186 protein-coding genes, 3 tRNA genes and 1 pseudogene (2 of these 190 cut by a window edge) are annotated in these 230,686 nt (G+C 74.4%); 126 read left to right on the plus strand and 64 right to left on the minus strand.

The window, feature by feature from the left end:
* Positions 1-257: the final stretch of a GntR family transcriptional regulator gene (locus KPL59_RS05905; protein ID WP_226360183.1), read on the plus strand. Its footprint begins 412 nt before the window's first position; 257 of the gene's 669 nt are visible here — the last part of the coding sequence; its start codon lies beyond the left edge, outside the window; its stop codon occupies positions 255-257.
* Between the two features lie 42 nt (positions 258-299).
* Here KPL59_RS05905 and eccCa read toward each other — a convergent pair whose 3' ends face one another.
* The gene (gene eccCa / locus KPL59_RS05910; RefSeq protein ID WP_226360184.1) at positions 300-4,274 is read right to left on the minus strand and encodes a type VII secretion protein EccCa; all 3,975 of its coding nucleotides are present in this window, start codon (positions 4,272-4,274) and stop codon (positions 300-302) included.
* Between the two features lie 137 nt (positions 4,275-4,411).
* Between eccCa and eccD the strand changes: the two genes are divergently transcribed.
* The 13 genes from eccD (at position 4,412) to KPL59_RS05980 (ending at position 47,607) form a co-directional block, all read left to right on the plus strand.
* Positions 4,412-5,812, plus strand: a complete 1,401-nt coding sequence (gene eccD / locus KPL59_RS05915; RefSeq protein WP_226360185.1) for a type VII secretion integral membrane protein EccD — start codon at positions 4,412-4,414, stop codon at positions 5,810-5,812.
* A gap of 4 nt (positions 5,813-5,816) precedes the next feature.
* Positions 5,817-7,205 (plus strand): type VII secretion protein EccB, encoded by a 1,389-nt coding sequence (gene eccB, locus KPL59_RS05920; protein ID WP_226360186.1) that lies wholly within the window; start codon positions 5,817-5,819, stop codon positions 7,203-7,205.
* 171 nt (positions 7,206-7,376) lie between these two features.
* Positions 7,377-7,673: a type VII secretion target gene (locus KPL59_RS05925; RefSeq protein WP_226360187.1), complete on the plus strand. Its 297-nt coding sequence runs from the start codon at positions 7,377-7,379 to the stop codon at positions 7,671-7,673.
* A gap of 34 nt (positions 7,674-7,707) precedes the next feature.
* Positions 7,708-7,995, plus strand: coding sequence for a WXG100 family type VII secretion target (locus KPL59_RS05930; protein ID WP_149663379.1), 288 nt, complete (start codon positions 7,708-7,710; stop codon positions 7,993-7,995).
* A 67-nt stretch (positions 7,996-8,062) separates the two neighbouring features.
* Positions 8,063-8,656, plus strand: coding sequence for a hypothetical protein (locus tag KPL59_RS05935; RefSeq protein WP_226360188.1), 594 nt, complete (start codon positions 8,063-8,065; stop codon positions 8,654-8,656).
* A 51-nt stretch (positions 8,657-8,707) separates the two neighbouring features.
* Positions 8,708-9,031: a hypothetical protein gene (locus tag KPL59_RS05940; protein ID WP_226360189.1), complete on the plus strand. Its 324-nt coding sequence runs from the start codon at positions 8,708-8,710 to the stop codon at positions 9,029-9,031.
* On the plus strand, positions 9,024-11,870 hold the full coding sequence (locus tag KPL59_RS36505) for a hypothetical protein (RefSeq protein WP_305080526.1): 2,847 nt from the start codon (positions 9,024-9,026) through the stop codon (positions 11,868-11,870). The genes KPL59_RS05940 and KPL59_RS36505 overlap by 8 nt, the downstream gene beginning before the upstream one ends.
* Positions 11,871-11,872: 2 nt before the next feature.
* Positions 11,873-13,483, plus strand: coding sequence for a hypothetical protein (locus KPL59_RS05955; RefSeq protein ID WP_226360190.1), 1,611 nt, complete (start codon positions 11,873-11,875; stop codon positions 13,481-13,483).
* A 38-nt stretch (positions 13,484-13,521) separates the two neighbouring features.
* On the plus strand, positions 13,522-13,974 hold the full coding sequence (locus KPL59_RS05960; protein ID WP_226360191.1) for a YbaB/EbfC family DNA-binding protein: 453 nt from the start codon (positions 13,522-13,524) through the stop codon (positions 13,972-13,974).
* Positions 13,964-14,287: a hypothetical protein gene (locus KPL59_RS05965; RefSeq protein WP_226360192.1), complete on the plus strand. Its 324-nt coding sequence runs from the start codon at positions 13,964-13,966 to the stop codon at positions 14,285-14,287. The genes KPL59_RS05960 and KPL59_RS05965 overlap by 11 nt, the downstream gene beginning before the upstream one ends.
* Before the next feature lie 186 nt (positions 14,288-14,473).
* Positions 14,474-41,875 (plus strand): toxin glutamine deamidase domain-containing protein, encoded by a 27,402-nt coding sequence (locus KPL59_RS05970; protein ID WP_226360193.1) that lies wholly within the window; start codon positions 14,474-14,476, stop codon positions 41,873-41,875.
* 2,536 nt (positions 41,876-44,411) lie between these two features.
* Positions 44,412-45,020 carry a type VII secretion system-associated protein gene (locus KPL59_RS05975; RefSeq protein WP_226360194.1) on the plus strand — a complete coding sequence of 203 codons (609 nt, stop codon included), beginning with the start codon at positions 44,412-44,414 and terminating at the stop codon, positions 45,018-45,020.
* A gap of 154 nt (positions 45,021-45,174) precedes the next feature.
* Positions 45,175-47,607, plus strand: coding sequence for a right-handed parallel beta-helix repeat-containing protein (locus KPL59_RS05980; protein WP_226360195.1), 2,433 nt, complete (start codon positions 45,175-45,177; stop codon positions 47,605-47,607).
* Positions 47,608-47,635: 28 nt separating this feature from the next.
* Here KPL59_RS05980 and KPL59_RS05985 read toward each other — a convergent pair whose 3' ends face one another.
* A complete protein-coding gene (locus tag KPL59_RS05985) occupies positions 47,636-50,296 on the minus strand; it encodes a hypothetical protein (RefSeq protein WP_226360196.1) in 2,661 nt (886 codons plus the stop codon).
* Between the two features lie 223 nt (positions 50,297-50,519).
* On the opposite strand from KPL59_RS05985, the gene KPL59_RS36745 reads away from it, so the two are divergent.
* The 8 genes from KPL59_RS36745 to KPL59_RS06025 all read left to right on the plus strand — a co-directional run bounded on the left by KPL59_RS36745 (position 50,520) and on the right by KPL59_RS06025 (position 58,922).
* Complete coding sequence (locus KPL59_RS36745; protein ID WP_226360197.1) at positions 50,520-53,237, plus strand: helix-turn-helix transcriptional regulator; 2,718 nt, start codon at positions 50,520-50,522, stop codon at positions 53,235-53,237.
* 10 nt (positions 53,238-53,247) lie between these two features.
* On the plus strand, positions 53,248-54,027 hold the full coding sequence (locus tag KPL59_RS05995) for an enoyl-CoA hydratase/isomerase family protein (protein WP_226352612.1): 780 nt from the start codon (positions 53,248-53,250) through the stop codon (positions 54,025-54,027).
* Positions 54,028-54,106: 79 nt separating this feature from the next.
* The gene (locus tag KPL59_RS06000) at positions 54,107-55,063 is read left to right on the plus strand and encodes a class I SAM-dependent methyltransferase (protein ID WP_226360198.1); all 957 of its coding nucleotides are present in this window, start codon (positions 54,107-54,109) and stop codon (positions 55,061-55,063) included.
* Positions 55,060-56,235, plus strand: a complete 1,176-nt coding sequence (gene macS, locus KPL59_RS06005) for a MacS family sensor histidine kinase (protein ID WP_226360199.1) — start codon at positions 55,060-55,062, stop codon at positions 56,233-56,235. The genes KPL59_RS06000 and macS overlap by 4 nt, the downstream gene beginning before the upstream one ends.
* Entirely contained in the window at positions 56,232-56,885 is a 654-nt protein-coding gene (locus tag KPL59_RS06010) for a response regulator transcription factor (RefSeq protein ID WP_226360200.1), read from the plus strand. Before macS ends, KPL59_RS06010 begins: the two co-directional genes overlap by 4 nt.
* 137 nt (positions 56,886-57,022) lie before the next feature.
* Positions 57,023-57,628, plus strand: a complete 606-nt coding sequence (locus KPL59_RS06015) for a DedA family protein (RefSeq protein WP_020624503.1) — start codon at positions 57,023-57,025, stop codon at positions 57,626-57,628.
* Between the two features lie 135 nt (positions 57,629-57,763).
* A complete protein-coding gene (locus tag KPL59_RS36750; RefSeq protein ID WP_226360201.1) occupies positions 57,764-58,378 on the plus strand; it encodes a response regulator transcription factor in 615 nt (204 codons plus the stop codon).
* Between the two features lie 43 nt (positions 58,379-58,421).
* A complete protein-coding gene (locus KPL59_RS06025; RefSeq protein ID WP_020624505.1) occupies positions 58,422-58,922 on the plus strand; it encodes a helix-turn-helix transcriptional regulator in 501 nt (166 codons plus the stop codon).
* Here KPL59_RS06025 and KPL59_RS36755 read toward each other — a convergent pair.
* On the minus strand, positions 58,859-59,257 hold the full coding sequence (locus KPL59_RS36755) for a hypothetical protein (protein ID WP_226360558.1): 399 nt from the start codon (positions 59,255-59,257) through the stop codon (positions 58,859-58,861). The genes KPL59_RS06025 and KPL59_RS36755 overlap by 64 nt on opposite strands.
* Between KPL59_RS36755 and KPL59_RS06035 the strand changes: the two genes are divergently transcribed.
* Positions 59,244-60,431, plus strand: coding sequence for a serine hydrolase (locus KPL59_RS06035; RefSeq protein ID WP_226360538.1), 1,188 nt, complete (start codon positions 59,244-59,246; stop codon positions 60,429-60,431). The two genes, KPL59_RS36755 and KPL59_RS06035, sit on opposite strands and share 14 nt — an antisense overlap.
* A 37-nt stretch (positions 60,432-60,468) precedes the next feature.
* Here the strand turns inward: KPL59_RS06035 and KPL59_RS06040 are convergent, their stop codons facing one another.
* Positions 60,469-61,407, minus strand: coding sequence for a nucleoside hydrolase (locus KPL59_RS06040; RefSeq protein WP_226360202.1), 939 nt, complete (start codon positions 61,405-61,407; stop codon positions 60,469-60,471).
* Between the two features lie 33 nt (positions 61,408-61,440).
* Positions 61,441-61,644 (minus strand): hypothetical protein, encoded by a 204-nt coding sequence (locus KPL59_RS06045; protein WP_226352607.1) that lies wholly within the window; start codon positions 61,642-61,644, stop codon positions 61,441-61,443.
* A gap of 80 nt (positions 61,645-61,724) precedes the next feature.
* On the opposite strand from KPL59_RS06045, the gene KPL59_RS06050 reads away from it, so the two are divergent.
* Positions 61,725-62,444: an acyltransferase gene (locus KPL59_RS06050; RefSeq protein ID WP_020624509.1), complete on the plus strand. Its 720-nt coding sequence runs from the start codon at positions 61,725-61,727 to the stop codon at positions 62,442-62,444.
* A 13-nt stretch (positions 62,445-62,457) separates the two neighbouring features.
* Here the strand turns inward: KPL59_RS06050 and KPL59_RS06055 are convergent, their stop codons facing one another.
* From KPL59_RS06055 to KPL59_RS06065, 3 genes are all read right to left on the minus strand, one after another.
* Entirely contained in the window at positions 62,458-63,693 is a 1,236-nt protein-coding gene (locus tag KPL59_RS06055; RefSeq protein WP_226352606.1) for a glycosyltransferase family 4 protein, read from the minus strand.
* A gap of 180 nt (positions 63,694-63,873) precedes the next feature.
* On the minus strand, positions 63,874-65,448 hold the full coding sequence (locus tag KPL59_RS06060; protein ID WP_226352605.1) for a 1,4-alpha-glucan branching protein domain-containing protein: 1,575 nt from the start codon (positions 65,446-65,448) through the stop codon (positions 63,874-63,876).
* Positions 65,445-66,194 carry a bifunctional 2-polyprenyl-6-hydroxyphenol methylase/3-demethylubiquinol 3-O-methyltransferase UbiG gene (locus tag KPL59_RS06065; protein ID WP_226360203.1) on the minus strand — a complete coding sequence of 250 codons (750 nt, stop codon included), beginning with the start codon at positions 66,192-66,194 and terminating at the stop codon, positions 65,445-65,447. Before KPL59_RS06065 ends, KPL59_RS06060 begins: the two co-directional genes overlap by 4 nt.
* 152 nt (positions 66,195-66,346) lie before the next feature.
* Here KPL59_RS06065 and KPL59_RS06070 point away from each other — a divergent pair, with 152 nt between their 5' ends.
* Complete coding sequence (locus KPL59_RS06070) at positions 66,347-66,571, plus strand: hypothetical protein (RefSeq protein WP_020625244.1); 225 nt, start codon at positions 66,347-66,349, stop codon at positions 66,569-66,571.
* 179 nt (positions 66,572-66,750) lie between these two features.
* Entirely contained in the window at positions 66,751-66,957 is a 207-nt protein-coding gene (locus tag KPL59_RS06075) for a hypothetical protein (RefSeq protein WP_020625245.1), read from the plus strand.
* A 27-nt stretch (positions 66,958-66,984) separates the two neighbouring features.
* On the opposite strand, the gene KPL59_RS06080 is transcribed toward KPL59_RS06075, so the two are convergent.
* A complete protein-coding gene (locus KPL59_RS06080) occupies positions 66,985-68,205 on the minus strand; it encodes a helix-turn-helix domain-containing protein (RefSeq protein ID WP_226360204.1) in 1,221 nt (406 codons plus the stop codon).
* A gap of 10 nt (positions 68,206-68,215) precedes the next feature.
* The gene (locus KPL59_RS06085) at positions 68,216-70,003 is read right to left on the minus strand and encodes an acyl-CoA dehydrogenase (RefSeq protein ID WP_226352602.1); all 1,788 of its coding nucleotides are present in this window, start codon (positions 70,001-70,003) and stop codon (positions 68,216-68,218) included.
* A 341-nt stretch (positions 70,004-70,344) separates the two neighbouring features.
* On the opposite strand from KPL59_RS06085, the gene KPL59_RS06090 reads away from it, so the two are divergent.
* The 5 genes from KPL59_RS06090 (at position 70,345) to KPL59_RS06110 (ending at position 77,115) form a co-directional block, all read left to right on the plus strand.
* On the plus strand, positions 70,345-71,790 hold the full coding sequence (locus KPL59_RS06090; protein WP_226360205.1) for a class I adenylate-forming enzyme family protein: 1,446 nt from the start codon (positions 70,345-70,347) through the stop codon (positions 71,788-71,790).
* A 133-nt stretch (positions 71,791-71,923) separates the two neighbouring features.
* Positions 71,924-73,726 carry a DUF3556 domain-containing protein gene (locus KPL59_RS06095; protein WP_226360206.1) on the plus strand — a complete coding sequence of 601 codons (1,803 nt, stop codon included), beginning with the start codon at positions 71,924-71,926 and terminating at the stop codon, positions 73,724-73,726.
* A 200-nt stretch (positions 73,727-73,926) separates the two neighbouring features.
* Complete coding sequence (locus tag KPL59_RS06100) at positions 73,927-74,691, plus strand: transposase (RefSeq protein WP_226359656.1); 765 nt, start codon at positions 73,927-73,929, stop codon at positions 74,689-74,691.
* 19 nt (positions 74,692-74,710) lie between these two features.
* The gene (locus KPL59_RS06105) at positions 74,711-75,481 is read left to right on the plus strand and encodes an SDR family NAD(P)-dependent oxidoreductase (RefSeq protein WP_226360207.1); all 771 of its coding nucleotides are present in this window, start codon (positions 74,711-74,713) and stop codon (positions 75,479-75,481) included.
* Positions 75,482-75,702: 221 nt separating this feature from the next.
* The gene (locus KPL59_RS06110) at positions 75,703-77,115 is read left to right on the plus strand and encodes an NAD(P)/FAD-dependent oxidoreductase (protein ID WP_226360208.1); all 1,413 of its coding nucleotides are present in this window, start codon (positions 75,703-75,705) and stop codon (positions 77,113-77,115) included.
* Positions 77,116-77,122: 7 nt separating this feature from the next.
* Here KPL59_RS06110 and KPL59_RS06115 read toward each other — a convergent pair whose 3' ends face one another.
* Positions 77,123-77,419 (minus strand): hypothetical protein, encoded by a 297-nt coding sequence (locus tag KPL59_RS06115; RefSeq protein WP_226360209.1) that lies wholly within the window; start codon positions 77,417-77,419, stop codon positions 77,123-77,125.
* A 391-nt stretch (positions 77,420-77,810) separates the two neighbouring features.
* Here KPL59_RS06115 and KPL59_RS06120 point away from each other — a divergent pair, with 391 nt between their 5' ends.
* The 8 genes from KPL59_RS06120 to KPL59_RS06155 all read left to right on the plus strand — a co-directional run bounded on the left by KPL59_RS06120 (position 77,811) and on the right by KPL59_RS06155 (position 86,442).
* Positions 77,811-78,596, plus strand: coding sequence for an electron transfer flavoprotein subunit beta/FixA family protein (locus tag KPL59_RS06120; RefSeq protein ID WP_020626655.1), 786 nt, complete (start codon positions 77,811-77,813; stop codon positions 78,594-78,596).
* A 42-nt stretch (positions 78,597-78,638) separates the two neighbouring features.
* Complete coding sequence (locus tag KPL59_RS06125) at positions 78,639-79,586, plus strand: electron transfer flavoprotein subunit alpha/FixB family protein (protein ID WP_226352597.1); 948 nt, start codon at positions 78,639-78,641, stop codon at positions 79,584-79,586.
* A 183-nt stretch (positions 79,587-79,769) separates the two neighbouring features.
* Positions 79,770-80,546 (plus strand): GNAT family N-acyltransferase, encoded by a 777-nt coding sequence (locus KPL59_RS06130; protein ID WP_226352596.1) that lies wholly within the window; start codon positions 79,770-79,772, stop codon positions 80,544-80,546.
* Entirely contained in the window at positions 80,543-81,652 is a 1,110-nt protein-coding gene (locus tag KPL59_RS06135) for a 1-acyl-sn-glycerol-3-phosphate acyltransferase (RefSeq protein ID WP_226360210.1), read from the plus strand. Before KPL59_RS06130 ends, KPL59_RS06135 begins: the two co-directional genes overlap by 4 nt.
* 67 nt (positions 81,653-81,719) lie before the next feature.
* Positions 81,720-82,928, plus strand: coding sequence for a cysteine desulfurase family protein (locus tag KPL59_RS06140; protein ID WP_226352594.1), 1,209 nt, complete (start codon positions 81,720-81,722; stop codon positions 82,926-82,928).
* A 3-nt stretch (positions 82,929-82,931) separates the two neighbouring features.
* Positions 82,932-84,014, plus strand: a complete 1,083-nt coding sequence (gene mnmA / locus KPL59_RS06145; protein ID WP_226352593.1) for a tRNA 2-thiouridine(34) synthase MnmA — start codon at positions 82,932-82,934, stop codon at positions 84,012-84,014.
* Positions 84,015-84,510: 496 nt separating this feature from the next.
* Positions 84,511-84,969, plus strand: coding sequence for a nitroreductase family deazaflavin-dependent oxidoreductase (locus tag KPL59_RS06150; protein WP_226352592.1), 459 nt, complete (start codon positions 84,511-84,513; stop codon positions 84,967-84,969).
* A gap of 438 nt (positions 84,970-85,407) precedes the next feature.
* Entirely contained in the window at positions 85,408-86,442 is a 1,035-nt protein-coding gene (locus KPL59_RS06155; RefSeq protein WP_226360539.1) for a methionine synthase, read from the plus strand.
* A 169-nt stretch (positions 86,443-86,611) separates the two neighbouring features.
* Here KPL59_RS06155 and KPL59_RS06160 read toward each other — a convergent pair whose 3' ends face one another.
* Positions 86,612-87,391, minus strand: a complete 780-nt coding sequence (locus KPL59_RS06160) for an isocitrate lyase/phosphoenolpyruvate mutase family protein (RefSeq protein ID WP_020622510.1) — start codon at positions 87,389-87,391, stop codon at positions 86,612-86,614.
* A 105-nt stretch (positions 87,392-87,496) separates the two neighbouring features.
* On the opposite strand from KPL59_RS06160, the gene KPL59_RS06165 reads away from it, so the two are divergent.
* Entirely contained in the window at positions 87,497-87,898 is a 402-nt protein-coding gene (locus KPL59_RS06165; RefSeq protein ID WP_226352591.1) for a hypothetical protein, read from the plus strand.
* A 75-nt stretch (positions 87,899-87,973) separates the two neighbouring features.
* Here the strand turns inward: KPL59_RS06165 and KPL59_RS06170 are convergent, their stop codons facing one another.
* Genes KPL59_RS06170 through KPL59_RS06185 form a run of 4 tightly spaced genes read right to left on the minus strand, consistent with a single transcriptional unit; the run spans position 87,974 to position 91,277 of the window.
* A complete protein-coding gene (locus KPL59_RS06170; protein WP_226360540.1) occupies positions 87,974-88,846 on the minus strand; it encodes a DMT family transporter in 873 nt (290 codons plus the stop codon).
* Positions 88,847-88,850: 4 nt separating this feature from the next.
* A complete protein-coding gene (locus KPL59_RS06175; protein ID WP_374111599.1) occupies positions 88,851-90,482 on the minus strand; it encodes a peptide chain release factor 3 in 1,632 nt (543 codons plus the stop codon).
* A gap of 9 nt (positions 90,483-90,491) precedes the next feature.
* Positions 90,492-90,890 carry a VOC family protein gene (locus KPL59_RS06180; RefSeq protein ID WP_226352590.1) on the minus strand — a complete coding sequence of 133 codons (399 nt, stop codon included), beginning with the start codon at positions 90,888-90,890 and terminating at the stop codon, positions 90,492-90,494.
* A 3-nt stretch (positions 90,891-90,893) separates the two neighbouring features.
* Complete coding sequence (locus KPL59_RS06185) at positions 90,894-91,277, minus strand: ankyrin repeat domain-containing protein (RefSeq protein ID WP_226352589.1); 384 nt, start codon at positions 91,275-91,277, stop codon at positions 90,894-90,896.
* Between the two features lie 58 nt (positions 91,278-91,335).
* Here KPL59_RS06185 and ligA point away from each other — a divergent pair, with 58 nt between their 5' ends.
* Both ligA and KPL59_RS06195 read left to right on the plus strand, forming a co-directional pair.
* Positions 91,336-93,795: an NAD-dependent DNA ligase LigA gene (gene ligA / locus KPL59_RS06190; RefSeq protein WP_255676610.1), complete on the plus strand. Its 2,460-nt coding sequence runs from the start codon at positions 91,336-91,338 to the stop codon at positions 93,793-93,795.
* A gap of 245 nt (positions 93,796-94,040) precedes the next feature.
* The gene (locus KPL59_RS06195) at positions 94,041-94,760 is read left to right on the plus strand and encodes a 3-keto-5-aminohexanoate cleavage protein (RefSeq protein ID WP_060713011.1); all 720 of its coding nucleotides are present in this window, start codon (positions 94,041-94,043) and stop codon (positions 94,758-94,760) included.
* Between the two features lie 59 nt (positions 94,761-94,819).
* Here the strand turns inward: KPL59_RS06195 and KPL59_RS06200 are convergent, their stop codons facing one another.
* The gene (locus KPL59_RS06200) at positions 94,820-95,476 is read right to left on the minus strand and encodes an amino acid-binding protein (protein ID WP_075310640.1); all 657 of its coding nucleotides are present in this window, start codon (positions 95,474-95,476) and stop codon (positions 94,820-94,822) included.
* A gap of 333 nt (positions 95,477-95,809) precedes the next feature.
* Between KPL59_RS06200 and gatC the strand changes: the two genes are divergently transcribed.
* The 4 genes from gatC (at position 95,810) to KPL59_RS35475 (ending at position 100,234) form a co-directional block, all read left to right on the plus strand.
* Positions 95,810-96,136 (plus strand): Asp-tRNA(Asn)/Glu-tRNA(Gln) amidotransferase subunit GatC, encoded by a 327-nt coding sequence (gatC, locus tag KPL59_RS06205; RefSeq protein WP_020622204.1) that lies wholly within the window; start codon positions 95,810-95,812, stop codon positions 96,134-96,136.
* Complete coding sequence (gene gatA, locus KPL59_RS06210) at positions 96,133-97,641, plus strand: Asp-tRNA(Asn)/Glu-tRNA(Gln) amidotransferase subunit GatA (protein WP_226352586.1); 1,509 nt, start codon at positions 96,133-96,135, stop codon at positions 97,639-97,641. Before gatC ends, gatA begins: the two co-directional genes overlap by 4 nt.
* Positions 97,638-99,140 (plus strand): Asp-tRNA(Asn)/Glu-tRNA(Gln) amidotransferase subunit GatB, encoded by a 1,503-nt coding sequence (gene gatB, locus KPL59_RS06215; RefSeq protein WP_226352585.1) that lies wholly within the window; start codon positions 97,638-97,640, stop codon positions 99,138-99,140. The genes gatA and gatB overlap by 4 nt, the downstream gene beginning before the upstream one ends.
* Before the next feature lie 137 nt (positions 99,141-99,277).
* Positions 99,278-100,234, plus strand: a complete 957-nt coding sequence (locus KPL59_RS35475; protein WP_226352584.1) for an ABC transporter substrate-binding protein — start codon at positions 99,278-99,280, stop codon at positions 100,232-100,234.
* 13 nt (positions 100,235-100,247) lie between these two features.
* Here KPL59_RS35475 and KPL59_RS06225 read toward each other — a convergent pair whose 3' ends face one another.
* Complete coding sequence (locus KPL59_RS06225) at positions 100,248-101,705, minus strand: MFS transporter (RefSeq protein WP_226352583.1); 1,458 nt, start codon at positions 101,703-101,705, stop codon at positions 100,248-100,250.
* Positions 101,706-101,826: 121 nt separating this feature from the next.
* On the minus strand, positions 101,827-102,924 hold the full coding sequence (locus KPL59_RS06230; RefSeq protein WP_226352582.1) for a sorbosone dehydrogenase family protein: 1,098 nt from the start codon (positions 102,922-102,924) through the stop codon (positions 101,827-101,829).
* Positions 102,925-102,979: 55 nt separating this feature from the next.
* On the opposite strand from KPL59_RS06230, the gene KPL59_RS06235 reads away from it, so the two are divergent.
* From KPL59_RS06235 to KPL59_RS06255, 5 genes are all read left to right on the plus strand, one after another.
* Positions 102,980-103,900 carry a 2-hydroxyacid dehydrogenase gene (locus KPL59_RS06235; RefSeq protein ID WP_226352581.1) on the plus strand — a complete coding sequence of 307 codons (921 nt, stop codon included), beginning with the start codon at positions 102,980-102,982 and terminating at the stop codon, positions 103,898-103,900.
* Between the two features lie 269 nt (positions 103,901-104,169).
* On the plus strand, positions 104,170-105,201 hold the full coding sequence (locus KPL59_RS06240; protein ID WP_226360212.1) for a polyprenyl synthetase family protein: 1,032 nt from the start codon (positions 104,170-104,172) through the stop codon (positions 105,199-105,201).
* Positions 105,191-106,207 carry a UbiA family prenyltransferase gene (locus KPL59_RS06245; protein ID WP_226360213.1) on the plus strand — a complete coding sequence of 339 codons (1,017 nt, stop codon included), beginning with the start codon at positions 105,191-105,193 and terminating at the stop codon, positions 106,205-106,207. The genes KPL59_RS06240 and KPL59_RS06245 overlap by 11 nt, the downstream gene beginning before the upstream one ends.
* Entirely contained in the window at positions 106,204-107,880 is a 1,677-nt protein-coding gene (locus KPL59_RS06250; protein ID WP_226360214.1) for a prenyltransferase/squalene oxidase repeat-containing protein, read from the plus strand. The genes KPL59_RS06245 and KPL59_RS06250 overlap by 4 nt, the downstream gene beginning before the upstream one ends.
* Positions 107,877-109,181: an NAD(P)/FAD-dependent oxidoreductase gene (locus KPL59_RS06255; RefSeq protein ID WP_226360215.1), complete on the plus strand. Its 1,305-nt coding sequence runs from the start codon at positions 107,877-107,879 to the stop codon at positions 109,179-109,181. The genes KPL59_RS06250 and KPL59_RS06255 overlap by 4 nt, the downstream gene beginning before the upstream one ends.
* An 11-nt stretch (positions 109,182-109,192) precedes the next feature.
* On the opposite strand, the gene KPL59_RS06260 is transcribed toward KPL59_RS06255, so the two are convergent.
* A complete protein-coding gene (locus KPL59_RS06260) occupies positions 109,193-110,137 on the minus strand; it encodes an acetylserotonin O-methyltransferase (protein WP_226360216.1) in 945 nt (314 codons plus the stop codon).
* Positions 110,138-110,274: 137 nt separating this feature from the next.
* Here KPL59_RS06260 and KPL59_RS06265 point away from each other — a divergent pair, with 137 nt between their 5' ends.
* The 10 genes from KPL59_RS06265 (at position 110,275) to KPL59_RS06310 (ending at position 120,480) form a co-directional block, all read left to right on the plus strand.
* Positions 110,275-111,039 carry a transposase gene (locus tag KPL59_RS06265; RefSeq protein WP_226359656.1) on the plus strand — a complete coding sequence of 255 codons (765 nt, stop codon included), beginning with the start codon at positions 110,275-110,277 and terminating at the stop codon, positions 111,037-111,039.
* Between the two features lie 332 nt (positions 111,040-111,371).
* The gene (locus tag KPL59_RS06270; RefSeq protein WP_226360217.1) at positions 111,372-112,208 is read left to right on the plus strand and encodes a TauD/TfdA family dioxygenase; all 837 of its coding nucleotides are present in this window, start codon (positions 111,372-111,374) and stop codon (positions 112,206-112,208) included.
* Positions 112,209-112,257: 49 nt separating this feature from the next.
* Positions 112,258-113,496 (plus strand): cytochrome P450, encoded by a 1,239-nt coding sequence (locus KPL59_RS06275; protein WP_226360218.1) that lies wholly within the window; start codon positions 112,258-112,260, stop codon positions 113,494-113,496.
* Positions 113,493-114,506: a histidinol-phosphate transaminase gene (locus KPL59_RS06280; RefSeq protein ID WP_149665807.1), complete on the plus strand. Its 1,014-nt coding sequence runs from the start codon at positions 113,493-113,495 to the stop codon at positions 114,504-114,506. The genes KPL59_RS06275 and KPL59_RS06280 overlap by 4 nt, the downstream gene beginning before the upstream one ends.
* A complete protein-coding gene (locus KPL59_RS06285) occupies positions 114,503-115,762 on the plus strand; it encodes an MFS transporter (protein ID WP_226359448.1) in 1,260 nt (419 codons plus the stop codon). The genes KPL59_RS06280 and KPL59_RS06285 overlap by 4 nt, the downstream gene beginning before the upstream one ends.
* A 72-nt stretch (positions 115,763-115,834) precedes the next feature.
* Positions 115,835-116,437: a DoxX family protein gene (locus KPL59_RS06290; protein WP_226359449.1), complete on the plus strand. Its 603-nt coding sequence runs from the start codon at positions 115,835-115,837 to the stop codon at positions 116,435-116,437.
* Positions 116,434-117,321, plus strand: coding sequence for an aminoglycoside phosphotransferase family protein (locus KPL59_RS06295; protein ID WP_226360219.1), 888 nt, complete (start codon positions 116,434-116,436; stop codon positions 117,319-117,321). The genes KPL59_RS06290 and KPL59_RS06295 overlap by 4 nt, the downstream gene beginning before the upstream one ends.
* Positions 117,314-118,504, plus strand: a complete 1,191-nt coding sequence (locus KPL59_RS36760; RefSeq protein ID WP_226360220.1) for a histidine kinase — start codon at positions 117,314-117,316, stop codon at positions 118,502-118,504. Before KPL59_RS06295 ends, KPL59_RS36760 begins: the two co-directional genes overlap by 8 nt.
* A 5-nt stretch (positions 118,505-118,509) precedes the next feature.
* Positions 118,510-119,172: a response regulator transcription factor gene (locus KPL59_RS06305; protein WP_226360221.1), complete on the plus strand. Its 663-nt coding sequence runs from the start codon at positions 118,510-118,512 to the stop codon at positions 119,170-119,172.
* 75 nt (positions 119,173-119,247) lie between these two features.
* Positions 119,248-120,480: a glycosyltransferase 87 family protein gene (locus KPL59_RS06310; protein WP_226359453.1), complete on the plus strand. Its 1,233-nt coding sequence runs from the start codon at positions 119,248-119,250 to the stop codon at positions 120,478-120,480.
* 19 nt (positions 120,481-120,499) lie between these two features.
* Here KPL59_RS06310 and KPL59_RS06315 read toward each other — a convergent pair whose 3' ends face one another.
* From KPL59_RS06315 to KPL59_RS36765, 4 genes are all read right to left on the minus strand, one after another.
* The gene (locus tag KPL59_RS06315; protein WP_226360222.1) at positions 120,500-121,882 is read right to left on the minus strand and encodes an NAD-dependent succinate-semialdehyde dehydrogenase; all 1,383 of its coding nucleotides are present in this window, start codon (positions 121,880-121,882) and stop codon (positions 120,500-120,502) included.
* A gap of 55 nt (positions 121,883-121,937) precedes the next feature.
* Positions 121,938-122,936: an aldo/keto reductase gene (locus KPL59_RS06320; RefSeq protein WP_226359455.1), complete on the minus strand. Its 999-nt coding sequence runs from the start codon at positions 122,934-122,936 to the stop codon at positions 121,938-121,940.
* A 68-nt stretch (positions 122,937-123,004) separates the two neighbouring features.
* A complete protein-coding gene (gene ilvD, locus KPL59_RS06325; protein ID WP_020627342.1) occupies positions 123,005-124,846 on the minus strand; it encodes a dihydroxy-acid dehydratase in 1,842 nt (613 codons plus the stop codon).
* Between the two features lie 178 nt (positions 124,847-125,024).
* The gene (locus KPL59_RS36765; RefSeq protein WP_020627341.1) at positions 125,025-125,573 is read right to left on the minus strand and encodes a PH domain-containing protein; all 549 of its coding nucleotides are present in this window, start codon (positions 125,571-125,573) and stop codon (positions 125,025-125,027) included.
* Between the two features lie 446 nt (positions 125,574-126,019).
* On the opposite strand from KPL59_RS36765, the gene KPL59_RS06335 reads away from it, so the two are divergent.
* The 5 genes from KPL59_RS06335 (at position 126,020) to KPL59_RS06355 (ending at position 131,597) form a co-directional block, all read left to right on the plus strand.
* The gene (locus tag KPL59_RS06335; protein ID WP_374111605.1) at positions 126,020-127,816 is read left to right on the plus strand and encodes an acetolactate synthase large subunit; all 1,797 of its coding nucleotides are present in this window, start codon (positions 126,020-126,022) and stop codon (positions 127,814-127,816) included.
* A complete protein-coding gene (gene ilvN, locus KPL59_RS06340) occupies positions 127,813-128,322 on the plus strand; it encodes an acetolactate synthase small subunit (protein ID WP_060712994.1) in 510 nt (169 codons plus the stop codon). The genes KPL59_RS06335 and ilvN overlap by 4 nt, the downstream gene beginning before the upstream one ends.
* A 54-nt stretch (positions 128,323-128,376) precedes the next feature.
* A complete protein-coding gene (gene ilvC / locus KPL59_RS06345; protein ID WP_020627338.1) occupies positions 128,377-129,381 on the plus strand; it encodes a ketol-acid reductoisomerase in 1,005 nt (334 codons plus the stop codon).
* 259 nt (positions 129,382-129,640) lie between these two features.
* Entirely contained in the window at positions 129,641-131,251 is a 1,611-nt protein-coding gene (gene serA / locus KPL59_RS06350; RefSeq protein ID WP_226360223.1) for a phosphoglycerate dehydrogenase, read from the plus strand.
* 85 nt (positions 131,252-131,336) lie between these two features.
* Positions 131,337-131,597, plus strand: coding sequence for a hypothetical protein (locus tag KPL59_RS06355; RefSeq protein ID WP_020627336.1), 261 nt, complete (start codon positions 131,337-131,339; stop codon positions 131,595-131,597).
* Positions 131,598-131,625: 28 nt separating this feature from the next.
* Here the strand turns inward: KPL59_RS06355 and KPL59_RS06360 are convergent, their stop codons facing one another.
* Positions 131,626-132,675 (minus strand): LLM class flavin-dependent oxidoreductase, encoded by a 1,050-nt coding sequence (locus KPL59_RS06360; protein WP_226359458.1) that lies wholly within the window; start codon positions 132,673-132,675, stop codon positions 131,626-131,628.
* 203 nt (positions 132,676-132,878) lie between these two features.
* On the opposite strand from KPL59_RS06360, the gene KPL59_RS06365 reads away from it, so the two are divergent.
* Positions 132,879-133,919, plus strand: coding sequence for a 3-isopropylmalate dehydrogenase (locus KPL59_RS06365; RefSeq protein WP_020625276.1), 1,041 nt, complete (start codon positions 132,879-132,881; stop codon positions 133,917-133,919).
* 43 nt (positions 133,920-133,962) lie between these two features.
* On the opposite strand, the gene KPL59_RS06370 is transcribed toward KPL59_RS06365, so the two are convergent.
* Entirely contained in the window at positions 133,963-134,271 is a 309-nt protein-coding gene (locus tag KPL59_RS06370) for an EthD family reductase (RefSeq protein ID WP_226360224.1), read from the minus strand.
* Positions 134,272-134,383: 112 nt separating this feature from the next.
* On the opposite strand from KPL59_RS06370, the gene gltX reads away from it, so the two are divergent.
* The 4 genes from gltX (at position 134,384) to KPL59_RS06390 (ending at position 136,244) form a co-directional block, all read left to right on the plus strand.
* A complete protein-coding gene (gene gltX / locus KPL59_RS06375) occupies positions 134,384-135,862 on the plus strand; it encodes a glutamate--tRNA ligase (protein ID WP_226360225.1) in 1,479 nt (492 codons plus the stop codon).
* A gap of 55 nt (positions 135,863-135,917) precedes the next feature.
* Positions 135,918-135,989 (plus strand) — tRNA-Gln (locus KPL59_RS06380).
* A gap of 58 nt (positions 135,990-136,047) precedes the next feature.
* Positions 136,048-136,123: transfer RNA gene (locus tag KPL59_RS06385), tRNA-Glu, on the plus strand.
* Positions 136,124-136,171: 48 nt separating this feature from the next.
* Positions 136,172-136,244: transfer RNA gene (locus KPL59_RS06390), tRNA-Glu, on the plus strand.
* Positions 136,245-136,331: 87 nt separating this feature from the next.
* Here the strand turns inward: KPL59_RS06390 and KPL59_RS06395 are convergent.
* From KPL59_RS06395 to KPL59_RS06410, 4 genes are all read right to left on the minus strand, one after another.
* A complete protein-coding gene (locus KPL59_RS06395) occupies positions 136,332-137,732 on the minus strand; it encodes an MFS transporter (protein ID WP_226360226.1) in 1,401 nt (466 codons plus the stop codon).
* Positions 137,729-138,169, minus strand: coding sequence for a MarR family winged helix-turn-helix transcriptional regulator (locus tag KPL59_RS06400; RefSeq protein ID WP_043279813.1), 441 nt, complete (start codon positions 138,167-138,169; stop codon positions 137,729-137,731). The genes KPL59_RS06395 and KPL59_RS06400 overlap by 4 nt, the downstream gene beginning before the upstream one ends.
* 62 nt (positions 138,170-138,231) lie before the next feature.
* Positions 138,232-140,028, minus strand: a complete 1,797-nt coding sequence (locus tag KPL59_RS06405) for an Hsp70 family protein (RefSeq protein WP_226360227.1) — start codon at positions 140,026-140,028, stop codon at positions 138,232-138,234.
* Between the two features lie 134 nt (positions 140,029-140,162).
* Positions 140,163-140,867: an IclR family transcriptional regulator gene (locus KPL59_RS06410; RefSeq protein WP_226360228.1), complete on the minus strand. Its 705-nt coding sequence runs from the start codon at positions 140,865-140,867 to the stop codon at positions 140,163-140,165.
* Positions 140,868-140,932: 65 nt separating this feature from the next.
* On the opposite strand from KPL59_RS06410, the gene leuC reads away from it, so the two are divergent.
* The 3 genes from leuC (at position 140,933) to KPL59_RS06425 (ending at position 143,628) form a co-directional block, all read left to right on the plus strand.
* A complete protein-coding gene (gene leuC / locus KPL59_RS06415) occupies positions 140,933-142,360 on the plus strand; it encodes a 3-isopropylmalate dehydratase large subunit (protein ID WP_226360229.1) in 1,428 nt (475 codons plus the stop codon).
* Entirely contained in the window at positions 142,360-142,950 is a 591-nt protein-coding gene (gene leuD, locus KPL59_RS06420; RefSeq protein WP_020625107.1) for a 3-isopropylmalate dehydratase small subunit, read from the plus strand. The genes leuC and leuD overlap by 1 nt, the downstream gene beginning before the upstream one ends.
* A 138-nt stretch (positions 142,951-143,088) precedes the next feature.
* Positions 143,089-143,628 carry an HU family DNA-binding protein gene (locus KPL59_RS06425; protein WP_226360230.1) on the plus strand — a complete coding sequence of 180 codons (540 nt, stop codon included), beginning with the start codon at positions 143,089-143,091 and terminating at the stop codon, positions 143,626-143,628.
* Between the two features lie 287 nt (positions 143,629-143,915).
* Here the strand turns inward: KPL59_RS06425 and KPL59_RS06430 are convergent, their stop codons facing one another.
* The 4 genes from KPL59_RS06430 to cofC all read right to left on the minus strand — a co-directional run bounded on the left by KPL59_RS06430 (position 143,916) and on the right by cofC (position 149,192).
* Complete coding sequence (locus KPL59_RS06430; RefSeq protein ID WP_226360231.1) at positions 143,916-144,848, minus strand: endonuclease domain-containing protein; 933 nt, start codon at positions 144,846-144,848, stop codon at positions 143,916-143,918.
* Positions 144,849-145,064: 216 nt separating this feature from the next.
* Positions 145,065-146,012 carry an NUDIX hydrolase gene (locus KPL59_RS06435; protein WP_226360232.1) on the minus strand — a complete coding sequence of 316 codons (948 nt, stop codon included), beginning with the start codon at positions 146,010-146,012 and terminating at the stop codon, positions 145,065-145,067.
* Positions 146,012-148,393, minus strand: a complete 2,382-nt coding sequence (locus tag KPL59_RS06440; protein ID WP_226360233.1) for an RNA degradosome polyphosphate kinase — start codon at positions 148,391-148,393, stop codon at positions 146,012-146,014. The genes KPL59_RS06435 and KPL59_RS06440 overlap by 1 nt, the downstream gene beginning before the upstream one ends.
* A gap of 61 nt (positions 148,394-148,454) precedes the next feature.
* Positions 148,455-149,192, minus strand: a complete 738-nt coding sequence (gene cofC / locus KPL59_RS06445) for a 2-phospho-L-lactate guanylyltransferase (RefSeq protein ID WP_308187835.1) — start codon at positions 149,190-149,192, stop codon at positions 148,455-148,457.
* Positions 149,193-149,321: 129 nt separating this feature from the next.
* Between cofC and KPL59_RS06450 the strand changes: the two genes are divergently transcribed.
* The 4 genes from KPL59_RS06450 (at position 149,322) to KPL59_RS06465 (ending at position 153,230) form a co-directional block, all read left to right on the plus strand.
* Positions 149,322-150,041, plus strand: coding sequence for a 1-acyl-sn-glycerol-3-phosphate acyltransferase (locus KPL59_RS06450; protein WP_075310690.1), 720 nt, complete (start codon positions 149,322-149,324; stop codon positions 150,039-150,041).
* Positions 150,038-151,096: an NAD(P)H-dependent glycerol-3-phosphate dehydrogenase gene (locus KPL59_RS06455; RefSeq protein WP_060712981.1), complete on the plus strand. Its 1,059-nt coding sequence runs from the start codon at positions 150,038-150,040 to the stop codon at positions 151,094-151,096. The genes KPL59_RS06450 and KPL59_RS06455 overlap by 4 nt, the downstream gene beginning before the upstream one ends.
* 5 nt (positions 151,097-151,101) lie before the next feature.
* A complete protein-coding gene (locus KPL59_RS06460) occupies positions 151,102-152,214 on the plus strand; it encodes a cystathionine gamma-lyase (RefSeq protein ID WP_226359467.1) in 1,113 nt (370 codons plus the stop codon).
* A gap of 62 nt (positions 152,215-152,276) precedes the next feature.
* Entirely contained in the window at positions 152,277-153,230 is a 954-nt protein-coding gene (locus tag KPL59_RS06465) for a class I SAM-dependent methyltransferase (protein WP_226360234.1), read from the plus strand.
* Between the two features lie 6 nt (positions 153,231-153,236).
* Here KPL59_RS06465 and KPL59_RS06470 read toward each other — a convergent pair whose 3' ends face one another.
* Positions 153,237-154,265, minus strand: a complete 1,029-nt coding sequence (locus KPL59_RS06470) for a glycosyltransferase family A protein (RefSeq protein WP_226359469.1) — start codon at positions 154,263-154,265, stop codon at positions 153,237-153,239.
* Between the two features lie 161 nt (positions 154,266-154,426).
* On the opposite strand from KPL59_RS06470, the gene KPL59_RS06475 reads away from it, so the two are divergent.
* The 10 genes from KPL59_RS06475 to KPL59_RS36770 all read left to right on the plus strand — a co-directional run bounded on the left by KPL59_RS06475 (position 154,427) and on the right by KPL59_RS36770 (position 166,295).
* Positions 154,427-155,719: an O-antigen ligase gene (locus KPL59_RS06475; RefSeq protein WP_226360235.1), complete on the plus strand. Its 1,293-nt coding sequence runs from the start codon at positions 154,427-154,429 to the stop codon at positions 155,717-155,719.
* Positions 155,716-157,716 (plus strand): glycosyltransferase, encoded by a 2,001-nt coding sequence (locus tag KPL59_RS06480; RefSeq protein WP_226359471.1) that lies wholly within the window; start codon positions 155,716-155,718, stop codon positions 157,714-157,716. Before KPL59_RS06475 ends, KPL59_RS06480 begins: the two co-directional genes overlap by 4 nt.
* A gap of 209 nt (positions 157,717-157,925) precedes the next feature.
* Positions 157,926-158,567: an HNH endonuclease gene (locus KPL59_RS06485; protein WP_369804849.1), complete on the plus strand. Its 642-nt coding sequence runs from the start codon at positions 157,926-157,928 to the stop codon at positions 158,565-158,567.
* 144 nt (positions 158,568-158,711) lie between these two features.
* Positions 158,712-159,611 (plus strand): DUF4397 domain-containing protein, encoded by a 900-nt coding sequence (locus KPL59_RS06490; RefSeq protein WP_226359473.1) that lies wholly within the window; start codon positions 158,712-158,714, stop codon positions 159,609-159,611.
* Positions 159,612-159,614: 3 nt separating this feature from the next.
* On the plus strand, positions 159,615-160,499 hold the full coding sequence (locus KPL59_RS06495; RefSeq protein ID WP_226360236.1) for a class F sortase: 885 nt from the start codon (positions 159,615-159,617) through the stop codon (positions 160,497-160,499).
* A 47-nt stretch (positions 160,500-160,546) separates the two neighbouring features.
* A complete protein-coding gene (locus KPL59_RS06500) occupies positions 160,547-161,734 on the plus strand; it encodes a glycosyltransferase (RefSeq protein WP_226359475.1) in 1,188 nt (395 codons plus the stop codon).
* Positions 161,735-161,766: 32 nt separating this feature from the next.
* Positions 161,767-162,792, plus strand: coding sequence for a hypothetical protein (locus KPL59_RS06505; protein WP_226360237.1), 1,026 nt, complete (start codon positions 161,767-161,769; stop codon positions 162,790-162,792).
* A gap of 7 nt (positions 162,793-162,799) precedes the next feature.
* Positions 162,800-164,326 carry an oligosaccharide flippase family protein gene (locus KPL59_RS06510; protein ID WP_226360238.1) on the plus strand — a complete coding sequence of 509 codons (1,527 nt, stop codon included), beginning with the start codon at positions 162,800-162,802 and terminating at the stop codon, positions 164,324-164,326.
* Positions 164,302-165,183: a methyltransferase domain-containing protein gene (locus KPL59_RS06515; protein WP_226359478.1), complete on the plus strand. Its 882-nt coding sequence runs from the start codon at positions 164,302-164,304 to the stop codon at positions 165,181-165,183. Before KPL59_RS06510 ends, KPL59_RS06515 begins: the two co-directional genes overlap by 25 nt.
* Positions 165,180-166,295: a glycosyltransferase family 4 protein gene (locus KPL59_RS36770; RefSeq protein ID WP_226359479.1), complete on the plus strand. Its 1,116-nt coding sequence runs from the start codon at positions 165,180-165,182 to the stop codon at positions 166,293-166,295. The genes KPL59_RS06515 and KPL59_RS36770 overlap by 4 nt, the downstream gene beginning before the upstream one ends.
* A gap of 14 nt (positions 166,296-166,309) precedes the next feature.
* On the opposite strand, the gene KPL59_RS06525 is transcribed toward KPL59_RS36770, so the two are convergent.
* Positions 166,310-167,536 carry a putative glycoside hydrolase gene (locus KPL59_RS06525; RefSeq protein ID WP_226360239.1) on the minus strand — a complete coding sequence of 409 codons (1,227 nt, stop codon included), beginning with the start codon at positions 167,534-167,536 and terminating at the stop codon, positions 166,310-166,312.
* Positions 167,537-167,580: 44 nt separating this feature from the next.
* On the opposite strand from KPL59_RS06525, the gene KPL59_RS06530 reads away from it, so the two are divergent.
* The 3 genes from KPL59_RS06530 (at position 167,581) to KPL59_RS06540 (ending at position 170,163) form a co-directional block, all read left to right on the plus strand.
* Positions 167,581-168,324 (plus strand): SDR family oxidoreductase, encoded by a 744-nt coding sequence (locus tag KPL59_RS06530; protein WP_226360543.1) that lies wholly within the window; start codon positions 167,581-167,583, stop codon positions 168,322-168,324.
* Between the two features lie 151 nt (positions 168,325-168,475).
* A complete protein-coding gene (locus tag KPL59_RS06535) occupies positions 168,476-169,066 on the plus strand; it encodes a dTDP-4-dehydrorhamnose 3,5-epimerase family protein (protein WP_226359482.1) in 591 nt (196 codons plus the stop codon).
* Complete coding sequence (locus KPL59_RS06540) at positions 169,063-170,163, plus strand: methyltransferase domain-containing protein (RefSeq protein ID WP_226359483.1); 1,101 nt, start codon at positions 169,063-169,065, stop codon at positions 170,161-170,163. The genes KPL59_RS06535 and KPL59_RS06540 overlap by 4 nt, the downstream gene beginning before the upstream one ends.
* A 70-nt stretch (positions 170,164-170,233) precedes the next feature.
* Here the strand turns inward: KPL59_RS06540 and KPL59_RS06545 are convergent, their stop codons facing one another.
* Entirely contained in the window at positions 170,234-170,539 is a 306-nt protein-coding gene (locus tag KPL59_RS06545; protein ID WP_226359484.1) for a hypothetical protein, read from the minus strand.
* A gap of 269 nt (positions 170,540-170,808) precedes the next feature.
* Between KPL59_RS06545 and KPL59_RS06550 the strand changes: the two genes are divergently transcribed.
* From KPL59_RS06550 to KPL59_RS06560, 3 genes are all read left to right on the plus strand, one after another.
* Complete coding sequence (locus KPL59_RS06550; protein WP_226359485.1) at positions 170,809-171,876, plus strand: LCP family protein; 1,068 nt, start codon at positions 170,809-170,811, stop codon at positions 171,874-171,876.
* A 65-nt stretch (positions 171,877-171,941) separates the two neighbouring features.
* Entirely contained in the window at positions 171,942-172,550 is a 609-nt protein-coding gene (locus tag KPL59_RS06555) for a hypothetical protein (RefSeq protein WP_226360240.1), read from the plus strand.
* Between the two features lie 2 nt (positions 172,551-172,552).
* Positions 172,553-172,801, plus strand: coding sequence for a helix-turn-helix transcriptional regulator (locus KPL59_RS06560; protein ID WP_075310724.1), 249 nt, complete (start codon positions 172,553-172,555; stop codon positions 172,799-172,801).
* A gap of 7 nt (positions 172,802-172,808) precedes the next feature.
* On the opposite strand, the gene KPL59_RS06565 is transcribed toward KPL59_RS06560, so the two are convergent.
* The 4 genes from KPL59_RS06565 to KPL59_RS06580 form a co-directional block, all read right to left on the minus strand.
* Positions 172,809-173,606 (minus strand): glucose-1-phosphate cytidylyltransferase, encoded by a 798-nt coding sequence (locus KPL59_RS06565; RefSeq protein WP_226359488.1) that lies wholly within the window; start codon positions 173,604-173,606, stop codon positions 172,809-172,811.
* Positions 173,607-173,939: 333 nt separating this feature from the next.
* The gene (locus tag KPL59_RS36775; protein WP_308187836.1) at positions 173,940-174,158 is read right to left on the minus strand and encodes a sugar transferase; all 219 of its coding nucleotides are present in this window, start codon (positions 174,156-174,158) and stop codon (positions 173,940-173,942) included.
* Positions 174,159-174,207: 49 nt separating this feature from the next.
* Positions 174,208-174,387 carry a hypothetical protein gene (locus KPL59_RS06575; protein WP_226359489.1) on the minus strand — a complete coding sequence of 60 codons (180 nt, stop codon included), beginning with the start codon at positions 174,385-174,387 and terminating at the stop codon, positions 174,208-174,210.
* Positions 174,388-175,044: 657 nt separating this feature from the next.
* Complete coding sequence (locus KPL59_RS06580; protein ID WP_226351754.1) at positions 175,045-176,268, minus strand: ISAs1 family transposase; 1,224 nt, start codon at positions 176,266-176,268, stop codon at positions 175,045-175,047.
* 208 nt (positions 176,269-176,476) lie between these two features.
* On the opposite strand from KPL59_RS06580, the gene KPL59_RS06585 reads away from it, so the two are divergent.
* Positions 176,477-176,890, plus strand: a complete 414-nt coding sequence (locus KPL59_RS06585; protein ID WP_226360241.1) for a hypothetical protein — start codon at positions 176,477-176,479, stop codon at positions 176,888-176,890.
* On the opposite strand, the gene KPL59_RS06590 is transcribed toward KPL59_RS06585, so the two are convergent.
* Entirely contained in the window at positions 176,883-177,647 is a 765-nt protein-coding gene (locus KPL59_RS06590) for a transposase (RefSeq protein ID WP_226359944.1), read from the minus strand. The two genes, KPL59_RS06585 and KPL59_RS06590, sit on opposite strands and share 8 nt — an antisense overlap.
* A 140-nt stretch (positions 177,648-177,787) precedes the next feature.
* Between KPL59_RS06590 and KPL59_RS06595 the strand changes: the two genes are divergently transcribed.
* A complete protein-coding gene (locus KPL59_RS06595) occupies positions 177,788-178,219 on the plus strand; it encodes a glycosyltransferase (protein WP_255676640.1) in 432 nt (143 codons plus the stop codon).
* Positions 178,220-178,483: 264 nt separating this feature from the next.
* Positions 178,484-179,809, plus strand: a complete 1,326-nt coding sequence (locus KPL59_RS06600; RefSeq protein ID WP_226360243.1) for an HNH endonuclease signature motif containing protein — start codon at positions 178,484-178,486, stop codon at positions 179,807-179,809.
* Between the two features lie 22 nt (positions 179,810-179,831).
* Here KPL59_RS06600 and KPL59_RS06605 read toward each other — a convergent pair whose 3' ends face one another.
* Positions 179,832-180,170 carry an acyltransferase family protein gene (locus tag KPL59_RS06605; RefSeq protein WP_226360244.1) on the minus strand — a complete coding sequence of 113 codons (339 nt, stop codon included), beginning with the start codon at positions 180,168-180,170 and terminating at the stop codon, positions 179,832-179,834.
* 139 nt (positions 180,171-180,309) lie between these two features.
* Positions 180,310-180,756 (minus strand): acyltransferase family protein, encoded by a 447-nt coding sequence (locus KPL59_RS06610; RefSeq protein WP_226360245.1) that lies wholly within the window; start codon positions 180,754-180,756, stop codon positions 180,310-180,312.
* Positions 180,757-180,881: 125 nt separating this feature from the next.
* Here KPL59_RS06610 and KPL59_RS06615 point away from each other — a divergent pair, with 125 nt between their 5' ends.
* The 5 genes from KPL59_RS06615 to KPL59_RS06635 all read left to right on the plus strand — a co-directional run bounded on the left by KPL59_RS06615 (position 180,882) and on the right by KPL59_RS06635 (position 184,287).
* The gene (locus KPL59_RS06615; protein WP_226351985.1) at positions 180,882-181,451 is read left to right on the plus strand and encodes a DUF4232 domain-containing protein; all 570 of its coding nucleotides are present in this window, start codon (positions 180,882-180,884) and stop codon (positions 181,449-181,451) included.
* 165 nt (positions 181,452-181,616) lie between these two features.
* Positions 181,617-181,814, plus strand: coding sequence for a hypothetical protein (locus KPL59_RS06620; protein ID WP_226360246.1), 198 nt, complete (start codon positions 181,617-181,619; stop codon positions 181,812-181,814).
* 58 nt (positions 181,815-181,872) lie between these two features.
* The gene (gene rfbC / locus KPL59_RS06625) at positions 181,873-182,445 is read left to right on the plus strand and encodes a dTDP-4-dehydrorhamnose 3,5-epimerase (RefSeq protein WP_020628444.1); all 573 of its coding nucleotides are present in this window, start codon (positions 181,873-181,875) and stop codon (positions 182,443-182,445) included.
* Positions 182,445-183,728, plus strand: a complete 1,284-nt coding sequence (locus KPL59_RS06630; RefSeq protein WP_226351986.1) for an NAD(P)H-dependent oxidoreductase — start codon at positions 182,445-182,447, stop codon at positions 183,726-183,728. Before rfbC ends, KPL59_RS06630 begins: the two co-directional genes overlap by 1 nt.
* Positions 183,729-183,810: 82 nt before the next feature.
* The gene (locus KPL59_RS06635; protein WP_226360247.1) at positions 183,811-184,287 is read left to right on the plus strand and encodes a hypothetical protein; all 477 of its coding nucleotides are present in this window, start codon (positions 183,811-183,813) and stop codon (positions 184,285-184,287) included.
* 22 nt (positions 184,288-184,309) lie between these two features.
* Here KPL59_RS06635 and KPL59_RS06640 read toward each other — a convergent pair whose 3' ends face one another.
* The 3 genes from KPL59_RS06640 to rfbD all read right to left on the minus strand — a co-directional run bounded on the left by KPL59_RS06640 (position 184,310) and on the right by rfbD (position 187,901).
* On the minus strand, positions 184,310-185,800 hold the full coding sequence (locus tag KPL59_RS06640) for a sugar transferase (RefSeq protein WP_226360248.1): 1,491 nt from the start codon (positions 185,798-185,800) through the stop codon (positions 184,310-184,312).
* Positions 185,801-186,171: 371 nt separating this feature from the next.
* Positions 186,172-187,059 carry a glucose-1-phosphate thymidylyltransferase RfbA gene (gene rfbA, locus KPL59_RS06645; protein ID WP_226351989.1) on the minus strand — a complete coding sequence of 296 codons (888 nt, stop codon included), beginning with the start codon at positions 187,057-187,059 and terminating at the stop codon, positions 186,172-186,174.
* A complete protein-coding gene (gene rfbD, locus KPL59_RS06650; RefSeq protein WP_226360249.1) occupies positions 187,056-187,901 on the minus strand; it encodes a dTDP-4-dehydrorhamnose reductase in 846 nt (281 codons plus the stop codon). Before rfbD ends, rfbA begins: the two co-directional genes overlap by 4 nt.
* Before the next feature lie 73 nt (positions 187,902-187,974).
* Here rfbD and rfbB point away from each other — a divergent pair, with 73 nt between their 5' ends.
* Both rfbB and KPL59_RS06660 read left to right on the plus strand, forming a co-directional pair.
* The gene (gene rfbB / locus KPL59_RS06655; protein WP_075310749.1) at positions 187,975-188,937 is read left to right on the plus strand and encodes a dTDP-glucose 4,6-dehydratase; all 963 of its coding nucleotides are present in this window, start codon (positions 187,975-187,977) and stop codon (positions 188,935-188,937) included.
* Positions 188,934-189,533, plus strand: a complete 600-nt coding sequence (locus tag KPL59_RS06660; protein WP_226351991.1) for a dTDP-4-dehydrorhamnose 3,5-epimerase family protein — start codon at positions 188,934-188,936, stop codon at positions 189,531-189,533. The genes rfbB and KPL59_RS06660 overlap by 4 nt, the downstream gene beginning before the upstream one ends.
* A gap of 4 nt (positions 189,534-189,537) precedes the next feature.
* Here the strand turns inward: KPL59_RS06660 and KPL59_RS06665 are convergent, their stop codons facing one another.
* Complete coding sequence (locus KPL59_RS06665) at positions 189,538-190,212, minus strand: GPP34 family phosphoprotein (protein WP_226360250.1); 675 nt, start codon at positions 190,210-190,212, stop codon at positions 189,538-189,540.
* Between the two features lie 115 nt (positions 190,213-190,327).
* Here KPL59_RS06665 and KPL59_RS06670 point away from each other — a divergent pair, with 115 nt between their 5' ends.
* Entirely contained in the window at positions 190,328-191,677 is a 1,350-nt protein-coding gene (locus KPL59_RS06670; RefSeq protein WP_020626923.1) for a UDP-glucose/GDP-mannose dehydrogenase family protein, read from the plus strand.
* Here the strand turns inward: KPL59_RS06670 and KPL59_RS06675 are convergent.
* A complete protein-coding gene (locus tag KPL59_RS06675) occupies positions 191,647-192,576 on the minus strand; it encodes an NmrA family NAD(P)-binding protein (protein ID WP_226360251.1) in 930 nt (309 codons plus the stop codon). The genes KPL59_RS06670 and KPL59_RS06675 overlap by 31 nt on opposite strands.
* 96 nt (positions 192,577-192,672) lie before the next feature.
* Between KPL59_RS06675 and KPL59_RS06680 the strand changes: the two genes are divergently transcribed.
* The 7 genes from KPL59_RS06680 to KPL59_RS06710 all read left to right on the plus strand — a co-directional run bounded on the left by KPL59_RS06680 (position 192,673) and on the right by KPL59_RS06710 (position 198,315).
* A complete protein-coding gene (locus tag KPL59_RS06680; RefSeq protein ID WP_226351995.1) occupies positions 192,673-193,248 on the plus strand; it encodes a TetR/AcrR family transcriptional regulator in 576 nt (191 codons plus the stop codon).
* Entirely contained in the window at positions 193,245-194,675 is a 1,431-nt protein-coding gene (locus tag KPL59_RS06685; RefSeq protein ID WP_020626926.1) for a DUF2252 domain-containing protein, read from the plus strand. Before KPL59_RS06680 ends, KPL59_RS06685 begins: the two co-directional genes overlap by 4 nt.
* 11 nt (positions 194,676-194,686) lie before the next feature.
* The gene (locus KPL59_RS06690) at positions 194,687-194,941 is read left to right on the plus strand and encodes a hypothetical protein (protein WP_226360252.1); all 255 of its coding nucleotides are present in this window, start codon (positions 194,687-194,689) and stop codon (positions 194,939-194,941) included.
* Positions 194,928-195,407, plus strand: a complete 480-nt coding sequence (locus KPL59_RS06695) for a DUF5130 family protein (protein WP_226360253.1) — start codon at positions 194,928-194,930, stop codon at positions 195,405-195,407. The genes KPL59_RS06690 and KPL59_RS06695 overlap by 14 nt, the downstream gene beginning before the upstream one ends.
* Before the next feature lie 81 nt (positions 195,408-195,488).
* Positions 195,489-196,160, plus strand: a complete 672-nt coding sequence (locus KPL59_RS06700; protein WP_020626929.1) for a response regulator transcription factor — start codon at positions 195,489-195,491, stop codon at positions 196,158-196,160.
* Positions 196,161-196,261: 101 nt separating this feature from the next.
* Positions 196,262-197,824 (plus strand): sensor histidine kinase KdpD, encoded by a 1,563-nt coding sequence (locus tag KPL59_RS36780; RefSeq protein ID WP_226360254.1) that lies wholly within the window; start codon positions 196,262-196,264, stop codon positions 197,822-197,824.
* A gap of 167 nt (positions 197,825-197,991) precedes the next feature.
* Entirely contained in the window at positions 197,992-198,315 is a 324-nt protein-coding gene (locus tag KPL59_RS06710) for a hypothetical protein (RefSeq protein WP_226360255.1), read from the plus strand.
* Positions 198,316-198,381: 66 nt separating this feature from the next.
* Here the strand turns inward: KPL59_RS06710 and pepN are convergent, their stop codons facing one another.
* Positions 198,382-200,988, minus strand: coding sequence for an aminopeptidase N (gene pepN / locus KPL59_RS06715; protein ID WP_226360256.1), 2,607 nt, complete (start codon positions 200,986-200,988; stop codon positions 198,382-198,384).
* A gap of 99 nt (positions 200,989-201,087) precedes the next feature.
* On the opposite strand from pepN, the gene KPL59_RS06720 reads away from it, so the two are divergent.
* The 3 genes from KPL59_RS06720 to KPL59_RS06730 all read left to right on the plus strand — a co-directional run bounded on the left by KPL59_RS06720 (position 201,088) and on the right by KPL59_RS06730 (position 205,015).
* The gene (locus tag KPL59_RS06720; RefSeq protein WP_226360257.1) at positions 201,088-201,714 is read left to right on the plus strand and encodes a DsbA family protein; all 627 of its coding nucleotides are present in this window, start codon (positions 201,088-201,090) and stop codon (positions 201,712-201,714) included.
* 159 nt (positions 201,715-201,873) lie between these two features.
* Complete coding sequence (locus KPL59_RS06725) at positions 201,874-203,313, plus strand: transglycosylase family protein (RefSeq protein ID WP_226360258.1); 1,440 nt, start codon at positions 201,874-201,876, stop codon at positions 203,311-203,313.
* A gap of 139 nt (positions 203,314-203,452) precedes the next feature.
* Complete coding sequence (locus KPL59_RS06730) at positions 203,453-205,015, plus strand: serine/threonine-protein kinase (RefSeq protein ID WP_226360259.1); 1,563 nt, start codon at positions 203,453-203,455, stop codon at positions 205,013-205,015.
* 27 nt (positions 205,016-205,042) lie between these two features.
* Here KPL59_RS06730 and KPL59_RS06735 read toward each other — a convergent pair whose 3' ends face one another.
* Positions 205,043-206,902 (minus strand): prolyl oligopeptidase family serine peptidase, encoded by a 1,860-nt coding sequence (locus KPL59_RS06735; protein ID WP_226360260.1) that lies wholly within the window; start codon positions 206,900-206,902, stop codon positions 205,043-205,045.
* A gap of 249 nt (positions 206,903-207,151) precedes the next feature.
* On the opposite strand from KPL59_RS06735, the gene xylA reads away from it, so the two are divergent.
* Both xylA and KPL59_RS06745 read left to right on the plus strand, forming a co-directional pair.
* On the plus strand, positions 207,152-208,321 hold the full coding sequence (gene xylA, locus KPL59_RS06740; protein ID WP_075310770.1) for a xylose isomerase: 1,170 nt from the start codon (positions 207,152-207,154) through the stop codon (positions 208,319-208,321).
* Positions 208,322-208,326: 5 nt separating this feature from the next.
* Positions 208,327-209,499 carry an ROK family protein gene (locus KPL59_RS06745; RefSeq protein WP_226360261.1) on the plus strand — a complete coding sequence of 391 codons (1,173 nt, stop codon included), beginning with the start codon at positions 208,327-208,329 and terminating at the stop codon, positions 209,497-209,499.
* Positions 209,500-209,506: 7 nt separating this feature from the next.
* Here KPL59_RS06745 and KPL59_RS06750 read toward each other — a convergent pair whose 3' ends face one another.
* Positions 209,507-212,092, minus strand: coding sequence for a carboxylate--amine ligase/circularly permuted type 2 ATP-grasp protein (locus tag KPL59_RS06750; protein WP_226360262.1), 2,586 nt, complete (start codon positions 212,090-212,092; stop codon positions 209,507-209,509).
* Positions 212,093-212,261: 169 nt separating this feature from the next.
* Between KPL59_RS06750 and KPL59_RS06755 the strand changes: the two genes are divergently transcribed.
* A complete protein-coding gene (locus tag KPL59_RS06755; protein WP_226360263.1) occupies positions 212,262-213,833 on the plus strand; it encodes an MFS transporter in 1,572 nt (523 codons plus the stop codon).
* Positions 213,834-214,113: 280 nt separating this feature from the next.
* Here the strand turns inward: KPL59_RS06755 and KPL59_RS06760 are convergent, their stop codons facing one another.
* The 3 genes and pseudogenes from KPL59_RS06760 to KPL59_RS06765 all read right to left on the minus strand — a co-directional run bounded on the left by KPL59_RS06760 (position 214,114) and on the right by KPL59_RS06765 (position 215,684).
* Positions 214,114-214,530, minus strand: coding sequence for an MBL fold metallo-hydrolase (locus KPL59_RS06760; protein ID WP_226360264.1), 417 nt, complete (start codon positions 214,528-214,530; stop codon positions 214,114-214,116).
* A 157-nt stretch (positions 214,531-214,687) separates the two neighbouring features.
* Positions 214,688-214,993, minus strand: a pseudogene (locus tag KPL59_RS37430) (MBL fold metallo-hydrolase); the annotation flags it as partial.
* Between the two features lie 16 nt (positions 214,994-215,009).
* Positions 215,010-215,684, minus strand: coding sequence for a DUF429 domain-containing protein (locus KPL59_RS06765; RefSeq protein WP_226360265.1), 675 nt, complete (start codon positions 215,682-215,684; stop codon positions 215,010-215,012).
* Positions 215,685-215,702: 18 nt separating this feature from the next.
* Between KPL59_RS06765 and KPL59_RS06770 the strand changes: the two genes are divergently transcribed.
* From KPL59_RS06770 to KPL59_RS06785, 4 genes are all read left to right on the plus strand, one after another.
* On the plus strand, positions 215,703-216,173 hold the full coding sequence (locus tag KPL59_RS06770; protein WP_226360266.1) for a ribose-5-phosphate isomerase: 471 nt from the start codon (positions 215,703-215,705) through the stop codon (positions 216,171-216,173).
* A gap of 26 nt (positions 216,174-216,199) precedes the next feature.
* Complete coding sequence (locus KPL59_RS06775) at positions 216,200-217,015, plus strand: Fpg/Nei family DNA glycosylase (protein WP_226360267.1); 816 nt, start codon at positions 216,200-216,202, stop codon at positions 217,013-217,015.
* A gap of 62 nt (positions 217,016-217,077) precedes the next feature.
* Complete coding sequence (locus KPL59_RS06780; RefSeq protein ID WP_198932332.1) at positions 217,078-217,818, plus strand: HAD-IIA family hydrolase; 741 nt, start codon at positions 217,078-217,080, stop codon at positions 217,816-217,818.
* A 45-nt stretch (positions 217,819-217,863) separates the two neighbouring features.
* On the plus strand, positions 217,864-218,016 hold the full coding sequence (locus tag KPL59_RS06785) for a hypothetical protein (protein WP_158071523.1): 153 nt from the start codon (positions 217,864-217,866) through the stop codon (positions 218,014-218,016).
* Between the two features lie 9 nt (positions 218,017-218,025).
* Here the strand turns inward: KPL59_RS06785 and KPL59_RS06790 are convergent, their stop codons facing one another.
* The 3 genes from KPL59_RS06790 to KPL59_RS06800 are packed head-to-tail and all read right to left on the minus strand — an operon-like array spanning position 218,026 to position 221,512.
* Positions 218,026-218,679 carry an RraA family protein gene (locus KPL59_RS06790; RefSeq protein WP_020626095.1) on the minus strand — a complete coding sequence of 218 codons (654 nt, stop codon included), beginning with the start codon at positions 218,677-218,679 and terminating at the stop codon, positions 218,026-218,028.
* Between the two features lie 5 nt (positions 218,680-218,684).
* The gene (locus KPL59_RS06795) at positions 218,685-220,193 is read right to left on the minus strand and encodes an AMP-binding protein (protein ID WP_226353212.1); all 1,509 of its coding nucleotides are present in this window, start codon (positions 220,191-220,193) and stop codon (positions 218,685-218,687) included.
* Positions 220,190-221,512, minus strand: a complete 1,323-nt coding sequence (locus KPL59_RS06800) for an MFS transporter (protein ID WP_226353213.1) — start codon at positions 221,510-221,512, stop codon at positions 220,190-220,192. Before KPL59_RS06800 ends, KPL59_RS06795 begins: the two co-directional genes overlap by 4 nt.
* A gap of 131 nt (positions 221,513-221,643) precedes the next feature.
* Here KPL59_RS06800 and KPL59_RS06805 point away from each other — a divergent pair, with 131 nt between their 5' ends.
* The gene (locus tag KPL59_RS06805) at positions 221,644-222,549 is read left to right on the plus strand and encodes a LysR family transcriptional regulator (protein ID WP_226360268.1); all 906 of its coding nucleotides are present in this window, start codon (positions 221,644-221,646) and stop codon (positions 222,547-222,549) included.
* Positions 222,550-222,574: 25 nt separating this feature from the next.
* On the opposite strand, the gene KPL59_RS06810 is transcribed toward KPL59_RS06805, so the two are convergent.
* The gene (locus KPL59_RS06810) at positions 222,575-223,279 is read right to left on the minus strand and encodes a MerR family transcriptional regulator (RefSeq protein ID WP_226360269.1); all 705 of its coding nucleotides are present in this window, start codon (positions 223,277-223,279) and stop codon (positions 222,575-222,577) included.
* A 434-nt stretch (positions 223,280-223,713) separates the two neighbouring features.
* Between KPL59_RS06810 and KPL59_RS06815 the strand changes: the two genes are divergently transcribed.
* The gene (locus tag KPL59_RS06815) at positions 223,714-224,001 is read left to right on the plus strand and encodes a hypothetical protein (protein ID WP_020627158.1); all 288 of its coding nucleotides are present in this window, start codon (positions 223,714-223,716) and stop codon (positions 223,999-224,001) included.
* A 71-nt stretch (positions 224,002-224,072) separates the two neighbouring features.
* Here the strand turns inward: KPL59_RS06815 and KPL59_RS06820 are convergent, their stop codons facing one another.
* Positions 224,073-225,521, minus strand: a complete 1,449-nt coding sequence (locus KPL59_RS06820) for an NAD(P)/FAD-dependent oxidoreductase (protein ID WP_226353216.1) — start codon at positions 225,519-225,521, stop codon at positions 224,073-224,075.
* 178 nt (positions 225,522-225,699) lie between these two features.
* Between KPL59_RS06820 and KPL59_RS06825 the strand changes: the two genes are divergently transcribed.
* Positions 225,700-226,557 carry a universal stress protein gene (locus KPL59_RS06825; RefSeq protein ID WP_020627160.1) on the plus strand — a complete coding sequence of 286 codons (858 nt, stop codon included), beginning with the start codon at positions 225,700-225,702 and terminating at the stop codon, positions 226,555-226,557.
* A 28-nt stretch (positions 226,558-226,585) separates the two neighbouring features.
* Here the strand turns inward: KPL59_RS06825 and KPL59_RS06830 are convergent, their stop codons facing one another.
* On the minus strand, positions 226,586-227,431 hold the full coding sequence (locus tag KPL59_RS06830) for an acetylxylan esterase (protein WP_226353217.1): 846 nt from the start codon (positions 227,429-227,431) through the stop codon (positions 226,586-226,588).
* 141 nt (positions 227,432-227,572) lie between these two features.
* Between KPL59_RS06830 and KPL59_RS06835 the strand changes: the two genes are divergently transcribed.
* Positions 227,573-228,268: a TetR/AcrR family transcriptional regulator gene (locus tag KPL59_RS06835; RefSeq protein ID WP_158071522.1), complete on the plus strand. Its 696-nt coding sequence runs from the start codon at positions 227,573-227,575 to the stop codon at positions 228,266-228,268.
* 25 nt (positions 228,269-228,293) lie between these two features.
* Here KPL59_RS06835 and KPL59_RS06840 read toward each other — a convergent pair whose 3' ends face one another.
* The 3 genes in view from KPL59_RS06840 to KPL59_RS06850 are tightly spaced (at most 17 nt apart) and all read right to left on the minus strand, a layout consistent with a single transcriptional unit that may run on beyond the window.
* On the minus strand, positions 228,294-229,226 hold the full coding sequence (locus tag KPL59_RS06840) for a GDP-L-fucose synthase (RefSeq protein WP_226353218.1): 933 nt from the start codon (positions 229,224-229,226) through the stop codon (positions 228,294-228,296).
* On the minus strand, positions 229,213-230,238 hold the full coding sequence (gene gmd, locus KPL59_RS06845) for a GDP-mannose 4,6-dehydratase (RefSeq protein ID WP_075310796.1): 1,026 nt from the start codon (positions 230,236-230,238) through the stop codon (positions 229,213-229,215). The genes KPL59_RS06840 and gmd overlap by 14 nt, the downstream gene beginning before the upstream one ends.
* A 17-nt stretch (positions 230,239-230,255) precedes the next feature.
* On the minus strand, positions 230,256-230,686 hold the 3' portion of the coding sequence (locus KPL59_RS06850) for a class I SAM-dependent methyltransferase (protein WP_226360270.1). The gene runs 337 nt beyond the window's last position; 431 of the gene's 768 nt are visible here — the last part of the coding sequence; its start codon lies off the right edge, out of view — the gene reads right to left on this strand; its stop codon occupies positions 230,256-230,258.

Genomic DNA, 230,686 nt, shown 5'->3' on the forward strand with positions numbered 1-230,686 from the left:
ACGGCGTGCCGCTGCGCGGCGCGGACAACCCGACGCTGACCCGGATCGTCGAGCAGCTGCACCCGCAGATCCACCGGATCCTCTACCGCAAGTTCTCCACGCTGCTGGGCGGTCGCAACACGATCGAGCACCACGACGCGTTCGTGGACCTGTGCGCCTCCGGCGACGGCGCGGCCGCCGCGGCCTCGTCGGGGCAGCACTGGGAGCGGCTCGGTGGGCACATCACGGAGCTGTTCGCGACCAACCAGCTCGGCTGATCCGGTGCCGGCGCGGTACCCGCCGCGCCGACACCGCGCCGGTCACCCGACGTCGTCGGTGCGGGGTGTCTGCACCAGGCGCACCGACCGCCTGCGGTCGACGAACTGGCCTCGCCCTGGCGGCAGCGTGCGCGGCCGCACCGTCCCGAGGAAGCGACCCTCCTCGCGCGGGCAGGACAGCAGCAGCGCGGGGGTGCCGAGCTCCCACATCCGCCGGATCCCGGCGTTCATCATCGACCGCGAGGCGCCACCGGTGCTGCGGGCGATCACCAGGTGCAGGCCGATGTCGGCGCCCTGGGCGAGCAGCGGCACCAGCGGTTCGAGCGCGCCGGCGCCCATCCCGCCCTCCATCAGCTCGAAGTCGTCGACGAGCACGTAGTAGCGCGGGCCGGTCCACCAGTCCCGGCGCGGCAGCCGGTCCGGGGTGATGTCCGGTCCGGGAACCCGGGCGCGCAGCGTCTCCCCGACCGTCCGCAGTGCCGTCGTCAGTGCGTCGACGCCGACGGAGTAGTCCTGCTGGTACTCCTGGCCGACCGCGTCGTAGAGCTCGCGGCGCACGTCGCCGAACACGATCCGGACCTCGTCGGGGGTGTGGTGGGCGGCGACGCTGCGCGCGACGTGGCGCAGCAGCCCCGTCTTGCCGGTCTCGGTGTCGCCGTACACCAGCAGGTGCGGGCTGGCGTCGAGATCCCACCACTGCACACCGAGCCGGGTCTCCTCGACACCCAGCGCCATCCGCATCTCCGCGGTCGCGCTCGCCGCCGTCGGCGCGGGGAGGTCCGCGGGCGAGAGCCGCCCGGGCAGCAGCCGTACCGGAGGGGCGACCGGTGCCCGGGGCGTGGTCAGGGCCTCGGTGAGCTCGACGGTCGCCTCGGACAGGTCGTCGGTGGCGCCGGAACCGTCGATGCGCGGCAGCGCGGCCAGGAAGTGCAGCTTGTCCCGGGTGAGTCCGCGGCCGGGGCGCCCCTCCGGCACGGTCGCCGCCACCCGGCTCCCCACCTCCGAGTCCACCGGGTCACCGAGCCGCAGTTCGAAGCGGGTGCCGAGGACGTCGCGCAGCCAGGGGCGCATCTCCGCCCAGCGGTTGGAGGCGATGATCAGGTGGATGCCGAAGCCGAGTCCGCGCGCGGCCAGCTCCTGGAACCGTTCCTCCAGCTCCTCGTAGTCCTGCCGGACCGTGTACCAGCCGTCGACGACGAGCATCACGTCGCCGTAGGGGTCGACGTCGAGGAAGCGGCCGTCGCGGCGGGCCCGCCGGTAGGTCGCCATGGAGTCGATGTTGTGCTCGGCGAACAGGGCCTCCCGCCTCGCCAGCAGGTTGGTCACCTCCAGCACCGTGCGGGTGACCCGGTCCCGGTCGAGCCGGTTCGCCACCGAGCCCACGTGCGGCAGCCCGGACAGCGACGACAGCGTGCCGCCGAAGTCGAGGCAGTAGAACTGCACCTGTGCGGCGGAGTGGGTCAGCGCCAGCGACGCGATGACCGTGCGCAGCAGGGTGGACTTGCCGGTCTGCGGCCCGCCGACGACGCCGACGTTGCCGCCGGCCCCGGACAGGTCGGCGGTCAGCAGCTCGCGTCGCTGCTGGGCCGGCAGGTCGATCAGCCCGACCGGGGCGCGCAGGGTGCCCGAGTCCAGGGCGCCGACGGCGCGCAGCCCCAGCTCCGGGTCGTCGACCAACGGGGGGAGCAGCTGGTCCAGCGCGGCCGGGACGACGAGCGGCGGCAGCCACACCTGGTGGGCCCGCGGCCCGATCCCGGTCAGCCGCCCCAGCAGCACGTCGATCATCGTGCGGGTCTCGGTCGGCTCCTCGGGCTCCGGCTCCTCGGCCTCCGGGAGGACGGGTGGCGGGAGGTACTCGGTCCCGAACGCCACCACCTGCTGCTCGACGTCGTCGCGGCGCCGGCGCCGCCGGGCCGGGCGGTAGGTGGCCGAGGAGTAGGCGCCCTTGAACCGCAGCAGGGTCTGGGTGTCCGGACGGAGGTAGCCGTTGCCCGGGGCGGAGGGCAGCTCGTAGGCGTCCGGGACGCCGATGATGCTGCGGCTGTCCCCGGCGGAGAAGGTGCGCAGCCCGATCCGGTAGGACAGGTGGGTCTCGACCTTGGAGATCCTGCCCTCGTCGAGGCGCTGGCTGGCGAGCAGCAGGTGCACCCCGAGGCTGCGGCCCAATCGGCCGATCATGGCGAACACGTCGACGAACTCCGGCTTGGAGGCCAGCATCTCGCTGAACTCGTCGACGACGACGAGCAGGGCGGGCATCGGTTCCAGCGGCGCCCCGGCGGCGCGGGCGGCCTCGTAGTCCCGACGCGAGGCGTGCTCGAACCGGCGCAGGTGCTCCTGGCGTCGGTTCAGCTCACCGGTCAGCGCGTCCTGCATCCGGTCGACGAGCTCCAGCTCGTCCTCCAGGTTCGTGATGACCGCGGAGGTGTGGGGCAGCGAGTCGAACCCGAGGAACGCGGCACCACCCTTGAAGTCGACGAGCACGAAGTTGAGGTCCTCGGAGGTGTGCGTCGTCGCCAGGGCGAGCACCAGCGTCCGCAGCAGCTCGGACTTGCCCGACCCGGTCGCGCCGATGCACATGCCGTGCGGCCCCATGCCGTCCTCGGCGGACTCCTTGTGGTCCAGCTCGAGCGGTGCGCCGGCGGCGGAGATGCCGATCGGCACCCGCAGCCGTCGCTGGGCGCCGGCCCGGCCGCTGCGGTAGCGGACCGGGTCGAAGGTCCGTACGTCGCCGAGCCCGAGCAGCGCGGCGAGGTCGTAGTCCGAGGCCAGCGGCTCCTCGGCCGTCCCGGTCGCGGTCCCGATCCGGAATCGGGCCACGGTGCGTGCCAGCGCCGCGGCCGCGGCCGGCCCCAGCCTGTCCGGGCGGCAGAGCGGTCTCGGTCGCGGGCGGCCCAGCCGGTCGAAGACCACGGTGCGGACCTCGTCCGGGTCGACCTCCAGGAACAGCGCGTCGGCCCGCTGTGTCCACGGCAGCGAACCGCCGACGTCCAGGAGCACCGTGTTGCGGTAGCCCTCCAGTACACAGCGGTGCTCCGGGTGCACGCCGACCCCGTCGAGGACCAGCACGACCAGCGGCTCGGTCGCGGTGACCGGGGAGCCCGCCTCGAACCGCGGGCGTCCGGCGAACGCCGGGCCACCGAGCAGGTCCTCCGCCTCGGCCAGGCTGTCGGTCACGATCCGCCGCGCGCCTGCGGCGTCGGGGGAGTCGGGGTCCTGGCCGTGCGGCAGCCACTTGCACCAGTCCCAGCGGTGCCGGTTCTCGTCGCTGCAGGCCACCGCGACCCGCAGGTCGGCGGGGCCGTGCGCGGTGACCAGCTGGGCCAGCATGGCGCGGGCCAGCCCGAGGACGGCCTCGTCGTCGCCGGTCATCTGGATCTGGGCGAACCCGCGGACGTAGACCGCGATCGGGGCGTTGGGGACGGTCGAGTAGGCGCGCAGGAAGCGGCGGAGCGCATGTGCCGACAGCGGTTCCAGGTCCTCCACAGGCTTGGTCTCCGGCGGCGTGAGCGCCAGCGACGACCGCCGGGTCCCCAGCCCGATCCGGATCTCGCCGAAGTCGTCGTGCGAGGGACGGCGCTCCCACAACCGGTAGCCCAGGGCGATCGACCAGAGCGAGCGCGGATCCGGGTGCAGCCACTTCGCCGCCGTCTGCTGGGCGGCCAGCGAGCGGCGGACGCGACCGCGCAGCTGGGTGAGGTAGCGGACGTAGTCGCGCCGCAGCCCGTGCAGCTTCTGCTTGTGGTTGACGGAGTTGCGCAGCAGCCCGACCAGCATCATGCCCATGGCGGACAGCACCATCAGGCCGCCGCCGACGTAGATCAGCGGTCCGCCGCCGGGCCGGACGAACATCATGACCATGGCCAGCGAGCCGAGGCCCATCGGCGCGTACATGAGCGCCGAGCTCATGCCGCCGCCCGTCTCCTCGGGGACCGCGGGCGGCTCCTGGATCTCGACGGTCTCGTCGGGCACCGGGGGCTTCTGACGGCGCGCCCGGCGGGCGAACAGTTCGGTGCTCACGCGCTTCCCCTTCGTGGGTGATCTCCCCTGGAAAGCCCGGGCGGGGCCGCGGCGCCGCGTGCGTACGCGGGGGCGGACCTAGCGTTCCGGGCGGTTCGCGGTGGTCGACACCCTGGCAGGAGAGGACCCGAGGAACCGTGACGCAAGAGCAGATCCAGCATCGCACACGCAGCTCGGCCCGGCTACGTTTCGTCCTCGGTGAGAAGTCCGCGGACATCACCGTGCCGGCCGAGGTGCCGCTCGCCGACCTGCTGCCGGCGGTGCTGCCGCACTTCGGTGGCGACGTGATCGAGCAGGGTGCCGAGCACGAGGGCTGGGTGCTGCAACGGCTGGGCGACCCGCCGTTCGACGAGGAACGCACGACCGGCGAGCTGGGCCTGCGCGACGGCGAGGTGGTGCACGTCCGGCCACGGGCCGACGGGCTGGCCCCGATCGACTACGACGACGTCGTGGACGGTGTGGGGGAGCAGGTCCGCAACCATCCCTGGTCGTGGACCGACGGCCGGACCCGGGCCATGCTGCGACTCCTGGCGGCGCTCGCGCTGCTGACGGGTGTCCCGCTGGTCCTCCAGGTCACCGTGCCGGCGCTGGCGCTCGGGCTGGCCGGGGCCACGGCGGTGGTCCTGTTGGGAGCGGCGGGGCTGGTCGCGCGCAGCGGCGCCGGGACGGTGCCCGCGGCCGGGCTGGCCGGTGTCGCCGTCTGTTACGCCACCACCGGTGGTGCGCTGCTGATCCGTCTCATCGAGCCGGCCGCTCCTGTGATGACGGTGGTCGCCTGCGCCGCGGCGCTGGGCCTGATGGCACTCGCCGTCGGGACCGCGCTGGTCGCCGACGGCGCGCTGCTGTTCGTCGGGGCCGCGACGGCGGGCCTGGTCACGGCCGCCGCCGGCCTGGCCGGAGCGCTGGGCGGGGTGTCGGCGCCGAGGGCCGCGGCGATCGCGGTGGTGCTGTCGCTGGTGGCCGGGGTCTTCGTCCCGTCCATGGCCTTCCGGCTGTCCGGCCTGCAGCTCCCGCTGCTGCCGGGGGAGCCCGAGCAGCTCTCCGACGACGTCGAGCCGGTGCCCTACGCGCTCGTCGTGGAGCGGGGGACGGCGACGGTCGGGTACACCGCGGCCCTGCACGTCGGGCTCGGGGCGGCACAGCTCGTGCTGCTGCCCGTGGTGCTCGTCGAGGGCACCGTCTGGGCGGTGGTGTTCGTGCTCGTCGTGGCGGCGCTGATGGCGCTGCGTGCCCGGCACCTGGACTCCGTGGTGGCCCGGTGGGCGGCGCTCGCGCCGGTGCTCACCGCGCTCGTGGCGTGCGCGGTCGGGGTCGCCCCGGTGCTGTCGCCGACCGCCCGGGTGCTGGGGCTGTGGCTGCCGGTGCTCGCGGCGGGCGCGATGCTCGCCGTGGCGGCCGAGCGGCTGCCCGGCCACCGGCTGCGGCCGTACTGGGGCCGGGCCGTCGAGATCGTCGAGTCGCTCACGGCGGTCGCGGTGCTGCCGCTGCTGTTGCAGGTGCTGGGCGTGTTCGCCTGGATGCGCGGACTGGCGGGCTGAGCAGGTGCAGTCGCGTCGGGACCAGGTCCAGGCCTACTTCTACGTCGTCGGGCGGATGACTTCCGCGGTCACCCACGGCCGGCCGGACGTCATCCGTCCGCCGGGGCGCCGGCTGAGCACCGGGCTCGCCATCGGCGTGCTGATCGCGGCGGTCCTCTGCGCGGGGTTCGGCGTGTACGGGCTGTTCCAGCCGGGTGGGAACACCTCGTGGCGCACGGCGGGCGCGCTCGTCACCGAGAAGACCTCCGGGGCCCGGTTCGTGTACCTGAACGGGACGCTGCACCCGGTGCTCAACCTGGCCTCGGCCCGGCTGGCGAGCGGCTCGGCCGCGGCGCCGACGTCGGTGTCGGCCGCGTCGCTGGCCGGCACCCCGGTGGGGGCACCGATCGGCATCCCGGACGCGCCGGACTCCCTCCCCAGCGCCACCTCGCTGAACCGGGCCCCCTGGACGGTGTGTGCGAGCCCGCCCACCGCGGGCAGCGTCGGGCCGCCCACCCTGTCGCTGCTGCTCGGCGCCCCCGCCGGTCCCGAGCCGGCGGACGACGAGGGACTGCTCGTCGCCACCCCCGACGGCCAGGAGAGCCTGGTCTGGCAGGGCCGTCGGCACCGGATCGGTGGACCCCGTGTGGCCGCCGCGCTGGGCTACGACGACGTCGCCCCGGCACCGGTGCAACCCGGCTGGCTGTCGGCGGTGCCGGCCGGTCCGGACCTCGTCGCGCCGGCGGTGAGCTCCGCCGGCGCCCCGGGGCCCACCATCGCCGGGCGGCCCAGCCGGGTCGGGCAGGTGTACCAGGTCAGCAACCCCGCGCTCGCCTCGGACGACCTCTACCTGGTGCGCGCCGACGGTGTCGTCCCGCTCACCCGGACGATGGCCGCCCTGGCGATGTCGAGCGGCGGGAGCACGGTCCGGGTGGGGCCCGCGGACATCGCGACGGTGCCACGGGCGGCCGGTGTGGAGCTCGGTCATGACCTGCCCCCGGTGCCGCCCCGGTTGGTGGTGACCCACCAGGAGGACGTCCCCTGTGTCCGGGTCGACGTCGCCGACGCCGACGCCCCGGTGCGGATCGGGACCCTGCCGGCCACCGCGGTCGCGGCGGCCACCGTCCCGGCCGGGACGCACACGCCGGGGGTGCAGGCCGACCGGATCGGGATCCCCGCCGCGTCCGGAGTGCTCGCGCGGGTGGCGTCCGCGCCCGGGGCCGCGCCCGGAGCGGCGTTCCTCGTCACCGACATCGGGGTGCGGTTCCCGGTCGCCGACGACGACGCCCTGTCCGCGCTGGGCATGCAGGGCGGCAGCGCGGTCGCGGTGCCCGAGCAGCTGCTGGAGCTGCTCCCCACCGGTCCGGTGCTCGACCGGGAACCGGCACTGCAGACCAGGTCACCGCAGCAGTGACCGCCCGTGCGCGACTTGGCGGGGGAAATCCCCACCGATCGTGCGAACGGACGTAAGCCGTTACGTCGGCGACGACCAGGACCGATTCACTGCAGGCGTCGGGAACCCGATCGACGGAACGCACCAGGAGGCTCGGCCGGACTGGGCCGGGCCCCGACCCGGAGGACCAACATGGCGCTGACCAAGGCGGACATGCCGCGGATCGAATCGACCGCGACGCAGCACGACGAGACCGGCAACGGTGTACATCAGCTCATCCGCACCGCCGCGTCCGAGGTGGAGGGTCAGTTCGACCCGACGTCGAGCGAGCTGGCGAAGGCGACCCACGCGGCCTGGCTCGACCTCCAGGAGTTCGGCAAGAAGGCACAGGCGGACCTGCAGCACATGGGTGAGGCGATGCGCCGGGCTGCGACCGAGAACATGCAGACCGACGTCGAGAGCGCCGGCTCCGTCCCGCAGTCCAACTGATCCCGATCCCCTGAACAGGTAAGGAGTCCCGCAGATGGACACCATGTTCTACCAGTACGAGCAGATCGAGGAAGCCCTCGCGGCGATGAAGCGGTCGGCGCAGGCGCTGCAGGACGAGACCTCGCAGCTGCGCAGCGCGGTGCAGCAGCTGTTCGGTGCGGACTTCGTCGGAGCCTCGGCGGAGCAGTACAACACCACCGCCAACGAGCTCCAGCAGCAGCTGCAGGCGAAGAACCAGTACATCGACGACCTGCACCGCCAGGTCATGGACTCGATGCAGCGCATGCAGGCGTCCGACCGCGCGGGCGTCAACGCGTTCTGATGTCCCGGCCGGTGTCACCCCGGTGGGGTGACACCGGCCTTCGGTCGTTGCGGAGGACGGAGCTGGGATGGGCAAGGACACCAAGGTCGACCGGGCCGCCATCGACGAGGCGGCCGGCAAGCTCGGGAAGCTGATGGACGACATGAAGGCGTTCACCGATCTCGCCCCGCACTGGCCGGACGCGGGCTATTTCTCCGTGGCCCAGTACGTCGAGCGGCGGGTCGACGACCGGCGCAACGCCGTCATCGACCATGCGAAGCGGATGAAGACGATCCTCGAGGCGATGGAGCCCTCGCTCAAGGACGTGTCGAAGATGCTGGTCGACGTCGACTCCGACAGTGCCGCCGCCGTCGGCAAGCGTATCGACGAGATGCGCGCCGACGCCGACGCCGAGATCGTCAAGCAGGCCAACGAGATCGAGCACGAGCAGCACAACTTCACCCCCGGCGACGAGTCGGAGGAGAGCAACACCTCCGACGGCGACGGCTACGACGACACCCAGGGCCAGATCATCACCAACGGGCCCAAGGGTGAGGAGGGCGTGGGCAGCGTCCCGAAGGACGAGGTGCTCAAGGCCCCCAGCGAGACCGAGGACACCGACCAGGACACCACTCGCGACGAGTTCCTGGACGAGTACAAGAAGGACAAACCCGGCTCCTGATCTCGGTCGCCGCCGCGCTGTCACCGCATTCCCGAGAGGACACCCAGGACCATGGTCGATCAGACACGCGTCGACGTCGGCGCCGTCACCGCATCCGCCGACGCGGTCGGTGCCCTGTTGCCCCCGAGCTCAGCCCCCCGGGACCGGCTCGGCGCGGACTGGTCGCCCTCGGGATCGTTCGCGGCGGCGCAGCAGCTCGACGCGGTGACCGATGCGCGCACCCGGGAGCTGCTCGACCACGTCGCCGCTCTCCGCACCGAGCTCGGGGAGTTCGGCGGCGCCCTCGCCGACACCGCCCGCAACCTGGTCGAGACCGACGTCGTCTCCGGTTCGCGGGTGACCGACCTGCCCGGTGACGAGGTCGTCGATGCCTGACGCCGACGACTCGGACGCGTTCGGCCTCGCCGGGCAGGACACCGCGCCGCCTCCGGCGTTCGACGCCGCGGACTTCAAGACCTGGACGACGCTGCAGGCCCGGGTCGCGGGCATCGCGCCCCAGGAGGGCCAGTCGGCCGCACCGGCGGCGTGGAAGGAGTTCGGCGACCAGTTCCAGACCGCCACCGAGCGTCTCCAGTCGATCAACGACGACGTCGCGAAGCTGGTCAAGCAGGTCGACGAGGCGCTGGAGGGGCAGGCCGGATCGGCCTTCCAGGACTACGCGAACGGCGTGCTGAAGGAGAGCAAGGCCTTCGCCGCGGTCCTGGCGGACGAGAAGTACGCCGACACCGTCCGCGGCATCGGCACCGACATCGCCGCGTTCCGCGACAAGTGGTGGGAGACGGTCCAGCAGAGTTGGAAGGACCGTCGCGCGGCCCAGGACAAGGTGCGGGCGAAGGCCATCTCGGCCGTGACGCTCGTGGCGGCGTATCCGGCCCTCGTCGACGACGTCGTGCAGACGTACAAGAACGTGGTCCGCCGGATCGAGAACGAGTACGAGGACAAGCTCGTCAAGGAGCTCCAGAAGCAGCTGGGCGGGCTCGCGGACGACTACTCGACGGCGGCCAAGGACATGGCTGCGCTGGAGCTTGTGCGCGGCGAGAAGGCACGGGGGTCGAAGGAGGCCGTCGCCAAGCTCGACAAGGACGACGACAAGAAGGACGACGACAAGGACAAGGACGACAAGGACGGCGACAAGGACGAGGACGAGGGCAAGGACGGCGAGACGGACGAGGAGAAGACCCCGGCCGTCGAGGAGCTGGAGGAGCGGGTCGACGAGCTGGAGGAGCGGGTCGAGGAGCTGGAATCCGGCGGCGAGGGCACCGGCGGATCCGGCGGCCTGGGAGACGGCCTCGGCGAAGGCTCTGGCTCTGGCTCGGGTGAGGGTTCTGGTGAAGGCTCGGGTGCCGGCGGGGGCACGGGCGGTGGCACGGGCTCCGGCGGTGGGAGCGGAGGCGGCGACTCCGCCCGCGACAAGGCCCTGAACGACGCCAAGAACGCGGCCGGCAAGGCGATCGACGACCTGGCCGGTGGTGGCGCCACCGGCGGGGGACCGGGCAGCGGTACCGGTGGGGACCCCGGTTCCGGCTCCGGGGAGAAGGGCGGCTCCGGCGGAGGCGTCCCGGCCCCCGAGATCCCGGATCTGTCCACCGAGTCGCCGGGCGGCGGCGCCGCGGACGGCACCGGGGGCGGGACCGGCGGCGGGACCGGCGGCGGTGGCACGGACCCGCAGCGTCAGGCCGCGCTCGACCAGGCGAAGAAGGCAGCCGGAGAGGCGATCGACGACCTCCGCGGCGGGGGCTCCGACCCGACCCGGGACTCGGCTCTCGAGGACGCGAAGAACGCCGCGAACCGTGCGATCGACGACCTGGCGGGCGGCGTCGGTGGCCCCGGCGACGGTTCGTCCGGCGGTGGCGTGCCCGGCGCGGGCGGTGGCCTGCCGGGCTCGGGCGGCGGCACACCCGGGTCGGGGACGAGCGGCGGGGCGAAGTCACCGTCGTCGGGCGGCGGCAGCGGGACCGGGGCGGAGGCAGCCAAGCGCGACCAGGCCCTGGAGGACGCGAAGAAGGCCGCGAACCAGGCCATCGACGATCTGCAGAAACCGGTGTCCGAGGGCGGCTCCGGCGACGGGAGCGGCTCGGACACGGGGAGCGGTTCCGACAAGGGGAGCGGCTCCGGCGGGGCGAGCAGCGATCCCACGCGCGACCAGGCGATGGAGGACGCGAAGTCGGCCGCCCAGAAGGCGATCGACGAGCTGCGTACCGACGACCCGGCCCGCAACGAGGCACTCGACCAGGCCAAGGAGGCCGCGAACAAGGCCATCGACGACATGGGCCGCGAGGGCGACACGGCGCTGAACCCCGGCGACCGCGGCCTGCTCGACCAGGCACACGGGGCGGCCAACAAGGCACTCGCCGAGCTGGGAGCGGACGCCACGCCGGAGGAGCGGCGGGCGGCCGTCGAGAAGGCGATCGACGACCTGGGCAACCCCACCGGCGACCCGCACCGCCAGGCCGTCCTGGACGAGCTGAAGGACACGGCGACCGACGCCCTGGGCGACGATCCGCACGGCCGGACCTCGGACGCGATGGACAAGGCGTTCGAGGCACTCGGTCAGGACGCGGCCGACAAGACCGGCCTCGGCGGCGACGCCGGGGGCCGCACGGCGAGCGAGGGCGGCGGCTCCGGCGGCGGCAGCTCGGTGACGCCGCCGGATCTGCCGTCGGCGTCGGAGCTGATGGGCGAGGACGGCAGCGGCGGTGGTGCGGGCGGCGGCTCCGGCGACGGTGCCGGGGGCGGCCCGGGAGACGGCTCGGAAGGCGGCTCGGCCGAGAAGGCCTCGGTGACGCCGCCGGATCTGCCGTCGGCGTCGGAGCTGATGGGCGAGGACGGTACCGGCGGTGGTGCGGGCGGCGGCTCGGGCGACGGCGCCGGTGGCGCCGGGGGTGGCCTCGGCGGTGGTGCAGGTGGCGGCCCGGGTTCCCTCGACCCGAGCCACGCACAGTTCGACACCGACGTCGCGTCCGAACGCGGCTTCAGCACCCCACCCGGTGGGGTCCCGAACGGGCAGGTGCTGCCCGCCGCCAACGGCGGTGCCGCCGGTCCGATGGGTGGTGGCATGCCGATGGGTGGCATGCCCATGGGTGGCGCCGGGATGTCGCCGCAGGGCATGGGGCAGGAGCGCGAGCGCGAGCCGCACACCTGGCTGCAGGCCGAGGGCGGGATCTGGGACGAGGACACCGACCACCTCGCGCCCGGTGTGATCGGACGGACCTGACCGTGACCGCCCCCGTCCCACCGGCGGACGCCGGTTTCGACGCGGTCGTCGCCCAGCTGCTCGCGGCCGACCCGGACGTGCTGTACCGGCGGGCGGCCGCGATCGACGCGGTCGTCGCCGAGCTGGAGACGGCCCGCGACGGCCTGCGTCGCGAGACCCACCGCGTCCAGGAGGTGATGCTCGGCGCGACCGCCGACGGGTTCGTCGCCGAGTCCGCGGCGAAAGCGGCCGCGATGGAACGGTCACTGGACGCCGTCCGGAGCTGGTCGCCCGCGCTGCGCCGCGCGGCCGACGAGCTCGCCCGTGCCCGCAGCGCGGCGCAGTCGTTGCGTGAACAGCGCGCCGCCTGGGCCGGGCACCCGCAGGCAGCCGAGGTCGAGGAGACCTTCGCCGCGGCGGCCCGGGCCGAGCTGGCCCGCGTGGAGACCGTGCTCGGCGCCGTCGGCGGCGCACAGCAGCCGATCGCGGCGGTGCCGGGATCGGTGCCCGCCGGCGGCACCACGGCGACGCCGACGTCGGCCACCGCACCGCCCCAGCCGACGGTGGTCACCGCGATGCAGCAGACCTCGCCGGCCCCCACGGCCGGTATCCCGGGGCTGACCGCACCCGGCCCGGAGGCGGCCGGCGTCCGTGCGGCCTCGGTTCAGGCGACCCCGGCCCCGGCGACCGTCGGCGCGGTACCGGAGGGCACTCCCGCGGCGCCGGGCGAGGTGGCGTTCGCTCCGGCGGCGTTCGCGCTCGGTGGTCAGGCGCTCGGTGCCCCGGCCGCCGCTCCGGCCGCGGCGGTTCCCAGCGGCACGCTGCAGTCCGCTCCGGTGCTCGCCGCGCGGGCCCCGGCCGTGGCCCCGTCGGGGGTGCTGGGACGCCCGACCGAGACCGGCCGGGCGGTCACGCCGGCGACGGTCACCGTTCCGGACGGCACCCGGACGGCTCCGGCCACGCAGGAGCCCGTCGCGCCCGTGCGGTCGCTCGGGGCCGTCGTCCCGGGCTCGTCCGCCCAGAGCGACGCCGCGATGCCGGGCGGCGTCGTCGGGATGGCCACCGGCGGGGTGCTCGGACGCGGCGGGACCGAAGGCCGGACCCCGGCCGGGACGGCTCCGTCCCCGGCCGGGGAGCGGACCGACGCGACCCGTCGCGGGTCGGAGCGCGCGACCGGCGCGGAGACGGTCGATGCGGTGGCGGTGCCGCAGCTCGAGGCACCGCGGACCGCGGGGGTGTCCGTCCCCTCCACGACCCCGGAGCGGGTCCGTCCGGACCTCGGCCCGGTGCCGTCGGCGCCGGCTCCGTCGTCCTCGCTTCCCGCGTCGTCCGGGGGAGCGGCGACCCGGATGTCGACCCTTCCGGTCACCGGCGACACGGCGGCCATCGCGACGCTGCCGGTCACCACCCCCACCCCGGACCCCCGCGTCGGCGGTCGCCTCCCCCTCGGCCCGGCCGGCGCCGACGTGGGAACGCCCGGTGCCGGGCCGACGGGGGCCCCGTTCATGCCGATGGGTGCCGGGATGGCCGGCGGGATGAACCAGAACGACGACCGCACCCGCGAGACCTCGCTGACCGCTGATCCCAGCAACTGGCGCGACGACGGCGTACCGGGCGTGCTGGGCCGAACGTGAGTCCCGCACCCGCCCGACCACACGAGGAGGAGACACCCATGAGCGACGCCACCGACCACGAGGCCTACTACGCCAGGCGGCTCGACGAAGCCTTCGACCAGCTCGAGCAGGAACGTGCCCGGGTCGGCGAGGTCAGCCGGGTGTGGAAGGAGGAGCAGACGACGGTCGTCGCCAAGGACCGGTCGTTCACCATGACCTTCGACGGCCGTGGCGACCTCACCGACCTCAGTTTCCACGGCACCCGGTACCGCTCGCTGGCGCCCACCGAGCTCGCGCACCTGATCGTCGCGACGCTGCAGTCCGGGCGGTTGCAGGCCCTGGAGCGCACCGCGGCGATCGTCCAGGAGGGCGGCGGCGCGGACGGGCTGGACCTGGTCGGACTCGCGACCGGCAAGGTCGACCCCGCCGAGATGATCGAGTCCCTGATGGGGTCGATGTTCGCCGAGATGGGCGTCGAGGACCCGACCCGGGGTGAGCGTCGTGGCCGATGAGACCTACGTCGACCTCCCCGGTGTCCGGCGCAACGCCGACGGGGTGCGTCGCATCCGCAGCGACCTGGCGGGCCCGTTGGAGCGTCTGAACGCACTCAGCGCGGAGTACGAGGGTTGCTGGGGCAGCGACGACATCGGCAAGGCGTTCGGGGAGAAGTACTCCCCGGACTCGACCGAGGCCCGCGACGGCGTCGGCGAGACGACCGAGGGGCTCGGCCTCTACGCCGACAACCTCGAGATCTCGGCGGAGAACCTGACGCGGCTCGACGAGGACAACGGCTCGCACGTCCCGCCGATGCCCGACGCGAGATGACCACCCGCACCGACCCGTGCGGGCCCGCACCTGCGGGTGGGGCGTGGACGCCCGCGTAGTGCCCACCGGCGCCGAGGAGCCCGCAGCGGACCCGTCCGCCGGCTCGGAGGCGGCCCGACCCGACCCCGCCCGGCGGCAGCGCCGAGGCATCGCACCACCCGGAACGAGGAAGGAGGGATCCCTGCGATGGCAGGACAAGGCGGATCGACCGAGCTGCCCGACTCCCTCCAGAAGTTCTTCAAGGTCACCCTCGGGATGGAGTGGCCGGAGGGCAACGAGGGCAACCTGCGAGAGCTGAGCGCAGCATGGGCCGATCTCGCGGCCGCGCTCGAGCGGGCCGCGCTCGATGCGCGGCGGTCCGGCGACGCGCTCGACGACGTCCTTCGCGGTGACACCGGGGCCGCGAACGCGAAGCTCATCGGCGAGGAGTACGCCGCCAGCCTCACCGAGCTGGCCAACGGCGCCGACGAGTTCCGGAAGGCGACGAAGAACGCCGCCGCGGACATCCAAAAGGGCAAGATCATGCTGGTCGTGATGGCCGCGATGACCCTCGCAGCCGTCATCGAGCTGCTGGCGTCGCTGTTCGGAGCGATCTTCATCCCGGCCACCATCGGCGCAGCCAAGGTCACCATGTGGGCGCTGCTGCGGCAGATGGTCAAGCAGATGATCGAGGCGGTCGCACGGCTGGGGTTGAACAAGGCGTCCGCCCAGACGCTGCTGCGGGGGATCTCGAAGGCGCTCGCAGAGGCGACCAAGCGGGCGGCGCTCTACGGGGCGGGCGGCGCCGGGCTCATGGCCGGCCTCGACGGTCTCATCCAGGTCGGGCAGAACGGTGCGGGTGGCCGCGAGGGCTACGACCTCGACTCCATCGGGCACAGCGCGATCGGTGGTGCGATCGGCGGGGCCGGTGCTGGGCTCGCGCGCGCGGCGGCCGGCGGTGTCCGCAGCTGGAGCAACAGCGCGATGCGCAACCTCAACCGGGCGCGCAAGCCCGGAACCCCGCCCAAGCAGCTCGCCCGCCACGTCCGCGTGTTCGGCATCCTCGGCTACGCCGGCGCACAGATCATGACGGCGCCTGCGTCCGGTGCGGTCATCAACGCGGTGTTCGGGGAGGACTCCAACCCGTTCTTCGGCGCCATCGGCGCGCTCGGCGGAATGCGCAGCCGGCCCGGTGGTGACTTCGGGATCGCCGCGAGCAAGTTCCCCGCACTGAGCCCGACCTCGCTGCTGGACCACATGAAGAAGGAGGGGCTGGGGCCCTCCGCGACCCCGCCGCCCTGGATGGCCTCCGGTGGCCCGGGAGCCGGCGTCACCACCCCCACGACGTTCGACGGAGGGGGGCCGCCGACCGGGCCCCAGCTCGCCGACGACGGGACGACGACCCGCGGCGACGACGGGGACTCCTCGCCGTCGACGCGGTCCCCGGAGCAGGGGGTGCGGGACCGCCCGCCGCTGGTGATCCCGTCGGCGCCGACGGTGGGGACCCCCCTCTCCGCGGTGCCGGAGTCCTCGTCCCCGGGGGCCGTCACCGGATCGTCCGCGGCGTCCCCCCAGCCGTGGAGCTCGGCCGCGGGGGCCCGACCGGAACCGGGGTTCTCGTCCGCTCCGACGTCCTCTGCGTCGTCCGTCGTCGACCCCGACGCGGCGTCCCCGGCCGGGAGCAGCGCGGCCGGGAGCAGCGCGGCGGGGAGCAGCGCCGCGGGCACCACTGCGGCTGAGAACAGCGCGCCCGGGAACGGTGCGGCCGGGAACAGCGCTGCAGGAAACGACGCCGCCGGGAACAGCGCCGCCGGGAACAGCGCCGTCGGGAACAGCGCCGTCGGGAACAGCGCCGTCGGGAACAGCGCCGTCGGGAACAGCGCCGTCGGGAACAGCGCCGTCGGGAACGATGCCGCCGGGAACGCGACGGGCAGCGCGGTCGGCGGCGATCCGGCGGGCCGTGGTGCCGCGGGGATCGACTCGGCCGGTGGGACGGCTGCGGGCAGCGCAGCGGCCGGGAACCCGACGGGTGGCGACCGGACGGGTGGCGCCTCCACGAGTGGCCCCGACACGGGTATCGACGCGGCAGCCGGTAACGGCACCCGCGGCAGCGACACGACGGGCGGGGCGATTCCCCGGGCCGACGTGACGGCCGGCGGGACGTCCGGAGGCGACGCGGCCGGTGGCGGCGTGCTCGGCGCGGAGCCCGGTCTCGGCGACACCGGGCTCGGCGGTGCGCACGGCTCCACCACGGAGCTCGGCAGCACCCCCGGCGGCAACGCCGAGTTCGGCAGTACCTCCGGCGGAGATGCGGCGAGCGCCGCCACACCCGGCGGCAGTGTGGCGGGCTCCGCCACGCCCGGCGGGATCGTGGCGGGTGTCGCCACGCCCGGCGGCACCACAGCGAGCTCTGCCGCGTCCGGCGGGAGCGCGGCGGGTTCTGCCACGCCCGGCGGGGCGGCGGGCAACACCCCGCCCGGGAGTAGCTCGAACGCCCACGGGCCGACCCCCGAAACGGCGGTCGGAGGTTCCGCGGAGACCCCGACCCCCGCGTCGGTCAGCGAGGGCCGTGGGGAGAGCACCTCCCCCCGGGACGCCGCCGTCGAGGGTGAGGGCTCCGGTCGCGGTCCCGAGACGCCCGGCGCCGTCGGAACGGTGCGGCCGGAGGGTGGTGCCACGCCGGGCGCGGTCTCCACCGGCGACGGTCCGCCCACCCCCGGCGTCGCCCGGGACGTCGACACGACCCGCCCGGCCGAGCCCACGCCGGCCACCCGCGACACGATGACCGACTCCTCCGGTGGCGTGTCCCGGGAGCCGGTCCCGGGCGCGCAGACCACGAGGGGGGACTCCGGTGACACCACGGCCCCGAGCGGCCCCGAGGCGTCTCCGCCCCGGAGCGCCGACGACAGCGGGGGCCCTGCGGTGGACGGCTCCGTCCTGTCCCCGCCGACGTCCGTCACGGCGGTGACGCCGCAGCCCACGACGTCGGGCGGCGGCCGCGACGCCGTCGCGCCGTCCGGTGGCGGCCGGGACGCCACGTCGTCCGGCGGTGGGAGGGACGCCACGTCGTCGTCCGGCGGGGGACGCACCGACACCACTGCGACCGGCACCGGGTCCGGGGCGGGCACCGCCCGTTCCGGTCGTCCGGGGCTGTCGGTCGAGACCGCGGCCGGGGACGGGCGCACCGTCGGGGGCGGGTCCACCGCCCCCACACCGACGAGTGGCGGCCGCGGCGGCGATCCCGTCACCGCCGACGGGTCCCGTGCCGGGGACAGCCCCCGGGACGAGGTGTCCCCGGTCGGACCGGTCGACGGGGACCGGGCCACGTGGGAGACATCGGGATCCCCCTTCGCCACCGACGACGTGTCCCCGCTCGTCGAGCGGGGTGAGTCCCCGGTCCTGCCTGCGACCGTGTCGCACACGCCGACCAGCGGCGCATCCCCGACGACCAGCACGACGCCCGCTGCCGGCAGCACGCCGCCGGCGACGAGCAGCGTCCCCCCGACGAGCAGCACGCCCCCTCGGGTCCCCACCCCGGTCCCGTCCGGGACGACACCGGCCCCGCCCGCACCGGTGTCTGCAACGTCCTCGGCCACCCCGGCGACCACGTCCACCCCGGCCACGACGTCCACCGCGACCCGCACCGACGGCGCCCCGCCGGCGGCGGTACGCACCGGCACGGACACCACGGCGCGGACGGGAGACCCCTCCTCCGGCGAGCACCGCCCGACCACCTCTCGTACCCCGGACGGGGAGTCCCGCGGCACCGAGTCGCGCCCGGCGACGTCGGCCGGCCGCACGCGCACCCGCGACGGCGAGGACTCCGCGGTCGTCCTGCCGGTGCCGGCCCCCCATCCCGCCGACGTCGGTCCGCCCGCCCCACGCAGCGGCGACGACGGGGGACGGTCCGCATCGCTACGCCCGGAGCACGGCGCGCCGGTCACGCCGGTCGGCTTCCGTGAGTTCAGCAGCGCGGTCGGTGAGGACGCCCGCGGCCCGATCCGTGACGCCACCGACGCGTTCGTCCGCGACGTCCTGACCACACCCCCGGACCGCCCGGCCCGTGCCATGACGATCACCGGCCACGGCAACGGGTCGATGCGCCGCATGCCCTGGTCGGTCGACGGCACCTCCACCGGACGGGCCCGCGCCGAGGCCGTGCGGGCGGTCGTCCTGGAGCGGCTCGACGAGCTCGCGAGGGAGGGTGGCCTGGGCGGCCGGGAGACCTCCGAGTTCCGCGTCCTGGTACGAGCGGACGCGACGCCGCTCACGTCCGGGGCGCTGCGCGACACGAACCGGGTCGCGATCATCGACTACACGACCGACGACGTCGCCGGCACCCGGTCGGAGAGCACGGTGACGTTCGGCTCCGGCCAGCACCGTCCCGATCCGGGGGCCGCCGCCGACATCGTCGCGCTCGCGGGACAGATCCACGAACGCCTCCGCGTCGGCGGCTCGTTGCGTGCGGAGATCATCGGTGACGGCACCGGCCGTCCGGCGCAGCGGCTGGCGCACCACGGCGGGGCACTGATCGAGTCGTCCGGCCGGGTGGCCAAGACCCGGCTCGGCAGCGCCGAGAAGTGGGCTCGCGACCTGGTCAGCCACCCCGCCGACGACCCCCGTCCCCCCAGCCGGTGGGTGGTCCGGCCGCCGTCGCCCGGGCCCGAGGCGCTCCTGGAGCAACGGCGTGTCGCCGGCCGGGAGCGGGCCGGCAACGTCGCCGAGCGGCTCCGCGAGCTGCTCGGCCCGCAGGCCGACCGCGTCCACATCGCGACCCGGGCCGCCGTCGACACCCCGGACGGCTCGGTCCCGGAGCCGTCGCGGACGGTGCGGGCCGTCGTCGAGCAGGACGCGGCGCGCCGGCCCGAGACGCTCGGACGCCGCGATCCCGGCGAGGACCTCGCGCCCCCGCGCGACCGTGACGGGCTTCGTGACGGGCTCCGTGACGTCGAACGGGACAGCGCCCGCGACGGCGACGGGAGCGACAGTGGGCGGAGCGGCGGCGGGCGGAGCGACAGTGACCTGAGCGATGCCGCCCTGAGCGACGCCGCCCTCGCCGCCGCGCCCGTCCACATCCCGTTCGCCGAGGGCTCCCACCGGATCGCCCACAGCCACCGCGCGGTGGTCGACCGGGCCACCGATGCGTGGATCGCCGATGTCGTCGCCGCCCGCAGGGCAGGGGGCCCGACGCCCGCGCTGGTGGTCACCGGGCCCGGCAACGGGTCACGTGAGGTCGTGCGGCCGTGGGCCGACCGCACCGGCGCCGAGGTCACCGGCCGTGACCGGGCCCGCTCGGTGCACGACGTCGTCGAGCAGCGCCTGGCCGAGCGACTGCGCACCGACCGGCCCGGCGGTCTCACCCGCGAGGACTTCCGAATCGTGTCCGCCGGCAGCGCGCTCCCGCCCACCCCGGACGCGCCCGCCGAGCAGCGCCGCGTCGCCGTCATCGAGCAGCGCGCCGACGACGTCACCCGCACCGACTCGGTGCACGACGTCGCCTTCGACTCCCACGTCACCCGCCTCGGCGACGATGCCCGACGCGACCTCACGACCTTGGCCGGCGAGGTCCGCGAACGCGCCCGCCTGGCCGCCGAGGCCGGCGAGCCCCCGCCGCGGGTGGAGCTGGTCGGCGACGGGATGGGCCACCGCGCCGACCGCCTCCGCGGCGGTGCGGAGTCCCTCGTCGGTCGGGCCGACACCGACCGGGCCGGGCGTCCCCGCAACGACGTGGCCCAGCGGCTGGCGACGGGCCGGGCGCGGGCACTGGCCGCGGCCGTGTTCCTGCGCGGGCAGCTCGCCGACGTCCCCGGGGTGCGGATCGTGCATCGCGCCGCGGTCGACGCACCGGACGGTGTCGTGCCCCGGCCGAGCCGCGGCGTGCAGGCGCACGTCGACGCGCCGGTGCCTCGCACCGTCATGGGCGACCCGCAGGGCCGTCACCTGCAGGACGTGCCCCGCCGGGTGCACGTCCCGCTGCTGGGCGGCCGGTTCACCGCCGACGTCCGCCGCGCGCTGGACCTGTGGATCGCCAGGACCGGCGACCCCTCCGCAGTACATGTGTGGGCCGACGCCCCCGGTCGTCCCGGTGGCCTCTCGGACATGGCCCACCGCCGCCTGACCGAGCTCGGGGTCACGGTCCGCGACATCTCCACCGACCTCCCCCTCGGTACCCGTGCCACCCACCGGATCCTCGACCACCGGCTGCGCACCGGGTCCTTCACCGGTGTCGGCACGGACGTCGCGCTGTCGGTCATCCACTCCGAGGGCGGGGTCTGGGCCGACCCGGCCGTGCGTGCCACCGGCGACGGCCCACCCGCTCCGCTCCCGGCGACGATGCCGCGCATGCCCGCCGGTGTCACCGACGGGGAACCGCTGTTCCCGCTGCTCACCGGCCGTGTCGACGGCCTTGCGGGGCCCGGCACCGGACTGTTCGTGGCGCCGCCGGGCTCGGCGTTGCTGCAGACCCTGCTCAACTCCGACCGGCTCGGCGAGGACGGGTTCCTCACCGGCCGTCTGCAGGAGCACCTCGACGGGCGCCCGGTGGACCTGACGGCGCGGGCCGACCGCGGCACCGAGGCCGACCTGCGCACCGACCTCGGCGCCGGCCGGTTCCGGGTCGACGACCACGTCCTGTCGCCGTGGACCGGCCGTGACGTGCCCGCCCCGGCCGCCGCCTCCCGCTCGATGCTGCGGGTGCAGTCGGTGGGCCCGCAGCAGCGGCAGGCCGTGGCGGACCTCATCGCGTCGATGGTCCCGGGTGCCTCGGCACGCCGGTCGGGGACGGCGACGTCCGCGCAGCTCGACGCGCTGCTCACCCACCGGCCGTCGGCGCTGCACCAGGGGCTGCCCTTCGACATCGAGGTCGGCGGCCGCCGCTACGAGGCCGTCGTCGCCATCGACCACGTCCCCGGACGGCGGGCCGAGGGGCCCGATCCCGCCGCGCCGAAGACCGACGGCACCGAGCAGATCCGGCGCGGCACCGACAACCTCGTCGAGGGCCGCTACGACGACAGCAGTCGGGCCGTCCCGATCGCCGGGTCCGGTGGGTCGCTCGCCGGGTACGGCGGCGCCGCGATCACCGCGTCCGGGGGCGACACCGTTGGCCACCGGACCCGCAAGACGGTCAACAACGATGTCGGCTACGACGCCAAGCACACCCCGGCCGCCGACGTCCCGGTCCGCTTCACGGTCACCGTGCGCGACGAGTCCGGCGCCGTCGTCGGGCCCGGGCCGCGTGCCCTGGCCGGCACCGCCACCGGGTGGTTCGACGAACCGAAACCGAACGCCGGCGCCCGCCCCGCCGTCGAGCTCGGTCCCGCCGCTGGCCCGGCGCTGTCCAACGCGGCCGTCCTCGACGTGCGCGGGGCCGGCCCCGACGCGGTCCTCGCGGCACTGGCCGACCAGCTCCCGCCCGGACTGCTGCGCCCCGACTCGCCGGGCCGCAACCGGCTGGTGCACTTCCTCTCCGACAACAACCTGGCCCACCACTACGAGCGCTTCACGACCGGCTGGGTGCGCTCGGACGAGCTGCGCAACCCCGGTGGACCACCGGTCTACGTCGAGTCCCGGCTGGTGCCGAAGAAGGGGTCGTGGCTGGCCGAGCTCGACGGCAAGACCACCAAGCAGCAGCGCATCGACTGGGGTGTCGAAGGCAGCAGCAGCTCGCGGCTCGGCGTGTCCGGGGAGCTGCGCGGGGGCTGGCGGTTCATCCCGAAGCTGGTCTTCCTGCACCTGGGCCCGTACCTCGGGGTGGGGTGGCAGCGCAGCCGTGGCTGGGCGGCCACCCACATCGGAGCCTCCCGGCGCAACGTCGACCAGAGTTCCCTGGGTGCCTACGACGTCGAGTTCGTCCGCGAGACCAGGGTGCGGTGGGGGTCCACCAGCGCCGTCGCGCCACCGGCCCGGACACCGGTGGAGCTGGTGCTCGCCGACTCCCCGCACAACGCCCGCGCCGCCGGCCTGCCCGTCACCGACGCCGTCCGCGACGGCCGCGACACCGACCGCCGGACCGACACCCTCCCGCCCTACCTGGCCGCGGGCCTGGGCATCGGCCGGGCACACGTGCACTCCCTCGGCGACGCACCGACCCGGCTGCGGGAGCGGATCGACCAGATCATCGCCTCGGTGGGCGGCCCGTTCGCCGCCCTCGCCGACGGCGACGGCAGCCACCGTGTGTCGACGAGCAGCTCGACGGTCCGCGACCTCGGTGAGACCTGGCGGATGCTCGACCACAACACCACCCAGACAGTGCTGGGAAGCAGCGCCGACTCCCTCTACGACGGCGGCGTCGACCTCGTGCTCGCGCGCGACCGCTTCCGCCGCACCGAGTACCTGCACCTGAGGATCAGCGCCGAGATGCGCGACGTCGGCGACGAGGGCCCGCTGTCCGGGATCAGCGTCAAGACCAGCGCCGGCAACCGCACCGAGTCCGTCAGCGGCGCCGGAACCGGGATCGAGGGCTCGCTGGGTCTGCGGGCCGGACTGGGGTTCGAGGCCGGCGTGGCCTACCCGGGCCTGGGAGGACGGGCCTCGGCCGCCCTCGGCCACAGCGACAGCGGTGCCGGCGGCACCATCACCGGCCGTCGCGCGGTCGCCGGTCCTGCCGGCCCCTCGCACCGGGTCACCGGCCAGAACGTCTACACGATCACCGCGGAGCGGTTCAGCGAGACCAACGCGCTCGGGCGGCTCACCGGTATCGGGGCACCCGGTCGGCACGTGAGCCCCAGGACACCGGTGGCGCTGCCCGACAACGCCGCGCCGATCCGGGAGCCCTTCGCGCTGGACGTGCCGGTCGACGAGATGCTCACGCCGGGCACACCGCCCGAGGCCCAGCGCATCCGGAGCCGGCCGCGGATCACCATGGACAGTCCCGTCGGCCCCCGGCAACGGGACTTCGCGCAGACCCTGCTGGCCGACAGCACGTTCACCTGGATCGGCGGGGTCAAGGAACGCCGCACCGCTGCCGAGGCCGCGCTGACCGCCGCCGCCGGGGGCGACGCGGTGCTGGGCCGCCGCGGGACGGAGGACGGCCGCGCGCTGGAAGCCGTCCTGGCCCCGCAGCGGGTGTCCAACGACCGCGGGGTCACCGAACGCGGAATCGCCACGCCCGAGCAGGTGCACAAGCGGCGCTGGCGGGACCGGAGGGGCACCGTCGTGTCCACGCTGGGCCTCTACGACCTGAGAATCGTCGACGTGCGGCACTCGCCGCCCACCGAGCGGGCCCGCAGCGAGGTCGTCTACGGCGGCTACCTGGCCTCCGGCTCCTCCTCGAACGCCCGGGGCGCCCAGGCCCGCGGGGGATTCGAGGTGAACGACTCGTCGCTGACCGCCCAGGAGCTGGAACGGTCCTCGCAGTACCCGACGGGGTCGGGCGGGATCTACGGCGGCTACCAGGTCGGCGCCCGCGAGACCACGGCCCGGGCGACCCTCGGTGCCCGGGAGACGTTCAACGACGGGGCCGGCGGCCGGTCGTTCGTCGTGAAGGCCCGAGGCGTGGTCACCCATCGGGCGACGTCCTGGGAGAGCAACCAGCTCCTCGACGCCGTGCACACCCCCACCCGCCGGACGGCGACCCGCTACGTCGACCTGCCCGACCACGTGTTCCTCTCCGTCGGAGAGGAACAGATGCGGGCGTGGGGGCTGCTCCCGGCGGAGGAGAACCGCCCGCACCAGGCCCCGGTGGACCTGCAGGTGCCGCCGACGCTGCGCGGTGACGACCCCGTCGGCGGGCTGGGCTGGCCGACCGACGACGGGCTGCGCGCCCCCCTAGGGGACATCGAGCGACAGCTCCGGACGCACTTCAGGGGCCGGCTCGGCGCCGAGGACGTCGCCCTGATCGCCGAGCGCCTCACCGATCCGCAGCGGGGTGTCTCCGCAGCCGACCTGAAGGGGCTGCACAGCAGCCTCGGCGGGGACGGCGTGCCGCTCGCCGCCTCCCGGCGCGGCTTCTTCGTCCACCACGACCTGTCCGCGCACCTGTCGTTCGTGCCGGACACCGCGCCGGGCGCCACCCGCGTCGAGCATGTCGTCCACGACGGACACGCGCCCAAGGTCGAGCAGTACGTCGCCGACCAGGTGTCGTCGACGTCGGAGCACAGCTCCGGACCGGTCGCGCAGGTCGGGGGCGCGCTCGGCGGCCGCGGCGGCAGCGGGGGCGAGGACCCGTACTACGGCGGCGGCTCCGGTGGGCTGGGCGCGTCGTCGTCGCGCACCGACACGCACACCGACACCACGGCCGACACCGTCCGCGGGTGGCGCTTCCTCGGCTACGACGGGCCCACCGCGATCATCGGGCAGACCGGTCGCCTCGCGCTGACCGTCGCCCGCGACGGCGAGACCATCCCCGGGCCGACGTCGGCGCCGTTCACGCTCAGGCACCGCGTACCCGCGGCCTTCCTGTCCTCGCTGCCGGACCTGCCACAGCCGCCGCCGGACCAGACCCGCCCCGCCGCCCCCGGCGGTGACGCGCCGCGGATCGACCCGGACACGACGATGGGCACCGTCCGCACCGACGGCGTCGTGATCAGCCGCGCGGTGCAGGACCACCTCGCGACGGTGGACGTGCCGGACGCCTTCCGCCGGCCCGGCGAACCGGGCCGCCACCAGCTCGACGTGCTGTTCTCGCCCGAGCACCTGGACTCCTGGATCCCGTCGATGCTGAAGGGCCCGGCGACGCTCCCGCCGGTCGTGCACCCGACGCAGGTGGGGGTGACCCTGACCCCGCGGATCTCGGTGACCCCGTCGTCCCTGCACACCGACGGGGTGTCCGCTGCGCTGACCCTCGGCGCCGAGTCCAACTTCCACATCGGGAACCAGACCGCCTCGTCGCAGAGCCACTCCGGTGACGTCGTCGGCTCGGTCATCGGCGAGGGCCGCGACGTCGGCAGCAGCCGCGGTGACGCGCGCGCCGTCGGCGCGGCGGGCGCCGCGACCAGCAACCGCGGCGGTCAGGCCCCGTTGGCCGCCCGCGAGCACGAGACGAAGCTCGGCGATCCCGTCCGGCTGCTCGGCGGCCGGTTCGAGTACCGGGTCGACCTGGAGCTGAACCGGCCGGGCCGGGCGCCGCAGACGTTCACGGTGCCGACGGTGACCGGCCGCGGGATGCAGCTCTTCCTGGCCGAACGGCACGCCGCGGACCTGCTCGGCCCGATGCCCGAGACGGTGCGCACCGCGATGGAGCAGGAAAAGACCCGCGCCGGGGAGTGGCGGACCGCCGCCGCCGCCCTGGTGGAGCTGCCGCGCCGCAACGACCAGCTGTGGCTCGACGCCGGTCCCCGCGGTCGCGCGACCCTCGCCCGGGACCGGGCCCCCGAGATCGCGAAGATCGACGCCGAACGCCGGGCCGCCGCCACCCGGTTCGAGGAGGCGGCCCGGGCCTGGGCACGGGCCAAGACCGACCTCGACCGCCGCGTCCGTGAATGGGTGAGCCCCGGTACCGGCCGCGACGATGCCGTCCCGCACCCGCCCGTGCGTCCCGCCCCGCCGCCCCCTCCGGACCGCCCGGCCCCGCCGGTCCCTGCGCCGGCCCGGGACGTCCCGCCGCCCGCACCGACACGTGCTGCCCCTCCGCCGCCGAGCGACGCGCCGCCGCCTCCGGCCGTGCCGCACCCGTCGGTGCCCGAGGTGCCCACCGACGCCCAGGCCGCGGCGATCGGCCGGGCCCTGCAGGTCTACGACCGCCCGTCCGGCCCGGACGAGGTGCGCGAGGCGTACACGCAGTGGCGCGGGCGCGGCGAGCCGATGCCGCGCGGCGGCGACTGGTCGCTGGCCGCGGCCGTCGCGAACCCGGACCGGGCCGGCGACGGACCCGGGGCCCACGCGATCGGTGTGGAGGCGGAGTTCCTGGGCCACCGGCTGGTCAACCTCGAGGAGTACGTCTCCTCCGGCGACGAGCTCGCCGTCTCCGCGGCGCTGACCGCGGTGGCCGAGATCGGCCCGGCGGGGATGACGCTGGAGCTGATCACCGAGCCGGCCCGCCTCCTCGACGGCGACGTCGACCGGATCCCCGTCGAGGAGAGCACGGCGGCCCTGGACGGGGTGCTGAACCGGCTGGCGGCCATGACCGGGCCCACGCCGCTCTCCACCATCTTCCCCTCGCCCGAGTACCGGCTCTCGTCCGATGCCGACGGCGTCCGGGTCGAACCGCCGTCGGGACCCGGCGATGTCGCGGTGTCGCCCCACTACTCAGCGGGGACCGCGGTCGCGGGTCTCGCGGACCTGCTGACGTGGTTGTCCGATCGTCCGGCCGCGGTCGACGTGTTCCCGGCCCGCGCGGCGCGCCTGCACCTGGCGGACGGGTTGGACCTGGGGCGGCGGCTGGCCGAGGAGATGGCGACGGACCCGGCGTTCGCCGGTCGGGCGCCGCACACCTGGGCCGCGACCCGGGCGGCCGTGCACGGCACCGTCGCCGCGCTGTACCTGCAGTTCGCGGCCATGGCGCAGCATCTGCACGCCAACGCCGGGGTCTCGCTGACCAAGAACTTCTCCGCGTTCAACCTGCGGCACTTCCCCGACCACGTCGTCGAGGGGACCGGTCCGGAGGGCGCGGCCTGGCTGCGGCGCCACTCGGCCACGGTGATGGACCGGTTCGCCTCGACGTTCCGTGCGCTGGACACGCGCGGGCAGCGCGGCGAACCCGACCCCGGCCTGCTCGACCGGCGGCTCCCCCCGCGCTGGAACAGGGACACCGAGCGGAGCACCGCGACCCTGCGCGACTGGTTGTACGGCGGGTTCGGCGACGACCCGCACCGGCGCCGGGTGGGTCCCGACGAGGCACTGGGCATCCACACCGTGCTGCCGGAGCTCGACCACAACCGCGCCGCGGACGGCACCCCCCGCCTGGACCCGCCCGCCGCCGTCGGGGAGATGCGCCAGGAGGGGCCACGCTCCCTGCACGTCGGCGGGTCGCCCTTCGCCGGCCGCCAGGACGTGCTGACCGGCATCCGTGAGATCGGTGCGGCGAGCCGGAACGCCTACGCCGCGGCGGAGGCACTGCGCGTACAGGAGACGATCGATGCGACGCCGTTCGCCGCCCCGGGGACCTGGGCCCGTGCCGTGCGCGGCGAGAGCCTCGGCGCCGGGGTCGCCGCCCACGAGACCTGGCGGGGGAGGCCGACGGTCTCCCCCGGCACCGACTCCACCCGGGTCCCGGCGGCCGTCGCCGAGGTCGAGAGCGCCTTCGGTGCCCGGCTGGCCCCGGTCGGGGACGGGCCGGCGGCGTTCACCACCGTCGTCGACCGGGTCCGCCACGCCGGCCACGGGGCCGACGCGATCGTCCACGCCTATCCGGCGGCCGCCGACCCCCGCCGTTCCTACGGCCGCGACGAGTGGGTCGGGCCGGTGCGCCGTGTCTGGAACCTGGTCAACCACGAGGGCACCGTCTGGATCGTCGACCCGCGGACCGGTACGGCCGCCGTCGCCGATCCCGACTCGATCCCGCGGACCGGCCGGGTGTTCGCCGTGGGCGCCGATCCGGATGCGGCCCCGATCCGGTTCGCCCCCGACGACGCGTCCGGGGCCGCTGCGAGCTCCCCGGGAGCGGGGGCCCGCCCCGAGACCGGCCCGCCCGGCGACGGCCCGGACACCACGACCGGGCCGCCCGCCCCCACCCGGTCGTGGCGGCCGGGCCCGTTGTGGCACACGGACGGGACCGCGGCCGTCGCCCCGCAGCTGCCGGACCCGCTGCAGCCCGCGCAGTGGGAGGCACGCCGCGGCGACGCGCCGTCCGGGACCGCGCACACCGAGCTGGTCCGCGTGCTGCAGCAGCCGGACGGCACCCTGACCCCGCAGGGCAACCCGGTGACCGTCGACGTGCGCCGGATCGAGGTCGAGCCGGGACGCTGGGTGCGCGAGCTGACCCTGCCGCTGCACCTGGTCGGGGACCCCGCACACGTCGCCCGCGCCACGGAGCTGGCCGCACAGGCACTGCGCGAGCACGTCGACGGCCGCTACGAGCTGCCCGGCGGCGACCAGCTGCACCTGCGCATCGAGCCGTCCACGCGTGCCGACGCGAACCGCGTCCTGGTGACCTCCGAGCCGGACTACACCGGGGCGAACTCGACGTCGCTGCACTGGCGGCTGGAGCACCTCGAGCGCGGCGACGACCCCGCACTCGCGGTCGGCCGCACGTTCCACGAGTTGCTGCACCGCGTGGGTCTGCCCGACCGGTACCGGGTCCCCGGTGCCGTCCTCGGCGGGGCCGTCGACGCGACCGGCGTGATGGGCACGGACTGGCGCAGCACGCTGCTCACCGACGCCGACCTGGCCCGGATCGACCAGGTCGCGCGCCAGGCCCCCACCCACGATCTGCCGCTACCGGGGTCCAGGAGCGCCGCACCGCCGGTCGCGGGGAGCCCGGCAGCGCGCCGCGGTCCCGACGGGGAACCGATCGCGCCGGACTCCTTCGACTGGGGCCCGGTCCCGTCCGGCGACCGCGACAGCACACCCGGCTCGGAGCACCCGTACGACTCCGACTCCGCGTACGACACCGACTCCGCGCACGGGCCCGACGACGCGACCCGGCTCACCGTCGCGTTCGGGGAGGGTGACCACCGCGTGGACCCGACCGGGCGGGTCGCCGTGCAGGCCGCCACCGACCGGTGGATCGACGACGTCGTCGCGGCCCGCAACGAGGGCCGTCCCACCCCCGCCCTGACCGTGACCGGTCACGGCAACGGCTCACGGTCCGCGTCCCGGGCGTGGGCCGACCGCACCGCTGCGGAGCGGACCGGCCTCGACCGGGCCCGCGCGGTCGAGGCGATCGCCCGGGCCCGCCTGCGCGCACGGATCGCCGACGGCCGGACCGACGGGCTCGCGGAGCGCGACTTCCGGATCGTCGCCACCGGGACCGTGCGGCCGCCGTCGCCCGGGGCGTCCCCGGCCGAGCACCGCGTCGCGGTGCTGGGACACGACACCTCCGACGTCACCGCCGTGGACTCGGTGCACGACGTGCCGTTCCGCAGCGGCGCCACCCGCCTGGACGCCGCCGCCCGACGCGAGCTGCAGAGCATCGCCGAACAGGTCCGCGAACGGGCCCGCCTGGCCCGCGCCCTGGGGCTGCCGCCGCCCCGCGTACAGCTCGTCGGCGACGGCATCGGACACCACGCCGACCGGCTCCTCGGCGCCGTGCGCCGGCAGCTGGGCGACGCCGACACCGACCGGGCGGGCCGCCCGCGCGACGACGTCGCGCACCGTCGCGCCACCGGCCACGCCCGCGCCACCGCGGCCGCCGTGTACCTGCGCGGCCTGCTCGCCGACGTCGAGGGCGGGGTCCGGGTCACCGCCCGGTCCGCCGTCGACGCGCGCGACGGCGTCGTCCCGCCCCCGTCGCGCGGGGTGCAGGCGCTCGTCGACCAGCCGGTCCGGCGCACCGTGATGGGCGACCCGCAGGGGCGTCACCTCGCCGACGTCCCGCGCCGGGTGCACGTCCCCCTGCTGAACGGCCGGCTCGACTCCCGGAGCCTGCGGTCGCTGGCCGCGTGGGCGCAGCGGACCGGTGACCCCGCCGCCGTGCACGTCTGGACCGACGCGGGACGACTCACCGAGACCGCGCGGGTCAGCCTGGACCGACGCGGGTTCACCGTCCACGACGTCGCCACCGAGTTCCCCGCCGGCACCCGCGCCTCGGACCGCATCCTCAGCCGCCTGCTCACCGACGACCTCGACCGGGCCGGTGCCGACGTCGCCGTCGCCGTCCTGCACCGCGACGGGGGCATCTGGGCCGAGCCCGGTGTCCTCCCGGACACCCTGGAGCCGCTGCCGGAGGTGATGCCGCTGATGCCCCGCGGTCTCACCGACGGCGAGCCGCTGTTCCCCCTGCTCACCCGCCCCGACGACGGCTCGGGAACGCCGCCCACCGGGTTGATGGTCACCCCGCCCGGGTCCCCGTTCCTCGGTGCGCTGCTGGACTCCCCGCGCCTGGCCGAGGACGGCTTCGTCGCCGGCCGTCTGCACGGGTACCTGGAGACCCGGGGTCTGGTGGACCTCGACGCGCCCCGCGACCCGAACGCGGTGCGCGCGCTGCGCGACGACCTGGAGTCGGGCCGCTACCGGTTCGACGACGACGTCCTGGCCCCCTGGACGGGCCCGGACCCCGGCCCCCGGCGCGGCGACGGGCCCGCCGGGACGGGATCGGCGACCCGCACCGGTGGCCCGGGGCCCGACCGGCTGCTGCGTGTGCGGACCGTCGGGGCCGACCAGCGCCGCGCCGTCGCCGAGCTGATCGACGAGATGGTCCCCGGCCGCCACCGCCGTCGGGAACCGGCGGTGGCCGAGCAGCTCGACGAGATGCTGCGTGCCCGGCCGGAGGCGCTGCACAGCGGCCTGCCGTTCGACGTCCGGGTCGGGGGCCGCGTCTTCGAGGCCGTCGTCGCGATCGACCAGGACCCGACCCGGCCCGGCCCGGTCCGCGGCCCCGACGCCCCGGCCGCGACCGACGGCACCGAGCAGATCCGCCGGGGCACCGCCACCTACGTCGAGGGCCTCGCCCACACCTCCGGCCTGTCGGTCCCGGTGGTCGGCACCGGCGGCTCCATCACCGGCTTCGGTGGCGGCGGGGTCACCCTCGGCGGCAGCGAGACCGTGCACCACCGCACCCGCAAGACCGTGAACGTCGACATCGGCTACGACGGCAAGCACGCCCCGGCCGGCGACGTCCCGGTGCGGTTCACCGTGACGCTGCGCGACGACACCGGCGCCCTCGTCGGACCGGGCCCACGTACCCTCGCCGGCACCGCGAGCGGCTGGTTCGACACCGCCGACCGCCGGTCCGGCGGGCGCGTCCCCGCCCGGCTCGACGGCACCGCCGGCCCCGCACTGTCCAACGCCGCGGTCCTCGACATCCGCACCCCCGGCGTCGACGCAGCACTGGCCCGGCTGGCCGGCCAGCTCCCTCCGGAGCTGGTCAGGCCCGGGACGCCGGGACACAACCAGCTTGCCCACTTCCTGTCCGACAACACCCTCACCCACCACTTCCAGCGGCTGACCGGCGGCTGGATGAAGTCCGACGAGCTGAGCGTGGGCGGTGGCCGGTCGGCGTACGTCATGGCCCGGCTGGTCCCCAGAGCCGGGTCGTGGCGCGGCCCGATCGCCGGCAAGACGACGCTGTCCCAGCGCATCGACTGGGGCGTCGAGTCCGGCCGCAGCCGGGGCCGCGGTGTGTCCGGTGAGCTGCGCGGCGGCTGGCGGGTCGCCCCCAAGTTCCTGTTCCTGAACCTGGGTCCCTATGTCGGTGCGGGCTGGAGCCACCGCCGCGGGTGGTCCGCCAACCACATCAGCGCCTCCCGGCGCAACGTCGACCAGACCCGCCTGCAGGCCTTCGACGTCGACTTCGACCTGGAGATGAAGGTCGCCTGGGGCTCGACGAGCGAGACCGCCCCGCCGGTGCGGGTCCCGGTCGAGACGCTGCTCGCCGACGACCCGCACAACGCCCGCGACGCGGGTCTCCCGGTGCCCGACGAGATCCGCGACGCCCCCCGCTCGGCCCGCACCGACACCCTGCCGCCCTACCTCGCTGCGGGCCGCGGCATCGGTCGCGCCCACGTGCACTCCCTCGGCGACGCCCCGGCCCGGCTGCGGGAGCGGATCGAGCGGATCGCCGCCTCCGAGGAGGGCGGCATGGCCTCGCTGGTCGACCACGACGGGTCACACCGCACCGCGTCGAAGGCCGGCACCGTCGAGGGCTTCGGCGAGAGCTGGCGGATGCTCGACCACCAGACCACCCACGCCGTCCTCGGTGCGACGGCGGACCAGCTCCACGACGGCGGCGTGCACCTGCTGTTCGCCCGGGACGGCGTGCGGCACACCGAGTACCTGCACGTCCGCGTCGACGCGGAGATGTCCGGAGTCGTCGACGAGGGACCGCGGGCCGGCGTCGCCGTGAAGACCAGCGCGGGCCACCGCACGGAGTCCACGGCGAGCGCGGGCAGCGCGTTCGACGCCGGGTTCGGCGCCCGGTTCGGCCTGAGCTTCGACGTCGGTCCGATGTACCTGGGCGGGACGGCCCGTGCCGGCTACGCCCACGGCGGCGACGCCGGGAACGCGGTCGGCACCGTCACCGGCCGGCGCAGCGTCGGGGGCCCCGGCGGCGACGCGCACCGCGTCACCGGACTCAACACCTACCGCGTCACGGCGGAGAGGTTCTCGGTCACCAACGCGTTCGGCCGGGTCACCGGCATCGGCCGGCCGGGCCTGCAGGCCGTCGAACGGACCCCGGTGCCCGACGTCGCCGAGCCGCCCGTCGCCGAGCCGTTCGCCCTCGACGTGCCGAAGGAGGAGATGCTGCAGCCGGGGACGCCGTCGCGTCTGCAGCGCGTCCCGATGCCGGGCGCACCGACGGCGACCCCGATCGGACGGAACAGGACCAACCTCGCCCCGACCCTGCGACCCGACACGATCCTCACCTGGGTCGGCGGGGCGGCCGCCCGCCGCGCGGCGATGGAGCAGGCCTTCGACGCCACGACCGGGGCCGGGGTGCTCGCCCGGTCCGGCACCGACGACGGCCGCGCCCTCGACATGACCTTCGGCCCGGAGCGGATCGCCAACGACCGCACCGTCACGCAGAAGGGGATCGGGACACCGGTCTTCGTGCACAAGGGTCGCCTGTTCGACCAGCGCGGCACGGGGGAGGGCGAGCTGATGCTGTTCCGCCCGCGGATCCTGTCGGTGGACCACGCACCACCCGTCGACCGCTCCCGCAGCGAGGTCGTCTTCAGCGGTGGCCTGGCGTCGGGCAGCAGCAACCGCACGCACACCGTCACCGGGACCGCAGGCGTCGAGGCCAACGACACGGCGCTGACGGCACAGGACATCGCCGCCGCGAACGGGCACCCGACCGGATCAGGGGGCGTGCACGGCGGCTACCGGGCGTCGCACCGGGCGGGCCGCTCGCGCGGTACGTCGGGGGCCAGCGAGACGTTCCACGACCTGGGCAGCAGCCGTTCCTACGTCGTCGTGATGGACGGGGTGTTCAAGGCGACGGCGCGCACGACGGCCACCAACCGGGCGCTGGACCTGTTCCGCACGCCCACCGAGCGGACCGCGACCCGCTACGTGAACCTGCCCCGGCAGGTCTACGTGTCCGCGGGTGAGGCACAGCTGCGGGACTGGGGCCTGCTGCCCCCGGAGCTGCCGCGTCCGGACACGGCCGACGTGCCGCTGCAGGTGCCGTCGCGGCTGCGCGCCGCGTCGCCGGTGGGCGGCCTCGGCTGGGCGATGGACGAGGGCGTCGCCGGACCCCTCGCCGACCTGGCGGCGAAGATCCCCGCGCACTTCGACGGGGTGCTGTCGGAGGCCGACATCCGCACCGTGACCGAGCGGTTCACCGATCCGCAGCGCGGGTTCACCGCCTCGGACCTGAAGGGCATGCAGGACAGCCTGGCCGGCAACGGCCTGACCTTCACCGGCTCCCGCGGCGGTGTGGTCGGCCACCACGACCTGACCGGGACCCTGCGGTTCGTGCCCGACCCGGCGCCGGACGCCGCGCGGGTGGAGCGGGTCGTCCACGACGGGCACGCGCCCAAGGTCGAGCAGTACCTCAGCGACCAGCGGATGAGTGTGACCGCGGTGTCGTCCGGGCCGAGCGCCGACATCGGTGGCAGCGCGGGGGGCCGGGAGGGCTCCGTCGACGGGAGCCCGCACTACGGCGGCGGGCTCGCCGCCGGGGGCGCGTCCTGGTCGTCGACGAGCCATCGCCCCGACGCGACGGCCCACACCTACCGCGGTTGGCGCTGGCTGGGGTCCGACGGCCCGACCGCGATCCTCGGCCGCGACGGGCATCTGGAGCTGTCGGTGTCCCGGGACGGGACGACCACCCCGTCGCTGGCCTCGGTGCCGTTCACCCTGCGTCAGCGGGTCCCGGCGTCGTTCCTGTCCACCCAGCCCGACCCGGCGGTCCCGCCGCCGAACCAGATGCGTCCGGCGGCGGCGGTCGACCCGGAGACCGTCCTCGGCAACATCCGCGGCGACGCGCAGCGCGCCCGGACCGCGTTGCAGCAGGCGTTGCGGGCCGCGGACGTCCCTCGGGCCTGGACGGCCCCGGGGGCGCCCGCCCACCACGCCCTCGACGCGATGTTCACCCCCGAGTACCTCGACCCCTGGATCCCGCTGCTGCTGGACGGCCCGACCGACCTGCCGCCGGTCGCGCACCCGAGCCTGCCCGGCTCCACGCTGACGCCGCGGCTGCGCATCGTGCCCGAGTCGCTGCACACCGAGGCCGTGTCGGCCCAGCTCGGGGTCGGTGCGGAGTCCAACTCCATGACCTCGACGGTCGCCGGTCCCTACAGCGAGGTCTCCAGCGGTGTCCGGGGTGGCCTGGTCGGGGACGGTCGTACTCTCGACGAGTCCCGCGGCGACCTGCGCGGCGATGCCCAGGGACAGTCGTCGGCCAGCAACCGGTCCATGCAGCTCCCACTGACCGGACGCGAGCACGAGACCAAGCTCGGCGGCTCGGTCCGCATCCTCGGCGGCTCCTACCGCTACGAGGTCGGGGCGGTCCTCACCCGGCCCGGTCGCGCCGACCTGGACATCACGGGCACGGTCCGGGGCGGGGACCTGCGCCTGTTCATCGGCGAACGCGACGCCGAGGCGCTGCTGGGGCCGATGCCGGCCGAGGTGCGTGCCGCGATGACCGACGAGAAGGTGCGTGCCGACGCCTGGCGCGCCGCCGACACGGAGCTCGTCGCGGTCCAGCACCGCTACGACGAGCTCTGGCTGGACACGCCCGCGGAGGACCGCCGTCGGCTGGAGAGCCTGCGTGGTGAGGCGACCGGCCGCATCGCGACCGACCTCCGCGTGGCCGGCGAGCGCTACGCCGACGCCGCCCGCGAGTGGGCCGAGGCCAAGACCGAGCTGGACCGCCGCACCGCCCAGTGGGTGCAGCAGCGTCCGGTGGCGCCCGCGCCGCTGCCGCCCCGCGCGCGGCGGCTGGGCACGATCCCCGAGGACGACGAGCCCCCGGCGCCCACCCGGTCGGGGAGGAGCACGGCCCCGGGAGACCCCGGGACGGTCGTGCACCAGCCCTTCCGGGCACCGGAGACGCCGACGCGACCGCAGATGGACGCCATCCGCGTCGCCCTGGACGACCGTGGGCTGCGCTCCAGCCGGGACGACTCGTTCGAGATCTACCAGCGCTGGCGCGAGCAGGGCCTCCCGGTACCGCCGTCGCCGACCGAGCTGGCCCGCGCCGCGGTCGAGCACGCCGACCGGAACGGCCACACCGCCGAGGGACGTCTCGCCGCCGCGGTCACCGACCGGGACGGTCGCCCGCGGCCGTTCGTGATGCCGGACCGCTGGGTGCACCTCCTGCAGGGCGACTCCGCGGACGCCGCCCTGGCCGTCGTGGAGACCTGGCACGGGACTCCCCGGCTACCCGACTCGGACCACGGCCGCGTGGCGGAGGACGTCGTCGCCGCGGGACTCGGCACCGAGCTGACCACCGTCGGGGTGGGCGCGGACGCGTGGGCCGCGGTGTCCGCGACCGTCCGGGGCGCGGGACACGGCGCCTCGGCCGTCGTGGAAGCCGCCCGGGAGACCGGCCGGGGACCGCGCACGGTTCCCGCCATCTGGGTGCTGCTCCAGGACGGGGACACCCAGTGGCTCGTCGACCCGCGTGCCGGGGCCGCGACGCGGGTCGGGCCGGACGGTCTGCCCGCCGTCCGCGAGGTGCGCGCCGCCGCGGTCACCGGCGGTCGGGCGCCGCTGCCGCTGCCCAGCCACTCGGCCGTGCCGGAGACCGCGCCGACCCCGGAGCCGACCCCGGAGCCGACCCCGGAGCCGACCCCGGAGCCGACCCCGGAGCCGACCCCTCGGACGGAGCCCGCCGTCGCGGGCCCCGCGGCGGACCGGTCCGGCCCCGCCGGGTCCTCCTTGCCCCAGGGGGATCGCCCCGGCGACCCGACCGAACCCGGTGGGTCCGGAACGCAGAGCCCGACCGTGCCGCCGTTCGTCGTCCTCGATCCCGGCGCGGTGGGCTCCGCCACGACGACGTCGTCGGCGCCCCGGACGGTGGACGACCTGGCCTGGACCTACTCCGGATCCCGTCCCACCGCCGCCGCCGAGCTGCACGAGGCCTGGCACGGGCAGCCACACGCCCCGCGCGAGGAGCCGTCCGGGCCCGTCGGCACCCGTCGGATGCTGGAACGGACCTTCGGCGCTCCGTGGACCGCGGTCGGCACAGGTCCGGCCGCGCTCGGCGCGGTCATCGACACCGTCCGGGCCGCCGGGCCGGGCGCCGACGCGGTGGTCTGGGGCGCGTTCGAGCGCGACCCCGCCGTCCCACCGACCGGAGAGGGACACCCCCGGCTGATCGGGCCGACCCACTGGAACCTGCTCAACGACGGCGGCACGGTGCAGCTCGTCGAGCTGCGCACCGGCGACGTCGTCCCGGCCACCGCCGACCACCTGAGCTACCTGGGCCGGGTCGAGGCGGTCGGGACCGGCGCCGACGGCGTGCCGCTGGTCTTCCCCCGGACAGACCACCGGTCCGTTCCGCGGCCCCCGTTCGCCGACGACCCGACGGCCGTGTTCGGGCTGCACGAGCCGATCTGGCAACAGCTGCGGGGATCCGGTCTCGACGGGCACCTGGCGGTGCACGATCTCTGGTGGGGCCGCCCCCGCGCCACGCCGGACTCTGGCGCGACGCCCGCACCGGCCGCGACCCCCGATCCGGTCGACACCCGGGCTCCGACCGAGAGCGACCGGGGTCGGAGGAACGTCCGGGACGAGATCGAGCGGACGTTCGGGTTCCCACCGGTCGAGATCGGCACCGGCCCGGACGCGTGGGCCCGGTTCGCCGACGCGCTGCACGGCGGTGGCCACGGCGGCTCCGGGCTGGTCCGGCTCGAGCACCCCGGCGACGGGCGCGTCGAGACGCTCTCCCTGCTGCAGGTCGAGGGTGACGTGCTCGTACTGACCCCGTCCGACGGCGGCGTCGTCCTCGCCGAGCACGTCGTCGTCCCCGACGATGCGCGCCTCACGGCGGTGGGGGTCACCAGCACGGGCGACCGTGTGCGGGCCGTCCCGGCCGACGAGCCGGAACCGTTCGTGCCCGGGCCATCGGTGCCCGAGGCTCCCCCCGTGGACGCGGTTCCGGCCGCCCGCTCCGGGCGCGCGGAGCCGCTGCACCGCACCGGCCCCCGGTGGCAGCAGGGGCACGAGCCTGCGGCGGACTCCGAGCAGCTGTACCGCCGCGACGTCGTCTGGGACGCCCAGCGGGCCGCGGCACCGGTGACCCTCGTGCGGGCCGACGCCATCACGGTGCTTCCGCCCGGTGAACGGGACGTCGGCATCTCCCGGTTCGCCGACCTCGCGCCGGTGGAGGTGCGCCGCTACGAGGTGTTCCCCGGGCACTTCGTCCGTGAGCTCACCGCCGCCGTGCGGCTGGTGGGTGACCCGGCCGCGGTCGCCGAGGCCACTGCGTTGGCCGTCGAACAGCTGGAGCTGCTCAACTACCGCTACCGGCTTCCCGGCGGGGACCAGCTGCACCTGAGCCTCGATCTCTCGCCCACCCGCCCCGAGCATCAGGTCGTCGTGGTGGAGGACGTGCCGTGGGTTCGCGGGCAGTCGCCCACGTCGCACCAGGAGCGCTGGCAGCTGGACCAGATCCGCGGCCTGAAGGCGACGGGGTCCGCCGTCGCGGCGCACGAGCTCTCCCACGTGTTCGGCCTGCCGGACAGGTACGGCCCGCACGGGAACGCCGCGGCCGTCGGCGGGACCGTCGCGTACGGCGCCCTGATGGGCCCCGACGGCATCCCGGTGTACACCGAGGCCGATCTGGCCCGCCTCGACGCCCTGTTCGGCGGGCCACAGCTGCCGAGCAGGCCGCTGCCGTCGGTCACCACGCCGACGGCCCGGGATCGGCTGGTGCCGGGCCACCACCAGTGGGCCGCGATCCAGAACGTGCTGAGGGAGCTGCGTCTGCCCGTCGTCCGGGACGATCGTCCGGAGCCGACCGCCCCGGACCACCCGACCGCGTCCGGCGATGCCGCGGCGACCGCGCGGGACCGCGCGGCGTACCACGGGAACGAGGCCTACCGCACGGCGTTGCTGGACGCCTACGACGCGTGGCGGCGGCGGACCTCCCCGCTTCCCTTCGACGTCGACACGCTCGCCCGGGCGACCGTCTCACTGGCCGAGATGCGCAACCTGGTGCGCGATCTGCTCCCGTTCACCACCGACCGGACGGACCGGTTCGCGCTGCATCGTGGGGCGTGGGAGGAGTTGGCGGGCAGCGGTCTCGACGGGCACCTGGCGCTGCACGACCTGTGGCGTGGACGCCCACGGGAGGTCGTCGCCGAGCCCGCCGCGGATGCGGTCGAGCAGACGTTCGGCGCCCCGCTGGCGGAGATCGGCACCGGCGTCGCCGCCTGGGTGCAGGTCCACAACGGCCTGGTCCACGGCGGTGACGGCAGCTCGGCGCTGGTCCGGATGCATGACCCGGCCACGGGACGAACCGAGACGGTGTCGATGATCCACAGCCGGGGAGCCGTGGTCGTGCTGACCCCGTCCGACGGCGGCGTCGTCGCCGCGGTGCGGCGGGAGCCGGGCGCCGGCGTGGTCGTCTCGGCCGTCGCGACGGGCCGCGACGGCAACCTGCTGCGACTGCACGATCCCGCGCCGGCCGACGGCGTATCCACCGACGTCGTGCCCACCGACGCCGCCCCGGAACCCACCCCCGCACCCGAAGCTGCTCCCACGCCCGAGCCGGCCTACGCCCCCGCCCCGGGCAACACGCTGGCCCCAGCGACCCAGAGCGGTCCGACCACGGGCGTCGACCACGTCGTCACGGTGGCCGCCGCACTGTTGCCGCGCTCGCCCGCCGACAACGATCTCGCCTCCCTGCGGCACGCCGTCCGGGACGACGTGGGTGCCCTGCTCGACGGCCGCATCGTGCGGGTCGGCCGGGAGAAGGTCCTCGTCACCGTGGACCCGGACTGGTCGGCGGCGACCCCGGTCGACGGTGGCTCACCCGAGCCCGCAGGCGCGTCCCGTGAGTCCCACCGGGGCTCCTCGGCGGCGACGTCGTCGTCGCGGTCGCCGATGACCCGTTGGTTCCTCTTCGTCCCGGCGGTCCCCGGTCTGTTCGGCCTCGGTGGGGTGACCCTGCCGACCGGGGCGTCGACGCACCGCACGGCCGTCCGCTCGGAGTCCGAGCAGGTCGCGATCTCGGTGACGCTGCCCGAGCGGCCCGAGGGCGGCACCGGGTTCCGGGGCATGCGCACGGTCGAGGTGCCGCTGCGCTTCAGCCTCACCAGGGTCGACGCCGCAGGCGACCCGATCGGCCCGACGACGACGGTCGGGGACCGTCCCGGCGACCCCCGGGTCTCGGCCGGGATGACCGTGCCTGTCGGGCTCCGCAGCACCGGGACGACGGTGCCGCTGCCGCCGACCCTGCCTCCGTCGTTGGTGGAGGGCGCGCACCTGGACTCCTCGACGCCCGGACGGCACCAGCGGACGGCACTGCCCGCCACCCCGGAGCGGACGCCGGACGTGGCGCGACAGCTGGCCGAGCACATCGGGTCGGCGAACCCCCACACCCTGCGTGCGCTGCGGACGGCGCTGAGCTCGGACGGCCTCGCCTCGCAGCTGCCACGGATGGCGGTCGGCCCGCGCCAGGCCGGCAGCGGCGCCGGCTGGGTGGACTCGGTGTCGTTGCTCCCCAAGAGCAACCCGCTGCTCTCGCTGTTCAGCTCGCACGGCCGCAGGCTCCAGCTGCGAGCGGTCGCCCGGGAGGTCGAGTACCTGGAGACCATCGAGGGAGCGAGCTGGTCCACCACGACGAAGGGCGCCGCGACGGCCGCCGGCGGCACCCGGGCGAGCCGGGCGGGCGAGGGCTCACTCGGGGCCGGAGCGGGCGTCGACGTCGGCATGGTCACCGCGGCGGCCGGTCCGCTCGGGGCGGCCGGCCGCTTGGCCGAGACCTCCCACGCCCACGACCGCACGACCACCCACGAGTCGACGCAGGACCGGCCGGGCCCGGTCGTGCGCTACCGCACGGTCTACGACCTGGAGGCCCGCCTCCCGGGCCAGGCGCCGATCACCTTCGACCGTGCGCTCACCGCGCAGCACTGGACCACCCCGGAGGAGGCGGCCCGCACCGGCGTCCTCCCCACGGCGGACGGCCTCCCGGGAGGCCCGTCGGCGTCTCCCGAGCCGCAGGCGACGAGCGAGAAGCTCGCCGCGATCATGCGGGACTCGGTGGCGTTGCTGCCGGGCCACCACCGGTGGTCGTGGCGGGACTCGACCTTCGCCACCTCCTTCGACGACACCCGGCTGAGCGGCGGGATCTCCGACCGCCACGAGCGCGAACTCGGCCGCACGGACGCGGTCGAGGCGGCGGTGTCGGCGGACCGGCTGCCCCGCATCACCCCGGACCTGCTCGTGGACGGGCCGCTCACCGTCGAGCTCACCCCCGAACCCGGCCGCGGCCACGACTACCACGTCGCGCTGCGGGTCTCGGCCCGGCTCGACGGCGAGCTGGTCGACCTGGGCCCCGCCCCGGAGCGCCCCTCGACCACGCGGATCGGCGAGACCGGTAGCGGCGAGCACACCGCGAAGCGGGGCTGGTCGGTCACCGGGGGAGTCGTCGGCCGGGTGTACTCGCAGCTTGCCGGGAACCTCGCACTGGCCACCTTCTACAGCAAGCTCGGGTACCACCGTTCCACCTCGACGACGATCAGGCACACCACCGGGTCCGACGTCGGGGGGCCCGCGGCCCCCGGCTCGACGCCGACGGCGCGCCGGTGCCCGAGCCCCTGCACCGGTACCGGGCCCGGGTCGAGTACACCGTCACCGGGCACCACTGGTCCCGGCCCAACGCCCTGGTCCGGGGGGCACCGTCGGCGGTTCCGGCCTCGAGGTCCCGACCCGTCACGACCTGACCATCGTCGATCCCGGAGCCGCGGAGGCCGGACGTGCGCCGGGGACGGTCGTCGCCGACGTCGTGCTCGAACTGCCCGCCGGGTCCGACGCCGCCGCCGTGCGCGCCGAGCTGGAGCGCACCGTCGTACCGACCGATCGCACCGCCCTCCCGGGGATCGCGCTGAACGGGGACCCGGCGCTGCGCCGGGGCACGTCCCGCGAGCTCGACGGGATCCGGCTGCTGTCGGTACACGGCCTCGAACACGTTCGGACCTCGGTGCGCGACCAGACCGTCGACGCCTCCGGAGACCCGGCCCTCGGGTTCGCCGACGGAGCGAACTCCGGCCTGATCGACACCGCGCTCTCGCAGAGCGCGCTGCGCGGCGACCCGCACCTGTTCTCCCGGCCGGTGCACCTGGACGGGCTCGGCTGGGCGCGTCGCCGGGCCGACACCCAGGCAGCGGCGGCGGTCTCGTTCTCCCTCCGCGAACCTCAGGTGCTGGACACGGTGTGGGAGCAGCCCTCGGGGGCGATCACCGGCGGCAGCGTCCTGGCCCGCGAGGCCGGGAGCGGCTGGTCGCTGACGAACTCGATCGAACCGGCGTACCTCGCCACGGGCGACCCGGGCGCCATCGGTGGCGGTGCCGGCAACGCGATCGGCCTGTTCCTCGGCGAGATCGGCCTGTGGGGTGGCTCGCAGTCCTTCCGGGACGGGGAGAGTGCTGCCGCGCAGACCACGCGCACGATCTCCGGTGAGCCCCGGGCACTGCACCTGATCCGGGCCGACCTGGGCTCCACCGTCGCCGCCGAGGCGAGCCGCCGGGGCAACCTCGACCGATGGGAGGTGTTCGGGCGGTCCCCGGTGGGACGCTCCGCGGAGCACTTCACGCTGCCGGGAGCAGTGCACGCCCTGGTGACGGACGAGCAGCTCCACGCGATCCGGACCCTGCAGGCGGAGGAGGACGCCCTCCGCGCCGCGGAGACCGGACCGCCCCGCCTGCCGGAACTGGTCCTGGACCACACCCCCGGCGGGTCGATCCTGGACCCCTCGTCGCGTCCGGCGGTCGAACCGGTGCCCGAGGGGCGGTCGCTGCCGGCGCCGGACCGGGTGGGCGGCGTCCTGCAGCCGGTCGACCTCGGCGACACTCTCCCGCTGCTGCGCGAGCAGCTGGTGCACCGGCTCGGGCCGGAGCGGGCCGAACGACTGCTCTCGTCCTCGGCCGTGACGACCCCGCACGACGGCCACCGCGAGGCGCACACCCTGCTGTCGGCCCTGCAGGGCTCGTTGCGTGACGCGATGGCCGACGGGGTGGGTATCGCGCTGAGGCTGGAGGACCGGCTCAGCGGCCGGACCTACGACCTGCGCGTCGGAGCCGAGCTGCTCGCACCGCCCGAGCCGCTGGGCGTGACCCACGGCGAGCTCACGACGACGACGGTCTCCACGTTCACCCGGACCGCCGCGCGCACCCTGCGCCGGGTCCTGGCCGAGGTCATCATGACCGTGGTGCCGGGCGGGATGTTCATCCCCTCGACCGAGGCGGGCACCGCCCGACATGGTGCCCCGTACCTCGCGGCCGGTCTGGGGCTGGCCTACGTCGGGGAGTGGCTGGCCCAGACCCAGCAGACGGTCCAGGAGTGGGCGACGGCCCGGCAATCCTCGGAGACGGCGTCGGGGGTCCTGGCGGCACACCGTGCAGAGGTCCTGTTCGACGTGCGGATCGAGCGGCACGGTGAGCGGATCGCCGCCGCCCCCGCGGTCCGGACGGTCGAGCTCCGGTCCCTGGCCGAGGACACGCCGGCCGGTCGTATCCCGCAGGCCCACCGGCAGGTCCCGGCCTCGCGGACCACGATCCGGTCGGCGGACGAGGCCCGGCCGGACGCGCTGGCGGCCTGGCGGTCCGCGGACGCGGCCGCGCTGCCCGCCGATCCCGCCCGTGCCCGGGCCGTCGACTTCGCCGGTGACACCGGCGACCTCGTCCGGGCCGCCGAGCAGGCCGTCCGTGAGGGCGGCGGGACGGTCACCGCGGCGACCACCCGTGCCCTGCAGGCGGACCTGACCCCGAGCCGGTTGACGGCCTCGGCCCGCGAACAGCTCGAGCACGGGATGCCCCTGGTCGTCCCCACCAGCTCCGGCTTCGACCTGACCCTGCACGCCGTGCTCCCCGACACCGGCGAGCTGGTGGGGGCCAGCGACCGCATCCGGCTGGGTGGCTCCACCGCCCGGACCGGCGCGGAGCACGTCGAGTACGGGTCCGCCAGCGAGCACCTCGTCGGTGCCATGCCCGTCGTGTCCGGCGGGGTCCCGCACCCGCCCGAGTCGAACACCTACTCCGAGGGGCGGCAGCCGTTCGGCCAGGCCTCGGGCTGGGCGCTGGGCCTGGAGCCGCTGGGCGCGGCCGGGGCCGAGCACGAGCAGCGCGGCGCGACCTCCTCGGGCGGCACCGAACGCCCCGCACGCGGGCCGGGTGACGTGAGCCCGATCAGCACCCTGCACACGCACGGGACCCGGTTCAGGGTGGTCGCCGAGCCCCGGTCCGTGCCGCTCGGCTCCGGCCGGCGGACCGGCGTCGTCGACGTCGACCTCGACCAGGGGTACGTGGTCCGGCGCACCGACCGCGGCGAGAGCCTGCCCGCCGCGCTCGTGGACGCGGTGCACCAGCTGGGCGTCAGGGACCGGGAGTGGGGCCGGGCCCGGTCGGAGCTGCGGGCCGCGGAGAGGGGCGCCGGGGCCGATGCCGCCGCGAACGACCACTCGGCCGCCGCGGAGCGCGAGCGGGCCGCCGCCGAGGCCTGGTGGTCGGCCAAGGGGACCTACGACGCCGAGCTGGCCCGGACCGGCACCCGTTCCGACAGCCCCCTCCCAGTGCGAGGGGACCCCCCGCGTGACCCCGCCCCCGCCGACGGTCCTGGCGTGCCACCCGGCCCCGCGGTCCCGCCGGCTCACGAGAGCTGGGTCTCCGAGGCGGTTCCGAGCTGGGACGTCGACGGCGACGTGTCCACCCGCGAGCCCGTCCGGTCGGCCCACGAGGACGACGCCGTCCGGGCCGGGCACAGCGGTCAGTCCGCCCGGACACCCCCGACGCCGTAGGCTCCCGCCGTGTTGTCGATGTGGGACCTGCCGGAGATCCGGTCGGCCCCGCGATGGCCGGGCGTGTGGCCCACGGCAAGGACGGCACCCGGTGCGCGGCACGTGGACGCGATCCGGGACCTGGGGCGTCCCGACCCACGCGCGGCAGCGCCCCGGCCGCCCGCCCGCTGACACCACGAACCGCCCCCGAACGGAGCGCTGTCCATGAGCACCTCCCCCGGCCACACGCCCACCCCGGAGGGCGGGCCCGCCGAGCCCGAGGTCCCCGACACGGCCGAGGACCAGATCGCCTACCTCATCGACCCGGGCTGGCGGCCGACCCCCGGGCAGCCCGATCCCGGGCCGGCCCAGGTGGTGGGGGCCTGGATCCTGCGCGCCGACGGCGGGATCGAGGGGTTCCAGAGCAACCCCGACTACGTCCCGTCGGACCCCGGGTCACCGACCGACCCCGTCGCCGCCGTCCTGCAGATCCTGGCCCTCGACCGGGAGGACGGCCTGCGCCCCGAGGACGAGACCATGGAGCTGCTCGACACGGTGCTGGTCGAGGCCCGGCTCGGCGTCGCTCTCGACGAGAACGGCGTCGCGGTCGTCCGGGCGGCACCCGGCGGGGGAGTCGTCCCCGTCGTCACCGCCGCCGCGCACCGCGACCGGGTCACCGGCGTCGCGTCCTGGCGCGAGACCACCGCCGCGGAGCTGGCCGCCGCCCTCCCCGCCGAGGGTGTCGACATCGTGGTCAACCCCGACTCGCCCGCCCCTGCGCTGATCCCGGCCGCGAGGCTGCGCTCGCTCGTGGGCGGGGCCCCCACCGGGTGACCGGTTCGCGGGGGATCTCCCCCGTGGCGCGCGCGTGGGGTCCCGTCGTCGCTCCGCGGTGCCGGGGCCCGCACTAGACAGGGGAGGACCGCCGGAACCGACTCTGCCGAAGGGGCGCGATGGAGCCGCGACGCCGTACGGGACCGGTGCCGCGATGAGCGCGGCACTGGCCGTCTCGCCGATGGGCGGTACCGGGCACCGCAGCCTCGCCGACGCCGTGGCCGCGGCACCCGAGGGTGCCGTCATCAGCGTGGCGCCGGGGACCTACACCGAGCCCCTCGTCCTGCGGCAGGCCGTGACGATCCTCGCCGAGGAGGGCCCGGGCACCGTCCGGATCGCCCCTCGCGAGGGGGTCGCGGTGGTGCTGGCCGGGCCGCCGTCGGCGACCGCGCAGCTGTCCGGCATCACCGTGGCGGGCGCCGAGGGGGTGGTCGCGGCAGTGCTGGTGACCAGCGGGGCGCTGCAGCTGAGCGAGTGCGCGGTCACCGGCGCGGGCTGGTCGGCGGTGCTCGCCCGCGACGACGGCGCGGTGCACGCCCGCGACTGCACGCTGACCGCCCCGACGGGCGCGGGGGTCGTCGTCAGCTCTCCGGTGGGCAGCACCGTGTCGCTGTGCCGCATCACCGACGTCGGCACCACCGCGGTCGTGGTGGCCGGCGACGGCGTGCTGGACCTCGCCGCGACCCGGATCGAGAACCCCGCGGGCAACGGCGTGTTCGTCCACGAGCGGGGCCGGCTCACGCTCTCGGGGACGTCGGTGTCCGCGGCGGGCAAGCCGGCCGTCGCCGTCGAGCAGGAGGGTGCGCTCACCGCTACCGACCTGCGGGTCACCGAGACCGCCGGGGCCGGGCTGTACCTCGCCAGCAGTGCCGCGGTGCAGGTCGACGGCGCCGAGATCGGTCCGTGCGGCGCCGTCGGCGTGCACGTCGACCAGGCCTGCCGCCCGCAGCTGCGCGCGCTGACCGTGCGTGCCGCCACCGGGGCCGGGCTGCTGTGGACCGGCCGGGCCTCGGGCACCGCCACCGGATGCACCGTCGGGTCCACCGAGGGCGACGGGCTGCGGGTGACCGGGCGCAGCACCCCCGAGCTCGACGCCGTCGAGACCGGTGGCGACACCGGCGCCGGTGTCGTCGTCGACGACGGCGCCGACCCGTTCCTGCGCCGGCTGCGCGTCCTGGACGCCGGGACCTGTGCCCTGGTCGTCTCCGGCGGTGCCCGTGGCCGCCTGGAGAACGTGGAGATCGAACGCGCGGGCGCCGACGGGGTGCGGGTCACCGACGGGGCCCGCCCGCAGATCGACGGGCTGCGCCTGCGCGGCGCCACCGGGTCCGGTGTGGCCGTCGGCGGCGCGGCGTTGTCGCTGGCCGACGGCGACCTGTCCGCGGTCGGCGGCGACGGCGTCACCGCCGGCACCGGCGCCGACCTGACCCTGCAGCACTGCCGTGTCGTCGGGGCGCCGGGCGCCGGGTTCCGCCTGGACACGGGCTCCGGCGGCACCCTCGAGGGCTGCGGGGCCGTCGTCGGGGGAGCGGACGGGATCGTCGTCGCCACGGCCGAACCGGTCCGGCTGACCGGCTGCACCGCACAGGGCAACGCCGGTGCCGGGCTGCGGGTCACGGCCCCCGCGGCGTCGCTGACCGTCGAACGGCTGGCCAGCCTCGCCAACGGGATCCCGGACGCGCCGGGGCCCCGGTCCGGTGGCCAGGCCGCGGTGGCCGACGGCGGCCCCACGGAGGTCGCCGCACCCGCACCGGGCACGACATCGGCCCGGCGGCCGACCAACGACCCGCTCGACGCCCTGCACGCGCTCGTCGGTCTGGAGGGGGTGAAGGCCGACGTCACCTCGCTGGTGAACCTCAACAAGATGGCCAAGCGCCGCGTCGACGCCGGGCTGTCCGCCCCGCCGATGGCCCGCCACCTGGTGTTCGCCGGCGCGCCCGGCACCGGCAAGACGACCGTCGCCCGGCTCTACGGCGAGATCCTCGCCCGCCTCGGGGTGCTGCGGTCCGGGCACCTGGTCGAGGTGGCGCGCGCGGACCTGGTCGCCCAGATCATCGGCGGCACCGCGATCAAGACCACCGAGGCGTTCACCAGCGCGCTGGGCGGGGTCCTGTTCATCGACGAGGCCTACACGCTGTCCAGCGGACGAGGCGGCACCGGCCCCGACTTCGGGCGCGAGGCGATCGACACCCTGGTCAAGCTGATGGAGGACCACCGCGACGACGTCGTCGTCATCGCCGCCGGCTACTCGAAGGAGATGCAGCAGTTCCTGGAGGCCAACCCGGGCATGGAGTCCCGCTTCAGCCGGACCATCGAGTTCGCCAACTACGACGCCCCCGAGCTGGTCACGATCGTGCGCAGCCAGTGCGAGCGCCACGACTACCGCCTCGCCCCGGAGGCCGAGCAGGCCCTGCTCGCCTACTTCGAACGGATTCCGAAGGACGGCACGTTCGGCAACGGGCGCACCGCCCGTCGGGTGTTCGAGCGGATGGCCGACCGGCAGGCGTCCCGGCTGAGCTCCGGCGGCGCCGTGGATCCCGCCGACCTGACACTGCTGACCGTGGATGACCTCGAACTCGCCGTCTGAGGCCGTCGCAGGTCCGGGGCTCGACCGGTCAGCCGGAGAACCCCGGGTCCTGCATCGCCGTCATGAGCTCGGTGCGCGACCGGTAGCCGGCGCGCGCGAACATCCGGCCCAGCCTGCCCTCCACACTCTTCTCGCTGACCTGGAGGATCGTGGCGATCGTCCGGTTGCCGAAGCCCTGCCCCACCAGCAGGCCCAGCAGCCGCTCGTTCTCCGCCACGACCGAGGCCCGGCCCGGCACGGTCACGCCGGCGCGGGTCATCAGGCCGCGGACCCAGCTGCGGCACAGCAGCGCGCCGAGCTCCCCGAAGAGGTCGTAGCACTCCCACAGGTCGTCGGGCCCCACGAGATCGAGCTCGCCCAGCATGCCGATGACCGTCGCCAGTTCGAGGGGGATCCCGCGCTCCCGGGCGAGCCGCAGACAGCTCTCGACGGTCGCCCCGTCGCGGTCGACGAAAGAGCGCACGAGCAGCAGGTACAGCTCCGTCCGCGAGGTTCCCAGCATCCCGTGCAGACGTTCCAGCGCCCCGCCCACGCGCCGGGCGCCGTCGGCGTCGCCGCGAGCCATGGCGATGCGCGCCACCTGGAGGTGGGTCGCCTCGGTCCCGATGAGGACACCGCGCTCCTCCGCGTCGGCGACCGAGCTCTGCAGCCGGTCCATCGCCTCGTCGAGGTCCCCGACGGCGACGTCGGCGAGGGCACGGGGGGCGGCGAGCAGATGTCGCAGCGACGACTTCGCCGCGATCGCCTCGTCCAGGAACTCCCGGGCCCGGGTGATGTCGCCCCGGGCCAGCAGCAGGAAGGCGTGGTGCTGCTGGGTCAGCTCCAGGCCCGCGTCGTGCCCCACGACGAGCCCACCGACGCGGTAGCGGCGGGCCAGGTCCTTCGCCTCGGTGGTCCGGCCCTCCAGGAACGCCAGCGAGGCCCGGTCGGACAGGCTCAGCATCTCCGGGGTCAACCCCTCGCTCGCCATCAGTCGGCGGACCCGGTCGACCTCGCTGAGCTGGAGCAGGAGTGTGACCAGCCCCTGGACGAAGGCCAGCTGCCGACGGGCGGAGTTGTCCTTCGGCCACAGTTCGCGGTCGGCGAGCAGCGTCTCGAACGTCGCCGGACGTCCCGCACCCAGCTCGGCCATCATCGAGATCGTGTCCCCGAGGTAGGAGTTCGCCCCCGGACCGCGCCACGCCCACCGTGTCTCGTCGAGCAGCTCCAGGGCGTCCCGCCACCGGCCGAGCATGAACAGGGCCAGCGCCCGCCACGAGGACCGGGCGGCCACGTCACCGGGGAGCTCGCGGCGGCCGTGGGCGACGGCGCGGAGCCCCTCGATGTCGCCGAGGCTGCGCATCGAGCCGAGCAGCGTCGCACCGGCGTCGATCACCCACTCCTCGGGCAGGACGTCGCCGAGGTCCTCCAGGACGGACTCGATGGTCGTGACGGCGGTGGCGTAGTCACCGGTGCGGTAGCAGCTGGTGGCGTACATCCAGCGGGCCATCGCCTCGTCGGCGCGGTCGGAGGACAGTTCCGCGGCAGCCAGCCACCAGGCCTTCGTCCGGCCCGGGTCGTCGGCGGCACGGATCGTGGCCCGCTGGACCAGCTCGGTCCGGGCCCGGCCGGTGTCCAACAGCGCGCCCGCCTCGGCGATCCGGTCGGTGAGGTAGTCAGGGTCCTCGGCGTGGGCGGCGCCGGTCCACATCGCGACGACGGCGGTGACGGCCACCCAGCGCCGCTCGTAGGGGCCCAGACAGGCGGCGAGCTCGACCGCCACCTGCGGGACCGGGAAGCGCCAGCCGCCGTCCGCCCCGCCACGGTGCAGCACTCCGGCGTCGACGAGCTCGCCGAGGTGGTCGCGCGCCTGCTCGACGCCGATGTCGAGGCTCGCGGCGAGCAGCCGGGGCAGTGCAGGCCCGAGCGGCGCGAGCAGGGCGACGGCGGTCGCGACCGGCCACATGGCGGGTCCCAGGCGACGCACCGGGCGCAGCAGCGGCCCGTCCGGCCGGGGGGTCGGCTCCTGCCCCGGACCGAGGTAGGCGTGCCGGTCGGAGATCACCACGCGCCCTCCCGCCGAGAGGCTTCCCAACAGGTCCAGCACCGCCTCCGGCACCCCCCGCGTCCGCGCGAGCACGAGGTCGACCAGCTCGGGTGCCGGACGGCTGCGCAGCTGCTCGGCCAGCAGGCGCGCGATCTGCGCACGGTCGAGCGGCCGCAGCCGGTGCGAGTCGAGGACGCCGTCGCGACGCAGCGCACGGACCACCGGGACGAAGGGACGCAGGAACCCCGGGACCGGGGTCTGGACGGTGAACACCGCCCGGACACCGGCCTCGGCCAGGGACGGCACCAGCGCGGCGAGCACCGCGACCGAGTCGGGATCGCTGCGATGCAGGTCGTCGACGAGCAGGGTCAGCCGGTGCCGGTCGAGCACCATCGCGATCGGTGCCGCCACCCGGGCGGCGAGGGCGGGGGAGTGCCGGGCGCCGTCGACCGGGTGCAGCAGCGTCGGCGGGACCCGGTCGAGGACGGCCGTGCCCCCGTCGATCACCGGACCGTCGGGGGTGTAGCGCAGGCGCAGGACCTCGCCGCCGCGGTCCCCGATCCCGGCGCCCAGCCGGTCGAGCAGGGTGGTGCGCCCGATACCCGGCGGTCCGTGCACGAGGGCCGGGCGGGTTCCGTCGTCCGGAAGGTCCGGGACGGGCAAGGGTGCCTCCACAGGGCGGTCGTCGACGACGGCGTGACAGGACGGGGGAGTCCTCGCACCGCGGACGACGAGCGGACATCGGGCCGGTGCCCGGTCTTCCCGGGGGCCGGTCGCGGCGGTGCGGATCGTGCCTCGTCGGTCGATCGTACCGTTCCGCGCTACATGTCATGATCGTCGCAGCTTGCGGGGCCGCATGACAGGGCCGCACGACAGGGACGGTGACGTGGGCAGGGAACGGATCGAGCTCTGTGGTCGGGACGAGGTGCTGGACGCTCTGCGCGGCACGCCAGGGGCGTCGTTGACGGTCCTCCGTGGCCCCACCTCCAGCGGGCGGACCGCACTGCTCACCCGGATCGGTGACGAGCTGCGCGAGTCGGGTTCCACCGTCCTGTTCGTGGATGCGGTCCAGGACCACGCGGACTGGGACCGGTTCGGGGTCCGCCCGCTGCTGGCCGCGGTCCGTCGATCCTTCGAGCAGCTCGACCCCGGGCTCGAACTGCCCGGGGCGATGCGGTCGGTGCGCCACCTGGCCACCGCCGAGACCTACGAGTCGATCGCCGGGCGCTCCCGGCTGCGCGCGGAGACCGGTCGCCTCCTCGCCGCGGTCGGGGCCCGGGGCCCGGTCACCGTCGCCGTCGACGACGCCGACCACGTCGAGGCTCCGCTGTTCGTGCTCGCGGAGGCCCGGCGCGCCGGGCACCGCGTGCTCGCCGCGACGCGGACGGCGCAGCTCCCGACCGAGCAGGTCGCCGAGGTCGGTGACGCCGCCGACGAGATCATCGACCTCCCGATGCTGCCGGACGAGGCATCGGTGGAGATCCTGCGCCGGGCGGCGGGCGGCCCGGTCGACCCGGGACTCGTCGACGCCCTGCGGGGCGCGCTCGGGTTGTTGTTCGGGTGCCCGGGGACCCTGATCTCCACCCTGGCCGCGTTGCGTGCGGACGACCGTGTCGTGCGCGTGGACCGCAACCTCTGCCTCCGCGACGACCGCGCGCCGATCGGGCTCCCGACCGGGCACTTCCTGGTGGAGGCGGTGCGCACCGCAGGTCGTGTCGCGGAGGAGCTCGTCGCCCTCGCGGCGGGCCCCACCGGGCTCCGGATCGCCGACCTCGACGCCGTCGCCGGGGCGACCGGGCGGACCGCGGTGGGCTGTGGCGCCGTCGTCGACGCCCTCGCCGCGGAGTCCGCGCTCGAGTGCGACTTCCGGGGGCGCCTGACACCGCTGTGCCGGGCGCTGGGGACCACGGTGCGGGCCGGGCTGGGGGAGGACGCGCTGCGCGACCTGCACGTGCGGATCGGTCGCCGGCTGCAGTCCACGGTCGAGCTCAGCGGCCGCGACGACCTGTCCGCGCTCGCCGACCACGTCGCCGCGGCCGGAACGGTGTGGCCCGCCCAGCAGCGGCTGACGGTCGTGTTGCACGACGAGGCCGTCCGCGTCGCCGACAGCGACCCGGACCGCGCGATCACCCGTCTCCGGTCCGCGTGGCGGCACGCCGGGCCCGGACACGGCCGGCGTCGTGTGCAGACCGAGCTGATCCGCACGACCCGGGCCGCGGGCCGCTTCGACGAGCTGGCCGACTTCGTCGCCGACGCCGTCGACGAGGGTGGGTACCGGACGACGGGCTCACGCACCGAGCTGACCGCGGCCGCCGCGCTCGCCGCCCTGCAGCTCGGCCGCCGGGTGAGCGCGCCGGTCCGCTCGGCCCTGGCCGGGATCGGGGATCCCTACTGCCCGCTGGAGCTGTGCGAGCGCTGGTGGCGCGGTGACCACCTGTCGATCGGTGAGCTGGTGCGGGGCTTCGCGCCGCTCGCGCCCGGCGGGCCGGTGTCGACGCTGCGGGACCTGTCCGCGGACTCGCTGCGGGTGCCCGCGGACGTCCGGCACGCGTACTCCCGGCGGCGGTTGGTGCCGCTGCTCCGGTGGCTGCAGGGACCCGGCTACCGGCCGCCGGCCGAGGGCCCGTTCGCGGCGTTCGAGCGCATGATGATCGCCTACGGGGACGGGCGCTGGAACCGGGCGTTGTCGGCGGCCCGGCTGCTGCAGACCCAGGAGTCCGCGGACCTGGTCTCCCGGCCGTGGGCGGCGCTGGCCGCCGCGGCCGTCCATCGCTACCGGGGCCGGGAACGGCGTGCACTGGCGTGGGCGCAGATGATCCCCGAGCTCGACGACACCGACACCGACACCGCCGTGCCCGCGTTGCGGGAGTGGGCGCAGGCGCGGCTCGCCTACACCGGGGAGAACCCGCTGGAGGCGCTGCCCCTGACCTGGGCGGTGTACTGCCGCGAGCTGCGGCGCGGCTCCCCGGGGCCGCACGCCGGTGAGGTCCTGAACTGGCTGGCGATGCTCGCCCGCAGCAGCGGCGACGACGGGTGGCGGCGCCGGATCGGCGAGGCGGTCGAGGAGGCGGTCGCCGCGGAGCCCGAGTCGGTCGGCCCGGAGTACGGCGATCTGATCCGGGCGATGCTCCACGACGACCCCGCCGCCGCCCGCCGGGGCGTCGCGTGGTGGCGTGAACGGGGCAGCCTGCCGGACCTGGCACAGGCGTGCCTGCAGGCCGCCGACGTCGTCGGGGCCGAGGAGGCGGAGCCCCTGCTGCACGAGGCGCTCGCCATCGCCGACGACCTGAAGGCGGTCCGGCTCCGGCGCTCGGTGCGGCGGGCGATGGCGCGGTACGGGATCACCGTGCGGACCCCCGAGCTCACCGAGCAGCGGCTGTCCGAGCTGGAGATGCAGCTGGTCGAGCTCATCACCGAGGGCCGCTCGAACCGGCAGATCGCGGCCAGGATCACGATGAGCGAGAAGACGGTCGAGAACCACCTCACCCGGCTCTTCGGCAAGACCGGCTGCCACAACCGGCGCGAGCTGGTCGTCGCGCACCTGGCGGGCCGGCTCACCGGGCTGGCTCCCGAGCCGTGGGAACCCGGCGTCGGGGCCCGTTAGAGTCCGCTGCGTGACCGAATTCGTGAGCCTGTCCGTGGACGCCGGCGTCGGGACGATCCGGATCGACCGCCCGCCGATGAACGCCCTGAACCGCCAGATCCAGGGCGAGCTGCTGGAGGTGGCCGACGAGGCCGCCACCCGCGCCGACGTGCGTGCGGTCGTCGTCCACGGCGGGGAGAAGACCTTCGCCGCGGGTGCGGACGTCAAGGAGATGGCGTCGATGTCCTACTCGGACATGGCCCCGCAGGCCCGCAAGCTCTCCGCCGGGCTGGGCGCGATCTCCACCATCCCGAAGCCGACGGTCGCCGCGGTGACCGGCTACGCCCTCGGCGGCGGCCTGGAGGTCGTGCTCGGTGCGGACCGCCGCATCGCGGGCGACAACGTCAAGCTCGGCTTCCCGGAGATCCTGCTCGGCATCTTCCCCGGCGGCGGCGGCACCCAGCGCGCCGCGCGGCTGATCGGCCCGTCCCGCACCAAGGACCTGATCTACACCGGCCGCATGGTCAAGGCCGACGAGGCCCTGGAGATCGGCCTGGTCGACGAGGTCGTGCCCGCCGACGAGGTCTACACCCGCGCCGTCGCGTGGGCGCAGCAGTTCACCGCGGGCCCCGCCTTGGCCTACGCCGCGGCGAAGAAGGCGATCGACAACGGCCTCGACACCGACCTGCGCACCGGCCTGGACATCGAGTCCGAGCTGTTCGCGGGCGTGTTCGCCACCGACGACGCGAAGGCCGGCATGGCCAGCTTCGTCGAGAACGGCCCCGGCAAGGCCACCTTCACCGGCCGCTGAGCCGCACCGCCCCGCCCGGACGCGCGACGCGCCCGGGCGGGGAGCGGGTCGGCGGCGCCGTTCTGCAAAACTCCTACTCATGAGTTCGGACCCGGCGCCCACCCCGCACGCCACCGCCGAGCAGGTCGAGGCGGCCTGGCACGACCCGAAGCTCGCCAACGTGCTCTACCACGACTGGGAGGCGGGCACCTACGACGAGAAGTGGTCGATCAGCTACGACGAGCGCTGCATCGACTACGCCGTCGGCCGGTTCCGCGCCGCGGCCCCGTGGGACGGCCGCCCCTACCTGCGCGCCCTGGAACTGGGCAGCGGCACCGGGTTCTTCCTGCTGAACCTCATGCAGGCCGGCGTCGCCGACCGCGGCGTCGTCACCGACCTCTCGCCGGGCATGGTCGCCGCCGCCACCCGCAACGCCGAGCACCTCGGGCTGGAGGTGGAGGGCGCCGTCGTCGACGGCGAGCACATCCCCTTCCCCGACGACAGCTTCGACCTCGTCGTCGGGCACGCGGTGCTGCACCACATCCCCGACGTCGAGGCCGCGTTCCGAGAGGTCCTGCGGGTGCTGGAGCCGGGCGGGCGGTTCGTGTTCGCGGGCGAGCCGACCACCGTCGGCGACGCCTACGCCCGCACGCTCGGGCAGTGGACCTGGAAGGCCACCACCACGCTGACCAAGCTCGGCCCGCTGCGGGGCTGGCGCCGCCCGCAGCACGAGCTCGACGAGTCCTCGCGTGCCGCCGCGCTGGAGTCCGTCGTCGACATCCACACCTTCGACCCGGCCGTGCTGGAGGCCACCGCCCGCCGGGCCGGTGCCGAGGGCGTCGCCGCGCACACCGAGGAGTTCGCCGCGGCCATGCTCGGCTGGCCGGTGCGGACCTTCGAGGCCGCCGTCCCGCCCGGGCGACTCGGGTGGAACTGGGCGATGTTCGCCTACCACGGCTGGCAGCGGCTGTCCTGGCTCGACGAGCACCTGCTCACCCACGTCGTGCCGCGCAGCTGGTTCTACAACGCGCTGATCACCGGGACGAAGCCGAGATGAGCGTTCGGCCCCGCCGGGGCGCCCTCGCCGTCAGACTCGACGACGTGGAGCACCCGCTGGAGCCGTTCTGGCGCGGCGTCATCGCCTACCGCCTGCTGACCCTGCTGACCGTCGTCGGCGTGACGCTCTACCACCTGCGCACCGGCTACGAGCGCCCGCTGGCCGCGGTCGCCGTGCTCGGCGTGATGGTGGTGTGGACGGCCGTGACGTCGTGGGGCTACCTCGGCGGGCTGCCCGGCGCCCCGGACCGCCGCGGCCTGCTGGCGCTGGCCGACCTCGGTGTCTGCGTCGCGGTCATGGCGACGACCCCGCTGGTCGTGCGCGTCGCCCACCTCGACGAGGGCGGCCCCGGCATGGGGTCGATCTGGACCTCCGGTGCGGTGCTGGCCTGCGCGGTCGCGTTCCGGATCACCGGCGGCGTGCTCGCCGCCGCCGTGATCTCGGTGGCGCTGGTGCTGTCCAAGCAGCGGTTCGGGGTGCTGGAGCTGGGCGACATGCAGCTGCTCCTGCTGGCCGGTCTGACCGTCGGGTTCGCCGCGCACGTGCTGGAGCGCACCGCCGCCCGGCTGCGCCGCCTCGTCGCCGAACAGGCCGCGACCGCCGAACGCGAGCGGCTCACCCGGGCCGTGCACGACGGCGTCCTGCAGGTGCTGGCGCATGTCCAGCGCCGCGGTGCGGAGCTGGGCGGCGGGGCGACCGAGCTGGGTGTGCTCGCCGGGGAGCAGGAGACCGCGCTGCGCGCGCTGCTGTCCGGGTCGGGGACCACCGACGCGTCCGGGCGCCGCGACCTCGCCGCCGCGTTGCGGATCCTCGCCTCGGACCGGGTCACCGTCTCGGCCCCCGGACGGCCGGTCGAGCTGAGCGGGCCGGTCGTCGACGAGGTGGAGGGCGCGGTGCGGGCCGCGCTCGCGAACGTGGCACTGCACGCGGGCCCGGACGCGCGCGCCTGGGTGCTGGTCGAGGAGCTGCCCGGGGCGGTCGAGGTCAGCGTCCGCGACGACGGCCCCGGCATCCCCGAGGGCCGCCTCGCCGAGGCCGAGGCGCAGGGCCGGATGGGGGTGTCCCGCTCGATCCGTGGCCGCGTCGGCGACATCGGCGGGACACTGACGCTGGACACCGGACCGGACATCGGAACCGAATGGGTCATCAGGGTCCCCAGGGAGGACACATGAGCATCCGGGTGATGGTCGTCGACGACCACCCGATCTGGCGCGAGGGCGTGGCCCGCGACCTCGCCGAGCGCGGCCTCGACGTCGTCGCGACGGCCCCGGACGCGCCCGCCGCGGTCCGGATCGCGACGGCCGTGCGGCCCGACGTGATCCTCATGGACCTCAACCTGGGCGCGACCTCCGGCGTGGACGCGATCGCCGCGATCGGACAGCAGAGCCCGGACAGCCGGGTGCTGGTGCTGTCCGCGTCGGGCGAGCACGCCGACGTCCTGGAGGCGGTCAAGGCCGGTGCGCTCGGCTACCTGGTGAAGTCGGCCGGGGTCGAGGAGCTGCTGGAGGCGATCCGGCGCACCGCCGACGGCGTCGCCGTGTTCACCCCGGGGCTGGCCGGGCTGGTGCTGGGGGAGTACCGGCGGCTCGCCGACGCCCCGCGCCTCGCCGACGGCGCGCCGTCGGTCCCGGCGCTCACCGAGCGGGAGACCGAGGTGCTGCGCCTGGTCGCGAAGGGCATGACGGCCAAGCAGATCGCGGCGAAGCTCGTCGTCTCGCACCGGACCGTCGAGAGCCACGTGCAGAACACCCTGCGCAAGCTGCAGCTGCACAACCGCAGCCAGCTCGTCCGCTACGCGATCGAACAGGGACTCGCCGACTGAGCCCGTCCGGGAGCGGCACGGTGGGTTCCCCGCGGTGAGCGGCGGCAAACGGTAACGGGGGACACCCCCATCACGAACAGGTCACGGGACCCGGCAGACTCGGACCAGCCCCCGACGCGCGACCCCCGGAGACGCCTGTGACCGACCCGAGCGCGCTGATCGGGTACCTGCTCCAGAGCCCCTGGCTGGTGCCCCTGCTCGCCGTCGCCGTGATGTGCGACGGGCCGTTCCCGTTCCTCCCGAGCGAGCCGGTGCTCTTCAGCGCCACGGCCGCCGCACTGGCGGACGGCGACCGGTGGCGGATCGTGGCCCTGTTCGGTGCCGCGGTGGTCGGCTCCCTGCTCGGTGACGCGCTTCTCTACGGCGCCGGACGCAGCTCCCACTCCGTGGTCCGGGCCACCCGTCGCGGTGACGGGACCGGTGCCTGGATCCGCCGCCACCTGCACCGCCGGCCGATCACCGCGCTGGTCGCGACCCGGCTGCTGCCGGGCGGACGGCTGGCGAGCGTGTCCGCGGCCGGCCGGGTCCGGCTGCCGCTGCGCGCGTTCCTGCCCGCGACCGTCGCCAGCGCGCTGGTGTGGAGCACCTGGATGACCGGCATCGGTGTCCTGGTCGGACCGATCACGCACGGCGACCCGCTGATGTCGGTGCTCGCCGGGGTCGTGCTCGCGGCGCTCGTCGCATCCGTGGCCGCCGCGGCCAGGGCACTGCTGCGGCTGCGCCGCCCCGTCGTCGCGGTCTGACCGGTCCGGCCGGTCCGACGGGCGCCCGACCCGTTCGCGTCGAACCTTTGTCCCGCGCCGTTCGGACGGTCTCCTGCGCTGCGGCACATGGCAAGCTGAGCCGTCCGGACGAACGGGGCGGGGAGAGCTGAGGACGTGCACGAGGACGGCGAGCGGATCTCGGCGGTGGCGGTGGGGCGGCCGGTCGTGCCGCCGGGGATCGAGGTCGTGGCCCACGTGCCGCCCGCGCCCGCCGAGGGGGCCGCGGCCGCGGTCGACCGCGTCCGGCCCGGCCTGGTCCTGGTCGACCTGACCGGCCCGGAGGGCGTGGCGCCCGCGGTGATCTCCGCGGTGCTCGCGCGCGTCCCGGCCGTCGCCGTGCTCGCCGTCGCCGGTGCGGTCGCCGACCACGCCCGGGTCCTCGACGCGGTCCGGGTCGGCGCGACCGGCGTCGCGACCAGTACGGACCCCCGGGAGCTCGCCGCCGTCGCCGCCGCGGCCGCTGCCGGGCGGCCCGCGTTCTCCCCGGGGCTGGCCGACGTCGTCCTGGAGTCGGTCGCGGCCCCCGCGCACGCGGTTCCGGAGCTCAGTCCGCGCGAGTCCGAGGTGCTGCGGCTGGTGGTCGAGGGGCTCACCGCCAAGCAGATCGCGGCCCGGCTGGTGCTGTCCCCGCGCACGGTCGAGAACCACGTGCAGCGGCTGCTGCGCAAGTTCGAGGTGCCCGGCCGCGCGGCGCTCGTCCGGCACGCCATCGAGTACGGGCTCGCCTGAACCATCGCTTGTACGCTTCTGCGTATTTCCGTACTTTGGGGGTGTGACCGATCTCGACGCCCGGCTGCGTGCCGTGGAACGTGCCGTCGCCGACCTGCAGGACGCACTCCGTCCGACCGGCGGGGACACCCCCGCGGCGCCCGCGGACGACGTCCTCTGGGCGCTGACCGAGCTGGAGGCCCGCAGCCCCGGCGCGGTGCTGATGGCGGGAAGCGTCGCCGTCCCCGGTACCGGTGAGGTCCGCTGGCAGTACGCCCGCCCCGGCGAGGCGCTGCTCGACGCCGACTGGTCCGAGCTTGCCGGCACCCTCGACGCGCTCGCCCACCCCGCACGGCTGGCGATCCTGCAGCACGTGCTGGGCGGGGTGCACGGCACCGCGCAGCTGCTGGAGCAACCCTCGGTCGGCACGACCGGGCAGCTGCACCACCACCTGCGCCAGCTCGTCGCCGCCGGGTGGCTGGCCTCGACCCGCCGCGGCCACTACGAGGTGCCCGCCGCCCGTGTCGTCCCGCTGCTGGTCACCGTCCTGGCCGCGCACCGATGAGGGGACCCGCGATGACCGCCACCACCTCCACCTCGACGACCGCCGGGACCGGGCACCGCGCCGGGGCCGTTGCCGCTGTCGCCGCCGTCGTCGCCGTGCTGGCGGTGCTCGTCGGCGCCGTCGCCGGCCCGGAGCACCGGCGGCTCGGCCCGCAGACCACCGGCGACCCGGCCCTGGCCGAGCGGGTCCGCGCCGCGGCGGGCGGACACGACGGCTACCGGTCGCTCGCCGTCGCCGAGGTCACGCCGACCTCGGTCACCACCGCCGGGCTCGGTCACCACCGCCGGGCTCGGCCCCGCCGACGCCGGGGCACCCTTCGAGATCGGCTCGGTCACCAAGACGTTCACCGCCGCGTTGTTCGCCGACGCCGTGACCCGCGGCGAGGTGCGTCCCGACGATCCGCTGGAGCGCGCCCTGCCGGAGCTGGCGGGCACCCCGGCGGGCGCGGTCACCCTCGCCTCGCTCGCCCAGCACCGCTCCGGGCTGCCGCCGCTGGGCGCGACCGCCGCCGCCGGGGCCCTGGCCACGACGGTGAACCTGAACCCGTACTCGTCCACGACCACCGCGCAGCTCCTCGACGACGCCCGCGCCGCCGCGGTGGACCCGCAGCAGCCGCCCACGTACTCCAACTTCGGCGTCGCGCTGCTGGGGACGGCGCTCGTCCGCGCCGCGGGCGCCGACGGCTACCCGCAGCTGGTCGCCGACCGGATCACCGGTCCCCTCGGCATGACCACGACGACCTTCGGCGCCACCGACGCGCAGGTCCCGGACACCGCGGTCCCCGGACACCGCGACAACGGGCGCCCCGCGCCGCGCTGGGTCGGCGAGGGCTACCTGCCCGCCGGGAGCTCCACGTTCTCGACCGTCGAGGACCTCGCACGCTGGGCCGCGGCCCAGCTCACCGGCGTGGCACCGGGGACCGCCGCGCTGACCCCGACCGCGCAGGACGGGCCCGGTACGTCGATCGGCTGGATCTGGGTCACCAGCGAGGCCACCGGCTCCGACGGCGCCCGGCACCCCTACGTCTGGCACAACGGCGGCACCGCCGGGTTCAGCAGCATGGTCGCCCTCGACCGCGACGGCGGCCGGGCCGTGGTCGTGCTCGGCGACACCACCGCCGGGGTCGAACCGGTCGCCGGCACCCTGCTGTTCGGCACACCCCCGTCCGACGGCGGCGCGGGCCTCCTCGCCTGGGCGCCGGTCGCGGCCGCGGCACTGTTCTCGCTGCTCGCGCTGCGCCGCGCGGTGCGGGAGGTGGCCCTGCTGCCGATCGCCGACGGCCTGCTGACCGCGGTGTTCGGGCTGGTGCTGCTGTGGAACCGGGGGCCGTGGGCCTCGGTCGGGGGCTGGCTGTGGGGCCTCGTCCTCGCCCCGGCCGCGGCCGCGCTGGTCATCGCCGTGCTGCGGGGCCGCGACCTGCCGCTGCGCCCGCCCGGGCGCTCCGTCACGGCCTGGGCGGGACTCGTGCTCTCGGCGGCGCTGGTCGCCGTGGCGGTGTGGGCGGGCTGAGGCCCCGCGAGGCTCGCGGGAGCGGCGCCCGCGCCGGCTACCGACGTGCGGTGAGCCGGGCCAGTGCCGCGTCGAGCACGGCGGGCACGTCGGGCGCGGACAGCACGTCCACCGGCCGGGTGCCCGGCTCGGCGGGCACCGTCGCCCCACGGGCCGGCCCGAAGCCGGTCTCCACGGTCAGCGCCGTGGGCGTCGGGGCCAGCGACCCGGGCGCGACGCACTCCAGCAGCGCCGTCGCGTCGTGCAGGGCGACGGCGTCGCGGCCGTAGCGGCCCCGGTAGAACCGCATGTACGGGGCGATCATCGCGGCCAGCTCGGCGCCGACCGGATCGGCGTCGCCCAGTGCGGCGACCCACTCCGGGCCCGCGGCACAGCCCAGCGTGGTCCCCAGCGGCACCAGCGCGACCGGCACGGAGCCCGCGCCGGGGTCCTGGGCGAGGACGCGGTGCGCGGCCTCCGAGTCGGCGTGGACGTTGAACTCGGCCGCGGCGGTGACGTTCCCGCCGCCGATCGCCCCGCCCATGACGACGACCCGCTCGATCCGCCCCGCCAGGTCGGGACGGGCGGCCAGCAGGATCGCGGTGTCGGTCAGCGGGCCGATCGAGGCGATCGTGACCGGTTCGGTCGCCTCCTCGAGCACCCGTGCCATCAGCGCGACCCCGGACCCGGCCACCGGCGCGACCGGCTCCGGCAGCGCCGCGGCGCGCCCGCCGAGCCCGTCGGAGCCGTGCACGTGCCCGGCCCGCTGTTCGCGCCGGTGCACCAGCGGGCGGGCGGCCCCGACCCCCAGGGGGACGTCCGGCCGCCCGGCGAGGGCGAGCAGCCGTCCCGCGTTGGGCAGCGTGGCGTCCAGGCCGACGTTGCCGAACGTGGCGACGACGGCCCGGACGTCCACCTCGGGACTGCGCAGGGCGAGGACGAGCGCGACGGCGTCGTCGACACCGGGGTCGGTCGAGATGATCAACGGACGGGGCACACCGGCGAGCCTACGACCGGCCCGCCCGGGCGGTCACTCGCTCCGGGTGGGCTCGTCCTCGTGCTCGGCGTCGACCTCGCGGGCGGCCGCTCCGGTGGCCCCGGAGTCGTCGGTCATCACGGCGGGGCGGGGGTTGCCCGCCTTGTCGGCGTCGACGCGGGAGGTGCCGCCGCCTCCGGAGGTCAGTTCGTCGGTACCGACGTCGGTGCCGTCGTCGGGCTGGCGGTGGTCGCTCACGGGCTGGCCTCTCGGGTGGGGATCGCGGTCCTCGGGAGGTACCCGTCGCCGCAGGGGTGCACACGCCTAGTGTCTGGCGGGTGCGACGTCCGCCGATCCCCGACGCCGACCCGGAGCAGGCGAAGCTGTTCAGCCTCACCTCGCTGCGCTGGATCCTGCGCCACCGCGCGTACGGCCCCTGGTACCTGCGGCGGTACTGGCGGCTGGCGAAGCTGCGGCTGCGGCACCCGCACGTCGTGCTGCGCGGCATGGTGTTCCTGGGCAAGGACGTCACGATCGAGGCCCGCCCCGGGTTCGGGCGGCTCGAGATCGGCCGGTGGGTGCACATCGGCGACGGCACCGCCCTGCGCTGCCACGAGGGCTCGATGCGGATCGGCGACAAGGTCGTGTTCGGCCGCGACAACACCGTCAACTGCTACCTCGACGTCGAGATCGGCGCGACGACGCTGGTCGCCGACTGGGTCTACGTCACCGACTTCGACCATCGCACCGACGACGTCCGGCGCCCGATCAAGGACCAGGGCATCGTGAAGTCGCCGGTCCGGATCGGCGAGGGCTGCTGGCTCGGGGTGAAGACCTCGGTGCTGCGCGGCACCCGGATCGGCCCGGGGAGCGTGCTCGGGGCGCACGCGGTCGCGCGGGGGGACATCCCCGCGGAGTCGATCGCCGTCGGGACCCCGGCGCGGGTGGTGCGGGACCGGCGGGCCGACTACGAGGCCGCGGCCGCCGAGCGTGCCGCCGTCGCCGACATGGCCCGCAAGGCCGACCGGGCCCTGCAGGCCCGGCTGGACCGGGCCTGAGCACCCCGCGGGCTCAGGTGTCGAACAGGTTCCCGGTGGGGATCTTCGGGCGGGGGAGCTCCCGCGGCCCGGCCGCGGTGGCACCGGCGTAGATGCGCGCGGTGTGCCCGGCGATCACCGGCCAGGCGAAGTCGGTGCGCAGCCGGGCCCGGGCGGCGCGGGCCCGGCGGCGGGCCGCGGCCGGGTCGGCGAGCGCGCGGTCCACGGCGTCGGCGATCCCGGGGACGTCGCCGGGGGCGAACCCGAGACCGGTCTCGCCGTCGCGGACCAGCTCGCCGAGCCCGCCCGCGGTCGAGGCGACGAGCGTCGCGCCCACCGCTGCGGCCTCCAGCGCCACGATCCCGAACGGCTCGTAGCGGCTCGGCAGCACCACGGCGTCCGCACCGCGCAGCAGGGCGGTCAGCTCGCCGTCGGGCAGGTGCCCGAGAAAGGTCACCGAGCGCGTCACCCGGTGCTGCGCGGCGCGCTCGACCAGCATGTCCTGCTGGGTCCCGGTCCCGGCGACGAGCAGCCGGGTCCCGCGGTGCCGCCGCCGGATCCTGGGGAGCGCCGCGATCAGGTCCTGGACGCCCTTCTCGTACTCCAGGCGTCCGACGTAGACGATCCGCGGCCCGTCGCCCGCCGGGGCCGCGGCGGCGCGGGACCGCCAGCGACGCGGGTCGATGCCGTTGTGCACCACGTGGACGGCGGCCGGGTCGAGGTCGTGCAGTGCCGAGACCTCGGTGCGCATCGCGGCGGAGCAGGTGATGACCTCGTCCGCGCGCTGGGCGAGCCACCACTCGGTGGAGTGCACCTGCCGGTTCAGCGGGCCCGGCAGCCAGCCGGAGTGCCGGCCGGCCTCGGTGGCGTGCACGGTCGCGACCAGTGGGACGCCGAGGACGTCGGCGAGCGCGATCGACGGATGCGCGACGAGCCAGTCGTGGGCGTGCACGACGTCCGGCCGCCAGCCCGGCAGCAGCGTTGTCAGGGCGTGGCGCAGCATCGCGTGCCCCATCGCGAGCGTCCATGCGACCAGGTCGCTGGCGAACTCGAGCTCCGGCGGGTCCTCGGCCACGCGCAGCACCCGGACCCCGTCGACGGTCTCGGCGCGGGTCGGATGGGTCTCGGCGTCGGTGCCGGTGGGGGCCCGGGACAGCACGACGACCTCGTGCCCGGCCGCGACGAGCTCGCGGGACAGCGCGTGCACGTGCCGACCCAGCCCGCCGACGACGACCGGCGGGAACTCCCAGCTGACCATCAGCACCCGCATCGCCCGATCCTGGCAAACGCCGGACCGGTGGTAACCCCCGGGGCGTCGTCCACCGCGCTGGGCCCCGCGACCCCGCGGCCCCCGCCGCGCCCGGCGGGGCGGTGGACCCGGTGCCCGGCGGGGTGGCGAGCCCGGCGCCCGGGGTCGGTGGCCCACGGACACCCACCTCGCCGTATTCGCTTACCGGGTAAGCGAGTTCGCGGTCAGACCCGCCCCAGGTCCCGCGTCCACGTGTCCGGAGGCCGGTGGCAGGGTGGCAGCGGCGTGTCCGCTCAGGTCCCGCGCGTCCACGTGCCCGAAGGTCGGCAGCGGCGCGTCCACCCAGGTCGCGACCCGGCGCCGAGCGGCCCGCCGCCGACCGGCGCGCAGCAGGCCGGACAGCTCCGCCACCCGCCCGGCGTGCAGGGCGGCGCGCGAGCGGGCGTACCCGGCGGCGGAGTCCTTGCTGACCATGAACGCCCAGTCGCTGGACAGGGCGTGCAACGCCTGGTCGGCGAGCAGGTCGGCCAGCGGATCCCGGACGGGCCCGGGGCGGGGGGCGGCGAGCAGGTCGGACTGGACGGCGGCGTTCGTCGCGACCAGGTCGGCGACCTGCGGCCCGGCCCAGACCCGCCAGTCCTTGCCCGAGCCCCAGGACGACTCCCGGAGGTCGACCGGGTCGCCGACCAGACCGTCGTCGACGGCGTCGCCGAGGGTGCGCACGGCGACACCCGCCTCGGGCAGCCAGCGGAGCACGGCGGCCAGCCACGCCGGTCCCTCGTGCCACCAGTGCCCGAACAGCTCGGTGTCGAACGCGGCGACGGTCAGCGCCGGGCGGCCGCGCTCGGCGCGCAGCGCCCTCAGCCGCGCGACGACGGTGTCGACGAAGTCGTCGGCGTCGCGGGAGACCGCGCGGGCGGCGAGCGCGGGGTCGTAGGGCTTCTTGCGCCCGGTCGGCACCCGCCGTCCGGTGACCCGCGCCGGTTTGAGGCCGGAGTCGTGGTCCCAGGTGTGGAAGTCGCGGTACTCGGCCGAGCCGGGGTAGCCCTTGCGGGGCGACCACACCCGGTAAGTGATCTCCAGGTCGCGGCCGACGCACACGACGTCGGAGGTCCCCACCGGCCGGGCGAACGCGGTGTCACCGCGCAGTGCGGGGCCGTCGACGAGGAAGCGGTGCACCCCGGCGGCCGCATAGTCGTGCTCCATCCCGGGCGCGAAGCCGCACTCGGGCGCCCAGATCCCGGCCGGTCGGGCACCCAGGCGGAGCGCATGGTCGTCGAGCCCGGCACGCAGCGAGAACGCCCGGACCCGCGGGTCGAGCAGCGGCTGGAACGGGTGCGCGGCCGGCCCGCCCAGCAGCTCGACGGCGCCGGAGTCGCGCAGCCCGCGCAGCGCGGGCGACCCGCCGTGGCGCCAGTGCCGCTCGAACTCCGCCGTCGCCGCCGTCGACACCCGGTGCTCGTGCGCGGCCAGGTCGGGCAGCCGGCCCGCCGCCGAGTGCGCGCGCAGCGTCCACCCGCCGAGCCAGTCGTGCACCCCGCGCAGGCAGTGCGGGTCGTCGAGCTGGGCGGCCAGGACCGGCGTCACCCCGAGGGTGGCGAGCCCGGTGCGGCCCTCGTCGGCCAGCTCGCGCAGCGTCGCGACGACGGGCAGGTAGGAGTGCGCCCAGGACTGGTAGAGCCACTCCTCGCCGACCGGCCACCGGCCGTGCCGGGCCAGCAGTGGCAGGTGCGAGTGCAGGACCAGGCAGAACGTCCCGACGGGCGTGCCGCTCACGGCCGGGTCGCCGTGACCAGCAGGTCGAGCGAGGCGTCGAGGTCGGTCTGGTCGCCGGTGCGCAGCACGAAGTCCGAGCACCGCACGCCGGCGACGTCGACGGCGAGCGCCTGCGGCCACGGCTGCCCGGACAGCGCCAGCGCGGTCTGCGCCTCGATCAGGCCGCCGTGGCGGGCGTCGAGCTCGCGCAACCGCGGACCGTGGTGCAGCCCCTGGACCACGACCCGGCCGAACCCGGCGTCGGTGACCAGCCCGGCCAGCTCGCGCGGGTCGAGCTCGCGGGTGTGGAACGGGTTGAGCGGGGTGTCGCGGCCGGGGGAGAAGGTGATCCGGTTCGGCGTGGACACCATCAGCCTCCCGCTGGGACGCAGCACCCGCAGGCACTCGCGCAGGAACCGCTCCTGCTCCCACAGGTGCTCGATGACCTGCAACGACACGACGACGTCGACGCTCCAGTCGGGCACCGGCAGCGCCACCAGGTTGGCCCGGGCCACGCCGACCCGCGGGTAGCGGGCCCGGACGTGGGCGACGGTCGCCACGTCGTAGTCCAGCGCCAGCACCGCGCGGGCGGTCCCGGCGAGCAGGTCGGCGCCGTAGCCCTCGCCGCATCCGGCCTCCAGCACGACGCCGCCCGAGCAGTCGGCGGCGATGGCCGCGTAGACCACCTCGTGGCGGCGGAACCAGTAGTTCTCGTGGCTGATGCCCGGGACGGTGCGCTCCCCGGTGAGGGGCAGGCTGCTGGTCACCCTCCGACTTCACCACGCCCGTCGGTGAGACCTCCCACCGGTCCCCTCGCGTGCGCTACCGCTCGTCGACGCGGGGCAACGCAGCGTCACCGCGGACGTCTGGAGACGTGGAGCCCGACGCAGGACCTGCCAGGCACGACGGAGGGAGACCCATGACCGACATCGCGACCGACGAGGACACGGTGACGCTGACCATCACCGGCCGTAGCGGATCCTGGCTCGTGTCGGGTGTGCTCGGCCGGGAACCGCTGCCGCTCAAGGGCTTGGACGACGGCGCCCTCGCCGAGATGCTGTGGGCGATGCTGCCGGTCCCACCGTCGGCCGCGCACGGCCCCGCGTACCCGGCCCCCGCGCCCGGTCGTCGGCACCCGGGCTGAGCCGCACTAGGGCCTCAGTCGGGTCGCGCACGTCCGGTTCGCGGTCGGCGCACGGTTCGTGCCGGTCGCCGTGCGGTCGCTCCCGGACGGGTACCGCCTGTCCACTGACGGGTATCCGCCCTTCCCCCGGCCGTGCGGGTCGGGTGACGCCCACGGCGTCGTGCCGAGAGGAGCCCAGGATGAACGACCCGGCGGACGAGAACGAGACGCTGTCGCTCACCATCACCGGGCGGTCCGGTTCCTGGGTGGTGTCGGGCGTGCTCGGTGACGAGCCGGTCGAGCCGCGCGCGATGGACGACGAGGCCCTCGGCGAGGTGCTGTCGATGGTCGTGCCCGAGGAGGACCGCGCCGACGCCGAGCCCCCGCCCGGCCGCCGCGTCGGCTGAGCCCTACAGCCGTCCGTCGGCTGAGTCCTACAGCCGTCCCCGCAGCAGCGAGGCCGCCAGCAGCGCCACCTCGACCTGCAGCCGGTCCTTCCCGACCGGGCGTCCGAGCAGCTCCTCGGCCTTGCGCACCCGGTAGTGCACGGTGTTCTTGTGCAGGTGCAGCCGGGCCGCGGCCCGGGTGTAGCTGCCGCCCTCGGCCAAGAAGACCCGCAGCGTCGCCCGGAGCTGGTCCACGCCCGGCTCCTCGCAGGTCAGCCCGGCCAACACCCGGTCCACCCAGCGGCGCAGCTCGTCGGACCGGTCGGTCAGCAGCGCGGCGACCGCGACCTCGTCGAAGTCGGTGACCGCCGGGCGGGCCTCGTCGGTCTCGGCGACCGCCCGCGCCCGGACGGCCTCCGCCAGTGACCCGCGGAACCCGGCCAGGCCCCGGCCCGCTCCGCCGAGCGCGAGGCGCAGGTGCCCGGGCAGCCGGTCCCGCAGCAGTGCGACGTCGAGCGGGGGCACGTCGGGCGCGCTGTGCCAGGCCCACAGGGTGCGGCTGTCGGCGAGCACGGTCAGCGGTGGCCGGCTCGACGCCTCGCCGAGCAGCCGTGCCCCGGCCTGGAGGACGGCGTCGTCGACCGGCTCGCCCGCCGCCCCGGGCGCCCACAGCACCGCGGCCCGGTGCCAGCCCCCGACCGGGATCCCGAGCAGCTCGCGGGCGGCGGCCTCGCTCAGCGGTTCGGTCTCCAGGACCATCCGCACCCGCGCGGCGATGTCGGCGCCGGAACGCGTGCTCCACCGCCGTCGCTCGGTCTCGTAGATGTCGATCAGGCCTCCGATGACCTGGTCGATGTAGCGGTTGGTGCGGCCGGTCAGCTCGGACAGGACGGTGAGCGGGTCGGGACCCGGCCGGTCCAGCCGGCGCAGCGCGTCGATCGCCCACTGGTCGAACATGTGCTCGCCGAGCCGGTAGGCGCGCAGCAGCGCCTCCAGCGACAGCTCGTACTGGGCGAACCGGCGGGCGTACTCGGCGGCCGCCGGCGGCACCGTGATCTGCTCCATCGGGATGGCGTGCGCGAGCATCCCGACGATCGCCGACAGGTTCGCCGCGGTGCTCGCGACCATCAGCCGCCGGACCGTCTCGTCGTGCCGGAACTCCGGGATGACCCCGACGAACCAGTCGGTCATCTCGGTGGTCAGCTCGGGCAGCCGGGCCTCGATGTCGCGGGCGACGGCCGCCACGACCTCGTCGACGTCGGCGGGCACGACGACGAACCTAGAGCCAGGCCGGATCGAGGTCGACGGTGGTCCGGTCCAGCGACGCGAGCAGGTCGAACCAGGGCCCGGTCCGCGGCAGCTCGTAGCGGAAGAAGTACCGGGCGGCGGCCCGCTTGCCCCGGCCCAGGTCGTCGTCGCGGCCGGCGGCGGCGAGCAGCTGCTCCAGCCACACCCACGCGACGACGACGTGCCCGGTCGCCTCCAGGTGCACCGAGGCGTTCGCGAGCCGCGCCGCGACGTCGGGTTCGGCGTGCAGCGCGCGGGTCACCTCGACCAGCCGCACCCGGGCCGCGTCGAGCGCGTCGGCGTGCTCGGCCGCCTCGCCGCCCGCGGCGCGGCCCCGCGCGACGGTCGTGGCGAGCACCGCGTCGAGGGCGTCGAGCCCGGCGCCGCCGCGCATCGCGAGCTTGCGTCCGAGCAGGTCCAGTCCCTGGATGCCGTGGGTGCCCTCGTGGATCGGGTTGAGCCGGTTGTCCCGGTAGTGCTGCTCGACGTCGTACTCGCGGGTGTAGCCGTAGCCGCCGTGCACCTGGATCGCCAGGTCGTTGGCCGCCAGGCACCACTGCGACGGCCAGCTCTTCGCGATCGGGGTGAGCACGTCGAGCAGCAGCCCGGCCCGCTCGCGGTCGGCCGGGTCCTCGGCGGTGCGCTGGTCGTCGAGCAGCCGCCCGCAGTACAGGACCAGGCCCAGCCCACCCTCCACGTAGGACTTGCCCGCGAGCAGCATCCGCCGGACGTCGGCGTGGTCGACGATCGGGACCTGCGGCGCCGCCGGGTCCTTCGCGTCGACCGGGCGGCCCTGCGGCCGGCTCCGCGCGTACTCCACCGCGGCGAGCTGGCCGGTGTAGCCCAGCGCCACCGCGCCGGCACCGACACCGACCCGGGCCTCGTTCATCATGTGGAACATCTGCGCGAGCCCGGTGTGCGGCTCGCCGACGAGGTGTCCGACCGCTCCCGGCTCGCCGCCCGGGGTGTGCGCGCCCTCGCCGAAGTTCAGCACGGTGTTGGTGGTGCCGCGGTAGCCCATCTTGTGGTTCAGCCCGGCGAGCACGACGTCGTTGCGGTCCCCGTCGGGCAGGAACTTCGGCATCACGAACAGCGAGATGCCCTTCACCCCCGCCGGACCGCCGGGGATCTTCGCGAGCACCAGGTGGACGATGTTCTCGCCGAGCTCGTGGTCCCCGCCGGAGATCCACATCTTGGTGCCGGTGATCCGGTACGTGCCGTCGCCGCGGGGCTCGGCGCGGGTGGTGATGTCGGCCAGCGACGACCCGGCCTGGGTCTCCGACAGGCACATCGTGCCGTGGAAGCGGCCCTCCAGCATCGGCCGCACCCAGGTGTCCACCTGCTCCGGGGAACCGTGCGCGAGCAGCAGGTTCGCGTTCGCCGTGGTGAGCATGGCGTAGGCGAAGGTGCTGATGTTCGCCGCCGCGAACCACGCCGAGCACGCCGTGTGCACGACCTGGGGGAGCTGCAGGCCGCCCGCGTCGGCGTCGGCGGTGGCACCGAGCAGGCCGGTGCCGGCCAGCGCCGCCAGCGCGGGTGCCACCTCCGGGTGCATCTCGACGCGGCCGTCGACGAAGCGCGGCTCCTCGGCGTCGTTGCGCTTGTTGTGCGGGCGGAACCGCTCGGCCGCGATCTCGGCGCAGACGTCGAGGACGGCGTCGACGGTCTCCCGGGAGTGCTCGGCGAACCGCGGACGGGCGGTCAGCGCGGTGACGTCGAGCCAGTCGTGCAGCAGGAAGTCCAGGTCGCTGCGGGACAGCAGCTGCGACGGTGCGGCCATGACGGCTCCTTCGGGTCGGGGGCGGCGGATCGGGCGGGTCGGCGGGTCGGGCGCGGTGAGCGGGTCGGGGACGGGCCGCCGTCGAGCGGCAGGACCGTACCGGTGACCGACCGCCGGCCCGCGCGGCGAGGGGAACGTGGTGGGTACCGCGGCACGTCCGTCCCGGACGAGGATCGCGGTCCGCGTGGTGCAGCGCGAGGAACCCGGCGCTGCTTTGTGTCCTCGGTACAACCGGCCCGGCCGGGTTCGTGATCCACGCCCATGGCGTCGGTCACACGGCGCTCCTACCTTGGGCGGGTCGATCGACGACGCCGTGTCCGACACCGAGGGGAAGGACCCCGATGCACATCGCCGTGCTCCCGCAGGATCGCGTCCGGGCTGCGCCGACCGGACCGTGCATCGCCGACGAGACCCGCGCGCTCGACAACGCGGCGTTCGCCGACGCCGTCGCGGGTGCTGCCGCCGCCCTGCACGCCGCGGGGGCCGGTCGGGGCGACGTGGTCGCGGTCGTGCTGCCCAACCGGGTCGAGCTCGTGGTCACCCTGTTCGCGGCCTGGCGGCTCGGGGCCGCCGTCACCCCGGTCAACCCGGCACTGACCGTCGACGAGGCGGGGCACCAGATCACCGACTCCGGCGCGGACGTCGTGGTGGGGGAACGGGCGGCGTCGCCGCTGGTGACCCTCGACGTCGCCGAGCTGGCCGGGGACCCGGCCGCCGCGCCGGAACCGGTCACCGACGACGACGCGCTGGCCCTGCTGATCTACACCAGCGGTACCACCGGGCGGCCCAAGGGCGTCATGCTCGACCACCGCAACGTCCGCGCCATGTGCGAGATGATCATCGCCGGGATCGGGCTCGACGACACCGACCACAGCCCGCTGGTCCTGCCGCTGTTCCACGTCAACGGCATCGTCATCTCCGTCCTGTCCCCGCTCCTGGCCGGCGGGCGCACCACGATCGCCGGCCGGTTCCGGGCGGAGACCTTCCTCGACGTGGTCGCCCGGGTCCGGCCCACCTACTTCTCCGCGGTCCCCGCGATCTACGCCATGCTCGCCGCCCTGCCCGCCGACGCGGTGGCCGACACGAGCTCGCTGCGCCTGGTCATCTGCGGGGCGGCGCCCATGCCCGCCGAGCTGATCGCCCGTGTCGAGGGCCGGTTCGACGTGCCGCTGGTGGAGGGGTACGGACTCTCCGAGGGCACCTGCGCCTCGACCCTGAACCCGCCCGGCGGGCCGCGCCGTCCCGGCACCGTCGGACTGCCGCTCCCGGGGCAGACCGTCGCGCTGATGGGCCCCGACGGCACCCTCGTCGACGACGGTCCGGGCGAGGTCGTGATCTCCGGTCCGAACGTGATGCGCGGCTACCTGAACCTGCCCGGGGCCACCGCCGAGACGATCCGCGACGGCTGGCTGCACACCGGCGACGTCGGCCGGTTCGACGACGACGGCTACCTGGTCCTGGTCGACCGGATCAAGGACATGATCATCCGAGGTGGGGAGAACCTCTACCCCAAGGAGATCGAGAACGCGCTCTACGCGCACCCGGCCGTGCACGAGGCCGCCGTGGTCGGTGCCGCCGACCCGGTCCTCGGCGAGGTCCCCGTCGCCCACGTGGCCCTGCTCCCCGGGGCCGTCGCGAGCCCGGAGGAGCTCGTCGAGCACTGCGCGGGGCGACTGGCCCGGATCAAGATCCCCACCCGGATCACGATCGTGGACGCCCTGCCGAAGAACTCCGTCGGCAAGATCGACAAACCCACCCTGCGCCGGGCGGCCGTCCCGACCGGCTGACCCGGCACGACCCGGCACGACACCGATACGACACCGACCTCCCGCGGACCGCCCCGGTCCGGCGGGGGAGCCGACCTGCCCGGAAACGCCCGCGGACGGCTACCGCATGCCACCCTCCGAAAGGGGATGAACAATGGGGTTCAAGACGGGGGACTTCCCCCCGGTCGATCTCGACACCTTCCTCGACAAGCCGCTGTTCGAACGCACGAAGGCGCTCGCCCTGCACTGGGTGGAGTACGGCTTCGGATCGCCGAAGATGATCCCGACGACCTACGTCGTCAAGCTGGTGGTCCTCTACGTGCTCGTGGGCACCACCCTGATCACCTGGACCTCCGGCGTCGGCCCTGTCTGGGACGTCGCGGGCTGGTGGAACGAGCCCATCGTCTACCAGAAGCTCGTGCTGTGGACGGTGCTGCTGGAGGCGATCGGCGTCGCGGGCTCCTGGGGTCCGATCGCGGGCAAGTTCAAGCCGATGACCGGTGGCATCCTGTTCTGGGCCCGCCCCGGGACCATCCGGCTGCGTCCGTGGAAGGCGGTCCCGGGGACCGGCGGCGACACCCGCACAGTGCTCGACGTCGTGCTCTACCTGGGTCTGCTCGCCTCGCTGCTGACCGCTGTCGTGCTGCCCGGCGTGCCGAGCGCGTCGCTGTCGGCGGTGCTGCCCGACAACACCTCCGGTCTGGTCGCGCCGTGGCTGATGGTCGCGCCGATCGTGCTGCTGATCCTCTGCGGCCTGCGCGACAAGACGATCTTCCTCGCCTCCCGCGGTGAGCAGTACCTGCCGGCGATGGTGTTCTTCGGTGTCCTGCCCTTCGTCGACATGATCGTCGCGGCGAAGCTGCTGATCTGCGCGGTGTGGGTCGGGGCGGGCGTGTCCAAGTTCGGTCGGCACTTCACCAACGTGATCCCGCCGATGGTGTCCAACAGCCCGTGCGTCCCGTCGAAGTGGGTCAAGCGGGCCCACTACCGGGACTTCCCGCGCGACATCCGCCCGTCGAAGCTCGCGACGTTCATGGCGCACGTCGGCGGCACCACCGTCGAGATCATCACCCCGCTGGTGCTGCTGTTCTCCACCAACCACTGGCTGACGCTGGCCGGGGTGGTCCTCATGGTGGTGTTCCACCTGTTCATCACCTCGACGTTCCCGCTGGCCGTGCCGCTGGAGTGGAACATCCTGTTCGGCTACCTCGCCGTGTTCCTGTTCCTCGGCTTCCCCAACGGCGACGGCTTCGGCGTCACCGACATGTCCTCCCCGGCGCTGACCCTGGTGATCGTCGCCGCGCTGGTGTTCTTCCCGGTCCTCGGCAACCTGCGCCCGGACCTCGTGTCCTTCCTCCCGTCGATGCGCCAGTACGCCGGGAACTGGGCGTCGGCGCTGTGGACCTTCGCCCCCGGCGCCGAGGAGAAGCTCAACTCGATCGCGCACCGGCCGACCAGGAACCAGGTCGACCAGCTCCGGGCGATGGGCTACCCGGCCGCCGTCGCAGAGATCACCATGCAGCAGACGATCGCCTGGCGGTCGATGCACTCGCAGGGCCGCGGGCTGTTCTCGGTGCTGTCGGCCCGGCTCGACGACCTCGACTCCCGCACCGTGCGCGAGGCGGAGTTCACCTGCAACTCCTTGATCGGCTTCAACTTCGGCGACGGTCACCTGCACGACGCGCACATGATCGCCGCGGTCCAGCGGCGGGTCGGCTTCGCCCCGGGCGAGCTCGTCGTCTGCTGGGTGGAGTCGCAGGCGATCCACGCGAAGGTCCAGCACTACCAGCTGATCGACGCGGCGCTCGGCGTCGTCGAGCGCGGGTACTGGAACGTGGCCGACGCGGTGAACGAGCAGCCGTGGCTGCCGAACGGGCCCATCCCGCTGACCGTCACCTGGCGTGCCCCGCAGCGGTCGGCCGCCGACGAGGACACCGCCGGGGCCCCGGCGGTCTGAGTCCCGGCGGGGCGGGCGGAGCACGACGCCCGCCCCGCCGACCCATCCGACGTCCCATCGACGAAGAAGGAACGCACCATGGAGGCTTATTCAGGCCCCGTGAAATAACGATCTAGCCCGGCGTGTCGGGTTGGGCGACAGCCCGTCCATCGCGAATATTGGTTTGCCGAATCAATCCGAGATGAACGGGCTGCCGCAGTATGTACTATACCACTGGTTTCCGGCGTGATGAAATTCAGGATCTTGTCGCTATAGTGTATGAGCAGGATCAGCGGGACGCGACGGAGGCACGTTTGTCTTGGCCGCCGGTTCTGGGGTTGTTCTGGTCGGTGGTGATCACGTTGGCGTATCTGCGCGGGAATCGTGTGCAGTGGGAGTTGGCGGAAACCTATGGGGTGTCGCAGTCGACGGTTAGTCGAGCGATCACGGGGGTGACACCGTTGCTGGCACAGGCGCTGCGGAGTGTCGTTCCGACGGCAGAGGAGCTTCGTGCCGATCGGCAGTACATCATCGATGGAACCTTGCTGCCCTGCTGGTCATGGGCCGCGGTGCCGGGTCTGTGGTCGGGCAAGCATCGCACCACCGGCGTCGTCGTCCAGGTCGCAGCCACCCTGGAAGGGCAGCTGTCGTGGATCTCCGACCCGACCCCAGGCTCCCGACACGACCTATATTGCCTCGACCAATCCGGCGCCCTCGACCACCTCGCCACATACCCCCCGATCGGCGATAAAGGATACATCGGGCGCGGCATGCTCACCCCGTTCAAAAAACCACCCGGCCGGGAACTTCTCAACTGGCAAAAAACATTCAACAAGAGCCTCAACCACACACGCGCCACCATCGAACGAGTCATCGCCCATATCAAAACGTGGAAAGTTCTCCACACAGACTACCGGCGGCCCTACGCCACATTTAAAACGACAATCTCGGCAGTCATCGGACTCATCTTCTACACACTTACCTGACGGAGCCTGAATAAGCCTCATGGGTGACGCACTGAACGGCCGGGTCGCGATCGTGACCGGCGCGGGCAAGGGACTGGGACGGGCCATCGCGGAGCGCTTCGGCGCCGAGGGCGCGACGGTCGTCGTCTCCGACATCGACGAGGCCGCCGCGAAGTCGGTCGCGGACGGGATCGCGGGCGCCTCGTACCTGGCGTGCGACGTGCGCGACGAGGCGCAGGTGCAGGCGCTGGTGGCCCGCGCCGTCGAACGGCACGGCGGGCTGCACGTGATGGTGCCCAACGCCGGCGTCGGGCGGCCCGAGCCGCTGCTGGAGATGGACCTCGCCGCCTGGCGCGCGGTCACCTCGGTGAACCTCGACGGGGTCTTCCTGTCGATCCGCTACGCGGCCCCGGCGATCATCGCCGCGGGCGGCGGCACGATCGTCACCCTCGCCTCGGTCACCGCGACCACCGGTTCGCCGCTGATCGGCCACTACGCCGCCGCCAAGGCCGCCGTCGTGAACCTGACCAAGACCGCGGCGACGGAGTTCCGGCCCCACGGCGTGCGGGTCAACGCGCTGCTGCCCGGCTTCATCGACACCGACCTGGTGACGGCGGCGCAGCCGGGGTTCGAGGCGGCGCTCGGACTGCCCGCCGGCGGGTTCGACGGTCTCATCGCGCAGAAGCAGGGCGGCTACGGCACCCCCGCCGACGTCGCCGAGGCGGCGCTGTTCTTCGCCAGCGAGCGGTCCCGGTTCTGCACCGGGAGCGGCCTCGTCCTGGACGGCGGACTCGATGCGTCGCTGCTCTGAGGAGGCCCCCGGGAACCCCCGTCGCGTCTGCGTGGCGGGGTGGCGGACCGCCACGATGATCGGCTCGCCCGCGTCGTCGCGACCTGGCCCCCGCACCGCCGGGACACGGGGCCGGTCGTGAGCCGTCCCCGGGACGGGGCGTCCTGTGCCACCGGGTCCGGGTACAACTGCGACGGCGGGGGAACCACCTGCTGTCGGTCCGCTGGAACGGGAGAACACACATGAGCACCGCGACGGTCGTCGGTTCCGGTCCCAACGGTCTCGTCGCCGCCGCCGTGCTCGCCAGGGCCGGGGTCGAGGTCACCGTGCTGGAGGCCGCCGACGAGATCGGCGGTGGCACCCGCACGGTCGAGGCGATCGTGCCCGGCCTGCTCGTCGACCACTGCTCGGCGGTGCACCCGATGGCGGTCGGCTCGCCGGTCCTGGCCGAGCTGGGCCTGGACCGGCACGGGCTGCGGTGGCGCCTGCCCGAGGTCGACTGCGCCCACCCCCTCGACGACGGCGACGCCGGCGTCCTGCTGCGCTCCGTCGCCGACACCGCGGCCGGCCTGGGCGCCGACGGGCCGCTGTGGCGTGCGCTGTTCGGCAGCCCGTCCCGGAACTACGACGCGCTGTCCCAGGACTTCCTGGGCCCGTTGCTGCGCTTCCCGGGCCACCCGCTGCTGCTCGCCCGCTTCGGTGCGCCGACCGTCCTGCCGGCCGAGCTGCTGGCACGGGCGTTCCGCACCGAGCGGGGCCGCGCCCTGTTCCTCGGCACGGCCGCGCACGCGTTCCGGCCGCTGAACCGCCCGCTGTCGAGCGCGATCGGGATGGGCATCCTCACCGCGGGGCACCGCTACGGCTGGGGCGTCGCGCAGGGCGGCTCCCGGGCTATCTCCGACGCGCTGGCCGCGGTGCTCGCCGGACACGGAGCGAAGATCGAGACAGGCGTGCACGTCCGCTCCGCCGACGAGCTGGGCGACCCGGATGTCGTCGTGTGGGACGTCGGCCCCGACCGGCTCCCGCAGCTGCTCGGCGACCGTCTGCCGCCGCGGGCCGCGCGGGCCTACCGGCGGTTCCGGTACGGCCCGGCCGCGTTCAAGGTCGACTACGCGGTGCAGGGCGGGATCCCGTGGACGTCCCCCGGGGCGCGGCGGGCCGGGACCGTGCACGTCGCCGGGTCGGCCGCGGAGACCGCGCTCGTCGAGCGCGAGGTGCACGCGGGCCGGATGCCGGAGCGTCCGTTCGTACTGGTCGGGCAGCAGTACCTGGCCGACCCGACGCGGTCGGTCGGCGACGTGCACCCGGTCTACGCCTACGCGCACGTCCCGTACGGGTACACCGGCGACGCGACCGCGGCGATCACCGCGCAGATCGAGCGGTTCGCTCCCGGTTTCCGGGAGCGGGTCGTCGGGACCCTGGTCACCGACCCGGCCGCGTTCGCGGGGAACCCGAACTTCGTCGGCGGGAACATCCTCACCGGCGCCAAGGACCTGCGGCAGCTGGTCCTCGGGCCGCGCACGACGCTGCAGCCCTACGACACCGGAGCGCCGGGGCACTTCCTCTGCTCGGCCGCGACGCCGCCCGGACCGGGTGCGCACGGGATGTGCGGCGCGCACGCCGCGCGCCGCGCGCTCGCCCACCTGGGCCGCTGAGGGCGGCTCAGACGGGCTCGGGCTCCCCGCTGACCGCCACCACCCCGCCGATGTCCTGGCGCAGCCACGCCAGCAGCGTCGTGTCCTCCAGGGTCAGCGGCACCTCCGGCCCGCCCCACCCCAGACGGGTGGTGGGCCGGTGGACCAGCGCGTCCTCCAGCATCGCGGCCAGACCCTCGGTGGCCCGGACGGTGATACCGCCGTGCTCCACCGTCCTGCTGCCCGCAACGTCGGATTCGGCGTGCGGCCCCGTGCTGAGCGCGTAGCCGGTCCCCAGACGGTCGTCGAACCCCGTCACCTGCACGACGGCTCCCTCCTGCCGAGTGCGCGAGATGTCGACGGTAGCGAAACCCCACCCCCGATCAGGGCGTACGGCGTGTGACGTCGTGCGTGCACCAGGTGAGGAGAACCGCGCGTGAGTACGGTCACGACCGACCCCGGTTTGCCGGGGCGCTACTCGTTGGCAACAATGAACGTCACAGTGGCACGGCGTGCCATTACGGCACGACCAGTGGCAGAGTCACCGGCTACGACGGGCGCGACGCCGCGGCCCACCCCGCTCTCGCGAGAGCGCGCGGCGCAGCACCGTCACGGTGACGCGAGACGGTCCGGACCCCGACGGGGCGGATCGCGAAGAGGACGACGCGGTGTGCGCGTGGGCGCAGGCCGCCGCGGCAGGAGGTCGAAGAGGTCCTATGAAGATCGTGACCCTGGTGAAGCAGGTGGCCGACACCTACTCGGAGCGGAAGCTGTCCGACTCCGACCACACCCTCGACCGGGAGGGTGCCGAGGCGGTGATCGACGAGATCAACGAGCGCGCCGTGGAGCAGGCCCTGCTGCTCAAGGAGGCGAACGACGGCTCCGAGGTCGTCGTCGTGTGCATGGGCCCGGACCGGGCCACCGACGCGATCCGCAAGGCGCTGTCGATGGGCGCGGACTCCGCGGTGCACCTGTCGGACTCCGCGATCCACGGCTCGTGCGCGGTGCAGACCGCGAAGGCGCTGACCAAGCTGATCGGCACCGTCGAGGGCTGGGACCTGGTCATCGCGGGCAACTCGGCCTCGGACGGCCAGATCGGTGCGGTCCCGGCGATGATCGCCGAGCTGCTCGGCGTGCCGTCGCTGACCCACGCCAACGAGCTGTCCGTCGAGGGCACCACGGTGAAGGCCAAGCGGGAGACCGACGAGGGCGTCACCCACCTCACCGCCGAGCTGCCCGCGGTGGTCTCGGTCGGGGAGAAGTCGAACGAGCCGCGCTACCCCTCGTTCAAGGGGATCATGGCGGCGAAGAAGAAGCCGGTGCAGACCCTCGACCTGGCCGGCGCCGGGATCGACCCCTCCGAGGTCGGGCTGGCGAACGCGCTGACCTCGGTCGTCTCGGCGTCGCCGAAGCCGCCGAAGCAGGCCGGCGAGAAGGTCACCGACGAGGGCGACGGCGGCGCGAAGATCGCCGAGTTCCTGGTCGGCCAGAAGCTGATCTGACGCTGATCGACGACCGACACCACTTCTGCACAGGAGATATTCATGGCTGAGGTTCTGGTCCTCGTCGACCACGTCGACGGCGACATCAAGAAGACCACCTACGAGCTGCTGACCGCCGCCCGCGAGCTGGGCGAGCCGTCGGCGGTCGTCGTCGGCCCGGCGGGCACCGCCGACAAGCTGGCCGACGGCCTGACCGAGCACGGCGCCGAGAAGATCTACGTCGCCGAGACCGACTCCACCGACTTCCTCTCCCCGGAGACGACGGTCCTGGAGTCGCTGGTGAACTCCGCCTCCCCGGCCGCCGTGCTGCTCGCGGCCACCGGCAACGGCAAGGAGGTCGCCGGCCGCCTGGCGATCCGCACGAACTCCGGGCTGCTGTCCGACGTCGTGGGCGTCTCCGCCGACGGCGTCTCGCACTCGATCTTCGGTGGTGCCTACACCGCAGAGGCGAAGGCCAACACCGAGCACCCGGTCATCACGGTGCGCCCGGGCTCGGTCGAGATCTCCGCGGCCGCCGGTGCGGGTGCCCGCGAGACCGTCGAGGTCCCGGCCCCGTCGGGGCGTGCCGCGACCGTGACCGGCCGTGAGCCGATCCAGGGCGGGTCGCGTCCGGAGCTGACCGAGGCGACGGTGATCGTCTCCGGTGGCCGCGGTGTCGGCTCGGCCGAGGACTTCAGCGTCGTCGAGGGCCTGGCGGACTCCCTCGGTGCCGCCGTCGGCGCCTCGCGTGCCGCGGTGGACTCCGGCTACTACCCGCCGCAGTTCCAGGTCGGCCAGACCGGCAAGTCGGTCTCGCCGCAGCTCTACATCGCCCTCGGCATCTCCGGCGCGATCCAGCACCGTGCCGGCATGCAGACGTCGAAGACGATCGTCGCGGTGAACAAGGACGAGGAGGCGCCGATCTTCGAGATCGCCGACTTCGGCATCGTCGGCGACCTGTTCAAGGTCGCGCCGCAGCTGCAGGAGGAAGTCGCCAAGCGCAAGGGCTGACCTCTCCGGTCGCCACACGCTCGACGCCCGGGTGCCGCGCGCACCCGGGCGTCGTCGTGTGTGCGGGGCCCGTTCACCTGCTCCTGCCTGCGACGACACCTGTCCGGGACCGTTCACTCCGATGCCACCGACGTGTCGTCGCGGAACCGTCCGGGTGTCGCACCCGCCCGGTACCAACCCGGTGTGACCCAGGTGATCGTCTCGACCCCGGAGACCGCGGCCCGGCGGTACTCCCTGCTCCTCACGACCGACGACGGCGACGTCGCCGCGGCGCAGGCGCTGCGGCACCGGGTGTTCGCGGACGAGCTCGGCGCCCGGCTCGACAGCGCCGTCCCCGGCCGCGACGTCGACCGCTTCGACGCCCACTGCGACCACCTCGTGGTCCGCGAGGACGCCACCGGCGAGATCGTCGGCACCTACCGGATGCTCCCGCCGCAGCGGGCGCGCGCCGCGGGCGGCCTCTACGCCGACGGCGAGTTCGACCTCACCGCTCTCGACCCGCTGCGGTCCGGCATCGTCGAGACCGGGCGCTCCTGCGTGCACCCCGACCACCGCGGCGGCGCCGTCGTCGGGCTGGCGTGGGCCGGGCTCGCCCGCTACATGCTGCTCACCGGGCACCGCTGGCTGATCGGCTGCGCCAGCGTCTCCCTGGCCGACGGCGGCGCCCAGGCCGCGGGCGTCTGGGACCGGGTCCGTGCCAAGCACCTCGCCCCCGAGGAGTACCGCACCGTCCCGCTCCGCCCCTGGGACCCGACCGACGTCCCGCGCGGCCGGGGTGTCGCGGTCCCGCCGCTGCTGCGCGGCTACCTGCGGCTGGGCACCTGGGTGTGCGGGCCGCCCGCGCACGACCCGGACTTCGGGGTCGCGGACTTCCCGGTGCTGCTGGGGATGGACCACATCGACCAGCGCTACCTGCGCTTCTTCCTGGGCGAGGACGCCGCCGGGGTGACGGGCGCATGACCCTCGCCGCCGGACCGGAGGGCGACGCCGGCGCGCCCCTCCGCCCGCTCCGCCGCCTCCGGCCCCGTGGTCGTGCCTCCGCGGCCGTCCCCTCGGCCGGGGCCGCGGTGCTCCCGCCCACCCCGGCGGACCCGGCGCTCTCGCCCACCCCGGCAGACCCGGCGACGGGGGACCGACGCGGTGCTGCGCACCACCCGGCCCGTGCCGCCCTGCGGACCCCGGTGCGCCCGGTCGTCGACCACCCCACGCACCCGCCGGCACCGCCCGCGTCGCGGCGTCCCGGCGGGCCGTGGGCGGCCTGGTCACCGTGCACCCCGCAGGAGTGCCTGCCCCCGCGCACGACGACCGGCACGCTGCGCCTGGGCCGCCGTGCCGTGGCGCTGCTCGCGGTGCTGGCGGTGGCCGCGATGCTCGTCCCGGTCGCCGCGCTGTGCGGCGCCCGCGTGCTGGAGCCGGTCCTGCGGGCGCTGCACCGTGCGGTGCTCCGCGCCGCCGGGGTCCGGCTCGTCGTGCGCGGCGGACCGCTGGCGCCCGCGGACGGGCGGGGCGCGCTGGTCGTGGCCGACCACACGTCGTGGATCGACATCCCGGCGCTCGGCGCGATCGGCCCGGTCACCATGCTCGCCAAGCGGGAGGTCAGGGACTGGCCGCTGATCGGTGCGCTCGCCGCCCGCACCGGCACCCTGTTCGTGCACCGCGAGGGCCTGTCCCGGCTGCCCGGCACCGTCGCGACCTGCGCCGACGCGCTGCGGGGCGGCACGCTGGTCGGGGTCTTCCCCGAGGCGACGACGTGGTGCGGCGCGATCTCCGGGGACTACCGGCGCGCGCCGTTCCAGGCCGCGATCGACTCGGGTGCTCCGGTCCGGCCGGTCACCGTCGCGATCACCACCCCGGACGGGCGGCCGACGACGGCCGCCGCGTTCGTCGGCGAGCAGACCCTCGGCGACACCGTCGGCCGGGTGCTCCGGCTGCCCGGACTGGTCTGCGAGGTCACCGTCGGCGAGCTCGTCGAGCCGGGCCCGCGCACCGACCGGCGCGCGCTGGCCGCACGGGCCCGCGACCGGGTCCGTCACCCGCGCCCCGCCGCGACCGCCACGGTCGTGTGAGACGGACGGTCGTCCACGACGGGTTCGGCACGCACCGTTGTCACGGCGGGGTCTACCCTGGAGGCCGATGACGTACCTGGACCACGCGGCGACCACACCGATGCTGCCCGCCGCCGTCGCCGCTCTGAGCGACGCGCTCGGCCGCACCGGCAACGCGTCGTCGCTGCACTCGTCGGGGCGCCGCGCCCGGCGCGCGGTCGAGGAGGGGCGTGAGCGGATCGCCGAGGCGGTCGGCGCGCGCCCGTCCGAGGTCGTGTTCACCACCGGCGGCACCGAGAGCGACAACCTCGCGGTCAAGGGCCTGTTCTGGGCCCGCCGGGCCGCCGACCCCCGCCGCTCGCGGGTGCTGGTCTCGGCCGTCGAGCACCACGCGGTCGTCGACGCGGCGGAGTGGCTGGCCACCCACGAGGGTGCCCGGCTGCGGCTGCTCGAGGTCGACGCGACCGGCCGGGTCCACCCGGAGACGCTGCGTGCCGCGCTCGCCGAGGACCCGGACGGGAACGCCCTGGTCTCGGTCATGTGGGCCAACAACGAGGTCGGCACCGTCAACCCGGTGCGCGAGCTCGCCGCCGTCGCCCACGAGTTCGGGGTGCCCTTCCACACCGACGCCGTGCAGGCCGTCGGCATCCTCGACGTCGACTTCGCCGCGAGCGGTGCCGACGCGCTCACCCTCACCGGGCACAAGCTCGGCGGCCCCTACGGCGCGGGCGCGCTGTTGCTCGGCCGCGAGGTCGCCTGCACCCCGCTGCTGCACGGCGGCGGCCAGGAGCGCGACGTCCGCTCCGGCACCCTGGACGTCCCGTCACTGGCCGGACTGGCGGCGGCCGTCGTCGAGTCGGTGGCCGCCGCGCCGCGCCGCCGGCTGCACCTGGCCGGGCTGCGCGACGAGCTGATCCGCGTCGTGCGCACCGAGGTGCCCGACGCGGCGCTGAACGGTGACACGACCGACTCCCGGGTCGACGGTGGTCCCGGCAGGCTGCCCGGCAACGCGCACCTGTCGTTCCCCGGCTGCGAGGGCGACAGCCTGCTCATGCTGCTCGACGCCCACGGCATCGACTGCTCCACCGGTTCGGCCTGCACCGCGGGCGTCGCCCAGCCCAGCCACGTGCTGCTGGCGATGGGCGCCGACGAGTGCACCGCCCGCGGGTCGCTGCGCTTCTCGCTGGGGCACACCAGCACCTCCGCCGACGTGGCCGCGGTCGCCGGGGCCATCGGGTCGGTCGTGGAGCGGGCCCGCAACGCGAGCCGTCGCACCCCCGCGTCGGTCACGGGCTGAGCCGTGCGGGTCCTCGCTGCGATGAGCGGTGGCGTCGACTCCGCGGTCGCCGCCGCGCGGGCGGTCGCTGCCGGGCACGACGTCGTCGGTGTGCACCTCGCGCTGTCGCGCACCCGCGACGCGATGCGGTCGGGGTCGCGCGGCTGCTGTTCCAAGGAGGACGCGGGCGACGCCGCCCGCGCCGCGGACGTCCTCGACATCCCGTACTACGTCTGGGACCTGTCCGAGGAGTTCACCCGCGACGTGGTGGACGACTTCGTCGCCGCCTACGCCGCCGGCCAGACGCCGAACCCCTGCCTGCGGTGCAACGAGAAGATCAAGTTCGCGGCGGTCCTGGACCGGGCGCTCGCGCTCGGCTTCGACGCCGTCTGCACCGGTCACTACGCCCGGCTCGACCCGGCCGGACCGGTGCTGCGCCGCTCGGCCGACGGCGGCAAGGACCAGTCCTACGTGCTGGCCGTGCTGCGCGCCGACCAGCTGCGGCACGCGATGTTCCCGGTCGGCGACACCCCCAAGCCGCAGATCCGGGCCGAGGCCGCCCGGCTCGGGCTGCGCGTCGCCGGCAAGCCCGACAGCCACGACATCTGCTTCATCCCCACCGGTGACACCCAGGGCTTCCTGGCCGACCGCCTGGGCAGCACCCCCGGTGACCTGGTCGACGCCGCCACCGGCGAGACCCTCGGCACCCACGACGGCGTGCACGGCTTCACCGTCGGGCAGCGGAAGGGTCTCGGGATCGACCGCCCGGCCCCCGACGGCCGTCCCCGCTACGTGCTCGGCATCGAGCCGGTCAGTGGCACCGTGCGGGTCGGCCCGGAGGCGGCGCTCGACGTCACCGCGATCACCGCGCGCACCCCGGTGTGGACCTCGGGCGTGGCGCCGGACGCGCCGTTCGGCTGCGTCGTGCAGGTCCGCGCGCACGGCGGCACCGCACCCGCGACCGTCACCCCGCTCGGCGCCGCCGTGCAGGTGGACCTGGCCGAGCCGCTGCGCGGAGTCGCCCCGGGGCAGGCCGTCGCCTTCTACCGCCCCGACGACGACGGCGACATCGTCCTGGGGTCGGCGACGATCACCGGGACTGTCTGACCGGGGCTGTGTGGCCGGGCTGTCTGGCCGGGTCGGTCAGCCCGGCCGGGTCCGCCCGACCGGAAGCCTGACACGTACTGCCCGATCGGGACCGCCTGGCCGGGGCTGTCTGACCGGCGCTGCCCGACCGGCGCTGCCCGACCGGCGCTGCCCGACCGGCGCTGCCCGACCGGCGCTGCCTGATCGGGGCCGCCTGACCGGGACTGCCTGACCTGGTCCGCCTGACCGGGACCGCCCGACCGGGACCGCCCGACCGGAAGCGTCCGGCATGTACTCCCGGGCCGACCACGTCCGGCCGGGGCCCGCCCGGACTCGGCCGCCGGGAGTGCGCCGCCACCGCCGGCGCGCGGCGCTGTCGTGGCGGACCGCCGTCCGCCGAGATGCACCTCAGCGGGCCCCGCGCGCCGCTGGAGCCCGCTGATCTGCATCTCGGCGCACCCCCCCCGGCGAGAGCACTGCTCTTGCTTTTGCATGGCGCTGAGTGAACACTGCTCTCATGACGAATCAGCGATCTCGATCCCACTACCTCGCCCCCGGCCGGTTCACCCGACGCGTGATGAACCCGTTGGTCGCCGGCCTGACCCGGCTCGGCCTCCCGCTCGCCGGCTCCGCGGTGCTCGGTGTCCGCGGCCGTCGCTCCGGCGAGGTCCGCACCACGCCGGTCAACCCGCTGCGCCACGACGGCGTCCGGTACCTCGTCGCCGCCCGCGGCGAGACCCAGTGGGTGCGCAACCTGCGCGTCGCGGGGGAGGCCGAGCTGACCGTCGGCCGTCGCACCGAGCGGGTGGCCGCGACGGAGTTGACCGACCCGGCCGTCGCCGTCCCGGTGCTGCGGGAGTACCTGCGCCGCTGGGCCTGGGAGGTCGGGGCGTTCTTCGACGGCGTCGACGCCTCCTCGTCCGACGCCGAGCTTGCTGCCGCCGCACCCCACCACCCGGTGTTCGCCCTGCACTGAGAACTCCAGCGATCGCCCCCTGCAGCGTTCGCCCTGCAGCGTTCGGCCTGCAGCGTTCGCCCTGCAGCGTTCGGCCTGCGGTGATCGCCCTGCAGCATTCGGCCTGCGGTGACCGCTCCGGGGTGATCGCTCCGTGGTGACCGCTCGGGGGTGATCGCTCTGCGGTGATCGCCGACGGTGGAGCGTCTGGTGCGGCTCACTCGCCTCCGCGCGCCACATTGGCGATCATGCCCGCCGCCGACGGGCCGGGGCCGCACGCGTCGGGCCCGGACCGCGGAGGACACTGTGGGGGTGACCATCCCGGACCCCACCGACCCGCTGGCCGCCGCGCTCGCCGCCGCCGGACTCGGCGACGTCCGTCCCGGCGAGACCGTCGCGCCGCAGCCCCGGATCGAGGTCGTCGACGACACCCCCGCCGAGCCCGCCGCGCCCCGCGCCCTGTGGCCCGCCGGCGTCGGCACCGGCGTCGGATCACTGCCCGGCACCGACATCCGCGAGGCGTGCGCGCTGGTCGCCGGCGAGACCCCCGAGTTCCCGGCACTGCCCGAGCTGCCCGCCCGCGGTGTCGGCGCGGACATGATCGGGCGCACGGCCGGGCTGCTGGTGGACCTCGCCGTCGAGGTCGTGCCGACCGGCTGGCGGGTCACCGCGCACCCCGGGCGCGACCTGCGCCGGTCCCGTGACCTGATGTCCGGCGATCTGGACGCCTTCGACGACGCCTGCGATCACATCCGCCCGTCCTGGGTGAAGATCCAGGTCACCGGCCCGTGGACGCTCGCCGCCTCGGTCGAGCTCGCGTCCGGGCACCGGGTGCTCACCGACCGCGGGGCCGTCCGCGAGTTCGCCGCCAGCCTGACCGAGGGGCTGCGCAGGCACGTCGCCGAGGTCGCGCAACGGACCGGGGCGACGGTCGTCGTCCAGCTCGACGAGCCCGGTTTGCCCGCGGTGCTCGCCGGGTCGTTGCCGACCGCGTCCGGCTACGGCACCGTCCGCGCGATCGCCGCGCCGGACGCCCAGGACCTGCTCCGCGACCTGGTCGACGGCGTCGACGCACCGGTCGTCGTGCACTGCTGTGCGGACCGCCCGCCGATCCGGCTGCTCGCCGGGACCGGTGCGGCCGCGGTCGGCATCGACGCGACCCGACCGGCGTTCGCCGGGAGCACCGCCGAACCGCGCGCCCTCGACGCGATCGGCGAGACCTGGGACAGCGGCGTCCCGTTGTTCCTCGGGCTGCTGCCCGGCACCGCGCCGTCCCGCGAACCGGCGATCGGCGACCTGGCCCGCGCCGGCTACGACCTCGCCGACCGGCTGGGCTTCGACCGGCCGCGGCTGGCCCGCCTTGCCGTCCCGACGCCCGCCTGCGGGCTCGCCGGGGCCTCCCCGGCCTGGGCGCAGCGTGCGCTCGCCCTGTCCCGCGAGCTGGGAAAGGCCTTCGCCGATCCGGACGAGGTCGCGCCCGCCGACGGGCGCTGACCTCGCATGATCGGCGTCGCGCGCGCCTCCGTGTTCCGCGCGTGCGTCCGGACGCACGCGCCGAGCGGATCACCGCGCGCGGAGCGGATCACCGTGCCCCGGGCGGATCACCGCGCGGGGTGGATCACCGTGCGCCGGGCCGGCGGCGGAGTGCTTCTCCCCGAGCCCCTCAGTTCAGCTTGCGGGTGCCCTCGGGGAGCCCGCCGCCGGCGTAGACGTCGGTGGCGAGGTCCTGCAGCGCGGTCAGCGCGACGTTCTGGCTCCACGGGCCGTAGGACACGCGGGCGACGCCCAGCTGCCGGGCGGTCCCCAGCGGGATCGACCCCGGGATGCCGATCAGGTTGACCTTGCGCTCGCCGAGCGCCTCGACCAGGCGTCCGACCTGGGTCTCGTCGAGCTTGCCGGGCACGAAGAAGTTCGACGCGCCCGCGTCCAGGTACGCCTTCCCGCGCTCGATCGCGTCGGCCAGCACGGCCTCGGGGTCCTTGTCACCGGCCTTGAGGAAGGCGTCGGTGCGCGCGTTCAGCACGAAGTCGATCCCGGCCTTCTCGGCCGCGGCGACGGCGGCCTCCACGGCCTTCACCGCCTCGGTGAGCGGCTTGACCTGGTCCTCCAGGTTGCAGCCGACGATGCCGACGTCGATCGCGCGCGCGACGGTGCCACCGGGGTCGCCGTAGCCGGCCTCCAGATCGGCGGTCACCGGCAGGTCCCCGGCAACCTCCGCGATCAGCCCGACCTCGGCGATCATGAGGTCGCGCGGGATGTGCTCGCCGTCGGGGTAGCCGCGGGACGCGGCGATCCCGTGGCTCGCGGTGGCCAGGGCCGTCGTGCCCGGGGTCTCGGCGACGACCTTCGCGGTGATCGCGTCCCAGACGTTGACGACGAGCAGCAGCTCCGGTGCGGCGTGCAGCTCCTGCAGCTTCGTGGCCTTCTCGGCGATGGAGGTCATGTGATCACCGTAGGCCGGTTCCGGGGCCCCCGCCGCGTACCCAGAACTGAGGATCTGCGGTGCCCCCGACAGCGGCAGGGCCGTCCGACCCCCGATCCTTGTGCCGTGCTCCGAGACCGGTCCGACGTCCGACACCCGACCACCCCGCCGGGTGGTCTCGGGTCGTCCGCGCTGGTGCTGGGAGCGCTGGGCTCGGTGTTCGTCGCCGTCGCGATCGCGCTGTCCGCGGTGTCGCCGCTGACCGTCGCCGGTCTCGCGTTCGCCTCCGCCGGGGTGGTCCTGGCCATCGGCGGTCTGGTGCTGGGCACGCTGGGCGCGGTCCGTGCCTGCCCGGGCCGGTCCCGGACGGCGATCTCGGCCGCGGGACTGTCGGTGGCCGGGCTGGCCGGCGGGCTGATCTGGCTGGCCGCGTTCGTGATGCTCGCCGTCACCGGGCCGGGACCGCCGCCCGTGCAGGGGGCCGGCACCGCGCCGGCCTGCGGGCCCGGGGTCTGCCACACCCCCTGAACCGGCGGTCCGGTCGACGCGTTCGCTCTGTCGTCCGAGGGCCCTGTCATCGGAGGACCCTGTCGATGACGGCTGCTACGGCGCCCGCCCGCCGGAGCTCTCGGTCCCGGCTCCGGCGCTCGCCCGGGCCAGCGCGATCGTCGCCACCACGAGCACGGCCACCAGCACCGCGACGAGCGCCCACCCGGCCCCGCCGGTGGACAGCCGCTCGTCGAGCACGGTCACGCCGACGACCGCCGCCACCACCGGCTCCCCGACGACCACCGCGGGCAGCGATGCCCCCAGCGCCCCGGCCTGGAACGCGGCCTGCTGCAGCAGGGTCCCGCCGACCACGGCGACGACCAGCGCCCAGGTCTCCCACGAGGTCAGCACCGTGGTGATCCCGTCGGACAGCGTGTCGACCACGCCCAGGGTGAGCGCGGCGACGACGCCGTAGGCGATGCCGGTGGCCGCGGCCAGCAGCAGTGCCCGCGCCGTCCCCGTCGTCGACCGGGCCGCCACGAGACAGGCGGCGAACAGCACCAGCAGCACCGACCCCGTCGGCGCCCACGCGGTGAGCCCGGCCCGGTCGACACCCGCGGTCAGCTCCCCGACGGTCACGAACAGCACCAGCGCCACCACCAGCACCGCGGCCCAGGCCAGCTCCCGGCGGGACGGCCGCCGCCCGGCCCACCACGCGGCCAGCGGCAGCGCGAACACCAGCTGGGTGACGATGATCGGCTGCACCAGCAGCAGCGACCCGAACCCGAGCGCGACGGCCTGCATCGCGAACGCCGCCGTGTCACCCAGCGACCCGGCCAGCCAGCGCGGATCGCGGACCAGCCGCGCCAGCATCCGCAGCCCCCGGTCGTGCGGGTCCGCCGCCGCCGAGGTCTGCTGCGCGACGGCGGCGAGCGCGAAGAGCAGCGCCGAGAGCAGCGCGGCGCCGACCGCGGCGACGGTGTTCAGCGGATCAGGGGATCGAGGACCCGGCGGGCATGGCCTCGAACCGCATGTCCGGGAACTTGCGCTGGATGATGTCCATCCGCCACTTGTTGGTGAACAACGCGAGGTGCTCGCCGTCGGAGTCGCGGCGCAGGACCTCGCACTCGGACTGCCCGGCCAGCTTCTCGACCGCCTCGGCGTCGACCAGGCGCGCGATCTGGTACGGCAGCCGGTCGAGGGTGACCGGCGCGTTGAACTCGGTCTCCAGCCGTGTGGTGACCACGTCGAACTGCAGCGGCCCCACCGCGGCCAGCACCGGCGCCTGGTCGCCGCGCAGGTCCGAGCGCAGGATCTGGATGACCGCCTCGTTGCCGAGCTGCTCGATTCCCTTGCGGAACTGCTTGTACTTGCCCGCGTCCTTCGCGCGGATCACCGCGAAGTGCTCGGGGGCGAACGCCGGGATCGAGGGGAACTCGACCGGGTCGGCCGCGTAGAGGGTGTCCCCGGGGCGCAGGGCGGTGGCGTTGACCAGGCCGACGATGTCGCCGGGGAACGCCTCCTCGACGGTCGTGCGCTCGGCGCCGAACACCGACTGCGCGTACTTGGTCGCGAACGGCTTGCCCGTCGCGGCATGGGTGAGCACCATGCCGCGCTCGAAGCGGCCCGAGCAGATCCGCAGGAACGCCATGCGGTCACGGTGCGCCTTGTCCATGCCGGCCTGGACCTTGAAGATCAGCCCGGAGGTGGGCGCCTCCAGCGGGCGCTCCTCGCCCTTCACGTCGGGCCGCGGGGCGGGCGGCGGGGCGAGGTCGACCAGCGAGTCGAGCAGCCGGGCGACGCCGATGTTGGACAGCGCCGAGCCGAACAGGACCGGGGTGGCCGTGCCGGAGCGGAAGCCCTCCTCGTCGAAACCGGCGCCGATCTCGTCGAGCAGGCCCAGCTCGTCCTGCGCGTTCTGCCAGTACTCGGGCTCCTGCGCGGCGATCGTCTCGGCGTCGACGACCTGTGCGGTGGCCTTGGTCGCGCCGCCGGCGGCGCGGGTGAACGCGGTGTACTCGCCGGTGCTGCGTTCGATGAGCCCCTTGAACTGCCCGGCGATGCCCAGCGGCCAGGTCAGCGGCATCGGGCGCAGGCCGATGGTCTGCTCGACCTCGTCGAGCAGCTCCAGGGCCTCGCGGCCCGGCCGGTCCCACTTGTTGACGAAGGTGACGATCGGGACGCCGCGCGAGCGGCAGACGTCGAAGAGCTTGAGGGTCTGCGGCTCGAGACCCTTCGCCGCGTCGAGCAGCATCACCGCGGCGTCGACGGCGGCGAGCACCCGGTAGGTGTCCTCGGAGAAGTCGCCGTGGCCGGGGGTGTCGAGCAGGTTGATCACGCAGTCCCGGTAGGAGAACTGCAGCACCGCCGAGGACACCGAGATGCCGCGGGCACGCTCCATCTCCATCCAGTCCGACGTGACGCCCTTGCGGCCGGACTTGCCGTGCACCGCACCGGCGGAGTCGATGACCTCCGCGTGCAGCGCCAGCGCCTCGGTCAGGGTCGACTTGCCCGCGTCGGGGTGGGAGATCACCGCGAACGTCCGGCGGCGGGCGGTCTCGCCGACGACGCGCGCGTCGGTGGCGGTGCCGGTCTGCCGGGTGACGTTCTCGATGGTGCTCACACCTGCATTCTAGGCGTCGCCACCGACACCCCCCGACGACGGCGCCCGGCTCAGGTCGACCACGCAGAAGACGTTGCCGTCGGGGTCGGCGAGGACGACGAAGTCGGGCTCGGCGGGGTAGTCGTCCCAGACCGGCCGGGTCGCGCCCAGCGATGTCAGCCGCGCCACCTCGGCGTCCTGCTCGTCGGTGGTGTCGACCAGGAGATCCAGGTGGAGCCGGGGTCTGGGCTCGGGCGGGGACGCGCTGCGCATCAGGCCGAGCACCCGCTCGCCGTCGGAGCCGGTCAGGGTGCGCCAGGACGGGCTCGACCACTCGTCGGAGACGTGCAGGTGCAGTGCTGCGGTCCAGAACGCGGCGGCCCGGTCGAGGTCGACGACGCCGACCACCGGGAACCCGAGCCTCAGCACGGCTCAGGCCCCCGCTTCCAGCAGCGCCCGCATGTCGGGCAGGTCGAAGTGCTCGACGGTCGCCCACGCCGACGGGCTGCCGTGGTGCGGGTCGGCGCCCGCGGCCAGCAACGCGGTGACCGACGGCGCCGACCGGGCGAACAGCGCGGCGGCGAGCGCGGTCTGGCCGCGGTCGTTGGTGTGGTCCGGCTCCGCGCCGCGGGCCAGCAGGTCGGCGACGACGCCGTCGTGGCCGTAGTAGGCGGCGAGGATCAGCAGGGTGTCGCCCTTGGGGTCGGTCAGGCCGACCGGGACGCCCGCGTCGAGGTAGGCGCCCAGCCGGTCCGCCGCACCCTCGCGGGCAAGGTCGAACATCCGGTGCGCGAGCTCCACGGCAGCCTGGTCCATCCCCCGACCGTAGATTCCCCTGCTCGGTTGCGCATGACTGTCGGGGGGCGCGGCTAACCTGCGCCTCGTGAGTTCCCAGTCCGACGCCCAGCAGGCCCGCGAGCGCCACGCGCAGCTGGCGGCCGAGGTGGCCGACCACCAGTTCCGGTACTACGTGCTGGACGCCCCGGTCGTCTCCGACGGCCAGTTCGACGAGCTGTGGCACGAGCTGCTCGCGCTGGAGGAGGCCCACCCCGAGCTGGTCACGCCGGACTCGCCGAGCCAGCGCGTCGGCGGCACGTTCTCCACCGACTTCACCTCCTACGACCATCTCGAGCGGATGTTGTCGCTGGACAACGCCTTCTCGCCCGAGGACCTGCGCACCTGGCACGAGCGGGTGACGAAGGAGGTCGGCGGGGACCTGCACTACCTGTGCGAGCTCAAGATCGACGGGCTCGCGGTCAACCTGCTCTACGAGGGCGGGCGGCTCACCCGGGCCCTGACCCGCGGCGACGGGCGCACCGGCGAGGACATCACGCTCAACATGCGCACCCTCGCCGAGGTGCCCGAGCGGCTCACCGGCACCGACGAGTTCCCGGTGCCGGCGCTCGTCGAGGTCCGTGGCGAGGTCTACTTCCGGCTGGAGGACTTCGAGCGGCTCAACGCCTCGCTGGTCGAGGCGGGCAAGGAGCCGTTCGCGAACCCGCGCAACACCGCGGCCGGCTCCCTGCGCCAGAAGGACCCACGGGTCACCGGCTCGCGCAACCTGCGGCTGATCTGCCACGGCCTGGGCAAGCGGGAGGGGTTCACCCCCGACACCCAGTCCCACGCCTACGACGCACTGGTCGCCTGGGGTCTGCCGGTCTCCCCGCGCACCAGGGTGCTCCAGGGGATCGAGAAGGTGATCGAGTACGTCGAGTACTGGGGTGAGCACCGGCACGACGTCGAGCACGAGATCGACGGCGTCGTCGTGAAGGTCGACGAGGTGGCGCTGCAGCGCAGGCTCGGCGCGACCTCCCGGTTCCCGCGCTGGGCGATCGCCTACAAGTACCCGCCGGAGCAGGCCACCACCCGGCTGCTCGACATCCGGGTCAACGTCGGGCGGACCGGCCGGGTCACCCCGTTCGCGGTGATGGAGCCGGTGAAGGTCGCCGGGTCCACGGTCGAGATGGCGACCCTGCACAACGCCGACGAGGTGCGTCGCAAGGGCGTGCTGATCGGTGACCGGGTGGTCATCCGCAAGGCGGGCGACGTCATCCCCGAGGTGCTGGGGCCGGTCACCGACGTGCGCGACGGCTCCGAGCGCGAGTTCGTCATGCCGACGCACTGCCCCGAGTGCGGCACCGCGCTCGTGCAGCAGAAGTCGGGCGACGTCGACCGGCGCTGCCCGAACGCCCGTTCCTGCCCGGCGCAGCTGCGGGAGCGGTTGTTCCACGTCGCGGGCCGGGGCGCGTTCGACATCGAGGGGCTCGGCTACGAGGCCGCGGTGGCGCTGCTGACCTCGGGTGTGCTGACCGACGAGGGCGACGTCTTCTCCCTCACCGAGGCCGACCTGCTGAGGACCGAGCTGTTCCGCAACCAGAAGGGCGAGCTGACGGTCAACGGCCGCAAGCTGCTGAGGAACCTGGAGGCGGCGAAGGACCGGCCGCTGTGGCGGGTGCTGGTGGGACTGTCGATCCGGCACGTCGGGCCGACCGCTGCGCAGGCGCTGGCCCGCGAGTTCGGGTCGATGGAGGCCCTCGAACGCGCCGCGGCACAGGCGAAGGCGGACACCGAGGCCGCCGGGGTCGCGATCGTCTCCGACGGGACGGCGGGGGAGGACGACGCCGCGGCCGAGGCCACCGCGTCGACGCCCGAGGGTGCTGCGGCCGAAGCGACCGGCGATGTCGAGGCCGCCGAGGCGGAGGCGGCGGTTGCCGCAGGCGAGGCGGAGGCGGCACCCGGCGACGGGTCTGCCGGTGATGGGTCTGCCGGCGACGGGGCGTCAGACGATGGGGCGCCCGACGACCGGGCGCCCGGTGAAGGGGCGCCCGGTGACGGGGCCGCCGACGCCGTGGCCGTGGAGGCTGCGAAGCAGGAGCGGGCCGCGGCGCGTGCCCGGGCGAAGGCCGTCGCGGAGGCGCTCGCGCCGATCGCCGGGGTCGACGGCGTCGGCCCGACCATCGCCGCGGCCGTGCGGGACTGGTTCTCCGTCGACTGGCACCGCGAGGTCGTGCAGAAGTGGCGGGCCGCGGGCGTCGCGATGGAGGACGAGGTCGACGACTCGGTGCCGCGCTTCCTGGAGGGCCTCTCGATCGTCATCACCGGCTCGATGGAGAACTGGTCCCGCGACGAGGCCAAGGAGGCGATCATGGCCCGCGGTGGGCGGGCTGCCGGGTCGGTGTCGAAGAAGACGGCCTTCGTCGTCGCGGGGGAGGCGCCCGGCTCGAAGTACGACAAGGCCGTCGAGCTCGGGGTGCCGGTGCTGGACGAGGCCGGGTTCGAGGTCCTGCTCGCCCGCGGCCCCGACGCGGCGCGGGAGCAGGCCGCCGACGCCTGACGGCCCGGAGTCCGGTCCGCCGCGTGACCGGGGAATCCGCCCGGCGGCCGGACCTGCAGCACGCCGACGGTGAGCGACCACTCACCGGGCGTGTCGGGCGTCCGGCGCGGCCCGGCGTCCGGACGCCGACGTCGCCCGGACGCGACCGCGCCCGGACGCCGGCCGCGGACGATCACCGCCTACCCTCGGTCGCACGCCGGGGTCGTCCCGGCGGGAGGACGACCACTCGGATCGGGGAACACACGGTGTTGCAGGCGGCGCTCAACGGCTCACGACCGGCGGACGCGCACCCGGCGTTGCCGACCCTGGCCCGCCACCTCGCCCGTGACGCCCGGGCCGTCGCCCGGCTCGGCGTCACCTCGGTGCACGTGCACCCGCGCGACGACAGCGGCGCCGAGACGATCGAGCCCGCCGTGGTCGGCGACGTCGTGTCGCTGATCCGCCAGGAGGCCCCTGGCATCGAGATCGGCGTCCCGACCGGGCGCTGGATCCAGCCCGACCCCAAGGACCGCGTCGAGACCGTCCTGTCCTGGGGCCGGCTCGGCTCCGGCAAGCCCGACGTGTGCGGCGTCAACGTGCACGAGCTCGGCTGGACCGAGGTCTGCCACGCCGCGTGGTCGGTCGGCATCGCCGTCGAGCTCGGGGTCTGGACCAGCGGTGACGCCGTCACCCTCCGCCAGAACGGGCTGCCCCCGGGCACCCGCCGGGTGATCGCGGAGTCGACGGTGATCGACCCGGAGACCGCCGTCGCCGAGGGCATCCGGATCCTGCGCGCGCTCGGCCAGCCCCCCGTTCCCGTGCTGCTGCACGGCGAGGAGGAGGGCGCCTGGCCGGTGCTGGAGTACGCGACCCGGGTCAACATCGACACCCGGATCGGCTTCGAGGACGTCCTGGTGCGCCCCGACGGCTGGCTCGCGACCGGCAACGACGACCTCGTCCGCACCGCCCTGTCGATCCGGGTCTGACCCGGATCCGCCGCACCCGCGCCCCGGCGACCCGGGTGGACCGGGGCGGGCGGCGGGGGTCAGGCCTTCAGCACCGTCGCGACGATCCCCGCGAGGTGCGCCAGCCGCGCCAGCTCCGACGGCCGGAACACCGGCCCACCCGGCCGTCCGACCACCAGCGTCTTCGGCGGTTCCCCGGTCCCGAACGGCGCGGCGGCCAGCTCGGTGTCCATCGCCCGCCACGGCTCGGGCACCCAGTGGCTGTCGTCGAGGGCGATCGCCCGGTCCAGCGGCAGCCAGGGCAGGTCCCCGGACCGGGTCTCGGGCGCCGCGGCGCTCTCCGCGATCCGGAAGGAACGACCGTTCTCGCTGACCGCGACCAGCGCCCAGCCGGCGCGGAACAGCCGCGGCACCTCGCCGGCGAGCAGGTCGAGCCCGTGCGCGTGGTCGCCGGCGATCTCGTCGAGCAGCTCCAGCTCGCGGTGGGTGTCCAGCTGCCCGGTGTGCGGGCGCACCGACTCCACCGACACCCCGGGCACCGACTCGGCCGCGGTGATGAGCACGTCCGGCGGCCGGTTGGTCGGCAGCTCCACGGCGATGTCGTCGACCGCCTGCCCGTCGCCGCGCTCCACGACGTCGACGCTGAGGATGTCCGCCCCCGCCCCGCCGAGGGCGGAGGCGACGGCCCCGAGATTGCCGGGCTTGTCCGGGAGGACGACCCGGAGCAGGAACGACACGGAGTGGATCCTCTCCCTCGACAGCGAGCGCCTCATCGGCACGCGTGTGCACCGCACCGGAGTGGCGGGGGGCGGTTCCGGGCGGGAACGATGATCCTGCCACCCTCGGGGCCGTCGGTCACCCGCCACCCGCATCATGGTGTGCGTACCTGGTCACCGGGGGGCGATCGGCCGGTGGACCGGCGGGAATAGACTCGCCCGATGGACCGGCGCGCGCGGGAGCGGCCGGGTCGTGTCGGCAGCCGGACCGGCGGTCGCACCGTCGTCGCCGCACCGTCGTCGCGACCGTCCACCCGCCGTCGTCATCATCGGACACCATCCCAGAGGAGGGGCATGACCGCCGATTCCGCGGAGCGGACGGGCGGGGTCATCACCCGGGACGAGGTCGCACACCTCGCCCGGCTGGCCCGCCTGGCCGTCACCGACTCCGAGCTGGACACCTTCGCGTCGCAGCTCGACGTGATCATCGGGTCGGTGGCCCGGGTCGGAGAGGTCGCCGCCGACGACATCCCGCCGACCTCGCACGCCGTCCCGCTGGAGAACGTCTTCCGCCCGGACGAGCGCCGCCCCGGCCTGAGCCAGGAGCAGGCGCTCGCCGGCGCCCCGGCCGCCGAGGACGGGCGCTTCCGCGTCCCGCGGATCCTGGGGGAGGAGCAGTGAGCGACCTGATCCGCCTCACCGCGGCCGAGCTCGCGGAGAAGATCCACTCCCGCGAGGTCTCCGCCGTCGAGGTCGCCCAGGCCCACCTCGACCGGATCGCCGCCGTCGACGGTGAGGTGCACGCGTTCCTGCACGTCGGCGCCGAGGCCGCGGTGGCGTCCGCCGCACTGGTCGACGAGCGGATCGCCGCGGGCGAGGCCCCGGAGTCCCCGCTGGCAGGGGTGCCGCTGGCGCTCAAGGACGTGTTCACCACCTCGGACATGCCCACCACCTGCGGCTCGCGGATCCTCGACGGCTGGCAGCCGCCCTACGACGCGACGGTCACCACGCGCCTGCGCGCCGCCGGGATCACGATCCTCGGCAAGACCAACATGGACGAGTTCGCGATGGGCTCCTCCACCGAGCACTCGGCGTACGGCGTGACCCGCAACCCGTGGGACACCACCCGGGTGCCGGGCGGCTCCGGCGGCGGGTCGGCGGCGTCGCTGGCCGCGTTCGAGGCGCCGTTGGCGATCGGCACCGACACCGGCGGCTCGATCCGCCAGCCCGCCGCGTTCACCGGCACCGTCGGCGTCAAGCCCACCTACGGCCAGGTGTCCCGCTACGGGCTGGTCGCCTGCGCGTCGTCGCTGGACCAGGGTGGGCCGTGCGCGCGCACCGTGCTGGACGCGGCGCTGCTGCACGAGGTCATCGCCGGCCACGACCCGCTCGACTCGACCTCGATCGACCGGCCGGTCCCGGCCGTCGTCGAGGCGGCACGCCAGGGCGCGACCGGGGACCTGTCCGGGCTGAAGGTCGGCGTCGTGCGCGAGCTGGGCGGCGAGGGCTACCAGCCCGGCGTCCGCTCGGCGTTCGACGCCTCGCTGCGCCGGCTGGAGAAGCTGGGTGCCGAGATCGTCGAGGTCGCCTGCCCGCACTTCGAGTACGGGATGGCCGCGTACTACCTGATCCTGCCCAGCGAGGTGTCGTCGAACCTCGCCCGGTTCGACGCCATGCGCTACGGCCTGCGCGCCTCCGAGGGCCGCTCCGCCGAGGAGGTCATGGCCAACACCCGCGAGCAGGGCTTCGGGCCCGAGGTCAAGCGGCGGATCATGCTCGGTACCTACGCGCTGTCCAGCGGCTACTACGACGCCTACTACGGCCAGGCGCAGAAGGTCCGCACGCTCATCAGCCGGGACTTCGCCGCGGCGTTCGCCCAGGCCGACGTGCTCGTGTCGCCGACGGCGCCGACCGTGCCGTTCCCGATCGGGGACAAGGTCGACGACCCGCTGGCCATGTACCTGAACGACCTGGCCACCATCCCGACGAACCTGGCCGGGGTGGCCGGCATGTCGGTGCCCAACGGGATCTCCGAGGGGCTCCCGACCGGCCTGCAGATCATGGCCCCCGCGCTCGGCGAGGCCGTCATGTACCGCGTCGGGGCGGCGTTCGAGGCCGCCCGCGACGCCGACGAGGGCGGTCCGCTGATCGCCCGCGTCCCGGACGTTGCTGAGGTGAGGGCATGACCCCGGCCGTGGAGCTGGTCGACTTCGACGACGTCGTCGCCCGGTACGACCCCGTCCTGGGCATCGAGGTGCACGTCGAGCTGTCGACGAACACCAAGATGTTCTGCGGCTGCCCGACGGAGTTCGGGGCCGAGCCCAACACCCAGGTCTGCCCGGTCTGCCTGGGGCTGCCCGGCGCGCTGCCGGTGGTCAACCGGGCCGCGGTGGAGTCGGCGATCCGGATCGGCCTGGCGCTGAACTGCTCGATCGCGCCGTGGGGCCGGTTCGCCCGGAAGAACTACTTCTACCCGGACATGCCGAAGAACTTCCAGACCTCGCAGTACGACGAGCCGATCGCCACGGGCGGGTTCCTGGACCTGACCCTCGACGACGGCGAGGTCGTCCGGATCGGCATCGAGCGCGCGCACATGGAGGAGGACACCGGCAAGTCGCTGCACGTCGGCGGCTCCGACGGTCGCATCCACGGCGCCGACCACTCGCTGCTGGACTACAACCGGGCAGGCGTCCCGCTGATCGAGATCGTCACGACGATGATCCCGGACACCGGGGCCCGTGCCCCGGAGGTGGCCCGCGCCTACGTCACCGCGCTGCGCGACCTGATCCGGTCCCTGGGTGTCTCCGACGTCCGGATGGACCAGGGCTCGATGCGTGCCGACGTGAACCTCTCGCTGTCGCCGAAGGGCGGCGCGCTGGGCACCCGCACCGAGACGAAGAACGTCAACTCGCTGCGGTCGGTCGAGCGCGCGGTCCGGCACGAGATGAGCCGGCAGGCCGGCGTGCTCGACGCGGGCGGTGAGATCGTCCAGGAGACCCGGCACTTCGACGAGGCGACCGGCCACACCCGCGCCGGGCGACGCAAGGAGACCTCGGAGGACTACCGGTACTTCCCGGAGCCCGACCTGGTCCCGATCGCCCCGTCCGCCGAGTGGGTCGAGGAGCTGCGCGGCACCCTGCCCGAGCTGCCGTGGGAGCGCCGCAAGCGCATCCAGAGCGACTGGGGCATCTCCGACGAGGAGCTGCGCGACCTGGTCAACGGCGGTGCGCTGGAGCTGGTCGAGGCCACCGTCGCGGCCGGTGCGCCGTCGCAGGAGGCCCGCTCGTGGTGGGTGTCCTACCTGGCCCAGCAGGCCAACACCCGCTCGGTCGAGCTCGCCGAGCTCGCGATCACCCCGGCGCAGGTCGCCCGGGTGATCGAGCTGGTCGCGGCGGGGGAGCTGACCAACAAGCTCGCCCGCCAGGTCGTCGACGGCGTGCTCGACGGCGAGGGCGGCCCGGACGAGGTCGTCGCCGACCGCGGGCTGAAGGTCGTCTCCGACGAGGGCGCGCTGGTCGCCGCCGTCGACGCGGCGCTGGCCGAGCAGCCCGACGTCGCGGAGAAGATCCGCGGTGGCAAGGTCCAGGCGGCCGGGGCCATCGTCGGCGCGGTCATGAAGGCGACGAAGGGCCAGGCCGACGCCAAGCGGGTCCGCGAGCTGATCGTCGAGCGGGTCGGGGCCTGACCGGAGCGGCACGCGTGACGGGCCCCGGTCCGGTCGGAGCAACCGACCGGACCGGGGCCCGTTCCTCGTCCGCGACACGCGACCGCCAAGTGAGGCGAGGCTAGGCTCACCGGAGATCCCACGCCTCCGGAGGGCCCGTGTCCACTGCACTGCTCGAGCGCCCCGTCGTCGAGAACGCCACCCGCCGCCAACTGCTCGCCGCCGTCGGCGCCACCGGCCTGCTCGCCGCCTGCGGTCGCCCGTCGACGCCCGTCGGCGCGGCCCCGGCCGGCGCGACCCGCAGCATCACCACCTCGCTCGGCACCTACGACGTCCCGGTCGCGCCGGTGTCGGTGCTGGCCGTCGACTCGCGGGTCGACCTGGAGACCGCCGTCGCGCTCGGCCTGCCGGTGTCGGCGACCAGCCTGCGTCCCCCGGCCGCGTGGGTCCCGGCCCCGCCCGGGCTGCCGGTCCTGAAGGGTCCGATCGTCGACGAGGAGGTCCTCGCGCTGCGCCCGGACCTGATCGTCTGCTCCGCCGAGGACGACGGTGAGTACTGGCCGACCGCCCGGCTGCAGCGAATCGCGCCGGTCGTCCCGACCTCGTTCGACGTGCCGTGGCGCACCGACCTGACCACGATCGCCACCCAGCTCGACCGGCGCGACGCACTGGACCGGGTGCTGGCCGAGTACGACGCGGTCGCCGCCGGGGTCCGGGAGCGCCGCCGCGGGGCGCTGGCGACCAGGCGGATCGTCATCGCCCAGTGGCGGCCCGAGGCGGGCACGTTCGTGGTGAACACGGCGGGCCGGTTGCAGCAGCAGGTGCTGACCGACCTGGGCGGCTCGCTGGCCGGGGAGGAACGCGCCTACGCGGCGGACCAGGAGGTGCCGCTGGAGGAGATGAGCCGGTTCCGCGACGCCGACGGGTTCTACCTGCAGAACACCGGCACCGAACGGGCGCTCGCGACGATGCGCGACGTCCCGGTGTGGCGCGAGCTCCCCGCGGTGCGGGCCGGGAAGGTCGTCGAGACCATGGGCAACGTCAACTACGGCAGCGTCTACAGCGCGATGCAGGTCGCCCGCGACCTGGACGCGCTGTACGCGCTGCTCGGCTGAGCGTCCGGGCCGCTCAGCCGGAGGCGCCGGCCCTCGCCGAGCCGGGGTCGGCGGCGTCCGGCTCGTCCTGGGCGGGGCCGGGGGCCTCGGGCACGTCCCCGGCGAACTCCAGCGGCGCGGCGCCGGGCAGCGGCCGCCCGGCGGGCTCCGCGAGGAACCACACGCTGACCAGGCCGATCAGCCCGGCGCCGATCAGGTAGTAGCCCGGCCAGTCCAGGTTCCCGGTGGCGGTCACCGCGGTCTCGATCACGGCGGGCGCGGTCCCGGCGAACAGTGACACCGCCAGGTTGAAGGTCAGCCCGAGACCGGCGTAGCGGACCAGGGTGGGGAACTGGGCGGGCAGCGTCGACGGGCAGACACCCGCGAAGCAGACCAGGACGGCGGCCAGCAGGACCAGGCCGGTGGCCTGTCCGGCGAGCCCGAGCTGCAGCAGCCACACGATCGGCAGGCCGAGCACGACCAGCGCGATGCTGCCCGCCGCGAGCAGCGGGCGGCGTCCGATCCGGTCGCTCCACCGGCCGACGAGCACGACCGCGGCGAGCGCGAGCACGGTGACGCCGACCTGCAGCAGCGTCGCGACCTCCCGGCTGGTGCCCGCCGCGCCGAAGCGGGGCAGGGTGCCGGTCAGGTAGGTCGGCACGTACGCGGTCAGCACGTAGTTGGTGACGTTCCAGGCGATCACCAGGCCTGCGGTGACCAGCGCCGCGGAGCGGTAGTGCTTCACGAGGATCCCGAACGCGCGGCGGTGGGTCATCGTCGCCAGCGCGGGGGAGCGCTCCATGAGCTGCCGGAACGCCGGGGTGTCCTCCAGACGCATCCGCAGGTAGACGCCGGCGATGCCGAGCGGGAGCGCCAGCAGGAACGGGATCCGCCACCCCCAGGCGAGCAGGTCGTCGTCGGGCAGCAGGGTCACCAGCGCCGCGGTGACGCCGGCACCGAGCGAGTAGCCGACGATCGTGCCGAACTCCAGCCAGCTGCCGAAGAAGCCGCGACGCCGGTCGGGGGAGTACTCGGCGACCAGGGTGAGTGCACCGGTGTACTCACCGCCCGCGGAGAAGCCCTGCAGCATCCGGATGACCACGACCAGGACCGGCGCCGCGATGCCGATCGTGCCGTGCGACGGGACGAGGCCGAGCAGCACCGTCGCGACGGTCATCAGCAGCACCGTGGCGGCCAGCACCCGCGGCCTGCCCACCCGGTCGCCGAGGTGGCCGAACACGAACCCGCCGAACGGCCGGGCGACGAACGCCGCCGCGAACGCGGCGAGGGTCAGCACCAGCGACCACTGGCCCGCGTCCGGGAAGAACACCCGGTTCAGCACCACCGCGGCCAGGTAGGAGTAGATCCCGAAGTCGTACCACTCGGCGACGTTGCCCACCGATGCCGCCGTGGCGGCCCTCCGGACGGTGGCCTCGTCCTCGACCGCCGTGTCGAGGATGCGGCGACGGGTCCTGCGCGGCTTCTCGATCATCTGGCCCCTCTGCCGTGGTGGGCGCACGCCGGAACGTTCCGACGTGGCGGTGGGGCGACTGTTCTATCACTGATATATTAGTAGGCGCAACGATGCGCGACGGACCGTCGCCGAGCCCGGGTCAGATCGCGCTGGCCCCGCCGCCGGTCGGCGGCTGGATGCGGACCACCCGGTCGTCGGTGGCGCCGGGGGCACCGCCGTCGCGGTTCACGGTGCCCAGCCAGAGCAGGCCGTCCGGGGCGAGGGTGACCGGGCCGATGCGGCCGTAGGTGTCCTCCAGCACCGGCTTCGGGTCACCGGTGAAGGTGCCCTCGGGACCCGGGTTGAGCACGAACAGCGCCTTCCCGGTGCTCTGGGCGACGACCACCGCGCCCGGCAGCACCGTGCACCCCGCGACTCCGGGACGGTCCGGCCAGGTCCAGGCCGGCGCGCCGAGCGCGCCCGGGGCGACGCGGTACAGGACGTCGCGCCCGGCCGTCCGGTCGGTGACCCAGGTGGTCCGTGCCGCCGGGTCGACGCACACCCCGCCCGGCGCGGTGAGCCCGCGGGCCAGGACCGGCGAGGCACGGTCGGGGTTGCCCGGGGCCGGCCGGCCCAGGGTGTCGATCCGCAGCACCGCCCCGGCGAGCGGACCCGCCCCGGCGGGCGTGGCGACCAGCAGCGAGGAGCCGTCGGCGTCGACGGCCAGCGCCCCTCCCGGGGGCAGCCCCGCCAGCACCGGCTTCGGCGCCTCACCGGGTGCGATCCGCCAGACCCGGCCCTCGGACAGGGCGTAGAGCAGGCGGTCCTCGGCGTAGCCGGGGGACAGGACCAGCCCGGTCAGCCCGCCCGCCGGATCGACCGGCACCGTCGCGACCGGCCGCGGCGTGGCGTTGCGGCGGACCTCCAGCACCCGTCCGGTCCGCCGCTCGGCGACGAGTGCGTGGTCGCCCTGCGGGAGCACCGCCACCGCCCCGACCGGCCCCAGGCACGCGGCCACGACCTGGGGGTCCGGATCGACGCACGGCTGCGGGGCCGCCGCGGGCCCCTGCTGCTGCGGCGACGGCGGCCGGCCCGACGGCGGTGCCTGCTCCTCCGGGGCGATCCGGGGCGGCCCGCCCAGCTCGCCGGCACCCTCGGCCTGGGGTCGCCAGTCGCGCGTGCCCGCGTCGGGGAAGGTGGCGCAACCGGCCAGCAGCACGACGAGCGTCGCGACGATCAGCAGCAGCCGGGCGGTCACGAGGAGCCAGGATAGGCCCCGCGAGGTGAGTGCCCGGTGAGTACGGTCGGACGCCATGAGCAGCCCCGTGACCGTCCTCGTGCCGCACGCCGCCGGAGCCGAGATCCTGTCCGAGGTGGACGGGCTGGAGCCGGTCGTCTACGACCCGGAGAAGCCGCTGCCGGACGAGGCGGGGCGGGCCCGGGTCCTGGTCGCCCCGTTCCTGGCGACCTCCGAGGCCGTCGCGATGACCGAGCAGATCCCGCACCTGGAGCTGGTGCAGCTGCTCACCGCCGGGGCCGAGGCGTGGATCGGGCGGCTGCCCGACGGTGTCGCGCTCTCCGACGGCCGTGGCGCGCACGGCGGCGCGACCGCCGAGTGGGTCGTGTCGGTGCTGCTCGCCGTCTACCGCCACCTCGACCGGTTCGTGCGGGCCCAGGACCGCGGCGAGTGGGACTACCACCAGACCGAGGAGCTGGCCGGCAAGAAGATCCTCATCGTGGGCGCGGGCGACGTCGGGCAGAAGACCCGGGCCCGTCTGGAGCCCTTCGAGGTCGAGACCGCGATGGTCGGACGCACCGCCCGCGACGGTGTCCACGGCTGGGACGAGCTGCCCGCCCTGCTCCCGCAGTACGACGCGACCGTGCTGATCGTCCCGCTCACCGACGAGACCCGCGGCATGGTCGACGCCGACTTCCTGGCCGCCATGCCCGACGGGGCGCTCCTGGTCAACGGCGCCCGCGGACCGGTGGTGGACACCGACGCGCTCCTCGCCGAGCTCACCTCGGGCCGCATCCGGGCCGCCGTCGATGTCACCGACCCCGAGCCGCTGCCGCCGGGGCACCCGCTCTGGTCGGCACCCGGGCTCCTGCTGACCCCGCACGTCGGGGGGACCGTGCCGATGGCGATGCGCCGGGCCTACGGCGTCGCGGCCGAGCAGCTGGCGGCGTTCGTCCGGGGCGAGGAGCCTCCGAACCTGGTGACCGGGGCGTACTGAGCGGAGTCTTTCCTGCCCCGAGGGCGGTGTCGGCGGCTGCGGAGAACGCGGTCGCAGAGTCTGGTGAAAACCCCGGAGTTCGGGTGTTAAGCGATGTCCGGCCGGCGCCGCAAGCGCTTGCCCGACCTATGACGTAATCGTACGTTCGGGCCGCGTTCACCGGCTGACACGGCACCGATCGTGCCTGTGCCGCTCTCGGGGAGGTTCTGCCTGATGATCCGGACCGCTCGCCCGCAATGCTCGACGAGGAATTGTCGGAGACCTGCCCTGTGCCGGGCACAGTGAGCCGGGCGCTGTCGCTCACCGACGGCGACACCGCCCGGGACGACACGGTGGCCCGCGGCCTCGTCCGCTCCGCGCTCGCCGAGCGTCGTCCGGACACCGGCTCCCGGTTCGACGAGATGACCCGCTACGCGCTGCTCGCGCCGGGCAAGCTCCTGCGACCGCTCATGCTGCTCACCGCGGCGGAGGCCGTCGGCGGCCGGCGCGAGGACGTGCTCCCCGCCGCCGCGGCGGTCGAGCACCTGCACGTCGCCTCACTGGTGCACGACGACATCATCGACGACGACGACCTGCGTCGCGGCCGGCCGTCGGTGCACGCCCGCTACGGCGTCCCGGACGCCATCGTGACCGGCGACGCGCTGCTGTTCGAGGTGTTCGCCGTCGTCGCCGAGTGTGCGGCCCCGCCGGAGGCCGTCGTCACGGCCGTCGCCGAGTTGGCCCGTGCCGGTAGCGACCTGTGCCGCGGACAGGTCCAGGAGTCGCAGCTCGTCGCGCCCGGACCCGGCCGACCGGGAAGCACACTGGACGACTACCTCGAGGTGGCCGCTCTCAAGACCGGAGCCCTGTTCCGGGGGGCGTGCCGGGCGGGCGCCGCGCTCGGCGGCGGGGAGGCCGGGCAGGTCGACCTGCTCGGGGACTACGGCCACCACACCGGGGTCGCGTTCCAGCTGTTCGACGACCTGCTGCCCTACCTCGACGACGCCGTGGTCACGGGCAAGCCCGCGACCAGCGACGCCGCCAACCTGCGGCCCACCTGGCCGGTCCTGCTGGCACACCGCGACGGTGGACCCGCCGTGCGGCGGGCGGTGGAGACCGCTCTGTCCGGGGATCTCGGCCCGAGCGAGGCGCACGAGATGCTCCGCGCGGCCGTGACCGCGGACGACCTCTGGGACGCGGCGCGGTGCGGGGCGCGCGGCCACGCCGACCGGGCCGTGGCCCGCCTCGGTGAGCTCCCCGGTGCCGAGGCGGCACGCCGGCTCGCCGGGATCGCCGCGATCGCCGTCGACCGTGACCGCTGACGGGCGCACCCTGCGCGCCGACGCCCGTGCCGCACCGCGGCGGGGCGGGGGGACCTGGCAGGCGCACTGGGAGACCTGGCGGCCGTACACCACCTGGCACCCGGCGTTGCTGGGACTGGCCGGGGCGCTGGTGGCGGGCGGCAGCTCCCCGGGGCCGCTCGCCGTCGCGTTGCTGGCCCCGGTGCTCGGCTGGCTGGCCGGGCACTACCTCGGTGACTACTTCGACCGGGACCTGGACGCGATCGCCAAGCCGCACCGCCCGATCCCGTCCGGCAGGCTCACCCCCCGGGCCGCGCTGACCTGCGGGATCGCCTGCGTCGCCGGCTCGCTGGTGCTGACCATCGTGGTGAACTGGCGGACGCTGCCGGTGTTCGCCTGCGCGGTCGCCGGGATCATCACCTACAGCCGGCTGTTCAAGCAGCGGGGGCTGGCCGGCAACCTCAACCGCGGGGTGCTCTCCGCGCTCGCGATGGTCGTGGGGGCGATGGCCGTCGCGCCGTGGCCCCCCTGGGCGTTGCTGCCCGCCGCGCTGGGCTTCGCCCTGCACGACACCGCGTCCAACCTGATCGGGACGGTGCGCGACGTCGACGGCGACCGCGCGGGCGGCTACCGGTCGGTGCCGGTCCGGCACGGCACCGCGACGGCGGTCCGGACCGCGGCCGTGCTCTGGCTGTCGGCGATGGTCGCGGTCGGGGTGGGCGCCGTCGTCGCGGACCGGCCTGCCGCCCAGTTCGGTGGTCTGGCACTGGCGGTGCTCGTCGGTGGCTGTGCCTTCGTCGTGGTGCGCCCCGGCACGGTGACGCCCCGTCGTGCGCTGCGCTCGCACGAGGTGCTGGTCGCCGAACGAATGTTGCTCGCGGGCGTCGTCGTCGCGGGTGCCGCGGGGCCGCTCGTCGCCGGGGCGGTGGTGCTGCCCGCACTCGTCTCATCGCTGGTCATGCAGGCCCGGATGCGGGCCCGGCACGAGTTCCCGGCCGATGCCGGGGACGGAGAGGACACACCATGACACCGGCCCACGCCGGGACCGGCCGGCTCGCCGACGAGGTGTCGGAGGCGATCGCGGGAGGGGCCGAGGCGCTGCTGCGGTCGCGCCGCGACGACGGCGTGTTCGACTACGGCGCCGACAGCCTGCGGTCCACCCTCGCGACGGCGGGTGCGGTCACCGCGCTGCACTTCGCCGATCCCGGTGGGACCGCCGACCTGATCGCCGCCGGTGCCGCACGGCTGCGTCGTACCCAGACCGAGGACGGCGGCTGGGCGATGGTGCCCGGTCTGCCCGCGGAGCCGGGTCCGACCGCCGTGTCGGCCGCCGCGCTGCACCTCGTCGACCCGGCGGGGTCCGCCGAGCAGGTCGCGGCCGGGCGGCGGTGGATGGAGCGCTACGGCGGCCTCGCCGCGATCCCGCACCCGGAGGTCGTGCTCTGGTGCCGGCAGTTCTACGGGTTCGTCGGCTGGATCGCGCCGGCCGACATGCGTCGTTTCCCGCTGGAGCTGGCGCTGCTGCCCGGCCTGTACCGGCGGCTGTTCGACCTGCGGCTGCCGATGGCCTCGGCGCTGGGGCTCGCCCAGGCCCGACACCGCCCGCTGACCCGGGTGCAGCGCACGCTGTCCCGGCTGGCCGAACCGAACGCGCTGCGCGTGATCCGCCAGACCTACGAGCACGAGGGGGCCGCGGGATCCTGGTCGGAGGACGCCTGGGTGACCGGCCTGGTCTGCACCGGGCTGGCCCGCGCCGGCGTCGGCCAGGACATGGTGGACGCCGCTGTCGGCTGGCTGCGCCGGTCCATGCACCCGGACGGCTCGTGGGCCACGACCCCGCTGGACGCGGCCTGGACGATGTACGCGGTACGGGGCCTGGTCGAGGCCGGCTACGGCGACGACGAGCGCCTGGTCGCCTCCCGGGACGCACTGCTGGGCCTGCAACAGCACCGGCCCTTCCTCGCCTTCGGCTGCCCGCCCGGCTTCTGGGGCTGGACCGCCGGGCGCGGCTGGCCCGCCGTGCTGGAGACGGGCGAGATCGTGTCCGTGCTCAGCAGGCTCCCCGGCACCGTGCAGGACGCCGCCGTCGCCGAGGGAGTCGGCTGGCTCACCGACCGGCAGGACTCCCGCGGCTCCTGGGGTCTGTGCGTGCGCAACACCAGGGTCGCGAACAGCGGCCCCTGCCCGACGACGACCGCGCAGGCGCTCGACGCCCTGCTCGACGCCGGGGTGCCGGCCGACGACCGGCGGGTCCGCCGCGCGCTGCGCTGGCTGGGCCGGGCCCAGCTGCCCGGTGGTGGCTTCGAGTCGGTCTGGTACCGCGAGCACACGATGGGCACCGCCGCGGTGCTGGAGACCTTCGCCCGCTGCGGCCGCGGCGGGGACGGGCCCGCGGTCCGCGCCAGGACCCTGCTGGAGCGCACCCGCAACCCCGACGGGTCCTGGGGCGACGGCCACGGCGCCCCGGGAACCGTGGAGGAGACCGGCTGGGCGGTCGCGGCACTGCTCGCCGCCGGTGCGGCCCCGGCGGAGGTGGAACCGGCCGTGCGGTGGCTGCTGGCGGCCCGCCTGCCGGACGGTGGCTGGCCGGCCGAGCCGGTGCACGAGTACGTCCGCCGGGTCAGCCGCTACGCCAACCCGGGATTCACCCACGGGATGGCGCTGCGCGCGCTCGGCCGCTACCGGAAGGCCCTGACGTGAGCCACGGACACGACGCCGACTGCGACACCGACTACGACACCGAGTACGACGCGGTGGTGTGCGGCGCCGGGGTGGCCGGTCTGTCCGCGGCCTGCGCGCTGGGCAGGCTCGGGCACCGGGTTCTGGTGCTGGAGAAGCGCCCGGAGCCGCAGCAGGTCGCCAAGGGCGAGGTGCTGCAGCCGGGATCCCTCGGCATCCTGCGGGAGTGGGGCGTGGCGGACCGGCTGGAGGCGGCGGGTGCGCTGCGGCTGGAGCACCTGGTCGCCCGGGCCGCCGACGGGACGCCCCGGATGCGGCTGGACTACGGGCACCTGCCCACCCCGCAGCCCTGGCTGCTGGCCCACGACTACCCGACGATCCTGCGGGCGCTCGGCGACTCCCTGCCCCCTGGCGTCGAGGTGCGGCGCGGGGCGCTGGCCGAGGGCCTGGTCCGGACCGGTGACCGCGTCACCGGCGTCCGGTGCGACGGCACCGCGGTCACGGCCGCGCTGGTCGTCGCCGCCGACGGCGTCTCCTCGCGGCTGCGGCGCGAGGCCGGGCTGACCGCGCCCCGTTCCGACTACCCGCACCGGCTCGCCGCCTTCGAGCTGGCGGGCACCGTCCCGCCGGACTTCTCCGCCTACGTGACCGACGGCGGGCTGCGGCTGCGGTACCCGCTCCCGGGGGGCCGGGTGCGGTTGTACGTCCAGGTCGCCGCGGACGAGCTGCGCGGGCTCGGGCCGGACGGGCTCCGCGCCTGGAGCGGCCGGGTGCTGCGCGGCTGCCCCGGGCTCGACCCGGTGGCCGAGGCGTTCCGCGCGGGCGTCGCGGACCGTCAGGTGCTGCCGGTGTCCCGGGCACTCGCGCCGGCGCTGACGGTGCCGGGGCTGGCCCTGGTCGGGGAGAGCGGACACCTGGTGCACCCGATGGCGGCGCAGGGCATGAACAGCTCGATCGCCGACGCACACACCCTGGCCGCCATGCTCCGGCAGGGCGGCTCGCTGCAGGCCGACGTCGTCGACCACGCGCTGCGCCGCTACGACACCGCACGCCGCCACGACCTGCACCACATCGGCCGGACCAGCCACAACGCCGCCCGGATGATCACCGGACGGTCCTGGATCGGGGACCGCGCGCTGACCGGGACCGGTGCCAACGACCGGATCCGGCACGAGGTCATGCACACCATGTCCGGACTCGGGATCCGGCGCCTGACCCCGGTGGACCGCCTGCACCAGATCGGGCTGCTACCCGACCCGCGGGCCGCCCGGCTGCCCGGCTGGGCCCGGACGGTCCGCGGGTCGGGTGCTGCGGCCCGATGACCGCACGGACCTCACGCCCTGGCGTACTCCAGCACGACCAGACCGTTCGCGCCGTCCCGGCGACCCCGGGCGACCAGACCGGCCTCGGCCGCGAGGACGTCGAAGGCCTCCGGTGCCCGCTCCCGGCCGCCCAGCAGGGTCAGCGACTGCAGGTCGAACGACGCGTTGTTCTTCGCGTGTTCCTCCCCGGCCAGCACCTCGACCACCAGCACCCGGCCGTCGGGCGCGACGGCCTCGGCGCAGCGGCGCAGGATCCGGACGGCGTCCTCGTCGGGCCAGTCGGTGAGCACCCGGGACACCAGCAGCACGTCGTAGCCGGTGGGCAGTGGCTCCAGGAAGCTGCCGCCGACGAAGCGGGCCCGCTCGCCCAGCCCGGCCCCGGACAGGAACTCCTCGGCCTCCGGGGCGACCTCCGGCAGGTCGAGCACGGCGCCGTGCAGGTGCGGGTGGGCGGACAGGACCGCGTGGAGCAGCGCCCCGGTGCCGCCGCCGACGTCGAGCACCGAGGAGACCGGCGCCCAGTCGTACCCGGCGGCGACCTCGGGACCGGTCTGCCAGGCGAAGCCGGCCATCGTCGCGCCGAAGAACAGGCGCAGCCGCTCGTCGGCGCGGTAGTCCGCCCAGAACTCACGGCCGTGCACCGCGGGGTAGGCCGAGCGGCCGGTGCGGACCGCGTGCAGCATCCCGCCGTAGGCGAGGTCCATCCGCAGGCCGGGCCCGTCGGCGTCGAGCCAGGCACGCAGCAGTGCGTTGCGGTCGTCCAGCAACGCCTCGGAGACCGGGGTCAGCGCGTACCGGCCCGGCGCGGGCTCGGCGAACAGTCCGGCCGAGACGAGATGGCGGAGCAGCCGGACGAGCGCGTCGGGATCGGCACCGGAGGCCGCGGCGAGCTCACCGGCGTCGGTGCGACCGTCCCGGACCAGCTCCGGCAGCCGCAGGGCGACCGCGGTACGCACCGCGAACGGGGTCGCCAGGAGGCTTATTCAGGCCCCGTGAAATAACGATCTAGCCCGGCGTGTCGGGTTGGGCGACAGCCCGTCCATCGCGAATATTGGTTTGCCGAATCAATCCGAGATGAACGGGCTGCCGCAGTATGTACTATACCACTGGTTTCCGGCGTGATGAAATTCAGGATCTTGTCGCTATAGTGTATGAGCAGGATCAGCGGGACGCGACGGAGGCACGTTTGTCTTGGCCGCCGGTTCTGGGGTTGTTCTGGTCGGTGGTGATCACGTTGGCGTATCTGCGCGGGAATCGTGTGCAGTGGGAGTTGGCGGAAACCTATGGGGTGTCGCAGTCGACGGTTAGTCGAGCGATCACGGGGGTGACACCGTTGCTGGCACAGGCGCTGCGGAGTGTCGTTCCGACGGCAGAGGAGCTTCGTGCCGATCGGCAGTACATCATCGATGGAACCTTGCTTCCCTGCTGGTCATGGGCCGCGGTGCCGGGTCTGTGGTCGGGCAAGCATCGCACCACCGGCGTCGTCGTCCAGGTCGCAGCCACCCTGGAAGGGCAGCTGTCGTGGATCTCCGACCCGACCCCAGGCTCCCGACACGACCTATATTGCCTCGACCAATCCGGCGCCCTCGACCACCTCGCCACATACCCCCCGATCGGCGATAAAGGATACATCGGGCGCGGCATGCTCACCCCGTTCAAAAAACCACCCGGCCGGGAACTTCTCAACTGGCAAAAAACATTCAACAAGAGCCTCAACCACACACGCGCCACCATCGAACGAGTCATCGCCCATATCAAAACGTGGAAAGTTCTCCACACAGACTACCGGCGGCCCTACGCCACATTTAAAACGACAATCTCGGCAGTCATCGGACTCATCTTCTACACACTTACCTGACGGAGCCTGAATAAGCCTCCAGGTCGACGAGTGCGGCGAGAGCGGCGGTGCCGTCCTGCGTGGTCGGACTGGTCACGGAGTTCCTTTCGACGAACGGGAGGGGAAGTCGGTCCGCCACTGACGATGGCAGTTCGGAGCGGATTCCGACAAGGAGGCTTATTTAGGGTGATCATGAAGTGCGGTGTTTCTCCAGGTCGGGACCGCAGCGAGGTAGCCCGCCAGGCGGCCCTGAATAAGCCTCAAGGGTCCGTGACAATTCGACACAGCATTTCCCCGACCGATTCCGCCGGCGCGGTACGGCGGTCGAACAATGCGTACGGAAAGGTTTTCACATGGTTTCGCTCGACGTCCGTCCGGTCTCCGGAGCGCTGGGGGCCGAGGTGCGTGGGCTCGCGCTCGCCGACGTGGACGACGAGGTGTTCGCGCACCTGTACCGGCTCCTGCTCGACCACCTCGTGCTCTTCCTGCCCGACAACGCCGGTCTCGACCCGGCCGACCACGAGGCGTTCGGCAGGCGGCTGGGCCCACTGGAGGTCCACACGTTCCTGCCGAAGCTGGACGGGCACGACGAGATCGTCGTCCTCGACTCCGACCAGGGGGCGAAGTCCGACGTCTGGCACACCGACGTCACGTTCTCCCAGACCCCGCCGATCGCGTCGGTGCTGCAGATCGTGCAGGGCCCCGAGGTCGGCGGCGACACCATGTGGAGCAACCAGTACCTCGCCTACGAGGCGCTGTCCGCCCCGCTGCGGGAGCTGCTCGACGGGCTCACCGCGCTGCACGTCTTCGAGCACCCGAACGGCTCCTACCGCAGCGAGGCCGAGCATCCGGTCGTCCGGGTGCACCCGGACACCGGGCGGCGCTCGCTGTACGTCAACCGGATGTTCACCCGGCGCATCCCGCAGCTGACCCCGGGGGAGAGCACCGCGGTGCTGACCCACCTGTTCGACGTCTCCGAGAGCCCGCAGCGGGTCTGCCGCTACCGCTGGAGCGAGGGTGGGGTCGCGATCTGGGACAACCGGGCCACCCAGCACTACGCCGTCAACGACTACACCGGCCGCCGGGTCGGCCGCCGCGTCACCGTGCTCGGCGACCACCCGAAGGGCGAGCCGGCGCGCTGGCCGCACCACCAGGCCGCCGGGATGAGCGCGACGGCCGTCAACGACTGACCGGCACGACCGGCACGAACCGACCGGCACCGCAGCAGGGGAGACCGCCATGAGCGAGACGACCACCACGAGCGCCGGGTCCGAGGAGTTCCTCGAGACCTACTGGCGTGACCCGCACACCGCACTGGCCGGGGCCCGCCGGGACTGCCCGGTCCGCGAGGTCACCTTCGAGACCGGCCCGACCTGGCTGGTCACCCGCTACGCCGACGTCCGGGCCGGGCTGGCCGACGAGCGCCTCGCCAAGGACTGGCGGGCGTCGCTGCCGCCCGCCGAGCGCGCCGCGGCACCGCCGGGGCTGCCCGCCCCGATGCCGCACATGCTGACCTCGCTCGACCCGCCGGAGCACACCCGGCTGCGCCGGCTGGTGACCCAGGCGTTCACCGCCCGGCGGATCGCGGCGCTGCGGCCGCGGGTCGAGAAGCTGGCCCACGACCTGCTCGACGCGCTCCCCGCCGACGAGCCGGTCGACCTGGTCGGCCGGTACGCGATCCCGCTGCCGATGGAGGTCATCTGCGAGCTGATCGGGGTCCCCGAGCTGGACCGCGAGGACTTCGCCCACTGGTCGACGGTGCTGATCGACGAGTGCCCCGAGCCGGAGCTGGTCCGGGCGTCGAACCAGATGGCCGACTATCTCGGCGGCCTGGTCGCCGCGCGACGCCGCGACCCCGACGAGGCCCTGCTCTCCGGCCTGATCGCCGCCTCCGAGGACGGCGAGCAGCTCTCCGACATCGAGATCGTCGCGATGGCGATGCTGCTGCTCATGGCCGGGCACGAGACGACGGCGGTGTTCGTGACGAACAGTGTCCGGGTGCTGCTGACCGAGCCGGACGCCCGGCGGCGGCTCGCCTCGCCGGAGACGGCCCCCGCGCTGGTCGAGGAGCTGCTGCGGTGGGCGTCGCCGGCGTTGAACGCCTCGCTGCGTTTCGCGACCGAGGACATGGAGATCGGTGGGACGGCGATCCCGCGCGGCGCGTCGGTGACCCTGTCCACCGGGGCCGCGAACCGTGACCCGAGCCGGTTCGACGACCCGACGCGGCTCGACCCCGACCGGGACACCGCCGGGCACGTCGCCTTCGGCCACGGCATCCACCGCTGCCTCGGCGCGGCGCTGGTGCGGCTGGAGGCCGACGTGGCGCTCACCGCGCTGTTCGGCCGGTTCCCGCAGCTGCGGGCCACCGCGGCGGAGGACGAGCTGACCTTCCGGCGCAGCGTGCACGTCCACGCCCCGCGGACCTTCCCTGTGCTGCTGGGCCCCACCCCCGACCAGGAACAGGAGCGACGAGCGTGACCCCCGTCGTCCACCAGCTGTCCTTCAACGAGAACCACTGGCCCGTCCTGCCCGGGGTGCGCGAGGCGCTGACCGGGTCGCTGGACACGATCGGCCACACCCTCGACGCGTTGTCCGACGGCCTCACCGCCGAGATCGCCCGGCGGCTCGGGGTGCCCGCGGCCCGGGTCGTCGCGGGCGCGGGATCGGGCGCGCTGCTCCAGCAGTTCCTCGCCGCGCACTGCACCCCGGGGACGACGGTCGTGCACACCGCGCCGTCGTTCGCGATGTACCCGCTGCTGATCCGCAACACCGGCGCGACGGCCGTCGCCGTGCCGGACGGCCCCGACGGCAGCGACCTCGCCGGGGTGGCGAAGGCGGTCACCGACGACACCCGTGTCGTGGTGCTCTGCAACCCGGACAACCCCACCGGTGAGGTACTCGGCACCGCGGCGGTGCAGCAGCTGCTCGACGACCTGCCCCCGCACGTCCTGCTGCTCGTCGACGAGGCCTACCGCGAGTTCGCCGACCCGGACGCGGTCGCCGACGTGCTCGGCCTGGCCGCGCACGACGACCGGGTCGTGGTGGTCCGCACCTTCTCCAAGTCGCACGGGCTGCTGGGCCTGCGGGTGGGCTACCTCGTCGCCGCCGAGCGGGTCACCGCACCGATCCGGCCCAGCACGCCGTTCTACCGGGTGCCGACCCTCGGCCAGGCGGCCGCGCTGGCCGCTATGGACGCCGAGGACCGGATGCGCGAGCAGTGCCGTGCGGTGGCCGCCGAACGCGACCGGGTCCGCGACGGACTGCTGGCGCTCGGCTTCGACGTGCCGCCCAGCGGCGGCAACTTCGTGTGGGTCCGCCTCGGCGGGCGCAGCCGAGCGTTCGTGGAACACCTCGCCGCCGCCGGGATCGCGGTCCGCGACCAGGACGGGCTCGGGGTGCGGGTCAGCACCGGCCTTCCCCCGGCGAACGACGCCGTCCTCGCCGCGGCCGCCGGCTTCGACCCCGCTCCGGACGGAACCGCGCCGTGACCACCAGCCCGGGCACCCGGCAGGAGACCGCCGCGCCGGCACCTCGGACGTCGCGGCTGTTCATGCCGTTCTACCTCCTCGCGTTCGCCGGGCTGATGGCGACGACGGCCACCCCGGTGGCGGTGACGCTCGCCCTGCGCGCCCAGCAGCTCTACGGCGAGGAGAAGACCGCCGTCCTCGCCACCACCCTGGCGATCGGCACGGTGTTCGCCTCGGTCGCCCAGCCGCTGGGCGGCTGGCTCAGCGACCGCACCGTCTCCCGCTGGGGCCGTCGCCGGCCGTGGCTGGTGCTGGGCCTGCTGGGTGGGGTCGTGGGCCTGCTGGTGATCGCGCTGGTGCCGGAGCGCTGGGGGATGGTGCTCGGCTGGTCGATCGCGTCGCTGTTCCTCAACCTGGCGTTCTCGGCGCTGTTCGCGGTGCTCGCCGACCAGGTCCCGCCGGATCGGCGCGGCCGGGTCTCCGGCTGGATCGGGGTCGCCTTGCAGGCCGGGTTGAGCGCCGGGACCTGGGGCGCGGTCTGGCTGGGGAACCAGCCGGTCGCGCTGTTCCTCGGCCCGGCCGCGTTCGCGGTGCTGACGACCGCGGCGCTGCTCGTCGTGCTGCCCGACCGGTCGGCCGGACCCGGGACGCGCGCCCCGGCCGGGGGCGTCCCGTGGCGCGAGCGCCTCGCCCAGCTGGCGCGCTACCGCGACTTCGGGTTCGTCTGGGCAGGCCGGTTCCTGCTGCTCACCGGCTACTACATCTTCTTCAACTTCCAGCTCTACACCCTGACCGACCACCTGGGCGTGACCGTCGCGGTCGCGACCTCGGTGGTGGCGCTGAACAGCACGCTCAGCGCCGTGCTGAAGCTCGTGGTGGCCCCGCTGGCCGGCTGGCTGTCCGACCGGCTCGGCAGGCGCCGGGTGCTGGTGGGCTGCTCGGCGGCGCTGTTCGCGGTGTCGATGCTGCTGATCGCGCTGGCGCAGGACGTCACGACGTTCGTGCTGGGCGCCTCGGTCGGGTTCGTCGCCTACGGCGTCTTCCTGGCGGTGGACCTCGCGCTGGCGACCGAGGTGCTCCCGGAGGGCGACGCCCACGGCGGTTTCGGCCTGGGGCTGTACAACGTCGCCGGGACGGTCTCGCAGTCCCTCGCACCGGTGGTCGCGGTCTCGGTGCTGGCTGCTTCCGGCGACAGCTACCCGCTGCTGTACACGGTCGCGGCCGGGCTGGTGGCGGCGGCCGTCGTGACGGTGATGTTCGTCCGGTCGGTGCGCTGAGCGGCCCCGGCGCCGCTCACGGCGCGCGCGGCGCCGGGGGAGACGACCGGTGTCCCGGTAGGGTCCGGCGCCATGAGCGGGCCCACGCAGCACTACGACTGGGGCAACATCTCCGGCGACGCACCGCCGGAGCCGACCCGGCCGGAGCGGCTGCCGGTGCCCGCGCACGTCTCCTCCGACATCGGGCTGCTCGTGCTGCGCCTGGTCGTCGGCGCCTCGTTCGCCGCGGCCGGTGCGCGGAAGCTCTTCGGCGTCGCGGGCGGCATCGGTCTCGACGCGAGCGCCGCCGCACTCGCCGATGCCGGGTTCGTCGCGTTCGCCGGGCCGCTGGCCTGGGTGCTCGCGGTCGGCCAGCTGGTGTTCGGTGTGCTGCTCGTACTGGGACTGCTGACCCCGTTCGCCGCGGCGGGCCTGCTGGCCACGAAGATCGTCGCGGTGACGGTCGCCCTCGTGCCGGTGACCAGCGTGCCGCTGTTCGCCTCGGACGGCGCGAACTCCCTGGAGCTGGACCTGCTGCTCGGCGCCGGGGCCGCGGCGCTGGTGTTCGCCGGGGCCGGGCGGATCGCGCTCGACGCCGGACGCACCTACCAGCGCCGCCCGCTGCCGTGGGCGGTGCTGTCGCTGGTCGTGGGCGTCGCGGTGGCGCTGCTGGTCCTGTTCGTGCTGCGGCGGTGACCGTCCCCGACCAGGCCTGGCTGGGCCCGCTCGCCCGGCGCCGCCGGCGTACGGTCGCGGTCCGCGACCGGACCCCGCTGAGCGGCGGATACGGCTCCGGCGGTGCCGAACGGATCGACCTCGACGACGGCACCGCGGTCGTCCTCAAGCGGACCGGTGCGGTCGAGGCCGCCGCGCTGCGCGCCGTCGCGGTGGTCAACGGCCCCGTGCGGCTCCCGCGGCTGCTCGCCTCCGGCGACGGCTGGGTGCTGCTGGAGCACGTCGACGGGACCCCGCTGCCCGACGACGCCCCCGTCCCCGACGAGGTGTGGCGCACCCTCGCGCTGGTGCACGCGCACTGGCGGCGCAACCGCCCACGCGGCGTCCCCGTCGTCGACGACTCCTGGTGGGCGGCCCGGTGCGGGCACGCCGCCGAGCGCCTGCGCGCCGCCGGGCACGACGGGGCGGGCCTCGTCGCGAGGTGGGCGGACGACGAGCGCGCCCGCACCGCGCTGCGCGTCCTGCCCCGCACCCTGTGCCACGGCGACGCACACCGGGGGAACGTCCTCGTCGGCCCGTCCGGGGCGACGTTGCTGGACTGGGGCAACGCCCGCGTCGCGGCCGGGTCGCTCGAGGTGGTGGTGCTCACCGCGCCGCCCGCCGACGGGCCCGCCGACGCACCGGCGGCGCCGGTCCCCGCGGTCTACCGGGACGCGCTCCACGCCGCTCTGGGTGCACCGGACCCGCCCGCGATGGTCGCTGCCGAGACCGCGTGGGCGCGAGCCCAGGCCCACGTGCAGTACCTGTCGTTCGCCGCCGATCACCAGCCGGCGGACCGGGCCACCTCGATGATCGCCGTGGTGACCGCGGCGCTGGACGAGTTCGGCGCGATCGTGGGTGGGTGACGTGGGCGGCCTGTGGGCGGACGTGCGGTCGGCGCGGATGCCGGTGTGGCCGGACAGCGGCCGCCGGGTCTGGCCGCGATGGCCGTTCCTGCCGGCGGCACTGGGCGTGGCGGCCCTGGCCGTCGTCTCCTTCCTGCAGCTCGACGACATTCTGCTGCTCGTGCGGGCGGTCTGTTTCGCGCTCGCCCTGGTGGTGGCCGGAGACCGCCCGGGGTGGGCGCTCGCGGTCACGGTGCTCCTGCGGCTTCCGTGGCCGGGACCCGGCGGTGCACCGCCTCCCTGGATGGTGGACACCCACCTCTCCCAGGCAGCGATCCTGCTCGTCGCGGCGTCGGCGCTGCGGCCGCGGAGCACGGCCGTCCTGGGGGGCCTGATGGCGCTCGCCGCGGCACTCCGGACGGTCGTCTCGCTGGGCTCGGGGCAATGGGCGGGCCCCTGGTGGCAGCTCGCCGTACTCTGGATCGTCTCGATGCTGCTGGCCGCCGCGGTGGGGATCCGGAGCCGGGACCGGTGGTCGGCACTCGCGGACGAGCAGCAGGAACTCCGGAGGCGGGAACTCCGGACGGAGCGGGACCGTATCGGGCGGGAGCTGCACGACGTCGTCGCCCACCACCTGTCGGTCCTGGCGGTGCGCTCGGCCAGCGCGACCCGACGCATCCCGGGCGTCCCCGATGCGGCCGCCGTCGAGTTCGACGAGCTCGCCGCCCTGTCCCGGTCCGCTCTCGCCGACATGCGTCGCCTGGTCGGAGTGCTGCGCGACGACGACCCGGACGACGATCCGCACCGGGCCGGGAACGCGCCCCAGCCCGGCCTGTCCGACCTGCCGGCCCTGGTCGAGGCCACCCGAGGAGCCGGCTGCCCGGTCGCCCTCGAGGTGGACGGTGGCGACCACGTCCCCGACGTCGTTGCCGTTTCGGTACACCGGATCGTGCAGGAGGCGTTGGCCAACGCCGTCCGGCACGCGACGGGCGCCGCGATCGGTGTCCGGGTCACCGCGACGCCCGGCGGACCGGTGTGCGTCGAGGTCACCAACGACCGCCCGCCCGCACCGCCCGTGCCGGCACCCGGGGCGGGGACCGGGCTGCGTGCCATGGCCGAGCGTGCCCGTCTGCTCGGCGGGACGCTGGAGAGCGGTCCGACCGACGACGGCGGGTTCGTCGTCCGGGCGCGTCTGCCGTGGTGAACGACGTGATCAGTGTCGTGGTGGTGGACGACCAGGCCATGGTGCGTGCCGGCTTCGCGGCGTTGCTGGACGCGGAACCGGACATCACCGTCCTCGGCGAGGCGGCCGACGGACGGGAGGCGGTCGCCGTCGTCCGGGACCGTCGTCCCGACGTGGTCCTGATGGACGTCCGGATGCCGGTCCTCGACGGCATCGCGGCCACCCGGGAGCTGCTGGCGGACGCGCGTGACCATCGCCCCCGTGTCGTCGTGTTGACGACCTTCGACGTCGACGACTACGTCTACGAGGCGCTCCGTGCCGGGGCGAGCGGGTTCCTGCTGAAGGACGCCCCGCCGGACGTGCTCGCCACCGCGGTGCGCACGGTCGCCGCCGGCGACGCACTGCTGGCGCCGTCGGTGACCCGACGGATGATCGAGCGGTTCGCGGCCCACCGCCCGCCGTCACGCGCGGAGACCGCACGCCTGGCCGCACTCACCTCCCGTGAACGGGACGTGCTGCGGCTGATCGCCCGCGGCCTGTCGAACCGCGAGATCGCCGCCGACCTGGTCGTCGCGGAGGAGACGGTCAAGTCGCACGTCGGGAGGCTGTTCGCCAAGCTGCACCTGCGCGACCGGGCCCAGGCCGTCGTGGTCGCCTACGAGAGCGGACTGGTCGAACCGGGGCGCTGATCCCCCTGGAGAGCCGGACGGGGTTCCCGCCCCGGGGTGACGCCTCGCCCCCCTCCACCACCGGACCGTGCCGTCATGCTGCTCTCGCGCCACGGACCGGTGCTGCCGCTCGCGTCGTTCGCCGCATCGGTGGGCGTGGTCTTCCTGTTCCTGCACGGGGTCGAGGGAATCGGGCTCCTGTCGACCGGGTGGACGGCCCAGTACCGGATCGACCTCGACGTGTACCGCCAGGCGGCCCAGGCGTGGCGCACGGGGCGGCCGCTCTACACCGAGGTGTTCCCGACCGGCTACGGCGAGTCCCTGCCGTTCGTGTACCCGCCGATCGCGGCGGTGCTGTTCGTCCCACTCGCGTCGGTGCCGATGCCGCTCGCGGCCACGCTGCTGACCGTGGTGTCGGCCGCGCTGGTGCCGGTCGTGGGTGCGGCGATGCAGCGCGCGGTGGGCCGACCGGTCCGGGCGCGCTGGCTCGCAGCGGCGACTCCGGTGGTGCTGCTGACCGACCCGGTCCGGTTGGTGCTGTTCCTCGGCCAGGTCAACATCGTGCTGGTCGGGCTGGTCGCTGCCGGGCTGCTCGCCCGGGGCGCGTTCTGGGACCGGTGGCGCGGGGTGCCGATCGGGCTGGCGGCGGCGGTCAAGCTGACGCCGCTGGTCTTCGTGGTCTGGCTGGTCCTGCGTGGCGACCGCCGGGGGGCCGTCGTCGCGCTGGCCACCTTCGCGACGTCGATCGTGCTCGGTGCGGTGCTCGCTCCGGCGGACTCGGTCGCCTTCTGGCCGGGCCGGCTCAGCGGGGTGGGGATCCCGCTCGATCTCGGCTACGTCGACAACCAGAGCCTGCGCGGGATCCTGGTCCGGTCCGGTGCGACCGGCCCGGTGACAATCGGCCTGTGGTGCATGGCGGCCGCCGCGGTGGGCGCGGCCGCGCTGGTCCTGGCCCGGCGATGCGTACGGGAGGGGTCCCCGCTGGTGGGAGCTGCGGTACTGGCCGTCGCCGGGACGCTGGTCTCACCGATCTCGTGGTCGCATCACTGGGTCTGGGTCCTGGCCCTCGGGCCGGTCCTGGTCGAGCACGCGCGGCGGAGCCGCTCCCGAGCGCTGTGCGGGGTGCTCCTCGCCGGTGTGCCGTTGTTCGCGATCGGGCCCCACTGGCTGGTCCGGAACGGGAGCGGCGGTGTGCCGGACCAGCTGGTCGCCGCCCATCTGCCGCTCTGGGGACTCGCCGTGCTCGTCGCGATCGCGTGGTCCCTGCGCCGGGACACGGTCGCCGAGAGGCACCCCACGGCTGCCCGACGCGCCCGCGGACAGCCCTGAGGTGCCTCTCGGCGAGCGCTCAGTCGCGGGCCTTGGCCGTGCGGCGCAGCCGGGTGTTGACGAACTCGCCCATGCCCCAGCGGCCCAGCTCGCGGCCGAAGCCGGAGCGCTTCACCCCGCCGAAGGGGAGTCCGGGCAGCGTGGTGCCGTGCTCGTTGACGTAGGCCATGCCCACCTCGAGCCGGTCGGCGACCTCCCGGGCGCGGTCGACGTCGGTGCTCCACACCGATCCGCTGAGCCCGAAGTCCACGTCGTTGGCCAGGGTGACGGCCTCGTCGACGGAGTCGACGCCGTACACCACCGCGACCGGGCCGAAGATCTCCTCGGAGTAGGCGTCCATGTCCTTCGTGACGCCGGTCAGGACCGCGGGGCGGAGGAAGGCGCCGTCGCCGTCGACGACGTCGCCGCCGGTGTGCAGGGTGGCGCCCTGCTCCACGGCGCGACGCACCTGCTCGGCGACGCCGTCGCGGGCGGTGACCGAGGACAGCGGGCCGAGCCGGGTGCCGGGGTCGGTCGGGTCGCCCGGTTCGGTCGACTCGAACGTCGAGACCAGCACCGACACGAACTCCTCGACCTTGTCGTTCGGCACGATCATCCGCTTCGGGGAGTTGCAGGCCTGGCCGGCGTTCATCAGGCGGGCCCGGGCGGCGACCTTCGCGGTGCGGGCGATGTCGGCGTCGTCGAGCACGATGAGGGCGTCCGAGCCGCCCAGCTCCAGCACGGCCTTCTTCAGGTTCCGGCCCGCGGTCTCGGCGACCGCGGCACCGGCCCGCTCGCTGCCGGTCAGCGAGATCCCGCGCACCCGCGGGTCGGCGATCATCTCCGCGATCTGGTCGTTGGTCGCGTACACGTTGACGTAGACGTCGGCCGGGACGCCGGCGTCGTGGAAGATCTCGGCCATCACCGCGGCGGAGGCCGCGCAGATCGGGGCGTGCTTGAGGACGATCGTGTTGCCCACCATCAGGTTCGGCGCGACGAAGCGCGCCACCTGGTAGTAGGGGAAGTTCCACGGCATGACGCCGATCAGCGGCCCGACCGGCTCGGTCTGCACCACCGACTCCGCGGCGCCCTGCGGGTCGAGCGTCTCCTGCTCCAGCAGCTCCGGGCCGTGCTCGGCGTACCAGCGGTAGATCGACGCCGCCAGCGCCACCTCGCCCGCGGCCTCCCGGACCGGCTTGCCCATCTCGGTCGCGATCAGGGTGGCGAGCTCGTCACGGCGGGCCTCGTAGGCCTCGGCGACCCGGACCAGGATCTGCGCCCGGTCCGCGACCGGGGTCGAACGCCAGGACGGGAACGCCTCGGTGACCCGGCGCAGGGTGTCACCGACCTCGGCGTCGGTGAGCTCGGGGAACTCGTTCTCGGTCTTCCCGGTGGCGGGGTTGGTCGTGACGTAGGAGGTCATGTACGACGGGTGTCCTTCCTCGGAAACGGGCAAACATCGCAGAGTCATCGCAGGGTCAACGCCCGACGTTGCGCTGCAGGTGCTCCGGGTAGCGCTCGCCCGCGACCGCGGACGCCGGTGCGGCGGCCTCGATCTCGGCGAGCTCCTGCTCGGTCAGCTCCAGCGTCGCCGCCTCGATGTTCTGCTCCAGGTAGGTCCGGCGCTTGGTGCCCGGGATCGGGACGACGTGCTCCCCGCGGCTCTGCACCCAGGCCAGCGCGAGCTGCCCGGCGGTGACCCCACGGCGCTGAGCGACGGCCTTCAGCGCGTCGACGATCGCGAGGTTCGCGGCCAGGTTCTCCTCGGAGAAGCGGGGCAGGCCGCGGCGCATGTCGCCCTCGCCGAACTGGCCGGTCGAGGTGATCGCGCCGGTCAGGAAGCCGCGGCCCAGCGGGGAGAACGGCACGATGCCGACACCGAGCTCCGCGCAGGTGGGCGCGACGGAGCGCTCGATGTCACGGGTCCACAGCGACCACTCCGACTGCACCGCGGCCGGCGGGTGCACCGCGTGCGCGCGGCGCAGGGTGTCCGCGCCGCACTCGGACAGGCCGTAGTGGCGGATCTTCCCCTCCTCGATCAGCCCGACGAGCGCGCCGACGGTCTCCTCGATCGGCGTGTCCGGGTCGACCCGGTGCTGGTAGTACAGGTCGATGTGGTCGACGCGCAGGCGCCGCAGCGACTCCTCGACGCACTGCCGCACGTAGGCGGCGTCGCCCCGGGCGCCCTGGTTGCCGTCCGCGTCGCGGGTGATGCCGAACTTCGTGGCCAGGACCACGCGGTCGCGCCGGTCGGCGATCGCGGCGCCGACGAGCTCCTCGTTGGCGCCGTCGCCGTAGACGTTCGCGGTGTCGAGCAGGGTGACGCCCAGGTCGAGGGCGCGGTGGATCGTCGCGATCGACTCGGCGCGGTCGGAGGTGTCGCCGTAGGCCTGGCTCATGCCCATGCAGCCCAGGCCCTGGGCGGAGACGGTGAGATCGCCGAGTCGACGGATTCCGAGGCCGGTTCCGGTAGCCATGACAATCAACCTAGACGCGAACGGCCCCGGTCCGCAGGGCGCGGACCGGGGCCGTCGTGACGTGCGGATCAGGGGATGCGGCGGACCGCCCCGGTGTCGGCGCTGGTCGCCATGTGGGCGTAGGCGCGCAGCGCCTTCGACACGACGCGCTGCCGGTCGACGGGCTGCCACGGCCGCTCGGAGGACTCCATCTTGGCGCGCCGGTCGGCGAGCACCTCGGGATCGACGAGCAGCTCCAGGGACCGGGCGCGGACGTCGAGCCGGATCCGGTCGCCGTTCTCGACCAGGCCGATCGTGCCGCCGGCGGCCGCCTCGGGGGAGACGTGGCCGACCGAGATGCCCGACGAGCCGCCGGAGAACCGGCCGTCGGTGATCAGGGCGCAGACCCTGCCCAGCCCGGCGCCCTTGAGGAACGCGGTCGGGTGCAGCATCTCCTGCATGCCCGGCCCGCCTGCGGGGCCCTCGTAGCGGATGACCAGCACGTCGCCGGGCTTGATCTCCTTCTTGAGGATCGCCGAGACGGCCTCCTCCTGGCTCTCCAGCACCACGGCCGGGCCCTCGAACTCCCAGATGTCCTCGGGGATGCCCGCGGTCTTGATCACGGCGCCGTCGACCGAGAGGTTGCCGCGCAGCACGGCCAGGCCGCCGTCGGCGGAGTAGGCGTGCTCGATGTCGCGGATGCAGCCGCCCGCGGCGTCGGTGTCGAGGCTCGACCAGCGGTTCTCGGTGGAGAACGCCTGCGTGGTCCGGACCCCGCCCGGCGCGGCGTGGTAGAGCTCGATCGCGGTCTCCGACGGCGCCGACGACCGGATGTCCCACTCGGTGAGCCACTGCTCCAGCGAGGGGGAGTGCACCGCGTGCACCCCGGTGTTGAGCAGCCCGGCCCGCCACAGCTCGCCCAGCAGGGCGGGGATGCCACCGGCCCGGTGGACGTCCTCCATGTGGTAGTCCGAGTTCGGCGCGACCTTGGACAGGCACGGCACCCGCCGGGAGATCGCGTCGATCGCGGCCAGGTCGAAGTCGATCTCGCCCTCCTGGGCGGCGGCCAGGATGTGCAGCACCGTGTTGGTGGAGCCGCCCATCGCGACGTCGAGGGCCATCGCGTTCTCGAACGCCTCGCGGGTGGCGATGTTGCGGGGCAGCGCGGAGGCGTCGTCGTCGCGGTACCAGCGGGTCGCCAGGTCCATCACGGTGCGGCCCGCGTTCAGGAACAGCTCGCGGCGCGCGGCGTGGGTGGCGAGGGTGGAGCCGTTGCCCGGCAGCGAGAGCCCGAGGGCCTCGGTGAGGCAGTTCATCGAGTTCGCGGTGAACATCCCGGAGCAGGACCCGCAGGTCGGGCAGGCCGAGCGCTCGACCTCGGCCAGGCCGGCGTCGTCCACCTCCGACGACGCGGACGCCGAGATCGCGGTGATCAGGTCGGTGGGGGCCTGCGCGACGCCGCCGACGACGACCGCCTTGCCGGCCTCCATCGGCCCGCCGGAGACGAACACGGTCGGGATGTTCAGCCGCATCGCGGCGTTCAGCATGCCCGGCGTGATCTTGTCGCAGTTGGAGATGCAGACCAGGGCGTCGGCCGCGTGGCCGTTGACCATGTACTCCACCGCGTCGGCGATGATCTCGCGGCTGGGCAGCGAGTAGAGCATCCCGCCGTGGCCCATCGCGATGCCGTCGTCGACGGCGATCGTGTTGAACTCCTTGGCGACCCCGCCCGCCTCCTTGATCGCGCCCGCGACGAGGTCACCCATGTCCTTGAGGTGCACGTGGCCGGGCACGAACTGGGTGTAGGAGTTGGCGATCGCGACGATCGGCTTGCCGAAGTCGTCGTCACCCATGCCGGTCGCGCGCCAGAGCGAACGCGCTCCGGCGGCGTTGCGACCGTGGGTGGTGACGCGGGAACGCAGGGCGGGCATCGGTCTTCTCCAGCCGGGTCTTCCGTGGTGGTTCGTGAGGGGACCCCGGTGGGCGCGTCGCGGAGCGTGGGCGCGAGCCGCCCGGGGTGCGGCGCGACGGCGGCGGTGCGGGTCGCGTCCCGTCGGCCGGCGGGCCGATCGCCCGCAACCGTACGCCCCGCGACGGGCGTCGGTGTCGTCAGTGACCCTCGGCCGGGTCCTCCTCCGGCTCGGTCACCGCGGCCGGGTCGGCGAAGCGGCCGCCGCTGGCGACCGAGAGCGCGGGCAGGTCGCGTGCGTGCACCGCGGGCAGGACGAGGTCGTCGTCCTCGCCCAGCACCGCGCTGACCCGCGAGCGCGAGCCGATCCGCAGACCGCGCACGTCGTCCCAGTCCACGGTGCGGGAGGAGAACGCGCTGCGCACGGTCAGTGTCTCCGGGTCCACGGTGGTGCGGACCCGCAGGATCCAGGCGATCGCCGCCACCGGCAGCACGAGCACGACCCAGAACCACGGCAGGCTGAACACCAGTGGCGTCGACCCGACGACCGCGACCAGGATGGCGAAGATGGTCAGCCGGCTCGGCTTGAACACCAGCGCGCGCGAGCCCACGCGAAGCTTGCGGCCCTCGTCGCGGACCCGTGGGGTCCACGCCAGCTCGCTGTCCACCTGCTGGGACGCCGCCGTGGCCCGCGGTGCTGCGGCGGAGGTGGTGTCGGCGGGGACGGCGTGGTCGTCGGTGCTGCTCACAACCCCAGTGTGGCAAACGGGGGCGGGGTGACGGCGGCCCGGACGGGTGGGGTCGTTTGACTCCGTCCGTGGGACGCGTGCTAGCGTCGACGCATGTTCGCCGTTCGAATTCTCGTACTTCTTGGGCGCGTCGTCGCCTGAGTTCGGCGCGTCGTCGCCTGAGTTCGACCATCTCGAACGACGACGCGCTCACCCTCGCAGCGCCCGGAGCTACCGGGCGGCGGGGGTTTTTTCATGTCCAGCCCATGTCCGGCATCTGATCGACACGATCTCCAGCGAGGCAGACCCAGATGACCACCGTCCCCGCCAAGTCCGGCTCGTCCGGCCCGAAGCCGGGCCCGCCGCCCGGCCGGTCCGCCGTTCCGGCCGGCACCACGACGTCCCGTAGCCACACCTCTGCGCTCGCCGACACCGCCGTCCCCGGTCCGCGGATCGTGGACGAGCCCATGACGGGCGCCCAGTCCCTGGTGCGTTCGCTCGAGGAGATCGGCTGCGAGGTCGTCTTCGGGCTGCCCGGCGGGACGATCCTGCCCGCCTACGACCCGCTCCTGGACTCGACGAAGGTGCGTCACATCCTCGTCCGCCACGAGCAGGGCGCCGGACACGCTGCGACCGGTTACGCGCAGGCCACCGGCAAGGTCGGGGTCTGCATGGCGACGTCCGGACCGGGGGCCACGAACCTGGTCACCCCGATCGCGGACGCCCACATGGACTCGGTGCCGCTGGTGGCCATCACGGGTCAGCAGACCCGGCCGCTGATCGGCACCGACGCCTTCCAGGAGGCCGACATCACCGGCATCACCATGCCGGTGACCAAGCACAACATGCTGGTGACCGACGCGACGGAGATCCCGCGCGCGATCGCCGAGGCCTTCCACCTGGCGTCCACCGGCCGGCCCGGTCCGGTCCTGGTGGACATCCCGAAGGACGTGCTGCAGGAGCAGACCACGTTCTCCTGGCCCCCGGAGCTGCAGCTGCCCGGCTACCGGCCGACGACCCGGCCGCACGGCAAGCAGATCCGCGAGGCCGCCCGGCTCATCCGCGAGTCGGCCAAGCCGGTGCTCTACGTCGGCGGCGGCGTCCTCAAGGCCGAGGCCGCCGAGGAGCTGCGGGAGCTGGCCGAGCTGACCGGGGCGCCCGTCGTCACCACCCTGATGGCGCGCGGTGTGTTCCCCGACAGCCACCCGCTGCACCTGGGCATGCCCGGGATGCACGGCACCGTCGCCGCGGTCGCGGCGATGCAGCGCGCCGACCTGCTGGTCGCCCTCGGCTCCCGGTTCGACGACCGGGTCACCGGCAAGCTGGAGAGCTTCGCCCCCGAGGCGAAGATCATCCACGCCGACATCGACCCGGCCGAGATCTCCAAGAACCGGCGTGCCGACGTGCCGATCGTCGGGGACTGCAAGGAGGTCCTGGCCGACCTGGTCGAGGCCGTCCGTGCCGACCGCGCCGAGCACGGCGAGCCGGACCTGTCCTCCTGGTGGAAGCAGGTCGGCGGGCTGCGCGACCGCTACCCGCTCGGCTACGACGAGCCGAGCGACGGTGCGCTGTCCCCGCAGTACGTGATCGAGCGGATCGGCGCGATCGCCGGGCCCGACGCGATCTACGCCGCGGGGGTCGGCCAGCACCAGATGTGGGCCGCCCAGTTCGTCAAGTACGAGAAGCCGCGGACCTGGCTGAACTCGGGTGGGCTCGGGACCATGGGCTACGCGGTCCCGGCCGCGATGGGTGCCAAGGTCGGCGAGCCGGACACCGTCGTCTGGTGCATCGACGGCGACGGCTGCTTCCAGATGACCAACCAGGAGCTCGCCACCTGCGCGATCGAGGGCATCCCGATCAAGGTCGCCGTCATCAACAACGGCAACCTCGGCATGGTCCGCCAGTGGCAGAACCTGTTCTACGGCGAGCGGTACTCCAACACCGACCTCAACACCCACAAGCTGCGCATCCCGGACTTCCCGATGCTCGCGCAGGCGATGGGCTGCGAGGGGCTGCGGGTCGAGTCCAAGTCCGACGTCGACCGGGTCATCCACCAGGCCATGGAGATCAACGACCGGCCGGTCGTCGTGGAGTTCGTCGTCGGCGCCGACGCCCAGGTGTGGCCGATGGTCGCCGCGGGGATGAGCAACGACGAGATCAACGTCCGGCGCGACATCCGGCCGGAGTTCGAGCACGACGAGCTGGCCGCCTCGGTCGACGCGGTCGCGGACGTCACCGAGCAGGCCCTGGAGGGCGAGAAGTGAGCGAGCTCCACACCCTCTCGGTCCTGGTCGAGGACAAGCCGGGCGTGCTGGCCCGGGTCTCCGGGCTGTTCTCCCGGCGCGGGTTCAACATCAACTCCCTCGCCGTGGGCCCGACCGAGCACCCCGACGTCTCCCGGATGACGATCGTCGTCGAGGTGGACGAGCTCCCGATGGAGCAGGTCACCAAGCAGCTCAACAAGCTGGTGCACGTCATCAAGATCGTCGAGCTGGAGCCGGACGCCTCGGTGCAGCGCGAGCTGCTGCTGGTCAAGGTCCGGGCCGACGCCACGGTGCGCAGCCAGGTCGTCGAGACCGTGCAGCTGTTCCGCGCCAAGGTGGTCGACGTCTCGCCGGAGGCACTGACCGTCGAGGCCACCGGTTCGGCCGACAAGCTCACCGCGCTCCTGCGCATGCTGGAGCCCTACGGGATCCGCGAGATGGTGAAGTCCGGGATGGTGGCCGTCGGCCGCGGCCCCCGGTCCATCACCGCCGCGGCCGTCCGTTAGACAGACCGCGTAGCCGACGGCTACACACCCCCTGAGAGGAACCGTCCCAGAGCCATGAGTGTCAACATCTACTACGACGCCGACGCCGACCTGTCGATCATCCAGGGCCGCAAGGTCGCCGTGATCGGCTACGGCTCCCAGGGGCACGCGCACTCGCTGTCGCTGCGTGACTCCGGGGTCGAGGTGAAGATCGGTCTGCCCGAGGGCTCCAAGTCCCGGCAGAAGGCCGCCGACGAGGGCCTCGAGGTCGGCACGCCGGCCGAGGTCTCCGCCTGGGCGGACGTGATCATGGTCCTGGCGCCCGACACCAAGCAGCGCTTCATCTACGCCCAGGACATCGAGCCGAACCTGAAGGACGGCGACGCGCTGTTCTTCGGGCACGGCTTCAACATCCGCTACGAGCTGATCAAGCCCCCGGCGAACGTCGACGTCGCCATGGTCGCCCCGAAGGGTCCGGGCCACCTGGTCCGCCGCCAGTTCGTCGACGGCAAGGGCGTCCCCGCCCTGATCGCCGTCGAGCAGGACGCCTCGGGCAACGCCAAGGCGCTCGCGCTCTCCTACGCGGCCGGGATCGGCGGTGCCCGCGCGGGCGTCATCGAGACCACCTTCAAGGAGGAGACCGAGACCGACCTGTTCGGTGAGCAGGCCGTGCTCTGCGGCGGTGCCGCCGCGCTGGTCCAGACCGGTTTCGAGGTGCTGACCGAGGCCGGCTACGCCCCGGAGATCGCCTACTTCGAGTGCCTGCACGAGCTCAAGCTGATCGTCGACCTCATGTACGAGGGCGGCATCGCCAACGAGCGCTTCTCCATCTCCGACACCGCCGAGTACGGCGACCTCACCCGCGGCCCGCGCGTCATCACGCCCGCGGTCAAGGCCGAGATGCAGAAGATCCTGGGCGAGATCCAGGACGGCACCTTCGCCCGCGAGTGGGTGGCCGAGGACGAGGCCGGCCGCGGCAACTACACCAAGCTGCAGCAGCAGGGCGCCGAGCACCCGATCGAGCAGGTCGGCGAGAAGCTCCGCGGTCTGATGAGCTGGGTCGGCGAGAAGGCCAAGTGACCCTCGTATGACCCTCTGCCGGACGCGTCCGGCAGGATGAATCCGCCCGGGCCCCAGACGGCCCGCGGATGCCCGGGTCCGGACGCACCCATCCGGACCAGGCGACGCGAAACCCCCGTACCGGCGACACCGGGCGGGGGTTTCGCGCGTTCGGGGTGTGCCGCGCGACGACCCGTCCGTCCGTCTCGGTCCGCGACGGCCCGCGCGGTCCTAGGATGGTCGACGTTCGCGCACCGATCTCGGGGAGCACTCGCACACCGTGAGCACCGCAGCCACCGACCACCGTCCCGTCGTCCTGCTCGCGGAGACGCTCGCGCCCTCCGCCGTCGAGCTGCTCGGTGACGGCGTCGAGATCCGCCGCGTCGACGGCACCGACCGTCCGGCCCTGCTGGCGGCACTCGCCGACGCCGACGCGCTCCTGGTCCGGTCCGCCACCCGGGTCGACGCCGAGGCGCTGGCCGCGGCCGGCCGGCTCAAGGTCGTCGCGCGTGCCGGGGTCGGCCTGAACAACGTAGACGTCCCCGCCGCCACCGCCCGCGGGGTGATGGTCGTCAACGCCCCGACCTCCAACATCGTCTCCGCCGCCGAGCACGCCATCGCGCTGCTGCTCGCGACCGCGCGCCACATCCCGGCGGCGGACGCCGCGCTGCGGTCCGGCGAGTGGCGGCGCTCGTCCTACGGCGGGGTCGAACTGGGTGGCAAGACCGTCGGCATCGTCGGTCTCGGCAAGATCGGGCAGCTCGTCGCGCAGCGCCTCGCCGCGTTCGGCATGACGCTGGTCGCCTACGACCCCTACATCGCGCCGTCGCGCGCCGCCCAGCTCGGCATCGAGCTGCTGAGCCTCGACGACCTGCTCCGCACCGCGGACATGATCACGGTGCACCTGCCGAAGACCCCGGAGACGCTCGGGCTCATCGGCAAGGACCAGCTCGCGCTCACCAAGCCCGGGGTGCTCCTCGTCAACGCCGCCCGCGGTGGCCTGATCGACGAGGACGCCCTGGCCGAGGCGGTCCGCTCCGGGCACGTCGGTGGCGCCGGGATCGACGTCTACGTCACCGAGCCGACCACGTCCAGCCCGCTGTTCGAGCTGGAGAACGTCGTCGTCACCCCGCACCTGGGTGCCTCCACCACCGAGGCGCAGGACCGGGCCGGGACCGACGTGGCCCGCTCGGTGCAGCTGGCGCTGGCCGGGGAGTTCGTGCCGGACGCGGTCAACGTGCAGATCCACGGCGCCGTCGGCGAGGAGGTCCGGCCCTGGCTGCCGCTGGTGCAGAAGCTGGGCACCACGCTGCACGCCGTCGCCGGGCGGACCCCGACCTCGGTCACCGTCGACGTCGCGGGCGAGCTGGCCAGCGAGGACGTCCAGGTCCTCGGGCTGGCCGCGCTGCGCGGGGTGTTCACCCACGTCGTCGAGGACCAGGTGACCTTCGTGAACGTGCCGCAGCTCGCCGAGGAGCGCGGGGTCGCCGTGGAGATCACCACCAGTCCGGAGAGCGCCAACCACCGCAGCGTGGTGCAGCTGCGCGGTGCCATGCCCGACGGCGAGAAGGTCACCGTGTCCGGCACCCTGACCGGCCGCGCCGAGGTCGAGAAGCTCGTCGAGATCAACGGACGGCACTTCGACCTGCGCGCCGAGGGCGAAGTCGTGCTGCTGGAGTACGCCGACCGCCCCGGCGTGATGGGCCGGGTCGGGTCGCTGCTGGGGGAGGCCGCGGTCAACATCGAGGCCGCCCAGATCTCGCAGACCACCGACGGCACCGACGCCATCATGCTGCTGCGGGTGGACCGCCAGATCGACCCGGCGGTGCTGGAGCCGATCGGCGCCTCGGTCGGCGCCCGGACTATCCGGCTGATCTCCTTCGACGACTGACGTCCCGGATCGCGGGAACGGACCTGTGCCGGCCGGGCCGGGCGTGGGATCGTGTCCGCTCGCCACGTCGAGAGGGAGTACTCCAGTGAGCTGGCTGCGGGCGCTGGTGCTGGCCGGTGCGGCGATCGGCGTCGCGTGCCTGGTGCTGCTCGGCGTCGGGTTCGTCACCGGGCTGTCGCTGACCGTGCCCTACGTCGTGTCGGTGATGGCGATCGTGACCGGGCCGCCGTCGGCGACGATGACGATCGGCCCCGGCATGCTCGTGGTCCTCGCCGCGCTCGTCGGGCTGATCGAGGCGCCGGGCCGGGTGCGGGCCCGCCGGTCGCTGCCGCGCGCCGGGCACTGAGCCCGGGGCGGCCGGCCGCCGGGGCGGGTCAGCCGCGCGGGGTCCAGCCCAGTGCCGGTCCGAGCGCGCCGGCGATGTCGGTGACGATCTGGACGTAGTCGTCGTGCGGGAAGCCGAACGGCAGCGCGAACACCGCCTCGTCGACCTCCCGGAACCCGGCGTCGGCCCACAGACGCTCGGCGATCTCGGCGGAGGTGCCGACCAGGTCGCGGGCGAACAGCAGCCCGGCCGGGCCCTGCGGGACGCCGACCCTGGCGTCGCGTTCCCGGGCGTAGGCGGCGTAGCGCTCGCGCTGGGCAGGCGTCGCGGAGTCGGTGGGGACGACGACCAGCCCCTGCGACACCCGTCCCGCCGGGTTCGCCGCGCGGTAGGCGCGGATCTGCCGGGACTGGATCGCGGCGAAGTCGCTCTCCCCGCCGCTGCGGACCACGTTGCTCGTGAGCAGGTTGAGCCCCTGCTCCGCGGCCCAGACGGCGGAGGAGTCGCTGCCCGCGCCGTACCACATGCGTCCGGCCAGACCGGGGGAGTGCGGCTGCACCCGCTCGGAGAACGACTCGATCCCGACCGTCCCGGAGAAGGTGCTCGCCCGCTCCCCACGGACCAGGCGCAGCAGCCTCGACACCCGCTCGCGGCCGAAGTCCTCGACGTCGGCAGTGTCCGGGTAGAGCGCGTCCCGCACGTGCTCCCACTGCATCGGCGGCCCGACCGAGACGCCCGGGTTGAGCCGGCCGCCGGAGAGCACGTCGACGGTCGCCAGGTCCTCGGCGAGACGCAGCGGGTTCTCCCAGCCCAGCGGGACCACGGCCGTCCCGAGCTCGATCCGTGAGGTCCGCTGGGTCGCCGCGGCGAGCACCGCGACCGGCGAGGAGATGCCGAACTGCAGGTGACGGTGCCGGACGAAGGCCGAGTCGAAGCCCAGACGCTCGCCCAGGGCGATCATCTCCAGGGTCGTCTCGTGTCCGGGGCGTGGGTCGTCGCCGTCGAAGGAGCCGATGGTGAGGAAGCCGAGGCGACGCAGCGGGCGGTCGGGCGTGGGCACGTCCGGGGCAACGACGCCGTCCTCACGCTTCTTCCCCATCACCCGGACAGGTGACCGACGCGGCCGTCGTCGCACCCCTCGACACGCGCCGGTGTCCCCGGAACGGCCGTGTGTCGCGGGTACTCCGACCGCGTGCGGCGCACACCTCACCCGGACGGGACCACCCCAGTGGGTGGCCGAACGATGACCCTGCGTCGGCAGGCGGTAGCGTGCGGCCAGCAGTACGACGAGAGGACGAGGTCATGCGCCTTGCGGTCATCCCCGGTGACGGCATCGGCCCGGAAGTGATCAACGAGGCACTCAAGGTCCTGGGCGAGGTCGCCCGCGACGTGGAGACGACCGAGTACGACCTCGGTGCCGCCCGCTGGCACTCCACGGGCGAGCTGCTCCCGGAGACGGTGCTGACCGAGATCAAGCAGCACGACGCGATCCTGCTGGGCGCGGTCGGCGACCCGTCGGTGCCCAGCGGCATCCTCGAGCGCGGCCTGCTCCTGCGCCTGCGCTTCGAGCTGGACCACCACGTGAACCTGCGCCCCGCGCGGCTCTACCCGGGGGTGCGCGGCCCGCTGGCCGGCAACCCGGAGATCGACCTGGTGGTCGTGCGCGAGGGGACCGAGGGCCCGTACGTCGGTACCGGCGGCCTGCTCCGCAAGGACACCCCGCACGAGATCGCGACCGAGGTCAGCCAGAACACCGCGTTCGGCATCGACCGGGTGGTGCGCGACGCGTTCGCCCGCGCCCAGCGGCGGCCGAAGAAGCACCTGACGCTGGTCCACAAGACCAACGTCCTCACCTTCGCCGGCGCACTGTGGTCGCGGATCGTCGAGGAGGTGTCGCTGGAGTACCCCGAGGTGTCGGTGGCCTACCAGCACGTCGACTCGACCACGATCCACCTGGTCACCGACCCGGGCCGGTACGACGTGATCGTCACCGACAACCTGTTCGGCGACATCCTCACCGACCTGGCGGCGGCGGTCACCGGCGGCATCGGCCTCGCGGCGAGCGGCAACATCGACGCCAGCCGCACCCACCCGGCGATGTTCGAGCCGGTGCACGGCTCGGCCCCGGACATCGCGGGCCAGGGCATCGCCGACCCGACGGCCGCCGTGCTGTCGGTCGCGCTGCTGCTCGACCACATGGGCGACCGCGACTCGGCCCGCCGCATCGAGGCCGCGGTCGCGTTCGACCTGGCCACCCGGGACCACGCGGCGACCGGCAACACGTCGTCGATCGGGGACCGGCTCGCCGCGCTCGTGTCGAGCCGCGAGGTCGCCACCAACTGACGCGGTACGGGTGGCCGCCGGGTCGCGGCGGCCACCCACCGGCTCAGACCTGGTTCGACGGCCCGGTCAGCAGGGCCACCCCGGCCCCGGCGAAGTTGTCGAGGTCGGCGACGGCGGCCTGGCCCTCGGGGCCGCCCATCCCGGCCTGGAACGCCGAGGCGTCCGGGAACTCCAGGACCGCCACGAGGTGGTACGGCGGCTGCGCGCCGTCCGGCCCCGGGACCGGACGGGAGACGGTGACCCGGGCCACGCCGGGGATCTTCTTCGCCAGCGGGGCGTGCACCTCGTCGTAGTGCTTGTCGAACGCGGCGGCGTCCTCGGGGTGGTTGTACAGGGCGGTCAGCTGGAACACGGGTGTTCCCTCCTGAGGGGTCGTCGTGCGGCGCCGCGGCAACCCCCACCCTGGCCCATCCGGCGCCCGCGTGCACCACCCCTCCGGACGGGGTCGATACGCTGGACCGACCATGAGTACTCCAGCCCAGGTCCGGGTGCGGTTCTCCCCGTCGCCCACCGGTACCCCGCACGTCGGTCTCATCCGCACCGCCCTGTTCAACTGGGCCCACGCTCGTCACCACGGTGGGGCGCTGGTGTTCCGGATCGAGGACACCGACGCCTCCCGTGACTCCGACGAGTCCTACCGGTCCCTGCTCGACGCGCTGGAGTGGCTCGGCCTCGACTGGGACGAGGGCGTCGAGAAGGGCGGTCCGCACGGGCCGTACCGGCAGAGCGAGCGCGGCGAGGTCTACGCCGACGCCCTGCGCCGGCTGATCGACGGCGGGGAGGTCTACGAGTCCTTCTCCAGCGCCGAGGAGATCGAGGCCCGGCACCGCGCCGCGGGCCGCGACCCGAAGCTCGGCTACGACAACGCCGACCGCGACCTCACCGACGAGCAGCGCGCCGCCTTCCGTGCCGAGGGCCGGGCGCCGGTCTACCGGCTGCGCATGCCCGACCACGACATCACCTTCACCGACCTCGTCCGCGGCGAGATCACGTTCAAGGCCGGGCAGGTGCCCGACTTCGTGTTGGCCCGTGGTGACGGCACGCCGCTGTACCCGCTGACCAACCCGGTCGACGACGCGCTGATGGAGATCACGCACGTCCTGCGCGGGGAGGACCTGCTGGCGTCCACCCCGCGGCAGATCGCGCTGCTGGAGGCGCTGGCCCGGGTCGGCATCGGTCACGGCCCCTTCACCTATGCCCACCTCCCGCTGGTCACCGGTGAGGGCAGCCGCAAGCTGTCCAAGCGGGACCCGCAGTCGAACCTGTTCCACTACCGCGACCGCGGGTTCGTACCGGAGGGGCTGCTCAACTACCTCGCGTTGCTCGGCTGGTCGATCGCCGAGGACCGCGACGTGTTCTCCCTCGACGAGATGGTCGCCGCCTTCGACGTGTCCCGGGTGTCGAGCAACGCCGCCCGCTTCGACCTGAAGAAGGCCGAGGCAATCAACGCCGCGCACCTGCGCCTGCTCACCCCCGACGACTTCGCCGAGCGGGTCGTGCCCTACCTCGCGGCCGAGGGGATCACCGACCCCGACCGCTCGGTGCTCGCCGCCGCCGCGCCGCTGGTGCAGGAGCGGAGCCAGGTCCTGTCCGACGCGGCCCGGATGCTGGCCTTCCTCTTCCGCGACGAGGAGGCCTTCACCCCCGACGACGACGCCGCGGCGAAGAACCTCGGCTCCGACGCGGCCCCGGTGCTGGAGGCCGCGGTCGCCGGGCTCGCGGACCTGCCGGAGTGGTCGGCCCCCGCGATCGAGGAGTCGCTCAAGACCTCGCTCGTGGACGGTCTGGAGCTCAAGCCGCGGAAGGCGTTCGCCCCCGTCCGCGTCGCGATCAGCGGCCGCACGGTGTCCCCCCCGCTCTACGAGAGCATGGAGCTGCTGGGCCGCGAGCGGTCGCTCGCCCGCCTGGGGGCCGGTGTCCGACGCTCCCGGAGCATGGGTTAGAGTACTGACATCAACGGAGAGCGGGCCTCGCTCCGGAACGAGGCCCGCTTTTCGATGGGGTATGGTGTAATTGGCAGCACGACTGATTCTGGTTCAGTTAGTCTAGGTTCGAGTCCTGGTACCCCAGCGGAAATCGCGACTTCTTCGGAATGACGATTTCTGACAATCGGCACGGTCTCGTCCAAGGTCCCGTCGTCTAGCGGCCTAGGACGCCGCCCTCTCAAGGCGGTAGCGCGGGTTCAAATCCCGTCGGGACTACCACGGACTCCATGCGCAGGGGTCCGCAATCGAGACCGAGCCGACTGTCCTGGTCCCGTCGTCTAGCGGCCTAGGACGCCGCCCTCTCAAGGCGGTAGCGCGGGTTCAAATCCCGTCGGGACTACTCCACGAAGGCCCCGCTCTCCGGAGCGGGGCCTTCGTCGTGTCCGGGTCGGGCCGCGTCGAGCAGCCCGGGAAGCTGGTCGGTCGGTCACGAGGGTGCTCCTTCCGGCCCGGCGAGCCGGGCCAGTGAACGGTCGGCGAGGGTGAGCAGGACGAACAGCGTCGAGGCGACGAGCATCACCGCGGCGAGGACGGGGAGGCCGTCGCCCGCCGTGCTGCCGCCGAAGGCGATCCCGCCCGCGGCCGAGGCGGCGATGGCGCCCAGGTAGAAGAAGGTGCGCATCAGCCCGGCCGAGGAGGCGACCCGCTCCGGGTCGGCCTGCCGGTAGACCGCGTTCTGCACGGCGAGGTTGTTCAGGCCCTGCGGCAGCCCGGCGAGCAGCGCGACCACGACGATGACCCAGACAGGGCTGGCCGGCCCGAGGGCGAACAGCAGGGCGGCGAGCAGCACCTGCGCCACCCCGCCGACGAGCAGCTTGCCCCGGATCGCGCGCCGCCTGCCGGTCAGCGCGGTCACCCCGATCCCGGTGACGAAGATCGGCAGCAGGACCAGCCCGGCCGTCGCGGGGGTGAGCCCGCGGCCCTGCTCCAGCCACTGGGTGAAGCCGTAGAGCACGCAGTAGGAGACGGTCGCGGTGAGCAGCGCCCGGACGAACGTCAGCAGCAGCGGCAGGTTCCCGCCGAGCACCCGCAGGTCCAGGAACGGCTCGGGGGTCCGCAGTTCGCGCACCACCAGCCCCGCCCCGGCGGCGACGGCCACCAGTGCGGGGGCGACCGCGCCGGCGTCGGGGTGCAGCAGGGCGAGCAGCAGCGCGACGGTGGTGACCGCGAACAGCGCGATGCCCGGCGGGTCGACCCGGCGCAGCGCGGCCCGCACGCCCCGGTGGGCGACCCGGGTACGGGGGAGCCGCAGCGCACCGAGCACCAGGCACAGCAGGGCCAGCGGGATGTTCACCACGAACACCGCCCGCCAGCCCGAGACCCCGAGGAGCAGACCTCCCAGGCTCGGCCCGACGACGGCGATCGTCGACGTCGCGATCGAGAGCACCGTCAGCACGCCCTCCGGGCTGTCGGTGCCGGTGCGGTCGGCCTCGCCGCGGATCAGTGCCATCGCCGCCGGGTAGCCCGCACACGTCCCGAGCCCGATGACGACCCGCGCCGCGACCAGCCACCAGATGTCCGGGGCGAGCGCTCCGAGGGCCCCGCCGACACCGACCAGCACGGCGCCGGCCAGGTAGAGCGGCCGCGGCCCGTACAGGTCGACCAGGCGTCCGGTGACGGGCTGGCCGACCGCGGTCGCGAGGTAGAGCCCGGACACCAGCCAGGCGGTCTCGGTCGCGGGGGCCCCGAGGGCGAGCCCGATCGGCACCAGCGCGACCGCGATCAGCGACGAGTTCACCGGGTTCAGCACGGCCCCGCCGATCATGGGGAGGAGCAGCCGGCGGTCGAACGTGGACGGCCCGGTACGGCGGCCCCGGCGCGGCGTCATCGCTCGGTCACCCGTTCCAGCAGCCGCATGGCCTCGTCGACGGTGCGCAGCTCGTCGGCGCTGAGCCGGTCGGCGAGCGCCCCGGCGAGCCAGTCCTCGCCGGCGGACCGGGCGTCGGCGGTGAACCGCCGGCCGAGGTCGGTGGCCGAGACGATCTGCCGGCGCCCGTCGGACGGATCCGGGCGGCGCTCGACCATGCCCCGCTCCTCTAGGGCGGCGATCGACATCGCGACCGACTGCGGGCGGACGCCCTCGGCGGCGGCGAGTGCGGCGGCGGTGCTGGGGCCACCGCGGTCGAGGCGGCCGAGCAGCGCGATCTGCGACGCCGTCAGCTGGTCGCGGTCGTAGTGCTCACGCATACGGCGGCGCAGCCGGCCGACGCCGATCCGGACCGCGCGGGCAGTGGAGGCGGCGGTCCCCGTAGGTGGTTGCGACATGCAACCCACGATAGGTCGACAGTCCGGATTCATCAACCCAGACTGTCGATCTGTCGGTGGGATCAGGTTCCCGGCGGGACCGGGTTCCCCTCCGGCGGGTTCGGCGTCGAGCTGCTCGGCGGGGGCGGTGCAGAGGACGACGAGGACGACGAGCTCGACGGAGGCGGAGCGGACGTCGTGGTGATGACGACCGGCGGCGGCTCGGGGATCGGCGCGTCGGTCGTCGTCGGGACGGCCTCGGTCGGCCGCTCCCGGGTCCGTTCCGGCTGTCGCACCGGCTCGTGATCGACGGTCGTCGGGGGCGGGGCCTGGGTCGTCGTCGGGATCGCCGGCAGCTCGGGCGTCGCGTTGCTGATCGTGCGGTCCTGCGGCCAGAAGAACACCGTGCCCAGCACGGCCAGCGCCGCGACGACCCCGCCGGCGCCGATGAGCAGCGCGGGGGAGCGGCGGACGGGTGCTGGCCCGGGGGCGATGGTGGTCTCGCCGTCGTCGTAGCCGCCGTACCCGCCGTAGCCGTGCACGGCGGTCTGGTCGTAGCCCACCGGAGGGACGACGGGGAGGCGGTCGGTGGGCGGGTCGGCGCGGGCGCTGTCCAGGTAGGCGGTGCGGTCGCCGTCGAGCTGGGTCGTGCCGCCGGTCGGCATCCGGTCGGTGACCGGGTCCGGGTTCTCCCAGGGCAGCGGGCCGGGGTCGGGGGCCAGCGCAAGACCGCTGGCCGTCGACACCGCGCCGAATCCGCCCGAGCCGGTGCCGGGCACCGCACCGAACCCGCCCGAGCCGGTGCCGGGCACGGGGTCGGGCGGCCCGAGCGCGACGACGGCGCCCTTCGCGATGGTGTTCTTCGGGTCCGCGTCGACCTGTACGGGACGTCCGAGGCCGGTGGAGACCAGCTCGGCGACCAGCGGGACGCGCGAGGACCCGCCGACGAGCAGCACCACCGACGGCCCGGAGGCGGCCAGCCCGGCCGAGGCGATCGCGCGCTGCAACGCCTCGACCGACTCCTCCAGGCGGGGCCGGATGCGCTCCTCGAAGTCGCTGCGGTGCAGGCGCACCGTCGTGCGGACCTCGCCGAGCCACACCGGGATCGAGACCTCGGTGTCGGCCGACAGGGCCTCCTTGGCCTCGCGGCAGTCGCGGCGCAGCCGGGCCATCGCGGACAGGGCGTTCGGGTCGGTCTCGTCGAGTCCCTCGAAGGCGGCCGGGACGGCGTCGCGCACGTGGTCGACGACGGCCTGGTCGAAGTCGGCGCCACCCAGCTGCTCGACACCCTCGGGCCTGCCGAGCAGGGTGAACCCGCCGCCCGCGGCCTCCTTGCGGACGACGGCGGCGTCGAACGTCCCACCGCCGAGGTCGTAGACGGCGACCGTCGCGCCGGGCTCGACCCGCTCGTTCGTCGCGTAGTGCAGGGCGGCGGCCTGTGGCTCGGTGAGGAAGGTGACGGTCAGGCCGCGCTCGGCCAGGGCAGCGGCGAACAGGTCGCACTTGTGCATGCCCCAGGACGCCGGGTGGGTCACCGCGATGCGGTCGGGGGCGCCGCCCTCGGTGCGTGCGACGACGTCGACGACGTGCTCGGCCAGCAGCGCGGACAGCTGCTCGGGGGCGAAGGACTGCTCGCCCAGCGGGATCGGCGTCGGGTCGCCGATGCGCCGCTTGAACTCGCGTGCGACGCGGTCCGGTTCGGTCAGGGCACGGCGTTCGGCGGCATCGCCGAACAGCAGCCCGCCGTCCGGTGCCACGTAGACCACGGACGGGATGTCGACCGAGTGGTCACCGAGCGTGACCATCTCGACGGTGCCGGCGTGGATGACCGCGGCCGCCGTCCGAGTGGTGCCGACGTCGATGCCCAGCAGGTAACCCATCGTCTCCCCGGTGTGCCGACCATGTCCGAAGGGTCCGGCCCGGTGCCGGACCACCACACGGTAGTGGAGCCCGGAACCGCGACCTCGACCGACTCGGGACGTGGCAGGGGGTGCGGCCCGGCAGGGGGCGCCCCCTAGACGAGCCGGTGCTGCAGGGCGTCCGCGGCGGCCAGCAGGTCGGCGGCCCAGCGGACCCCCGGCCGGCGCCCGATCCGGTCCACCGGTCCCGACACCGAGACCGCGGCGACGACCTGGCCCGCCGCGTCGCGCACCGGGGCCGACACCGACGCCACACCGGCCTCCCGTTCGGCGACGCTCTGTGCCCAGCCGCGGCGGCGGACATCGACGAGGACGCGTTCGGAGAAGCTGGCGTCGGCGAGGATCAGGCGCTGGGTGGCCGGGTCGCACCAGGCGGCGAGCACCTTGGCCCCCGAGCCCGCGGCCATCGGCAGCCGAGAGCCGACGGGCACGGTGTCGCGCAGCCCGGACGGCGGCTCGGCGTGCGCGATGCAGATCCGGTGGATCCCGTCGCGTCGGTAGAGCTGCACGCTCTCGCCGGTGATGTCGCGCAGCCGGGGCAGGACCGCGGCCGCGGCGTCGAGCAGCGGGTCCGGCCGCCCGCCGGCGAGCTGGCCGAGGGTGGGGCCGGGGTGCCAGCGCCCGTCCGGGGTGCGCAGCAGCATCCCGTGTGCCTCCAGGCCGACGGCGAGCCGGTGTGCCGTCGCCCGGGGCAGCCCGGTGCGCTCGCAGAGCTCCGCCAGGCCGCACGGCCCCTCCGCCGTCGCCCGGAGAACCCCCACGGCCTTGTCGAGCACGCCGATCCCGCTAGACTGTCCCACGTTCCGATACTAACTTCCCACGATCTGGGAAGTCCACCGCGATCAGATCACAGAGGGAGGCGGGCGTGACCACCGCAGACAAGCCGCGCACGCTGGCCGAGAAGGTCTGGGACCGGCACCTCGTCCGCAAGGGCGAGGGTGACGAGCCCGACCTGCTCTACATCGACCTGCACCTGGTGCACGAGGTCACGAGTCCGCAGGCGTTCGACGGGCTCCGGCTCGCCGGCCGCCCGGTCCGGCGCCCGGACCTCACCATCGCGACCGAGGACCACAACGTCCCCACCCTCGACGTGCTCGCCCCGATCGCGGACGAGGTGTCGCGGGTCCAGGTGGAGACCCTACGGCGCAACTGCGCGGAGTTCGGTGTCCGGCTGCACCCGATGAACGACCCCGAGCAGGGGATCGTGCACGTGGTCGGCCCGCAGCTGGGTCTGACCCAGCCGGGCACCACGGTGGTCTGCGGTGACTCCCACACCTCCACCCACGGCGCGTTCGGCGCGATGGCCTTCGGCATCGGCACCTCCGAGGTCGAGCACGTGCTCGCCACCCAGACGCTGCCGCTCAAGCCGTTCCGCACGATGGCGATCGAGGTGACCAGCTCCGACGGCACGCTGCGTCCGGGCGTCACCTCCAAGGACGTCATCCTCGCGGTGATCGCGAAGATCGGCACCGGCGGTGGGCAGGGCCACGTGCTGGAGTACCGGGGCAACGTCATCGAGAACCTCTCGATGGAGGCCCGGATGACGATCTGCAACATGTCGATCGAGGCCGGTGCCCGCGCGGGCATGATCGCCCCCGACGAGACGACCTTCGCCTACCTGAAGGGCCGCGAGCACGCCCCCGCCGGCGACGACTGGGACGCCGCGGTGGCCGACTGGCGCACCCTGCGCACCGACGACGGCGCGGAGTTCGACCGGGTCGTGCACATCGACGCCGACGAGCTCACCCCGTTCGTCACCTGGGGCACCAACCCCGGGCAGGGCCTGCCGCTGGGCGAGTCGGTGCCGGACCCGGCCGCCATCACCGACGACGGCGAGCGCGCCGCGGTGGAGAAGGCGCTGTCCTACATGGGCCTGACCGGCGGGACCCCGCTGCGCGAGGTGCCGGTCGACGCGGTCTTCGTCGGGTCCTGCACCAACGGCCGGATCGAGGACCTCCGCTCGGTGGCCGATGTGCTGAACGGGCGCATGGTCGCGAAGGGCGTGCGGATGCTCGTCGTCCCGGGGTCGATGCGGGTCCGCTTCCAGGCCGAGGAGGAGGGGCTGGACAAGGTCTTCCTCGACGCCGGCGCGGAGTGGCGCTCGGCGGGCTGCTCGATGTGTCTGGGGATGAACCCCGACCAGCTCGCGCCCGGCGAGCGCTGTGCGTCGACCTCGAACCGCAACTTCGAGGGGCGGCAGGGCAAGGGCGGTCGTACCCACCTGGTGTCGCCGCTCGTCGCGGCCGCGACCGCCGTGCGCGGCACCCTGAGCAGCCCGGAGGACCTGGACTGATGGAGAAGTTCGAGACCCACACCGGGATCGGCGTGCCGCTGCGCCTGTCCAACGTGGACACCGACCAGATCATCCCGGCGGTCTACCTCAAGCGGGTCACCCGCACCGGCTTCGAGGACGGCCTGTTCTCGGCCTGGCGCCAGGACCCGTCGTTCGTGCTCAACACCGAGCCCTACGCCCGCGGGTCGGTCCTCGTCGCCGGACCGGACTTCGGCACCGGGTCCTCGCGCGAGCACGCCGTCTGGGCGCTGATGGACTACGGCTTCCGGGTCGTCATCTCCTCGCGGTTCGCCGACATCTTCCGCGGCAACTCGGCGAAGGCCGGTCTGGTGGCGGCCCAGGTCGCCCAGCCCGACGTCGAGCTGCTCTGGAAGAAGCTGGAGAACGAGCCCGGCACGCAGGTCACCGTCGACCTCGGCGAGAAGACCGTGCAGGCCGGCGACCTGACCGTGCCGTTCGAGATCGACGACTACGCCCGGTGGCGGCTGCGCGAGGGCCTCGACGACATCGGACTCACGCTGCGGCACGAGGCCGACATCACCGCGTTCGAGGGAACCCGGCCCGCCCGGATGCCACGCACTCTGGCCTGAACCGAACACGGGTGGTCACCATGACCTGACAGAAGTCGTGGTGATCACCCGTTCGGACCTGTACCAATGGAGGGTATGCGACCTGGACTCGCGCCGGGATCTGGTGCGCGGCAGGGCGCAGCCCTACCTTTCGTGACCATGAACAAGGCTCAGCTCGTCGACGCGCTGACCGCCCGGCTCGGAGACCGTCGTGCCGCCACGGCGGCCGTCGACGCGATGGTCGAGGTGATCGTGGACGCGGTCGGCCGCGGTGAGACCGTCACCCTGACCGGGTTCGGGGTGTTCGAGCCGCGTCGACGTGCTCCTCGCACCGCCCGCAACCCGCGCACCGGGGAGACGGTGCCCGTCGGGGAGACCGTGGTGCCGTCGTTCCGGCCGGGTGCGGCCTTCAAGGAGCGGGTGGCCGCCAGCGAGGCCGCCGCCGCGAACGCGACCAGCGCCCCCCGCCGCGCCGAGCGGGCCCCGGCAGCCGCCCCGGCCGCCGCAGCCGTTCCGGCTGGCGGAGCCCCTTCGGCCGGCGGCGCCGCCCCCGGGAAGAAGACGGCCGCTCCGGCGAAGAAGACGGCTGCCCCGGCGAGGACAGCAGCTGCCCCGGAGAAGAAGCCGGCCGCTTCCGCGAAGAAGGGGGCTGCTGCGGAGAAGAAGCCGGCCCGACGGAAGACCACCGCGGAGAAGTAGCCGCGCCCCCGCGCTCCTCGCCCCGCCCGCCCAGCGCTGCCTGCGCGTGTCGATCAGTACATGAGTGCTGTTCGAGCGGGTGCGGACAGCGCTCATGTACTGATCGACGGGCTTCCGGCGGTGTGCGCCCTGGGCTCGGGGTGGCCCGGCGAGCGCGCCGGTGTGGGCGGGTCGAGCTGGGTGCGGGCAACCGGGCGGCTCCGGGCCGGTGGGGTCGCATGCGGCTCCCCCTGCCTCGCGGCGCTGCCCGACCGAGCCGGGGAGGTGCGGCGCGGCGCCGGTGCGGGTCAGCGGGACGCGAGGCGGGTCCGTTGGGCGAGCAGGGCACGGACCGTCCCGACGGTGCGACGGGCGTTGCGGGTGAGGCCGTCGGCGGTGATCCGCAGGGTCTGCCATCCCAGCGCCGCGGTGCGGGCGTCGCGGACGCGGTCGAGCGGGTCGTCGTGCTCCGCGCCGTCGTACTCGATCGCCAGCAGGGCGTCGGGGTAGGCCAGGTCGAACCGCACCCAGGGGCGGCCCCGGTCGTCGTACAGCGGGAACTGGACCTGCGGGACCGGGAGCCCGGAGAGCGCGAGCAGCAGCCGTAGCCGGGTCTCGGGCGGGGATTCCGCACGCGGGTCGGCGAGCGCGACGACCCGGTCCAGCCGGGCCGAGCCCCGCACATGCGGGTACAGCGACCGCAGGACCAGCAGGTCGGCGGGGTCGAAGCCGGGACACGGCGTCCGCATCCGGGACAGCTTCCGCTGCTCGGGTGCCGGTGTGCCCCGCAGCGGGACGAACACCGGCCGGTCCCGCCTCCGGGCGGCGAGCGCGTCGAGGGCGACGACGGCGTCGACGAGTTCGAGTCGCCGGCACAGCTCCCACGCCGTGGCGCGGGGCGAGGTGACCCGGACGCCGTCGCAGAGCCCGGGTTCGAGCGGGACGCCCTGGTGGGCGAGCAGGTCCGGGCGGGGCCGGATCCGCCGTGGCGCGACGAGCTCGGCCGGAGCACCCCACGGTCCGCAGGACGCGCCGAGGATCTCGGCCGCCGAGTAGGCCGACGCCGCCCCGAGCGGCCCGGCGTAGATCGACGCGGCCCGGGCCCGGAGCACCGGCGTCACGGGGACCGCGGCGGACGCGTACACGTCGGGGAACAGGCGCACGAACCGTGGCCCGCGCAGCCGCGCCGGCGTGACGATCCCGCGCGCGACGGCGTCCGACCCCCGGAACGGCTCCTCCACCCGCGCACCCTGCACCTCGGCCCACGTCCGCCGGGCCGGAACCGGTGCGCCCGTTCGCGATCGCACACCCCGACGCCAGGAGGGCCCTCCCGGTCCCGGCGTCGATCAGTGCATCAGGGTTGTCGATCCGGGCCCGAACAGCACTCAGGTACTGATCGACGAGTGGCGCGGCACCGGGGATGCCGGGAGGCGGGCGGAGCGGGACGGCGAGGCGGGTCAGGCCGGCGGGCGGCGGTAGTAGTCGGCCGACAGCAGGGCCCCGTCGTCGCCGAAGCCCAGGACCCAGGTGCTGGCCTTGTGCGAGGGCAGGTCGGGATCGGGGGACCTCCCCGCATCGGCCAGCAGGTGCCCGACGACGTCCGGGATCACCCCGCCCTGGCTGCACAGCAGCGTCACGCCGGGCTGGGCCGCGAGAGTGCGGAAACGGGCCAGGCCGTCGGCGGGCGAGACCCAGTAGCCGTGCTCGCCCAGCAGCGGCTCCACGTCCGGCTCGCCCGCACCGGACGCCCGTGCGTAGGGCTCGACCGTCTGGCCGCAGCGCAGCGGCGGGGCGGTCGCGAGCCGGTCCGGGCCGAAGCGGGCGAGGAAGTCCGCGAGCCGGTCGGCCTGGGTGAACCCGGTGCCGGAGAGGGGGCGCAGGTCGTCGTCGCCCTCCCAGGCGGTCCGGCTGCCCGCCTTGGCGTGCCGCACGAGCACCACCGTCGACGACGGCGGCCCCACCTGGTCGAGCCGGTCCAGCAGGTCGGCGTCGGCCGGGCGGCTGAGCAGCGTGGCGGCCTCGTCGCGGGGCAGCCACCGCAGCTCGTCGGTGTCGTCGGTGGCGGTGAAGCCGGGGTCGCGGACGACCTCGGCGGCCCAGTAGTGCACGACCTTGTGGCCCTTGCCGGGCACGTCGTACGCGGTGTGGCCGAGCCGCGCGCCGAGGCGGCACTCCAGGTGCGCCTCTTCGACGGTCTCGCGCAGCGCGGTCGACGTCAGCGCCTCGCCCGGGTCCTGGTGGCCCTTGGGCCAGGACCAGTCGTCGTAGCGGGGGCGGTGGACCAGGGCCACCTCGACGGTGCCGTCGTCCGCGCGGCGCCACGGCACCGTCCCGGCCGCGACGACGTCGGCGATCCCCGCCGGGTCGACCTCGGCCCCGTCGGTCCGGAACTGCGCGGAGAGCATCAGTCCTCGCTCTTCCCTCGCCGGGAGTTCATCATCTCCACCTGGTGGTCGCGGACCCGGATGTTCTCCGATCCCGGCGCGGGGGACGGCGACCAGGTCCCGTCCGGGCCGAGCGTCCAGCAGCGCGTCGCCGGGTCCAGGCAGGAGTCGAACATCGCGCCGAGCTGGTCGGCGAGCTTCGGGTCGGCGACCCGCAGCATCACCTCGACCCGGCGGTCCAGGTTGCGGTGCATCATGTCCGCCGAGCCGATCCAGTACTCGTCGGCCGAGCCGAAGTGCAGCACCCGGGAGTGCTCCAGGAACGGCCCGAGGATCGACCGGACGGTGATGTTCTCGCTGAGCCCCGGCCGCCCGGGGACGATCGCGCAGATGCCGCGCACCACGATGTCGACCGGCACGCCCGCCTGCGACGCCCGGTAGCAGGCGTCGATGATCGCCTCGTCGACGAGCGAGTTCGCCTTGATCTGCACCCGCGCGCCGGCCTCGCCGGACAGGTGCGCCTCGATCTCGTCGTCGATGCGGCGGACGATGCCGCGGCGGATCCCGTACGGCGCCACGAGCAGGCTCCGGTAGGAGGTCTGCCGCGAGTAGCCGGTGAGGGAGTTGAACAGGTCGGTGAGGTCCGCGCCGATCGTCGGGTCGGCGGTGAGCACGCCGACGTCCTCGTAGAGCCGCGCGGTCTTCGGGTTGTAGTTGCCGGTGCCGATGTGGCAGTACCGACGGATCTCCGACCCCTCCTGGCGCACGACCAGGCAGGTCTTGCAGTGCGTCTTGAGCCCGACGAGGCCGTAGACGACGTGCACGCCGGCCTTCTCCAGCTCGCGCGCCCAGCGGATGTTGGCCTGCTCGTCGAACCGGGCCTTGATCTCCACCAGGGCGACGACCTGCTTGCCCGCCTCGGCGGCGTCGATCAGCGCGTTGACGATCGGGGAGTCGCCGGAGGTGCGGTAGAGGGTCTGCTTGATCGCGAGCACGTTCGGGTCCGCGGCGGCCTGCTCGATGAAGCGCTGCACCGAGGTGGAGAACGAGTCGTAGGGGTGGTGCACGAGCACGTCGCCCTCGCGCAGTGTCGCGAACACGCTGCGGGGGGTCTCCCGCTCGGCGAACGCGGGGTGCGTCGCGGGGCGGAACGGCTCGTCCTTCAGGTCGGGGCGGTTGACCCCGTGCACCTGCCACAGGCTGGTGAGGTCGAGCAGCCCGGGGACGGTGACGACGTCGTTGGGATCGACGTCGAGCTCGCGCAGCAGCAGCTCCAGCACGTGCTCGGACATCGTGTCGAGCACCTCGAGGCGCACCGGCGGCCCGAACCGGCGCCGGGCGAGCTCGCGCTCCAGGGCCTGCAGGAGGTCCTCGTCGCGGTCCTCCTCGACCTCGAGGTCGGCGTTGCGGGTGACCCGGAACGGATGGACCTCGGTGACCTCCATGCCCGTGAACAGGTCACCGAGGTGCGCGGAGATCAGGTCCTCGATCGGCAGGAACGTGCACTGCCGGTTCCCGGCGCGGGTGTCGGTGTCCGGCGGGTCGACCGACACCAGCCGCGGCACGTTGTTGGGCACCTTCACCCGGGCGAAGCGTTCGGTCCGGCCCTCCGGGTCACGGACGGTCACCGCAAGGTTCAGCGACAGCCCGGAGATGTAGGGGAACGGGTGCGCCGGGTCGACCGCGAGCGGGGTGAGCACCGGGAACACCGTCTCGGTGAAGTAGTCCGACAGGCGCAGGCGCTCGGCGTCGGTCAGATCCTCCCAGCTGCGCAGGTGGATGCCGGCCGCGTCGAGCTCGGGGAGCAGCTCGTCCATGAACACCTCGGCGTGCGCCCGCGACAGCGCGCGGCTCCGCTCGGTGATCCGGGCCAGCTGCTGGCGCGGGGTGAGGCCGTCGGCGCTGCGCACGGACAGGCCGGTCTCGTCGCGGCGCTTCAGGCCCGCGACCCGGACCATGTAGAACTCGTCGAGGTTGGAGGCGAAGATCGCGAGGAACTTCGCGCGCTCCAGCAGCGGCTGGCTGGAGTCCTCGGCCAGGGCCAGCACGCGGGCGTTGAAGTCGAGCCAGGACAGTTCGCGGTTGAGGTAGCGGTCCTCGGGGAGCAGCTCGCCCATCGTCGACGCCGGGGTGGTCGCCCCCGCGGGCGGCGCGATCGGGGCCGCCCCCTGGCTCGGCGACGGCGTGGCGGCCGGCGGGGCGGGCGGTGCCGCGGGACCCGCTGGCGCGTGCTGCTGGGCCGGGATCTCCGCGGACGGTGCCTGGTCGGCGACGCTGCGGCTCGCGGTGTGCAACCGCCGCGACGCCGGCCGCGGGGCACGGCGCGCGGCCGTCCGGGGACGGCCGCCCGGGTGCGCGGAGGTGCCGTTCCGTCCGTCCGGGGTCGCCGAGTCGTCGCTCACGTCACGATTGTTTCGTACCGCTCCGCAACCGTCCACGGGGACACGGCCCCGGCCGACGACGTCACGTACGTGGTGTGCCACACCGTCGGGCGACGGCCTCCCCCGGCGGGTGACATCCGGGCGGGCGGGGTACGGCGGGGGGTCCGTGCCGGGCGTCGACCACGGCCCGGGTCCACGCCCCCACCCCGAGGGCGACGGCGTCGTCGAGGTCGGCGGCGGTGTCGACGTCGCGGCGCAGACCGGGACGGTCACCGGGCAGCGGACGGGCCCCGGAGGCACGGTGCCGGGCGGCCGACCCGCGGCCGAAGTGTGGGTCGAGGTCCTGCCCCGGGGCGACCAGCAGCAGCGTGGTGCCCTCGCCGGGGGCGTCGGGCTGGAAGGCGCGGGACGCGCCGCCGGCGAACAGCACGGCGGCCGCGGCGACGGCGGCGTCGAGCTCGGCCGGGCGCAGGGCGGGCAGGTCGGCCTGCAGCGCCCCCAGCGCGACGTGCGGGTCGCGCGAGCGCAGCAGCGCGGCACCGTGGCGCAGCGCGCCGTTGAGCCTGCGCCCGGGGTCGGTGACGACCTCGGCGCCGAGCGCGCCGACCTCCACCGCCAACGCCGGGTCCGAGGAGATCACCAGCACGTGCCGGACCGCCGTCGCGGCGACGGCGGCGGCCACCGTGTCGCGGGCCAGGGCCAGCGCGAGCCGCTGGTGCGCGCCGAGATCGCCGACCCCGCCATCGGCGGCGCCACGCAACCGGGTCTTCGCGCGGGGCAGCGGCTTCACCGGTACCACCAGGTCCACCCGCAGGGTCACAGCCCCAGTCTGGCACCCCGCGTGACACCGTGGGGCCTCTGTGGGGAGACTCCACGGATCAGATCCGGATCATCCCGATCCGCGACGACCCCACGACCCGCCGCAGCGGCGGGCAGGAGGAGGCCGCCGGTGGCACGCGAGAAGGGCGGATTCTGGGTCGGTCTCGCCGTCCCGTTCTTCTACTCGATCGGCTGGCTCACCGGCCGGCCGCGCTACCAGGGCCGCGAGCACCTCCCGGCCCGCGGCGGTGCGCTGCTGGTCGGCAACCACATCTCCCACCTGGACCCGATCCACACCGGCACCTACGTCCACAGCGCGGGCCGGGTGCCGCGGTTCCTGGCCAAGAGCAGCCTGTGGAACGTGCCGGTGCTCGGCGCGGTGCTGCGCGGCTCGGGCCAGATCCCGGTGTTCCGCGACTCCGCCGACGCCCAGCAGAGCCTCGCCGCTGGCACGCAGGCGCTCGCCGACGGCAAGATCGTCATCATCTACCCGGAGGGCACCATCACCCGGGACCCCGACGGGTGGCCGATGCGCTCGCGCACCGGCGTCGCGCGGATGGCGCTGGCCTCGGACGCGCCGGTCATCCCGATGGTGCACTGGGGGACCCGCGAGGTCCTGAACGGCTACGAGAAGAAGTTCCGCCCGCTGCCGCGCACCGACGTCGTGCTGCGCGCGGGGGACCCGGTGGACCTGAGCGCCTACCGCGGGCGCCCGCTGGACGCCCACGTCCTGCGCGAGGTCACCGACCTGATCATGGGGCGGGTGCGGGAGCTGCTCGCCGAGGTCCGCGACGAGGACGCGCCGGAGGAGTTCTACCGCCGACGCCCGGAGAGCGAGGCAGGCCGATGAGCGTCCCTGGGGTCCCGTCGTTCGGGGAGCGCCCGGTCAACGAGCCGGTGCACTCGATCCAGCGCGTCGCCGTGCTCGGCGCGGGCAGCTGGGGCACCGCGTTCGCGAAGGTCCTCGGCGACGCCGGCCGGGACGTGCGGCTGTGGGCCCGCCGCTGCGAGATCGCCGAGGCGATCAACGCCGACCGGCGCAACCCGGACTACCTGTCCGACGTCGCGCTGCCGGACACACTGCGCGCCACCCACGATGCCGCCGAGGCCCTCGACGGCGTCGACGCGGTGATCCTCGCGGTGCCGTCGCAGTCGCTGCGCGCCAACCTGGAGCAGTGGCGTGACCTGGTCCCGGCCGGGGTCACCCTGACCAGCCTGGCCAAGGGTGTCGAGCTGGGGACGCTCAAGCGGATGACCGAGGTCATCGACGACGTCACCGGTGTCGGCGCGGACCGGCTCGCCGTCGTGTCCGGGCCGAACCTGGCCGCGGAGATCGCGCACGAGCAGCCGACGGCCACCGTCATCGCCTGCTCCGACCACGAGCGCGCGGTGGCACTGCAGACCGCCTGCGCGACCGGCTACTTCCGCGCCTACACCAACACCGACGTCGTCGGGGCGGAGCTGGGCGGGGCGGGCAAGAACGTCATCGCGCTCGCCGTCGGCGTCGCCTCCGGGATGGGGCTGGGTGACAACTCGCGGGCGTCGCTGATCACCCGCGGGCTGGCCGAGATGTCGCGGCTCGGGATGGCGCTCGGCGCCTCGCCGCTGACCTTCGCCGGCCTGGCCGGCATGGGCGACCTGGTGGCGACGTGCAGCTCCCCGCTGTCGCGCAACCGGACCTTCGGCGAGCAGCTGGGGCGCGGCGCGAGCCTCGCCGAGGCGGAGAAGGCCAACCACGGCCAGGTCGCCGAGGGCGTGAAGTCCTGCCTGTCGATCTGCGAGCTCGGCGAGCGCGCCGGGGTCGAGCTGCCCATCGCCGACGCGGTCCGCCGGGTCTGCCACGAGGGCATGACCGCCCACCAGATGGCCAAGGAACTGATCTCCCGGGCCCCGAAACCGGAGTGAACCCCATGCTCGGAGACGGCACCCGCTGTGTGCACGGCGGGGAGCAGCACGCCCACGCCGTGGGCGACCCGATCCATCGCGGACCGGTGCTGACCAGCACGTACCACCTCGGACGCCCGGAGGAGGCCGACCAGGGCGCGGACTTCTACGCTCGCGCGGACAACCCGACGTGGCGGGAGTTCGAGGCCGCCGTCGGCGAGCTCGACGGCGGGCCGTGCACGGTGTTCCCGTCCGGGATGGCCGCGGTCGCGGCGGTCCTGCGCGCCTTCACCGGCGCCGGGCGCGGCGTGCTGCTGCCCAGCGACGGCTACTACGTCGCACGCCTGCTCGCCGACGAGGAGCTCGCCCCGCTCGGGGTGCCGGTCGCCTACTGCGCGACCGCGGGCGACTGGGCGTCGGCGATCGCCCGGCACCGGCCCGCGCTGGTGATGCTGGAGACGCCGTCGAACCCCGGCCTGGAGGTCTGCGACGTCGCCGCGGTCGCCGCCGCTGCGCACGCGGCCGGTGCGGTCGTCGCCGTCGACAACACCACGTGCACCCCGCTCGGGCAGCAGCCGCTCGCGCTGGGGGCCGACCTGGTCGTCGCCAGCGACACCAAGGCGCTGTCCGGGCACGGGGACCTGCTGCTCGGGCACGTCTCCGCCGCCGACCCGGTGCACCACGAGCGGGTCCGCGCCTTCCGCACCCGCGGCGGCGCGATCGCCGGGCCGATGGAGACCTGGCTGGCGCTGCGCGGGCTCGGCACCCTGGACCTGCGGCTGGGCCGGCAGGCCAAGAACGCCCGCGCGCTCGCCGTCGCGCTGCGGGAGACCCCCGGCGTGCGGGACGTCCGCTGGCCCGGGCTGGCCGACGACCCGTCGCACCTGCTCGCTCGGACCCAGATGCGGCGCTGGAACGGCATCCTGCGGTTCACCCTGGCCGACACCCACGCCGTCTCGGACTTCCTGGCCGCCGCGACGCTGGTCGACTCGGCGACGAGCTTCGGCGGACTGCGCACGGCCGCGGACCGGCGGGCCCGGTGGGGCGACGCGGTGCCGGACGGCCTGGTGCGGCTGTCCTGCGGGGTGGAGGACACCGACGACCTCCTCGCGGACGTGATCGGCGCCCTCGGGGGGTAACGGCGGGCAGGTCCGGCACGAGCGCAGCGGTGCACGATCCGCCGCGAGACGAGGTGCCGTCCATGACCACCGACCACGCCGACCACGCCGGTCACACCGACTACGCCGACCATGCCGAGCGCACGTCCGGCACCGGGTCGGCCGGTGCCGCCGCCTGCCCGGCCTGCGGCGCCCCGGGCCGGCTGCTCCGCCACGTCGTCCAGGAGCGGTACCGGCTGCTGCGCTGCACCGGCTGCGGCACCGAGTTCCTGCGCGACCCGGTCCCCGGCGGCTCGACGGCGGGGGAGTACTGGGAGGACTACAAGTTCGACGTCTACGCGGGCGACGCCGTCCGGGTGGGCTACGAGCAGCGCTACGCCGCCGTGTTCGACCGGCTGGAGGACCGGGCCGGCCGGTGCGGGCGGGTGCTCGACGTGGGCTGCGGGATCGGGAACTTCCTGGCGTGGGCGAGGGACCGCGGGCTGGACGCTGTCGGGTCCGACGTCGACGAGCGCGCGCTGGCCGGCGCGGCCGCCCGCGGGCTGACGGTGTTCACCCCCGAGCAGCTCGCCGCGCAGGACACCGAGGTCGACGTCGTCACCCTCTGGGACGTGATCGAGCACGTCGCCGACCCTGGCCCGTTCCTCACCGACGCGCTGTCCCGGCTGCGTCCCGGCGGCTGGGTGCTGCTGGAGACCCCGGACGCCGCGTTCCCGGTGCGGCCGCTGGTGCGTGCGCTGCACCGCGCCACCGGTGGGCGGGTCGACCTGGCCAAGAACATGTACTACTGGGAACACAAGATCTACTTCACCGAGCGGGGCCTGGAACGGGTCCTCGCGCCGCACGGGGTGACCGTCGTCGAGGTGCACCGGATGACCTCGCCGGTGGCGAAGATGCAGGCCACCTTCGACCACGGGGCCGAGGGCTCCGGCCCGGTGGACCGGCTGCTCGCGCGCGGCTGGCCCGCGGCGGAGGCGCTGTTCCGGCGGATGGGCCGGGGCAACAAGCTCGTCGTGCTGGCCCGCCGGACCGGGTGAGCGCGCTCAGCGCGCGGCGTCGGTGACCCGCACCGGGACGACCGGCGCCGGGACCTCCCCGCCCCGGGAGCGGCGGTAGGCCCAGCGGGTCGCGCCCGGGGCGAGCAGCACCGCGGCGGCGACGGCGAGGGTCCGCGGGTCGGTCCGCTCCCGCAACGCCGCCCGGACCCGGGCGCGGGCGGTCGCGAGATCGCCCTCGAACAGCGCGACCCGGGCCCCGACGACACCGCGGCGGTGCCGGCTGCGGCGCAGCTCCCGCTCCAGGGCGGCGGCGACGGCCGGGTCGTCCGAGCGTGCGGCGGCCGCGCGGACCGCCCGTTCCCGGGCCTGTTCCACGGCCAGCACCGCGGGCCCGCCGCGGGACAGCGACTGCGGCGCCTGGGTGTAGCTCGCGAGCCGCTCGGGCAGCGTCACCATCCGGTGGCCCGCCGCGACGATCCGCAGGAACAGGTGCAGGTCCGCGACGGTCACCCCGGCGTCGTCGACGTGGCCGTGGGCGTCCCACACCTCCCGGCGCACCGCCCCGGTGTAGTACGGGCACGGCCCCTCGATGAGCTCGGGCAGGGTCAGCACGTGCTCCGGGTCCGGTGTCGGCGCCCCGGCGTTCTCCAGGTAGGAGGCGGGCAGCCGCGCCCCGGTGGCGGCGTCGGTGAACCAGGCGTCGCAGGTGACGGCGGCGAGGTCCGGACGGGAGTCGAGCACGTCGCCGAGCCGGGCGCAGAACTCGGGCAGCACCCGGTCGTCGGAGTTGAGCAGGGTGACGTACCGGCCCGAGGACTCGGCCGAGGCGCGGTTGATGCCGCCCGCGGCGCCCCGGTTGGGCTGGCGGACGAGCACGATCCGCGGGTCGTGCTCGGCGTGGGAACCGACGATCCGGGCCATCTCGTCCGACATCCCGTTGTCGACGACGACGAGCTCCCAGTCAGGATCGGTCTGGGCCTGCACCGACCCGATCATCCCCGACACCGCGTGCTCGGTGCGGTAGGCGGTCGACAGGAAGCTGAACCGCGGACGTGCCTGACGGTGGTGGCCCATTCTCGTCCGTTCTGTCGGGGTCGCTGGGATGACCGTCGTCCCGGAGTGGCACCCGCGTTACGCCGCAGTGTCGTCGATCTCCGCCACGAGCGGTAACGATCCCTGGTGAACGGCCGAATGCACCGCAGTACGGATCACGGCGGGCGGCGGGCGGAGGCGGGATGGTGCAGCAGACCGCACCGGCCGGGATAGTCCTGCGGGACACCGGCCCGCGGCCCGGCACCCCGCTGGTGCAGGAGATCGCCACCCGCACGCCACTGGCCCGGCTGCTGCAGGGGCTCGTGTTCCTGACCGTGGGCGTGGCCTCCTGCGAGGGCTACCTGCTCGACATCAACGACGTCGTCACCAAGCTCCCCGCGGCGACGCTCGTGCTCGTGTGGCTGGTGGCCCGGCTGCGCCCGTTCCGGCTGCCGCGCTTCCACCCGGTCCACGTGCCGCTCGCCGTGCTGGCCGTGGCCGTGCTCGCCTCGACCGCGGTGCACGCCGGCGACACCTTCACCATGAGCTACGCCCAGCGCTGGGTGTCGTTCCTGGTCACCGTGACGGTGCTGATCGACGTCTGCTCCCGCGAGGTCCCGGTGCGGGTGCCGGTGTGGGCCTCGGTCACCGGCGCGACCGTCGCCGCGAGCGGGGCCCTGCGGAGCTTCCTCATCGAGGGCTCGCCGCGGGCGACCGGGCCGCTGGAGGACCCCAACGACCTGGCCTACGTGCTGGTCTCGGCGGTGCCGCTGCTGCTCGCGCTGTGGCTGCGCCGTCCGCGCCGGGACGGGCCTGAGCGCGCACCCCGGGCCGCGCAGGTGCTGGTCGGGGTGCTGCTGGTGCTGCTCGTGCTGGGGGCGGCGGTGACCGTGTCCCGCGGCGGCATGATCGCGCTCGTCGTCGCCATGGTGTGGCTGACGGTGCGCGGGGCGATCGCGCCCCGGGTGCTCGCCGCGGCCGCCGTCGCCGTCGTGGTCGCGGGGGTCGGGCTGGTCGCCGGCTTCGGTGACGACGTCGGCCGCGCGCTCTCCCAGAAGGACCAGGTCGCCGCCTCCAACATCGACAGCCGGGCGCTGCGCTGGGAGGTGGCGGCCACACTGCTGCCCGAGCAACCGCTGCTCGGCGTCGGACCCGGCGGGTTCCGCTCGCACTACCTCGCGGCGTCCCACAACGCCGAGCTGGAGGAGCAGACCCCGGTCGCCCACAACATGTACGTCGAGGTCGCCGCCGAGCTCGGGGTGCTCGGTCTGGCCGGCTTCGTCGGGATGATCGCGGCGGCGCTGTGGTCGGCCGAGCGGGCGGTCCGGGCCGCCGGCCCCGGCCCCGGGCGGCTGCTGCCGCTGGCCGTGCAGACCGCGCTCATCGCGGTCTGCGTCGCCTCGACGTTCCTGTCCGAGCAGTACTACATGCCCCTGTGGGCACTGACCGCCGCGGCCTGCGCCGTGGGCCTGCGCAGCGAGGGAGCGATCCGGTGAAGGTCCTGCAGGTCGTCAACGAGATGGGGACCGGGGGAGCGGAGCGCGTCGTCGCCGACCTCGCCCGGCACGGGACCGGCCTCGGCTGGGACACCGTGGTCCTGTCCTCGGGTGGGGTGCGGGCCGACGAGCTGGCCGCGCAGGGGTACCGCACCGAGACGATGCCGCTGGTACGCCGCACCCCGGTGGGGATCCTGCGCGGGGCCCTCGCCGTGGCCGCCGCCCTCCGGCGGCACCGCCCGGACGTCGTGCTCGCCCACAACGTGCTGGTCGGGCTGGTCTGCCGGCTCGCCGCGCACACCCGGCGCCGCCGACCGACGCTGGTGACGGTGTTCCACGGCGTCGCCGCCGACGACTACCCGGCCGCGGCCCGGCTGCTGTCGGGCGCCGCCGACGTCGTGGTCGCGGTGTCCGCGGCGGTCGCCGACCGGCTGCGTGCCGCGGGCCTGCACGACACCCGGATCGCTGTGCTGCGCAACGCCGTCACCCCGCCGGTGCTGCCCGCCCGGGCCGACGCCCGGCGTGCCCTCGGCCTGCCCGACGACGTCGGCGTCGCGCTGTGCGCGGCCCGGCTGGTCCCGCAGAAGCGCCACGACGTGCTGCTCGACGCCTGGCGCGCGGTGCCGGGCGGGCCGGTGCTGCTGCTCGCCGGGGACGGCCCGCTGCGCGCTGGGCTCGAGGAACGCGTCGCGGACCTGGGTGACCGGGTGCGGTTCCTCGGCGCCCGCGACGACATGCCCACCCTGCTCGCCGCCGCCGACGTCGCCGTGCTGACCAGCGACTGGGAGGGCCTGCCGATGGCCGTCCTGGAGGCGATGGCCGCCGGGCTCCCGGTGGTCGCCACCGACGTCGACGGGGTCCGCGAGGCGCTCGGCCCGCGCGCCGACGCACCCGCGGCGGGGCTGCTCGTACCGCCGGGCGACCCGGCCGCGGTCGCCGCCGCGCTGAACGGGCTGGCCGACCCGCGCCGCCGCGGGGCACCGGCCGCGGCCGGGCGGGCCCGGGTGGCTGCCGAGCACGACCCGGTCGCGCTGGCCGCCGACTACGACGCGCTGCTCCACGACGCCCGTGCCGCGGGCGCCGGCGGGCCCGGCCGGTTCTGGCTGGCCGGCGTGGCCGCCCTGGCCGGGCTCGCGACGACGGCCGCGGTGCTGCTGGCCGTCGCGCTCGGACCGATCACCGAGCAGGCCAGCGTCACGCTGGTGGCCCGCCCGGACGTCGGAGCGACCGTCTCGCTGGACCCGGCCCGCCCCGTGGTCTCGACCAGCTACGGCGAGGTCGTCTCGCTGGCCCTGCCCGCGTTGCCCGAGATCGTGACCGGGCCGTCGCTGCTGGGCCGGGCGGCCGCGGCGGTGCCCGGCGGTCCCGACCCCGAGCAGCTGCGCCGCGCCGTGTCGGTCGAGCTGGTCCCGGCGTCGGGGCTGGCGCGGATCTCGGTGCGCGACCCCGACCCGGGCCGTGCGGAGGCGCTGGCCGAGGCCGTCGTCGACCAGGTCGTGGCGGCCGACGTCCTCGACCCGGCCGGGCGGCTGGTGCCGGTCGACACCCGGGCCGCGGTCACCCCGGTCGCCACCTCGACGACGCTGGCCGCGGCGCTCGCGCTGCTCGCGGGGATCGTCGTCGCCGTCGTGACGGGTGCGGCGCTGCTGCCCCGCCGACGTGCCACCCCGAACTCGGGGCTGCTGCGCGCCGTCGCCGCGTCGGGCCGCGGCCCGGTCGCGGTGCTGGATGCGGCGGACCCGGTGCTCGTCGACCGGATCCGGCTGCTGGCGGGGCCGGACCGCACCCGGGTGGTGCCGGCCGGTCCCGGCCTGGAGACCGACGCCCGGCGGATCACCGAGGCACTCGCGCTGCGCGACGGTCCGGTGGCCGGCCCGGCGCGGCCCGGCGCGGTCGTCGCGCTCGCGGACCCGCGGCGCACCCGCACCGAGGACCTCACCGGCGTCCTCACGGCCGTCCCGGAGCGGGAGCGGGTGCTGGCGGTCGTCCTGACCTGACCTGACCTGACCTGGTCCGGTCCGGTCCGGTCCGACGAACGGTCGCGCGGACCCGGAGGGCCGTCGTGCGGCACCGGCGGGCGGGTGGGCGGTCCCGGGGCGCCCGCGCCGCGCGGTCACCTCCCCGAGGGCGCGTTATCACCCTCGCGTAACCGGGCTTCCGTATGGTCGACTACATCACGGACCTCGTGCGTTCCGGAGGTGGTCGCGTGCCGTACCGACAACCCGTCCCCAGTGGTGCCGAGATGATCGTCCCTGGCGACCTGAGAGCGGTCGACCCGCTCCCCGACGATCCCGTCCCGGCACCGGGGACCGAGCCGCCGACCACGGCTCGCATCCCGGCGGGGTCCCGGGTCCTGCTCCTCAACGCCAGCTTCGAACCGCTGGCCGTCGTCACGTCGAAACGTGCGATCTGCCTGCTGCTCTCCGGCAAGGCCGAGTGCCTCCAGGAGGCGCTCGAGGGGGCGGAGTTCCGCTCCGAGTCCCTCTCGCTCCCCGCCCCGTCGGTACTGCGCCTGTCGCGCTACGTCCGGGTGCCCTACCGCCGCGTCGTCCCCATGACCCGGGCCGGTGTGCTGCGTCGCGACGCCCGCCGCTGCGCCTACTGCGGCAAACGTGCCGACACGATCGACCACGTCGTCCCGCGCAGCCGCGGCGGGGCGCACAGCTGGGAGAACTGCGTCGCCGCCTGCAAGGCCTGCAACTCCCGCAAGGCCGACCGGCTGATCGAGGAGATCGGCTGGACGCTGCGCACCACTCCGGCACCGCCGGCCCGCAACGGGGCCGGGGTCCTGGTGCTCGCGGTGGAGCCGCTGCCGGCCTGGGAACCGTGGTTGACCGCCGCCGCGTGAGCCGCTCGTCCACGGTCGGGCACGCAGAGTGATGAACTTGGCCACTATGCCCTGATCGTGGGTAGTCGCGCCGGCGAGATCGTTGCATTCAGTAATGCGACGGGCTCGGCGACCGAGCCGGACACGGGGCGGGGGGAGAGCGGGATGCACGGGCGGAGCGGACGTGAACGGGCCGCCGTCCTCGTGGGCACGATCCTGCTCGCGATGTCGGTCGGACTGGCGTTCGCGCCGGTCGCGGGCGCGGCGCAGCCGACAGGGCAGCTGCGACTCGGCCACCTGTCGCCGGGGACCGGCGCCGTCGTCGCGACGATCTCCGGCCCCGAGGGCGCGGGCTCGACCGAGCAGGTCGTCGCCCGGGACGCCGCGTACGGCGACGTCACCGGCTACCTGCGGCTCGTCCCGGGGCGTTACACGGTGACCATGCGCCCGGTCGGGAGTGACCCGGCGGGGCCGGCACCGCTGTCGGCGGGGCTGCAGATCGCACCCGGCACCACGCAGTCGCTGTTCTTCTTCGACACCGGCTCCGGCCAGGTCCGCGGTGACCTCGTCCCCGACGACCTGACCGCGCCCGCCGCCGGCTCCGGCCGGGTCCGGATCGTCCAGGGTGTCCGGACGCCCACCCCGCTGCAGGCCCTCGCGGTCGGCGGCCCCCGGCTGGCGACCGACCTCGCCTACGGCGCCGTCACCGACTACGCGACCGTCGCGGCCCGCACCTGGGACGTGCGCCTGTCCTCCGGCGCCGCGACCGAGGCCGCACAGCTCCCGGTCGGCGCCGGGTCGGTCACCACGGTCGTCGTGACCGGTGGCCCCGGCGGGGCGCTCACGGCGCACCCGATCACCGACACCCCCGGCCTGCCGGTCGGCCCCGCGCCCGCCGCCGCTCACGGCGGCGCCCCGCCGCCCCGCGGCGGCGTCCCCGCCGGTGCCGGCGGCACGGCGGACGACGACGGCCCTGGCGTGCTGCCGCTGGTGCTGTGCCTGCTCGCGGCGCCCGTCCTCGTCTACGGGACCTCGGTGCTCCGCGCCGCCCGCCGCAGGGGCTGAACGGTGGCCGGGTCGCGGACCGAGAGCAGCAGCACAGAGGGCACCCGCACCGAGGGCACCCGTCCCGACGGAACCCCCGACCCGACGTGGCTCGACGCGACCGGCCTGCCCTGGCGGGCGCCGCTGCGCACGCCGACCGCCCCCGCCTGGACCCCGCCGCTGCGGACCCCGCCCGGGCCGGTCCGGCGGCTGCGGGCGGCGGCGTCCGGGGTGGGCGTGTCCGCGCGCGCCGGGGTCGCCCGAACCCCGGGCGGGCCCGCGGCCCGGGCCGCCGTCGCCGCCGCGGTGCTCGCGCTGCCGCTGGTCCCGGTGCTGACCCCGGCGGCGGAGCCGGGGCCGTCGTCGCCGCCGGTGGTCACCGCCGCCTCGGTCACCGGGCCGTCCGCCCCGGAGGCGACCCGCGCCGCCACCGTCGCGACGACCGGAGCCCGGGCCGCGCGTCCGGTGGCGCCGCCGTCCGGGCTGGTGGTCCCCGCGATCGGACTGACCGCCGGCGCACCGGAACAGCTGGTCGTCGGCCCGGACGGGACGCTCGGCGCCCCGGTCGACTTCGGCCGGATCGGCTGGTGGGCCGCCGGTCCCCGGCCCGGCCAGGCCGGGCCCGCGGTGATCGTCGGGCACGTCGACTCGGTCGCCGGGCCCGCGGTGTTCTGGCGGCTGCGCGACATCCCGGTCGGCGCGCAGATCGTCGTCCCGCGCACCGACGGCAGGCGGACCACCTTCACCGTCGACCGGGTCGCGACCTACCCGAAGGACGCCTTCCCCGCCGCCGAGGTCTACGGCGGCACCGCGAACGCCCAGCTCCGGCTGATCACCTGCGGCGGGTCGTTCGACCGTGCCGTCCGCTCCTACACCGACAACGTCGTCGTGTTCGCGTCCGTCCACTGAACCTCCATGCCGCCACGCCGCCACCGACCGCACCCCGCGGAGCCCCGATGAGCCGCCCCCTACGCGTCCTGCACGTCAGCCAGCCCGTCGACGGCGGGGTGGCCGCCGTCGTGCGCACGCTGTGTGCCGACCAGCACGACCGCGGCTGGGACGCCAGCCTCGCCTGCCCCGACGGTCCGCTCGCCGACGCCGCCCGCGGTGCCGGTGTGCCGGTACGGACCTGGCAGGCGACCCGTTCGCCCGGCCGGTCGGTCCTCGCGGAGGTCCGCGCGCTCGCCCGGATCGTGGCCCGCACCGCACCGGACGTCGTGCACCTGCACTCGTCGAAGGCCGGGCTGGCCGGGCGGCTCGCCGTCCGCGGTCGGGTCCCGACGATCGTCCAGCCGCACGCCTGGTCCTTCGACGCCGTCGCCGGGCCCCTCGCCCGCGCCGCCCGGACCTGGGAACGGGTCGGCGCCCGCTGGACCTCCCTGCTGCTGTGCGTCTCCGCCGACGAGCTCGCCACCGGCCGCGCGGCGGGGATCGGCGGTGCCGCGGTCGTCGTCCCGAACGGGGTCGACCTCGACCGGTTCACCCCGGGCGGGCCGGACGACGCCCGCTCCGTGCTCGGCCTCGGACCGGGGCCCTGGGCGCTGTGCCTGGGCCGGGTCACCGAGCAGAAGGGCCAGGACCTGCTGCTCGACGCCTGGCCGTCGGTCCGTGCCCGGGTTCCCGGTGCGCGGCTGCTGGTCGTCGGCGACGGACCGGACGCCGACGCGCTGCGGGCACGCTGCGCGGCCGACCCGGTGCTGCGGGACTCGGTGCTGCTGCACCCGCCGACGACCGACCCCGCGCCGTACCACCGGGCCGCGGACGTCGTGGTGCTGCCGTCGCGGTGGGAGGGCATGCCGCTGGTGGCGCTGGAGGCGATGGCCAGCGCCCGACCGGTCGTCGGCTTCGCGGTGACCGGGATGGCCGAGGCGGTCGGACCGGCCGGGCGGACCGTCCCGCCCGGCGACGTGCCCGCGCTCGCCGACGCGATCGCCCTGCGGCTCGCCGCGCCCGGCCTGGCCGCCGGGGAGGGCCGGGCGGCCCGCGCCCGGGCCGAGGAGCTGTTCGACCGGAGCCGGATGACGGCCCGGATCGTCGGAATCGTCGCCGAGCTGGCCGCTGGCGAGTGGCCCACGTCATCCCCGCCGGAGACGGCTCCGGGAAACGGATCGACGGCGGGGAGCGAGTCAGGAGTAACCGGGTGATCGACAGGACCGCTCGGTGGGGGAGGAACGCGGTGAGCAGGTCGAACGGTGTGGTGCGCGATCGGTACGCCCCGGGCACGACGCCCGTGGACCCCGCCCCGCCGCCGCCCACCCGCACGGCCACGGCCGCCGGGCCCCGCCGCCCGGGACTGCGCGTCGCCGCGGTCGCGGTGCTCGTGGGCCTGCTGGTGGCTGCGCTCGTCGCGGGGGTGTTCGCGGCGCTGCCCGGCCGCTGGGAGGGTCGGGTGGGGTTGCTCGCCCTGCCCTCGGGCTCCACCGGTTCCGCGCTGATCAGCGAGTCCGGGGTGTCCACCAGCTACGGCGAGGTCGTCACCCTGGCGATGCCCTCGATCGCGGACCTGGTGACCTCCCCGTCGACCCTCGACGCCGTCGCCGCCGCGGTGCCCGGGAGCCCGGCCCCCACCGAGTTGGCCGACGACGTGTCGGTGGAGCTGCTCGCCGGCTCCGGGGTGGCCCGGGTGTCGGTCTCGGCGGGGTCCCCGGAGCTCGCCGCGCGCCTGGCCGAGGCCTTCGCCGGACGCGTCGCCGCCGCCGACCTCCTCGCCCCGGCCGGGACGTTGCGGGTCCTCGACCGGCAGGCCACCCTGCTGGAGAAGGGCCCGGACCTCACCCTCGGCGTCGGGCTGGGCCTGATCGCCGGGACGCTCGCCGGGCTGGGCACCGCCGTGGTGCTGGTCGGCCGGATGCGTGCCCGCCGCGGGGACGTGCGCCGCTCGGTGCTCTCGACGCTGGTCGCGGCCGGGCACGGGATCGTCCCGGTGCTGAGCGCCCGCGACCCCGACGCCGGCGAGCGCCTGCTCGTGCTGGCCCGCGCCGCGGGCGGCCCGGTCCAGGTCGCTGCCGGGTCGCCCGGCGTCGCCGACGCGGTGCTCGGTCTGCAGGCCGACCTGGCCCGGGAACCCGGCGACCGTGCGGGCGGGCAGGCCGACGAGTCGCTCGTGCTCGTCGTCGACCGGGCCGCCGACGGGGCCGACCTGGACGCGGTGGTCCGCTCGCTGCGCCCGGGCACCCGGGTGCTCGCCGCCGTCGTGTCCTGAGATGACCGTGACCCCGACCGGGGCCGACACCGGTTCCGCCTCCGGTCTCGCCCGCAGCGCCACCCGCGGGACCCTGTGGCTCGGCCTGGTCAACCTGCTGGCCAAGGGCAGCCAGATCGTCCTGACGGTCGTGCTTGCCGCGTTCCTCACCGAGTCCGAGCTCGGCCTGGTCACCGTCGCCGTGGCGCTGATCGGCGTCGGGCAGGTCGTGCAGTCGATGGGCGTCTTCGACATCGTCGCCCGCACCGACCGCGACCCCGGCACGATGGCCGGCGTCCTCATGACGATCTCGGTCGGCATCGGGGTGCTGCTGGCGCTGGCCGGGCTGCTCGGCGCCGCCCCGATCGCGGCGGCGATGGGCGCGCCGCACGCCGAACCGCTCGTGCGGATCGCGGCGCTGTCGCTGCCGTTCACCGCGGCCGGCGGCGTGCAGATGGGGCTCATGCACCGGAGCCTGCAGTTCCGCCGCCGGATGGTCCCCGACGTCGGGTCCGCGCTGGTCTCCTCGGTGCTCGCGGTCTCGCTCGCGGCGGGCGGGTTCGGCGCGCTGTCGCTGCCGGTCGGTCTGCTCGCCGGTGCGGTCGCGCTGCCGCTGCTCGGGATCGCCGCCGGGGTGCGGATCCGCCCCGGCTGGGACACTGCGGCCGCCACCGAGGCGCTGCGCTGGACCCGGGTCGTCGGCCCGGGCGCGGTCGTCGCGGTGCTGCTGGTGAACGTCGACTACCTCGCCGTGTCCCGCACGCTCGGCCCGCACGCGGTCGGCGTGTACTCGCTGGGCTTCCGGATCGCCTGGGCGCCGTACGTGATGGTGTCGCTGGTGCTGGGTGCGGTGTCGTTCCCGGTGTACGCCCGGCTGCGCCGTGAGCGCCGGGACCTGCGGCCCGCGGTCACCCGGTTCGTCCGGGCGCTGCTCGTGCTCGCCGGGGTGCCCTACGTGGCCTTCGCCCTGCTCGCCGAACGGATCGTCGTGCTCGACGGCCGCTGGGCCCCGGCGGCCCCGGTGCTCGTCGTGCTCTGCGGGTACGGCATCGGTTTCGGCCTGCAGTACATGCTGCAGGAGGTCGTGCGGGCCGTGGACCGGCCGGGTGCCTACCTGCTGCTGCAGCTCGCGCACCTGGCGCTGCTGGTCGCCGGGCTGGCGCTGCTGGTCCCCCACGGCGTCGTCGCGACGGCCTGGGCGCAGCTCGTCGCGGTGTGGCTGGTGGTCCCGCCCGCGCTGCTCGTGCTGTACCGGGCCGGTGGCCTCCCCCGGCCGTGGCCCGTGCTGCGGACCGTGGGCGGGCTGGCCGCGGCGCTCGCCGCGGGCGAGCTCGCCGACCTCGCCGTCCGCGCCGCGGGGGCCGACGACCCGGCCTCGGTGCCCGCGTTGCTGGCGGCCGGCACCGTCGTCGTCGTGACGGTGGCCGCCGTCGCCGCGCTGACCAACCTCGACCTGCTGCGCGACCTGCGCGGTGGACTTCGCGACGCCCCGGACGACGGGGCCCGCCCGACCGACCCGGAGGTGGGGACATGCTCGCACCCGCAGAGCGGCTGAGCGCGTTCGTCGAGTGGCCCGACGAGCCGCTCCACGTCGGCGGCACCCCGGTGTACGTCGACTTCGCCACCAGCGTCCTCGACCGGGACCGGCTGCTCGCCGGCGGCGCCGCCAGCGAGATCGACCGGGGGCACGGCGCGCTCGCCGCGCTGCGCCGGAACCTGCGCCGGATCACCAACCCCGACAGCGGCACCCGTCGCAACCTCGACGTGTTCCTCGACCGGCTCCGCGCCCGGCACCCCCGCCCGACGGTGCTCGTCGTCGGGGGCGGGGAGATCGGCAATGGCGCGGACCGGCTCTACTCCGACGCGGGCGTCGAGGTCCTCGCCTTCGACATCTACGCGAGCCCGCACGTGCAGTTCGTCGCCGACGGGCACCGCATCCCGTTCGCCGCCGGAGTCGTGCACGGCGTGGTGGTGCAGGCCGTGCTGGAGCACGTGCTCGATCCGGCGACGGTCGTCGCCGAGATCCACCGCGTGCTCGTCCCTGGCGGTCTCGTCTACGCCGAGACGCCGTTCCTGCAGCAGGTCCACGAGGGCCCCTACGACTTCACCCGGTTCACCGAGTCCGGCCACCGCTGGCTGTTCCGTGACTTCGACCGCGTCGGGTCCGGGGTGGTCGGCGGGCCCGGCGTGCAGCTGATCTGGACGATCGGCGCCGTCGTGACCGGCCTGACCCGCTCCCGCGCCGCCGGGCGGGCGGTGCGGCTGGCCCTGTTCTGGCTGCGCCTGCTGGACCGGGTCATCCCGGAGCCCTTCCAGTCCGACGGCGCCAGCGGCGTGTGGTTCCTGGGGGCGCGCTCGGACACCCCGCTGCCCGCGTCGGCGATGCCCGGCGAGTACCGGGGCGCCCAGTGAGCCCCGCGGGGCCGCCGCGGGTCGCGTTCGTCCTCACCCAGGACCGGGGCGGCCCGGTCGAGGTGTGCCTGACGCTGGCCCGGGAGCTCCACCGCACCGGTGCCGCCACGGTCCGGGTGTTCGGCCCGCTGCCCGCCCGGGGCTCCGGCGTGCCGGCCGAGGTGTTCACCGAGTCCGGGGTGGGGGACAAGACCGACGTCGCCGCGGCCCGTGCGCTGCTCGCCCGGATCGACGACTGGGGTCCGGACCTGGTGCACGCCCACGACCGCCGCGCCGGCCTCGTCCTCGCGACGACGGCGTGGCGCCGCCGCCGCCCGTGGCTGCTGCAGACCTACCACGGGGTCCCCGAGGACGTCGGCGAGGCGTGGTTCCGCGGCACCGCCGCAGCGCCCGCCCCGTCGCGCTACACCCGCGCGACACTCGCCGCGGACGCCGTCGTCGGGCGGGTGCTGGACCGCACCGTGGTCTGCGCCGAACCGATGCGCCAGTTCCTGTCCGGGCGGCTGCGGGTGCCCGCGCGCCGCCTCGTGCACATCGACAACGGCCTGGACCTCGGCCCGCCCCATCCGCCCGCCGGGCCGGTGCGTCACCTCCTCACGGCCGGGCTCCTGCTGCCCCGCAAGGGGATCACCGACCTGATCGACGCGATGGAGCGGCCAGGGGTGTTCCCCGCCGACGCGACGCTGACCGTCGTCGGCGACGGCCCCGAGCGCGCCGCGATCGAGGCCCGCGCGGCCGCCTCGGGCGGCCGGATCCGGCTCCTCGGGTTCCGCACCGACGTGCCGGAGCTGATGCGTGCCGCGGACGCCGTCGTCGTGCCGTCGCGGATGGAGCAGCAGCCGCTGGTCGTGATCGAGGCGATGGCCGCGGGCAAGCCGGTGCTCGCCACCGACACCGGCGACACCACGACGATGCTCGCCGCCCCCGGCGCCGCCCGCTTCACCGCCGCCCCGGGCGACCCGGAGTCACTGGCGACGGCGTTGCGCGCGCTGTTCGCCGACCCCGACCCGGGCCTGACCGGGAAGCTGCTCGCCGCCCGGGCCGCCGAGCGGTACTCGGCGGCGGCGTCGGCCCGGTCGCACCTGGCGCTCTACCGCTCGCTGCTCGGCTGACCGGGGTGGGCGGGTCAGCGTCGCACCAGGATCGTCGCGTCAGCGGATCCGATGCTCACCGTGTCCCCGATCCGGCCCCCGTCGACGGTCCGCAGCCCGCCCGGGGCCGCCACCTCGGCGTCGTCGGGGGTGGGGTTGAGCGCCACCCAGCCGCCGGCGAAACCGCGGGTCCACACACCGGTGCGTCCGTCGCGGACCGCGGGTCCGGTCGCCGCGCCCAGGTCGAGCGACCGGTAGCCGGACCACTCGGGCAGGGAGTAGTCCCGGGTGGTCGACGGCGTCCAGCAGGAGCGCGACGGCCCGCCGAGCAGCGCGGCCCCGGCGAACCCGGCCCGCTCGGCCGCGCCGGGCCGCGCCTCGGGCCGCCCGGCGGTCGCGGTGACCAGCAGCGTCAGGTCCTGCGGCGGGGCGGCGAGCATCTCCGCCCACTGGTGGCCCTGCCAGGTGGTGAGGGCGCCGTCCTCGCCGTACTGGGCGAAGTTCTCCTCCATCGCCCCGCCGAAGCGCGCGTGCCGGGTCCAGCGGCCGGGGAACAGCCGCGCCTCGGACAGGTTCGGCACGAGCACCTTGCCCCGCTCGCCGAGCGCGGTCCCGGCGCGGGTCACCAGCGCGTCGAGGCCGTCGCGCAGCAGAGTGTCGGTGCCGTTGCGGTCGGGGGTCCCGGCGACCACAGCGTCGGAGTAGAAGCGCAGCGAGGACATGTCGTTGTCGGCGAACACCCCGTCCCAGTCGTCGCGGACGGTCTCGGCGACGATGCGCTCGGTCCAGGCCCGCTGGTAGGCCTCGTCCCACACCGCCATCTGCCAGTGCTGCGGGTAGGGCGCCCACTCGATGCGCCGGCCCGCGGTGTCGGTGGCGAACCAGGCCGGGTCGGCGGTGGCGCCGTCGACGCCGGTCGGCAGGAGCCCGCCGTGCAGCCCGACCTCGGCGTAGCCGCGGGTCGAGGACAGGTCCTTGTAGACGAGCAGGACGATCCCCGGATCCTGGGCGCGCAGCCGTCGCGCGACGTCGGTGTCCCAGGCGTTGAGGACGACGACGCCGTAGCGCCCGGCCGCGTAGCGGACCTGCTCGTCGGTCGGGGTGCCACCGGTGGCGAGCCACAGCCCGCACACCGCGGGGGCGCTCGTGGGCTCGGTCCCCGACGGTGCCGGGGGAGCGGCCGCGGCGGCACAGCCGGCGAGCACCGTCACGACCAGCACGAGCGTGACGAGGACGCGGCGGTGACACACACCTCCGATCATGCCAAGATCCCGGACCCGGGGCGTGGGGGACGGAAGGGACCGTGATGACGGAACAGGCGGTCGTGACGGGCGCGTCGAGCGGGATCGGCGCCGCGTTCGCCCGGGAGCTGGGCCGCCGCGGGGTCCCGGTACTGCTGGTGGGGCGCGACGCGGAGCGGCTCGGCGACGTCGCCGCCGGGGTGCCGCGGTCCCGGACACTCGTCGCCGACCTGGGGACCGACGCCGGTCTGGTCGCCACCGAGCAGGCGATCGCCGAGGCCCCGGTCGGGCTGCTGGTGAACAACGCCGGGACGGCCGGGCCGGGCACGCTGTCCGAGCACACCGACCACGACATCGACGCCCAGGTCGCGCTGAACCTCACCGCCGTGGCGCGGCTGTCGCGGGCCGCGCTGCCCTCGATGCTGCGCCGCGGCCGGGGCGGGATCGTCATGGTGTCCAGTTCGGCGGCGGTGCACCCCACGGCGGGCACCCCCGTCTACTCGGCGACGAAGGCGGCGGTCGAGGCGCTCGCCGGCGCGCTGCGCCACGAGGCGGCGCCACACGGGGTGCGGGTGACCGTGGTGCGCCCGGGGTTCACCCGGACCCCGTTCCACGAGCGGCACGGCGAGGACGTGTCCTGGGTCCCGGCGTGGCGGTGGGCAACCCCAGAACAGGTGGCGTCGGCCGCGCTGGACGCGCAGCGGCGGGACACCGCGGTGGTGGAGGTGCCCGACACCCGGCTGCGGGACGCCGCGGGTCGCGTCCTGGGCCCGGTGGTGCGGATGCTCGGCCGTCGCGATCGTCACTGACGGTCATCGTTCGGTTGCGCAACGCGCGAGTTCGTGCTGTTCGGCGCCGCACGGGCCGTCGTCGCCGCGACACCCCGTAACGTTGATCAGTGGTGACGCGACCTCGCCCGCGGTGCGGCCGACCGGGCCGCCGGCGGTGGAGGAACCACTGATGGACGTCGAGACGACCGCGATCGAGGGCGTGCTGCTCTTCCGGCCGCGCCCCTTCCGCGACGACCGGGGCTTCTTCTCCCGCACCTACGACGACGCCGTGGCGCGACAGTGGGGCATCACCCGCGCCGACTACGTCCAGGACAGCCAGTCCCGCTCCGGGCACGGCGTGCTCCGCGGGCTGCACGGCCGCAACCACGGGGGCGAGGGCAAGATCATCCGGGTGGCGCACGGCGCGGCGCACCTGGTCGTCGTCGACGGACGACTGGAGTCGCCGACGCTGGGCCGTCACGTCGCCGTCCGGCTCGACGACCGCGACCTGGTCTCGATCCGGGTGCCGCGCCGGATGCTCGTCGGGTTCCAGGTGGTCGGCGAGGTCGCCGACGTCTGCTACGCCATCGACCGCGTGCACGACCCGATCCAGGCCGTCTCGGTGCACTGGGCCGACCCCGACCTCGGCGTCGACTGGCCGATGCCGCCGTCGGCCACCAGCGAACGGGACCGTGTCGCGCCGTCCTGGGCGGACTACCTGCGCACCCTCGACGGCGCTCCGGTCGAGGTCCCCAGCACGCGCGAGGAGGGCCGCCGGTGACGGCCTGCCGGTTCTGCGCGGGGACCGACGGGCAGGTCGTGCTCGACCTCGGTGTCCAGCCGGACTGCGCGACCTTCCCGCCCGCCGCCGACCCCGGTCCGGACGCGACGTTCCCGTTGCGCATGTGGCTGTGCGACGCCTGCGGGCTGGCCCAGCTCGCCGAGGACCCGGGCGGGGTGGAGGAGGTCGTCGGCCTGGAGCCCGCGGCACTGGTCGAGCAGGGCCGGGCCGCCGTCGCCGCCCTCGCCGCGGCCGGCGTCGTCGGACCGGGGGTCTCCTTCGTCGAGTACGGCAGCCCGCACGGCGGTTCCTGGGTGGCCGACCTCGCTGCGACCGGCGCGACACCGGTGGCACCGGACGAACCGGCCGACGTCGTCGTCGACAACCTCGGTCTCATGCACGACGCCGACCAGGCCGCCGCCGTACGTGAGCGGGCCGCCCGGCTGCGGCCGGGCGGGACGCTGGTGATCGGGTTCCACACGCTGCGCACGATCGTCGAGGGCGCGCAGTGGAACGCCCTGCGCCACGGCCACTTCGCCTACTACTCGACCCCGGCGCTGGTCGGGATGCTGGAGGCCGTCGGCCTCGCCGCGGTCCGGGCCTGGTGGTTCCCGCTCTACGGCGGCACCGTGCTGCTCGTCGCGCGGGCGGGCGGCGAGCAGCAGGAGTCGGTGCGGGCGATGGTCGCGGCCGAGGCCGCCGCCGGCGTGCGCGACGCGGCGACGGTCGCGTCACTGCAGCGGGCCACGGACCGGACGACGACGGGTGTGCGGGAGTTCCTGGAGGCCGAGCGCGCCGCCGGTCGCCCGGTGTGGGGCTACAGCGCGGCGTCGCGGGCGGTGGCGCTGCTGTCGCGGGCCGGGATCGGCCCGGACCTGCTGCCCGCGATCGCCGACGGCTCGGTCGCCAAGCAGGGCAGGCGCACCCCGGGGACGGCGATCCCGATCGTCGCCCCGGACGCGCTCGTCGCGGCGGCGCCGCGGTCGGTGCTGCTGTTCGTCGACGATCTGCTCCCGGAGATGCGCCGCGCACTGCCGCAGGTGGAGGCGGCCGGCGGCCGGTGGCTGCTCCCCGACGCGGTGCCGGTCCGGGCGTGACCCGGCCGGACCGGCACCGGGAGGCGTTCGTGCCCCGCCTCCCGGCGGACCGTCCGGGGACGCGCAGGGATCAGCGGCGGCGCAGCAGGGCCGAGGTGAGGCGGGCGGCGCGACCGAACGAGCGGCCCTCGGCGGAGCCGGTGCTGGCGTGGAAGGCGTGGCAGGAGGTGCCGCAGACACCGCAGTCGGTGCCGGCGCGGTAGTGGTCGTGGGCGTCGCGCTCGTGACCGCAGCGGCACAGGTCGACCGCGACTGGGGCGGCCCCGACGGGCGGCAGGGCGGTGTTCTCCGCAGCGGCCCGCGGAGCCGGGATCGCGGCGGCGGGGACGGTGCCGACGGGGACGGTGGTGGCGGGGGTCTCGGGCGTGACGTTCATGGTTCCTCCTCGGTGCACGAGGGCCGTGCGGCCGTGCTGCCCCTGATATCGCCCCGTCCGTCGGGACCGTCAGCACCAGCGCCGTGGGTTCCCTGCATCTGATGACACAGCACGTCCCTGTGACTGCGCTGTGTGCACACTGAAGGTCTGTCGTGCACGGTCCGGTGGCGTGGCGCACCACCGGGAGTGGGACCGTGCGGTGTCGCGTAACGCCGTGCGCGTGGACGCGACGGACCGGACGACCACCCACGCCCGACCCAGGAGCCCCGATGCGCAATGCCGTCCCCCCGACCCGGCACGACGACGTGGTGCCCGGCCTGCGTGGCGGGCGTCCCCGTCGGCGCGGGCGGCGGGTGCTGGCCGTGCTGCTGGCGCTGGTGCTCGTGCTGCTGCTCGCGGTCGGCGGCGTGGTGGCCTACCTGACCTCCAGCATCGGCGGCGGCATCGCCCGCATCCCGGATGCGTTCCGCGGGATCGACGCGGGAAGCCGTCCCGCCACGTCCGGCGGCACCACGTTCCTGCTCGTCGGCACCGACTCCCGGGCCGAGGCACCCACCACCGGCACCGACGCCGCCCCGGGGGTCGACGCCGGTTCCCAGCGGTCCGACGTGATCATGCTCGGCACCCTCGCCCCCGACGGCGAGCACGCCAGCGTCGTGTCGATCCCGCGCGACTCCTGGGTCGACGTCCCCGGCCGCGGCATGAACAAGATCAACGCTGCCTACGCCTTCGGCGGTGCCCCGCTGCTCATCGAGACCGTGGAGAAGCTGACCGGGGTGCGGGTGGACCACTTCGGTGTCGTCGACTTCGCCGGGTTCACCTCGCTCGTCGACTCGGTCGGCGGCATCGACGTGACCGTCGCGCAGGCCACCAGCAACGCCGGGGTGGACTTCCGGGCGGGGGAGAACCACCTCGACGGCGCCCAGGCCCTGGCCTACGTCCGTCAGCGCCACGGCCTCCCGAACGGCGACATCGACCGCGCCGCCCGCCAGCAGAACGCGATCAAGGCGCTGCTCGCAAAGGTGCAGGAGAAGGCCACCACGGACCCGACCGCGCTCTACTCGTTCGCGACCAGTGTCGGCGACGCGGTGAGCGTGGACGACTCGCTGTCGAACACCGGGCTGGTCCGGCTGGCCCTGGAGAACCGCAACCTGCGCGGGTCGGGCGTCGCGTTCGTGACGGCGCCGGTGGCCGGACTGGGCCGGGAGGGCGAGCAGTCGGTCGTCTACCTGGACGAGCAGCGCCGTGCGGAGCTGTGGGGAGCGGTCCGCAACGGGGCGGTGGCGCAGTACGCGGACCGCAACCCGACGGAGGCGCTGAGCTCGACGCCGTCGTGACCTATATCGTTCCTCGATGTACTGTTCTTCGATGTATCGAGGAACGATGCATCTGGGGGGATGTCATGACAGTGGATTCGTGGGTGCTCAGCGCCGTCAGGCTGGTCGCGAGGCTCTACTTCGTGCTGCTGGCGGTCGGGCTGGCGGTCCTCGCCGCGGCGGCGGTCGGGAAGATCGGACAGTCGCTGGCCGGGGAGCCGACGTCGTACGTGTTCGAGCTGGGGTACGACCACCCGCCGCTGGCGGACTCCGCGCGGATGGTCGAGGGAACGCCCCTGGTGACCGACCACGACTCGCCGCGCCTCGGCTCGGTGCTCGCCGAGCTGCCGCAGCTCCTGCCCACTCTCTACGGGGCGGTGGTCATCGGCCTCGCGCTGCGGGCACTGGACCTGGCGCGGGAGCGGGGCCTGTTCTGCGACGGCCTGCCGCACCGGGTGGGCCTGCTGGGCTGGGCGCTGGCGGGCCAGCCGGTGTGGGCCCTGGTCGAGGCGACGACCACCGCGTACCTGCGCAGCCAGGTGCTGGCAGGTGCGACCGTCGGCAGTGAGCTGGGCCCGGCGTTCGGCGCGGCGCTCGAGTGGTCGACGGTGGCCGTCGGCGTCGGGGTCCTGTTGCTGCGCTCGATCATCGTCGAGGGCGTCGGGATGCGGCGCGAGCTCGACGGGACGGTGTAGCGGTGCCGGCGGAGGACGGGGCGGCGATCGAGATCCACCTCGACGCGCTGCTGGCACAGCGGGGGATGACGCTCACCGAGCTCGCACGCCGGGTCGGTGTCACGCACGCGAACCTGTCGGTGCTCAAGAACGGCCGGGCCCGCGCGATCCGGTTCTCGACGCTGTCGGCGATCTGTGCGGTGCTGGGCTGTCAGCCGGGAGATCTGATGAGCCACCGGGTCGGGGAGCCGTCGCTCCCCGACCCGCGGTGAAGGCCGATCAGGCCCAGATCTTCCAGGGCGCCTCACCGCGCGCCCACAGGTCGTTGAGGTACTCGTAGTCCTTGAAGGTGTCCATCGCCGACCAGAAGTCCTCGTGGCGGTGCACGTTGAGCTGTCCGTCGCGGGCCAGTCGCTGCAGCGGCTCGTGCTCGAGCCACACGCCGTCGTCGCCGGGCTCGCCGAGGTAGCTGTCGAGGAACTCGCGCCGGAAGGCGAAGAAGCCGCCGGAGACGAAGCCGGTGACCTGGGTGGGCTTCTCGTTGAACTCCACGACCCGGTCGCCCTCGACGTTCATCTCGCCGAACTTGGAGGTCGGGTGCACCCCGGTGACGGTGCCGATCTTCCCGGACTCCTCGTGCTCCTTGGCCAGGGCGGTGATGTCGACGGTACCGACGCCGTCGCCGTAGGTGAGGAAGAAGTTCTCGGTGTCGACGTACTGCGCGATCTTCCGGACGCGCGAGCCGGTCGCGGCCTCCAGCCCGGTCTCGGCGAAGGTGATCTCCCAGTCCTCGTCGACGCTGTTGTGGAAGTCGATGCGGTGCCGGTCCGACATGGACAGGGTGAAGTCCGCGGAGCGGGCCCGGTAGTCGAGGAAGTACTCCTTGATCGCCCAGCTCTTGTAGCCCAGGCACAGGACGAACCGGCGGAAGCCGTGCTCCCGGTAGGTCTTCATGATGTGCCAGACGATCGGCCGTCCGCCGATCTCGACCATCGCCTTCGGCAGGCTCTCGGAGGCCTCCCGGATGCGGGTGCCCTTGCCTCCGCAGAGGATGACGACGGGAGTCTCGGGATCCATGGGCTGAGTATCCGTTCCTTCGTGGGGAGCGTGGTGGGCGGCGGCGCCTGTCGTACAGGGGAACCGAACACCACTACCGCACTGTTAGCGCCGTGTGTCTGTTCGCCGGCTCACACCGTGCGGGAACGGACACGTATCGTCACTCTAGTGTTACGCAGCGCGATGGTGCGTTGCTGCGACCTGGGGCGCCGCAGCGACGCCGCCTCGGCCCGGTGCTTCCGGTTCGGAAACATATCCGGCCGGCGCAGGTCGGTGGACGGTCGACCGCGGTGACCCGACCCCGGTCATGCACCTCATGATCTCCGCCGTCGTGGAGGAGGTGGGGGAACGGGGTCAGTAGGCGCCCCCGGCGCGGGCGACCGCACCGGCGGTGCGGGCCAGCATCCCGAACTCGGTGCCGTGCTTGCCGACGCGGGACTGGCGGAAGAGCACCGGGCCGCCGTCGAGCTTCACCGCGATCGCGACGGCCAGCATGACCGGGGCGAGCAGAAGGATGCAGCAGCGCGGCGACGGCGTTGAGGACCGTGTAGGCGCGGCCGGCGGTGCGGTCACACTCAGCGGTCGATCATGGGTGGATCGAGGACGCGCATGTGGCACCGGGCTACCAACGCGGGTAGCGGACGGTCGACGCTGACGAACCGTTCTCGCGTTCGACGCTGCAGGCGGGCCTGGTGACGTCGAGCGCCCGGCGGGTGCGGCCGTTCGGTGCGTCGTCGGACTCCAGTCCGGACAGCCGCAGGTCGTCCGCCCGGTCGAACCGGCTGCGAGAGTGGAGCCGCACGTGGTGCTGTGTTGCCAGCAGCGTCGGGGAGCGACGAACGGCGACGCGGCGTAGCCGGTGTCCTGATCCCTCGGCTGCGATCGCGGGATCAGCGCGGTCGCGGTGAGTGGTGAGAAGGTGCCGTGCACGACGCCGTGGGAGAGCGGCACGAGTAGCGAGCCTGATACGCCCTCTGTGAGACCGAGGCCGGTTATGCCCGACCGCGGAACAATTAAAACAGGACTGCTGCTGCGATCACAGCCCATCGTCCGGCCGGTGCGTATGTCAGTATGGCTGCTGGCACAGACGTCAATAGTATGATCGATTGTGTGCTTGAGCGCCACCTCAGACTTTGCTTGATCAACACAGTCAGTGCGGAGCAGAATTCGTGATGCGTCGAGCCTGGTAGATCCTGTCGTCCGAAGGAGCGAGATGCTGCACCTATCCGCTAGGAGAGAAGCTTGAGAGTCATGTTCGACTGCTACTGGTGGTTCGAGGGCCCGCCGTCGAACAGGCATGTTCTTCGCGATATTGTGACCATGTGGAGCGCTGAGTATCCCCAGGACGAGTTGGCCGGGCTGTTCTACGAGAACAACCGCAAAGAGCTGGCCAAGGGTAGTGACTTTCCAGGTGCCTGTTACCGGACCCGGCTGCACCCCCAGGGCCCCGGCAAAGTCGCTAGATGATCTTGTAGGTGGTCAGTGGTCGATGGGGGTCGCGGGCGTGGTGGCGGAGTGCTGCGGCGATGTTGCTGACGCCGTGCAGGCGTAGCGCGGTGATCGCGAGGTTCCGCAACGCCGACATGACCTGCGGGGCGTGACCGGTGTGGGCGGTGGCGCGGTCTTCGTCGAAGCAGACATCACGGACCCAGTGCAGGCGATTCTCGATCGACCAGTGCCCACGGATCCAGCGGGCGAGCAGTCCTGGATCGGCGTCGGTGCTGGTCAGGCTGGTGATCGCGTAGGCGGTCTCGGTTCTCCACTTCCCGCCAGGCCGCAGTGGGCGACGCCGGCGCACCAGCTTGATCGCCTGGGATGCGTGGGGGAAGAACTCTGCGCCCAGGTCGGGACAGGGGTGCAGGCTGACCACGCTGATCGTGCGGGTCTCGACGCGGCCGTGCCCACGCCCGCGTTGACGATCAGCGACGCCGATCTGGGTCCAGGGCAGCGCCCGTACCCGTGCCAGCAGCGTGGGCTGGTTCGCTTTGATCGTCATCAGGTAGTGCCCGCCGCGGCGGTGTAGGTAGTCGGCGTGGGCTCGCTGGGTGTGCAGAGCGTCCGCGGTGACCAGTACATCGTCGAGGTCGAGGGGGTCGAGCAGCGCGGTGAACGCGGTGATCTCGCTGCCCTTCTCTGCGACCTGAACCTGGCCGAGCACGCCACCGCTGGTCTGGTCGAGCACCGACACCAGATGCGGGAGCCAGACCCTGCCGTCGGCGGCACGGACGCGGGCGCCGCGCAGGGTCTTGCCGTCCAAGGCCAGCACGCGACGCTGTTCTCGCCGGGGTGTGCCCTCCGCCGCCGGCTGGGCGCTGAGCTGGGGCAACACCCAGGACTGCAACGCCGCCTCCAGCGCCGAGGCGTCGACCCGTTGCAGGACCCGGCGGATGGTCGACTCGTGCGGAGCGACCGCGCCCACCCCGAGCACGTCCAGCACGGCGCGGCCGACGTCATGGGCGTACTCGGCGATCGCGGTGAACGACCGGGCCCCCGCCAACACCGCGCACGCCCCCAGTAGCAACACCGCGAGGACACCGTGGCGGACACCGCGTGGTTTCCGCGGGTCCGGCACTCGCGACAGGGCCTCCACCAGCGACAACCCCGCCGCCTCACCGACCGGCGCGGCTCTCCCCGCGTCAGGACCGACCTCCAGGCCTTCCAGAGCAGCAACGATCGGAGACACTGACACTGCGGACACAGGCTTCCTGACGTGAGCAAGGATTCGACACCCTCATGATCACGCCAAGCCTGTGTCCGCACCCACCCCCACCCCCCACATCACCGCAGCTCAGGACCCACCCATCACGACTTTGCCGGGGCCCTGGCTGCACCCCCACGGCGTGGGTGTGGCGTTGGGTAGTCGGGCGGCTTTGAGAGACTTTCAACCGTGCGTGTACATCGGTCAGAATTTCACTCCGATCTTGAAGAGTTCCGCCGTAAAGCTGACGTACGTACACGACTTGATGTTCCTCGAGCACCCGGAGTGGTTCTCCCTCGTCGAGCGTACATACTTTCGCGGGATGAATCTGACCGCTCGATTCGCCGACTCGATCGTTACCTCGTCTGAATCTGAGGCCAAGCGGATTGCAAGGCATGTCTCCCGGCCTGTAGATGCGGTCGGTCTCGGCCTCAGTAGTGAACTGACCGAGATCACGCCAACGAAATCTGTCGCGACGCGGCTTGGCCTGGTCGCCGATAGCTTCATTCTTGCTGTTGGACGCCTCAATAAGAGAAAGAACCTTGGACGGGCGATCGACGCAGCTCGAGCGAGCGGGCTTGAGGCTTATTCAGGCTCCGTCAGGTAAGTGTGTAGAAGATGAGTCCGATGACTGCCGAGATTGTCGTTTTAAATGTGGCGTAGGGCCGCCGGTAGTCTGTGTGGAGAACTTTCCACGTTTTGATATGGGCGATGACTCGTTCGATGGTGGCGCGTGTGTGGTTGAGGCTCTTGTTGAATGTTTTTTGCCAGTCGAGAAGTTCCCGGCCGGGTGGTTTTTTGAACGGGGTGAGCATGCCGCGCCCGATGTATCCTTTATCGCCGATCGGGGGGTATGTGGCGAGGTGGTCGAGGGCGCCGGATTGGTCGAGGCAATATAGGTCGTGTCGGGAGCCTGGGGTCGGGTCGGAGATCCACGACAGCTGCCCTTCCAGGGTGGCTGCGACCTGGACGACGACGCCGGTGGTGCGATGCTTGCCCGACCACAGACCCGGCACCGCGGCCCATGACCAGCAGGGCAGCAAGGTTCCATCGATGATGTACTGCCGATCGGCACGAAGCTCCTCTGCCGTCGGAACGACACTCCGCAGCGCCTGTGCCAGCAACGGTGTCACCCCCGTGATCGCTCGACTAACCGTCGACTGCGACACCCCATAGGTTTCCGCCAACTCCCACTGCACACGATTCCCGCGCAGATACGCCAACGTGATCACCACCGACCAGAACAACCCCAGAACCGGCGGCCAAGACAAACGTGCCTCCGTCGCGTCCCGCTGATCCTGCTCATACACTATAGCGACAAGATCCTGAATTTCATCACGCCGGAAACCAGTGGTATAGTACATACTGCGGCAGCCCGTTCATCTCGGATTGATTCGGCAAACCAATCTTCGCGATGGACGGGCTGTCGCCCAACCCGACACGCCGGGCTAGATCGTTATTTCACGGGGCCTGAATAAGCCTCCTTGTATGCAAGGATTTTCCGCTGGTAGTGGTCGGCGAGCGTGATGGGCGTCAATCACAGTTGTCTGAATCCGCACGCGAAGGGATAGATCGGAATGAGATTCTGTTTACTGGGCATATCGGCGACTCAGAGCTGACGTGGTTGTACAAGAATACTCGAGCGCTAGTCTTCGTGTCGTTCGATGAGGGCTTCGGGATGCCTCCGGTCGAAGCGGCATTCTTCGGCACGAAGTCGGTGGTGAGCGACATTCCTGTGTTCCGTGAGACACTTCAAGATAATGCCGTGTTTGTCAATCCGAATGACGTTCAAGATATTAGTCGAGGAATGCGTCAGGTCTGCGATCAGCCTGCTATGTCGATCGAACCCTCGTGGTGGCAGAGCAAACACTCTTGGGAGGTCAGCGTTTCAAGAATCAGACACCTCGCCATGACATTAGCGCAAGGGCGGCGTTGAATCGTTCAGTATGCGTGATCCTGGACGACTCTCTCCAGTGAGGCTTTGCCAACCTGGCAGACGGGCTGGTCGAGGCCGGTCCAGCGTGGCGCGACTCCGTACGGCTGAAGCTCCCGGCTGGCAGGCTCCGCTCGTGTTGCCCACCTGCGTACGGGTGGGACTTACGCTGACCTGGCTTGCGGTGGAGTGACCGCTCGTCTCCACCCGGCTGCCGCCCAGCTCAGACGCCATGAGTCGAACAGTAGTTCGAGTATAGTGGAGTGCGTGGACGGAACCTGGCAGACCGGCGACGAGGAGCTTCTCCTCGCGGTCGCGGCCGTCCAGGAGCGGATCAACCGCGAGTCCCACGCCCTGGTGGCGCTGGTCGCGGAGGTCGCGACCCGGGGCCTGGCCGAGGCACGGGGCTTCCGCCACACCGCGGACCTGCTGCGTACGGTGCAGAACGTGTCGCTGTTGACCGCCCGCGCCCGCGTCGACGCCGCCCGGAAGCTCTCGCCGCTGTTCCTGATCACCGGCGAGCAGGTCGACGCCGAGCTCCCCGAACTGGCCGCTGCGTTCGCCGAGGGCGCGGTGACGCCCGAGCACGTCCGCGTGATCGTCCGGGTGCTGGCTGCGCTCCCGCCGCACCTCGACGAACATCGGCCTGCGCTGGAGGCCGACCTGGTCCACCACGCCCGCGGCCTGGACCCCGACGCGGTGGAGAAGCTGGGCCGGCGCGCGATCGCGATGCTCGACCCGGACGGGCCCCGTCCCCAGGAGCCCACGCCGTCGCGCAACCGGCTCACGCTGCGCCCGCAGGGTGCGGGGTTCGAGGCGCGGGGCTGGCTGGACATCGAGTCCGCGGCGCTGCTGCGTACCGCCCTGTCGCCGCTGTCCGCTCCGGCCCCTGCCGACGGGCCGGCCGGAGCGGGGCGCGACGAGCGATCGACGGCCGAGCGCATGGGCGACGGGCTGGCCGAACTGGCCCGCCGCATGCTCGCGACCGACGGATTCGGGATCGAGAACGGGCAGCCGGTCGCGCTCACCGTGACCGTGCCGCTGGAGACCCTGACCACGGCCACCGGGACGGCGCTGCTCGGGTTCGGTGCGGGCGGACTGGCCGCGCCGGTCCTCGCGCAGGACGCGCTGCGGCTGGCCTGCGACGCGAAGGTGGTGCCGGTCGTGCTCGCGGGCACGGGGGAGCCGTTGGCGGTCGGGCGCGAACACCGGCTCGCGACCCGGGCGCAGCGCCGGGCCCTGGCCCAACGCGACGGCGGGTGCGCCTTCCCCGGCTGCGAGGCCCCACCGCAGTGGTGCGTGGCCCACCACGTCGTGCACTGGGCCTCGGGCGGAGCCACCGACCTGGACAATCTGGTGCTGCTGTGCGCGCACCACCACCGCATGATCCACACGGGGGACTGGTTGGTGGTGGTCACCAGCGGATTCCCGGTGTTCCACCCGCCGCCCTGGATACCGGGCGGCCCGCGCCGCAACCTCCTGCACCGTCCCGACCTGCTCGGCGGCGACGATCATTACGCGCACGGCGACGACCCACCCGTGCCGATCGAGGATCTCGTCGGCGCCGGTGCCGGCCGCGGGCCGGTGTCGTGATCGCCCGGGCCGGTGTGCCGGGTCAGGCCACCGGCCGGACCTGCGCCGCTCCCTCGACACGACGACCGATCCTGCGGGCCAGCCGGTGCGCCGGGCGCTCCGCGACCCGGAAGAACACCTCTGCCACGACCAACGCGACCGGCACGGCGACCAGCACCGTCAGCCACACCGGCGGCCGGCCGCCGAACAACAGCACCGTCGAGATCACCACGGCGTCGTGGATCAGGTACAGGCTGAACGACCGGCTGCCCAGCCACTGCACCCACGGCCGCTCCAGGACGCGGAGCACCGGAGGTCGGCACAGCGCCGCGACCACCAGCAGCAGCGCACCCACGATCTGCAGTGCCCGGGCCCCGGACACCAGGCGTCGAACACCGACCCGGCGATCATGGCCGCCAGCAGCCCGGCCGCCGACGGGACCACCAACCACGGCCGCCGGCGGCTCGCCACACCCAGCAGCACGTACGCCGGCAGGGCCAGGGAGAACCACACCTCCCAGGTCAGCGACCACAGCGGGTTGTCCAGGAAACCGGTGCCGCCCAGCAGCACCGCGTCGCGCAGCGCGCCCGGCAGGTCCCGCCGGTCGGCACACCACGTGCGACCACGGCGGCCGAGCCCGCCGCGACCAGCAGCGCCGCCCACACCGGCAGGTACAGGCGGGGCAGCCGCTGTGCGTAGTAGGAGCCCCACCCGAACCCGTCCCGGGTCGCCGATCCGGTGAGCACGAAGCCGAAGAACAGCAGCACCGCCTCGGTGCCCGCCCACACCAGGTGCAGTGGGGTGTAGGCCAGCGACCAGGCGAGCGTTCCCGGCGCCGCGCGGCCCGTTCCGGCCGCCACCGCGGCCAGCGTCGGGTCGGTCATCAGGCAGTGGTTCACCACGACGACCAGGGAGGCGACGCCGCGCAGGCCGTCGAGGGCCGGCACACGGGACGGAGCAGCGATCACGGGAATGGCCTCGGCGGCAGCCGGTGATCGTTACCGGCGACGCGGGTCACAGGTCGTCGTCACGGCCGGGTGGTTCTGCCGCCGCGGCCCAGCGTGATCGGACGAACCGGAGAACGGTGTCGCGCATGACCACTCACCGCGCACCACTGCTGATCGGACTGCTGTCGGCCGGCCTGCTCGTCGCCGGGTGCGGCGGCGCGGCCGAGCCGGCGAACCAGGCGCCGGCGGCGCTGTCGTCCCCGCCCACGACTGCGGCGCAGCAGCCCACCGGGGAAGCCGGTCAGGTCGCCCGCTGCACCAGCCAGAGCCTCGAGGCGTCGGTCGGCACCACCCTCGGCAACGACCAGAAGGACACGACCATCGTCTGGCGCAACACCTCGGCCGCGCCCTGCACCATGACCGGCTTCGGCGGCGTCGACCTGCGCGGACCGGACGACCCGCAGTGGGGGCCGTCCTACTCGCTGCCGCGCGCGGCGGAGGAGCCGACCACGCTCGTCGTGAAGCCGGGCGGCACCGCGCACACCGTCATCACCTGGCTGCCCGGGGACAGCTGGACGCCGACCGAGATCGTCGTGACCGCGCCGGACGAGACCACGTCGACGACGCTGAGGTGGGACCAGGGTCCGGTGCTCCGCCAGGACGGTGCGACCCGCCCCGGCACCTACATCCACCCGGTGGCGCCCGGGTCGGTGTGACCGGGGCGTCGCCACCCTGCGGTTAACGAAGCCACGGTCGTGACGTACAAGAGGGGGCATGGACATCCATCCGACCCCGCTCCCCGGATCGGCTCTCATCGACCTGAGGCGACTCGTGGCCTAGCCACTCGCCCGCGCGCGGCGGAGGAGCCGACCACGCTCGTCGTGAAGCCGGGCGGCACCGCGCACACCGTCATCACCTGGCTGCCCGGGGACAGCTGGACGCCGACCGAGATCGTCGTGACCGCGCCGGACGAGACCACGTCGACGACGCTGAGGTGGGACCAGGGTCCGGTGCTCCGCCAGGACGGTGCGACCCGCCCCGGCACCTACATCCACCCGGTGGCGCCCGGGTCGGTGTGACCGGGGCGTCGCCACCCTGCGGTTAACGAAGCCACGGTCGTGACGTACAAGAGGGGGCATGGACATCCATCCGACCCCGCTCCCCGGATCGGCTCTCATCGACCTGAGGCGACTCGAGGACGACCGTGGCTTCTTCGCGCGTTCCTTCTGCGAGCAGGAGTTCACCGACGCCGGGCTCGACCCGACGATCACCCAGTGCAACCTCTCGTACAACCACGAGGCGGGCACCCTGCGCGGCTTCCACTACCAGCTGGAGCCCAACGCCGAGGTCAAGGTCATCCGCTGCGTCCGCGGCGCGATCTACGACGTGATCGTGGACCTGCGCCCCGATTCCGACACCTATCTGCAGTGGTTCGGCGCCGAGCTGTCCCAGGACAACTACCGGGCGATGTACGTGCCGCGGAACTTCGCGCACGCCTACCTCACCCTCACCCCGGACGCGACGACGATCTACCAGGTCTCGACGCCCTACACCCCCGGTGCGGAGCGCGGCCTGCGCTGGAACGACCCGGCGCTCGACGTCGCGTGGCCGCACTCGGTCGACCACGTCTCGGACAAGGACGCGAACTGGCCCCTGCTGGCCGACAACGCCGACTTCCCGTCGGTCGCCACCGGGGCGGCGGGCCGCTGATGCTGATCCTCGACACCGCGCTCGCGAAGCGCGCCGCCGAGAACCGACCGATCCGGGTCGGCCTGGTCGGTGCCGGGTTCATGGGCCGCGGCCTGGTCAACCAGATCGTGAACTCCACCCCCGGGATGGACGTCGTCGCGATCGCCAACCGCACCGTCGCAACCGGGGTGCGTGCCTACACCGAGGCCGGGCTGGAGCCGGTCGAGGTGTCGAGCACCGCGCAGGTCGAGGCGATGATCGCGAAGGGCGTCCCGGCGGTGCTGGGGGACGCGTTCGCGCTGCTCGCGGCGGAGAACATCGACGTGCTCGTCGACGTCACCGGCGCGGTGGAGTTCGGCGCGCGGGTCACCGTCGCCGCGATCGAGCGCGGGCTGCCCGTCGTCACGATGAACGCCGAGCTCGACGGCACCGTCGGCCCGCTGCTCGCGCACCGCGCCCGCGCTGCCGGGGTCGTCCTCACCGGCGCCGACGGCGACCAGCCCGGCGTCCAGGCCAACCTGCTGCGCTTCGTGAAGGGCATCGGGGTCACCCCGCTCGTCGCCGGCAACATCAAGGGCCTGCAGGACGAGTACCGCACCCCCACCACGCAGCAGGCGTTCGCCGAGAAGTGGGGACAGGACCCCTACATGGTCACCAGCTTCGCCGACGGCACCAAGGTGTCGTTCGAGCAGGCGATCGTGGCCAACGCGTTCGGCTTCACCGTCGGGAAGCGCGGGATGTACGGGCGCGACCACGCCGGGCACGTCGACGAGCTGACGCAGGCCTACGACGTCGACGAGCTGCGCGAGCTCGGCGGGGTCGTGGACTACGTGGTCGGCGCCAAGCCGGGCCCCGGCATCTACGTGCTCGGCACCCACGACGACCCGAAGCAGCGCCACTACCTGAACCTGTACAAGCTCGGCGAGGGCCCGCTGTACAGCTTCTACACGCCCTACCACCTGTGCCACTTCGAGGTCCCGAACACGATCGTGCGGGCCGTGGACTTCGCCGACGCCGCGCTGAGCCCGCCCGCCGGGCAGCGGGTCGACGTCGTCGCCACCGCCAAGCAGGACCTGCGGGCCGGGCACACCCTCGACGGGCTGGGCGGCTACGACACCTACGGCGTCGCCGAGGCCTCCCCGGTCACGCGGTCGGAGCGGCTGCTCCCGATGGGTGTGGCGGAGGGGTGCACGCTCACCCGCGACGTCGCCAAGGACGCCGTGCTCACCTACGACGACGTGACCCTGCCCCCGGGCCGGCTCGTCGACGTGCTGCGCGAGGAGCAGGAGAAGCTCTTCGCCTGAGCGACTCATCAGTTTTGCGTAACGCCGGCCCGCCCGAATGCGACAGGTGATCGAACGATCATCCTGCGTGAGGAGGCGACGGGTGCCGTTGCGCCGCTTCGACCGGACGTCCTGGCCCGAGCACGGCCCGCACCGCGAGCTCCTGGACCTGCTCGACGCCGTCCACGACCGGAACGGCTGCCGGTCCGAGCGCGACATCGCGCGCAGGCTGCGGACCCCGGTGGCGCGGGTCCGCGGCATCGTCCGCGGGCGGATCCTGCCCGACGACGAGGCCGCGACCCGCGCGCTGCTCGCCGCGCTGGCCGGGGACGGGGGAGTCGACCCCGCCACGGCCGACCGGGCGGCGGCGCTGACCGCGGCCGCGCGCCGGGAGCACGACGGCGTCGCCCCGTGGCCGGCCGCCCGCCGGACGGGCGAGCCGGTGTGGCCGGACCCGGGGTCCGCCACGTCGCCGGGTCCCACGACCACGCGCCGCCGGACGAGGGTCGCCGCGGTCCTGGTCGTGCTCACCGCCGCGGTCGCCATGGCCGTCGTGCTCTCGGGGTACCTGCCGCTCTGAGCCGCCGGTTCCCGGCCACCGCTCAGTGTTGGCCGCGTCGGACCAGCTCCCGCACGGTGCGCACGACGATCTGGGCGTCGAGCCACAGAGACCAGTTCGCGATGTAGTAGTTGTCGTGCCGGACCCGGTCGGCGATCGAGGTGTCACCGCGCAGCCCGGAGATCTGGGCGAGCCCGGTGAGTCCGACCGGGACGCGGTGGCGGGCGGTGTAGCGCTCGTGCTCGGTGGCGAAGCGCTCCACGAACGACGGCCGCTCCGGACGCGGACCGACCAGGCTCATGTCGCCGCGCAGGATGTTCCAGAGCTGGGGCAGCTCGTCGAACGAGGTGCGGCGGATGAACCTGCCGACCGGGCCGACCCGGGAGTCGCTCGCGATGGACCACTGTGTCTGCTGCTCGCGCTCGTCGACCGGCCGCATGCTGCGGAACTTGAGGACGGTGAAGGGCTTGTTGCCCAGCCCGATGCGTTCCTGGCGGAAGATGACCGGCCGCCCGCTCTCGACGAGCACCGCGACCGCGACCGCCAGCAGCAGTGGCGAGGTCAGCACCAGCCCCGATGCGGACACCACGATGTCGGCGAGGCGCTTGAGCCGCCAGGAGAGCCGGTTCATGGGGTCCGCGGGCAGCCGGAGCAGCGGGATGCTGCGCAGCCGTTCGACGCCGGAGTGGTCGTGCACCAGCTCCGAGAGCCAGGGGAGGAGCAGGACGTCGAGTCCGTCGCGACGGGCCTCGATCGCCGCGTCGAGGACGGCCGCGTCGTCGACGGTGTGACAGGCGAACACGACGACGCGCACCCGGTGCTGCTCGGTGGCGGCCCGGATCCGGGCCGCCAGCGCCGCCCGCTCGCGCTCCACCAGGAGGTCGAGGTCCTCGGACAGGACGTGACCGAGCGGGCGCAGGCCGTACTCGGGGTGCGCCCGCATGGTCTCGTCGAGCTCCACCGCCCGCGACCCGGTGCCGACGATCAGCGTGGGCTCGCCGACGGCCCATCGGACCCGGAGCAGCCGGGCGGCGGACAGCGCCACGGCGCGCAGGACCAGGGCGAGCAGGGTGGCCAGCAGCACGACCCGGACCGGTCCGGCGACGTCGATGCGGGTGTCCAGCCTCTGCTGCACGGCCATCGCCCCGGCCAGCAGGAGGCCCATCGTCACGACGAGGGCGGCCAGCTCACGGGGCAGGTCGTCGAACCAGGACAGCCGCAGCCGGGAACGGTGCAGGCGGGCCGCCGAGCGCACCCCCAGCAGCAGCACGGACGCGGCGACGACTCCGTTGCCGCCGGTCGGCGCGACCACGAGTACGGCGATCCCGACGGCCACCACGTCGGTCAGCACCAGCGCTGTCCGGACCAGGCTGACCCGCGCGGACAGCCTGCGCACCGGCGCCGGCGCGGCAGAGGAGTCGGCCCGCGCCCCGGACCCGGCCCGTCCGGCGGGGCCCGCGGCCCGGACCGGCCGCCGGTCCACGAGCCGGTGGCGGGTGCGGGGCGTGGCGCTCCCGGGTCGACGGGTCTGCATCGATCCGGAGCTCATGGCCGGCCGGCCCTTCGGAAGGTGCTCTGCGACAACGAGAACCACACCGCGGACCGCGTGTTCGTGCGACGGAGCGTAGCGGAGGGTGGTGCCGGCGTTGTCACGATGAGTAACCACCAATCGCAGAGACGGGCCGAGCTGCGGGCACGGTATTAGTCCGTTCGGAGGTGTCCTTGGGAACTTGCCGTACGACCTGCACGCTCGTCACGCACGTTCCGTACGTTACATCGGCGAACGTGGGGCGTGCATCACTCCTTTGCTCTGCTTGCTCTTTCAAGGAGAACGCACAGTGTTATGAGAGAGTGTGTCGCGCCGACGTGGCCAATGCAGCCAGTTGATTACGGAAAGTAACGGATCTACGACCTGAACTGATCCGCGACGGCCATGACGTACTCGCCGTAGCCCGAGCCCGCCTGCCGTGCCCCGAGGGCGTGGCAGGCGTCGGCGTCGATGAAGCCCATCCGCAGGGCGACCTCCTCGACGCAGGCGATCCGGATGCCCTGGCGGTTCTCCAGGACGCGGACGTACTGGCCGGCCTCCATCAGCGATTCGTGGGTGCCGGTGTCGAGCCAGGCGAAGCCGCGTCCGAGGTCCTGCAGGCGGGCGCGGCCCTGTTCGAGGTAGGCGCGGTTGACGTCGGTGATCTCGAGCTCGCCGCGGGCCGACGGGGTGATGCGCGCGGCGATGTCGACGACGCGGTCGTCGTAGAAGTAGAGGCCGGTGATCGCGCGGTCCGAGCGGGGGTGCTCGGGCTTCTCCTCGATCGAGAGCAGGGTGCCGTCGGGGGCGGCCTCGCCGACGCCGTAGCGCTGCGGGTCGCGGACGGGGTAGCCGAACAGCACGCAGCCGGTGTCGCCGGAGGTGACCTCGGCGGCGCGGCGGCGCAGCAGGTCGCCGAACCCGGCGCCGTGGAAGATGTTGTCGCCGAGCACCAGCGCCGACGGCCCGCCGCGGACGTGGTCGGCGCCGATGACGAATGCCTCGGCCAGGCCGTTGGGGTGCTCCTGGGCGGCGTAGGTGATCCGTAGGCCGAGCCGGCTGCCGTCGCCGAGCAGACGCCGGAAGCCGGGCAGGTCGTGCGGGGTGGAGATGAGCAGGATGTCCCGGATCCCGGCCAGCATCAGCGTGGTCAGCGGGTGGTAGATCATCGGCTTGTCGTAGACCGGCAGCAGCTGCTTGGACACCGCCGCGGTCAGCGGGAACAGCCGGCTCCCGGTGCCGCCGGCCAGCACGATGCCCTTCACCGCGTGGCCCGGGCGAGGACCTGGTCCAGCCCGTCGCGCCAGGCGGGCATCGCGACACCGGCCCGGGTCGCGCGGGACAGGTCGAGCACCGAGTTCGCCGGGCGGGGGGCCAGGTGCGGCTTGTCCGCGGCGTACTCGCTGCTCGACACCGGGCGGACGTCGCCGGGGTCGCGGCCGCAGCGGGCGAACACCTCCCGGGCCAGCTGGTACCAGCTGACCGGCTCGCCGTCGCCGGTCGCGTGGAACGTGCCGTGCCGCCCGGACCCGGCCAGCACGAGCAGCGCCGTGGCCAGGTCGGGCGCGAACGTCGGCCGCCCCACCTGGTCGTCGACGACGGCGGGGCGGACCCCGTCGCGGGCCAGCCGCGCCATGGTCGCGACGAAGTTGCCGCCGTCGCCGACGACCCAGCTGGTGCGCACGATCACGTGCCGATCCGGCAGCGCCGCCCGCACCGCCAGCTCCCCGGCGGCCTTCGACGCGCCGTACACCCCGAGCGGGGACAGCGGGGTGTCCTCCGGCACCGGGCCGGGCGCGGTGCCGTCGAAGACGTACTCGGTGGAGACGTGGACCAGCAGGAAGCCGTGCTGCCGGGCCGCCGCGGCGAGGTGCGCGGGGCCCGCCGCGTTGGCCCGCCACGCGCCGGCCGGCTCGGTCTCGGCGCGGTCGGCGGCGGTGTAGGCGGCCGCGTTGAACACCACGTCGACGCCGGTGAAGTCGTGCGCGGCGACGGCGTCGGCGTCGCCGATGTCCAGCGCCGCACGGTCGAGTGCCACCGCATCGGGCCGGGTGGCGACCAGCGCCCGCCCGAGCTGCCCGTTCGCCCCCAGCACACACGCGCGCACTCGCCCACCTCCGGATATCGTCGCGACCGACTCTGACACGCTGGTGGGGGCGGACAGTGAGCGGGGAGGGCACGTGCGCATCGTGGTGACCGGGGGGGCCGGGTTCATCGGGTCCTGTTTCGTCCGGGAGGTGCTGGGCGGGGAGCATCCCGAGCTGGCCGGGGCCGAGGTCCGGGTGCTCGACGCGTTCACCTACGCCGGCCGGATCGAGAACCTCGCCCCCGTCGCCGACGACCCGCGGCTCACGGTCGAGCGGGGCGACATCCGTGACCCGCGCCGCGTCGCGGAGGTGCTCGACGGCGGCGCCGACCTGCTCGTGCACTTCGCCGCCGAGACCCACGTCGACCGCTCCATCACCGGTGCGGCGGACTTCGTGACGACCAACGTCCTCGGCACCCAGGTGCTGCTGCAGGCGGCACTGGATGCGGGCGTCGGCCGGTTCCTGCACGTCTCCACCGACGAGGTGTACGGCTCGATCGAGTCGGGCTCCTGGCCCGAGACCCACCCGCTGGAGCCGAACTCGCCCTACAGCGCCGCGAAGGCGGGCAGCGACCTGCTGGCACGCAGCTACCACCGCACGCACGGCCTCGACGTGGTGATCACCCGCTGCTCGAACAACTACGGGCCGTACCAGTTCCCGGAGAAGGTGATCCCGCTGTTCACCACACGGCTGCTCGACGGCGGCACCGTGCCGCTCTACGGCGACGGCCTCAACATCCGCGACTGGCTGCACGTCTCCGACCACTGTCGCGGCATCGCCCTGGCCGCCACGGCGGGCCGCGCCGGAGAGGTCTACAACATCGGCGGCGGGACCGAGCTGACCAACCTGGACCTGACCCGTGCGCTGCTCGCGGCCGTCGGTGTGGGGGAGGACCGCATCGAACGGGTGGCCGACCGCAAGGGACACGACCGCCGGTACGCGGTGGACTGGTCGAAGATCCGCGACGAGCTCGGCTACGCCCCTCGGGTGCCCTTCGACGAGGGCCTGGCCGCGACGGTGGCCTGGTACCGCGACCACCGGAGCTGGTGGGCATGAAGGCCACACCGCTGTCGATCGACGGGGCCTGGCTGTTCGAGGCGACCACGTTCGCCGACCACCGCGGCTCGTTCACCGCGCCCTTCCAGGGCCCGGCGTTCCGCGACGCGCTCGGGTTCGACCTGACCGTCGCCCAGACCAACCAGTCGGTGTCGACGCGCGGGGTCGTCCGCGGCGTGCACTATGCCGACGTGCCGCCCGGCCAGGCCAAGTACCTCTACGTGGCCGCCGGTGCCGTCCGCGACGTCGTCGTGGACCTGCGCGTCGGGTCGCCGACGTTCGGGCGGTTCGAGGCCGTCGAGCTCGACGCCGCCTCCCCGCGGACGCTCTACCTGTCCGAGGGGCTCGGGCACGCCTTCCAGGCGCTCGCCGAGACCACCGTCGTCGGGTACCTGTGCTCGACGTCGTACGCACCGGCGGCCGAGCACGGGATCAGCCCGCTGGACCCGGCGCTCGCGCTGCCCTGGCTCGAGGGGGTTGAGCCGGTGCTGTCGGAGAAGGACCGCGCCGCGCCCACCCTGGAGGAGGCACTCGCCGCGGGTGCCCTGCCCACCTGGGAGGACTGCCGCGCCCGCCTGGCGCAGCTGCGCGGGTAGCCGCTCAGTTGCCGGCCCAGCCGGACCGCACCGCGAAGTAGGCCCGGACGAACGGGTCCCGCGCGGCGCCCTCGGCCAGCAGCGCCGCCCGCCGCGCCGCCTGCTCCCGCGTCCCGGCGTCGATCTCCGTCGGCAGCACGTCCGCGGCGAGGTCGCTGTGCGACAGCAGCACGAGCAGCAGCCCGTCGCGGTCGCCGGGCGGGGTGTCGGTCACCAGCGCCGACGCGAGCCGGGTCCGCAGCGCGCGGGCGGGCTCCGGGTCCTGCTCGGTCAGGTGCACCCGGCGGAACAGGCCGAACCGCCGGTACTCCTGTGCGCCGAGGACCCCGTCGGCCACCAGCTGCCCGACGGCGCCGCCCGCGCTCCCTGCCGGGGTCCGCGCCAGGTGCACCGCGGCCGCGGTGACCGTCCGCGAGCCCGAGTCGGTGCCGTCGTGGGTCACCGCGGCGAGCGCCGCGGCCAGGGCCGGGTGCTCGGGCTCCCCGCCCGAGGGCGTCACGGTGTCGGCAGGCTCCCCGGCACCCGCGGGACCGGCGTCGAGGTGCAGCGCACCGGCGTCGACGAGGTCGCGCACCAGCGCCACCGGCAGCACCCGGGCGTCGAACCGGTCGCTGATCCGGCCGGTCGCCCGGTCCAGCCCGAGCAGCAGCAGTTCCTCGGCCAGCAGCAGCGTCCTCACACCCGGTGACGCTATCGCCCGGCCGACGGCACCGTCGCGCCACCGCAGCGTCACCCTCACGCCCACTGCCCGACGTGCGCGACCCGTCCCCCGGACGGGGAGATAGCCTCCGCCCATGTCGGATACCACCACCGGGCTGAAGCTCTCCGTGATCGGGTGCGGCTACCTGGGTGCCGTGCACGCGGCGTCGATGGCGGAGCTGGGCCACGAGGTCGTCGGCATCGAGGCCGACGTCGCGAAGGCCGAGTCACTGGCCGCGGGCCGGGTCCCGTTCTTCGAGCCGGGATTCGAGGAGCTGCTGCGCCGGTCGTTGGACTCGGGCCGGCTGTCGTTCTCCTCGGACATGGCCGACGCCCGGGGCGCGGCGGTGCACTTCGTGTGCGTCGGCACCCCGCAGCGGCGCGGCGAGTACGCCGCGGACCTGACGTACGTGGAGGCGGCGACGGCGTCGCTGATCGAGGTGCTGGGCCCCGGCGAGCTGGTCGTCGGGAAGTCCACGGTGCCGGTGGGCACGGCGGCCCGGCTCGCCGAGCAGGTCGCCGCCCGGGTGCCGGGCGCCGCGCTGGCGTGGAACCCGGAGTTCCTGCGCGAGGGGTTCGCGGTGCAGGACACCCTGCACCCGGACCGGCTCGTCTACGGCGTCCCGTCGCTGTCCGGTGTGGACGCCGACGTGGACGCGGAGAAGGTCCTGGACACCGTCTACGCGCGGATCGTCGCCGACGCCACGCCGAAGGTCGTCACCGACTACGCCACCGCGGAGATGGTCAAGACCGCCGCGAACTCCTTCCTCGCCACCAAGATCTCCTTCATCAACGCGATGGCCGAGCTGTGCGAGGCCACCGGCGCCGACGTGAAGCAGCTCGCCGACGCGATCGGCCACGACGACCGGATCGGCCGCAAGTTCCTCAACGCCGGGCTCGGCTTCGGTGGCGGCTGCCTGCCCAAGGACATCCGGGCGTTCATGGCCCGTGCCGGGGAGCTGGGCGCCGACCAGGCGTTGACCTTCCTGCGCGAGGTCGACAACATCAACATGCGGCGCCGGATCCGGATGGTGGAGCTCGCCCGCCAGGTGTGCGACGACTCGCTGCTCGGCAAGCGGATCGCCGTGCTCGGCGCGGCGTTCAAGCCCGACTCCGACGACATCCGCGACTCCCCGGCGCTGAACGTGGCCGCGCAGCTGCAACTCCAGGGCGCCAACGTCCGGGTGACCGACCCGCAGGCGCTGCCCAACGTGCGGCGGCACTGGTCGCAGCTGGACTGCGTCGACACCCCGGAGGAGGCTGCCGAGGGTGCCGACGTCGTCCTGCTGCTGACCGAGTGGAAGCAGTACCGCGAGCTCGACCCTGGCTCGTTCGGCACGGTCGTGAAGACCCGCCGGGTGCTCGACGGCCGCAACGCCCTGGACCGTGAGACCTGGGAGTCCGCGGGCTGGACCTACCGCGCGCTGGGCAGGCGCAACGTCTGAGGCCTGCCCACGGCGCGAGCCCACGCCGCGAAGCCGACGGGGTCGAGCCCGAACTCCCGGGCCCGCTCCGGGCCCACGACGCGGGGGTGGGCGTCGAGGAAGGCGTGGGCCTGCAGGAACACCTCGGCCATCCCCTCCGCGACGGCCTGCTCGGGGCTCTCGGTCAGGGTGAACGGCACACCCCAGGCCTCGGTGAGCGCCGTGGCCGCCTGCCGGTAGCTCAGACGCTCGCCGACCAGGTCGAGCGCGACGCCGTCGAACCGGTCCGGGTCGGCGAACGCGGCGGCCGCCGCGGCCCCGATGTCGGCCACCGCGACGAACGGGTGCGTGCGGTCCGGGTCCATCGCCAGCAGCATCCGCGGCGCGTCGCCGCCGACCAGGTACGGCGACCAGGGCACGAAGTTCTCCATGAACGTGGCCGGCCGCAGCCGGGTGACCCACCGGGCCCCGGCCCCGGCGATCGCGTCCTCCGCGGCGGCCTTGGACCGCCAGTAGTGGGCCATGTGCTCACCCCAGACCCCGGGGTCGATGGCGCCGGGGCGTCCCAGCTCGGCGACCCCGGACATCGAGGTGTGCACCACCTGCGCGACGCCGGCCTCCCGCACGGCGGACGCGATCGACGCCGCGTGGCGCAGCTCCCGGCCGCCGAGCAGGTCCTCCAGGTCGGGCATCTGCACCGAGAAGACCCCGCGGGTGCCGCGGGCGGCCGCCGTCACCGATGGGGGGTCGTCGAGGTCGCCCGTGACCAGCGCGGCGCCGGCGTCGGCCAGTGCCCGCGCCGCGGCGGTGCCGGGGTCACGGACCAGCGCCCGGACCGGCGTGCCCGTGGCCAGCAGTGCCCGGGCCGCCGCCCCGCCCTGCTTGCCGGTCGCCCCCGTGACCAGAACCGGTGCGTTCATGACGTGCTCCTCCCGTTGAAACGGAGTGGTCCCCCGTTTTCTGTCCGCTACGATATGGAGGACCACCCCGTTTTGTCGAGCAGTCCGGGAGATCCCATGCCGCGCGACGCCACGGCCACCCCACGGGCCGACCGCCTCCGCAACCGGGAACGCCTGCTCAGAGCCGCGATGGAGGTCGTCGCGCGGGACGGTGCCCAGGCGTCGATGGAGGAGATCGCCCGCCGGGCGGGTGTCGGGTCGGCGACCCTGCACCGGCACTTCGCCTCCCGCAGGGTGCTGCTCGAGGCGGTGTTCGCCGACGGCGTCGACACGCTCTGCGCCCGGGCCGAGGCGCTCTGCCGCGCCGAGCCCGCCACCGCGCTGTGGGTCTGGCTCGACGAGTTCGTCCAGTACGTGGCGTCCGCCCGGGGCATGGTCGAGGTCCTGCTCGCCGAGCCGTCGCCGGAGGCCCCCGTGTGCCACAGCGACCGGGTGTGTGCCGCCGCCCACCCGCTGGTCGCCGCTGCGGCGGCCGCGGGTGGTCTGCATCCCGACGCCCGCCCCGAGGACGTCGTCGCCCTCACCGCGGCCGTGTCCACGGCCGCGGGAGAGGATCCGGCTGCCGCACGGAGGCTGCTGCGGTTGACCGTGGAGGGGCTGCGGACGTCCGGCTGCGGTAGAACGCAGGCGTGACCTCCCACCCCGTCCTCGCCGGATCGGACCGCGCGGCCTTCGACTCGCTGCAGCGGGCCTCGACGCCACGCGCGGAGCGCTACCGCATCGGGAAGGGCCTGCGGAAGGTCGCGCCCCGGTCCGGGCTCGCCACGTGGTCGGCGGACGTGCGTCGGGCCGACCCGGTGGACGTCGTCGAGGCGCAGAACGCGGGGCGCGTGCACGAGCTCGTCCCGCTGCGGATCCAGCGGATGACCGCCTCGCCGCACGCGTTCCTGCGCGGCGCCGCCGCCCTGCACGCCGCGGACTTCGCGGTGCTGCCCGAGACCGGCGTGCACCCCGTCATCTGCGGCGACGCCCATCTGGGCAACTTCGGCTTCTACGCCTCGCCCGAGCGCGACCTCGTCTTCGACCTCAACGACTTCGACGAGGCCCACCCCGGCGCCTGGGAGTGGGACCTGCGCCGGCTGGTGTCCTCCACCTGGGTCGCCGGCCGGGTCTCCGGCGCGACCGAGGAGCAGTGCGGCGAGGCCGTCACCCGCTGCGTGACCTCCTACGCCGAGCACCTGCGCCACCTCGCCGACGAGCCGCTGCTCGCCCGCTCGTTCGACGTCATGGACGTCGACACGCTGCGCTCGGACGCCGACCACGAGACCTCGCGCCGGGCCATCGACAAGGCCGCCGAGCGGGCGCGCCGGCGGACCAGCGACCGCGCGCTGCCCCGGTTCGTGACCGAGGAGGGCGGGGCGCGGCGGATCGTCACCGAGCCGCCGCTGATCACCCACCCCGACGACGAGCACACCGCGCGCATCCTGGCCGCCCTCGACGGCTACCTCACGACGCTGCCGCCGCACTGGAGCCGGATCCTCGGCGGCTACCACGCCGTCGACGTCGCCCACAAGGTCGTCGGGGTCGGCTCGGTCGGGCTGCGCGCCTACCTCGTGCTCTGCGAGGGCTCCAGCCCCGACGACGTGCTGTTCCTGCAGCTCAAGCAGGCGCGCCGGTCCGTCGTCGCGCCGTGGGTGCACGGCGGCGAGGCGTGGCACGCCCACCAGGGGCAGCGGGTCGTGGAGTACCAGCAGGCCCTGCAGACCGTCTCCGACCCGCTCCTGGGCTGGACGACGATCAACGGCCGCCAGTACTACGTCCGCCAGTTCCGCGACATGAAGGGCGCGATCGTCCCCGACACCCTCGACGCCACCGCCCTGGCCGACTACGCCGACGTCTGCGGCAAGCTGCTCGCCAAGGGGCACGCCCGCACCTCGGGGGCGTCGATGATCGCCGGCTACCTGGGCAAGGGCGGCAAGGTGGCCGGGGCGCTGACGACCTTCGCCAGGGCCTACGCCGACCAGACCGAAGCCGATCATGACGCACTGGTCCGCGCGGTGCGGTCCGGGCGGCTGTCGGATCGGACACCTGAGCAGGTGCCGGGCACGGCCATCGGCTAGGTTCTGGCCCCGTGACCGTCGTCGAAACCCTGCTGGTCTTCGTGGTCGCGCCGGCTGTCCTCTACTTCGCGATCTGGGGCTGGATCGCGATGCGGAACCGGAGCAACCGCCCCCGCTACCGCGCGGGTGACCCCTGGCCGTACGAGCCGCTGTTCTGGATCGCCGAGCCGTCCGGCGCGGGGCACCACGCCGCGCACGCCGGACACGGCGACACCGCCCCGTCCGAGGGCGGCGACACCCGAGGAGGTACCGGTGGCAAGTGGTGACCTCGCCGTCTTCACCGGCAACGAGGAGGACCTGCCCGAAGGGGCGGTCGTCACGAACTTCGGCCGCCTCTCGGTGGCCGAGAACTTCGTCGAGCCGTCCGCTGCCGCGCACCCGTTCACCCCGGTGCAGCTGACCCGCCTGGACGAGGCCCTCTACCTGGCCAGCCGCGAGACCGGTCTGCGGTTCGCGCTGTACCTGGGCGATCTGGGCTCGGACGCGCGGGCGACCGCGGTCGACCTGCACGGGCGCATCGACCACCACGACGACGCGGTGCTCGTCGCCGTGAGCCCCGAGCAGCGCCTGCTGGAGATCGTGACCGGTGCCGAGGCGAAGGTCCGCCTCCCCGACCGCGGCGCCAAGCTCGCTCTCATGAGCATGGTCGCGTCCTTCAAGGAGGGCGATCTGTTCGGTGGGATCCTGTCCGGGCTGAGGATGCTGGCGGACCAGGCCGGAAGCCGCCCCTGAACCGGGGGCCACCCGTGGGCCACCACGATCGGTGTCACGGCTCTAAGGTGTCAGCATGTCGCGTAGTGGGAGGACCGAGCGGTGACCGGGCCCACCGGCAGCCCGATCCTGATCGTCGACGACCACGAGCTGGTGGGGTCCGCCCTCGCCCTCAACCTGCGCGCCGAGGGTGAGGACGCGACGTTCCTCCCGGTCCGCTCCGCGGCGGCCGTGCTCGAGCACACCCGGCGTGTCACGCCCGGGCTGATCGTGCTCGACCTCGACCTGGGGCGTGATCCGGAGGGCAACCGCATCGACGGGGTCCGGCTCGTCGGCCCCCTGTGCGAGGCGGGCTGGCGGGTCGTGGTGCTGTCGGGCAGCTCCGACGCCGGCCGGGTCGGCGCCGCCCTGGACGCGGGCGGGTTCGTCTTCGTGCCGAAGAACGCGCCGTTCCCGGCGCTGCTCAGCGCCATCCGCGAGGCCCACGCCGGGCGCTCGATCATGCCGCCGGGCCGCCGCGAGCAGTTCATCCGGCTGCACCGCGACCGGGAGCACGAGCGCCGCGACCTGCACGAGAAGCTGGGCAGGCTCACCCAGCGCGAGCGCGAGGTCCTCGCCCTGCTGGCGGGCGGCAAGCGGGCGCAGTCGGTGGCCGACCACTTCGTCGTCTCGCTGGCGACGGTCCGGACACAGATCCGCGCGGTGCTGACCAAGCTGGAGGTCGGCTCCCAGCTGGAGGCCGTCGCGTTGTACCGCAAGGCCGCCGGAATCTGACCCGTTCGGCCCTCGGCGCCGCCGCCGGGGGCCACCGAGAATGACGAGTCCTATCATCGCGTTCTCAACCAGTCCGGCGACATCTGCAGAGCGGAGACGACGTGGCGTCCGGTGTCGTCGGCGAGGTCCTGGGGCCGCAGCGGCGGGCCCGGTTCCTGGCAGGTCACCTGACCGACGTGCTGGTCGTCGCGGTGATGACCGTCGTCGTGGTGGCCGTGAGCCGCCCCGCGGTCGTCGACGGCCGGGTCGACCTCTCCGACGCGACGGCGGTGCTCACCCTCGTCGCTGCCGCGGTCGGGTCGGCGGCGGCGATCGTCGCGCTGGTGACGGGCCGGCTGTCCGGTGACCCCCGTCCGTCGTGGTTCGGGGCCGCCCTCCTGCTCTACGGCGTGGTGCTCCTCCCGCTGTCCGCGCTGGTCCTGCCCCAGTACCCGGCGGGCACCCCGCGGCTGGCCGTGCTGACCATGTTCGTGATCAGCCTGTGCATCCTGGTCGCCGGGCTGCGGCCGCCGCCGGTCCTCGGGGCCTGGGGCGGCTGGGCGCTGGCCGCGGTCGGCCTCGTCGTCGGCGGGGTCGTCGCGTCGCAGGCGGAGAGTCCGTTCACCCGGATGCTGGCGACCTCGCCGCTGTACTCGGTCGTGGTGCAGAGCGACTGGGCCCTGGTGGCGGTGCTGTTCCTGCTCGACGGCTACCGGCGCCCGAGCCGGGTCCGGGCCCGCATGGGGCTCGGCCTGCTGATCATCGCGGTGTCGCAGCTGTACCGGGCGATCGTGCCCGGCCAGGAGCCGATGGCCGGCCTGGTCTACCCGTCGCTGCGGGTGCTCGGGATGGGCGTCGTGCTCGCCGCGCTGCTGACCATGGCGCTGCGCACGGTGACCCGGATGCAGGACGACTACGACCAGCTCCAGGACACCCTCGGCGAGGCCTCGGCGCTGCTCGAACGGGCCACCGGCCAGACCGCCGAGCGCGACCACGAGCTGCGCAACGGGCTGGCCGGTCTGGCCGGAGCGGCGCAGCTGCTGACCACCCGCCCCGGCGGCGAGGACCCCCAGGTCGACCGGATGCGGGAGGCGGTGCTCGCCGAGCTGAACCGGCTGCGCCAGATGCTGCAGACCCCGGTCGCCGTCGACGACGCCGCGGCCGACCCGACGACCGACCGGAGCGACGCCGCCCTGCTCGACTTCGGCCCGGCGTACGCCCCGGTCGCCTCCCCGCCGGGGGCGGACACCGGCGGCGAGCACGACGTCGGGGCGGCCCTGCGCACCCTGGTGGACCTGCGCGACGGCCGCTCCATCACCCTCGACACCCAGGACGACCTGCCCCCGGTCGCGGCGCCCGAGTCGCTGACCCGCCAGGTCGTGACGAACCTGCTGGCCAACTGCGACCGGCACGCGCCCCGGACCCCGGTGGTGGTGCGGGCCCGGCTCGCCGACGAGCCGGGGCTGGTGGCCGTCGAGGTCCGCGACCACGGCCCCGGCCTGCCCGACGGGCAGGAGCAGCTCGAGATCGTCCGCGGGCGGCACGACGAGGCCGCCGGCGGCTCCGGGCTCGGGCTGCACATCAGCGCCCAGCTGGCTCAGGAGCACGGCGGCAACCTGGTGCTCCGTACGGTGCACGCACCCCGCGGCTGTCTCGCCGTACTCACACTTCCGGTGGCCCGCTGATCGGGTGACTTCGTGTCCGTGAGCTGCCGATCCGTCCACGGAAGGTCTATTCGTCGCTCCGAGTCATTCCCACGCGCCCCACGCGATCTCATACTGGTGACGCAGCGGCACGGTGCGATGACGCAATGGTCGTCCGCGCTGCCGTTCGCCGGCACGAAGGAGGTCACATGGCGCACGAGAACGACGGCACCGACCGCAGGACCCCCGCCGCCCCCACGGCCGCGGTCCTGACACCGCCGACGGGCCTGCAGCCCGTCCCGGCGCTGCCCCGGCCGCGCACCCCGTCCGAGCCCCGGACCCCGGCCGGTCCGCCGGCGCCCGCCGTACCGCAGGTGGGACTGTGCACCTGTGGCCACCCGGAGGAGGTGCACGAGCACTACCGCCCGGGCACCGACTGCGGCAGCTGCGGGCCGCGTGTCTGCGCGGGCTTCCGCTCCGCCGACGAACCGGCGCCGGCCAACCCCCTGCGGCGGTGGCTGCGCCGCCGCTGACCCACACCCCGACATACGAACGGCGCCCCGGGAGCACGTGCTCCCGGGGCGCCGTTCGTGTGTGGGTCAGGGCTGCTGGACCGCGGTGGTCCGCTCCGGGTCCGGAGTGGCCTGACCATCGAACTCGCGGGCGGCCAGCGCGCGCACGATCCCGGCGCGCCCCTCGGACACGAGCCGGCGCAGCGCCGCCGGCTTCGACTCGTCGGCGAGCCAGGCGTCCGCCGCCGCGACGGTCGGCTCCGCGACCGCCCAGGACGGGAACAGCCCGACGACGACGTTCTGCGCCAGCTCCGAGGTCCGGCGGGCCCACACGCCGTCGATCTCGTCGAAGTAGCGCCGGACGTAGCCGTCGAGCAGGCCGGGGTTCACCGTGGACAGCGCGGGGTGGGAGAACCCGGAGATCGCCGACTCGTTGATCGCGTTCGGCAGGGAGTCGTCGTGCACGGCGCGCTGCCACGCCCGCTCCTTGGCCTCCGCGGTCGGGATCAGCGCGCGGGCCCGCTCGGCCTGCCGCGCCCCGGTGGAGGTGGCGTCGCGCTCGGCCTCCTCGGCGATCTCGGTCTCGCCGGCCTTCCCGTGCGCGACGAGTGCGTGCAGCAGCCGCCAGCGCAGGTCGGCGTCGACGGTCAGGCCCTTCGGCACGTCGATGTCGAGCAGCCAGCCCTTCATCCGGTCCAGGGTGTTCTCCGGCAGCACCGACGCGGTCAGCGCGTTGACCACCGCCAGCTGGACGTCGGACCCGGGCGGGGCGGTGTCCAGGCGGAACCGCAGCGCGTCGGTCAGCAGCGGCCAGCCGCGGCCCTGCGCCCACTCCGGGGTGCAGTACGACGCCGTCGCGGTCTGGGCCTGCAGCAGGAGCCGCTGCACGACGCCGATCTCGGACTCGGTGTCGAACCCGCCGGCGACCAGGGTGACGAAGTCGCGGGCCTTCAGCTCGGCCTCGCGGGTCATCTCCCACGCGGAGGACCAGCACAGCGTGCGCGGCAGCGAGTCGGCGATGTCGCCGATGCGGTCCACCAGGGTCGCGAGCGAGCCCGGGTCCAGGCGCAGCGCGCAGTAGGTGAGGTCGTCGTCGTTGACCAGGACGAGCTTGCCGCGGGGCACCCCGACCAGGTCCGGGACGGGCGTGCGCTCGCCGGAGACGTCGAGCTCGACGCGGTGGGTGCGGACGAGCTTGCCGGTCTCCGGGTCGTCGTCGTAGACGCCGACGGCGATCCGGTGCGTGCGCAGCTCACCGGCGCCCGGCCGGGCTCCGCCCTGGACGACGTCGAAGGAGGTGAACCTGCCGGCGTCGTCGATCTGGAACGACGGGCGCAGCAGGTTCAGGCCGGTGGTGCGCAGCCACTGCGCGCCCCAGTCCGACAGGTCCCGGCCCGACGCCTTCTCCAGCGAGCCCAGCAGGTCGTCGAAGGTGGCGTTGCCCCAGGCGTGGGCGGCGAAGTAGTCGCGCAGCCCGGCGAGGAACGGTTCCAGCCCGACGTAGGCGACGAGCTGCTTGAGGACCGACGCGCCCTTGGCGTAGGTGATGCCGTCGAAGTTCACCTCGACGGCCTGCAGGTCCGGGATGTCCGCGGCGATCGGGTGCGTCGAGGGCAGCTGGTCCTGCCGGTAGGCCCAGGACTTCTCGAGGTTCGCGAAGGTCGTCCAGGCGCCGGTGTACTCGGTCGCCTCGGCCTGGCACAGCACGCTCGCCCAGGTCGCGAAGGACTCGTTGAGCCACAGGTCGTCCCACCAACGCATGGTCACGAGGTCGCCGAACCACATGTGCGCCATCTCGTGCAGGATCGTCTCGGCGCGGCGCTCGTAGAGCGTGCGGGTGACCCGCGACCGGAAGACGTAGTCCTCCAGGAACGTGATCGCGCCGGCGTTCTCCATCGCGCCCGCGTTGAACTCGGGGACGAACAGCTGGTCGTACTTGCCGAACGGGTAGGTCACCCCGAAGTTGCGGTGGTAGAAGTCGAAGCCCTGGCGGGTCTCGGTGAAGATCCGCTCGTGGTCCATGTGCGGGGCCAGCGAGGCACGGCAGTAGATGCCCAGCGGGATCTCGGCGTGCTCGTCGCGGTAGGTGTCGTGCCAGCTCGCGTACGGACCCGCGATCAGCGCCACCAGGTAGGTGGAGAGGATCTCGGTCCGCTCGAAGCGGTGGACCCCGCCCTCGACGGTCGCCGGCGCGTTGGAGATGACCTTCCAGTCCTCCGGCGCGGTCACGGTGAGGGTGTAGCGGGCCTTGAGGTCGGGCTGGTCGAAGCAGGGGAACAGCCGCTTGCAGTCGGCCGTCTCGAACTGCGAGTACAGGTAGACGGCCTGGTCGACCGGGTCGACGAAGCGGTGCAGGCCCTCACCGGTGTTGGTGTAGAGGCCGGTCGCGACGATCGTCAGCTCGTTGTCGGCGGCCAGATCGGGCAGCGCGAGGCCGTCCTCCTCGGTCCAGCCCGAGACGTCGAGGTCGGCGCCGTTCAGGGTGGCCGAGGTGATGCCGTCGCCGACCCACTCGATCCAGGTGCTCCCGCCGGGCTCGGTGGCGGTGAAGCGCACCGTCGTGGTCACCGCGAACGTCCGCTCGGAGGGGGCTCCGGCGCCGTCGGTCAGGTCGATCGTGACGTCGTAGGTCGACACGTCGAGCAGCGCGGCGCGCTCCTCGGCCTGGGTACGGGTGAGGTTGGGCGGGGTCACGTAGGTCCTCTCCGGGGAGTGGTGTCGTCCGGCATCCAATCACGGTGGGCGCGACGCGGTCCGAGGAATCGGGGGCGCGTGGCGTGCGTTGTGCCGTACATGACGACTGCTGCTGCTGAGGGCAAGGCCCGCATCGACATCTGGTTCGACCCGCTGTGTCCCTGGGCGTGGCTGACCTCCCGCTGGGTGCTGGAGGTGGAGAAGGTCCGCGACGTCGACGTCACCTGGCACGTGATGAGCCTGGCCGTGCTGAACGAGGGCCGTGACCTGCCCGAGCAGTACGCGGAGATGATGAAGAAGGCGTGGGGCCCGGTGCGGGTGTGCATCGCCGCCGCCGAGCAGCACGGCACCGAGGTGCTCGCGCCGCTCTACACCGCCCTCGGGGAGCGGATCCACAACCAGCAGAACAAGGACTTCGACGACGTCGTCGCCGGCGCGCTCAAGGAGGTCGGCCTTCCGGAGTCGCTGGCCGGGGCCGCGCACTCCACCGAGTGGGACGAGAAGCTGCGCGCCAGCCACCACGAGGGCATGGACCCGGTGGGCCTCGACGTCGGCACCCCGACGATCCACGTCGACGGCGTGGCGTTCTTCGGGCCGGTCATCTCCCGGGTCCCGAAGGGGGAGGACGCCGGCCGCCTGTTCGACGGCGCCCGGCTGCTGGCCGAGAACCCGCACTTCTTCGAGCTCAAGCGCACCCGCACCGAGGACCCGTCCTTCGACTACTGACCCGCTCCGGCGGGTGATCGCCGCGGCCGAGGGGACCGGTGCCGGATCCGGCACCGATCCGCTCACCGCCGGTGATCTCCGACGACGGCTGCTCGCGATCGCGAACGGGATGGCCCGTTCGGCCGTGGCGGGCCCCGCGGGGGCGCACAGTGCTCCGCCGTGGACACCTGGTTCTCGCGGCGGACGACGTCGGTGCTCGGGGCGGTGGCGCTGGTCGCCGGGACGCTCGCGGGCGGGCAGATCGCCGTCGGTGCGGTGCTGGAGCGTGGGGCACTCGCCGACGCGGTGCCCCGCACGTCGCTGAGCCCGTACTCCGACGGCGCGTTCACCGTGCGGGCGGCGGCGGTGGACAGCCGGGTCGACATCGCCGGGGCCGAGGACGGCTCCTACGTGCTCGGCCACACCCCGGCGGGCAGCGACGTCGTCCTCGACCTCGACCTGCTCTCCGGCGACACCGCGCGCCCGTGGTGGGTGCAGCCCGCGACCGGGACGACCCTGGAGCTGGCCCAGCTGTCGAGCTCGGGGATCGCCCGGTTCCCGGTGCCGCAGGGCACGGGCGGGAGCACCGACTGGGTGCTGGTGGTCGACGACGTCGCCGCCGGGTACGGCGCCTCCGACGCCGACGCCATCGCGCGGGCGGTGGGGGAGCGGGTGCGCGCCGCGGTGGCGGAGGCGGGGTCCGGTGCGGATCCGGACCGCGCCGGCTCCGGGGGCGGCTCGGACAGCGGCTCCGACAGCGGCTCGGACAGCGGCTCCGGCGACGGCCCGGACGGCGGCGGCTCCGACGGGCCCGATCCGAGTGGCTCCCGCTCGGGCGGCTCCGGCTCGGACGACTCTGCCTCGCGCGGCTCCGGCTCGAGCGGCTCTGGCTCGGGCGGTTCCGGTTCGGACGGCGGGGTGGGCGACCCCGGCGGTTCCGGCCAGCGATCCGGCGGTAGCGCCGGTGACGGCCCGGCCTCGGGCTCCGAGCCGGAGGACCGCGACTTCGGCGGCTCCGGCGACTCCGGCCGCTCCCACGACGACGGTGGCTCGTCCGAGGGCAGGTCCGGAACCGACGGCTCCGGGTCCGGTCGCGACGACTCCGGTCGCGACGACTCCAGCGGCGACAAGTCCGGCGGCGACGAGAAGCCCGGCGACGAGAAGCCCGGCGACGAGAAGCCCGGCGGCGAGAAGTCCGGCGGGAACGAGGACAGCGGAGCGAAGGACAGCGGGACCAAGGACAGCGGGGCCGAGGGCGGTGGGGGCGACAGCGGGACCCCGGCACCCCGAGCCCCGGCACCCCGGGCCCCGGCCCCGGAGCGGGAGGAGAAGAAGGAACCGACGCCGTCGTCGTCGGCGAAGGCGGCCGACGGCACCTGGGACCGGTTGGCGCAGTGTGAGTCCTCCGGCGACTGGGCCATCTCGACCGGCAACGGCTACCACGGTGGTCTCCAGTTCGACAAGGGCACCTGGAGCGACTTCGGCGGTACGAAGTACGCCCCCACCGCCGACGGTGCGACCAAGGAGCAGCAGATCGAGATCGCGACCAAGGTCCGCGACGCCCGCGGTGGTTACGGATCGTGGCCGGCGTGTGCCAACAAACTGGGCCTTCCGAGGTGATCGGGCGTCCTGTGGTGTGGCGTACGGTCGCTGGCTGCTCGACGGGTGGTCGCGTAGGGTCCGTGGTCCCTCTCCCGGTCGTCTGCAGCACCTGCCCTGCCGACGGCGGCCCGGCCCCGATTCCCTACCCTTGGACCTCATGAGTTCGCCCACCCCCGACACGCCCCGGATCGGGAACCGCTACCGGCTCGACGAGCGGATCGGTGCCGGTGCGATGGGCGCCGTGTGGCGGGGGACGGACGAGCTGCTGAACCGGACGGTGGCGGTCAAGGAGCTGCTCGCGGCGGCGCTGCCGTCCGACGAGCAGCTGGAGGAGTCCCGCCAGCGGATCCTGCGCGAGGGCCGGATCGGTGCCCGCCTGCAGCACGCGCACGTGATCAGCATGTTCGACGTCGTCGTCCACGACGACCGTCCGTGGCTGGTCATGGAGTACCTGCCGTCGCGCTCGCTGGCCGCGGTCCTCGCCGAGAAGGGCCCGATCCCGCCGCGGGAGGCCGCCGCGATCGGCCGTCAGGTCGCCGACGGGCTGGCCGCCGCGCACACCGCCGGTGTCGTGCACCGTGACATCAAGCCGGGCAACGTCCTGATCGCCGAGGACGGCCGGGCCAAGATCACCGACTTCGGTGTGTCCCGCGCCGTCGACGACGTGCAGCTCACCCGCACCGGCGTCATCGCCGGCACGCCGGCGTTCCTCGCCCCCGAGGTCGCCCGCGGCCAGGAGCCGACGGCCGCCTCGGACATCTTCGCGCTCGGCGCGATGCTCTACGCCTCGGTCGAGGGCGAGCCGCCGTTCGGCCTCGACGACAACGCCTACGCCCTGCTCCACAAGGTCGCCACCGGCGCGATCACCCCGCCGCGGGAGGCGGGCCCGCTGACCGCGCTGCTGATGCGCCTGCTCGCCAACGACCCCGCCGAGCGGCCCAGCGCCGCCCAGGCCCGCGACGCGCTCGCCCGGATCGCCGCGGGCCAGTCCGTGGCCGGTCTCGCGACGCCGTCGACGGCGTCCGCGGTGATGGACACCGGTGACGCCGTGGCCGCGCCGCACGGGCTCGCCGCGCAGGGCGGCGGGACGGTCGTCGACGCCCCGGCCGTCCCCGCGCCGCAGGTCATCCCCGGTGCCGGGGGGCGCGGTGGCCGCCGGAAGGGTGCCCCCCGTTCCCGGGACGGGCGAGGCCGTCGCACCCCGGTCGTGCTGGGTGCGCTCGCCGTGCTGCTCGTCGTCGGCGGCGGTGTCGCGTTCGGCATCTACTCGACCAACCAGCAGCAGGGCACCCCGCCGGTGATCGCCGCCCCGCCGACGAGCGGGTCCCCGTCGCCGAGCGCGACCCCGACGACCACGCCCGCGCCGACCACCTCCGCGACGCCGACGCCCACGCCGACCACCGGCACCGGGCAGGTGCAGGACCCGGTCTCGTTCGTGCAGAACTACTACCGGATGCTGCCCGACGACATCGACGGCGCGTTCGCGATGCTCAGCCCGCAGGCACAGGCCCAGAGCCAGGGCATCCAGGGCTTCCGGTCCTTCTACAGCACCGTGCGCAACGTCTACGCCGAGAACCTGCGCAACGCCGGCCCGAACACGGTCACCGCGACCGTCGTGTTCATGCGCAACGACGGCACGACGACCCGGGAGAACTACCGGTTCGTCGTCGGCACCAACAGCGAGGGCCAGGAGATCCTGCAGTCGTTCAGCACGGCCTGACCCGCTCGGCCGGGCCGGGTCGCCCGTTCAGCCACGGGCCGTCGTCGCGGTCACGAAGTCCACGATCCGGGCGTTCGCCGCGGCCCGGGTGTGCCGGTCGTGCACCTCGTGGCCCTCGTCCGGGATGCGCAGCAGCTCCACCGGGGCGCCGCGCCCGGCCAGCGCCGCGTGGATCGCGAGCGCCTGGGTCAGCGGGACGTTCGTGTCGTGCTCGCCGTGCACGACCAGCAGCGGCACGGCGATCCGGTCCGCCGTCCGCAGCGGGGACAGCTCCTCCAGCAGCGCGCGGTCCCGGTCCGGGTGCCCATACTCGGTCGTCGCGGGACCGCTGATCCAGGGCTCGGAGTCGGCGAAGAAGGCGGCCATGTCGGACATGCCGCACACGTCGACGCCGGCCGCGAACAGCTCCGGGAACCGGGTCAGCGCGGCGAGGGTGAGGAACCCGCCGTAGGACCGGCCGCCGACGACGATCCGGCGCGGGTCGACGTCGGGCACCCCGGCCAGGAGCCGGGTCGCGGCCCGCACGTCGGCGATCGACTCCGGCCGCAGCGCGCCGTCGTCGAGCCGGGCGAAGGCCCGCCCCCGCCCGGAGGAGCCGCGCACGTTCGGTGTGAGCACGGTGACCCCGGCGGCGACCAGCGCGTGCAGCAGGGGCGCCCAGCCGGGCCGCTCCTCGGACTCGGGGCCGCCGTGCAGCCAGACGAACCCCACCCCCGTCGGCGACGACGGCCGGTGCAGCCACCCGGCCAGCCGCAGCCCGTCCTCGGCGGGGAAGCCGACCGCCTCCGGGCGCGGCGGCCGGGGCGTCACCGGGGTCCCGCCGAGCAGCGGTGTGGCCGGGCGGGCGTCGAGCGGCAGCCGCACCACGTACGGCGGCACCCCCGGGGAGTGGCCCGCGACCAGCAGCGACACGCCGTCGCGGGCGAAGGTCACCCCGGTGACGACGTCGCACGGCGCGGGCAGTCGCTCCGGTCTCCCGCCGCGCAGGTCGGCGATCTCGACCTGGCTGCGCCCGCCGACGTTCCACACCAGCGCGGCCCGCGGGCCGCCCGGGTCCAGTGCCACGACCTCCAGGTCGGCGCCGGGCCGGACGGCGACCGGGCGCGCGGGGGACAGGCGGTGCTCGGCCGTGGGGCCGAGCGCGACGGCGAGCAGCGCGGCGTGCTCGCGGTCGGCGTCGGTGTGCACCCACAGCGTGCCGGGGGCGGAGCCGAAGCGGGCGGCGGCGGTCAGCGCACCGCCGGGCCCGTCGATCACCCGGTCCCGGGTGCCGCGGTGCAGGTCGACCAGCTCCAGGGCGCGCTCCCCACGACGCCCGGTGCGCAGCACGACCCGGCGGCCGTCCGCCGACACCGCCTGGACGACGGCCGCCTGCCCGGACCCGAGGACGGTGGAGGAGCCGTCACGCACGTCGACCAGGCAGGCGGTGCCGTCGCCCGGCTCGCTGCCGCGCGGTGTCGCGTCGGACAGCACGGTGACGCCGAGCGACCGTCCGGTCGGGGCCCAGGCCCCCAGCACGACGGCGGTGGCGTGCGTCGCGATCCCGACGGCCGGTCCGCCGTCGGGGTCGAGCAGCGCCACCCGGGTGCGGTCGCCGCCGCACGGGGCGACCTGCACCGCGATCCGGCTGCCGTCGGGGGACCAGGACAGCGCCGTCACGTCGGCGTACGGGCCGGGCGCCGACAGCACCCGTGCCTCGTCCGGGTCGATGGGCCCGTCCGGCGGCAGCGTCGCGACGTGCACCCGCGGGCGCCCGGTGCGGTCGGAGATCCAGGCGATGCGGGTGCCGTCCGGGGACACCGCGGGGGAGTGGTGCCCGGGTGCAGCCCCGGCGCCGTCACGGTCGGGGACGGTCTGGGTGATCTGCCCGGTCTGCCCGGCCTCCACCGATCGCACCCCCGGTTCTGCCCTCGTGCCCTGCGGTTCCGCCTGGCCGGACGTCGAAACTACCCGGTGGGTCCGCGCCGGGTTCCACCTCACGTGCGCCGGGCCGCTCGTGCAAGACCCACAGCGTTTCGGGGTGATGACGACCACTACGGCGAACGAGGGATTCGTTCGTAGGTAAAACGAACAAACTCTGGACCGGGGCGGGCTCCGGGAGCATGCTCGCCGGACCCCCACCTCCAGGAGCAGACGATGGCCGTCCCCGCCCCGACCCCCGCCGACAAGTTCTCCTTCGGACTGTGGACCGTCGGCTGGACCGCAGCCGACCCGTTCGGCTCGCCCACCCGCCCCGAGCTCGACGTCGTCGAGGCCGTCGAGGAGCTCGCCGCGCGCGGCGCGTGGGGCCTCACGTTCCACGACGACGACCTGTTCGGCTTCGCGCCGGACCCGGCCCACCGGGACCGGCAGATCGCACGCCTGCGGAAGGCGTGCGAGGCGACCGGCATGACCGTCCCGATGATCACCACCAACCTGTTCTCGCACCCGGTGTTCAAGGACGGCGGGTTCACCTCCAACGACCGCACCGTGCGGCGGCTCGCGCTGCGCAAGGTGCTGCACAACGTCGAGCTGGCCGCCGAGCTCGGTGCCCGCACCTTCGTCCTCTGGGGCGGCCGGGAGGGCTCGGAGTACGACTCCGCGAAGGACGTCCGCGCCGCCCTGGACCGCTACCGCGAGGCCATGGACCTGCTCTGCGGGTACGTCCTGGAGCAGGGCCACGACATCCGGTTCGCGATCGAGCCCAAGCCGAACGAGCCCCGCGGCGACATCCTGCTTCCCACCGTCGGGCACGCCCTGGCCTTCGTCGAGCGGCTCGCCCACCCCGAGCTCGTCGGGGTCAATCCCGAGGTCGGGCACGAGCAGATGGCCGGGCTCAACATGGCCCACGGCGTCGCCCAGGCGTTGTGGGCCGGGAAGCTGTTCCACATCGACCTGAACGGCCAGCGCGGCATCAAGTACGACCAGGACCTGGTGTTCGGCCACGGTGACCTGCTCAACGCCTTCGCGCTGGTCGACCTGCTCGAGACCGCGGGCTACGACGGCCCCCGCCACTTCGACTACAAGCCCTCGCGCACCGAGGACCGCCGCGGGGTGTGGGACTCCGCCGAGGCGAACATGCGGACCTATCTGCTGCTGCGTGAGCGGGCGGCCGCGTTCCGGGCCGACCCCGAGGTCGTCGCCGCGCTCGCCGAGGCCGGCGTGCCCGCGCTGTCCGAGCCGACGCTGGGGGCCGGGGAGACCGCGGCCGACCTGCTCGCCGATCCGGCGCTGGACACCGTCGACCCGGACGCGCTCGGCCGTCGCGGGTACGGCTTCGTCCGGCTGCACCAGCTCGTGGTGGAGCACCTCGCCGGAGCACGATGACCCCCGTGCCCGACCGACCGGCTCCCCGCCCCCAGGCCCTGCCCGCGCGTCCCCCGACGGTGCGCCGGCACAACCTCGGGCTGCTGCTGGGAGTGCTGCGGACGGCCCCGTCGTCGCGGGCATCGCTCGCCGCGGCGACCGGGCTGACCTGCGGGACCGTCGCGGGGCTGCTGGACCCGCTGGTCGCCGCGGGGGTGCTCGCGGAAGGGGAGCCGGACCGCAGCGGGGTCGGGCGGCCCGGGACGCCGCTGGCGTTCGCCGGCACCGGGCCCGTCGTGCTGGCCGTGTCGGTCGAGGTCGACGGCGTCGACGCGCTGGTCACCGGCCTGGACGGGCAGGTGGTGCGCCGGTCGCGCCGGCGCCGGGACCACCGTGGCCTCGGCCCGGACGCGGTGTTCGGGCGGGCCGCTCGGACCGTGGCGACCCTGGCCGCGCGCACCGGACGTCCGGTCGCCGGGGCCGGGATCGCCGTCCCCGGACCGGTGCACGGCTCCGACGGCGCGGCGGTGCTGCTGCGGGCCCCGAACCTGCCCCTGCTCGACGGCTGCCGCCCCGCCGAGCACGCCGGCGCGCTCGGCGGGGTGCCGCTGCTCGTCGGCAACGAGGCCTCGCTCGGCGCGCTCGCGCACCTGGGCCAGGCCGACGACTTCGTCTACGTCTCCGCCGACGTCGGGATCGGCGGCGGGATCGTCGTCGACGGGCGGGTGCCGCCCGGTGCCCGCGGCGTCGCCGGGGAGATCGGGCACGTCGTGATCGAGCGCGACGGGCGGCGTTGCGGCTGCGGCGGCACCGGCTGCGTCGAGGTCTACGCGGGCCTGCCCGCCCTGCTCGGCGACGCGGGCGTCGCCGACGTCGCCGCGCTGCGGACCGCCGCCCGCGCGGGGGATCCGGCCGCGACGGGGGCGCTGGCCCGGGCCGGCACCGCGCTCGGGACGGCGCTGACGTCGGTGCTCCACGTCGTCGACGTCGGCACCGTCGTCCTCGGCGGCAGCTACGCCGAGCTGGGCACCTGGCTGGCGCCCGCGGTGCGGGCGGAGCTCGTGGGCCGCGGGGTCGCGACCGGGCCGGACGTCGCGGTGGTCGTGTCCCCGCACGGCCGCGCGGCCACCGTCACCGGTACCGCCCGCGCCGTCGCCGACCGGGTGCTGGGCGAGCCGGACCTGCTGCTCGCCGGCTGAGCCGGCCTCAGGCCAGCACCCAGGTGTCCTTCGCCCCGCCGCCGCGTGAGGAGTTCACGATCATCCCGCCGGGCGGGGCGACCCGCGACAGCGCCGCGGGCAGCACGTCGACCTCGGGCACTCCGCCGGCACCGGGGGACTGCACCGCGAAGACCCGCAGGTCGACGGCCTGGGGCTGCAGAGCGCCGTCGGTGAACGTGGGGTGGGTGGAGATCCCGACGAGGTCCTGGGCGACCCAGCCGGCCGGGGTGGCCCGGATCGCCTCGGCCACCCGGTCCAGCTCGGCCCGATCGGCGTACGGGCCGATCACGATCCCGGCGCCGCCGTAGCCGTCGACGGGTTTGAGCACCAGCTGGTCGAGCCGGTCCAGGACCTGCTCACGGGCCGCCGGGTCGACGCAGGGCAGCGTCGGCACCGAGGCCAACACGGGCTTCTCGCCGAGGTAGTAGCGGATCATCTCCGGCACGTAGGCGTAGACCAGCTTGTCGTCGGCGACGCCGTTGCCGGGCGCGTTGCGCAGCGCGACCCGTCCACGGGCCATCGCCGCCCACAGCGCGCGACCGAGCGGCCGGTGGTCGGCGCCGCGGGCGGTGGCGAGCTCGTTCTCGTCCATCCGACGGTAGAGGGTGGTGATCCGGCGCCGCCGCCCGCCGCCGACGAGGAAGACCGCACCGTCGGTGACCTGCAGCCGCGCCGGGGTCACCAGCGGGACGTCCATCGCCTCGGCGAGCAGCTGGTGCTCGAAGAACGCCGGGTCCACCTCGCCCGCGGTCAGCAGCGCGGCCTCCCCGTCGGGCCCGTCGGGGTCGCCCGCCGCGAGCGCGGCGCGCAGCCGTTCCGGCACGTCGTCGAGGTGGCGGACCTCCGACGGCGACTCCAGGTCGGGCAGCACGCTGCGGATCAGCCGCCGGCTCATCATCGAGAACCCGATGCCCGACGGGACCCGCAGGTTGTCCTCCAGCACGACCCAGCCGTCGGCGTCGTCGCGGACCAGGTCGATGCCGCCGACGGCGATCCGGACGGCGTCCGGGGGCACCAACGCGCCGGAGCGGGTGCGGCCGGGGGCCTGCTCGACCACCGACCCCGGGACGACCCGGTCGCGCACGATCTCACGGCGGCCGTAGACGTCGCGGACGAAGCACTCCAGCGCCCGGATCCGCTGCTCCAGCCCGGACGCCAGGTGTGCCCAGTCCTGGGCCTCGATGATCCGTGGGACCAGGTCCAGCGGGAACAGCCGCTCGCCGTCGTCGCCGGGCTCGACGCCGGGCACCGGGAAGGTCACCCCGCGGGCGCGCTGCTCGGTGCGCAGGGCGGCTTCCGCCGCGGCCAGGCCGCGCGGGCCGAGCCGCTCCAGCGACCGGAACAGCCAGCCGTAGCCGGGCCGGACGGCGCCGGTCGCGTCGACGGCCTCGTCGTAGCGGGGCGGGACGTAGCCGTGCAGCAGCTCCGGCGCGGACGGCACGGTCTCCGCGGGTGCCGACGGCGGCCGCTCGCCGTGCGTGCGTGCCAGCAGGTCGTCGACGACGTCGGCCAGCGAGCCGCGACGCCCGAAGGCCCGCCGCTGCGCCGCCGCGCCCGACCCGCGGGCCAGGACGCCCTCGGCGAGCTCGGCGACCTGGTCGTGGTCACCGACCTCCTCCAGCCACGGCCGAAGCTCCTCGACCAGTCCGCGCAGCTGCATCGACGGGGAGCTCAGCGTCGGGGGACCGCCGGGGGCCCGGCCGATGTCGACGAGGTCGCCCTCCAGCCCGGACCGTGCGGCCCGCCACCCGGCCGCACGCAGCAGCTCGTACCGGGCGCGGGGCAGCGGTCTGCCCGCCTCGGTGTCGGCGCGGGCGCGGGCGACCAGGGCACGGAACAGTCCCGCGACCAGCACGACGTCGTCGACGTCGGGGCAGGCGTCGCACAGCCGCAGCTCGACGGTCGGCAGGTGCGCGCTGGGGCGGACGTCGAAGTAGAGCATCCCGGCGTCGCTGATCGTCCCGGACGCGATGAGCTCGTCGATCATCGCGTCGTACTCGGCGGCGGTGGTGACGTCACCGGGTGGTCCCGCGGTGGGCCAGCGCTGCCAGATCATGCTGCGGTAGCTGGCGTAGCCGGTGTCGTGGCCGCGCCAGTACGGCGAGCTGGCGGTGATCGCGAGCAGGGTCGGCAGCGCGGGCGCGACCCGGCGCGAGACCTGCACGGCGGTGTCGCGGTCGGGGACGTCGACGTGCACCTGCACCCCGCAGATGTGCTGCTCGCGCACCAGCATCTGGTACTCGTGCTGCATCCGCTCGTAGCGGGCACCGGCCGAGATGTCGTCGCCGGACAGGTCGACCAGCGGCACCGTCCCGGCCGCGACGACACCCAGCCCCAGGGGCTCGGCGGCCTCGCGCAGCCGGTTCCGCAGGCGTCGCACGTGGGCGCGCAGCTCGTCCAGCGACGGGGTCGCGGGCGAGTTGGTCTCGACCAGCGACCGTTGCAGCTCGGGGAAGAACTCCGCCCCGTCCAGGTGCTCCAGCAACCGTTCCGCGTCGGGCGCGGCCCGGCGGTCGGCCAGGCCGACCACGTGGAACTCCTCCTCGACCCCCACCAGCGGCACGTTCCCCACGGCCGGTGACGCTAGGTGGCTCCTGTTACGTCCGTGTGTCCCGCGGCGATCACGCCCGACACCGTGCCGGCCGCTGGTCCGGACGGCGGTACCGGATCCTCTGTCCGGATCAGTTCCCACTGGGTGTTCTCGCTAGCGTGTCCGGATCCGCCGACCCCACGGAGCCGCCATGACCGCCGGCCGCCGCGCGCGGGCCCTGGTCGCCCTGGTCCAGGTGCTCGGGCTCGCCGTGTGGTTCTCCGCGTCCGCGGTGCTGCCCGAGCTGCGCGCCGAGTGGAACCTGTCCGCGACGGCCGGGGTCTGGCTGACGACGTCGGTGCAGCTCGGGTTCGCCGCCGGCGCGGTGGTCTCGGCGGTGCTGACCCGCGCCGACCGGGTCCCGCCGCAGCGGTTGCTCGCGGGCGGCGCGGCCGCGGCCGCGGCGTGCACGCTGCTGCTCGCCGCCGTCGTCGACGGGCCGGTGGCGGCGCTGGTGCTGCGGACGCTGACCGGGGTGTGTCTCGCGCTGGTCTACCCGGTCGGCATGAAGATCATGACGTCCTGGTCGGACCGGTCGCGCCGGGCCCGTGACCTCGGGGTGCTGGTCGGCGCGCTGACCGTCGGCTCGGCGCTGCCGCACCTGATCGGTGGGCTGCCCGGGCTGCCGTGGCGCGGGGTGCTCGCCGGCGCCGCGCTGTGCGGGCTCGCGGCGGCCGCGCTGGCCCACTGGTGCCTGCGTCCCGGACCGGCGCTCGCCCCGGCCCCGCCCCCGGACACCGGCTACGCGCTGCGGCTGCTCCGGGAGCCCGGCCCGCGGCTGGTCGTGCTCGGCTACCTCGGACACATGTGGGAGCTGTACGCGCTCTGGACCTGGCTGGGCGCCGCACTCGCCGGTGGCGACCCCGGCCCGTCGGAGCACCTGCTGGTGTTCGTGGCGGCCGGTCTGGGCGGCGCCGCCGGCTGCGTGCTGGGCGGCCGCGCCGCGGACCGCTACGGCCGCGTCCCGGTGATCGCGACGGCGCTGCTGGTCAGCGGCGTCTGCTCCGTGGTGTCCCCGTTCGTGATCGGCGCAGCGCCCCTGCTGGTGAGCGCGTTCTGCGTGCTGTGGGGCGCGGCCGCCGTCGCCGACTCCGCGGTCCTGACGACGGCGACGATCGAGATCGCCGACCCCCGCTACACCGGCACCGCTCTGACCGTGCAGACCGCGCTGGGGTTCCTGCTCACCGTCGCCGGGATCGCGACGGTCCCGGTGGTCGCGGCCGCGGTCGGATGGCAGGCGGCGCTCGTGGTGCTCGCCGTCGGCCCGGCGCTGGGACTGCCCGCGGTGCTCGCACTGCGCCGGCACCTGCCCGCCGTGCCGGCCCCTTCGGTCACCCCCTCGGCCGGCCCCGCCGCGGGCCTTCCGATGGACCTGCCGACGGTCGAGCTCCCCCGGATCGCGACGGACGACCACCCGACCGCGCCGCTGCCCCGGGTGGTGGCCGGGCCACCGACCGTGGAGCTGTACCGCCTGCGCCGGGCGGCGGGCGTGGAACCCGACCCGTCCGGTGTCGCCGGCCGCGTCGCGCGCGTGCTGTCCGACCGGTCCCGGGGCGCCGCCCCACCGGCCGCTGTCCAGCCGGCCGCTGTCCAGCCGAACGCAGCCCAGCCGGTCGCTCCCCGGCTCGACGGCGTCCCGCCCGACACGGCCCCGCCTGCCGCACGCGGATCGGGGTGGGGCACCGGTCCGGCTCCGCGCTGGCCGGACCGACCGGACGGGTGACCCCGGAGCATCGGGAGGCAGGCCGCGACGGCCACCGGGATCGCGGCGCCGGGGCGGAGGTCGCAACGGACCGCACCCGGCCGGTCGTGCAGGGATTCGCTTACCCGGTAAGCGAATCCACTCGAGGGGTGCCGCCACCCGAGGTCGGCGACCCCGAGCGGTGACGACCTGCACCATCGCTCCCGGCTCCCGGCTCCCGGCTCCCGGCTCCCGGCTCCCGGCTCCCGGCACCGCCCGGCTCCTGCGGCGTGGTCGGCAGACCCTTGTTCTGCGAACTCGCTTACCCGGTAAGCGAATTCGCAGAGGGGACATCCGGAACCGCGGCACCGGAACCCCCGGCCGCCCGGGCGATCCGCAGCAGGTCCGTGTGCTGCGCAGCCGCCTCGTCGGGCGTCATCGGGTCGCCGTGCCCGGGCACGAACACCCGGGTGGCGACGGCCGAGGGTGCCGTGCCGACGTCGAGCAGCAGCCCCACGGCGGCCGCCCAGTCCCGGGGGTAGGCGTCCGGCCCGAACGACGGCGGCGCTCCGTTCTCCAGCAGGTCCCCGGCGAAGAGCACTCCCGCGTCGGGGACGTGCACCGCCAGGTCGTGTCCGGTGTGGGCGGGGCCGGGATGCACGAGCTGCACGACGCGTCCGCCCAGGTCGACCGGGTGCACCGAGCCGGCGCGGGGGCAGACCGGGCGGTCGGGGAGCACCGGGACGGTGGCGGCGAGCGCGTCGGCCGTCGCGGCGGCGGTCGAGCCGCCTGTGCCCCCGGGTGTCTCCGGAGTCGCGGTAGTGCCGGACCCAGTGGGCGCGCTGCGCGGCGGCCGTCGCCAGGAGCGCGCCGGCGCAGCCGGCCTGGGCGTACACCGGGGCTCCGGGGAACGCGGCGGTGCCGAAGCAGTGGTCGAAGTGTGCGTGGGTGAGGGCCACGACGACCGGCAGTGCGGTCACCGCACGCACCGCGGTGGCGAGCTCGGCGCCCTGGGCGGTGTCGCCGCGGGTGTCGATCACCAGCGCCGCGGAGGTGCCGAGCACGAGGCCGGTGGTCAGGTCCAGCTCGTCGTGCCGGCGGGCGAGCACACCGTCGGCGAGCTCCACCCAGCGCCCGTCCACCCGCTGCCCGTCCACCCGCTGCCCGTCCGACCGCTGCCCGTCCGACCGCTGCCCGTCCATCCGGTGATCCTCGCGCTCAGACCGCGATCGCGGCGGACCGGCCCAGGGCGTCGGTTCCCGGGCCGAGCACCTCCGCGGTCCCGCGGGCCACCCGCTCGGCCGTCCAGGCACAGGCCAGTGCGTCGAGGACGTCGTCGAGCCGGGCGGCGGTGGGCAGGTCACCGAGCGACGCGGCGGAGGGGACCCACCCCGACAGCGCCGCGACCCGCTGGCCCGCCCCGCGCGCGGTCTTCTTCGACGCGAACGCCACCGCCGGTGCCATCGTGCGGAACGACAGCTCCGGGTGCGTCTCGACCACCGACGACGGCAGCCGCACCCGTTGGAACTCCCGGATCTTGTCGACGATGTACCAGGTCTGGAGGCTGATCTTCTTCCCCGTGACGGCCCGGGCGGCGGCACAGGCCTCCTCGTAGGTCTGCGCGTCGAGCACCGGGGCGGGCGGGGTGGGGAACAGCGAGGACCGCGCCCGGCCCAGCCGCGCCGACGCGAGGACCTCGGCCTCGCGCCGCTGCGCACCGGCCGGGACCGACAACGGGATGTCGACCCCCACGGCGTCGCACCCGGCCGTCGCGGCCAGCACCGACGCCGCGTCGGGGACCACCGTCCACCTCACCTCACGTGCTGCTCCGCTGCCGGAGAGCACGCACACCACCCAGCCACCCGGGACCCCGTCCACGCCGCCGATCCGCATGGGGGAGGATCGTGCCCCGTGCGCGTCTACCTGGGCAGTGACCACGCCGGTTTCGAGGTCAAGGGCAAGCTCGTCGAGTACCTGACCGAGAAGGGGATCGAGGCGATCGACGTCGGGGCGCCGACCTACGACGCCCTCGACGACTACCCCGCGTGGTGCATCGAGACCGCGCGGCGCGTGGTCGAGGACCCGACGTCCCTCGGCATCGTGCTCGGCGGATCCGGCAACGGCGAGCAGATCGCCGCCAACAAGGTGCAGGGCATCCGCGCCGCGCTGGCGTGGGACGAGGCCACCGCCACCCTCGCCCGCGAGCACAACGACGCCCAGATCATCGGCATCGGCGCGCGGCAGCACTCGTTCACCGAGGTCGTCGCGATCGTCGACGCCTTCATCACCACCCCGTTCTCCGGCGACGCGCGCCACCAGCGCCGCATCGACCAGGTCCTCGACTACGAGCGGACCGGGAAGATCGAGCTCCCCGCGTCCTGATCCCCGAGTCCTGACCCGGAGCCGAGATGCCCGAGGGACACACGCTGCATCGGCTGGCCCGGCTGCACCGGAAGCTGTTCGTCCGCCGGCCGGTCGGCGTCTCCAGCCCGCAGGGCCGCTTCGCCGCCTCCGCGGCACTGCTCGACGGCGAGGTGATGACCGGCGCCGAGGCGCACGGCAAGCACCTGTTCCACCGCTACGGCCGCGACCGCGTCGTGCACGTCCACCTCGGGCTGTACGGCACGTTCGTCGAACAGTCGCTGCCCGCGCCGGAACCGGTCGGCCAGCTGCGGATGCGGCTGGTGGGGCAGACCCACTACGCCGACCTGCGCGGCCCGACCGCCTGCGAGCTCCTCACCTCGGCCGAGGCCCGCGCGCTGCGGGCCCGGCTGGGTGCGGACCCGCTGCGTACCGACGCCGACCCGGACACGGTCTGGGCCCGGATCTCGGCCTCGCGCAGCCCGCTCGCGACGTTGCTGATGGACCAGAAGGTGCTCGCCGGCGTCGGGAACGTCTACCGCGCCGAGGTCCTGTTCCGGCACGGCCTGGACCCGCAGCTCCCGGGCCGGGCGCTGGACCGGGAGACGTGGGACGCGATGTGGGCCGACCTGGTTGTGCTCATGCGTGACGGCGTGCGGACCGGCCGCATCGACACCGTCCGCCCCGAGCACGACCCGCGCCGCCGCGGAGAGCCCGGGCGCACCGACCGGCACGGCGGGGAGGTCTACGTCTACCGCCGCGCCGGGATGGACTGCCTCGTCTGCGGGACGCCGGTGCGGCACGCCGAGCACCAGAACCGCAACCTGTTCTGGTGCCCGCGCTGCCAACCGGCAGCCGTCTAGGGAGGCGGCCTAGGGTGGCGGCCGTGGTGGAGCAGAAGCCGATCGAGTGCTGGATGACCGACATGGACGGCGTCCTCGTCCGCGAGGGCACCATCGTCCCGGGGGCGGACACCCTGTTGTCGCGGCTGCGCGACAAGGGCGTCCCGTTCCTGGTCCTGACCAACAACAGCATCCACACCCCCCGCGACCTGCGCTACCGGCTGCAGGCCACCGGCCTCGACGTGCCGGAGGAGTCGATCTGGACCTCCGCGCTCGCCACGGCCGCGTTCCTCGGGGAGCAGCGCCCACAGGGCAGCGCCTACGTGATCGGCGAGGCCGGGCTGACCACGGCGCTGCACGACATCGGCTACGTCATCACCGACCGCAACCCCGACTACGTGGTGCTCGGCGAGACCCGCACCTACAGCTTCTCCTCGATCGCCACCGCGATGCGCCTGGTGGAGCAGGGCTCCCGGTTCGTCGCCACCAACCCCGACGCGACCGGCCCGTCGCCCGAGGGCATCCTCCCCGCGACCGGCTCGGTCGCCGCGATGATCTCCAAGGCGACCGGGGTCGACCCGTACTTCGTCGGCAAGCCGAACCCTCTGATGATGCGGGCCGCGCTCAACCGGCTCGGTGCGCACTCGGAGTCCACGGTCATGATCGGCGACCGGATGGACACCGACATCCTCGCCGGGCTGGAGGCCGGGATGCGCACGGTGCTGGTGCTCTCGGGGATCACCAAGGAGCACGAGATCGACCGGTTCCCGTTCCGCCCGAACCGGGTCGTCTCCTCGGTCGCGGACCTGATCGACGACGTCTGACCTGCGGGGTTGCGAACTACACCGATGTGGTTCACCCTCGAACGCATGTACGGAGAACTGGTGTCCTGGCAGCGGTGCGCCGCCTGCGGCGCGGAGGCCGAGCTCCCCGGTGACGAGACGGCGGGCGTCGCCGTCCCGTGCCCGGACTGTCCCGGCTCGATGACCGAGGAGTTCAGCTGGGACGCGGTCGCGGCCTGAGCGGCCCGCTCAGATCTTGAACCCCAGCGCGCTGGGCTCGCCCCGGCGCAGCGCCGCGACGTGCTCGACGACCGTGGTCAGCGAGTGCAGGTCGTGGCCGTTGCGCATGGCCGAGACCAACGCGCGCTCGGCGGCCTCGATGCCCTCGGCGGTCTCGACGACCTCGGCGAGCCGGTCCGGCGCGGCGATGAGCAGGCCGTCGTCGTCGCCGCACACCAGGTCGCCCGGGCTCACGACGAGCCCGCCGAACGACACCATCTCGTCGACGGTGCCGGGGTCGCTCGTGCTGCCCGACGCCGGGCAGGTCCCGCGGGCGAACACCGGCAGCCCGATCCCGCGCAGCCCACGAATGTCGCGGACCAGCCCGTCGACGACGATCCCGGCCAGCCCGCGCCGCTTCGCCTCGGTCGCGAACAGCTCACCGGACACGGCGCGGTGACCGCCGGCCCCGGCGACGACGAGCACCGAGCCGGGGCGGGCCGCGGACAGCGCCGCGAACATCGGCAGGTGGTCGTCCACGCACGAGACCGTCACCGCGGGGCCGGCCATCGACACGTCCGGGACCAGGGCCCGGATCGCCGGGTCCACCACGGGCAGCGACTTGTCGGCGTCGCAGAGGGAGGACACCTGCAGCTCGCGCAGACGGTCGAGGAGATCGGGCATGGACGTCATCCTGTCGCACCTCCCGCCGTTGCGCGTCGTCGAGCGTCGGCGGCGCGCGCGGCGATCTCCGAGCGGCGCACCTTCCCGGCGTCGTCGCGCAGCGGGTGGTCGACGACGTCGATGCTCCGTGGCTGTTTCGCCCTGCTCAGGCGTCGGTCGAGGAACTCGCGGAGATCGTTCTCGATGCCCGGTTCGGCCTGCACCACGGCGTGCACGACGTGCCCGTAGTCGTCGTCGGGCAGCCCGACGACGACGGCGTCGCGCACCCCGGGGTGCGCGGTCAGCGCGGCCTCGACCTCGGCCGGGTACACGTTCGCGCCGCCGACGAGGATCATGTCCGACCGTCGGTCGGCCAGGTACAGGTAGCCGTCGGCGTCCAGTGAGCCCATGTCGCCGAGCGACTCCCAGCCGTCCCGCTCGCGCGCGGAGGCACCCAGGTAGTGGTACGTCGGCGCCCCGCCGGACCGCATCCAGATCTCGCCGGTGACGCCGGGGCCGAGCTCGCGGCCGTCGTCGTCGCGGACGGTGATCTCGCCGCGGGTGACCCGTCCGACCGAACCCGGGTGGGCCAGCCAGTCGCGGCCGTCGATCGCGGTGCCGGCCTGGGACTCGGTGCCGGAGTAGATCTCGAACACCGTCTCCGCGCCGACCCGGTCGATCCAGCCGCGCTTGACCTCCGGCGGGCAGGGCGCGCCGACGTGCAGCACGGTCCGCAGGGTGCTGAGGTCGCAGGCGGCCCAGTCCGCGTCGGGCAGGCGCAGCATCCGGCTCATCATGGTCGGCACCGCGTAGAGCCAGGTCACGCCGTACGCGGGGATCATCGACAGTGCCCGGGCGGCGTCGAACCGGCCCATGAGCACGACGTGGTGGCCCTGCAGCAACGCCATCAGCGTGAACATGAACGGGGCGTTGTGGTGCAGCGGTGCGGTGCAGCCGAAGACGCCGTCGCGGTCGATCCGCAGCCCGTCGACGCGGGCCAGGACCTGTTCGACGCAGGCGGCCTGACCGGCGACGATCACCTTCGGCGTGCCGGTCGACCCGCCCGAGGTGGGTGCCTTCCAGCTGGGCCCGATCACGTCGGGGAGCGGGCCGTCGGCGTACCCGTCGGCGTCGACCGGGGTGTCGACGACGAGCGCCGGCGCGGCGACGGCGAGCACCGCGTCGCGCTCGGCGGCGGGCAGCCGGGCCGACAGCGGCTGGGGCACCGCACCGATCTTCCACGCCGCGACCGAGCACTCGAGGTGCGCTGCGGTGTTCGGCAGCGCGATCGACACCAGGTCCCCGCGCCGGACCCCGCGGTCGGCGAACGCCCTGGCCAGGCGGTTGGTACGGGCGTCGAACTCCGCGCGGGTGCGCACCAGGCCGGTGCCGTCGGGGCTGTCCTCGGTGACCAGCGGACGGTCCGGGTCGGCAGCGACGAGCGCGCGCAGCCGAGCGGCGAGCGCGGTCGCGCCGGCGGGGACCTCGGGCTCGGGGAACCGGGGCCCAGGGGAGCGGGGTACGGATGCGGTCATGCGGTCCTCCCGGTCGTTCCGCTGACGGCGGGGTCGAGCCGCTCGTCGTCGGGGACCGGACCGCGGGCGAGCACGTACCGGGCCGCCGCCAGCGAGACGAGCACGATCACCAGCGAGTACCCGACGACGGGCACGATCGACCCGGTCGCGGCCAGCAGCGACTGCCCCACCAGCGGAGCGGTGCCGCCGAACAGCGTGCCGGCCAGCGCGTAGGACAGCGAGATCGCGGTGTAGCGCATCCGGGCGGGGAACGCCTCCGCCAGCATCCCGGCCAGGATCGCGTAGTACATCGTGTGCGGCAGCGTCGCGAGCGCCATGCCCAGCGCGGCCAGCCCGAAGCTCCCGGTGGAGATCAGCCAGAACATCACCGGGAACAGCGGGAGCTCGATCAGCAGCAGCGCGGTGACGACCTTCCGCGGGTTCCACCAGGTCGCCATGAACGCCCCGAGCGGCTGCGTGAAGAACTGCACGGTGGAGCTGATCAGCACGACGTTGAGGAACACCTGCCGGTCGAATCCGAGGTCGTTGACCGCCCAGGCCAGGGCGAACGTGTTCTTGAAGTACGCCGCCGCGGCCACCAGCGCGCAGGCACCGACCGAGACGACCACCAGCGTGGTCCGTTCCCGGAGCAGCTCCGCGAGCGGGAACCGCGCCGTCGTGCCCCGTGCCCGCATCGCGACCAGCGCGGGGCTCTCCTCGATCCGCAGCCGGATGACCAGCCCGACGACGACCAGCGCCGCGGACACGAGGAACGGCACCCGCCACCCCCAGGAGAGGAAGGAGTCCTCCGGCAGCATCGCGACGAGCGCGAACGAGCCGGTGGCGAGCATCTGCCCGGCGGGGCTGCCCTGCTGGGCGAAGGCGCCGTAGAGGATCCGGCGGTTCTTCGACGCGTGCTCCGAGGCGATCAGCACCGCGCCGCCCCACTCGCCGCCGACCGCGAGACCCTGCACCAGTCGGGCCACGACGAGCAGGACCGGTGCGAGGACGCCGATGTCGTCGTAGACCGGGAGCAACCCGATCGCGAGCGTGGAGACCCCCATCAGCAGCAGCGTCGCGACCAGGGCGGTCTTGCGGCCGAGCCGGTCACCGAGGTGGCCGAAGACGATCCCGCCGACGGGCCGGGCGAGGAACCCGACCCAGAACGTCGCGAACGAGGCCAGAACCCCCGCGGCGGGGGAGGCGTTCGGGAAGAACAGCGGCCCCAGCACCAGTGCCGCGGCGGTGCCGTAGATGTAGAAGTCGTACCACTCGATGGTGGTGCCGACGAACGAGGCGATACCCGCCTTGCGGCGCATCGACGGTGTGCTCGTGCTCAACCCGGTGCCCCCTTGCACTCGTCGCGCGCCCACGCCGTCGTGACCGCCGCCACGCAACGGTAGAACAGCATTGCGACGTCATCGGGACGCTCTGGCTTCCGTTCCTGTCGGGTGGTCGACATGATGGCGCGGTGGAGCTACGGCAGCTGGAGTCGTTCGTCGTCGTCGCCGAGGAGCTGCACTTCGGGCGGGCCGCGGCCCGGTTGCAGGTCTCGGGGCCGCCGCTGTCCCAGCAGATCCGCCGGCTCGAACGTGAGGTCGGCACGACGCTGTTCGACCGGCACACCCGTGCCGTCGCGCTCACCCCGGCGGGCACGGCGTTCCTGCCCCGGGCCCGTCGCGCCCTCGCCGCCGCGGCCGAGGCGAAGGAGGCCGCGCGCGAGGCGGCCGCCGGCGGGACCGGGTCGGTCCGGCTCGGGTTCGCCGGGCCCAGCTCGAACGCCTGGCTGTACCGGACCGCCCGCCGGTTCCGCGCGCACCGTCCCCGTGCCCGGCTGGTGCTGGTGACCGGCCGGTTCTCCGGTGAGCTGGCCGAGGACCTGCGCGCCGACCGGGTCGACGCCGCACTGATCCGCACCCCGGTCGACGCCGACGGCCTGGTCGTGCACGAGATCGACCGGCACCGGCTCGTCGCCGCGCTGCCCGAGGAGCACCCGCTCGCCGGGCGGGAGGTGATCGGCCTCGCCGAGCTGGCCCACGACCCGTTCGTCGCCTACCCGGCGCGCCGGATGGCCGTCATGCGGACCTCGGTCGACGCCGCGTGCCTGCACGCGGGGTTCCTGCCGCGCATCGAGCAGGAGGCCCCCGAGACCCACACCCTGCTGTCGCTGGTGGGTGCCGGTGTCGGGGTGGGGCTGGCGCTGGAGGCGACGGCCGAGCTGCGCACGCCGGGGGTGGTACTGGTGCCGCTGACCGATCCGCCCGAGGTGCCGCTGGCGCTGGCGTGGAAGGCGGGCACGGTGAACCCGGTGCTGGCGGCGTTGCTGCAGGCGGCCGGTGTGGGTGGGGCGGCCGTGCGGGGTGTCGGGTCGGGCTGACACCCCGCACGGCCGTTCTGCCTGCTCAGCCGCCGACGCCGGCCCGGGCCATGTAGTCGATCATCGCCTGGTCCGGGCCTCCCGCCGCGGCCACCTCGCCGGGGTTCTCGTCCCGCAGCCGGTACAGCTGCCGGCGCAACGACTCGTCGCCGTGGTGGAAGGCCGCCAGCAGCTCCGACCACCGCGCCGCGAGCGCCTGCACGCGCGGCTCCGACGGGTCGGTGCCGGCGTCCATCTCGGCCCGGACGGCGGCGATCAGCCCCGGCCACGCGGCCGCGGTCGTCTCGCCCTCGGCACGTCGCGCCCGGAGCGCGGCGACCTGCTCGGGAGTGAAGTACTGCGCGAAGGTGTCGTTCACCCTGCTCACCTCGTCGATCATCATCAACACGTCCGACGGGTCGGGGTCCGGCGCCTCCCGGAGCCGGTCGACGACCGCCGCGAGCGTGCCCCGCAGGGCGTGCAGCGCGGCCAGTCTTGCGTCGACCTGGTTCAGGTGCGCGGTGAGGACCTCGGCGAAGGACCCCGACGACAGCAGCCCGCCGATGGCGTCCAGCGGCAGCCCCAGCTCCCGCAGGGCGCCCACCTGGTAGACGCTGCGGACGTCCTGGTCTTCGTAGACCCGGTGGCCCGAGGACGTCCGTGCCGACGGCACGACCAGTCCCCGCTCCTCCCAGTGGTGCAGGGTGCGCACCGTCAGCCCGGTCGCCCGGGCCAGCTCGCCGACCTTCACCCCGTGCCCCTCCCCGTCGCACCGCCACGTCGTGGCGGCATGATGGACGGTGCCGCCTCACGTCGCGTGAGGTGCAAGCCCCGACCGGCACCGTTCTGCCGCGACACGCCGGGCCCGGCGACACGCCGGTCACGAATTCACCCCCGCGGGTGGTCGGGCCCCGTCCACGGGCCGGGCATCCCGTCACGCTTCGCGTCCGTCGCCCCGTCCGTGGGGACGGAGGGTGTCCGGCGTCCAGGACGAACCCGTTCCGTCCGGTTCACACCACACGTTCGGTACCCGTGGTGACCGTGTCACCCGGTGGTGTCGTTCGCGTATCCCCGCCGGTGAGCACCTGCCTACTGTCCGCTTGCCGTGACGCACAGGCGTCCCGGTGGTGCTCACGGGAATCGTGAGGCACGTCCGTCCCACCGGACACGATCGGGGAGAACGACATGCGCAGGAAGCTCGCGGTCACCGGCGTCGCCGTCATCGCCACCATGGTGGCCTTCAGCCCGCTGGCGTCGGCTGCGCCCGCGCCGAAGGACGACGACGGTGACTCCTTCGTCCAGGACGTCGGCAACACCAGGGGCGACCAGTTCGGCCTGGTGAACCTGGACGACGTCAACGTGCTCAACAACGCGAACATCTGCCCGGGCATCAACGCGACCCTGGGCAACGTCCTCGGGATCCTCGGTGGCGGCGCGGCCCAGACCCGGGACAACCCCACGAAGTGTGACTGACCCGCACACGCCTCCGCCCCCTGCATCCCGCCGCCACGGGGTGCAGGGGGCGGTTCCGTGCCGGCGCGGGATCAGTGGAAGACGTAGTCCGACGGCTCGACACGGCGGGTGCGCTCGTCGTACTCGCGCATGTAGCCGGGCCAGTTGGTGACGATCCGCCCGGTGTCGTCGCGGTACCAGGAGTCGCACCGGGTCCACGCGGTGCCGGGGAACCGGGCCTGGATCTCCTCGTCGTAGGCCCGCTCGACCTCGGGGCGGACCTCCACGCCGGACGCGCCGCGCCGGGCCGCCTCCTGCAGGGCCTCGCGGACGTAGCGGACCTGGTGCTCCAGGTACCGGATGATCGAGCCGCCCGAGGTGTTGGTGTTGGGGCCGTAGAGCACGAACAGCGACGGGAACCCGGGCACGGTCATCCCCAGGTAGGCGTGCGCGCCGTCGGACCACTCGGTGCGCAGCGACCGCCCACCCGGACCACTGATCTCCATCGGGAACATGAAGTCGGTCGCCGCGAAGCCGGTGCCCCAGATGATCGTGTCGACCTCGTGCAGCGTGCCGTCCTCGGTGCGCACCCCGGTCGGCTCGATCGCGGCGATCCGCGACGTCTCGACCTCGACGTTGGGCCGCTGCAGCGCGGGCAGCCAGTGCGAGCTGAACAGGATGCGCTTGCAGCCGAAGGTGTAGTCCGGCCAGACCTTGCGGCGGACCTCCGGGTCGCGCAGCTGGGCCCGCATGAACAGCGTCGACCAGAGCCGCCCCAGCCGCCCCCAGGTGGCGGGGTGGCGGATCATCAGCGTCAGCGTCTCGCAGTACTCGGTGATGAACCGGCGGCGCGCGGCCTGCAGGCCGGGCACCCGGGCGATCGCGGCCCGCCACCACGCCGGGAACCTCCGGTTCCGCCGCGGCAGGAACCAGTTCCCGGATCGCTGGAACACCGTCATGTGCCCCACCTCGGGGGCGATCGCCGGCACGAACTGCACGGCGCTGGCGCCGGTCCCGATCACGGCGACGCGGCGTCCGCGCAGGTCGTGGTCGTGGTCCCAGCGCGCGGAGTGGAACATCGTCCCGGTGAAGGAGTCGACGCCGGGCAGGTCGGGGGAGACCGGCCGGTTGAGCTGCCCGGTCGCGACGATCAGCACGTCGCAGGTCCAGGTGCGGCCGTCGTCCGCGGTGACCGTCCACGGTCCGTCGGCCTCGTCGCGGCGGGCGTCGACGATCCGCACACCGGTCTGCACCAGCTCGTCGATCCCGAACTCGGCGGCGACGCCGCGCAGGTAGGCCAGGATCTCCGGCTGCGGTGAGCAGAGCCGCGACCAGTCGGTGCGCTGGGCGAACGAGTACGAGTACAGGTGGCTCGGGACGTCGCAGGCCGCGCCCGGATAGGTGTTGTGCAGCCACGTGCCGCCGATCCCGTCGGCGGCGTCGACGATCGTGACGTCGCGGATGCCGTGGGCGCGCAGCTCGATCGCGGCAGCGATGCCACCGAATCCGGCGCCGACGATGAGAACGCTCGGTGCGTGCATGGGACCTCCCTGTCGCCGCCGGTCACGGTAACGATCGCCCGCGGGGCCCCGGGGGCCCGTCCCGGCCCGCGCGGGCCGTCTGCCACCTCACATTCCGGACACGTGCGGGGCGGCGCGGATCGGAGCACAGTGGAGAGTGAGAGGCCGACACTGGGCCGGCCGGGAACGGAGCACAGTGATGAGCACCGTCGTCGTCGGCGTGGACGGATCGGACGCCGCCCTGGACGCCGTCGCCTGGGCTGCTCGCGAGGCCGCCACCCGGCACGCCGACCTGCTGCTCGTACAGGCCTTCGACGTGGCCCGCCTCTACGCCGACGCCGCCGTCGCACCCCTGCTCGACGACGTCGAGACCTCGATCCGCGAGGAGTCCCGCGCGACCCTCGACGCGGCCCGGCACACCGCCGCGCAGGCCGCACCCGAGGTCGCGGTCGACCTCGCGGAGGACCGGCGGGCGCCGTCGACGGCGCTGGTCGAACGGTCCGCCACGGCCGAGCTGCTGGTGCTCGGGTCCGCCGGGCGCGGTGCGATGGGCACCGCGCTGGGATCGGTGACCCTGGCGGTGGCCTCGCACGCCCAGTGCCCGGTCGTCGTCGTGCGCGGCACCTCGTCGGAGGGGCCGGTGCTGGTCGGCGTCGACGGTGGTCCGCTGTCCGACGCGGCCCTGGAGCACGCCTTCGCCGCGGCCTCCGAGCACGGCACCGGCCTGGTCGCCCTGTACGCCTGGCACGACGGCCGTTCCCCGGCACTGCGTGCCGCCGGGGTCTTCGACCGGCTGCGCGACGCCGAGGAGCGCGCGCTCGCCGAGCGGCTCGCGGGCTGGTCGGAGCGCTATCCCGACGTCGCGGTGGAGCGGGTGATCGAGCGTGAGGAGCCGGGGCGGGCGCTGGCCCGGCGCAGTGGTGCGGCGCGGCTGGTCGTCGTCGCCACCCGGGGGCGTGGCGGGTTCACCGGGCTGCTGCTGGGGTCGACCGGTCTGGCCCTGGTCCAGCGTGCGGACTGCCCGGTGATGCTGGTCGGTCCGGCCGCCGCGACGTGAGCGCGGCGCCCCACGCCGGGTGCTCTCCTCAGCCGTGGTGGCGGTAGTCGACGATCGCCCGGTCGGTGCACGCTCCGCAGGCGGCGCCGACGAACTGTGCGGCGGCGGCCGTGTCTCCGCGCAGCTGGTAGTCCAGCCAGGCGGTCAGCAGACCACGGAACCGGCCTCCGTCGGGGAGCGGCTCGAAGTGGCCGACCCCGGCGAACTCGGCGTAGGCCGCCTCGACCTGGGGGGTGTTCTCGTAGAACGGCTCCACGATCAGCTCCGGCCGCACCGTCGTGTCCCGCTCGCCCGCCAGGTACAGGATCGGGCCCCGGATGCGCTGCGGCACCGCCAGCGGCCCCGGCTGCACGGCGACGGTGGTCGTGATCAGCGGGTCGGCCGCGGCGACCATCGCACCGGCGCCCCCTTGCGAGTGCCCGGTGGCGGCGATCGCCGAGGTGTCGACCCGCTGGTAGTAGGGGCTGCCGGGGTCGGCGTCGGCCCGCACGAGCGTGCGCGCGCCCGCGAGCATCTCCTGCCCGCTGTTGGCCAGCGGGGTGTTGGCGGCGGTGACGAGGTAGCCGTGCGAGGCGAGGTGGATCAGCAGGCCCCGGTAGACGGCGGGGATGCCGCCGGTGCCGTTGCCCCAGGTCACGACCGGGTGCCGGGTGCCGGGTGGACCGAGGTCGGCGGGCCGGAACACGGTGTGGGTCGCCCCGATCTCCTCGGTGACCTCCTCCGGACCCGGCGCGCTCCAACGGTCGATCGGAGCGGTCGTGGTCGCGGTGTGTGCGATCCGACCGGTCATGGCGGTCGCGGGCTGTGCGGCCGCGACCGGGCCGAGCAGGGCGCCGACGCACAGCACCGCGGTGAGCAGGGGAGTGACACGCACGCTTGTTCCTCCGTCGGGTGATGCCGGGCGCGACCGTGATAAGCAAAGATAGCCAATGTTACTTATACGGTCGAGTGTGGCCTGTCGTACATGGACCACCCAGTAGGGTGGCGAGGTCGAGCGGAAGAGGTGACGGTCGCGGTGGCAGAGTCGGTGTCGGACGCGGTGGGCGCGGAGCGCACACCGACGACGATTGCGGAGGGTGTGTTCTTCACGACCCCACCCGCCCTGCCCCGAGGTCGACACCGGCTCAGCCGCGAGGAGGTCTACACCAAGCGCCGGGAGCGGATGATGATCGCCGCGACCGAGCTGCTGGCCGGCGACGGCTACCGCAACATCGGCGTCCGCGAGATCTGCGCCCGTGCCGGGGTGTCCCTGACGGCCTTCTACGAGGTCTTCTCGGACAAGGACGAGTGCATGTTCGCGGCCTTCGACCGGTTCGTGAACGTGATCGTCGGCGGCTTCGCCGAGGTCCACTACCGCTCCGACGACTGGACCTCGATCATCCGGCACTTCACGCTCGTCTACCTGGACCTGCTGGGCCGCGACATCGTCGTGGCCCGTGCCTTCCTCGTGGAGCTCGAACCGCTGGGCCGGGAGGCCCGGCACCGGAACCGGCTCGCGATGCAGGGCATCGCGGCGCTGCTGGAGGTGCGCCGCCGGGAGTGGGCGGGCGGTGTCGAGGACGATCTGGAGTCCGAGGTGTTCCTCGTGGTCGTCTACGCGTTGCGTCAGCTCGCGGTCGACATCCTCGACGCCCCGAACCCGTCCTTCGACGGCTGTGCCAACCGCTGGACACCCTGGCTCGCCCGTCTGCTGCCCCCGCCGACCGGGTGAGGCCGCGGTCGGTCGGACGCGCACCTCAGCACGCATGCTCGAGGAACCAGGCGTAGGTGTCGGCGAGCCCGTCGCGCAGCTCGACCGTCGGCTGCCAGCCGAGTCCCCGGATCCGGGTGGTCTCCAGGAGCTTTCGGGGCGTGCCGTCCGGACGTCGTCGGTCGGGCACGATCAGCCCCCGGAAGCCGACCACGCCCGCGATCATCGCGGCCAGGTCGCTGATCGCCACGTCGAACCCGCTCCCGACATTGATCGGTTCGGGATCGTCGTAGTGGTCGAGCAGGTGGATCACCGCGCTCCCCAGGTCGTCGGCGTGCAGCAGCTCGCGGCGCGGCGTGCCCGAACCCCACAGCTCGACGGTGCCCGCACCGTGGCGCTCGGCGTCGTGCAGCCGCCGGATCAGCCCGGGGACCACGTGTGAGTCGTGCGGGTCGAAGTTGTCCCCCGGCCCGTAGAGGTTCGTCGGCATCGCCGAGATCCACGGCAGACCCAGCTGGTTGCGGACCGCCCTGACCTGCATCAACCCGGCGATCTTGGCGACGGCGTAGGCCTCGTTGGTGGGCTCGACCGAGCCCTGCAGCAGGCTGGACTCCCGGATCGGCTGCCCGGCGAACTTCGGGTAGGCGCACGACGAGCCGAGGAACAGCAGCCGTCGGACCCCGGCCCTGGCCGCTGCGTCCATCACGTTGACCTGGATCTGCAGGTTCTCGGAGATGAAGTCCGCGGGCCGGGAGCTGTTCGCCAGGATGCCGCCGACCCTCGCCGCGGCCAGCACCAGCGCCGTGGGACGCAGGTCGAGCAGATGCTCGAACACCGCCTGCCGGTCGCGCAGGTCGAGCTCGTCGCTGGTGGCACCCACGACGTCGGTGAACCCGGCCGCCTGCGCGGCCCGGACGACCGCGGAGCCGGCCAGACCGCGTCGCCCGGCCACGTACAGGCGTGCGTCACGAGGCAGCATCGAGACCCTCCACGACCAGGCGGGTCGCACGCGGAGCGGGCTGCTCGGCGTCGACCATGATGCGGGCGAGTTCCGGGGCGGTGACCCGGGGCGTCCACCCGAGCTCGTCGTGGGCCTTGCCCGGATCGCCGACGAGCGCGTCGACCTCGGAGGGGCGGAGGTAGGACCGGTCGAACCGGACGTGCTGGCGCCAGTCCAGGTTCACGTGGTCGAAGCAGAACCGGGCGAAGTCGCGGACGGTGTAGGCGGTGCCGGTGGCGAGGACGTAGTCGCCGGGCTGGTCGGCCTGGAGCATCCGCCACATGCCCTCGACGTACTCGGGTGCGTAGCCCCAGTCCCGGACGGCGTCGAGGTTGCCGAGGTGGAGGTGTTCCTGCAGGCCCGCGGAGATGCGGGCGGCGGCGCGGGCGATCTTGCGGGTCACGAAGGTCGGCCCGCGTCGGGGGGACTCGTGGTTGAACAGGATGCCGTTGACGGCGTAGATGCCGTGCGCCTCGCGGTAGTTGCGGGTGATCCAGTAGCTGTAGACCTTGGCCGCACCGTAGGGGGAGCGGGGGTGGAAGGGCGTGTACTCGTTCTGCGGCGGCGGACTGGCACCGAACATCTCCGAGCTGCTGGCCTGGTAGAAGCGGCAGTCGAGCCCGACCATGCGGATGGCCTCGAGCAGGCGGGTGGTGCCCATGCCGGTGGTGTTGCCGGTGAACTCGGGTTCGTCGAAGGAGACGCGCACGTGGGACTGGGCGGCGAGGTGGTAGATCTCGCGGGGGTGGATCTTCTCGATCAGTGTGACGAGCCGGGAGGCGTCGGTCAGGTCGCCGTAGTGCAGGAACAGCCGGGCGTCGGGCTCGTGCGGGTCCTGGTAGAGGTGGTCGATGCGGCTGGTGTTGAAGGTGGAGGCGCGGCGGATGAGGCCGTGCACCTCGTAGCCCTTGGCGAGGAGCAGCTCTGCCAGGTACGAGCCGTCCTGGCCGGTGATGCCGGTGATCAGCGCGCGGGGCGGGGTGTGGGACATCGGGACTCCTGAAGGGGTCAGGCGGTCCGCTGGATGAAGACCATCCACATGGACCGCAGGGGCGGAGGGGTGATCGCCGCGACGGCGCGGAACGCCGACCAGGCCAGCACCGACCGGCCGACGTAGGCCGGTTCGCTGTCGTGGGTGTAGGAGCAGTGGCGGAAGGACGTCTCGGGGAACCAGCGGCGCAGGTCGGCCGCGGTGTTCATCCGGTACGCCGTCGGGAAGGTGTCGCGTTCCTGTTTGCCCGGCTGCACCCGGGCCAGGACCCTGCGGTGCAGCCGGTCGGGGACCAGCCGGGCCGGCAGGGCGATCGACCCCCAGCGGTTGGGGGTGCGGGCACAGATCCAGCCCCCGACCCGCAGCACCCGGGTGAGCTCGGCGGCGGTCCGGGCCGGGTACCGGACGTGCTCGAGGACGAAGTCGGCCACCACCGCGTCGACCGAGG

The sequence above is a fragment of the Pseudonocardia sp. ICBG1142 genome (assembly GCF_020496255.1).
Lineage (GTDB): Bacteria > Actinomycetota > Actinomycetes > Mycobacteriales > Pseudonocardiaceae > Pseudonocardia.

Coding starts and splice junctions, on each gene's coding strand:
- KPL59_RS05925 (WP_226360187.1), top strand. CDS start 7,377: ATGGCGCTGACCAAGGCGGACATGCCGCGGATCGAATCGACCGCGACG.
- KPL59_RS05930 (WP_149663379.1), top strand. CDS start 7,708: ATGGACACCATGTTCTACCAGTACGAGCAGATCGAGGAAGCCCTCGCG.
- KPL59_RS05935 (WP_226360188.1), top strand. CDS start 8,063: ATGGGCAAGGACACCAAGGTCGACCGGGCCGCCATCGACGAGGCGGCC.
- KPL59_RS05940 (WP_226360189.1), top strand. CDS start 8,708: ATGGTCGATCAGACACGCGTCGACGTCGGCGCCGTCACCGCATCCGCC.
- KPL59_RS36505 (WP_305080526.1), top strand. CDS start 9,024: ATGCCTGACGCCGACGACTCGGACGCGTTCGGCCTCGCCGGGCAGGAC.
- KPL59_RS05960 (WP_226360191.1), top strand. CDS start 13,522: ATGAGCGACGCCACCGACCACGAGGCCTACTACGCCAGGCGGCTCGAC.
- KPL59_RS05970 (WP_226360193.1), top strand. CDS start 14,474: ATGGCAGGACAAGGCGGATCGACCGAGCTGCCCGACTCCCTCCAGAAG.
- KPL59_RS05975 (WP_226360194.1), top strand. CDS start 44,412: ATGAGCACCTCCCCCGGCCACACGCCCACCCCGGAGGGCGGGCCCGCC.
- KPL59_RS05980 (WP_226360195.1), top strand. CDS start 45,175: ATGAGCGCGGCACTGGCCGTCTCGCCGATGGGCGGTACCGGGCACCGC.
- KPL59_RS06000 (WP_226360198.1), top strand. CDS start 54,107: ATGAGTTCGGACCCGGCGCCCACCCCGCACGCCACCGCCGAGCAGGTC.
- macS (WP_226360199.1), top strand. CDS start 55,060: ATGAGCGTTCGGCCCCGCCGGGGCGCCCTCGCCGTCAGACTCGACGAC.
- KPL59_RS06010 (WP_226360200.1), top strand. CDS start 56,232: ATGAGCATCCGGGTGATGGTCGTCGACGACCACCCGATCTGGCGCGAG.
- KPL59_RS06055 (WP_226352606.1), bottom strand. CDS start 63,693: ATGCGGGTGCTGATGGTCAGCTGGGAGTTCCCGCCGGTCGTCGTCGGC.
- KPL59_RS06070 (WP_020625244.1), top strand. CDS start 66,347: ATGACCGACATCGCGACCGACGAGGACACGGTGACGCTGACCATCACC.
- KPL59_RS06075 (WP_020625245.1), top strand. CDS start 66,751: ATGAACGACCCGGCGGACGAGAACGAGACGCTGTCGCTCACCATCACC.
- KPL59_RS06085 (WP_226352602.1), bottom strand. CDS start 70,003: ATGGCCGCACCGTCGCAGCTGCTGTCCCGCAGCGACCTGGACTTCCTG.
- KPL59_RS06090 (WP_226360205.1), top strand. CDS start 70,345: ATGCACATCGCCGTGCTCCCGCAGGATCGCGTCCGGGCTGCGCCGACC.
- KPL59_RS06095 (WP_226360206.1), top strand. CDS start 71,924: ATGGGGTTCAAGACGGGGGACTTCCCCCCGGTCGATCTCGACACCTTC.
- KPL59_RS06100 (WP_226359656.1), top strand. CDS start 73,927: ATGTACTATACCACTGGTTTCCGGCGTGATGAAATTCAGGATCTTGTC.
- KPL59_RS06105 (WP_226360207.1), top strand. CDS start 74,711: ATGGGTGACGCACTGAACGGCCGGGTCGCGATCGTGACCGGCGCGGGC.
- KPL59_RS06110 (WP_226360208.1), top strand. CDS start 75,703: ATGAGCACCGCGACGGTCGTCGGTTCCGGTCCCAACGGTCTCGTCGCC.
- KPL59_RS06120 (WP_020626655.1), top strand. CDS start 77,811: ATGAAGATCGTGACCCTGGTGAAGCAGGTGGCCGACACCTACTCGGAG.
- KPL59_RS06125 (WP_226352597.1), top strand. CDS start 78,639: ATGGCTGAGGTTCTGGTCCTCGTCGACCACGTCGACGGCGACATCAAG.
- KPL59_RS06135 (WP_226360210.1), top strand. CDS start 80,543: ATGACCCTCGCCGCCGGACCGGAGGGCGACGCCGGCGCGCCCCTCCGC.
- KPL59_RS06140 (WP_226352594.1), top strand. CDS start 81,720: ATGACGTACCTGGACCACGCGGCGACCACACCGATGCTGCCCGCCGCC.
- KPL59_RS06150 (WP_226352592.1), top strand. CDS start 84,511: ATGACGAATCAGCGATCTCGATCCCACTACCTCGCCCCCGGCCGGTTC.
- KPL59_RS06160 (WP_020622510.1), bottom strand. CDS start 87,391: ATGACCTCCATCGCCGAGAAGGCCACGAAGCTGCAGGAGCTGCACGCC.
- KPL59_RS06185 (WP_226352589.1), bottom strand. CDS start 91,277: ATGGACCAGGCTGCCGTGGAGCTCGCGCACCGGATGTTCGACCTTGCC.
- gatC (WP_020622204.1), top strand. CDS start 95,810: ATGACCGCCGATTCCGCGGAGCGGACGGGCGGGGTCATCACCCGGGAC.
- gatB (WP_226352585.1), top strand. CDS start 97,638: ATGACCCCGGCCGTGGAGCTGGTCGACTTCGACGACGTCGTCGCCCGG.
- KPL59_RS06225 (WP_226352583.1), bottom strand. CDS start 101,705: ATGATCGAGAAGCCGCGCAGGACCCGTCGCCGCATCCTCGACACGGCG.
- KPL59_RS06235 (WP_226352581.1), top strand. CDS start 102,980: ATGAGCAGCCCCGTGACCGTCCTCGTGCCGCACGCCGCCGGAGCCGAG.
- KPL59_RS06250 (WP_226360214.1), top strand. CDS start 106,204: ATGACACCGGCCCACGCCGGGACCGGCCGGCTCGCCGACGAGGTGTCG.
- KPL59_RS06265 (WP_226359656.1), top strand. CDS start 110,275: ATGTACTATACCACTGGTTTCCGGCGTGATGAAATTCAGGATCTTGTC.
- KPL59_RS06270 (WP_226360217.1), top strand. CDS start 111,372: ATGGTTTCGCTCGACGTCCGTCCGGTCTCCGGAGCGCTGGGGGCCGAG.
- KPL59_RS06275 (WP_226360218.1), top strand. CDS start 112,258: ATGAGCGAGACGACCACCACGAGCGCCGGGTCCGAGGAGTTCCTCGAG.
- KPL59_RS06290 (WP_226359449.1), top strand. CDS start 115,835: ATGAGCGGGCCCACGCAGCACTACGACTGGGGCAACATCTCCGGCGAC.
- KPL59_RS06310 (WP_226359453.1), top strand. CDS start 119,248: ATGCTGCTCTCGCGCCACGGACCGGTGCTGCCGCTCGCGTCGTTCGCC.
- KPL59_RS06315 (WP_226360222.1), bottom strand. CDS start 121,882: ATGACCTCCTACGTCACGACCAACCCCGCCACCGGGAAGACCGAGAAC.
- KPL59_RS06320 (WP_226359455.1), bottom strand. CDS start 122,936: ATGGCTACCGGAACCGGCCTCGGAATCCGTCGACTCGGCGATCTCACC.
- ilvD (WP_020627342.1), bottom strand. CDS start 124,846: ATGCCCGCCCTGCGTTCCCGCGTCACCACCCACGGTCGCAACGCCGCC.
- KPL59_RS06335 (WP_374111605.1), top strand. CDS start 126,020: ATGACGGGCGCCCAGTCCCTGGTGCGTTCGCTCGAGGAGATCGGCTGC.
- ilvC (WP_020627338.1), top strand. CDS start 128,377: ATGAGTGTCAACATCTACTACGACGCCGACGCCGACCTGTCGATCATC.
- KPL59_RS06360 (WP_226359458.1), bottom strand. CDS start 132,675: ATGGGGAAGAAGCGTGAGGACGGCGTCGTTGCCCCGGACGTGCCCACG.
- KPL59_RS06365 (WP_020625276.1), top strand. CDS start 132,879: ATGCGCCTTGCGGTCATCCCCGGTGACGGCATCGGCCCGGAAGTGATC.
- gltX (WP_226360225.1), top strand. CDS start 134,384: ATGAGTACTCCAGCCCAGGTCCGGGTGCGGTTCTCCCCGTCGCCCACC.
- KPL59_RS06395 (WP_226360226.1), bottom strand. CDS start 137,732: ATGACGCCGCGCCGGGGCCGCCGTACCGGGCCGTCCACGTTCGACCGC.
- KPL59_RS06400 (WP_043279813.1), bottom strand. CDS start 138,169: ATGTCGCAACCACCTACGGGGACCGCCGCCTCCACTGCCCGCGCGGTC.
- KPL59_RS06405 (WP_226360227.1), bottom strand. CDS start 140,028: ATGGGTTACCTGCTGGGCATCGACGTCGGCACCACTCGGACGGCGGCC.
- leuD (WP_020625107.1), top strand. CDS start 142,360: ATGGAGAAGTTCGAGACCCACACCGGGATCGGCGTGCCGCTGCGCCTG.
- KPL59_RS06425 (WP_226360230.1), top strand. CDS start 143,089: ATGAACAAGGCTCAGCTCGTCGACGCGCTGACCGCCCGGCTCGGAGAC.
- KPL59_RS06435 (WP_226360232.1), bottom strand. CDS start 146,012: ATGCTCTCCGCGCAGTTCCGGACCGACGGGGCCGAGGTCGACCCGGCG.
- KPL59_RS06455 (WP_060712981.1), top strand. CDS start 150,038: ATGAGCGTCCCTGGGGTCCCGTCGTTCGGGGAGCGCCCGGTCAACGAG.
- KPL59_RS06460 (WP_226359467.1), top strand. CDS start 151,102: ATGCTCGGAGACGGCACCCGCTGTGTGCACGGCGGGGAGCAGCACGCC.
- KPL59_RS06465 (WP_226360234.1), top strand. CDS start 152,277: ATGACCACCGACCACGCCGACCACGCCGGTCACACCGACTACGCCGAC.
- KPL59_RS06470 (WP_226359469.1), bottom strand. CDS start 154,265: ATGGGCCACCACCGTCAGGCACGTCCGCGGTTCAGCTTCCTGTCGACC.
- KPL59_RS06475 (WP_226360235.1), top strand. CDS start 154,427: ATGGTGCAGCAGACCGCACCGGCCGGGATAGTCCTGCGGGACACCGGC.
- KPL59_RS06490 (WP_226359473.1), top strand. CDS start 158,712: ATGCACGGGCGGAGCGGACGTGAACGGGCCGCCGTCCTCGTGGGCACG.
- KPL59_RS06500 (WP_226359475.1), top strand. CDS start 160,547: ATGAGCCGCCCCCTACGCGTCCTGCACGTCAGCCAGCCCGTCGACGGC.
- KPL59_RS06515 (WP_226359478.1), top strand. CDS start 164,302: ATGCTCGCACCCGCAGAGCGGCTGAGCGCGTTCGTCGAGTGGCCCGAC.
- KPL59_RS06525 (WP_226360239.1), bottom strand. CDS start 167,536: ATGATCGGAGGTGTGTGTCACCGCCGCGTCCTCGTCACGCTCGTGCTG.
- KPL59_RS06530 (WP_226360543.1), top strand. CDS start 167,581: ATGACGGAACAGGCGGTCGTGACGGGCGCGTCGAGCGGGATCGGCGCC.
- KPL59_RS06535 (WP_226359482.1), top strand. CDS start 168,476: ATGGACGTCGAGACGACCGCGATCGAGGGCGTGCTGCTCTTCCGGCCG.
- KPL59_RS06545 (WP_226359484.1), bottom strand. CDS start 170,539: ATGAACGTCACGCCCGAGACCCCCGCCACCACCGTCCCCGTCGGCACC.
- KPL59_RS06550 (WP_226359485.1), top strand. CDS start 170,809: ATGCGCAATGCCGTCCCCCCGACCCGGCACGACGACGTGGTGCCCGGC.
- KPL59_RS06555 (WP_226360240.1), top strand. CDS start 171,942: ATGACAGTGGATTCGTGGGTGCTCAGCGCCGTCAGGCTGGTCGCGAGG.
- KPL59_RS06565 (WP_226359488.1), bottom strand. CDS start 173,606: ATGGATCCCGAGACTCCCGTCGTCATCCTCTGCGGAGGCAAGGGCACC.
- KPL59_RS06590 (WP_226359944.1), bottom strand. CDS start 177,647: ATGTACTATACCACTGGTTTCCGGCGTGATGAAATTCAGGATCTTGTC.
- KPL59_RS06615 (WP_226351985.1), top strand. CDS start 180,882: ATGACCACTCACCGCGCACCACTGCTGATCGGACTGCTGTCGGCCGGC.
- rfbC (WP_020628444.1), top strand. CDS start 181,873: ATGGACATCCATCCGACCCCGCTCCCCGGATCGGCTCTCATCGACCTG.
- KPL59_RS06630 (WP_226351986.1), top strand. CDS start 182,445: ATGCTGATCCTCGACACCGCGCTCGCGAAGCGCGCCGCCGAGAACCGA.
- KPL59_RS06640 (WP_226360248.1), bottom strand. CDS start 185,800: ATGCAGACCCGTCGACCCGGGAGCGCCACGCCCCGCACCCGCCACCGG.
- KPL59_RS06660 (WP_226351991.1), top strand. CDS start 188,934: ATGAAGGCCACACCGCTGTCGATCGACGGGGCCTGGCTGTTCGAGGCG.
- KPL59_RS06670 (WP_020626923.1), top strand. CDS start 190,328: ATGTCGGATACCACCACCGGGCTGAAGCTCTCCGTGATCGGGTGCGGC.
- KPL59_RS06675 (WP_226360251.1), bottom strand. CDS start 192,576: ATGAACGCACCGGTTCTGGTCACGGGGGCGACCGGCAAGCAGGGCGGG.
- KPL59_RS06680 (WP_226351995.1), top strand. CDS start 192,673: ATGCCGCGCGACGCCACGGCCACCCCACGGGCCGACCGCCTCCGCAAC.
- KPL59_RS06710 (WP_226360255.1), top strand. CDS start 197,992: ATGGCGCACGAGAACGACGGCACCGACCGCAGGACCCCCGCCGCCCCC.
- KPL59_RS06720 (WP_226360257.1), top strand. CDS start 201,088: ATGACGACTGCTGCTGCTGAGGGCAAGGCCCGCATCGACATCTGGTTC.
- KPL59_RS06730 (WP_226360259.1), top strand. CDS start 203,453: ATGAGTTCGCCCACCCCCGACACGCCCCGGATCGGGAACCGCTACCGG.
- xylA (WP_075310770.1), top strand. CDS start 207,152: ATGGCCGTCCCCGCCCCGACCCCCGCCGACAAGTTCTCCTTCGGACTG.
- KPL59_RS06755 (WP_226360263.1), top strand. CDS start 212,262: ATGACCGCCGGCCGCCGCGCGCGGGCCCTGGTCGCCCTGGTCCAGGTG.
- KPL59_RS06765 (WP_226360265.1), bottom strand. CDS start 215,684: ATGCGGATCGGCGGCGTGGACGGGGTCCCGGGTGGCTGGGTGGTGTGC.
- KPL59_RS06775 (WP_226360267.1), top strand. CDS start 216,200: ATGCCCGAGGGACACACGCTGCATCGGCTGGCCCGGCTGCACCGGAAG.
- KPL59_RS06780 (WP_198932332.1), top strand. CDS start 217,078: ATGGACGGCGTCCTCGTCCGCGAGGGCACCATCGTCCCGGGGGCGGAC.
- KPL59_RS06785 (WP_158071523.1), top strand. CDS start 217,864: ATGTACGGAGAACTGGTGTCCTGGCAGCGGTGCGCCGCCTGCGGCGCG.
- KPL59_RS06790 (WP_020626095.1), bottom strand. CDS start 218,679: ATGCCCGATCTCCTCGACCGTCTGCGCGAGCTGCAGGTGTCCTCCCTC.
- KPL59_RS06795 (WP_226353212.1), bottom strand. CDS start 220,193: ATGACCGCATCCGTACCCCGCTCCCCTGGGCCCCGGTTCCCCGAGCCC.
- KPL59_RS06815 (WP_020627158.1), top strand. CDS start 223,714: ATGCGCAGGAAGCTCGCGGTCACCGGCGTCGCCGTCATCGCCACCATG.
- KPL59_RS06820 (WP_226353216.1), bottom strand. CDS start 225,521: ATGCACGCACCGAGCGTTCTCATCGTCGGCGCCGGATTCGGTGGCATC.
- KPL59_RS06825 (WP_020627160.1), top strand. CDS start 225,700: ATGAGCACCGTCGTCGTCGGCGTGGACGGATCGGACGCCGCCCTGGAC.
- KPL59_RS06840 (WP_226353218.1), bottom strand. CDS start 229,226: ATGCTGCCTCGTGACGCACGCCTGTACGTGGCCGGGCGACGCGGTCTG.
- gmd (WP_075310796.1), bottom strand. CDS start 230,238: ATGTCCCACACCCCGCCCCGCGCGCTGATCACCGGCATCACCGGCCAG.